Annotated in this window: 210 protein-coding genes, 1 tRNA gene, 1 other RNA gene and 7 pseudogenes (1 of these 219 cut by a window edge); 110 read left to right on the top strand and 109 right to left on the bottom strand. The window is 35.1% G+C overall.

Annotation, left to right across the window (positions count from 1 at the left end; all coding sequences use genetic code 11):
* Window positions 1-571, bottom strand: partial view of a bifunctional acyl-ACP--phospholipid O-acyltransferase/long-chain-fatty-acid--ACP ligase gene (gene aas / locus DKK79_RS11725; RefSeq protein WP_110424245.1) — the start only. Its footprint begins 1,577 nt before the window's first position; only the first 571 of its 2,148 coding nucleotides appear in the window; its start codon is at window positions 569-571; its stop codon lies beyond the left edge, outside the window.
* 200 nt (window positions 572-771) lie between these two features.
* Between aas and DKK79_RS11720 the strand changes: the two genes are divergently transcribed.
* Window positions 772-1,746 (top strand): ornithine cyclodeaminase family protein, encoded by a 975-nt coding sequence (locus tag DKK79_RS11720; protein ID WP_110424244.1) that lies wholly within the window; start codon window positions 772-774, stop codon window positions 1,744-1,746.
* Between the two features lie 480 nt (window positions 1,747-2,226).
* Window positions 2,227-3,660 (top strand): hypothetical protein, encoded by a 1,434-nt coding sequence (locus DKK79_RS11715; protein ID WP_146212028.1) that lies wholly within the window; start codon window positions 2,227-2,229, stop codon window positions 3,658-3,660.
* Window positions 3,661-4,252: 592 nt separating this feature from the next.
* Here DKK79_RS11715 and gpsA read toward each other — a convergent pair.
* Genes gpsA through DKK79_RS11700 form a run of 3 tightly spaced genes read right to left on the bottom strand, consistent with a single transcriptional unit; the run spans window position 4,253 to window position 6,251 of the window.
* On the bottom strand, window positions 4,253-5,266 hold the full coding sequence (gene gpsA, locus DKK79_RS11710; RefSeq protein WP_034883173.1) for an NAD(P)H-dependent glycerol-3-phosphate dehydrogenase: 1,014 nt from the start codon (window positions 5,264-5,266) through the stop codon (window positions 4,253-4,255).
* 36 nt (window positions 5,267-5,302) lie between these two features.
* Window positions 5,303-5,785 carry a protein-export chaperone SecB gene (gene secB, locus DKK79_RS11705; protein ID WP_034883175.1) on the bottom strand — a complete coding sequence of 161 codons (483 nt, stop codon included), beginning with the start codon at window positions 5,783-5,785 and terminating at the stop codon, window positions 5,303-5,305.
* 25 nt (window positions 5,786-5,810) lie between these two features.
* Window positions 5,811-6,251 carry a rhodanese-like domain-containing protein gene (locus DKK79_RS11700; RefSeq protein WP_110424242.1) on the bottom strand — a complete coding sequence of 147 codons (441 nt, stop codon included), beginning with the start codon at window positions 6,249-6,251 and terminating at the stop codon, window positions 5,811-5,813.
* A 131-nt stretch (window positions 6,252-6,382) separates the two neighbouring features.
* Here DKK79_RS11700 and DKK79_RS11695 point away from each other — a divergent pair, with 131 nt between their 5' ends.
* The 12 genes from DKK79_RS11695 to fruA all read left to right on the top strand — a co-directional run bounded on the left by DKK79_RS11695 (window position 6,383) and on the right by fruA (window position 20,273).
* Window positions 6,383-6,877, top strand: a complete 495-nt coding sequence (locus DKK79_RS11695) for a DUF4952 domain-containing protein (protein WP_181415315.1) — start codon at window positions 6,383-6,385, stop codon at window positions 6,875-6,877.
* Window positions 6,878-7,146: 269 nt separating this feature from the next.
* Entirely contained in the window at window positions 7,147-8,556 is a 1,410-nt protein-coding gene (gene glnA, locus DKK79_RS11690) for a glutamate--ammonia ligase (RefSeq protein WP_034883178.1), read from the top strand.
* A gap of 74 nt (window positions 8,557-8,630) precedes the next feature.
* Window positions 8,631-9,680, top strand: a complete 1,050-nt coding sequence (gene glnL / locus DKK79_RS11685; RefSeq protein ID WP_110424240.1) for a nitrogen regulation protein NR(II) — start codon at window positions 8,631-8,633, stop codon at window positions 9,678-9,680.
* Between the two features lie 11 nt (window positions 9,681-9,691).
* Complete coding sequence (gene glnG / locus DKK79_RS11680) at window positions 9,692-11,137, top strand: nitrogen regulation protein NR(I) (RefSeq protein WP_220019255.1); 1,446 nt, start codon at window positions 9,692-9,694, stop codon at window positions 11,135-11,137.
* 221 nt (window positions 11,138-11,358) lie between these two features.
* The gene (locus tag DKK79_RS11675) at window positions 11,359-12,315 is read left to right on the top strand and encodes a siderophore ABC transporter substrate-binding protein (RefSeq protein WP_110424238.1); all 957 of its coding nucleotides are present in this window, start codon (window positions 11,359-11,361) and stop codon (window positions 12,313-12,315) included.
* An 8-nt stretch (window positions 12,316-12,323) separates the two neighbouring features.
* Entirely contained in the window at window positions 12,324-13,283 is a 960-nt protein-coding gene (locus DKK79_RS11670) for an ABC transporter permease (protein ID WP_110424237.1), read from the top strand.
* The gene (locus DKK79_RS11665) at window positions 13,273-14,244 is read left to right on the top strand and encodes an iron chelate uptake ABC transporter family permease subunit (protein WP_110424236.1); all 972 of its coding nucleotides are present in this window, start codon (window positions 13,273-13,275) and stop codon (window positions 14,242-14,244) included. Before DKK79_RS11670 ends, DKK79_RS11665 begins: the two co-directional genes overlap by 11 nt.
* Entirely contained in the window at window positions 14,241-14,996 is a 756-nt protein-coding gene (locus DKK79_RS11660; protein ID WP_110424235.1) for an iron ABC transporter ATP-binding protein, read from the top strand. The genes DKK79_RS11665 and DKK79_RS11660 overlap by 4 nt, the downstream gene beginning before the upstream one ends.
* Window positions 14,997-15,156: 160 nt before the next feature.
* Entirely contained in the window at window positions 15,157-16,182 is a 1,026-nt protein-coding gene (gene cra, locus DKK79_RS11655) for a catabolite repressor/activator (RefSeq protein ID WP_110424234.1), read from the top strand.
* A gap of 199 nt (window positions 16,183-16,381) precedes the next feature.
* Complete coding sequence (gene fruB / locus DKK79_RS11650; protein WP_110424233.1) at window positions 16,382-17,584, top strand: fused PTS fructose transporter subunit IIA/HPr protein; 1,203 nt, start codon at window positions 16,382-16,384, stop codon at window positions 17,582-17,584.
* A gap of 2 nt (window positions 17,585-17,586) precedes the next feature.
* Window positions 17,587-18,522: a 1-phosphofructokinase gene (fruK, locus tag DKK79_RS11645; RefSeq protein WP_034883192.1), complete on the top strand. Its 936-nt coding sequence runs from the start codon at window positions 17,587-17,589 to the stop codon at window positions 18,520-18,522.
* 8 nt (window positions 18,523-18,530) lie between these two features.
* Window positions 18,531-20,273, top strand: coding sequence for a PTS fructose transporter subunit IIBC (gene fruA, locus DKK79_RS11640; RefSeq protein WP_110424232.1), 1,743 nt, complete (start codon window positions 18,531-18,533; stop codon window positions 20,271-20,273).
* Between the two features lie 49 nt (window positions 20,274-20,322).
* On the opposite strand, the gene DKK79_RS11635 is transcribed toward fruA, so the two are convergent.
* On the bottom strand, window positions 20,323-20,895 hold the full coding sequence (locus DKK79_RS11635) for an LOG family protein (RefSeq protein WP_110424231.1): 573 nt from the start codon (window positions 20,893-20,895) through the stop codon (window positions 20,323-20,325).
* 148 nt (window positions 20,896-21,043) lie between these two features.
* On the opposite strand from DKK79_RS11635, the gene DKK79_RS11630 reads away from it, so the two are divergent.
* The 4 genes from DKK79_RS11630 (at window position 21,044) to DKK79_RS11615 (ending at window position 27,347) form a co-directional block, all read left to right on the top strand.
* Window positions 21,044-21,119, top strand: a tRNA-Asn gene (locus DKK79_RS11630).
* Window positions 21,120-21,349: 230 nt separating this feature from the next.
* On the top strand, window positions 21,350-22,087 hold the full coding sequence (locus DKK79_RS11625) for a carbonic anhydrase (protein WP_110424230.1): 738 nt from the start codon (window positions 21,350-21,352) through the stop codon (window positions 22,085-22,087).
* Window positions 22,088-22,339: 252 nt separating this feature from the next.
* Complete coding sequence (locus tag DKK79_RS11620; RefSeq protein WP_110424229.1) at window positions 22,340-23,248, top strand: DUF5655 domain-containing protein; 909 nt, start codon at window positions 22,340-22,342, stop codon at window positions 23,246-23,248.
* A gap of 58 nt (window positions 23,249-23,306) precedes the next feature.
* On the top strand, window positions 23,307-27,347 hold the full coding sequence (locus DKK79_RS11615) for an NACHT domain-containing protein (protein ID WP_110424228.1): 4,041 nt from the start codon (window positions 23,307-23,309) through the stop codon (window positions 27,345-27,347).
* Between the two features lie 349 nt (window positions 27,348-27,696).
* Here the strand turns inward: DKK79_RS11615 and DKK79_RS11610 are convergent, their stop codons facing one another.
* Window positions 27,697-28,167 (bottom strand): pyridoxamine 5'-phosphate oxidase family protein, encoded by a 471-nt coding sequence (locus DKK79_RS11610; protein WP_110424227.1) that lies wholly within the window; start codon window positions 28,165-28,167, stop codon window positions 27,697-27,699.
* Window positions 28,168-29,189: 1,022 nt separating this feature from the next.
* Here DKK79_RS11610 and DKK79_RS11605 point away from each other — a divergent pair.
* Window positions 29,190-30,008 (top strand): haloacid dehalogenase-like hydrolase, encoded by an 819-nt coding sequence (locus tag DKK79_RS11605; RefSeq protein ID WP_375537985.1) that lies wholly within the window; start codon window positions 29,190-29,192, stop codon window positions 30,006-30,008.
* Between the two features lie 56 nt (window positions 30,009-30,064).
* Window positions 30,065-32,767, top strand: coding sequence for an AAA domain-containing protein (locus DKK79_RS11600; protein WP_110424225.1), 2,703 nt, complete (start codon window positions 30,065-30,067; stop codon window positions 32,765-32,767).
* A 181-nt stretch (window positions 32,768-32,948) separates the two neighbouring features.
* Here the strand turns inward: DKK79_RS11600 and DKK79_RS11595 are convergent, their stop codons facing one another.
* Entirely contained in the window at window positions 32,949-33,530 is a 582-nt protein-coding gene (locus DKK79_RS11595) for a hypothetical protein (protein WP_110424224.1), read from the bottom strand.
* Between the two features lie 405 nt (window positions 33,531-33,935).
* Here DKK79_RS11595 and DKK79_RS11590 point away from each other — a divergent pair, with 405 nt between their 5' ends.
* The 3 genes and pseudogenes from DKK79_RS11590 to DKK79_RS14990 form a co-directional block, all read left to right on the top strand.
* Window positions 33,936-34,343: a hypothetical protein gene (locus DKK79_RS11590; protein WP_110424223.1), complete on the top strand. Its 408-nt coding sequence runs from the start codon at window positions 33,936-33,938 to the stop codon at window positions 34,341-34,343.
* A gap of 959 nt (window positions 34,344-35,302) precedes the next feature.
* The gene (locus DKK79_RS11580) at window positions 35,303-35,644 is read left to right on the top strand and encodes a DUF7079 family protein (protein ID WP_034884073.1); all 342 of its coding nucleotides are present in this window, start codon (window positions 35,303-35,305) and stop codon (window positions 35,642-35,644) included.
* A gap of 529 nt (window positions 35,645-36,173) precedes the next feature.
* A pseudogene (locus tag DKK79_RS14990) lies at window positions 36,174-36,476 on the top strand (outer membrane protein); the annotation flags it as partial.
* 62 nt (window positions 36,477-36,538) lie between these two features.
* Here DKK79_RS14990 and DKK79_RS11570 read toward each other — a convergent pair.
* Window positions 36,539-37,399 (bottom strand): DUF6216 family protein, encoded by an 861-nt coding sequence (locus DKK79_RS11570; RefSeq protein WP_110424220.1) that lies wholly within the window; start codon window positions 37,397-37,399, stop codon window positions 36,539-36,541.
* A gap of 60 nt (window positions 37,400-37,459) precedes the next feature.
* Window positions 37,460-38,694, bottom strand: a pseudogene (locus DKK79_RS14985) (integrase domain-containing protein).
* A gap of 618 nt (window positions 38,695-39,312) precedes the next feature.
* On the opposite strand from DKK79_RS14985, the gene DKK79_RS11560 reads away from it, so the two are divergent.
* The 6 genes from DKK79_RS11560 to DKK79_RS11535 all read left to right on the top strand — a co-directional run bounded on the left by DKK79_RS11560 (window position 39,313) and on the right by DKK79_RS11535 (window position 43,538).
* Window positions 39,313-40,194 carry a LysR family transcriptional regulator gene (locus DKK79_RS11560; protein WP_065577686.1) on the top strand — a complete coding sequence of 294 codons (882 nt, stop codon included), beginning with the start codon at window positions 39,313-39,315 and terminating at the stop codon, window positions 40,192-40,194.
* Window positions 40,195-40,424: 230 nt separating this feature from the next.
* Entirely contained in the window at window positions 40,425-41,633 is a 1,209-nt protein-coding gene (locus tag DKK79_RS11555) for an MFS transporter (RefSeq protein ID WP_110424219.1), read from the top strand.
* A 30-nt stretch (window positions 41,634-41,663) separates the two neighbouring features.
* Window positions 41,664-42,050, top strand: a complete 387-nt coding sequence (locus DKK79_RS11550) for a hypothetical protein (RefSeq protein WP_110424218.1) — start codon at window positions 41,664-41,666, stop codon at window positions 42,048-42,050.
* Window positions 42,040-42,498: a cyclophilin-like fold protein gene (locus tag DKK79_RS11545; protein WP_220019254.1), complete on the top strand. Its 459-nt coding sequence runs from the start codon at window positions 42,040-42,042 to the stop codon at window positions 42,496-42,498. The genes DKK79_RS11550 and DKK79_RS11545 overlap by 11 nt, the downstream gene beginning before the upstream one ends.
* Before the next feature lie 40 nt (window positions 42,499-42,538).
* On the top strand, window positions 42,539-43,156 hold the full coding sequence (locus DKK79_RS11540) for an MBL fold metallo-hydrolase (RefSeq protein WP_110424217.1): 618 nt from the start codon (window positions 42,539-42,541) through the stop codon (window positions 43,154-43,156).
* A 142-nt stretch (window positions 43,157-43,298) separates the two neighbouring features.
* Window positions 43,299-43,538: a hypothetical protein gene (locus DKK79_RS11535; protein ID WP_110424216.1), complete on the top strand. Its 240-nt coding sequence runs from the start codon at window positions 43,299-43,301 to the stop codon at window positions 43,536-43,538.
* A gap of 126 nt (window positions 43,539-43,664) precedes the next feature.
* Here DKK79_RS11535 and DKK79_RS11530 read toward each other — a convergent pair whose 3' ends face one another.
* Window positions 43,665-44,753, bottom strand: coding sequence for an alpha/beta hydrolase (locus DKK79_RS11530; RefSeq protein WP_110424215.1), 1,089 nt, complete (start codon window positions 44,751-44,753; stop codon window positions 43,665-43,667).
* 170 nt (window positions 44,754-44,923) lie between these two features.
* On the opposite strand from DKK79_RS11530, the gene DKK79_RS11525 reads away from it, so the two are divergent.
* The gene (locus tag DKK79_RS11525) at window positions 44,924-45,808 is read left to right on the top strand and encodes a LysR family transcriptional regulator (RefSeq protein WP_110424273.1); all 885 of its coding nucleotides are present in this window, start codon (window positions 44,924-44,926) and stop codon (window positions 45,806-45,808) included.
* Window positions 45,809-46,264: 456 nt separating this feature from the next.
* On the opposite strand, the gene DKK79_RS11520 is transcribed toward DKK79_RS11525, so the two are convergent.
* The gene (locus tag DKK79_RS11520) at window positions 46,265-47,161 is read right to left on the bottom strand and encodes a LysR family transcriptional regulator (RefSeq protein ID WP_086272454.1); all 897 of its coding nucleotides are present in this window, start codon (window positions 47,159-47,161) and stop codon (window positions 46,265-46,267) included.
* Window positions 47,162-47,261: 100 nt separating this feature from the next.
* Between DKK79_RS11520 and DKK79_RS11515 the strand changes: the two genes are divergently transcribed.
* Entirely contained in the window at window positions 47,262-47,882 is a 621-nt protein-coding gene (locus DKK79_RS11515; RefSeq protein WP_065603043.1) for an NADPH-dependent F420 reductase, read from the top strand.
* 171 nt (window positions 47,883-48,053) lie between these two features.
* Here the strand turns inward: DKK79_RS11515 and DKK79_RS11510 are convergent, their stop codons facing one another.
* The 4 genes from DKK79_RS11510 to DKK79_RS11495 are packed head-to-tail and all read right to left on the bottom strand — an operon-like array spanning window position 48,054 to window position 50,229.
* Window positions 48,054-49,163, bottom strand: a complete 1,110-nt coding sequence (locus DKK79_RS11510) for a DNA primase family protein (RefSeq protein WP_181415314.1) — start codon at window positions 49,161-49,163, stop codon at window positions 48,054-48,056.
* On the bottom strand, window positions 49,163-49,501 hold the full coding sequence (locus DKK79_RS11505) for a primase-helicase zinc-binding domain-containing protein (protein ID WP_110424213.1): 339 nt from the start codon (window positions 49,499-49,501) through the stop codon (window positions 49,163-49,165). The genes DKK79_RS11510 and DKK79_RS11505 overlap by 1 nt, the downstream gene beginning before the upstream one ends.
* A gap of 10 nt (window positions 49,502-49,511) precedes the next feature.
* Window positions 49,512-49,886, bottom strand: coding sequence for a hypothetical protein (locus tag DKK79_RS11500; protein WP_110424212.1), 375 nt, complete (start codon window positions 49,884-49,886; stop codon window positions 49,512-49,514).
* The gene (locus DKK79_RS11495) at window positions 49,879-50,229 is read right to left on the bottom strand and encodes a hypothetical protein (protein WP_110424211.1); all 351 of its coding nucleotides are present in this window, start codon (window positions 50,227-50,229) and stop codon (window positions 49,879-49,881) included. The genes DKK79_RS11500 and DKK79_RS11495 overlap by 8 nt, the downstream gene beginning before the upstream one ends.
* A gap of 193 nt (window positions 50,230-50,422) precedes the next feature.
* On the opposite strand from DKK79_RS11495, the gene DKK79_RS11490 reads away from it, so the two are divergent.
* Complete coding sequence (locus DKK79_RS11490; protein WP_110424210.1) at window positions 50,423-50,581, top strand: YlcI/YnfO family protein; 159 nt, start codon at window positions 50,423-50,425, stop codon at window positions 50,579-50,581.
* 623 nt (window positions 50,582-51,204) lie between these two features.
* Here DKK79_RS11490 and DKK79_RS11485 read toward each other — a convergent pair.
* The 7 genes from DKK79_RS11485 to DKK79_RS11455 all read right to left on the bottom strand — a co-directional run bounded on the left by DKK79_RS11485 (window position 51,205) and on the right by DKK79_RS11455 (window position 57,551).
* Window positions 51,205-51,405: a helix-turn-helix transcriptional regulator gene (locus DKK79_RS11485; RefSeq protein WP_086361637.1), complete on the bottom strand. Its 201-nt coding sequence runs from the start codon at window positions 51,403-51,405 to the stop codon at window positions 51,205-51,207.
* A 145-nt stretch (window positions 51,406-51,550) separates the two neighbouring features.
* Entirely contained in the window at window positions 51,551-52,231 is a 681-nt protein-coding gene (locus DKK79_RS11480; protein ID WP_086361638.1) for a hypothetical protein, read from the bottom strand.
* Between the two features lie 474 nt (window positions 52,232-52,705).
* Window positions 52,706-53,218: a GNAT family N-acetyltransferase gene (locus DKK79_RS11475; protein ID WP_086361640.1), complete on the bottom strand. Its 513-nt coding sequence runs from the start codon at window positions 53,216-53,218 to the stop codon at window positions 52,706-52,708.
* A 914-nt stretch (window positions 53,219-54,132) separates the two neighbouring features.
* Window positions 54,133-54,489, bottom strand: a complete 357-nt coding sequence (locus DKK79_RS11470; protein WP_110424209.1) for a hypothetical protein — start codon at window positions 54,487-54,489, stop codon at window positions 54,133-54,135.
* Window positions 54,490-54,707: 218 nt separating this feature from the next.
* The gene (locus DKK79_RS11465; RefSeq protein WP_110424208.1) at window positions 54,708-55,958 is read right to left on the bottom strand and encodes an integrase domain-containing protein; all 1,251 of its coding nucleotides are present in this window, start codon (window positions 55,956-55,958) and stop codon (window positions 54,708-54,710) included.
* Window positions 55,959-56,141: 183 nt separating this feature from the next.
* Window positions 56,142-56,506, bottom strand: a transfer-messenger RNA (tmRNA) gene (gene ssrA / locus DKK79_RS11460).
* Between the two features lie 64 nt (window positions 56,507-56,570).
* Complete coding sequence (locus tag DKK79_RS11455) at window positions 56,571-57,551, bottom strand: 2-hydroxyacid dehydrogenase (RefSeq protein WP_110424207.1); 981 nt, start codon at window positions 57,549-57,551, stop codon at window positions 56,571-56,573.
* A gap of 575 nt (window positions 57,552-58,126) precedes the next feature.
* On the opposite strand from DKK79_RS11455, the gene DKK79_RS11450 reads away from it, so the two are divergent.
* Window positions 58,127-59,023, top strand: coding sequence for a DMT family transporter (locus DKK79_RS11450; RefSeq protein WP_110424206.1), 897 nt, complete (start codon window positions 58,127-58,129; stop codon window positions 59,021-59,023).
* Between the two features lie 48 nt (window positions 59,024-59,071).
* Here DKK79_RS11450 and DKK79_RS11445 read toward each other — a convergent pair whose 3' ends face one another.
* Entirely contained in the window at window positions 59,072-60,361 is a 1,290-nt protein-coding gene (locus DKK79_RS11445) for a virulence factor family protein (protein ID WP_110424205.1), read from the bottom strand.
* On the bottom strand, window positions 60,354-62,957 hold the full coding sequence (mprF, locus tag DKK79_RS11440) for a bifunctional lysylphosphatidylglycerol flippase/synthetase MprF (RefSeq protein ID WP_220019245.1): 2,604 nt from the start codon (window positions 62,955-62,957) through the stop codon (window positions 60,354-60,356). Before mprF ends, DKK79_RS11445 begins: the two co-directional genes overlap by 8 nt.
* A gap of 341 nt (window positions 62,958-63,298) precedes the next feature.
* On the opposite strand from mprF, the gene DKK79_RS11435 reads away from it, so the two are divergent.
* Window positions 63,299-63,961 (top strand): HD domain-containing protein, encoded by a 663-nt coding sequence (locus DKK79_RS11435; protein ID WP_110424204.1) that lies wholly within the window; start codon window positions 63,299-63,301, stop codon window positions 63,959-63,961.
* Window positions 63,962-64,045: 84 nt separating this feature from the next.
* Here DKK79_RS11435 and DKK79_RS11430 read toward each other — a convergent pair whose 3' ends face one another.
* From DKK79_RS11430 to DKK79_RS11420, 3 genes are all read right to left on the bottom strand, one after another.
* Complete coding sequence (locus DKK79_RS11430) at window positions 64,046-64,969, bottom strand: AEC family transporter (RefSeq protein ID WP_110424203.1); 924 nt, start codon at window positions 64,967-64,969, stop codon at window positions 64,046-64,048.
* Between the two features lie 21 nt (window positions 64,970-64,990).
* Window positions 64,991-67,648 carry a bifunctional uridylyltransferase/uridylyl-removing protein GlnD gene (glnD, locus tag DKK79_RS11425; RefSeq protein WP_220019243.1) on the bottom strand — a complete coding sequence of 886 codons (2,658 nt, stop codon included), beginning with the start codon at window positions 67,646-67,648 and terminating at the stop codon, window positions 64,991-64,993.
* 333 nt (window positions 67,649-67,981) lie between these two features.
* Complete coding sequence (locus DKK79_RS11420) at window positions 67,982-68,725, bottom strand: DeoR/GlpR family DNA-binding transcription regulator (protein WP_110424201.1); 744 nt, start codon at window positions 68,723-68,725, stop codon at window positions 67,982-67,984.
* A 408-nt stretch (window positions 68,726-69,133) separates the two neighbouring features.
* Between DKK79_RS11420 and DKK79_RS11415 the strand changes: the two genes are divergently transcribed.
* Window positions 69,134-69,997, top strand: a complete 864-nt coding sequence (locus DKK79_RS11415; protein ID WP_110424200.1) for an aspartyl protease family protein — start codon at window positions 69,134-69,136, stop codon at window positions 69,995-69,997.
* 95 nt (window positions 69,998-70,092) lie between these two features.
* Here DKK79_RS11415 and DKK79_RS11410 read toward each other — a convergent pair whose 3' ends face one another.
* Both DKK79_RS11410 and DKK79_RS11405 read right to left on the bottom strand, forming a co-directional pair.
* Window positions 70,093-72,525: a formate C-acetyltransferase/glycerol dehydratase family glycyl radical enzyme gene (locus DKK79_RS11410; RefSeq protein ID WP_110424199.1), complete on the bottom strand. Its 2,433-nt coding sequence runs from the start codon at window positions 72,523-72,525 to the stop codon at window positions 70,093-70,095.
* 14 nt (window positions 72,526-72,539) lie between these two features.
* Window positions 72,540-73,439: a glycyl-radical enzyme activating protein gene (locus DKK79_RS11405; RefSeq protein WP_110424198.1), complete on the bottom strand. Its 900-nt coding sequence runs from the start codon at window positions 73,437-73,439 to the stop codon at window positions 72,540-72,542.
* A 209-nt stretch (window positions 73,440-73,648) separates the two neighbouring features.
* Here DKK79_RS11405 and DKK79_RS11400 point away from each other — a divergent pair, with 209 nt between their 5' ends.
* From DKK79_RS11400 to DKK79_RS11365, 8 genes are all read left to right on the top strand, one after another.
* The gene (locus DKK79_RS11400) at window positions 73,649-74,602 is read left to right on the top strand and encodes an ROK family protein (RefSeq protein ID WP_181415313.1); all 954 of its coding nucleotides are present in this window, start codon (window positions 73,649-73,651) and stop codon (window positions 74,600-74,602) included.
* A 12-nt stretch (window positions 74,603-74,614) separates the two neighbouring features.
* Entirely contained in the window at window positions 74,615-75,766 is a 1,152-nt protein-coding gene (locus DKK79_RS11395; protein WP_220019238.1) for a PTS transporter subunit EIIC, read from the top strand.
* A gap of 68 nt (window positions 75,767-75,834) precedes the next feature.
* Window positions 75,835-76,575, top strand: a complete 741-nt coding sequence (locus tag DKK79_RS11390) for a DeoR/GlpR family DNA-binding transcription regulator (protein WP_110424195.1) — start codon at window positions 75,835-75,837, stop codon at window positions 76,573-76,575.
* Between the two features lie 358 nt (window positions 76,576-76,933).
* Window positions 76,934-77,257, top strand: coding sequence for a PTS lactose/cellobiose transporter subunit IIA (locus DKK79_RS11385; RefSeq protein WP_110424194.1), 324 nt, complete (start codon window positions 76,934-76,936; stop codon window positions 77,255-77,257).
* Window positions 77,258-77,284: 27 nt separating this feature from the next.
* Window positions 77,285-77,602 (top strand): PTS sugar transporter subunit IIB, encoded by a 318-nt coding sequence (locus tag DKK79_RS11380; protein ID WP_110424193.1) that lies wholly within the window; start codon window positions 77,285-77,287, stop codon window positions 77,600-77,602.
* 2 nt (window positions 77,603-77,604) lie between these two features.
* Window positions 77,605-78,930, top strand: a complete 1,326-nt coding sequence (locus DKK79_RS11375; protein WP_110424192.1) for a PTS sugar transporter subunit IIC — start codon at window positions 77,605-77,607, stop codon at window positions 78,928-78,930.
* A 266-nt stretch (window positions 78,931-79,196) separates the two neighbouring features.
* On the top strand, window positions 79,197-79,859 hold the full coding sequence (fsa, locus tag DKK79_RS11370) for a fructose-6-phosphate aldolase (RefSeq protein WP_110424191.1): 663 nt from the start codon (window positions 79,197-79,199) through the stop codon (window positions 79,857-79,859).
* Between the two features lie 110 nt (window positions 79,860-79,969).
* Window positions 79,970-81,079: a glycerol dehydrogenase gene (locus DKK79_RS11365; protein ID WP_110424190.1), complete on the top strand. Its 1,110-nt coding sequence runs from the start codon at window positions 79,970-79,972 to the stop codon at window positions 81,077-81,079.
* A gap of 285 nt (window positions 81,080-81,364) precedes the next feature.
* Here DKK79_RS11365 and nrdB read toward each other — a convergent pair whose 3' ends face one another.
* From nrdB to DKK79_RS11350, 3 genes are all read right to left on the bottom strand, one after another.
* Entirely contained in the window at window positions 81,365-82,495 is a 1,131-nt protein-coding gene (nrdB, locus tag DKK79_RS11360; protein ID WP_110424271.1) for a class Ia ribonucleoside-diphosphate reductase subunit beta, read from the bottom strand.
* Between the two features lie 117 nt (window positions 82,496-82,612).
* Complete coding sequence (nrdA, locus tag DKK79_RS11355; RefSeq protein ID WP_110424189.1) at window positions 82,613-84,898, bottom strand: class 1a ribonucleoside-diphosphate reductase subunit alpha; 2,286 nt, start codon at window positions 84,896-84,898, stop codon at window positions 82,613-82,615.
* Window positions 84,899-85,953: 1,055 nt separating this feature from the next.
* Complete coding sequence (locus DKK79_RS11350) at window positions 85,954-87,285, bottom strand: replication-associated recombination protein A (RefSeq protein ID WP_110424188.1); 1,332 nt, start codon at window positions 87,283-87,285, stop codon at window positions 85,954-85,956.
* A gap of 165 nt (window positions 87,286-87,450) precedes the next feature.
* Here DKK79_RS11350 and lolA point away from each other — a divergent pair, with 165 nt between their 5' ends.
* Entirely contained in the window at window positions 87,451-88,044 is a 594-nt protein-coding gene (gene lolA / locus DKK79_RS11345) for an outer membrane lipoprotein chaperone LolA (RefSeq protein WP_034883972.1), read from the top strand.
* A gap of 53 nt (window positions 88,045-88,097) precedes the next feature.
* Here the strand turns inward: lolA and DKK79_RS11340 are convergent, their stop codons facing one another.
* From DKK79_RS11340 to exuR, 9 genes are all read right to left on the bottom strand, one after another.
* Window positions 88,098-89,072: a hypothetical protein gene (locus tag DKK79_RS11340; RefSeq protein WP_110424187.1), complete on the bottom strand. Its 975-nt coding sequence runs from the start codon at window positions 89,070-89,072 to the stop codon at window positions 88,098-88,100.
* A gap of 107 nt (window positions 89,073-89,179) precedes the next feature.
* Entirely contained in the window at window positions 89,180-89,623 is a 444-nt protein-coding gene (locus tag DKK79_RS11335) for a PTS sugar transporter subunit IIA (RefSeq protein WP_110424186.1), read from the bottom strand.
* Window positions 89,624-89,639: 16 nt separating this feature from the next.
* Window positions 89,640-90,137, bottom strand: a complete 498-nt coding sequence (locus DKK79_RS11330) for a PTS system mannose/fructose/N-acetylgalactosamine-transporter subunit IIB (RefSeq protein WP_110424185.1) — start codon at window positions 90,135-90,137, stop codon at window positions 89,640-89,642.
* Between the two features lie 33 nt (window positions 90,138-90,170).
* On the bottom strand, window positions 90,171-91,031 hold the full coding sequence (locus DKK79_RS11325; RefSeq protein WP_110424184.1) for a PTS system mannose/fructose/sorbose family transporter subunit IID: 861 nt from the start codon (window positions 91,029-91,031) through the stop codon (window positions 90,171-90,173).
* A gap of 41 nt (window positions 91,032-91,072) precedes the next feature.
* Entirely contained in the window at window positions 91,073-91,906 is an 834-nt protein-coding gene (locus DKK79_RS11320; protein WP_110424183.1) for a PTS mannose/fructose/sorbose/N-acetylgalactosamine transporter subunit IIC, read from the bottom strand.
* 108 nt (window positions 91,907-92,014) lie between these two features.
* A complete protein-coding gene (locus DKK79_RS11315; protein WP_110424182.1) occupies window positions 92,015-92,665 on the bottom strand; it encodes a bifunctional 4-hydroxy-2-oxoglutarate aldolase/2-dehydro-3-deoxy-phosphogluconate aldolase in 651 nt (216 codons plus the stop codon).
* Window positions 92,666-92,753: 88 nt separating this feature from the next.
* Entirely contained in the window at window positions 92,754-93,707 is a 954-nt protein-coding gene (locus DKK79_RS11310; RefSeq protein ID WP_110424181.1) for a phosphoglycerate dehydrogenase, read from the bottom strand.
* A gap of 497 nt (window positions 93,708-94,204) precedes the next feature.
* Complete coding sequence (locus DKK79_RS11305; protein WP_110424180.1) at window positions 94,205-95,215, bottom strand: substrate-binding domain-containing protein; 1,011 nt, start codon at window positions 95,213-95,215, stop codon at window positions 94,205-94,207.
* A gap of 430 nt (window positions 95,216-95,645) precedes the next feature.
* On the bottom strand, window positions 95,646-96,422 hold the full coding sequence (exuR, locus tag DKK79_RS11300) for a transcriptional regulator ExuR (RefSeq protein ID WP_110424179.1): 777 nt from the start codon (window positions 96,420-96,422) through the stop codon (window positions 95,646-95,648).
* Between the two features lie 246 nt (window positions 96,423-96,668).
* Here exuR and DKK79_RS11295 point away from each other — a divergent pair, with 246 nt between their 5' ends.
* From DKK79_RS11295 to DKK79_RS11270, 6 genes are all read left to right on the top strand, one after another.
* A complete protein-coding gene (locus DKK79_RS11295; RefSeq protein WP_110424178.1) occupies window positions 96,669-97,934 on the top strand; it encodes an MFS transporter in 1,266 nt (421 codons plus the stop codon).
* A gap of 76 nt (window positions 97,935-98,010) precedes the next feature.
* Window positions 98,011-99,423: a glucuronate isomerase gene (gene uxaC, locus DKK79_RS11290; protein ID WP_110424177.1), complete on the top strand. Its 1,413-nt coding sequence runs from the start codon at window positions 98,011-98,013 to the stop codon at window positions 99,421-99,423.
* A gap of 47 nt (window positions 99,424-99,470) precedes the next feature.
* Complete coding sequence (locus DKK79_RS11285; RefSeq protein WP_110424176.1) at window positions 99,471-100,934, top strand: tagaturonate reductase; 1,464 nt, start codon at window positions 99,471-99,473, stop codon at window positions 100,932-100,934.
* A 13-nt stretch (window positions 100,935-100,947) separates the two neighbouring features.
* Complete coding sequence (locus tag DKK79_RS11280; protein ID WP_110424270.1) at window positions 100,948-102,447, top strand: UxaA family hydrolase; 1,500 nt, start codon at window positions 100,948-100,950, stop codon at window positions 102,445-102,447.
* A gap of 92 nt (window positions 102,448-102,539) precedes the next feature.
* Window positions 102,540-104,054 carry an MFS transporter gene (locus DKK79_RS11275; protein ID WP_110424175.1) on the top strand — a complete coding sequence of 505 codons (1,515 nt, stop codon included), beginning with the start codon at window positions 102,540-102,542 and terminating at the stop codon, window positions 104,052-104,054.
* Window positions 104,055-104,165: 111 nt separating this feature from the next.
* Window positions 104,166-105,488, top strand: coding sequence for a glycoside hydrolase family 28 protein (locus DKK79_RS11270; RefSeq protein WP_110424174.1), 1,323 nt, complete (start codon window positions 104,166-104,168; stop codon window positions 105,486-105,488).
* A gap of 62 nt (window positions 105,489-105,550) precedes the next feature.
* On the opposite strand, the gene DKK79_RS11265 is transcribed toward DKK79_RS11270, so the two are convergent.
* The 5 genes from DKK79_RS11265 to DKK79_RS11245 all read right to left on the bottom strand — a co-directional run bounded on the left by DKK79_RS11265 (window position 105,551) and on the right by DKK79_RS11245 (window position 112,038).
* A complete protein-coding gene (locus DKK79_RS11265; RefSeq protein ID WP_110424173.1) occupies window positions 105,551-107,068 on the bottom strand; it encodes a UxaA family hydrolase in 1,518 nt (505 codons plus the stop codon).
* Between the two features lie 71 nt (window positions 107,069-107,139).
* Complete coding sequence (locus DKK79_RS11260; protein ID WP_110424269.1) at window positions 107,140-108,156, bottom strand: zinc-binding alcohol dehydrogenase family protein; 1,017 nt, start codon at window positions 108,154-108,156, stop codon at window positions 107,140-107,142.
* A gap of 27 nt (window positions 108,157-108,183) precedes the next feature.
* Entirely contained in the window at window positions 108,184-109,623 is a 1,440-nt protein-coding gene (locus tag DKK79_RS11255) for a tagaturonate reductase (protein ID WP_110424172.1), read from the bottom strand.
* Between the two features lie 113 nt (window positions 109,624-109,736).
* On the bottom strand, window positions 109,737-110,654 hold the full coding sequence (locus DKK79_RS11250) for a GntR family transcriptional regulator (protein WP_110424171.1): 918 nt from the start codon (window positions 110,652-110,654) through the stop codon (window positions 109,737-109,739).
* Between the two features lie 106 nt (window positions 110,655-110,760).
* Window positions 110,761-112,038, bottom strand: coding sequence for an MFS transporter (locus DKK79_RS11245; RefSeq protein WP_110424170.1), 1,278 nt, complete (start codon window positions 112,036-112,038; stop codon window positions 110,761-110,763).
* A 350-nt stretch (window positions 112,039-112,388) separates the two neighbouring features.
* Between DKK79_RS11245 and DKK79_RS11240 the strand changes: the two genes are divergently transcribed.
* The 3 genes from DKK79_RS11240 to DKK79_RS11230 are packed head-to-tail and all read left to right on the top strand — an operon-like array spanning window position 112,389 to window position 115,834.
* Window positions 112,389-113,657, top strand: coding sequence for an oligosaccharide MFS transporter (locus DKK79_RS11240; RefSeq protein WP_219999792.1), 1,269 nt, complete (start codon window positions 112,389-112,391; stop codon window positions 113,655-113,657).
* Window positions 113,658-113,698: 41 nt separating this feature from the next.
* A complete protein-coding gene (locus tag DKK79_RS11235; RefSeq protein ID WP_110424168.1) occupies window positions 113,699-114,817 on the top strand; it encodes a glycoside hydrolase family 172 protein in 1,119 nt (372 codons plus the stop codon).
* Window positions 114,818-114,835: 18 nt separating this feature from the next.
* Window positions 114,836-115,834 carry a LacI family DNA-binding transcriptional regulator gene (locus DKK79_RS11230; protein WP_110424167.1) on the top strand — a complete coding sequence of 333 codons (999 nt, stop codon included), beginning with the start codon at window positions 114,836-114,838 and terminating at the stop codon, window positions 115,832-115,834.
* Between the two features lie 13 nt (window positions 115,835-115,847).
* On the opposite strand, the gene smpB is transcribed toward DKK79_RS11230, so the two are convergent.
* The gene (gene smpB, locus DKK79_RS11225; protein WP_034883325.1) at window positions 115,848-116,330 is read right to left on the bottom strand and encodes an SsrA-binding protein SmpB; all 483 of its coding nucleotides are present in this window, start codon (window positions 116,328-116,330) and stop codon (window positions 115,848-115,850) included.
* Between the two features lie 33 nt (window positions 116,331-116,363).
* Here smpB and DKK79_RS11220 point away from each other — a divergent pair, with 33 nt between their 5' ends.
* From DKK79_RS11220 to DKK79_RS11200, 5 genes are read left to right on the top strand one after another with little or no spacing between them, the layout of a single operon-like run.
* Window positions 116,364-116,825 (top strand): type II toxin-antitoxin system RatA family toxin, encoded by a 462-nt coding sequence (locus DKK79_RS11220; RefSeq protein WP_110424166.1) that lies wholly within the window; start codon window positions 116,364-116,366, stop codon window positions 116,823-116,825.
* Window position 116,826: 1 nt separating this feature from the next.
* Window positions 116,827-117,105, top strand: coding sequence for an RnfH family protein (locus tag DKK79_RS11215; protein WP_034883326.1), 279 nt, complete (start codon window positions 116,827-116,829; stop codon window positions 117,103-117,105).
* A 20-nt stretch (window positions 117,106-117,125) separates the two neighbouring features.
* The gene (gene zur / locus DKK79_RS11210) at window positions 117,126-117,560 is read left to right on the top strand and encodes a zinc uptake transcriptional repressor Zur (protein WP_034883328.1); all 435 of its coding nucleotides are present in this window, start codon (window positions 117,126-117,128) and stop codon (window positions 117,558-117,560) included.
* Window positions 117,548-117,904, top strand: coding sequence for an EamA family transporter (locus tag DKK79_RS11205; protein ID WP_034883329.1), 357 nt, complete (start codon window positions 117,548-117,550; stop codon window positions 117,902-117,904). The genes zur and DKK79_RS11205 overlap by 13 nt, the downstream gene beginning before the upstream one ends.
* Window positions 117,904-118,293, top strand: a complete 390-nt coding sequence (locus DKK79_RS11200; protein WP_110424164.1) for a DMT family transporter — start codon at window positions 117,904-117,906, stop codon at window positions 118,291-118,293. The genes DKK79_RS11205 and DKK79_RS11200 overlap by 1 nt, the downstream gene beginning before the upstream one ends.
* An 86-nt stretch (window positions 118,294-118,379) precedes the next feature.
* Here the strand turns inward: DKK79_RS11200 and DKK79_RS11195 are convergent, their stop codons facing one another.
* The 9 genes from DKK79_RS11195 to DKK79_RS11155 all read right to left on the bottom strand — a co-directional run bounded on the left by DKK79_RS11195 (window position 118,380) and on the right by DKK79_RS11155 (window position 125,984).
* A complete protein-coding gene (locus tag DKK79_RS11195) occupies window positions 118,380-118,592 on the bottom strand; it encodes a DUF4177 domain-containing protein (RefSeq protein ID WP_110424163.1) in 213 nt (70 codons plus the stop codon).
* A gap of 281 nt (window positions 118,593-118,873) precedes the next feature.
* Window positions 118,874-119,278, bottom strand: coding sequence for an 8-oxo-dGTP diphosphatase MutT (gene mutT / locus DKK79_RS11190; RefSeq protein ID WP_110424162.1), 405 nt, complete (start codon window positions 119,276-119,278; stop codon window positions 118,874-118,876).
* A gap of 115 nt (window positions 119,279-119,393) precedes the next feature.
* The gene (secA, locus tag DKK79_RS11185) at window positions 119,394-122,123 is read right to left on the bottom strand and encodes a preprotein translocase subunit SecA (RefSeq protein ID WP_110424161.1); all 2,730 of its coding nucleotides are present in this window, start codon (window positions 122,121-122,123) and stop codon (window positions 119,394-119,396) included.
* Window positions 122,124-122,206: 83 nt separating this feature from the next.
* Entirely contained in the window at window positions 122,207-122,551 is a 345-nt protein-coding gene (locus DKK79_RS11180; protein ID WP_110424160.1) for a hypothetical protein, read from the bottom strand.
* Window positions 122,552-122,734: 183 nt separating this feature from the next.
* A complete protein-coding gene (hxlB, locus tag DKK79_RS11175) occupies window positions 122,735-123,274 on the bottom strand; it encodes a 6-phospho-3-hexuloisomerase (RefSeq protein WP_110424159.1) in 540 nt (179 codons plus the stop codon).
* Between the two features lie 54 nt (window positions 123,275-123,328).
* On the bottom strand, window positions 123,329-123,778 hold the full coding sequence (locus DKK79_RS11170; RefSeq protein WP_110424158.1) for a PTS sugar transporter subunit IIA: 450 nt from the start codon (window positions 123,776-123,778) through the stop codon (window positions 123,329-123,331).
* A gap of 14 nt (window positions 123,779-123,792) precedes the next feature.
* On the bottom strand, window positions 123,793-124,077 hold the full coding sequence (locus DKK79_RS11165; RefSeq protein ID WP_110424157.1) for a PTS sugar transporter subunit IIB: 285 nt from the start codon (window positions 124,075-124,077) through the stop codon (window positions 123,793-123,795).
* Window positions 124,074-125,444, bottom strand: coding sequence for a PTS galactitol transporter subunit IIC (locus DKK79_RS11160; RefSeq protein WP_034883344.1), 1,371 nt, complete (start codon window positions 125,442-125,444; stop codon window positions 124,074-124,076). Before DKK79_RS11160 ends, DKK79_RS11165 begins: the two co-directional genes overlap by 4 nt.
* An 18-nt stretch (window positions 125,445-125,462) precedes the next feature.
* On the bottom strand, window positions 125,463-125,984 hold the full coding sequence (locus DKK79_RS11155) for an RpiB/LacA/LacB family sugar-phosphate isomerase (protein WP_034883345.1): 522 nt from the start codon (window positions 125,982-125,984) through the stop codon (window positions 125,463-125,465).
* 271 nt (window positions 125,985-126,255) lie between these two features.
* Here DKK79_RS11155 and DKK79_RS11150 point away from each other — a divergent pair, with 271 nt between their 5' ends.
* Window positions 126,256-127,011 carry a DeoR/GlpR family DNA-binding transcription regulator gene (locus DKK79_RS11150; protein WP_110424156.1) on the top strand — a complete coding sequence of 252 codons (756 nt, stop codon included), beginning with the start codon at window positions 126,256-126,258 and terminating at the stop codon, window positions 127,009-127,011.
* 78 nt (window positions 127,012-127,089) lie between these two features.
* Here the strand turns inward: DKK79_RS11150 and DKK79_RS11145 are convergent, their stop codons facing one another.
* Window positions 127,090-128,643, bottom strand: a complete 1,554-nt coding sequence (locus tag DKK79_RS11145) for a multicopper oxidase family protein (protein ID WP_110424155.1) — start codon at window positions 128,641-128,643, stop codon at window positions 127,090-127,092.
* A 120-nt stretch (window positions 128,644-128,763) separates the two neighbouring features.
* Window positions 128,764-129,132, bottom strand: a complete 369-nt coding sequence (locus DKK79_RS11140) for a hypothetical protein (protein WP_034883348.1) — start codon at window positions 129,130-129,132, stop codon at window positions 128,764-128,766.
* A gap of 254 nt (window positions 129,133-129,386) precedes the next feature.
* Between DKK79_RS11140 and DKK79_RS11135 the strand changes: the two genes are divergently transcribed.
* Together DKK79_RS11135 and folA are read left to right on the top strand one after the other, a co-directional pair.
* A complete protein-coding gene (locus tag DKK79_RS11135; RefSeq protein WP_181415312.1) occupies window positions 129,387-130,451 on the top strand; it encodes an MJ1255/VC2487 family glycosyltransferase in 1,065 nt (354 codons plus the stop codon).
* Between the two features lie 10 nt (window positions 130,452-130,461).
* Window positions 130,462-130,962 (top strand): type 3 dihydrofolate reductase, encoded by a 501-nt coding sequence (gene folA / locus DKK79_RS11130; protein WP_110424268.1) that lies wholly within the window; start codon window positions 130,462-130,464, stop codon window positions 130,960-130,962.
* 56 nt (window positions 130,963-131,018) lie between these two features.
* On the opposite strand, the gene relA is transcribed toward folA, so the two are convergent.
* From relA to coaD, 3 genes are read right to left on the bottom strand one after another with little or no spacing between them, the layout of a single operon-like run.
* Window positions 131,019-133,277 (bottom strand): GTP diphosphokinase, encoded by a 2,259-nt coding sequence (gene relA, locus DKK79_RS11125; protein WP_110424153.1) that lies wholly within the window; start codon window positions 133,275-133,277, stop codon window positions 131,019-131,021.
* A 5-nt stretch (window positions 133,278-133,282) separates the two neighbouring features.
* On the bottom strand, window positions 133,283-134,608 hold the full coding sequence (gene rlmD / locus DKK79_RS11120; RefSeq protein ID WP_110424152.1) for a 23S rRNA (uracil(1939)-C(5))-methyltransferase RlmD: 1,326 nt from the start codon (window positions 134,606-134,608) through the stop codon (window positions 133,283-133,285).
* A gap of 15 nt (window positions 134,609-134,623) precedes the next feature.
* Window positions 134,624-135,112 (bottom strand): pantetheine-phosphate adenylyltransferase, encoded by a 489-nt coding sequence (gene coaD / locus DKK79_RS11115; protein ID WP_110424151.1) that lies wholly within the window; start codon window positions 135,110-135,112, stop codon window positions 134,624-134,626.
* 253 nt (window positions 135,113-135,365) lie between these two features.
* Here coaD and DKK79_RS11110 point away from each other — a divergent pair, with 253 nt between their 5' ends.
* Window positions 135,366-136,361 (top strand): alpha/beta fold hydrolase, encoded by a 996-nt coding sequence (locus tag DKK79_RS11110; RefSeq protein ID WP_110424150.1) that lies wholly within the window; start codon window positions 135,366-135,368, stop codon window positions 136,359-136,361.
* Between the two features lie 205 nt (window positions 136,362-136,566).
* Here DKK79_RS11110 and galM read toward each other — a convergent pair whose 3' ends face one another.
* From galM to trmB, 8 genes are all read right to left on the bottom strand, one after another.
* Window positions 136,567-137,565 (bottom strand): galactose-1-epimerase, encoded by a 999-nt coding sequence (gene galM, locus DKK79_RS11105; RefSeq protein WP_110424149.1) that lies wholly within the window; start codon window positions 137,563-137,565, stop codon window positions 136,567-136,569.
* Window positions 137,556-138,713, bottom strand: coding sequence for a galactokinase (gene galK, locus DKK79_RS11100; protein WP_110424148.1), 1,158 nt, complete (start codon window positions 138,711-138,713; stop codon window positions 137,556-137,558). Before galK ends, galM begins: the two co-directional genes overlap by 10 nt.
* Window positions 138,714-139,763 (bottom strand): galactose-1-phosphate uridylyltransferase, encoded by a 1,050-nt coding sequence (gene galT, locus DKK79_RS11095; protein WP_110424147.1) that lies wholly within the window; start codon window positions 139,761-139,763, stop codon window positions 138,714-138,716. It abuts the gene before it with no gap.
* A 67-nt stretch (window positions 139,764-139,830) separates the two neighbouring features.
* Window positions 139,831-140,847 carry a UDP-glucose 4-epimerase GalE gene (gene galE / locus DKK79_RS11090; RefSeq protein WP_110424146.1) on the bottom strand — a complete coding sequence of 339 codons (1,017 nt, stop codon included), beginning with the start codon at window positions 140,845-140,847 and terminating at the stop codon, window positions 139,831-139,833.
* 29 nt (window positions 140,848-140,876) lie between these two features.
* Window positions 140,877-142,160, bottom strand: coding sequence for an MFS transporter (locus DKK79_RS11085; protein ID WP_258363459.1), 1,284 nt, complete (start codon window positions 142,158-142,160; stop codon window positions 140,877-140,879).
* A gap of 450 nt (window positions 142,161-142,610) precedes the next feature.
* Window positions 142,611-143,774, bottom strand: coding sequence for a histidine-type phosphatase (locus DKK79_RS11080; protein WP_181415311.1), 1,164 nt, complete (start codon window positions 143,772-143,774; stop codon window positions 142,611-142,613).
* Window positions 143,771-144,496 (bottom strand): oxygen-insensitive NADPH nitroreductase, encoded by a 726-nt coding sequence (nfsA, locus tag DKK79_RS11075; protein ID WP_110424144.1) that lies wholly within the window; start codon window positions 144,494-144,496, stop codon window positions 143,771-143,773. The genes DKK79_RS11080 and nfsA overlap by 4 nt, the downstream gene beginning before the upstream one ends.
* 17 nt (window positions 144,497-144,513) lie before the next feature.
* Window positions 144,514-145,215 (bottom strand): tRNA (guanosine(46)-N7)-methyltransferase TrmB, encoded by a 702-nt coding sequence (gene trmB / locus DKK79_RS11070; protein WP_110424143.1) that lies wholly within the window; start codon window positions 145,213-145,215, stop codon window positions 144,514-144,516.
* Between the two features lie 260 nt (window positions 145,216-145,475).
* Here trmB and DKK79_RS11065 point away from each other — a divergent pair, with 260 nt between their 5' ends.
* Both DKK79_RS11065 and pth read left to right on the top strand, forming a co-directional pair.
* Window positions 145,476-146,423 carry a ribose-phosphate pyrophosphokinase gene (locus DKK79_RS11065; protein WP_034883364.1) on the top strand — a complete coding sequence of 316 codons (948 nt, stop codon included), beginning with the start codon at window positions 145,476-145,478 and terminating at the stop codon, window positions 146,421-146,423.
* A gap of 77 nt (window positions 146,424-146,500) precedes the next feature.
* Entirely contained in the window at window positions 146,501-147,085 is a 585-nt protein-coding gene (gene pth / locus DKK79_RS11060) for an aminoacyl-tRNA hydrolase (protein WP_110424142.1), read from the top strand.
* 89 nt (window positions 147,086-147,174) lie between these two features.
* Here pth and DKK79_RS11055 read toward each other — a convergent pair whose 3' ends face one another.
* The 3 genes from DKK79_RS11055 to DKK79_RS11045 form a co-directional block, all read right to left on the bottom strand.
* On the bottom strand, window positions 147,175-147,627 hold the full coding sequence (locus tag DKK79_RS11055) for a DUF3597 domain-containing protein (protein ID WP_110424141.1): 453 nt from the start codon (window positions 147,625-147,627) through the stop codon (window positions 147,175-147,177).
* A gap of 615 nt (window positions 147,628-148,242) precedes the next feature.
* Window positions 148,243-149,424: a mannonate dehydratase gene (gene uxuA / locus DKK79_RS11050; protein ID WP_110424140.1), complete on the bottom strand. Its 1,182-nt coding sequence runs from the start codon at window positions 149,422-149,424 to the stop codon at window positions 148,243-148,245.
* Between the two features lie 75 nt (window positions 149,425-149,499).
* Window positions 149,500-150,261 (bottom strand): GntR family transcriptional regulator, encoded by a 762-nt coding sequence (locus tag DKK79_RS11045; RefSeq protein WP_034883369.1) that lies wholly within the window; start codon window positions 150,259-150,261, stop codon window positions 149,500-149,502.
* A 280-nt stretch (window positions 150,262-150,541) separates the two neighbouring features.
* Between DKK79_RS11045 and DKK79_RS11040 the strand changes: the two genes are divergently transcribed.
* The 8 genes from DKK79_RS11040 (at window position 150,542) to rpmE (ending at window position 158,895) form a co-directional block, all read left to right on the top strand.
* Window positions 150,542-152,011: a mannitol dehydrogenase family protein gene (locus tag DKK79_RS11040; protein ID WP_110424139.1), complete on the top strand. Its 1,470-nt coding sequence runs from the start codon at window positions 150,542-150,544 to the stop codon at window positions 152,009-152,011.
* A 15-nt stretch (window positions 152,012-152,026) separates the two neighbouring features.
* Window positions 152,027-153,439 carry a glucuronate isomerase gene (gene uxaC / locus DKK79_RS11035; RefSeq protein ID WP_110424138.1) on the top strand — a complete coding sequence of 471 codons (1,413 nt, stop codon included), beginning with the start codon at window positions 152,027-152,029 and terminating at the stop codon, window positions 153,437-153,439.
* Window positions 153,440-153,474: 35 nt separating this feature from the next.
* Window positions 153,475-154,746 carry an MFS transporter gene (locus tag DKK79_RS11030; protein ID WP_110424137.1) on the top strand — a complete coding sequence of 424 codons (1,272 nt, stop codon included), beginning with the start codon at window positions 153,475-153,477 and terminating at the stop codon, window positions 154,744-154,746.
* A gap of 254 nt (window positions 154,747-155,000) precedes the next feature.
* Window positions 155,001-155,462, top strand: coding sequence for a DUF721 domain-containing protein (locus DKK79_RS11025; RefSeq protein ID WP_034883376.1), 462 nt, complete (start codon window positions 155,001-155,003; stop codon window positions 155,460-155,462).
* Window positions 155,463-155,510: 48 nt separating this feature from the next.
* The gene (locus tag DKK79_RS11020) at window positions 155,511-155,915 is read left to right on the top strand and encodes a YhcB family protein (protein WP_034883377.1); all 405 of its coding nucleotides are present in this window, start codon (window positions 155,511-155,513) and stop codon (window positions 155,913-155,915) included.
* 84 nt (window positions 155,916-155,999) lie between these two features.
* Window positions 156,000-157,373, top strand: a complete 1,374-nt coding sequence (locus tag DKK79_RS11015; protein WP_110424136.1) for a Do family serine endopeptidase — start codon at window positions 156,000-156,002, stop codon at window positions 157,371-157,373.
* Between the two features lie 112 nt (window positions 157,374-157,485).
* The gene (degS, locus tag DKK79_RS11010) at window positions 157,486-158,538 is read left to right on the top strand and encodes an outer membrane-stress sensor serine endopeptidase DegS (RefSeq protein ID WP_110424135.1); all 1,053 of its coding nucleotides are present in this window, start codon (window positions 157,486-157,488) and stop codon (window positions 158,536-158,538) included.
* A 141-nt stretch (window positions 158,539-158,679) separates the two neighbouring features.
* Window positions 158,680-158,895, top strand: a complete 216-nt coding sequence (rpmE, locus tag DKK79_RS11005; RefSeq protein WP_034883381.1) for a 50S ribosomal protein L31 — start codon at window positions 158,680-158,682, stop codon at window positions 158,893-158,895.
* A 92-nt stretch (window positions 158,896-158,987) separates the two neighbouring features.
* Here rpmE and metJ read toward each other — a convergent pair whose 3' ends face one another.
* Window positions 158,988-159,305, bottom strand: coding sequence for a met regulon transcriptional regulator MetJ (metJ, locus tag DKK79_RS11000; RefSeq protein WP_034883394.1), 318 nt, complete (start codon window positions 159,303-159,305; stop codon window positions 158,988-158,990).
* 178 nt (window positions 159,306-159,483) lie between these two features.
* On the opposite strand from metJ, the gene metB reads away from it, so the two are divergent.
* A complete protein-coding gene (metB, locus tag DKK79_RS10995) occupies window positions 159,484-160,668 on the top strand; it encodes a cystathionine gamma-synthase (protein WP_110424134.1) in 1,185 nt (394 codons plus the stop codon).
* A gap of 82 nt (window positions 160,669-160,750) precedes the next feature.
* On the opposite strand, the gene citX is transcribed toward metB, so the two are convergent.
* The 7 genes from citX to DKK79_RS10960 form a co-directional block, all read right to left on the bottom strand.
* The gene (gene citX / locus DKK79_RS10990; protein ID WP_181415310.1) at window positions 160,751-161,299 is read right to left on the bottom strand and encodes a citrate lyase holo-[acyl-carrier protein] synthase; all 549 of its coding nucleotides are present in this window, start codon (window positions 161,297-161,299) and stop codon (window positions 160,751-160,753) included.
* A gap of 61 nt (window positions 161,300-161,360) precedes the next feature.
* The gene (gene citF / locus DKK79_RS10985) at window positions 161,361-162,890 is read right to left on the bottom strand and encodes a citrate lyase subunit alpha (RefSeq protein ID WP_110424132.1); all 1,530 of its coding nucleotides are present in this window, start codon (window positions 162,888-162,890) and stop codon (window positions 161,361-161,363) included.
* A gap of 12 nt (window positions 162,891-162,902) precedes the next feature.
* Window positions 162,903-163,790 (bottom strand): citrate (pro-3S)-lyase subunit beta, encoded by an 888-nt coding sequence (citE, locus tag DKK79_RS10980; protein ID WP_025316272.1) that lies wholly within the window; start codon window positions 163,788-163,790, stop codon window positions 162,903-162,905.
* A complete protein-coding gene (citD, locus tag DKK79_RS10975; RefSeq protein ID WP_025316271.1) occupies window positions 163,787-164,077 on the bottom strand; it encodes a citrate lyase acyl carrier protein in 291 nt (96 codons plus the stop codon). Before citD ends, citE begins: the two co-directional genes overlap by 4 nt.
* Window positions 164,078-164,098: 21 nt before the next feature.
* On the bottom strand, window positions 164,099-165,133 hold the full coding sequence (gene citC / locus DKK79_RS10970; protein ID WP_110424131.1) for a [citrate (pro-3S)-lyase] ligase: 1,035 nt from the start codon (window positions 165,131-165,133) through the stop codon (window positions 164,099-164,101).
* Between the two features lie 4 nt (window positions 165,134-165,137).
* Window positions 165,138-165,983, bottom strand: coding sequence for a fumarylacetoacetate hydrolase family protein (locus DKK79_RS10965; protein WP_110424130.1), 846 nt, complete (start codon window positions 165,981-165,983; stop codon window positions 165,138-165,140).
* An 83-nt stretch (window positions 165,984-166,066) separates the two neighbouring features.
* A complete protein-coding gene (locus DKK79_RS10960; protein WP_110424129.1) occupies window positions 166,067-167,452 on the bottom strand; it encodes a 2-hydroxycarboxylate transporter family protein in 1,386 nt (461 codons plus the stop codon).
* A 182-nt stretch (window positions 167,453-167,634) separates the two neighbouring features.
* On the opposite strand from DKK79_RS10960, the gene DKK79_RS10955 reads away from it, so the two are divergent.
* From DKK79_RS10955 to DKK79_RS10925, 7 genes are all read left to right on the top strand, one after another.
* On the top strand, window positions 167,635-169,224 hold the full coding sequence (locus DKK79_RS10955; protein ID WP_110424128.1) for an ATP-binding protein: 1,590 nt from the start codon (window positions 167,635-167,637) through the stop codon (window positions 169,222-169,224).
* Between the two features lie 29 nt (window positions 169,225-169,253).
* A complete protein-coding gene (locus DKK79_RS10950) occupies window positions 169,254-169,946 on the top strand; it encodes a response regulator (protein WP_110424266.1) in 693 nt (230 codons plus the stop codon).
* 160 nt (window positions 169,947-170,106) lie between these two features.
* Window positions 170,107-171,063 (top strand): glutathione S-transferase family protein, encoded by a 957-nt coding sequence (locus DKK79_RS10945; protein ID WP_110424127.1) that lies wholly within the window; start codon window positions 170,107-170,109, stop codon window positions 171,061-171,063.
* 26 nt (window positions 171,064-171,089) lie between these two features.
* The gene (locus DKK79_RS10940; RefSeq protein ID WP_110424126.1) at window positions 171,090-171,830 is read left to right on the top strand and encodes an amino acid ABC transporter permease; all 741 of its coding nucleotides are present in this window, start codon (window positions 171,090-171,092) and stop codon (window positions 171,828-171,830) included.
* Window positions 171,827-172,585 carry an amino acid ABC transporter ATP-binding protein gene (locus DKK79_RS10935; RefSeq protein WP_110424125.1) on the top strand — a complete coding sequence of 253 codons (759 nt, stop codon included), beginning with the start codon at window positions 171,827-171,829 and terminating at the stop codon, window positions 172,583-172,585. Before DKK79_RS10940 ends, DKK79_RS10935 begins: the two co-directional genes overlap by 4 nt.
* 17 nt (window positions 172,586-172,602) lie before the next feature.
* Window positions 172,603-173,028, top strand: a complete 426-nt coding sequence (locus DKK79_RS10930; protein ID WP_110424124.1) for a GNAT family N-acetyltransferase — start codon at window positions 172,603-172,605, stop codon at window positions 173,026-173,028.
* A gap of 48 nt (window positions 173,029-173,076) precedes the next feature.
* The gene (locus tag DKK79_RS10925; RefSeq protein ID WP_110424123.1) at window positions 173,077-173,910 is read left to right on the top strand and encodes a transporter substrate-binding domain-containing protein; all 834 of its coding nucleotides are present in this window, start codon (window positions 173,077-173,079) and stop codon (window positions 173,908-173,910) included.
* Window positions 173,911-173,927: 17 nt separating this feature from the next.
* On the opposite strand, the gene DKK79_RS10920 is transcribed toward DKK79_RS10925, so the two are convergent.
* Window positions 173,928-174,395 (bottom strand): AraC family transcriptional regulator, encoded by a 468-nt coding sequence (locus DKK79_RS10920; protein WP_110424122.1) that lies wholly within the window; start codon window positions 174,393-174,395, stop codon window positions 173,928-173,930.
* A 302-nt stretch (window positions 174,396-174,697) separates the two neighbouring features.
* Here DKK79_RS10920 and DKK79_RS10915 point away from each other — a divergent pair, with 302 nt between their 5' ends.
* On the top strand, window positions 174,698-175,561 hold the full coding sequence (locus DKK79_RS10915) for an RNA ligase family protein (protein ID WP_181415309.1): 864 nt from the start codon (window positions 174,698-174,700) through the stop codon (window positions 175,559-175,561).
* Complete coding sequence (locus DKK79_RS10910; RefSeq protein WP_110424121.1) at window positions 175,558-176,697, top strand: AAA family ATPase; 1,140 nt, start codon at window positions 175,558-175,560, stop codon at window positions 176,695-176,697. Before DKK79_RS10915 ends, DKK79_RS10910 begins: the two co-directional genes overlap by 4 nt.
* A gap of 58 nt (window positions 176,698-176,755) precedes the next feature.
* Here DKK79_RS10910 and DKK79_RS10905 read toward each other — a convergent pair.
* Window positions 176,756-177,604, bottom strand: a pseudogene (locus DKK79_RS10905) (glycoside hydrolase family 1 protein); the annotation flags it as partial.
* Between the two features lie 68 nt (window positions 177,605-177,672).
* On the opposite strand from DKK79_RS10905, the gene DKK79_RS10900 reads away from it, so the two are divergent.
* Both DKK79_RS10900 and DKK79_RS14405 read left to right on the top strand, forming a co-directional pair.
* Complete coding sequence (locus DKK79_RS10900) at window positions 177,673-177,981, top strand: hypothetical protein (protein WP_110424120.1); 309 nt, start codon at window positions 177,673-177,675, stop codon at window positions 177,979-177,981.
* 24 nt (window positions 177,982-178,005) lie between these two features.
* On the top strand, window positions 178,006-178,182 hold the full coding sequence (locus DKK79_RS14405) for an MFS transporter (RefSeq protein WP_146212027.1): 177 nt from the start codon (window positions 178,006-178,008) through the stop codon (window positions 178,180-178,182).
* A 77-nt stretch (window positions 178,183-178,259) separates the two neighbouring features.
* On the opposite strand, the gene citG is transcribed toward DKK79_RS14405, so the two are convergent.
* The 17 genes and pseudogenes from citG to DKK79_RS10820 all read right to left on the bottom strand — a co-directional run bounded on the left by citG (window position 178,260) and on the right by DKK79_RS10820 (window position 194,794).
* Window positions 178,260-179,153, bottom strand: coding sequence for a triphosphoribosyl-dephospho-CoA synthase CitG (citG, locus tag DKK79_RS10895; RefSeq protein WP_110424119.1), 894 nt, complete (start codon window positions 179,151-179,153; stop codon window positions 178,260-178,262).
* Between the two features lie 26 nt (window positions 179,154-179,179).
* Window positions 179,180-180,721, bottom strand: a pseudogene (locus DKK79_RS14980) (DNA translocase FtsK); the annotation flags it as partial.
* Window positions 180,722-182,140: 1,419 nt separating this feature from the next.
* Window positions 182,141-182,641 (bottom strand): annotated as a pseudogene (locus DKK79_RS14975) (DNA translocase FtsK 4TM domain-containing protein); the annotation flags it as partial.
* Window positions 182,642-182,780: 139 nt separating this feature from the next.
* Window positions 182,781-183,302: a gamma carbonic anhydrase family protein gene (locus tag DKK79_RS10885; RefSeq protein WP_110424117.1), complete on the bottom strand. Its 522-nt coding sequence runs from the start codon at window positions 183,300-183,302 to the stop codon at window positions 182,781-182,783.
* Between the two features lie 2 nt (window positions 183,303-183,304).
* The gene (locus DKK79_RS10880) at window positions 183,305-184,546 is read right to left on the bottom strand and encodes a Bcr/CflA family multidrug efflux MFS transporter (RefSeq protein ID WP_220019222.1); all 1,242 of its coding nucleotides are present in this window, start codon (window positions 184,544-184,546) and stop codon (window positions 183,305-183,307) included.
* Window positions 184,547-184,641: 95 nt separating this feature from the next.
* The gene (gene rsuA / locus DKK79_RS10875; protein ID WP_110424116.1) at window positions 184,642-185,331 is read right to left on the bottom strand and encodes a 16S rRNA pseudouridine(516) synthase RsuA; all 690 of its coding nucleotides are present in this window, start codon (window positions 185,329-185,331) and stop codon (window positions 184,642-184,644) included.
* 15 nt (window positions 185,332-185,346) lie between these two features.
* Window positions 185,347-186,084: a class I SAM-dependent methyltransferase gene (locus DKK79_RS10870; RefSeq protein WP_110424115.1), complete on the bottom strand. Its 738-nt coding sequence runs from the start codon at window positions 186,082-186,084 to the stop codon at window positions 185,347-185,349.
* Window positions 186,071-188,098 carry an oligopeptidase A gene (prlC, locus tag DKK79_RS10865; RefSeq protein ID WP_110424114.1) on the bottom strand — a complete coding sequence of 676 codons (2,028 nt, stop codon included), beginning with the start codon at window positions 188,096-188,098 and terminating at the stop codon, window positions 186,071-186,073. The genes DKK79_RS10870 and prlC overlap by 14 nt, the downstream gene beginning before the upstream one ends.
* 94 nt (window positions 188,099-188,192) lie before the next feature.
* The gene (gene ibaG, locus DKK79_RS10860; RefSeq protein ID WP_034885211.1) at window positions 188,193-188,450 is read right to left on the bottom strand and encodes a BolA family iron metabolism protein IbaG; all 258 of its coding nucleotides are present in this window, start codon (window positions 188,448-188,450) and stop codon (window positions 188,193-188,195) included.
* 77 nt (window positions 188,451-188,527) lie between these two features.
* A complete protein-coding gene (locus tag DKK79_RS10855; protein ID WP_034884910.1) occupies window positions 188,528-188,800 on the bottom strand; it encodes an STAS domain-containing protein in 273 nt (90 codons plus the stop codon).
* A 6-nt stretch (window positions 188,801-188,806) separates the two neighbouring features.
* The gene (gene mlaC, locus DKK79_RS10850; protein ID WP_110424113.1) at window positions 188,807-189,448 is read right to left on the bottom strand and encodes a phospholipid-binding protein MlaC; all 642 of its coding nucleotides are present in this window, start codon (window positions 189,446-189,448) and stop codon (window positions 188,807-188,809) included.
* Window positions 189,449-189,450: 2 nt separating this feature from the next.
* A complete protein-coding gene (mlaD, locus tag DKK79_RS10845; RefSeq protein ID WP_110424112.1) occupies window positions 189,451-190,029 on the bottom strand; it encodes an outer membrane lipid asymmetry maintenance protein MlaD in 579 nt (192 codons plus the stop codon).
* An 11-nt stretch (window positions 190,030-190,040) separates the two neighbouring features.
* The gene (gene mlaE / locus DKK79_RS10840) at window positions 190,041-190,820 is read right to left on the bottom strand and encodes a lipid asymmetry maintenance ABC transporter permease subunit MlaE (RefSeq protein WP_034883517.1); all 780 of its coding nucleotides are present in this window, start codon (window positions 190,818-190,820) and stop codon (window positions 190,041-190,043) included.
* A complete protein-coding gene (gene mlaF, locus DKK79_RS10835; RefSeq protein ID WP_034883528.1) occupies window positions 190,820-191,626 on the bottom strand; it encodes a phospholipid ABC transporter ATP-binding protein MlaF in 807 nt (268 codons plus the stop codon). Before mlaF ends, mlaE begins: the two co-directional genes overlap by 1 nt.
* 276 nt (window positions 191,627-191,902) lie before the next feature.
* The gene (locus DKK79_RS10830) at window positions 191,903-192,502 is read right to left on the bottom strand and encodes a methionine ABC transporter permease (protein ID WP_375537984.1); all 600 of its coding nucleotides are present in this window, start codon (window positions 192,500-192,502) and stop codon (window positions 191,903-191,905) included.
* 98 nt (window positions 192,503-192,600) lie between these two features.
* On the bottom strand, window positions 192,601-193,644 hold the full coding sequence (locus tag DKK79_RS10825) for a methionine ABC transporter ATP-binding protein (protein WP_110424110.1): 1,044 nt from the start codon (window positions 193,642-193,644) through the stop codon (window positions 192,601-192,603).
* A 10-nt stretch (window positions 193,645-193,654) separates the two neighbouring features.
* On the bottom strand, window positions 193,655-194,794 hold the full coding sequence (locus DKK79_RS10820; RefSeq protein WP_110424109.1) for an amidohydrolase: 1,140 nt from the start codon (window positions 194,792-194,794) through the stop codon (window positions 193,655-193,657).
* A 184-nt stretch (window positions 194,795-194,978) separates the two neighbouring features.
* Between DKK79_RS10820 and DKK79_RS10815 the strand changes: the two genes are divergently transcribed.
* Window positions 194,979-195,827, top strand: a complete 849-nt coding sequence (locus DKK79_RS10815; protein ID WP_110424108.1) for a MetQ/NlpA family ABC transporter substrate-binding protein — start codon at window positions 194,979-194,981, stop codon at window positions 195,825-195,827.
* Window positions 195,828-195,857: 30 nt separating this feature from the next.
* On the opposite strand, the gene DKK79_RS10810 is transcribed toward DKK79_RS10815, so the two are convergent.
* Together DKK79_RS10810 and pepN are read right to left on the bottom strand one after the other, a co-directional pair.
* Window positions 195,858-196,190 carry a rhodanese-like domain-containing protein gene (locus tag DKK79_RS10810; protein WP_034883514.1) on the bottom strand — a complete coding sequence of 111 codons (333 nt, stop codon included), beginning with the start codon at window positions 196,188-196,190 and terminating at the stop codon, window positions 195,858-195,860.
* 113 nt (window positions 196,191-196,303) lie between these two features.
* Window positions 196,304-198,931 carry an aminopeptidase N gene (pepN, locus tag DKK79_RS10805; protein ID WP_110424107.1) on the bottom strand — a complete coding sequence of 876 codons (2,628 nt, stop codon included), beginning with the start codon at window positions 198,929-198,931 and terminating at the stop codon, window positions 196,304-196,306.
* 274 nt (window positions 198,932-199,205) lie between these two features.
* Here pepN and pncB point away from each other — a divergent pair, with 274 nt between their 5' ends.
* The 6 genes from pncB to mdtH all read left to right on the top strand — a co-directional run bounded on the left by pncB (window position 199,206) and on the right by mdtH (window position 206,698).
* On the top strand, window positions 199,206-200,399 hold the full coding sequence (gene pncB, locus DKK79_RS10800) for a nicotinate phosphoribosyltransferase (protein ID WP_110424106.1): 1,194 nt from the start codon (window positions 199,206-199,208) through the stop codon (window positions 200,397-200,399).
* Between the two features lie 158 nt (window positions 200,400-200,557).
* Complete coding sequence (asnS, locus tag DKK79_RS10795; RefSeq protein ID WP_110424105.1) at window positions 200,558-201,961, top strand: asparagine--tRNA ligase; 1,404 nt, start codon at window positions 200,558-200,560, stop codon at window positions 201,959-201,961.
* A 291-nt stretch (window positions 201,962-202,252) separates the two neighbouring features.
* On the top strand, window positions 202,253-203,446 hold the full coding sequence (locus DKK79_RS10790) for a porin (protein ID WP_110424104.1): 1,194 nt from the start codon (window positions 202,253-202,255) through the stop codon (window positions 203,444-203,446).
* A gap of 309 nt (window positions 203,447-203,755) precedes the next feature.
* Window positions 203,756-204,895, top strand: a complete 1,140-nt coding sequence (locus DKK79_RS10785) for a porin (RefSeq protein ID WP_110424103.1) — start codon at window positions 203,756-203,758, stop codon at window positions 204,893-204,895.
* A gap of 132 nt (window positions 204,896-205,027) precedes the next feature.
* Window positions 205,028-205,486 carry a methylglyoxal synthase gene (locus DKK79_RS10780; protein WP_034883504.1) on the top strand — a complete coding sequence of 153 codons (459 nt, stop codon included), beginning with the start codon at window positions 205,028-205,030 and terminating at the stop codon, window positions 205,484-205,486.
* The gene (gene mdtH / locus DKK79_RS10775) at window positions 205,487-206,698 is read left to right on the top strand and encodes a multidrug efflux MFS transporter MdtH (protein ID WP_110424102.1); all 1,212 of its coding nucleotides are present in this window, start codon (window positions 205,487-205,489) and stop codon (window positions 206,696-206,698) included.
* Here the strand turns inward: mdtH and DKK79_RS10770 are convergent.
* Window positions 206,676-207,455: a class II glutamine amidotransferase gene (locus DKK79_RS10770; RefSeq protein ID WP_110424101.1), complete on the bottom strand. Its 780-nt coding sequence runs from the start codon at window positions 207,453-207,455 to the stop codon at window positions 206,676-206,678. The two genes, mdtH and DKK79_RS10770, sit on opposite strands and share 23 nt — an antisense overlap.
* Before the next feature lies 1 nt (window position 207,456).
* Window positions 207,457-208,032, bottom strand: coding sequence for a D-sedoheptulose 7-phosphate isomerase (gene lpcA / locus DKK79_RS10765; protein WP_110424100.1), 576 nt, complete (start codon window positions 208,030-208,032; stop codon window positions 207,457-207,459).
* Window positions 208,033-208,396: 364 nt separating this feature from the next.
* Here lpcA and ribH point away from each other — a divergent pair, with 364 nt between their 5' ends.
* The 12 genes and pseudogenes from ribH (at window position 208,397) to gorA (ending at window position 218,853) form a co-directional block, all read left to right on the top strand.
* Complete coding sequence (gene ribH / locus DKK79_RS10760) at window positions 208,397-208,867, top strand: 6,7-dimethyl-8-ribityllumazine synthase (RefSeq protein WP_110424099.1); 471 nt, start codon at window positions 208,397-208,399, stop codon at window positions 208,865-208,867.
* A 4-nt stretch (window positions 208,868-208,871) separates the two neighbouring features.
* Window positions 208,872-209,291: a transcription antitermination factor NusB gene (gene nusB, locus DKK79_RS10755; RefSeq protein WP_034883492.1), complete on the top strand. Its 420-nt coding sequence runs from the start codon at window positions 208,872-208,874 to the stop codon at window positions 209,289-209,291.
* A gap of 21 nt (window positions 209,292-209,312) precedes the next feature.
* Complete coding sequence (locus DKK79_RS10750; RefSeq protein ID WP_110424097.1) at window positions 209,313-210,356, top strand: TrmH family RNA methyltransferase; 1,044 nt, start codon at window positions 209,313-209,315, stop codon at window positions 210,354-210,356.
* Between the two features lie 144 nt (window positions 210,357-210,500).
* Window positions 210,501-211,436, top strand: coding sequence for a multifunctional transcriptional regulator/nicotinamide-nucleotide adenylyltransferase/ribosylnicotinamide kinase NadR (nadR, locus tag DKK79_RS10745; RefSeq protein ID WP_110424096.1), 936 nt, complete (start codon window positions 210,501-210,503; stop codon window positions 211,434-211,436).
* 62 nt (window positions 211,437-211,498) lie between these two features.
* Window positions 211,499-212,275, top strand: a complete 777-nt coding sequence (gene ubiE / locus DKK79_RS10740) for a bifunctional demethylmenaquinone methyltransferase/2-methoxy-6-polyprenyl-1,4-benzoquinol methylase UbiE (protein WP_110424095.1) — start codon at window positions 211,499-211,501, stop codon at window positions 212,273-212,275.
* A gap of 13 nt (window positions 212,276-212,288) precedes the next feature.
* A pseudogene (gene ubiB, locus DKK79_RS10735) lies at window positions 212,289-213,752 on the top strand (ubiquinone biosynthesis regulatory protein kinase UbiB); the annotation flags it as partial.
* Window positions 213,753-213,904: 152 nt separating this feature from the next.
* On the top strand, window positions 213,905-214,114 hold the full coding sequence (gene tatA, locus DKK79_RS10730; RefSeq protein WP_110424093.1) for a twin-arginine translocase TatA/TatE family subunit: 210 nt from the start codon (window positions 213,905-213,907) through the stop codon (window positions 214,112-214,114).
* 3 nt (window positions 214,115-214,117) lie between these two features.
* Window positions 214,118-214,441: pseudogene (tatB, locus tag DKK79_RS10725) on the top strand (Sec-independent protein translocase protein TatB); the annotation flags it as partial.
* 14 nt (window positions 214,442-214,455) lie between these two features.
* Window positions 214,456-215,223 (top strand): twin-arginine translocase subunit TatC, encoded by a 768-nt coding sequence (gene tatC, locus DKK79_RS10720; protein WP_110424091.1) that lies wholly within the window; start codon window positions 214,456-214,458, stop codon window positions 215,221-215,223.
* Between the two features lie 41 nt (window positions 215,224-215,264).
* Window positions 215,265-216,689 (top strand): bifunctional D-glycero-beta-D-manno-heptose-7-phosphate kinase/D-glycero-beta-D-manno-heptose 1-phosphate adenylyltransferase HldE, encoded by a 1,425-nt coding sequence (hldE, locus tag DKK79_RS10715; protein WP_110424090.1) that lies wholly within the window; start codon window positions 215,265-215,267, stop codon window positions 216,687-216,689.
* 167 nt (window positions 216,690-216,856) lie between these two features.
* Window positions 216,857-217,336: a hypothetical protein gene (locus DKK79_RS10710; RefSeq protein WP_110424089.1), complete on the top strand. Its 480-nt coding sequence runs from the start codon at window positions 216,857-216,859 to the stop codon at window positions 217,334-217,336.
* Between the two features lie 164 nt (window positions 217,337-217,500).
* The gene (gorA, locus tag DKK79_RS10705) at window positions 217,501-218,853 is read left to right on the top strand and encodes a glutathione-disulfide reductase (RefSeq protein ID WP_110424088.1); all 1,353 of its coding nucleotides are present in this window, start codon (window positions 217,501-217,503) and stop codon (window positions 218,851-218,853) included.
* A 110-nt stretch (window positions 218,854-218,963) separates the two neighbouring features.
* Here the strand turns inward: gorA and DKK79_RS10700 are convergent, their stop codons facing one another.
* Window positions 218,964-220,313 (bottom strand): MFS transporter, encoded by a 1,350-nt coding sequence (locus DKK79_RS10700; RefSeq protein WP_110424087.1) that lies wholly within the window; start codon window positions 220,311-220,313, stop codon window positions 218,964-218,966.
* Between the two features lie 246 nt (window positions 220,314-220,559).
* On the opposite strand from DKK79_RS10700, the gene DKK79_RS10695 reads away from it, so the two are divergent.
* The 3 genes from DKK79_RS10695 (at window position 220,560) to mnmE (ending at window position 223,212) form a co-directional block, all read left to right on the top strand.
* Complete coding sequence (locus DKK79_RS10695) at window positions 220,560-221,111, top strand: DNA-3-methyladenine glycosylase I (RefSeq protein WP_110424086.1); 552 nt, start codon at window positions 220,560-220,562, stop codon at window positions 221,109-221,111.
* Between the two features lie 11 nt (window positions 221,112-221,122).
* Window positions 221,123-221,725: a YdcF family protein gene (locus tag DKK79_RS10690; RefSeq protein ID WP_110424085.1), complete on the top strand. Its 603-nt coding sequence runs from the start codon at window positions 221,123-221,125 to the stop codon at window positions 221,723-221,725.
* A 125-nt stretch (window positions 221,726-221,850) separates the two neighbouring features.
* On the top strand, window positions 221,851-223,212 hold the full coding sequence (gene mnmE, locus DKK79_RS10685; protein WP_110424084.1) for a tRNA uridine-5-carboxymethylaminomethyl(34) synthesis GTPase MnmE: 1,362 nt from the start codon (window positions 221,851-221,853) through the stop codon (window positions 223,210-223,212).
* A gap of 225 nt (window positions 223,213-223,437) precedes the next feature.
* On the opposite strand, the gene DKK79_RS10675 is transcribed toward mnmE, so the two are convergent.
* A complete protein-coding gene (locus DKK79_RS10675) occupies window positions 223,438-223,650 on the bottom strand; it encodes a helix-turn-helix domain-containing protein (protein WP_172378238.1) in 213 nt (70 codons plus the stop codon).
* Between the two features lie 145 nt (window positions 223,651-223,795).
* Between DKK79_RS10675 and DKK79_RS10670 the strand changes: the two genes are divergently transcribed.
* The gene (locus DKK79_RS10670) at window positions 223,796-224,014 is read left to right on the top strand and encodes a helix-turn-helix domain-containing protein (RefSeq protein ID WP_065603629.1); all 219 of its coding nucleotides are present in this window, start codon (window positions 223,796-223,798) and stop codon (window positions 224,012-224,014) included.
* A 43-nt stretch (window positions 224,015-224,057) separates the two neighbouring features.
* Entirely contained in the window at window positions 224,058-224,366 is a 309-nt protein-coding gene (locus DKK79_RS10665) for a hypothetical protein (RefSeq protein WP_220019220.1), read from the top strand.
* A 262-nt stretch (window positions 224,367-224,628) separates the two neighbouring features.
* Here the strand turns inward: DKK79_RS10665 and DKK79_RS10660 are convergent, their stop codons facing one another.
* The 3 genes from DKK79_RS10660 to DKK79_RS10650 all read right to left on the bottom strand — a co-directional run bounded on the left by DKK79_RS10660 (window position 224,629) and on the right by DKK79_RS10650 (window position 228,215).
* A complete protein-coding gene (locus DKK79_RS10660; protein ID WP_110424083.1) occupies window positions 224,629-226,053 on the bottom strand; it encodes an MFS transporter in 1,425 nt (474 codons plus the stop codon).
* Between the two features lie 15 nt (window positions 226,054-226,068).
* Window positions 226,069-227,241 (bottom strand): M20 aminoacylase family protein, encoded by a 1,173-nt coding sequence (locus tag DKK79_RS10655; RefSeq protein ID WP_110424082.1) that lies wholly within the window; start codon window positions 227,239-227,241, stop codon window positions 226,069-226,071.
* A gap of 401 nt (window positions 227,242-227,642) precedes the next feature.
* Complete coding sequence (locus DKK79_RS10650) at window positions 227,643-228,215, bottom strand: RNA 2'-phosphotransferase (protein WP_110424081.1); 573 nt, start codon at window positions 228,213-228,215, stop codon at window positions 227,643-227,645.
* An 877-nt stretch (window positions 228,216-229,092) separates the two neighbouring features.
* On the opposite strand from DKK79_RS10650, the gene DKK79_RS10645 reads away from it, so the two are divergent.
* Entirely contained in the window at window positions 229,093-229,587 is a 495-nt protein-coding gene (locus DKK79_RS10645) for a hypothetical protein (RefSeq protein WP_110424080.1), read from the top strand.
* 342 nt (window positions 229,588-229,929) lie between these two features.
* Window positions 229,930-230,175, top strand: a complete 246-nt coding sequence (locus DKK79_RS10640) for a hypothetical protein (protein ID WP_034883470.1) — start codon at window positions 229,930-229,932, stop codon at window positions 230,173-230,175.
* 326 nt (window positions 230,176-230,501) lie between these two features.
* On the opposite strand, the gene DKK79_RS14555 is transcribed toward DKK79_RS10640, so the two are convergent.
* Window positions 230,502-230,686 (bottom strand): hypothetical protein (locus tag DKK79_RS14555; protein ID WP_181415308.1); only part of this gene is annotated, 185 nt, incomplete at its 5' end.

Below are 230,686 nucleotides of genomic sequence, written 5' to 3'. Positions count from 1 at the left end.
GATGTAATTTTTCACCAGCAATATATCTTCGTTCACTTGCTTTTGGTGAATCAGGCATTGGAATTGATTTTGGATCCAGCACATGGATAGTAATTTTCGGAAATAGTCGACGTTTAAATAAGCCTTTTAATCGGCTAGTTAAGGTAAATTCGGCACCTTCTATCCAAACCGGTACAATGGTCGCCTGAGAGCGCGCAGCAACAAATGCTGCGCCATCATAAATTTTCATTAATGATCCGGTTATGGTAATTCGACCTTCCGGAAAAATAACAATAGGTCGTCCTTTTTCAATTTCACGGACTAACTTTTTAATCGCCATTGGACTTAATGGATCCATTGGCACAAAATCAACATAACGTTTGGCGAAACGTACTAACCAGTGATTAATATAACCTGCATAGATAGCAAATACTGGTTTTACCGGTAAAAATACGCCAATTAAAACGCCGTCTAGAAAGGAAACATGATTAGGAGTGATAAGTAATCTGTCTTGTTTTAAATTATTAAGATCTCCATGAATCTTAACATGAAATAAAATCTTTAAAAAAAATTTTAATATTTTAAATAACATCTGATTTCTCAATTTCCGTGCAATATTGCACAATGTAATAATAGTGAAAATAAATTAAATATACAAGAAAGCAAAATTCATTTCATTCATATCATTAATAAACAATAAGTTGTATTTTAAATTTTGCTGTAAAAGATTAAATAATAGACATCAGATAACAAAAAAGTAAAATAAATGTTAAATAACAGTAAGGAATAAAAATGCTAATTTTAACTGCCCATGATATTCAACAATTCTATAGCATGCAAGATGCCATCGCCGCCGATAAGCAAGCACTAAAAATTTATACTCAAGGTAATAGTGAAGTCCCTCTACGTATCAACTTTGATATGCAAAAAGGACAATGTCTATTTATGCCTGCCCATATTAAAGAAAACGATGTTGTTGGATTAAAAATTGTCTCGGTTTTTCCTGATAATCCCAAATTGGGAAAACCATCGGTTCCGGCGCAAGTATTTATGATTGATCCTCAAACGGGCGAAGTTTGTGCGATATTAGATGGCACATTTGTTACCCAATTGCGAACCGGTGCGGTACAAGGTGCTGCAACGGATTTATTAGCCAAAAAAGAGGCTAAACGAGCAGTATTAATTGGTACTGGTGGTCAGGCTGCTTCCCAATTAGAAGCGATGTTAACTGTGCGTCAATTAACCGATGTGGCGATCTATGGGCTTGATACTAGTAAAGGCAAGGCGTTTGTCGAAGAGATGAAAAAACGCTTCGCCCATTTTTCTGTTAACCTCTATTTTTCTCATAATTTGGATGAAGATATTCACCAAGCCGATATTATTACCTCGGTCACCACATCAAAAGTTGTTACCTTTAATGGCAATCTGGTTAAGCCGGGAACCCATATCAATGGTGTAGGAGCTTACACGCCAGAAATGCATGAAATTCCAAGTAATATTGTTAAAAACGCTGATATTCGCGTGCTTGATACTAAAGATGGCGTATTTGCTGAAGCGGGTGATATTATCGATCCAATTAATCAACAGTTAGTCACACAACAAGATTTTTATGAGTTGGGTGATTTAGTTAGCGATCCACAAAAATGTCGGCAAAATGATCAGCAAATCACTTTATTTAAAACGGTAGGAACGGCTGTTTTAGATGTCTATGTTGGTTATGATATTTATCAGAAAGCCAAACAAAAGGGCTTTGGAACGAATATCTAATTTTTCCGTCAAAAACCCCCCTTACCTAAAAAGTAGCGGAAAGGGGGGCATCAAAATTCTTCTAATCTAAATCAATATTTATTAGGTTATTTATACCTTAAAAATTGTTATTTTTTCTCATTATTTCAAAGTGAAAATCTGCAAGAGTATTTACAAAAGTTAACAATTAAAATGATTAAAATAAGTTGCGTAGTTTTTTCAACACATTATAATTCTACTCTTATTGAATTGATTATTAAATAATCGGTTAAGTTAAGATAAATTCAAATAAAACAAAATATTAATTGACAGGAATGTCGGAATGCATTATAATTTTCAACACCCAACACCCAACACCCAATCTGCCCAACTTTAGATCTCAATTCATCTAATTTTAACCCTCGAGGTTTAGTCTTTCAGGTTAATTTTTATTGTCATAAAATCATAAGTTCTTTACTAAGCTATTTTGGTCGCTCCTTTAAAGGGTGGCCGATCTTTTTAGTGATATTATCTATTTTGCTGATGCAGGCTATCAATCCCTGTCAAGCTTTAACGTCGGTAACTAGCAATTTTATTTATGGTCATGCGCCGTATTTAACCTTAGATGGTGGTCATACTCGAGTAATGGATACTGATGGTTTGCTTGGGATAAGCTTATCCAATGGAACTCGATTCACGCCGGCAACAAATAATTCAACGCAATCAAATCCAATCGAATTACCTAATTTAGGTGAAACGTTAGCTAATGTTGAGATGTTTATCCCCATTAATACTAATTCAATCGAGTTAAATTTACTTATTGGCGCACCTTACTTTTATTGGGGGGACGATGATGGTGACGGTCAAGGTAGTGATGGTGTTTCGGCCAATGGTAGCTTAAGTTTAACCATCGTTGATAATAATAACCAAGCGGTCGCCCGTAACGCAAGATTGGATATATGTAACGCGCCCTATAAATTGACATTGAATAGTTCTGGAGGTGCTTTAACTACCCGTTATGGGTTTCCAAAAAGTTCAAATTTTAATGCAAGTACTGCCACTTATTATATTAATCCTAAGGCTTTACCAAAGGTTTGCTTTGTTAAACCTAATCTAAAATATGGTAAAAATAATGAACCAGATTCGTGGGCTCACGGTGTCGATTTTCGAGGCCCTATTAGCATGTGGAATGAAAATAAGGGCTTTATTCCTCAGTCTAGTAATTCACCTTTTTATTATTTAAACTTTCCGTCTACGGGGGCTGACCATTTATATTTTGATTTAGAGATAGCTGGTAGTGGTTCTTTAAAGTGGGAACCGGTTGAGCATAATGGTATTACAGCTACGATTGATGCAAACTCTACTGGTAACCGTGTTAAAGTTACACTAACAGGCCCTGTTGCATCGAAACAACAATGGAATTCAGATAGGCCCAATGAAATAGCAAATGAAATAAAAATACTTAGACCTAATTTACCGCAAACATTTGAGTTGGTTGGTAAAGATGACAATGGTAATGCTATTATCAAGTATGGATTTAAATTAAAGCAGTGGTTTGTCAACCGTGGAAATAAAGAGGGAAAGTACTATAACTATATTGATACAGAAAAATGGTGTGAAAATATAAATTACCGTTTGCCGATGGTAAAGGATTTAACTAACGCATCTTGTCAAGGTATAAATTCAGGCCATTGGTGTGAAGGTGCAAATGTTGGTGCTATTTATCCGTCACCTAATAATTATTACCAACGTAGAATTGATGCAGGATTCTTTTCTGAGTGGGGTGATATGTATTACTATTCTGATGCTAGCTTTGGCTTTTATGGTCGAGATGGCTACTGGACAAGTGATCATCACCCAACAGATGGCGATCCGTACATCGTTCATTCGTCTCATGGTCATATCGGTTGGGGTCGGCCAGACTATGAAGGAAGAGGGCTTTGCGTGGTGCCTTAGCTTTTATTTTTAGTAGAGCAATTAAAATAGAAAATAACAATTCGTTATTGATTCGTTACTTTTTCTTTTACAATCAAGTGGAAAACTTTAGCGAACTTGAACGCGATATTGTGTGAAAATAGGCATGCTGAGTTTTATGTTGTAACTCTCTATTAATTCAGAATAAATATTATAAAATGCTATGAACTCCTTAATTATTTTTACGAAAAGATAACCTACTTTATAAAGTATAAAATGAGGGTAGTTAACAATAATTTTTTATTGCTCGTTATTCTAAATGATTGCTGTATTTAAGAATATTGTTTGGGTTATTTAACTTTTTTATTTTTAGTTAATAATTATTGGTTGATGGTAGAGAGTTCTCAATTATTTTTAAAAAAATAACCAATAATCAATTTTAAAAAATATAAATTTGCTACATTAGAAATGTATAAATAGTTCCGATTTCAATTTAATCATATGATGAGTAAATCAAAGAAAAGGTAAAAATTTATTAGAGCTAAAATTGATGTTAATACTAATTTATTAGCCGTAACAACAAAGTTAACAAGTTAAATAAAATAATCTGAGGGAAGGTAGAGTTAGCTTTAAATTAGCTTTTCAGTTCTTCTTTTTGTGAACGCCCCAATAATGACATGGCTGCCTGTTTTGGATCTTTGTGTTCGTAAAGCACTTTATAGATTTGCTCTGTGATAGGCATATCAACATGATATTTTTGCGCTAATGTCCAAACTTCTTTAGTATTTCGACAACCTTCAACCACTTGAGCGATGATATCTTGCGCTTCTTTAATCGATTTGTTTTGACCCAGTAAAATACCAAAGCGACGATTCCGTGACTGATTATCGGTACATGTCAGTACCAAATCTCCTAATCCAGCCATACCCATAAAGGTGACAGGATCAGCACCCAGAGCTTCGCCTAAACGCATCATTTCGGCTAGTCCGCGTGTAATTAAAGCGGTTCTTGCATTGGAGCCAAAACCTAGTCCATCCGATAAACCAGCACCAATGGCAATAACATTTTTTACGGCACCACCGAGTTGAACGCCGATAAAGTCTTTGCTGCTATAAACACGAAATGATTTACTACAATGAAATAAATTTTGTAGTTCAGTTAAAAATTTTTCATCGGTGGACGCAACGGTAACGGCTGTTGGTAAACCTGATGCGACTTCCTTAGCAAAAGTTGGACCTGAAATTACTGCTAATGGGATCTTGTTCCCCAGCACTTCTCGTGCAACATCTTGTAATAATCGCCCCGTATCTACTTCAAGGCCTTTAGTGGCCCAAACGATTTTGCTGTCTTTTCTTAAAAACGGTTTAATTTGTTTAAGAATGCTGCCAAAAACGTGGCTAGGAACAACGATTAATAAAATAGGTGAAGCAGCGACGGCGGTTTGTAGATCTGCTTCAATCTGTAATTGGTCAGGAAAAGGAATATCCGGTAAAAACTGTCTATTTTGTCTATCATGCTGCAATATAGCCATTTTATCTGGGTTGTGCCCCCATAATAAGGTAGAGTGACCATTTCGTGCCAGTAATATCGCCAGCGAAGTTCCATAAGAACCTGCACCAATAACTGTCACTGCAGCATTTTTATTCATAAACAATCCACTAAACTTTGTTAATTAATCTAACAATTATTGTATAGTTTCAGAAGCTTTATTTTGAGCTTCTTGCTCTTGCTGTTGTAAATAGTTAATGAACAACGCTTCAAAATTTACGGGTTCTAAATTAAGTTGCGGGAAAGTTCCTTTATTCACTAAACTTGAAATAACTTCACGTGCATAAGGGAATAAAATATTAGGGCAATAAGCACCAACACAGTGTCGAATTTGTGCCTCGTCAAATCCAATAAGTGAGAAAATACCTGATTGAGTGACTTCACAAATATACACAACTTCTTCTTGTTGTTTAACTGTTACGGTAACACGTAAAGAAACTTCATGTACTTCATCACTTAATGCTTGTGATGCTGAATTTAGTTCTAAATTCATTTCCGGTTGCCATTGTTTTGTGAAAATTTCTGGCACGTTGTTAGTTTCAAATGAAACATCTTTGATATAAATACGTTGAATCGCAAATTGTGTTTCTGGTTGTTGTGTATTGTTTTGTTCAGTCATGATAAAACCTTATTTTAAAATTATATTATTTTCTAACTAATGGTAAGTTTTCGCCGTTCCATCCAGCAATACCATCTTTTAATGTAAATACATGCAAAAAACCCTGTTTGACTAATACTTCACCGATGCTTGCTGATGTTAAGCCATTGTCATCAACCACAATGATGATATTTTCTTTGAATTTATCAATAGTTTTCGCGCTGGCATTTTTAATATCGATGGGTAATATGTTGTGGGATTCAGTAATGTGCCCTTTTTTGAAGCTATCAGCTGAGCGAATATCAACAATAACTGCGTTTTGATTGTTCATCATATTGATCGCTTGCGCGTTATTAATTATTTTCACTTTTGATAGTTTACTTTTCACGGTTAACACAATGATTGCAACAAATAACACAATCCAACCTAATGAAAGTAAAAGGTGATTTTTGATAAAAGGTATAATTTCGATCGTAACAAAGTCCATACTTTTATGATTACCTAGTTTTATAAAAAATAAGTTAAGATTATAACGATATTGTCTACTGAAATATAGACCTAAAGGGAGAAATCTTATTTTAAGTTGATAAGATCTAAAGAATATTAAAGGAAAAATCTGTGATATTAAAAAGAGTTATTTTGTTATTATGCCTTTTATTGGCTGTCATTCCTTCCGTTTTCGCCGACAATTCAACAAAGAATTCCCCCCTTATTAACCTAGCAGACGGTAATCAAACTGAACCTCTACTATTTGATCCAAATTTAACATGTCGTGATTTTTTTCTGGAGATTGATGCTAATGCACCTGATTATTTTCAATATCATGATTGTCAAATACAAGATGAAGGTCAAACATGGCCGATAACAGTAATTTATAAAGTTGACGGTAAATATGCTAAGCAAGCCCACCAATATTTGATAAAAACTATGGGAATGGGGGATCTGAAATATTTATGCTGTTATTGGGAACAACAAAATCCAGTAATGATTGTTAATCCAAAGGATAACTTATTATATGAGGTGTCGTTTTCTTCAGGCGAAACACTCAAACGTGATTGGGATGAAACGACTTTTTATTTAACCATAACCGGTTTTCGAAAATACGATATTTAAATCGATAGCACCTTTTAACAAATTAATGATGTTCTAGTTCAGTAAAAATGTAGCATAAGTAACTTTATGTTACATTTTGGTGCGTTATTTTGGTGCCTTATGCATTATTTTGGTGCATTAATGTTATTTTTTGCTATTATCTAACCAATAACAACCATGCAAAAATAGTGGTTAACAAATTGGCATCATATTTGCATATCATTTAATAAATAGGCAAATCGGCCTTTAAACTGAACACTTATATTATATGTCCTTAATGGAGAAGCTACATGTCTACACAAAAAGTTTTAACGCTAATAAAAGAAAACGATGTTAAGTTTGTTGATTTACGTTTCACTGATACTAAAGGTAAAGAACAACACGTTACCATTCCAGTTAGTCAAATCGACGCTGATTTTTTTGAAGATGGTAAAATGTTTGATGGCTCTTCCATTGCTGGTTGGAAAGGGATTAACGAATCAGATATGGTGTTAATGCCAGATGCATCAAGCGCAGTGATTGATCCATTTTTTGAAGATGTAACATTAAATATTCGTTGTGACGTTTTAGAACCAGCAACTTTACAAGGTTATGACCGAGACCCTCGCTCAATTGCTAAACGAGCTGAAGAGTTTTTAAAATCATCAGGTATTGCTGATACGGTTATTTTTGGACCAGAACCTGAATTCTTCTTATTTGATGATGTGCGTTTCGGATCGCCAATGTCTGGTAGTTTTGTACATATCGATGATATCGAAGCTGCTTGGAACTCAGGTACTAAATACGAAGAAGGTAATAAAGGTCACCGTCCTGGTGTTAAAGGTGGTTACTTCCCACTTCCACCGGTTGATTCATCACAAGATATTCGTTCAGAAATGTGTTTAATCATGGAACAACTTGGTTTAGTGGTTGAAGCACATCACCATGAAGTTGCAACAGCGGGTCAGAATGAGATTGCTTGCCGTTTCAACACATTAACTAAAAAAGCTGACGAAGTTCAAATCTATAAATATGTTGTCCAAAATGTTGCTCATGCTTATGGTAAAACTGCAACATTTATGCCTAAACCAATGTTTGGTGATAACGGCTCTGGTATGCACTGTCACCAATCGCTTGCTAAAGATGGCGTAAACCTTTTTGCTGGTGATAAATATGCAGGCCTTTCTGAAATGGCGTTATTCTATATTGGTGGTATTATCAAACATGCTAAAGCGATCAATGCCTTTGCTAACCCAGCAACTAACTCTTATAAACGTTTAGTACCAGGTTATGAAGCACCAGTTATGCTTGCCTATTCTGCGCGTAACCGTTCTGCATCAATTCGTATCCCTGTAGTTACTAGCCCTAAAGCGCGTCGTATTGAAGTTCGCTTCCCAGATCCAGCGGGTAACCCATACTTATCATTCGCAGCACAATTAATGGCTGGTTTAGATGGGATTATCAATAAGATTCATCCAGGTGATGCGATGGATAAAAACTTATATGACTTACCACCAGAAGAGTCTAAATTAATCCCACAAGTTGCAGGTTCACTTGAAGAAGCGCTAAATGCTTTAGATGCCGATCGTGAATTCTTAACTCGTGGTAATGTGTTTACTAATGACACTATTGATGCCTATATTGAATTAAAACGCCAAGATGTTGATCGTGTACGTATGACTCCACATCCGGTTGAATTTGAATTGTACTATAGCCTATAAGTCATTAATTTACTATTTGAAGCGTTAACCACCGCTGTTTGGCGGTGGTATCTAAAGAGAACGAGGTGCCTACGATGACTTTTGATAATGAATCTGATGCGAATCTTGTTCTCGACTCAATGATAACTAATATTTTATTGCTTGATAAAAAACTCAATATTGTTTACGCCAATACGGCGGCACAACAGTTACTTGCCCAAAGTTCGAAAAAAATATTAGATAGTTATCTTCCTGATTTATTGGGGTATTTTTCACTAGACCTTGAATTGATGCAAAATGCCTTAGAACAAAACCAAGGTTTTACTGATAGTGAAGTAAATTTAGTAATAAACAATGAATTGCATATTTTATCACTTACGGCGCAATTATTGGCGAATGGTCGCATTTTGATCGAAATGGCACCATTGAATAGTCACAAAAAATTAAGCCAAGAGCAATTACAGCAAGCGCAACAGAATGCAGCGCGTGAACTCGTTCGTGGACTAGCGCATGAAATTAAAAATCCATTAGGCGGGCTTAGAGGTGCAGCACAATTGTTATCGCGTGAACTGCCTAAAAATGAGTTGCAAGATTACACACAAATTATTATTGAACAAGCAGATAGATTAAGAAATCTTGTTGATAGATTATTAGGTCCGCAACAAAGGTTACAGCAAACACAGCAGAATATTCACCAGGCCATAGAGCGAATTTATGCCCTTTTATGTTTAGAAAAACCATCAAATGTTAAAATTATACGCGATTATGATCCTAGTTTGCCGGAACTGGTACATGACTCCGAGCAGATCGAACAAGTAGTTTTGAATATCGTCCGTAATGCGATACAAGCGATTGGTTCAAAAGTCGGTACTATCACGATTAGAACGCGAACAGCATTTCAGGTCACTTTACATGGTCAGCGTTACCGACTTTGTGCGCGTATTGATATTGAAGATAATGGCCCCGGGGTTCCAGTGCATATTCAAGATACGTTGTTTTATCCGATGGTCAGTGGTTATGAAGGTGGCAATGGTATAGGGTTATCGATAGCGCATAATATTATCGATCAGCACCATGGTAAAATTGAGTTTAATAGTTGGCCAGGACACACTGAGTTTTCTATCTATTTGCCAATCAAACAATGAGGTTAATTAAAATGAATGTTTGGATTGTTGATGATGATAGTTCGATTAGATGGGTGCTAGAAAAAGCACTTACCAATGCGCATTTTAATTGCATCAGCTTTTCAAGTGGTCAAGAAGTGATTGATGCTTTAGTTAATCATCCGCAAAAACCCTCCGTTATATTATCCGACATTAAAATGCCGGGGATCGATGGGTTATCTTTACTTAATTATATCAAAGAGCAAATGCCCAATTTGCCAGTGATTATTATGACGGCTCATTCGGATCTTGATGCAGCGGTGAATGCTTATCAAAAAGGGGCTTATGACTATATTCCTAAGCCTTTTGATGTCGATGAAGTCATTCAACTAGTCGAACGGGCTATTTCACACAATCAAAGCAATAAACCGAGTAATCCTTCTAGCAATAAAGCCTCTACGGGTATTATTGGTGAAGCCCCCTCAATGCAGGAAGTATTTCGTATTATTGGTCGACTTTCCAAATCATCTATTAGTGTGTTAATTAATGGTGAATCTGGGACAGGTAAGGAGTTAGTGGCCAAAGCACTGCATACTCATAGTCCACGTTCGCATTCTCCTTTTATTGCACTTAATATGGCGGCTATACCTAAGGATTTAATTGAATCTGAACTGTTTGGTCATGAAAAAGGTGCATTTACTGGTGCCGCCCAAATCAGGCACGGTCGTTTTGAGCAAGCCAACGGTGGAACCCTGTTTCTAGATGAAATTGGTGATATGCCGTTAGATGTACAAACGCGATTATTAAGAGTGCTTGCTGACGGCCAATTTTATCGAATTGGTGGATATTCACCGGTTAAGGTAGATGTACGTATTATTGCCGCAACTCATCAGGATCTTCAAGCAAGAGTAAGAGAGGGTAAATTTAGAGAAGATTTATTCCATCGTTTAAATGTTATTCGTATTTTATTACCACCACTACGAGATAGATCACAAGATATTCCCAAACTGGCTGAACATTTTTTACGTACCACAGCTAAAGAGTTAGGAGTGGAAAGTAAAGTACTAAGTCCTGATGCACTTAATCTGTTATGTATGTTTAATTGGCCGGGCAATGTTAGACAATTGGAAAATGTCTGCCGTTGGGTCACCGTGATGTCGTCAAACAATGAAATTTTTGTTCAAGATTTGCCACCCGAACTATTACAGTCATCTGTAACTGCTACAGGGGTTAATTATGATATAAGTACCAATTCTCAAATATTACCAGAAGCCGATTGGAAAGTGATGCTAGAGCAGTGGGCTAAGCAAGCATTATTAGCCGGTCAAACGGGGATATTGACACAAACTGTTACTGATGTTGAACGGATTTTATTGAAATGTGCGCTTAATTTTACTCGTGGTCATAAACAAGATGCAGCTAATCTTTTAGGTTGGGGGCGAAATACTTTAACTAGAAAGCTTAAAGAGATAACTGACTCACCTAAAAATGGGCATTAATTGATATAAAATTGCTCAACAATCAGCCATAAATTTAACCTTATAAGCTGATATTTTTATCAGCTTATTTAACATTGATTTGTTTTGTTTATCAAACTTTACCAAAGTTTATTAAAGTTCATTGAACACTTATTTATTTTTAGTTACAATTCAGTGCAAATGATAATTATTCTATTTATCATTTGCGCGCTTTTGGACTAAGCTAATAATTAGGAGTTACAATGTTTTCATCTATTAAAGTTAAATTTTTAGTATTACTGACCGCTTTATTTGCCTTGGCTGGTTGTGATGATAAAAAAGAAGCACCTGCCGCTGATAAAACATCAATAACAGTTGAACATTCTCAAGGTAAAACCGACGTTCCTGAGAATCCAAAAAAAGTGGTGGTATTTAATACTGCAACACTCGATATTATTGATGCATTAAATATTCCTGTTACCGCGGTTCCTCAATCTGATGTACATTTCCCAGAGTTTTTATCTAAATATGCCGATAAAACTTATACCAATGTCGGTACTTTATTCGAACCAAATTATGAAGTCTTAAGTTCATTACAACCGGATGTCATTATTGCCGGTGGGCGTGCCAATGATGTTTATAAAAAATTAAGCGATATTGCACCGACAATTTCACTTGATATTGATCCTAATAATTTTGTGGCTAGCTTAACCGAGCGTACTGAACAGTTAGGTACTATTTTTGTTAAACAAGCAGAGGCGAAAAAATTAATTGATGACTTTAATCAAAAAATTGAAGGCTTAAAATCAAAAACTAGCACTGCGGGAACAGCTCTAGTGATTATGGTTAATGGCGGTAAAATGTCAGCTTATGGCCCTAAATCACGTTTTGGCTTTATTTTTGATGTGTTAGGATTTGAACCTGCAGCAATATTCCAAGAAGCGGGGCGTCATGGTAATGCTGTCACTTCTGAATTTGTGTTAAGCGTTAATCCACAATGGTTATTTGTGCTTGATCGAGATAATGCAATTGGCAATAAAGAAGCGCAATCTGCACAACAAGTTTTAGATAATGAATTGATTCAAAAAACCGATGCATGGCAACAAAACCACATTGTATATTTAGATTCTACTTCTATGTATATCTCAGGTGGTATTCAAACTTATAGTCGTTTGATGGATCAAATTAGTGATGTATTACAGAAAACATCAGCTAATTAATCCAAACCATGTCTAAAACGGTTTACTTTATTGCAGGCATTGTTGTTTTATTCGCAATGGCTGCATTAAGCCTTTTTATTGGTGCTGGTCATGTCACGTTAGCCGATTTATGGTCTGATAGTAATATGCGACAGATCTTCTTTGTTAGCCGAGTGCCTAGAACGGTGGCATTACTATTAGCCGGTAGCGCAATGAGCGTGGCAGGCTTAATTATGCAACTACTTACCCAAAATCGATTCGTGGAACCCTCACTAGTTGGCACTACTCAATCAGCCAGCCTTGGCTTATTAGTGATGATGGTACTGGCGCCTGGTGCAAGTGTGATGATGAAAATGGTGGTAGCTAGCTTATTTGCTATGGCTGGTACGATGCTATTTATGTTCATCTCGCGAAAAATCATCTTTAAATCTGCGTTGATGGTGCCCCTTATTGGCATCATGCTTGGCGCAGTAATTAGTGCAATTTGTACTTTTTTTGCCATGTATTTTGATTTATTGCAATCACTTGGTGGTTGGGAATCGGGTGACTTTTCCGGTATTTTGCAAGGTCGCTATGAATTATTATGGTTAGTCGGTGCTATTACCTTACTTGCTTGTTGGAGTGCTGATCGCTTTACAGTTGTCGGTTTAGGGCGAGACTTCTCAGTCAATGTTGGTCTTAATTATAATCAAGTAATGTTAACCGGTTTGGTGGTAATTGCGTTGATAGGCGGGATAGTGGTTGTGGTTGTTGGCGTCTTGCCATTTCTAGGATTAATTGTCCCCAATATTGTTAGTTTATTATTTGGTGATAATGTTCGCAAAACTATTCCTTGGATCTGTTTATTTGGTAGTGGACTTGTTTTGTTATGCGATATCATTGGACGAGTGATCCGTTATCCATTCGAAATTCCTGTCAGTGTTATTCTTGGTGTAGTTGGGGCTGTTATTTTTTTAGTGTTGTTGAGTAAAAAACGCCATGCGAGTTAATCAAAAACGCCATATTTCTAGTCGAAAAACTGTACTACTATTACTGGCTATTGCCACTTTTTGTGTTATTTTTTTTATGACATTTAATTTGAAAGGTAATATTAGCTACATTCTGACACATCGTGTTTGGATCGCGTTAACCATGATTTTAGTCGCCTTTTCCGCGGCAACTTCGACATTGCTTTTTCAAACCGTTACCAATAATCGAATTTTAACGCCTTCAATAATGGGTTTTGAGTCGTTGTTTGTGTTGATTCAAACTGTAGTGATATTTTTTATTGATGCACAAGGCATTCCTTATATTGGCATAGTCGGTAAATTCATCTTTGAGTCATTACTATTGATTTTATTTTCTCTTTTTTTGTATCGTGGATTATTTACCAAACTTAAACAGAATCTGCACTTAGTGTTATTAATTGGTATTATCTTAGGAACACTATTCAGAAGCTTTTCTAATTTGTTACAACGATTAATGACACCAACTGAATTTGCAGTGTTACAAAGTCGAATATTTGCAACTTTTACTCGCGCTGAACCGGTATTAATTGTCTTTTCATTAGTTATCGCCACTGCAATTGGTCTATTTTTATGGCGAATGCGATTTCGGTTCGATGTATTAGCCTTAGGACGAGATAATGCGATTAATCTTGGTATCGATTATCAAAAAAGTGTCACCATTATTTTATTATTGGTCTCGGTATTAGTTTCAATATCGACCGCATTAGTAGGACCATTTACGTTTTTAGGCCTACTTATTGCCAATTTAGCTTATAGTATAAGTGGATCAAGCCAACATCGTTTTTTATTGCCAACAGCATTTTTGTTAGGAGTTATATTCCTTGTCGGTGGACAGATGTTTTTAGAGCATGTTTTAAATATGGTCGGGGCACTATCCATTGTAATTGAATTTATTGGTGGTTCATTGTTCATCTTCTTAATTTTGAAAAAGGTACCGATGTGATAAAAATTGATAATGTTAGTAAAAAATATCAAACCATACCGGTTTTAAAAAATGTGAATGCAACCATATCCCAAGGTGGTGTTACCGCCATCATCGGTCCAAATGGTGCCGGTAAGTCGACATTATTATCAATTATTAGTCGTTTATTATTGGCAGATGAAGGACAAGTGAAAATTCAGAATATGGATGTGGTTAATACCCCGAGTGACAAACTGGCTACCTACTTATCGGTATTAAGACAAGAGAACCGTTTTACAAGCCGATTAACTGTTTTTGAACTCGTCGGCTTTGGCCGTTATCCCTATTCAAAAGGGCGATTAAATCAAGACGATTTAGCGCATATTCATCGAGCACTCGAATTCTTAAATCTTACAGAATATAAAGATCGCTTTTTAGATGAGCTTTCTGGTGGACAACGCCAACGAGCTTATGTTGCCATGGTGTTATGTCAAGATACTGATTATGTATTACTTGATGAGCCATTAAATAACCTCGATATGAAACACGCCGTCGCCATGATGAAACAGTTACGTCGAGCCGCCGATGAGCTTGGCAAAACAATTGTTATTGTTATTCATGATATTAATTTTGCTTCCGTTTATTCAGATTATATTTTAGCGATGAAAGATGGCCAGCTTGTTTATCAAGGCAGCCCCAAAAAAATTATGAATTCTGCCATTTTAGAAGAGATTTTTGATACACCGGTAAAAATAGAAAATATTCATAATCAAAATATCGCTATTTATTATTAATAACTGATTTCCTTTAATTGAAAGGATTTAGATGCACACTAAATCCTTTTTTGCTTACAATTCCTCAAGTTATAGGATTATTAACTCAAAATGATAACTTTGTTTACATTTAATTTAGGTTCAGGTTAAATAACTGATAATTTTTTATTGAGATATATTCATGAAGTTAGAACAAATTGCACTGTTAGCTGGCGTGTCAAGAACAACCGCAAGCTACGTAATAAATGGTAAAGCTAAACATTACCGAGTTAGCGATAAAACAGTTGAAAAAGTGATGGCGGTGGTAAACAAGTATAATTATCAACCTAATGCTGTCGCAGCAGGATTAAGAGCAGGTAAAACACGAACAATTGGTATTATTATCCCCGATCTTGAAAATATAAGTTATACCCGAATTGCTAACTATTTAGAGCAATTGGTAAGAAAAGAGGGTTATCAGTTATTACTTTCGTGTTCTGAAGATAATCCTGAAATTGAAAAAGAGTGTGTTAAACATTTAAAACAACGTCGAGTTGATGCGTTAATTATCTCTTCTTCATTTGTTGCCGACTCAGATTATGCTTTTTATAACGGTTGGCAAAACAGTGATACTCCGTTGTTTGCTCTTGATAGAACATTATCTGCCTCAGAATTTAGAAATGTTGTTGGCTCAGATAAAGAAGATGCTGAAATGTTAGCGAAAGCATTTTATCAATGTGTTAATGGAACAGTGGCTTATATTGGGGCATTACCTAATTTGTCTGTTAGCCAGCTTCGCATGAAAGGTTTTAAAGAAATCGCTTTGAAGCATGGCAATAAAGTTGATTTTTTGTGTGCAAATAATTATAGTCGTCGCGATGCCGAAGCTACTTTTAGTCAATGGTTAGCGAATAATGATCTACCTAGTGGTATTTTTTCTACTTCTTTTTCTCTATTACAAGGTACTATTGATGCAATATTGAAAAAGTTTGGTCATTTACCTGATAATTTAACCATTGCCACTTTTGGTGATAACGAGTTACTTGATTTTTTACCTTGTAAATTGATTGCGCTTTCCCAAGATCATAAATCAGTATCAGAAGTAACCATTAAATTATTATTAGATAGTTTGCATAATAAGAATTATCAACCAGGTACAACCGTTATTCCTCGCCACTTGATTTATCGAGGTAATCTGAATCGAAAAATTGCTAAAAAGTCAAATTAAATAGTTATAAAAGTAGTTAAGTTGAGTTAAAAAGCAGATCTAGATCACATTTTAGGAATTAATAGATATAATTTAATTGATAATTAGGTTTTTTATATTCATTATTGCTGAAACGATTCAATATGATTCAATAACGATTGTGGGATTGCTGAGTTGTTTTTTAGTAGACCCAACATTATAACCCAGAGGTATTTATTATATGTTTCATTTAGTTAAAGAAGATATTCATTTAAATGAACAAGCAACTAACAAGACTGAGGCAATTAAGAAAATTGCTGCAGCATTAACTAGTGCTGGTTTTGTCGCAGAAGGCTATGTTGATGGTATGCTTGAACGTGAAGGTCAGGCGGCAACCTATTTAGGTATTGGTATTGCCATACCTCATGGTACCCCGAAAACCCGTCATTTAGTTAAAAAAACCGGTGTTCAAGTTTTCTGTTTTCCTCAAGGTGTCGAGTGGGGGGATGATGGTGAAAAAGCCTATCTGGCTATCGGTATTGCGGCAAGTTCTGATGAGCATTTAGAGTTGCTTCGCCAATTAACACATGTTCTTGGTGCCGATGGCGTTGAAGAACGAATCAAAAAAATTCAAACAGCAGACGAAGCTTTGGCTATTCTGACTGGTAAAGAAAGTGTTGAAGATAGTCAATTTGCAATTGATGCATCTTCATTATTATTGGATATCCAAGCCGATAGTTTAGCAACACTACAAGCTTTGAATGCTTCACGTTTAAAACAACACAATGCGATTAACGCTAACTTTATTGCGAATGTACTGGATAATAAACCAAATTATTTAGGTAATGGCGTATGGTTAAATGATAGTCGCGAAGGTAACTTAAAAAATGCGATTGCTATCAGCCGTACGATAAATGATTTTAATCAAGATGGCAAACCGGTTAAGCTTCTTATTACTATTTCGGCTGTTGATGATAGTGTGTCAACTATCGCCAATAATATTGCAGCGTTAGTTTATAACAAAAAATTAGCACAATTAATTTCAGCAAATAGTGATGATTTTAATAACCTACTTTTATCAGGAACTCAGTCGGTATCATCTGAAAAATCAGAAGCGGCCACTGTAAATGCAACTGCTAGCGCAACATCTAATAGTAATGACGGAGAGTTAAGTCGCGTATTTGTTATTCCGAATGAAAATGGCTTACACACTCGTCCATCATCAGTTCTTGTTAAATTGGTAAAAGAGTTCAATAGTAAAGTGACTGTAGCTAATCTTGATGGTAAAAATGAACCAGTTAGTGCAACCAGTTTAATGAAAATTGTCGCATTAGGTGCAAAAAAAGGTAGTCGTTTACAATTCACTGCGGTTGGTGATGATGCCGAGCAAGTATTAGATGCAATCGGTAAGGCTATTGAAAGCGGCTTAGGTGAGGGTGCTTAATCATGACTTATCGTGTTGCAACTATTACTCTAAATCCCGCTTATGATCTATTAGGGTTTTGTCCTAAAGTTGAACTTGGTGACGTGAATTTAGTTCAAACTAATGCGTTACTTGCAGCAGGTAAAGGTATCAATGTTGCTAAAGTATTATCCGATCTCGGTATTAAATTAACGGTGGGAGGCTTTTTAGGCAGAGAAAATCGTGATGGTTTTAATTTACTGTTTGAATCATTAAATGTTGTTGATAAATTTCAAACCATTGATGGACGTACTCGGATTAACGTTAAATTAACTGAAGAAAATAGTGATGTAACCGACCTAAATTTTTCAGGTTTTACTATTAGTGATCAAGATTGGCAAACCTTTGTCACCAATTCGCTAGAATGGTTAAAAGAGATAGATATGGTCGCCATTAGTGGCAGTTTACCCGCTGGAGTGTCTCTGGAAAAATTTACAGAATGGATGAAACAAGTTAAAGCAATTTGTCCTAAAGTCGTATTTGATAGTAGTCGTGAGGCTTTAGTCGCAGGGCTTAAAGCTAAACCTTGGTTAATAAAACCTAATGATAAAGAGCTTGAAATGTGGGTGGGTAGAAAACTATCCACATTATCAGAAATAAAAACTGCAGCCATGGAACTTATCGATGGTGGGGTAGAAAACGTAGTCATTTCACTAGGAAGTAAAGGTGCTTTATGGGTAACTAAACATGAAGCATGGTTAGCTAAACCACCTAAATGTAAGGTGGTAAGCACAGTTGGTGCTGGAGATTCAATGGTCGGTGGATTAATGTATGGTTTATTAACGAATCAGTCAATTAAAGACACCTTAGTATTTGCATCAAGTGTTGCCGCTTTATCAGTTGGACAAGCTGGTGTTGGTGTGTCAGACCGTCAAGCGGTTACCGACATGTCAAAAAAAATTGAAATAATCGCGGGATAGGAGCGTTCATGAAGATATATATTGTAGAAGGTAGTAATTCAGGGCCGGTTAACGGGCGTTTAGCTAAAGCAGAATTAGCGTTAGCGGCTAATTCTTTAAATTTTAAACTTGTTGATAATGCTGCATCAGCCGATGCTATCATTTCGGTTGGTAACGGCAATATCAGTGATAAAGCTGTTATTGGCAAAAAAGTTTATGTGGTTGATAACCTCAATGATATTTTTGCTGATCCTAAGAAAATCTTGAATGAAGCAAAAAGTAAAGCAACTGTTTATCAACAATCTGCTAATTCTGCGGCTGTTGCGACTTCAAACAATGGCCAAAAACGCATTGTAGCTGTCACTGCTTGCCCTACAGGTGTTGCGCATACATTTATGGCAGCAGAGGCGATTGAAGAAGAAGCGAAAAAACGTGGCTGGTGGTGTAAAGTTGAAACTCGTGGTTCGGTTGGAGTTGGTAATGAACTAACTCCAGAAGAGATCGCTTCTGCTGATGTGGTTATTGCTGCATGTGATATCGATGTGGATTTAAGCAAATTTGCAGGTAAAAAACTTTATCGTACCAAAACCGGTCCTGCGCTTAAAAAGACAGCTCAAGAGTTAGATAAAGCATTCCAAGAAGCAACCGTTTATCAACCATCTGCTAGTGCAACAACATCCAACAACAAAAAGAAAGGCGTTTACCAACATCTTTTAACTGGTGTGTCTTATATGTTACCAATGGTGGTTGCTGGTGGTTTGATCATCGCCCTATCATTTGCTTTTGGTGAGTTTCAAGAAGTTCTTAAATCAGTAAATGTAGTGGAAAATGGTGTTGTGGTAGTTAAAGAAAAGCTGGTTAATGAGCTTGTTGGTGAACCTCATTTAAAACAAATTGGTGATTTAGCATTCTCACTTATGGTGCCATTACTAGCTGGATATATTTCTTACTCAATTGCCGATAGACCTGGACTTGCTCCTGGCCTTGTTGGTGGTTTACTTGCCTCTACAATTGGCGCAGGTTTCCTAGGAGGTATTATTATTGGTTATTTTGCTGGTTATATGGCTGTAGCTATTACTAAATATCTACCTTTACCAAAAAGTATGGAAGCATTAAAACCAATATTAATTGTTCCTTTACTTGCTACATTAGCCACAGGTTTGCTCATGCAATTTGTAATAGGTAAACCAATCGCATCGTTAATGAATGAGCTTACTATCTGGCTTAATACGATGAATGGCACTAATGCGGTTATTTTAGGTACTTTATTAGGTGCTATGATGTGTACTGATATGGGTGGTCCAATTAACAAAGCTGCATATGCATTTGGTGTAACTATGATCTCTGAACATGTTTATGCTCCTATGGCTGCTATTATGGCCGGTGGTATGGTTCCGCCATTAGCAATGGGGTTAGCAACCTTAATTGCGCGCAAGAAATTTGCTAAAGCAGAACAAGAAAGTGGTAAAGCTTCATTAGTATTAGGTTTATGCTTCATCTCTGAAGGGGCAATTCCTTTCGCTGCTCGTGATCCATTACGTGTTATTCCTTGTTGTATTATAGGTGGGGCAATTACTGGTGGTATGGCACTGGCATTTGGTTCTACCTTAATGACGCCACATGGTGGTTTATTTGTAGTAGCAATACCTGGCGTGGTTAAACCAATTTTTGATTATTTACTATCCATTGTTGTTGGTTCAGTTATTGCGGGTGTCGCTTACGCAGTTATTAAAAAACCAGAATCAGCAGCTACCGAAATAGCTACTGCATAAAATTATGGAAACGCCATCAGAAGATGGCGTTTTTTGTTCTTGTCTTAATCTATTTTTTTACCCAACGCTGTAACTCTTTTGGGATAAAATTATCCATACTCTCTAACATTTCATCAGCAACATCTGCAACGATCAATGTTCGATAAAAACTGTCTCGGATAAAGCCTTCTTGTACTGCGTGTTCTAAAAAATTGAGCATAGGTTGCCAAAATTGACTATTTAATAAGGCAACAGGTTTTTCATGATAACCAATTTGCATACCTGTCCATACCTCAAACAGCTCTTCTAATGTCCCCGTGCCTCCAGGCATAGCAATAAAACCATCAGCTAGCTCAGTTAATCTTGCTTTACGTTGATGCATATTTTCAACAACTTCTAAACGCGTAATACCATGGTGTGCAGTTTCAGCTTTAACTAACCGCTCAGGAATAATGCCAATAACCTCACCACCATGAGCGAGAACGGCATTAGCAATAACACCCATTAGTCCTTTATTGCCACCACCATAGATTAATCGTCTATTTTGTTTGGCAATAACCATACCAAGTTGTTCCGCTGCTATACGATACTCAGGGCGATGGCCTTCACTGGCACCACAAAAAACACAAATATTTTTTTTCATTAGTTTTACTCTACTCGTTATGTCATATTATTAGTATTTTAGCATAGGATTCATTCAATTTGTTCATAAGCTGAGCAATCAAAACAAATTAATGTTTTAGAGATTGACAGAATCCTCAGAGATAGTTAATATTCTGTCCGGTAAGTGTTCCTCCATAGTTCAGTCGGTAGAACGGCGGACTGTTAATCCGTATGTCACAGGTTCAAGTCCTGTTGGAGGAGCCAATTTCAGTTTTCAAGAACCTGCTTATATAGCAGGTTTTCTTACATTTACCTTTCAATATATATACTTCGAGATCACTTTTATCTGCATAAACATTGTTAATTCACCTTTTAGCCATGCTTGAACAGCGGTATATAATTATTTTTTATAAAGCATGTTTTAGCTGGAAAGCCTTATTTTTGCAGCGTATAATTCAGGCTCCCTCCAATTAATACCAAAGTGTGAAATCAACATGAAACATAACGTAGTAATTGCAGTATTAATGGCAACTAGCTTATCTTGCGCCGCTTCAGGACATTCATCTCATTGGGGATATGAAGGTCAAGAGAAACCAGAAAACTGGGGTAAATTATCACCAGAGTATTCTACCTGTGAGAATGGTAAAAATCAGTCACCGATCAATATTGATCATGCATTAAAAACAGAGCATGAAAACTTAAAGTTCTCATTCCAACCAAGTAAACAAGAAATTATCAATAACGGGCATACAATTCAGGTTAATGTTACAGGTGATAATCAGTTAATATTAGATGAGCAAACCTTTACGTTACAACAATTCCATTTTCATAGCCCAAGTGAAAATACTATTAAAGGTAAAAGTTATCCAATGGAAGCCCACTTTGTATACAAAAATAAAGCTGGTGAGCTTACAGTGGTTGCCTTAATGTTTAATCATGGTGAAGTTAACCGCGAACTTGCCAAAATTTGGCAGCAAATGCCAGCACAAGCGGGTAATAAAGCTATTATTGAAAATACGGTAGATATCAGGGCATTATTTCCTAACACCTTAGATTATTACCGCTTTAGTGGATCACTAACAACCCCACCTTGTACAGAAGGTGTAAGATGGATTGTACTCGAACAACCAGCAATAGCCTCAGAGGAACAAATAGAAAAATTCCACTCAACCATGCATCACGACAACAATCGCCCATTACAGCCATTAAATGGTAGAGTTATTGTTGATTAATGATGATTAATTGGCTTTATTGATGTTTATTTTAAAGCCAATTTTTATATCTTAATTTGATCATCATAATAATTATATATTCGAGTAAATAGTTATTATTGATATGTACTTATCTAGGAAATTGAGAAAGAATATTTAAACTTTTTCGAGATTTAGTTATTTGTATAAATACTATTTTTATTGTTAAAATAATCATCAGGTGAATAATTGTACAAACAATTAGGTATTAATAATTTTTTTGATGGATAAAAAATGCAAATTTTCTCAAATAAAAAACAATCTCTTATTCTTTTAAAAGAGAAACCATTTAAATTAGAAAAAGAAATCCAAACATTATTTGAGAATAATTTAGATATAATTGGTAACTTAATTTTTGTAAAATCCGAATTTAGGATAAAAGATTATCGTATTGATACTTTGGCTTATGATGAAGAGTCAAAATCTTTTGTGATAATTGAATATAAACGTGATCGTAATTTAAGTGTTATTGATCAGGGTGTTACCTATTTGAACCTTATGCTCGATTATCAAGCTGATTTTATTGTTGAGTATAATGAATCCTGTCAAACTAATTTGAAGCGCAATGAAATTGATTGGTCACAAAGTAAAATTATTTTTGTGTCTCCGGCTTTCACTGATTATCAAAAACAATCAACAAATTTTAAGGATTTAGCCATTGAGCTTTGGGAAATAAAACGTTTTGAAAATGATATGATCACCATCAATCCAATCAAACGTTCTAAATCAGCGCCAAGTATTAAACAAATTCAACATCCCCAAAATTCACCTTTAGATAAAGTAACAAAAGAGTTAATTGTTTATGATGAAGATGCTCATCTGAAAGATAAAAACGATGAAGTATCAGAACTTTATGATAGTTTTAAAAATGCTATTTTAGCTTTATCTACGGATATCGAGATTTTTCCTAAAAAGTTATATATTGCCTTCAAAAAAGATAAAAATAATATTGTTTCAATACATTTACAAAATAGGTCACTAAAACTTTGGCTTAATGCTAAAAAAGGTAATCTAGATGATCCTAAAAAATTAACAAAAGACGTCTCAAATGTTGGTCATTGGGCGACAGGTGATTATGAGTTAACTGTGTCTGATACTAATAATTTAGAGTACATTATGAGTTTGGTGAAGCAGATTTTGTAAAAAATAAAATACCAAATTAATTTGATGATATATAAATACTAACAAAGAGAAATTATTGATGTCTGATTTTTACATATCAAGAAAATTAAAAGAAAATGGCAATATAATTCAACAAAATGAAGTTTTTTCATCTCAAATTAAATATAAATTTATAATTTTATTAGCTGAACCAGGTGCCGGAAAAACAGCGCTTTTATCAAATCTTGCAAAACAGTATAAAACTAAGTTTTATAGAGCAAATGTTATTAATACCAAATTATCCATTGATAAACAAAAAATACTGATAATTGATGGATTTGATGAAGTGGCTAAATTAAATGAAAAATCCGCCATTGAATCTATTTTGACAAAAATAGAAAGTATTAATCCCGATATCACTGTGTTATCAAGTAGATCTAGTGAATGGGATGATATACGTAATACACAATTGATCTGTGATTATTTAGAACTTAATCCAGAACAAATTAAAACATACTATTTATTGCCATTAGATATTGATGAACAAAGATGTTTTTTTAATTATCATTGTAAGGAAAGCAACTTTTTTGATTTCTATACGCAATTATCCATATTAGATTTGGAAACATTAATTAGTAATCCTCAATTACTATATCTTTTTATTGTAGCTTATAAAAAAGAGTTAAGTTTTGGGGCAAAATCAGATGTTTTTAATAATGCAATAAAATACCTCGCACAAGAACATAACACTAATACCCCTTTATTTGATAGATGTAAAACAGATGATTTAATAATTTTTGCAGAAGAAATTTTTACGAAAATATTACTATCAGGAGAGTCTGGTGTTAGCCTTTCAGAAAAAACGGAAATCGATAATTTTCATAATTTATTTGGTTTAAGTAAAGTTGAACCCAAAAAGATAAAACAAATTTTAGATACGGGGTTGTTTAAACAAGTAGATTCTTCATATCTTTATGAACCTATACATAGAATAGTAGCTGAATATTGTGCTGCTAATTATTTAGTTAAAAGAATAAAAAATCCAAGTGATGCGATAACATTGAATAGCTGTCTTTCCATTATTGCTCCTAATAATATTGTAAGAACCGAATTACGAGGGTTATTGGGTTGGATGGCATCACTAGGTAATGAAACCATTCAACAGGAAATAATTAAGCTCGATCCTTATGCGTGTATTGCAAATGGAGATCCATTATTACTATCACAATCTAGTAAAGATATATTAATCAATGAACTAATTAAATTAGGTAAAGAAAATCCTTTTTTTAGAGCAAGTGATTGGCATCGTAGTTTTAATTTTAAAGGTTTTATTTCACAAAGTATGGCTTCGAAGATTAAAGAAGTTATTTTAAGTAATAATATAGATTTTGATATAAAATCTTTATTGGTATCGTTAATAGAAGGCTCGGAATCAGTAGCTTTATTTCAGGACGAACTTATTACATTATTAATGAATTTAGATGAATCTGCTTATATTAGAAGAACTGCTTTGGAAGCATTAATCAGAGATTCAAATAATAATTGGCCTTTTCTATCTATTTTCCAACGTTTAGTTAAACGTTGCGGAGAATATGATTTACAATATGCTTCTACTATTACAGAAAAATTTGGTTTTCATACTATTGGCGAAGAAAATGTAATCCATCTTTTTAAAAAATTAGCTGACCTTTATCCCAAAAAAGAAAGCAGAAAAATAGTTATAGGTGAACGATATTTTATTTATAAATTAATACAATCATTTAGTTTAGAGCATATAACAAATTTGCTTGATGCTTTAACGCCAACTATTAAATGTATTTGCCATTCGAAAGAAGAGTATAAATGCCAATGTAAAGTAGGGATTAGTAAAATCATTGGGCATTTATTGGATCGTTATTTTGAATTGGTAGATGATAATTATAATGCACATAAATTGGCTTTGTGGTTAAAAGAATTAAGATATACACAAACAGCCAAAGCAAGTAACAGCGTAAGCGTAACAACACTTTTATCTAATCCGATTTTAAAATATAACATTTATATCAATTTGATTAAATTAGAATGTTTTAGTTATTTTTATCATATAGCTAAATATCGAATAGTTCATTCAGGAATAATTCTAGATTTTGAAGACCGCATTAAACTTCTAGATTATGCTTTCAATTCAAATAATATTGAAATATGGGGGCTTTTATTTTTTCCTCATGATCATTCTTGGTATCAAAATAATAAAGAACAACAAATAAGTTATAGAAGAAATTTACGTCAACAAGCATTACAAAATGACGCTTTTATGAAGATATGGGCTAAAGATGTTGCTTATAGAAAGAGTAAGAAGAAAGATAAAACAACAGCTAGTTTAAAAAAATTAGCTAGAAAATCAAAACGAGCTGAAAAAAGAAATTTAGCTCGTTTTGAGCATAATAAAGAATATCTAGATAAGAATGAATCTATTATTCATAACGGAAAAGATTGGGGCTGGTTAACATTTTTTGCTAAGGGTTATTTAATTGATAGACAAAAAATTATTAAATATAAAGATATAAAATTTATTGAAGAAGTACTTATTAATGGCTTACAACTTCTTAAGTCAAAATTGCCATCTTTAGAAAAATTATCATTGTACTATATGTTACCTAATGAGTTTCGTAATTCAATAATAATTCTTTTTGCAACTAGTTATGTTATTTTTAAAAAAAATAGAAATTTAAATCAAATATCGAAAGAATATTTGATTTTATTGATGTTAGAACATAATTTTTATTTTTGTGAAATAGATAAAAATGAGAAAAATTTATTTACTAATGAAATAAAAAAGACATTATTTCAATCTAATGCAGATAAAGAATTATTTATTCAACGATATATGGTTCCTCAATTTATTTATTACCATGAAAGCATACTTTCGTTAAGCTGGTTGTTAAATATGGATGGTTGGGAAGCTATAAACATTAGATATTGTATCGAGTGGATTCAATTGTATCCTAGAATGAATATAGATAATTTAAAGGTGATATTTACTTTTTTATGTAAGAATCATGAAGAAAATAAACTTATTACCATCATTGATGAAAAAATTAAAAACTTCCTAATTACGAATGATGATATTATTGGACCACCAACACAAAATAGCTTAACTGAAAAGAAATTTTGGTTTGAAGCTGCTTTCTTTTTTTTAAATGATGATATTGATGAAGTTTGGTGTTATTTAAAGCAAGAACCAGAAACAATAATTTTATTTTATAATTTGGTATCTCGTTGGACTGATTATAAAGAAAATTGGCCTACATTAACGGCAAAGAAAATTTATAAAATACTAGATTATTTTATAGATGTTTGTGTGCCAACCGAAGAAACTCAAGCTTGGTCTAGTGATAATACCAAAGAAGAAAAAGAATATAGTACATTAGTAGCTTTAATAAAATATATAGATAAGGATTACAAAAATTGCTTTGATATTTTTAATAAACTATTAATAGATCCCCGCTTTGAAAAACTACATAAATATATTCTTCATCATCGCTATGAAGCTAAGAAAAATCTAATTTTGAATAATTATTTACCTCCTAAGATACAAGATATAACCGATTTTTTCGATAATAATAAAATTGTTAGTGTAGAAGGTTTGCGAGCCTATTTAATTGAAAAATTGAAATGTTATCAGAAAGAATTAATAGGCCTTGAAACTAATCCTGTCAATGTTTTCTATCATTTAGATCAAAGAGTTGATGAAAATACTGCGCGTGATAGGATTGTTGACTGGCTTAGACCTTATTTAGCTCCTTTAGATATCATACTCAATATTGAGGCTTATATGAGTCAGAATAATCGGTGTGATTTTACCGCGACATTATCTATAAATGGACAAGAACATTTACTGGTTATTGAAGTAAAAGGTCAATGGCACCCTAATCTCTATACTGCAGCGTCAGAACAATTATATGAACGTTATTCTATACATCCCAATGCGGAGGAACAAGGTATATATCTTGTTCTTTGGTTTGGTGAACAAGAAAAAGTAGCAAACAAAAAAAATCATTCGATAAATAATGCTCAAGAATTAAAAGTAAGCATACAAGAAAAAATGCCAAAAGAACTTGATGGAAAGATAGACATTTTTGTTTTGGATGTTTCTAAATAATAATTTTCAGAACTTCAATATTAATTCACCAAATGACTTAGGCTAACTAATATTGAATTATTGGCATGAAATTTTGCGTTTTTGTTCCAATGAGATAAATGCACGTGCATTTCTGAGGACAGATATAGTCCGTGTGTAGTAGGTTTTTATAAATGTTTTATTTTAAGTTATTATTTAGGAGTGGAGGTTATAAAAGGCTTTTGAATCCTTTTCAGTAAATAATTCATTTTTTATATTTGTTATCATACCCCATTTTTACTCCCAGAATAAAAAGTGACCCTTAAAATTGGGTATTTTTGATACTCTCTTATTTTAGAGTTTTTTACCAGCATTGATTAACTTTTATAATTTAATGTTTTTTAGCCGTATAAGCTTGTACTGCAATTTTTATGACGCTAATTGGTCTAACATTGCCTTCGGTAAAAGAGAAAGTTTTATTAGGAGCAAATTTATTCATCATTATTTGTAACGCCTCTATTTTGGTCGATGGTTCTTCAATAAAGGTTGCATGCCCATTGCCGATAACACTGGCATAATCGAAGGAATATTTGCAGGCTTTTTCATTAGTGATTAATTGATGCCCTGTATCTAGCTCAAAGCTAACTAAAGGATTTTGTCTGAGTAGTTCAACTTTAGTTCCCACTTTAGCCCCATGAATATAAAAAATAAACTGATTATTTGCTGTTAGTTCATAACAAAAATTGACAGGAACAATATACGGAAAATCGCCATTATTCATCGCTAAACGAATAACATCAGTATGCTCTAAAATATCGATCACTTCATCAAGATTAGTTATTTCTCTATCTTTGCGTCTCATAAATATCCTTTTTTATGTCATAGATAATTTAGTTTAAAGTAACAAAAGCGCTAACTTATTAATACTTTTGTTATTATTACGCCTTATATTAAATCTAAATTGAAATTTTCACAAAATTTAAAACCATGCTAAAACTTAAGTTATTCAGTAAATATTATTTTTAATGGTTTAATTTATTTTATATTAGTCGATATATAACTTCATCTTCAAATAAACCATGGTCTTTATCGTTTGGTTAAATATATTTTTAAAGGAATTAAAAGAAAATTACTAAATAGTGGATGACAGGATTTGGAGAGCGTTATCGATTTGGTAATTGTTCAATTATAAGGAAAATATGTTATTTTTTCGTGATCTAATTTTAGCGTCATTGGGGGGAGTTGAACTGATTTTGGAGGGATAAAAGATGATTTAGATGATGCCGTTTTATAGTTTTCTTTGTGATAAATGTAAATTAGTTGTTTATTTGCATGGACAAAAACCCTCAGATTTTATATTGTTTTTCGATTAAATGATATTGAAGAAATATCTTAATTTGTGATTTAGTTCACAGAAACAGTTGATTACTGCTAGATTTTTGTTATGTAGCTTAATTTTTGCGAGCAGTATCGTAAAATTCCTGTATATTATTTATATTGTTTAGCATGAAAGTGTAGTTGATGGTTTCAACTTTAAACACTTTTGCATAACAATAGAATTTAAAATCACTCATGTTAAATGCCAAACATCAGGTGAATCTTTAGTGATTCATAATGGTCTAGCCCGTTGTGCTATTTATTATTGCGGACGTGATAAAAGGTGGTAGAAGCTAAAAAGTAGCTTTAAATAGCTTGAGGTTGATGTGCAAATTGGTAGTGAGATCATGGAGAAATTAGACTAGGATGTTAAAGGAGACAGTTTTTCTTATCTAAAATCAAAGAAAATGATTTGCCAGATAAGAATGATAATTATACAAAGTCACATTATAGGAAAGTTATAGCCTTATTATTGAATGTAAAGCATTATATAGGGATTAGTAAATGATTAAGTGTGCATTAATTTATGATTTCGATGGAACGTTAGCCGAAGGCGATTGCGCTCAGCATGGCCTTATGCCTGCATTAGGTATTACTGATATAGACAACTTTTGGGCTGAAGTAAAACAACGCGCCAAACAAGATGATGGTGATGAAATACTTGCTTATCTTGGACTCTTAGCAGAAAAAGCCAATCAACTTGGTTCAGATGAATTAAGTGAAGATAATTTAAAAAAACATGGTAAATCAATTCCTCTTTTTCCCGGTGTTAATACGTGGTTCGAGCGTATTAATCAATATGCAACGGCTAATCAGATAGAACTACACCATTACATCATTTCAAGTGGTTTAGATGCGATGATCCGTGGTACAGAAATTGGTCATCAATTTAGCCAAATTTATGCCTGTAAATATCATTATTCCCCGAATGGAAAACAGGTTATTTGGCCAGCGCAAGCGATAAACTATACAACCAAAACCCAATTTTTATTTCGAATTAACAAAGGCATCTTAAATTCCTGGAACAATACTGAAGTTAATAAATTTATTGAGTTAGAAGAACGAGATATCCCTTTTGAACGAATGATCTATTTTGGTGATGGTGATACCGATATTCCATCAATGAAAATGGTTAGATACCAAGGCGGGTTTTCCTTGGCGGTGTTTGATGAGGAAAAATGGAAGGAACAGCTTACACAAGAAAAAGTTGAAAAACTTATTGCTGAAGAACGAGCTAATTATGTTGTTCCTGCTAATTATCAGCAAGGTAGTCAGTTAGAAGTTACAGTAAGAGGTTTACTGCAATTGTTTAAACGTAAACAATAAGGTTAAACGATTTTCTTCTTAATGGAATATATTCCCTATTAAAAGGACTGAAAGCAATGATTTCTATCTATATGAATGGCGAAAATAAAACCAAGCAAATCAGCGACTGGTCTCTCTACTATGATAATAAAGATCAAGAACTCAAACTCACTAGCCATTTTCCTTCTGGCAAAAAATATACTCAGCCGTTATCACAATGCCAAGTGAATCCATTTGAGCAAATAAAGGGCAATCTTCTTATTGTTAAGGATAAATCGAAAATAGATTGGATTGAAAAAGCTGAAAGTTATGGGCGAAAGTATACAGTTGTCTATTATCCTAACAATTCCCGACCCTACGTTATGCTTAGTGAGAATATTCAGATTGTATCTGAGACCAATCTTAAAAATGAAGATATTTTTCACTACTTTACGCAAGTAGCGCAAGCTCGTATTGAACATGCCGATGAGCACAATAAAAGTATTGCCGAAAATGTGTTACGACAACTGGATAAAATCACTCCCCATCCTGATACGGTGCTTCATGCTTATTGTAGTGTAACAAACCAAAAACGCCAGCCTCCTCAACATCTTATTTATCCTTTTGGAATTAATGAAAGTCAGTTAAAAGCAGTAAAACAAGCTTTCGCTTCACAAATCAGTATTATTGAAGGCCCGCCAGGAACCGGCAAAACCCAAACTATTTTAAATATTGTGGCGAATATTTTGATAAATAATCGCACGGTTGCTATTTTATCCAATAACAATTCTGCGGTAGAAAATGTCTATGAAAAATTAGCTAAAGATCAACTTGATTATCTGGTTGCTAAATTAGGCAGTAGTGATAAACGAAAAAACTTCTTTGACGGTGAACTAGAACTGAGTCTTGAAAAACAAGAGCAAACAATAACTTTACAAAGAATAAGCGAGCTTTCAAATACATTAGTCGAACATCTCCAAGCACAGAACCAAGTTGCTTTCTTGCAAGCGCAAATTGATGAATTGACTATTGAAAAGGGCTATTTACAACAGAGCCAAAGTGAAAACTTATTGTCTGACGCCCAGCTACTAAGTAAATATCAGTTTTCCAAAGAGAAAATTACCGACTTATTGGCTTATTTAAATTACCTTGATCAACGTCGGATTACATTTAAAGACCGCATACAACTTCTGCTTAATTTTAATATAATACGCACAAAATTCATTAGTAATTGGCAAAAGCGTCAAGCAATTTTTAATCTTTTACAGTTGGCTTATTATGATCAGCAGTTGAATGAAAAAAACAACCTACTTAAACGCTATCAAGAGCGACTTGAACAAAATCAATTTCACTCGTTATTGGCTGATTTAACCCGTTTTTCAATGCAATATTTGAAAGCGCATCTTTCACAAACCATCGACCTTAAAGCGACCTTTACCGACAAAGACTATCAACCACGTTTTAGTGAATTTACTAAACGTTTTCCAATTATAGGTAGTAGTACTCATTCCATTATCAACTCTTTGGGGCAAGGTGCCTTAATAGACTACTTAATTATTGATGAAGCTTCACAGCAAGATATTATTCCCGGTATTCTTGGTTTGGGCTGTGCAAAGAATGTGATTATTGTCGGCGATCGTAAACAGCTACCTCATGTACCTACCAAACTAGATATCAAACCACCTCATGAATATTATGATTGTGAAAAATATAGTTTACTTGACTCCTTTATTGGCTTATTTCAAGACAAAATCCCTATCACTTTACTGAAAGAGCATTATCGTTGTCATCCGAAAATCATTCAGTTTTGTAATAAGCAATTTTACAATGATCAGCTTATTCCAATGACCAAAGATAATGGAGAACAAGCGCTCACATTAATTGTTACCGCACCGGGTAATCACACAAGAAATTTAACGAATTTGCGAGAACTTGACTCTCTCAATAAAGTAGGTTGGCAAGATTTTACAGAAGAAAACACCGGTTTTATTGCGCCCTACAATAACCAAATTGATTTATCGCAAGAACATTTGCCATCCGGTATTATCAAAGCTACAACGCATAAATTTCAGGGTAGAGAGTGTGATAATATTATTTTTTCTACTGTATTGGATAAAAAGCTCAGCAGCCAACAACAGCTCAATTTTGTTGATGATCCCAATTTAATTAACGTAGCTGTTTCGCGGGCTAAAAATAGGTTTATGCTTGTCACGGGTAATGATGTCTTCACCAAAAATAACCAGAGTATTGCCGCCTTAATTCGTTATATTAACTATTATGCGGATAACGATCATATTTACCAAAGTCCGGTTATTTCGGCTTTTGATTTACTTTATCAAGATTACGATAAGTCGTTAGAGGTTCTTAACTCACGGTTAAGAAAACATGACTCAAAATATAAATCCGAACGGATTATAGCCCAATTACTGCGTGATATATTGAAAGAAAATACTTATCAAACCATGATATACCATCAACAAGTTCTTTTAGAACAGCTGGTTTCAAAAAACAACAACAGCTTTACCGAGCTTGAACTTGAATATATGCACCATAAAGCCAGTTGTGATTTTGTTCTCTATTTCAAAACCGGTAAATACCCTATAGCAGTGGTTGAAGTGGATGGCGATGATCACAATAAACCAGAGCAAAGGAAACGAGATCAGCTGAAGAATGCCATTCTTGATAAAGCAGGTGTGCCTTTATTACGACTTAAAACTATTGAAAGTCAAATAGAAGAGAAAATAAAGCAGTTTCTAAATCAAAGTATGGTGGTTGAAAGAGAGAAATTTACGGGGTATTAGAGCTGAATAGCGAATCGATTTTAAATGGATTTTGGAGGTTTTTCATCTTATATAATTACTTATAGAACCTCTTCAATAAAACACTTAATGGAACAGGAGATATTCGATGAATATTTTGTCAAAGGTATTCTCTCATATTCTTCAAAACTATATAGAGATAGTTTTAATTTAAATATAGCTATTAATATTTAGCTAAAAATTGAACCATTTCCTTGTTATTCAATAAAGTATAGAATCTTTTCGCTAGAAATTTAATTTTATCATATTGTTTTTTTTCACACAGTTGTTCTTTAGGATAATAACAATTAGGTTCTTCATATCTTGCAAAGTAGTCATAATAGATAAATAGCCAATATTTCGTTATTTTATGAAAATATTTATTGTCCAAATCAATGTATTTAAATACAAAACTTGAAAGAAGGAAATCAATATCATTCAAATTATTGCTTGATATAATTTTTTGAATCAAAAGCTTTAAGACAATTAGACTGCTATAATTAATATCAGGTATAGCAATATTTTTTTTTGCAAGATATCTTTTTAAATATGTAATAACTTCATCACTATCAATTTGCTTATCAAGTCCTAAAGACGCAATAATCAAAAGTATTTCGGAATCATTATTTTGCATAACTTGCTTTTCAGCCCAATTAATTACTAACTCATTAGAGTAAAAATGTTCTGATGAAGATCCATAATACAGATTAAATTTATATAATGATAAAATTTCATCGAGAGATAAATTACTAAATTTTAGCTCCATTTACTGATAAAAATACTCCCATATCTTTAATACTATTTTTCACTATTTTAAATGCGATAGAATTTATGGTTGCTGTAAGATTGTTATTTTTTAACGTTATTGGATTTAAGAATTTATATTATGTCGCATGGACTTTTCTATTTATTTTGTAGCAACTTCTTCTGAAATTTTATACATCTAATCAAAATGTGTTAATTAGAGTTAAACATACTATATCAGGCAACCATCTTTATGGTTAAAGAATAATTCCAATTATTAAATAAATCCTTATTACAGCAATAAGTATTAATTATTTATTACTAAAGTTAAAAGTGGAGAATCATCAATTAGATATGGTAGAATTTATTCATATCACTATATTACTATCAATTAAACATTAAACTATAACTAAAAAGATTAAATAGAATGGCAATCATATATGGGTATATCTCCTCATCCGCCGCTGATGACAAAGCTTTAAGTGATTTTAATAAGGCAGTCTTACAACGACTTCCTCAATATGGTTCTTATATTTGTCGGGATATGTTTGCAATGTTACCTTTTGACAATAGAGCGCTTTGTAAATATTCGCATATTATTCATTTTGCTGCTGAATATGATGAAATGTATGTTATGCCGGATGATTGGTTAGAAGAGTTTGAAAGTTTATTATCCCAATTATATTGGAATCATGTTAATGTAATTGAAACTTATTCAGGAAACCGTTTTGTATGGCGAGCAGATGAATGTGGTTTAGAAAAAATAAGCGCCATAACGAAATGGAATAGGATTGCCTTTGAATCCTATCATTATTTAAAGGAAATTGAATATTAGTTTATAATTAATTATTAGCTATATATCTAATAAATTATAATATTTTTAGTAGCGCAATTTATTGTGTATAAGAAGATAAGTAATTCACCGTCAAATACAGAATCGTTTTATATTTTGGATTGATCTTTTTTAAAGTAGTTATAAGAATGCTGAAAATTAAATCGGTGAATGTGAAGAATTGCGTGATAATGTACTGGTACAGGCTTATTACGCAACAAGCTCACCATATAAATGAATATTCACCTAATGCCACCTCACGAAAAATAAATCAAATTGATGCAATTTTTTATTCAATTAATAAATAATATCACTCTCATATTTTGATTTAATTGGTATCTTATCCTGAAGTAAAACTGAAAAGATAGATATAGTGAAACTCTGTCTCCAAAAAATATCCCAAGTCTTTCATAAAATTGTCAGGATTATCGACAAGCTCAAATAAAGATATCAAAGGAAACTCGTCCGTTATATTGTTGATGAAATCTGAATCTTCATCAAGATGCATGCAATACAAATAATTAGCAAACTGTTTTGCTGTTATAGGGGAGGTAGGGTAGTAAACTTGATTATACTTTTTCTGACTACAAACTATTATCGCCATACAAACCTGCTTGAGTATAAACAGAAAACAATTTCCTATTCACTCAATGCCAACATTGGAAAATTAACGTAATTTATCCATTGCAATTAACAAGCAAGTTCAACATTCAAACGCTAATAATCGTTTTATAGTTAAGTTGATAGAGCCAATTACATGTGGTATATATCTCGGTTATTATTAGTTAATTTTGACTCTGTTATAAAAAATCATTAAATCAGAGAGTTAAATATCGATTAACTTAAATAGAAAGTTTCTATGCTAATTCATTTTGCGTTCTGACTGATGTTTTAATAGCTAGCGAAAGCAATGGTTGCTACCGTCTTATGTAGTTTTGATGATGAAATAGAGGAGTTACTAGATGGAACTATTAAATGAAAAAGAGCTCTATGCTGCGCTTTCAGATCTATTTGTTGATAACCAAGCAGATTATAACCATATTGCCTCGGTAGTAAAATTATATCCAATATCCTATGTTGAACATGTGTTATTTTATTACGTGGCGCCTGCTTGTCATTACAATACGATCGGACCAGTGCCACCAGTTTGGTCGTTTTTTGATGAAGATGACTTAATGAGTGCAATAGATGACATCAAAAAAAAACAAAATCGCCCCATTCATAAAATCAAAATGCGTATTTTTGCTTTCTATCTTAAGTTTAGATTTAAACATGAATGGCAAAAAGTAAAGGACTTATTATGATTATTATTGCGTTTAAATCTTATGTAAACAGCGTCTATAGTATCTGCTTAAATTTATAATATATTCTGTAGAAGAGATAGATTAACGATAGAATCGTGCGGCTAAAAAATCACCAGTTTGCATTATATTTACTTGGATTAGTTTAGTTGGGACATGAGTAAACAAGGCATTCTTTATTAATTACTGGTTTCAATTGATTGCAACAGAAAATATCAGCAGGTGATCCGTTAATAGTGTGAACCGCATCAAAGGTATACCATTTTTTAGTTATAGTGCATCAATATAACTATTCCTATACCTAAAAATTTTGCTGATAAATGTATCTTACTGGTGCTTAATGAATAACAAAATAGGCTTTACGCCTTGTAATTATTGATTTTGATGAGCTGGTTGGCTTAGCATTGGTTATAATTTTAAGCCACAATTTGATGTGCCGATACGAACAGAGCTCACCTATACAGCTAGAGGCAATCTTGATAAGAATACTAATTCAAAATCGGCCACTTATTAAGATGAAAACAATCCTGGCACTAATTTTACGCCTTATGTATCGTTAGGATTAGGAGCAGCGTTTCTTAAATATGAACGTACAGGGCTTGTTGTAGGCAGTGATAATGAAGATGCAGACAAAGATTCTAAAAGCAAAACTCGTTTTGCTTATGCAGCAGGTTTAGGTGCTAGCTATAAAATTACTGACAATTGGTCGGCAGATGTGATTGCCCGTTATACTTATGGTGGCAAAATTAGCGTTTCAACATTTGATAATAGTTCAAAATCAGAATTAAAACTCAGCACAACTGATTTAATGGTTGGTATGCGTTATAGTTTTTAATACTAAAATAGTAAGGTGATTTAAAAAATCACCTCGATAGCATAGCATTCAGATGAATTTAATTACTTACTCCATTTTTTTGTTCTATGTCTCTTTATCTTTAACCTTAAACCTCTAGCATAAAAAACCTGAGATAAAAAATTGAAAATATATGAAAAATACACAAAAATTAATACACCGTTAAAACCGAAAAACACCCTTTGTTCCTTAACTATATTCGTTATTTTGTCTTTTGATTCTTTATTAGAAAAATGCTTACAAATATCTCTTGCCAAAGTTAGGGGTAAATTCATTTCCTTTGACCATTTTTCTGCATTAAATTCTTTTGTATTACACATAGAAGGAGTTAATACCCAGTCAGTATTAGTAAAAGGAAGTAAAGAAAATTGAGAACTCTTTGCGTAACTGTCTGATATCCAAAACCAAGGGCTATTTTCTCCTACTTTTATCAATGCAGCAGAAGTAACAACAAAATTTAAACAAACAAGAACTATAATAAATAAAATAAAATCACCAAAAATAAAAGATAATAATTCCACAAACCTAATCTTTTTAAATGATAGTTTTTCTATATCAAAACGACTTTTAATTTTCATCATTTGAATAGCTGATATTCTATTTCTTTTCAGCCATTTTAGATATTTATTAATCTGTCGTTCAGTATTGGCAGAAATATGATATAAAGCATTAAAGTGGGCAATATCTATATTACTATTATGAAATTCTTTCCATTCCTTATTAAAAAATTCAGAATTTTTTTTACCCAATAAAATACCCCATAACCGATCCTTTAAGAAAATAATTATTTTCCATTTTAAAGCCAAATAAATAACCAGTGATATAATAATCCCAATCTCTATATATTTAACTATTGGGGTCTCTATGAAAATATTGATAGAATTAAAAAATTGATTATAATCCATTGGCTTTTCCTATTTTAGGTAATAAAGTTAGGACTTTATTTCATTAACAGATGTAACGTATTATAAATTGGCAACCATGCTTGGCGATTTATTGTCCAATTGAGCCTTCACAATAAAATCCCCCCACCACTGCATCATCTTAACTCGTTGTTCTAGATAAATAGCTCTATTATAGGCGCGTCGTACTTCATTACTATCAATATGAGCTAGAGCGGCTTCAATAGCATCAAATCAAATCCTTCTTCATTTAGTGCTGTTGATGCAATAGATCTAAATCCGTGGGCAACCAAACGCCCAGCAAAACCTACCCGCTTAATCACAGCATTAACCGTCTGACTATTCATTGGTTTATTATAAGGAGATTTCATACTTGGAAAAACATGTTCACGATGCCCACTAATTGGTTTCATTGTATCTAGTATCTCAATTGCTTGTTGGCATAATGGGATCATATGGACACGATTCATTTTCATTCGATCAGCAGGAATAGTCCAAAGTTTATTATCTAAATCAATTTCAGACCATTTAGCCTCTGCCGCTTCTGTTGGTCTAGTAATAGTTAATAGTTGCCAGAACAATAAACAACGGGTTTGACGTTCGATATTCGCCGTTTCCAATGCCTTTAAGAGTTCAGGCAATTCTTCAGGTTTTAGTGCTGGCATATTTTTAACTATTGGATTAGCAAAGGCATTACTTATCTTAGCAGCAGGATTTTCCTCAATTAAACCAATATTCATCGCATAATACATCACTTCATTAATACGCTGACAAAGACGTTTAACTGATTCTAACTTACCCTGAGCCTTCACTGGTTCTAGTGCAGAAATAAAATCCCGAGCTTTCACTTCTGTAATCATCTAGTTACCTACGGAGGGAAATATATGTAATTCTAGCGAGCGCCAAATATCTTTAAGTGTCGCTTCTTTTAATTTTGATTTAGATTTAAGCGTAAACCATTCACGAGCTACATTCTCAAAAGTATTCTCTTGTTCTTCTTGTAAGCAACGTTGTTCAGATTGTTTATAGTCTTGAGGATCAATACCTTTAGCTAATAACGCTCTTGCGTTATCGCGTTTTATACGAGCATCAGCTAAACTTATTTCGGGGTAAGAACCAAAACTAATTAATGCTCGTTTTTTAGAAACGGGTCGATAATAGTTAAAGCGCCAGATCTTTGTACCAATAGGTTTAATGAGCAGATATAACCCTCTGCCATCCTGTAAGGTATATTCTTTCTCTTGTGGCTTGGATGTTTTGATTTTGGTATCCGAGAGGGGGGGAGTTATACGTGCGATTGTTATACCCTTTTAGTTATACGCTATTTAGTTATACATTTTCATATAACCAATTATATAACTAAAATACTTTATTGTCACTGAATCACAATGAATATTGCGGATATAAAAAAAGCTTGAAAACATTGTATTTTCAAGCTTTAATGTAATTTATTGAACATCAATAAACGATAATTTGGGCTGGCGGAATCTTAACTGAGCCATGAAAACACTTGTCAATACAGGATGTTTTATTTCAATAAACTGAATTGTATACCTAAACGTATACCTAAAAAGAAAAGTGACCCCTCAAATTGTGTATTTTTAGTACTCACTTATTTTTGATTTAAAGTTGATTTTTCGCGTATGTAAAAATCTGTCTGAAGAGGCAGTACCCAAATTTGAGTGTTAAAGAAATTAACCCACCCCCATTAAAATAAAATTTTATAAAAAACTATGCATACTATACATGATTTCTTGTAAGCCTTATTTTGTAATGGTTTGTGCTATGTATGGTCTACATTTTAACCCTGCATAACTCTACATTCGAACTGTACATAAAAACAACATGCCTCTTTCCTATAACTTAATTATTGTTATACTTTTTAAGCATAAAAAATAGTTGTATATGAGGTTATTTTGGATATTAAAGTATTACGTTATTTTTTAGCTCTTGCTAGAGAGGAAAGTATCACTGCGGCTGCTGAGTATTTACATCTGACTCAGCCAACCTTATCTCGTCAACTGGCTGAATTAGAGCAAGAATTGGGTAAAACCTTATTTAATCGAGGCAGTCGTAAAATTACCTTAACCGATGAAGGTATGCATTTACGCAAACGTGCTGAAGAAATTTTAGAATTAGTGCAAAAAACTGAATTAGAGTTTCAAACCTCAGCTGAGGAAGTCAGTGGCGATATCTATATTGGCTGTGGCGAAACCCATGCCATGGGATTAATTGCTGAGGTTGTTAAGGCATTACAACACGACTATCCGCAAATTCATGTGCATATTTATAGTGGTGATGCTGATGAAGTAACAGAACGTATCGATAAAGGCTTACTCGATTTTGGATTATTAATTGGTGCGGAAAATATCAGCAAATATGAGTCGTTACTATTGCCCGAAAAAGATACTTGGGGAGTGTTAATGCGTAAAGATAGTCCACTTGCGCATCAAGATGTGATTAGACCTAGCGATTTATGGAACTTGCCACTTATTATCTCTAAACAGAAAGAAGTCGATAACCGAATTACGCGCTGGTTAAAACGTGATTTAGATAAACTCAATGTGATTGGCTCATATAACCTACTTTACAATGCCTCACTGATGGTTGAAAAAAACATGGGTTATGCATTAAGTATTGATAAGCTGATTAACACAACTGGTAATAGTCATCTTTGCTTTAAACCTTTAGAGCCACAATTAATGGTAGATATTCACTTAGTTTGGAAACGTTATCAAATTTTTTCAAAAGCAGCTGAAATCTGTTTACAGCGAATGAAACAGGCTTTTTCTCAATAAATCCCTCTGAATATAGAAGTGAGCAAAATGATCCTCCTATTTTGCTGAGCTTATTCTTATGACTTCTTTTTATTGATATTAATGATATTAAATACAGCTTAACCTATGCTTTTAAGGCATAAATAACCATAAGATATAAGTAATTTACATATCTTTAGCTGCTATTTAAACTATGACCCATTCCATAACCATTCAATTCATTGGTCTTTAATAGAATAATGGGATTAACCATGTCAGATAACTTATTAAATTCCCCAAGTACGGCGTATTGGGGAGCAATATTCTCGCTATTTATTGGGGTAACAAGTTTGATTGCCGCGGAATTTATTCCCATTAGCTTATTAACACCTATCGCACAAGATTTAAATATTACTGAAGGTCAAGCAGGCCAAAGCGTCACAATGGTGGGGATTTTTGCGGTAGTCACCAGTTTGGTTCTCGCACCCATGACCCAAAATATTAATCGTCGAGTAGTATTATTCACTTTTTCTATTTTATTAGTATTATCCAATTTGTTCATTGCTGTTGCGCCTAATTATTTCATTATGCTGATTGGTCGAGCGCTATTAGGGATTTGTGTTGGCGGATTTTGGTCAATGGCATCTGCTGTAGTATTACAATTAGCGCCGAGTAAAGATATTCCTCGAGCATTAAGTATTGTCTATGCCGGAGTGTCGGTTGCAACGATTATTTCACTGCCTCTTGCCAGTTATTTAGGTCATTTAGTCGGTTGGCGTAATGTGTTTTTTATTGCTGCGGCGTTAAGTTTTATCGCACTAGTTTGGCAACGGCTTACCCTACCATCTTTACCACCGTGTGAAAGCAGTAATTTTAAAAATATGTTTGCCCTATTTAAGCAAAATTGGTGTTTTTTTGGCATTATCGGTACAATTTTTAGTTATGGAGGTTATCACCTCTTTTTTACTTATCTGCGACCGTTTTTAGAGCACAATTTAGCACTACAAGCCGGTCCATTAACCCTTATTTTATTGGTGTTTGGTATCGCTAATTGCATCGGAACCTTTGTTGCAGGTTTACTACTTGGCCGATTTTTTAGACCTGTGATGATCGCCATTCATTTAGTCTTAGCTGCTATAGCCATGCTCTTATTTATTAAATATAGGTTTTTAAGTTCTGATAATGTGACTATGGATACTACATTAGTGATTGCTTGGGGATTTGTGTTTGGATTTATCCCTGTTGGTTGGTCAACGTGGATCACTCGAACGCTTGCTGATAAAGCTGAACTGGTTGGTGGATTATCGGTTGCCGCGATTCAATTTTCCATTGGTTTAGCGGCTGGTGTTGGTGGAATGACCTTTGACCAATTAGGGGTTAGTGGTATTTTTATCACGGCCACGATTATTTGTATTATGGGTGCCATCATTACCGCCTTGTGTTTTAGTTTATATAAAAAAGCAACAGGCAACCTTGCTTAATCAATCTTATATAGATAAAAAGGATCACAAATGAAATTCAAGTTTACGACTTTAGTGTTTATGCTAACTTTTGTACAAACAACACTTGCGAACACGGCAGAAGTGGCTGTGCAACATTATCCAAATCTATCAACAGTGAGTCAGTCATTACAACCTTTAGTCTCTGGCGCCACCCCTTTTTGGAATGATCATCCTAAAATTAATGCCGAATGGCATCAATGGGTCGATACGATTGCTTCCCAAACATTAAAAACACTTCCTACGTTAAAAGAACGAATGCAAGTCAGTGTTACAGCTACGCAGCTTGGTAATGTTACTGCCTTTATGGTCACACCTAAAACGATTGCACCATATAATCAAAATCGTATCTTATTACATTATAATTCTCACTCTAGGCGATATCATCATGATAAATAGACATCTATTACGACAATTAAACTTGTTTATAACCGCATTTATTACACTTTTGATGAGTTTCTCGGCGTTTAGTCAAAGAACTGAAAGTACAACATTAGCAAAAATAAAACTGACTATTGACGATCAGCAAGTGATAGTCAATTTGCTCGATACTCCTGCCAGTCATCAGCTACTGGCACTACTACCTTTAACACTGACTTTTAGTGATTATGTTGGTGCCGAGAAGATCGCTTATCTGCCACAACGCTTAATTACTCAAGGTATGGCAAATGCCGCTCATATTTCTGGAGATTTTACTTATTATGCGCCTTGGGGCAATTTGGCTCTGTTTTATCAAGGTGTAGGAACAAATTCACAATTGTATACATTGGGTCATATTGAGTCTGGCCGATCGGTATTAGCAAATTTAAAACAGGATTTTGTGGCAACAATAAGTCGTGTGGAGTAAATTAAATAAGGTATTAAAATATGAAAAATGGATTTATAAAATGGTGGTAATATTATTACTTTTATCCGTTGCACTGGCAATCACGGCATGGATTATTTTACGCGCTCGCAAATTTGGTCAATCGCCACAAGACGAACTGTTGGCACAAATCACAAGTTCCCCTAATTATACGAATGGTCAATTTCATAATCTTATTCCAACACAAAAATTAACAAATGATTCCTACATCTTTTCCATTTTGTGGAATGATTTTTTTTATGGTAATAAAGAAACCGTCCCCAGTCAGAATTTGCCTGCAATAAAAACAGATCTTAATGCTTTAGCAAGTAACGAAGATTTGCTTATATGGCTTGGTCACTCCTATTATTATGTACAATTACATGGTAAACGTATCTTAATCGATCTGGTATTAAGTGATTATGCACCTCATTCTCTTTTTTTAAATAAAGCCTTTAGTGGCACAACATCATATCGTGTAATAGATTTGCCAGAGATTGATTATTTACTGATATTACATGATCACTGGGATCATCTCGATTATCCAACCGTGACTGGTTTATATAATAAAGTCAAACAAGCAATTGTTCCATTGGGTGTTGGAGCCCATTTACGTTATTGGAGATATTCGAAAAATCGTATGACAGGTATAGCGAATTAACATTAGACAATGATTTTACGCATTATGTTTTATCTGCCCGCCACTATGGACCGCACTTTAAACAGATAGCGAATCTAATTAATGGCTTTGATTTGGTATTTTAGATAGTGGTCAATACGATGCGCGTTGAGCGGATATTCACATGACTCCTAAACAAGCCATACTTGCAGCTAAAGATTTACAGGCCAATGTGTTAATGCCTGCGCATGTAGGGCGTTTCTCAATCTCAAATCATCCTTGGTATGAGCCATTTAAACGCATTACCGATAACAGTCAAGATCCTGAGTTTGACTTATTTACCCCCGATCATTGTCCAACCCATTTGGCTAGACAGACGAGAAAAGCATTTTACTCACTGGTGGAAACAGGAGTAATTCTTTAATTATGTTGATATTTAGTCATAAATAAAATGTTTAAAAACTTTTAAATAACTTATCGTAAAAACACAAAAGCCTCCAAATTTTGGTGGCTTTTTACAATGTGAATAAGCTAAATTGATTAAGTATGATTATTTCAAATTGTCTTTAAAGAACTGTTCAAATTTATCAAATGGAATTTTGTTAGTTCTATTGTCATATAAGTCAGTATGGCTAGCATCAGGAACAATGACTAATTCTTTATTTTGGCTACCAACCGCTTTAAAAGTATCTTCCGAGAAGTAACGAGAATGGGCTTTTTCACCCGCTACAATTAATGTTGCTGCACTGATTTCATTGGCATAGCTTAATAGTGGCATATTGGCAAATGAAAGCGGCATTGTTAATACCCAAGAACCATCGGGATTAGAATTAGCCGCTCGAATATGGAATCCACGTTCAGTGGTATAAAAACGGGAATAATCAGCCATAAATTTAGGTGTTTCATCGGTTATTTGATCTGCCGGAATGTTATTTCTCGGATTTTTAGTGGCATAACCATTTTTTGCATCATCCCAACGGCTATCATTTAAGGCTTGTTTCATAGCTAATCGTTGTTCTTTAGTCATGCTATCATTATAACCTTTTGATATAACACGACTCATATCATACATAACACTGGTGGCTACGGCTTTAATTCGAGTATCAATTGCTGCTGCATTTAACGCCATTCCACCCCAACCACATACCCCTAAAATACCGATTCTGTTTTGATCAACATTATCGAGAGAGCCAAGATAATCAATTGCAGCACTAAAATCTTCAGTATTGATATCACCAGAGGCTTGATTACGTGGCAAGCCACTACTTTCACCCGTAAATGACGGGTCAAATGCTACAGTAATAAATCCACGTTCAGCTAGCGTTTGTGCGTATAAACCTGATGATTGCTCTTTTACTGCGCCAAATGGACCACTCACTGCAACCGCCGGTAATTTGCCAATAACGTCCTTAGGAATATATAAGTCAGCGGCAAGTGTAATACCATAGCGGTTTTTGAAGGTAACTTTATGGTGTTCAACTTTATCGCTTTTAGGGAAAATTTTATCCCAATTTTGTTCCAATTGAATCGTTTGTGTCGGAATTTCAATAACAGTTTGTGAACGAATATCTGCCATAGCGGTTGCTCCAAATAAAGTTGTACTAAATAATAACGCTGAAGTAATGACTTTTAGTTTCATTTATGTTTCCTTTAGAAAAGAATGTGTTACCCATTTTGTTGCTAGACATAAATTATATCGGTTAATAATATAATGATAATATGCAAAAAAGTTCATATACTATTAACTTGGAGTTATTAGTAAATTTTACTACTGACTAATATCAAATGACGTCATTAATTACGATTTTTATGCTTAAACGTGAAAACTATAATGATCTACTTGCCTTCTTAAAGGTTGCACAAGAAAAAAATTTTAATAAAGCATCACAAAAACTGGGGATCTCTTCCCCTGCACTAAGTAAAAAAATTCATCAATTGGAACAGCGTTTAGGGGTACAGTTATTTAATCGTACGACAAGAAGCGTTTCGCTTACCCAAGTTGGCGAGCAGCTATTTCGCACTGTTGAAACAAGTTTTGCTAAAATAGATAACGAACTTCAACTGATTGAACACTATCGAAATTCACCATCTGGCTTAGTGCGTATTAACTGTGGACTACAAGTGATTGAAACGCTACTACTCCCTAAATTAGCCCATTTTAAGGACAAATATCCTGATATTCAGTTTGAGTTTATTAGTGATAATCGTTTTGTTGATATTGTTGCAAAAGGATTTGATGCGGGTATTCGTTTTGGTAGTGATGTTGCCGAAGATATGGTCGCTGTTTGCATTAGTCAACCTATGAAAATGGCGGTGGTAGCAACGGCTGATTATTTTCAAAAAAAGGGATTTCCTAGCACGATACAAGAGTTAACACAACATCAATGTATTGGTTATCGTTTATCCAACGGACATCTTTTTCAGTGGGAATTTAAGTACTCAGGTCAAATTATTAAAATCACCCCACAAGGACAATGGATTTTAAATGATGATTATCCAACGCTCGTTGCCGCAAAAATGGGATTAGGGATTGCTTATTTACCCGAAGAACTGATTGCAAAGGAACTGGCTAATGGTCAACTCATCCGCATTTTTAATGAGTATAGCTATACTTTTCCACCTTTATACCTCTACTATCCACATCGCAATATATCATCCGCATTACGGGTTGTGGTGAATACGTTGAAGGTTTAAATTTTAATGCGAAGATTTAGAGGATTGTTCAATTTTTAAGAAATAAAATTATAATCGTTATTAAGGCAAAGTTATAAAATCTATTTTTCCAGCCCTGTTATAGGACTCGAATAAATTAAATAATATGTTGAATAAAAAATAAAAAATTTAGTTAATGTCTTTTTCTGTATCCTGTTTGGTATCCGATTTAATGCTAGATTTGGGGTAATTTCATTGGATCAGCATTATTCTTTCTGAACATTTATCAGATAAAGACATATTCGATTTACTTACCGAAAGTTATCTCTTAACTCCAAAGTAATTTTAGCCTTAGCTTTAATATATTTGTTTATTTCCTTAAGTATCTATTTTGTATAATACAAAAAACCGCCAATCAAGGCGGTTAGAATACTCATAAAAAAAATTAAGCAGGCTTATCTGCTTTAGGTAACCAATTTATACAGCCTATTATGATTTCTAACTTTGTTCACATTCACCAAATTTTTTAATACAAAAATCAATAAAACATCTTAGTTTAGGTAAAACATGGCGATTAGATGCATAAAGAATATGCATGGGTCGGGTTGGTACATGATAGTCAGGTAAAAGATGAACTAACAGTCCTTTTTCTATTGCTGGTGTCACCATTTCGGCTGATTGTAACATAATACCTAATCCAGCAATGGCTGCTGGTAATAGTGCATCACCACTGTCGGTCATGAATCGCCCTGATACAGGTACAGAAAAATGACCCTCAGCTCCCTCAAATTGCCAATGAGTTTGTAATGTTGTGTGAGAAAAACCTAAACATTCGTGATATTTAAGATCTTTTGGCGAATTAATCGGTGGCGAGGATTTTAGATATAAAGGAGCTGCACACAAAATCAATTGATAAGGTTTTAATTTTCTTGCAATTAGTCCACTATCAGGTAATTCGCCAACTCTGAAAACTAAATCAAATCCTTCATCAATTAAATCAACAATACGATTAGTAAGTGATAAATCAATGGAAATTTCTGGATAAGTGCTTAAAAACTCGGGTAACTGAGGTGCTAATGCATGAGTGCCAAATGTTGTTGGTGCACTAATCTTAATTCGCCCTCGAGGTGTGGCATTAATTTGTGCTGCAATCGCTTCTGACTCTTCAACTTCGGCAAGAATATTTTTGGCTCGTTCATAAAATGCACGTCCTACTTCGGTTAAGCTCTGGTGACGAGTTGTTCTATTTAATAAACGAACATTTAGGTGTTCTTCAAGCATGCGGACATGTTTACCAACTAATTGCGGTGACATATTAAATACGTTTGCTGTAGCCGAAAATGAGCCTAATTCAACGGCTTTCACAAAAACAGACATAGAAGTTAATCTATCCATTAGAAACAATTTGTTTTTAAATATGAAATATAACTGAAATTTATCACTTTTTATTTCTATTGTATAGTTTTATCAATTCATTCATAAACAGGAGATAAAAATGAAAATTGCTATTATTGGAACAGGAAATATGGGGACAGGACTTGCAAATGTACTTGCCACAACAAATCATGATATTGTAATTGCAAGCAGAAACTCAGCAAAAGCTCAGACTCTCGCAAAAAATATAGGCGCTGAAAGCGGTTGTATTGAAACCGCGGTAAAATCAGCCGAAATGGTGATTTTAGCACTACCTTATCAAGCCGTAAAAGAGGTATTACTCTCTTGTGGTGATTTAACCGATAAAATATTAATTGATATAACTAACCCAGTTACGGAAGACTTTAAAGAGTTACTGATTGGTCATGTCACATCAGGCGCAGAAGAAATTCAAGCATTGGCACCAAAGGCGAAAATCGTAAAAGCATTTAATACTATCTTTGCTCAATTATTACCTACATCAGCACGAACAAAACAAACTTTGCAAGTTTTTATTGCTTCTGATGATGATAACGCGAAAACCGTTGTATCAAACATTGCTAATTCAATTGGATTTGAACCGATTGACGCTGGTCCTTTGTGTAATAGTCGTTTTATTGAACCTATTGGTGCAATGAATATTCATTTTGCCTTTTTCCTTGGGCAAGGACCAACAGTAGCCCCGATTTGGGTCAAAGCATAAATACGAAAATAACAGCCAATTTTGTTATTTAATTTATAATGAACAAAATGATATTAAAATTAAAATTTATATTGCTAAATAATCACCATGTACGGTCTATATTTTAACTCTACATTCGTACTATACAAAAAACCGCCAATCAGGCGGTTAGAATACTCATAAACAAAAAAATTAAGTAGGCTCTTCTGCTTTAGGTAACCAGTCTTTACTAGCGTTTAAATTAAGTTCTAAATTAGTTTTATTTCCTGCTGTATAGCGCTTCTTTATGTATTGCTTGCCGTCCTTGTTCATTGCATAACTTAAAGATGTGCCGAATTGGGTAAGGGATAGGGGATTATTCAGCCCTGTATTACGGATGTATTCAATATAAGCATGGTAAAGATACTTTCTTGGATTAAATGGCGTAATTCCAAGATTTCCTATTAACATACCGTTAGGGTTGTTTAACGCGTCAAAATAGCTACAGAAATCGACTAAATGGTCAGATTCTCTTTTAATAGTCGTTGCTTCTTCCGATTGTTGCTGTTTGTGTAATCGTTCTTTAGCCTCATTAGGGTTAGCGAACTCATTAAGTAGCAGTCTAACAATTGAGGGTAGCTCTTGCTCTATTTTGCTAACCAAGTTTAAGTCTCGTTCTTTTTCTGGGATGACCTTGCCAAAGTGAAATATTACCCTTCGTCTTGATATGCCCCCGTTGTGCTCATTAAATCGCATGGCTTCGTTGTTGATTACTAACACTACTGCTGGAATCTTGCAGGAATAGGGTTGTTTGTGTTTTGGGTCAATTGCGACTTCATCACCGCCAGTAATGGCTTTTAAACCTGCTCCACTACCCATATATCGCGGTTGGTCTGGTAAAATGATAAGAGAGTAACCAACTACTAAGGCTCTATCTCTTGCCTTTTCCAGTGATTCCATTGTGCCTATAACAGTATTATTTTTGCCTGATAACATAGTTGCGATTTCAGCAAATACACTTTTACCGCTACCACCTGCGCCTGTAACTTCTAAGAATAATTGCCAGTCATAACGATTAGCTAATATCATATAAAGCCCAGCTAGTATGTTCTTAGCCTTATCTTGATTGCCTGATGCTCTTTTTAGCCATTTAGCGAAATTTGGCGCGTGAGTTTCGAAGGATTCATTTTCTTTGGCAGGGTAATAATCAATATCATTACTTACCAATAACCAATCTTTTTTATTGTGAGGTCTAAAAGTTTGTGTCTTCAGCTCATAAACACCATTTTTAAAGCAGATTATATCTTTCTGAGGTGTTCTCATTATAGGCAGTGATAACCTGAGCGATTCAACCGCTGAGCTAATTCGCATCGGGTTAAATGGCTCACCTGAACGGTTAAATTTAAGTATTCGGCTACTTTATTGCTCGCCTCTTTCGCGTCACAATGATAATAGTTTTTAATAAGTTCTAAGCCGTCACCGCTACCGCATTGATTGCAGATATAAGTACCGCGCCCATTTTTATTATCAAATCTAAATCTATCTTTACCACCACAGACAGGGCAGGGGCAATGTTTGCCATTACCCACATCAATACCTAATGAACTAAAGATTGATTGCCATTTACCCACCGCTTCGGCTGTAACTTCATTTATTTTCATTACCACCACCTTAGTGAATTGTCGCGTTAGATTCAGCTTTGATATCTTCGGCTAAACCAATAAACAATGTTGAAAGTAATTCTTGCCCGAGTGGAGTTAATGAAATAGGTTTATCTTCGTTTTCTGTGTACATGTCTTTTAACACGCCATAAGTGCGATTTAATCCCTCACTTTCGCCGAAATTCTCAATTAAGTATTGCTTAAGGTTGATTTTTAACCCTAGTACAATTAAATCTTTGTTAATATCAATCTTGACACCCTCATGAACAAATACTTGACTATCATTTTTGTTAATCTGCTCAATTAAAAATAGACTTGCTATTATTGCCATAGTTGAATCAACGATGATATGGTGGATTGCGGTTATTTTTTGGTTATTATTCATTATTGTTAACTTCCTTATGATTAAGTTTATCGTCAAGTAAATTAATTTGATTGGAAACAAAGCAAACAACGTTTTTTAATTGTGCTAACAGGTAACCAATGTCACGTGTATCGTCTTTAAATTGTTGTTCCTCATATTCTTCACATTCAGAAGCCCAAAATAACAAATTACCAATAGCACCGATTCCCCATAGAATTGATTGTCTAAGTTCCTCTAAGTGTGCTTTTGCGTGTAATAAGTTTTGTGGTTGGATATCAGCCTGATATAAATTCAAGACAGATAAAAGGTTAGGTAGGTCATATTGCCCATTTTTAGGGCATAGGGTATCATTACTATTAGCCATAGCATTACTCCGTTTAATGTTTGTGGTTAGATAGCTCATTGAGGTGCGAACTCTTTGGGCTATTGTTTTTATTAAAATGTTAAAATTTAATGTGTCCGTACAATATATTTTATTTTGTCCGTACATGTCAACACTATTTTTATTCTTTACTTTAGTGTATATTGTCCGTACTAATAACTTATGAATATCCAATATGGCAAATGAAACCAGTAAGTCAAAACGTAAAGATATCCGCTTTCCACACGAACTAATAGAAAAAATAGATGAGCAATCCCAAAAAGAGAACACCAACTTTTCAGCTTGGGTTATTTCTGCTTGTCGAGAAAAACTCACCAAACCAAATAAGAAATAATTTACTAGCTTAATACCACTTTTTGGTGGTATTTGTTTTCTTGGTTTCCTTTTTATGGACTGACAAAACTTAGTTATTAGTATTCTGCTTTCCCTTTTTATGGACATGCAAAACCATTTTTTAAAATTCAACCTCATGCAATAAGTTTTCCGACTCATACGCGCGCGCGTAGTGATATCAATAAAATCTTTCCTAACGTGTCGGAAAATTGCGCCGTAGCGATTCATTGGGCGATTATTTAAGGTTTGGGGATACATCTGTATTGCTAGGTTGTTATATAAGCTTGTAGTCATGATTTAGCCCTCTAACGTGTCCTTAAATTATTAATCGTTTTATTAGTGGCGATTAAGTCAAATTTGGATTGCGCCAATTCAATATCATTATTTTTAATACTTAAATCTGTCATTTTTCATCTCTCTTAACGTGTCAGAAAATTCCCCCTTTTAGCTAAATTTAGGCAAGGGGAAACCGTAACGAATTTTTTCGCTTTGCTTTAAAATCAATTAGTTAATTTGGTGTTTTAGCTAGACACTTATCGCGAGATTGGCTATCATTGGAAGCGTCATTATTCCAGTGTTAGCCCTTTATCATTTCGCGATATAAAGGGTTTTGCTTTATCACCATTAAGCCACCTCTCGACGTTCTACTCTACGAGATTCAAGCCAAGAGTAAATTTCATCAGCGCGATACCCAACGCGACGCAAGCCGATTCTGATTTTTTGGGGAAAGGTTTTATCTTTCTTTTCTAGCGTATAAAGACTAGTGTCAGATTTGAAGTGAAGTAAATTTTTAACTTCTCTTCTGGATAGGATTGTATTTGTCATTTGTTACCTCGTTATAAAAGTTATTAAAACAAGGTAACTGTAGCATTATGGTATAATTAAAATAGGTGGGTTAATTTTTTAATAGTAGTAACTTATTTAATTAAAGTATTCCTATCCATTTATATAGAAAATACAGTAAATAGGCTTACCCCTTTCTTCGTCCTACTTTTCTTAATTCGAAAGGACGCAATACTATATCAACCGCTTCTGCTAAGTTTTTAGATACTCCTTTACCAATTAAATAATCAATTACTTCTTTTTTTGTTGGAGCTGTTTGTTTATTTTCGGTATCATAAGTAGACCAAAATTGCTCAATTATCTCTTGTGTTAACTCCAATCCTTCGGAAGAGTGCTGTGTGTTATTTGGTAATTTTTTTATATTATTATCTTCTATACTGATTTCTTGAATAATAGGGGGAGGGTTTTTTTTAGCTCGATATGGAAGAACTAAGATAACATTTTCATTAGTGACCCATTGATTTAAGGAACTTCTTGTTATTATGGTGTGCCGATAAGACATTGTTTCTGTTCTATCATTTGGATCTATCTTTGTGGCGTTCATCTCATCTAGAAATTCATTATATACATATTTAGCACATATAATTGGCGTTAAAATTCCCCTTCTGATAGAGGTTTCTAACGATAGAGCATAACCATGAGCTAATTTCCATCTAGAATGATTTATTTGTTTTACTGAATCTAATCCCTCTTTAAAATCGAAGGGATCTAATCCTGCCAATAATAAAGACGCTTGCTCTATAGTAAATTCTTGTACAGCTTTCCAATGCATAACATTAGGATAATCATCACAGTAAATATGTTCCATATACCACCTTTCACGATCTAAAAAAATTTGCGCCAGTTCGTTAGGTTTGCTAATGTTCTGGCATCAGCTTAGGCGAAAATAATACTTTAATATACAGTAATATACATTATAGCACTGTATTTATATACAGTTAAGTGTTTATGATAAAATTGGCAGACTAAAATAATATTTTGAGGATAGGTAAATGAGAGATTTAATAAAAGATAATAATAAATATTTGAGCCGTCGCGCTACATCAAAATATCAGGCTCGTACGGTAGCAAGATAGTTGTAAACTCTTTGACGGGCTTTTTAAATTCAACCCCATGAAAGGAATTTATAAGTTATCTTTATTATGAAGATAACTGTTTTAATTTAACAGAACTGCAAAATTGAGCGCTCTTTTTATGGACTCAAGAAACTATATACCTCAAAAAAGCGCGGTTAGGAATTTAGTTTGAGTGAAGCTTTACGGTACAAAGGTCTCAATAAAAATCAAAGTGGTTTATACATATGGTAATTTATCAGTACCTGGTTTTTTCTGGATATTTTGTTAACCCGCTTTATTTTAAAACCCCATTTTTTGAAAATGGGCATGGCTACTTTTGAAGCATCTACACTTAATTGTGAAAGCTTTTTCTGGTGAGCCAAGTCAAGTATATGGTCATAGAGTTTTCTAGCTATGCCACGTTTTTGAAAGTCAGGATGCACGTAAAAACAGTCTATGTAACCATCGTCTTTGAGTTCAATAAACCCAGCAAGGCGTGAGCCAAAGATAGCCATATAAGGCTGAGTATTATCTAAACGTTTTAACCACATCTGATAATCTGGTGGTGTTGGGCACCATGCTTCTTGCTCTGCTTTGCTATAAATATCGGTATCAATAGCATGAATAGTCGAATGAAATAAATCGCATATTTCAGTTGCATAGGTTGGTGAGTATGATTTTACTTCGATTTTAGATACAGAATCCCGTTTAGATTCTGTTGTATAACTTCGACTGTCCATTATCATGGTTCTCCTCATTTTTATGATGTTATTTTACCACCTTATTTGGTGTCTGGAATTATTAAACCATTACAAAGAAACCTTTATACCTAGAGAGGAGGGTACAAAGTTCATAACGAAGCATCCCTAAAACCACCCGCTCTCCTTTTTACGCAAAACCGCGAATTGAAATATTTTTTTTGATCACTATTACTAAATGGATAACCATAAATATCTATGGTTGAATAACTCAAACCAATGTAATAAACCTGCTAGCTTTTCAGCAGATTACAAATTTAATACCTGTATGGTGGAAATCACCATTCAGCTACCCAATGATCTAGCAAAATAATAACATATTGATTATTAACAAATTGAATATTAAGGTTATCTATAATATTAATATAAATCATATTGTTATATGTGTGATCTAAAAGACATATATGTATGTATAGTAATGAATACTTATGAACACTTAAAAAATAAGTATACATAATATAATATATTAATATATATAAAGTTTTTTGTGTTTATGTATAGTATGTATAGTTATCTGATAAATTCCAAATTAATGGGGGTAATTAAATAAGCAAAGTATAGGAGCCTATTTCTCCATTGGGTAGGATTTATTAATGCATAATAATAAATTATAGGTAACTCAAATTTGAGTGACGGGTTTTATCAATGACGAGAGCGTAACCCAAATATGGGTTACGACTAATGTATTGATGATACCTCTGTAATAGTAGGTATTCTTGACCTAAGGCAGAATTTTGCCTTAGCACTTATACAAGCTTTGACTTTTTCTAATTGAGCAATAGCACTTTTGTTGGCAGTGAATCTCACCAACACCATCAACTATAATTGATGGCAGGCAAAAGTATTATTTCAGCCGATTGTGCCAAAGAATAATACTGATGTTATTTGTCATTAACTTATGATTTAGTTGGATTTGGGTTGTAAAATTCTTCCATCTCCTCACCTGTAATTCTAGCAATCGTAGATTTATTTTCTTTATTCCTATCAGGTAAAGTCATGAACACATAAAGTCTACCGCTTGGTGAAATATCAATTTTAGTTCCTTCTTTTTTTGCATTATTTAATCCATAGTCAATGAAATGATATAATATATCCATCTCTTTAAATTCGTTATCTTGGCAAAATCTATAGTGACGGATTTCAATATCTTGTGTTTTAGGCTTTTCTAAAGTACAAGATAAATATAGGTTTTCTGCACCCTCTTTATTTTTCAATACTCTAAGAGAATAATCTTTAACATAAAATTTAGTCATTTTTTTACCTTTTAATTTTATTGAAGAGCTACCCACATTAGATAATCTTAATCGTATTTTCAATAAATTTTAGTTTCAAATTACTTTTTTGGTTTAAAATTAATCAATTATATTTTTGTGCAATAGATGGTCGGTTTTCGTAATCTAAAGTTACGGTATTGAGATAACATATTGATTTGTAAGGTAACCCAAATATGGGTTACGGTATCTAGACAGAGTTAATGATTAACAAGTTTTAAATTGCGGTTACCTGACAATGAGACATTCCCTTTACTGGCTTGCTCGACAAAGTCACCCCACCAGTCAAGCATAATACGCTTTTGATGTTCATATTCTGCTTTGTTGTAGGCTCGCCTTACTGCGTTTTTATCTACATGCGATAACGCGCTTTCAATGACATCATAATTAAAGCCTTGTTCGTTTAAAGCGGTACTAGCTAAAGCTCTTAAGCCATGCGCAACAAGCTTATCTTTATATCCCATGCGCTTTATTGCCATGTTAGCGGTTTGGCTACTCATTGGCTTGTTATAAGGCGGTCTTGCTGTTGGGAAAACAAACTCACTTTTATGATTAATAGATTTCATTATCTCAAGTATTTTTATTGCTTGCGGTGATAAGGGTATATTGTGAGGTCTATCCATTTTCATGCGTTCGGCAGGAATACTCCATAATTTTTTATCTAGATTAATTTCTTCCCACTTAGCCCCTACGGCTTCACTTGGTCGCGTTAAAGTTAGCAATTGCCATTCAATAACGCATCGAGTTTGTAGTTCAATATTTGCCATAGCCAGTACTTGCATGAATTCGGGTAATTCAGTAGGGGGTATAGTTGGCTGATTTTTAACTTTTGGGCTATTAAAAACATCGGTAATTCTAGCTAGAGGGTTATTATCAAGAATCCCCATATTGACAGCATAAAACATTATTTCATTAATTCGCCGACAAACTCGCTTAACTGTTTCGTATTTATTGTTGTTATTTAATGGCTGTAGTGCATTAATTGCTTTAATAGCTGTTACTTGGTTAATGGGAATATCTTTTATATATGGGAAAACATGATTCTCTAATGAGCGCCAAGCTTTTCTTAAGGTTTGTTCTTCTAATCCTTGTTCAGTTTTGAATTTAAACGATTTTTGCGCCATAGCATAAAAAGTATTATTGCTAGCTTCTTGTTGTAGTTGCTCTTGTTCTGCCTTATGTTCTTGAGGATCTATACCTTGTTTAATTAATTCGCGCGCTTCGTCCCGTTGTTTTCGCGCTTGTTGTAGCGAAACTTCTGGATAACTGCCAAAACTTATTAATGCTCCTTTTTTGGTATACGGGCGCGTATACTTAAAACGCCAAATCTTAGAGTTATTCGCTTTGATTAAAAGATACATACCGCCACCATCAAATAAAGAATAATCTTTATCTCTTGGTTTGGCTGCTTTTATTTGTGTGTCGGTTAATGGTAGAGTCTTTCTTGGCATAATGATTTTAGGTATACGGGTTTTAAGTATATTGTGTTCGTATACCTAAGCATATACCTAAAAATTCTGGCTGTAAATGTATCTTACTGGTGCTTAATGAATAACAAAATAGGCTTTAAGCCTTGTATTTGTTAGTTTTGATGTGTTTTATAGGATTTAAAAGAATGTTACTGAATAGTGAATTGGTGGAGCTGGCGGGAGTTGAACCCGCGTCCGAAATCTCTACATCCTTGGTACTACATGCGTAGTTTGTCTTTAAATTTCGCTTACCCGCTGCGGACAAACACGCCACTGATAAACTAGCTTGATTAAATTTAATGCTTCCGCCCCAAGCAAGGCTTCCACACGATCTCGTTTAGGTTTGACTCCTCTTGATCCCCGTCCTACGAGCGGAGGCTAGGGAGAGAAGGCTCTATGCAGGTTATTAAGCTGCTAGTGCGTAGTTTTCGTCGTTTGCGACTATTTTTTTGCGGTTTATTTACGAGGCCTACCGCACCTCGGCATGCACCTTGGGTTTCGCAAATCCCGTCGAATCCAGAATCAGCCCCAATTGTGATTGGTGTTTATAGACAATATTGGGGCATTATAGGTGAATTCAAGCAGTAATACAAGTTACCCGACTTCAGGATTTACCCAATTTTCAGTTGGTTGTTCTGGTTTTAAAGCAGCAATAATGTTATCAACAGCACATTTGGCCATGGCATACCGAGTTTCAGTGGTTGCTGAACCTACATGTGGTGATAATAAAACATTATCAAGTTTTAATAATGGCGAATCTTTGGCTAATGGTTCAACTTCAAAAACGTCTAAGCCAGCAGCCTTGATTGTTTTATTTTTTAATGCTTCATAGAGTGCTTGTTCATCAATTATCGCACCTCGAGCACCATTGATAAGGATTGCTGATGATTTCATTAGCGCTAATTTTTGTTTAGTAATAAGCCGTTTGGTTTGATCGGTTAGCGGTAAAATGATAACAACAAAGTCAGCTTGTTTAAGGACATCATCTAGTTCAAGACGTTTAGCTTGATAGGCTTGTTCAACATGGGCATTGGCTGAACGATTATAATATATGATGTTCATATCAAAACCACAATGCGCACGTTTAGCTATGGCTTGACCAATACGCCCCATGCCTAAAATACCAATGGTTTTACCATAAATATCTGTACCAAAATACTCAAGTGTGATGCTTTTATTCCAGCCGCCATTATGAATAAGATTAGATAGTTCAACGGTTCGACGAGCGGTAGCCATAAGTAAGGTAATAATAAGATCAGCGGTACTTTCAGTGAGAACTTTCGGAGTATTCATTAATCGGACGCCGTGTTTTTTCAAAGCAAGCAAATCATAATTATCAAAACCGACTGAAATTGTCGCCGCAGCTTTTAATTTAGGGGTGTGTTGCAAAAAATTATCATCAACTCGAGTTGGAATATTAGATCCAATCATACCGTCAGCATTGGCTAATGTTTGGATAAATCCACTAATATCGGTTTTAGGATCACCTTGAAATAGTGTTAGATTGAAAGCTTGCGCTAGTCTTTCTTGTTGATCAGCTGGAATTTTACTAAATAAAACAACATTCTTTTTCATAAATGCTCCTATATAGCTATATAGACTATTTGTTACCGCAGTATAGCGTCAGCTTATTTAAATTTGCAATGGAATTAAGTTTTAAGAAAATTAGTTTTTATGGGATGAGGAATAAGAAATATTTATATTTTTTTAAATATTTTTTAAAATAATTTTTAAAATAAATCAATTGCATATAATTTTTTTTAGAAAAATATGAAAATTTTTAAAAATTAGTTGGAACTTTTTATGATTTAGTTTGTCTATATAATCAGATTACGTTAATTCATTTTTTTGCCCTCCACTCAATTCGTTGAGTGGATTTTTTTTATCTACAATTCTAGTTAGATCTCACAAACCTTGCAATTTCCGCACTCTTATACTGCACCATACCACGGATGAAATAATTGCTATATCAAACTTATTGAACAATAATTAACAGTACGTTAATATCTAACGATTTTAACTTTCGCATAAAATAGCGTCATATCAATCATTATCAAGGCTTATCTTTTGCTTATTTTGTTGGTCTAATTTGGCTAATAAATATTAGGGTAATCAATGACGTATCAATAATAAGTGAGCAGAGAATTTTCATGTTATTTTCATCGAGAACAAAAGGGCACCTGATAGCACTGATGACAGTATTTATTTGGGGAATAACCTATGTGGCCACCAAAGTATTACTGACAGATTTTAAACCCATTGAAATTCTCTTTTTTCGCTTTACCCTAGGTTATGCCACACTTTGGTTATTAGCGCCTCGCTTTTTTGCTTGGCAGGGGATTAAACAGGAGTTAATGTTCCTCGGTGCCGGATTTTGTGGGGTGACATGTTATTTTCTTTGTGAAAATATTGCGTTAACCTATACCACCGCCTCAAATGTTGGGGTGATTACCACATTGGCGCCGGTGTTTACCGCAATTTTGGCGATCTTCTTTCTGAAAACTGAAAAACCCGCTAAAAGCTTCTATATCGGTTGTCTATTTTCGATGATTGGTATTGTGTTAATTACCTTAAATGGAAAATTTGTATTATCAGTTAATCCACTTGGCGATTTACTGGCGGTATTTGCTTGTCTATTTTGGGCATGTTATTCAATTTTAACCAAACGAAGTAGTAATTATGGTTACAATATTATTTTACTGACGCGAAGATTCTTTCTTTATGGCCTAATGTTTATGTTGCCAGCGTTATATTTATTTGATTTTGAATGGAATTTGTCAAGATTTAATCAACCCGTCAATTTAATCAATATTTTATTCTTAGGTGTTGGTGCATCGGCTATCTGTTTTGCCTCTTGGAATTATGCGGTGAAATTAGTCGGTGCGGTAAAAATTAGCATCTATATTTATTTGGTACCAATTTTGACAATTATTAATGCGGTTGTCATTTTAGATGAACCTTTTACTTGGATTGCGGCAATTGGAACTTTATTTACGCTTAGTGGCGTGTTGTTGTCTGAAGGGAAAATCAAACTTAAAAAGCATTAATATTTTATTAATGCTTTGACTTAAAAAATGTTACCTAAAGTGCCACGATTACTGTATGCGCTTATCGATTGCTTGCATAATAACTTGCCCTAAGTGCTGATAATTTTCATCAAAATGGTGGCCACCCGGTAATCGAAATGCTTCGCCTTTCATCTCCGGTTGTAAGCAACCGGTATCCTCTTTCTCTTCTTCACCATAAATGCAAAATAATTTATTTGCCGGAATTTGATTCACTTCAGGGGCAGTTTTCATTTCATCGCCCGATTGCCCCAACCAACCACTGACTTCGATTTCAAAATTAGCCTCTTTAGAAAAGGCAATCATAATCAAAGCTTGCACACTTTGTTGATCTTCTTTGGATAATCGATTGTAGAGCGCCGGTAAGATATCTCCCCCAAAGGAATAACCAGCTAAAACAAATCTATTAATCCCCCATTTATCTCGATACTCTTGCATTAAATTGGTTAAATCTTTAGCACTACGTTCAACCGAACGATGTTGCCAAAATAGCTTTAGCGCATCGACACCAACCACCGAGTAACCATGGTCAGCCATATATTCAGCCGAAATTTTGTCTAAATCACGCCATCCCCCGTCACCGGAATAATAAAAGGTAACACTGTTAGGATGGGGCTGTTGACCTTTAGCCGGTAATTCAATCACCGGTAATGGTTCATGCTCGCCAAATAAAATAGAGGATAAATGTAAACTTAACAACTCAGTTGGTGATGCCTGATACTCACCAATTTTGGTGGTGACTTTGATCTGTTTTTGTTGGCGAGGAAAAATGGCAACTTGTTCATCAGGTGGATTATTCCAAATCACTTGCCAGATTCCATGACTTGCTTGTGCAGGTAAAGGTGCGTCACAATCTTTATGGTCTAAAGTAAATTCAATCGATAAAGCTTTGGCATCATCATTTTGTTGCTTGCTTAACCAGCGATAAGCAAATGCCGCACCTTCTTGCATGCCGGCAACAACAAACTTAGCTTCATTTAAGATTTTCTGTGCCTGTTCAAAACGTGTTTGCTGTTCGTCACAACTTCCTTGCGGTTGTAATTCAAATTGTACCAATTTAGCGCCTGTTGATTCTGATAAGGTTAATAACTGATCTGCGGTAAAGTGGTTATCTTTGGTTGCAACAATAATGGCTGCAGCTTCGGCCGATTGTTTTGGTGAAGCCGATAAGATAGAAAAATTTTGACTGACCGTAATCGTATCTACAGAAGCGCTGCGTTGATTTTTATAAAAATACCAACCGACGGCTATAGATGCTGTGATTAAAAGTAACATCACGAAGAATAAAACATAACGTAGGATTTTTTTCATTTTATTCATTGTTATTCTGCGTTAAATTTGATTTCCCGCCTGAAATTAACATCGTGGTGTCAATTAAGGCGACCAAAGGATCAAGTCCTGCCGGAACTGCCATATAACGTGGTTGCCAATGGGTGGCAAATTTTTCTTTAAAGCGACGCAAGCCTTGGAAGTTATAAAAACGTCCGCCACGGCGAAAAACTAACGCACCTAAGCGTTGGATCATCGGGGCACCACGTCGCCTTTGCATGCCGGCAAGTGGCACCATACCTAAACTAAAGTACTGATATCCTTTTTCCTGATAATGTAAAATCAATCCTACCATTAAAAATTCCATAGTTGACTTAGGAATATCTTGGAGAACTCGCATTAAATCAATGCTAGCACTATAGTTTTGCTCGGTTTCTAATAGATTCACAAAAGCAATAATGCGACCTTGGTACTCAACCGCGGCAATGGTGAAATTATTTAAATAGGACTGCGAAAAAGCGCCTAATGAGAATTGCTTTTCTTTTGCCTGTTTATTTTTCAGCCATGTGTCCGAGACTATTTTTAGTTGATCCAGCGGTGCAGTTCCAGGCGGATAAAATTTCAAACTCAGGCCATCTCGTTGCCCGCGATTCCAAGTATATCGTAGATCTTTATAACCTTTTGATGTTAAATCAAACTCTTGTAAATTTACCAATGCTTCCTCGCCAAGTTTGACCACTCTAAGTCCTATATCCATATAAAAGGGTAGATTGTTTGCGTTAACTTGGTAAAAAACGGGACGTAAATGGTGTTGATCACAAAGATCTCTAAATGCCCAAATTAAATCTGCTCGGGCGTTATCATCGCCAATTGGATCATAAAGAGCAACCATACTTCGTCCGCGCCTTGCATACATAATAAAAGCGGTTTTTGATTGATTGAAGAGTAAGGATTTATCCCCACTCATCGCTAGCCCACCTTCGGGTTGTTTTGAGTCAAGGATGATCTGATGAGCTTGGTTTAACTCCTCTTTAGTGGCAATAGTTAAGATCGGTAGTGCCGGTTTGAATAACCAAAACAACATCACTCCACTTAATAATATCAAACTTCCTAACGCGGCACGCAAGGCTCGAGGAACATGGCTATCTAATTCAAATTGCCACCATAAATCATGACTATACGGGATATCTTGATAGATAAATAAGATTAGCCAAATAAATAGAATAATTAAACCAAAGCTAACCACAAAGGATTTTAATGAAAAAGGTAAAATGCTTAATCGACTTTTACGATAAAACGCATCTCGAAAATAGCCCAAGAGTATTGCGATGGTTAATAATGTCGCCGCTTCAATCCAGTGTAAACCTCTTAACAACGAGCAGATACTACCCAATATCAATAATATAACCGATAAACCCCAAGCAGAATAAAGCCTGCGACGCAATCCCATTGCCAATAATAGGCATAACACACCAATTAAGCTGGCAGTTAAATGGGCAAAATTAACAATTTTTTTCGGTATAAAGGTAGTGACAAGATGATGATTAAATCCCGGGATAACACTCGAAAACATCATCACCACGCCGGCAAAGAATACTACTGAAGCCATAATCGTTGCCGCTATGCCGGTATCGGTTTCTTTAACTTGCGGAGCCGATAAAAAGTGTTTACCTTCGTTAATTAATAACAAAATTCCTGCAGGAATCAGCGGTAATAAAATATAGATCAATCGATAGATTACGAGGGCAATCGTTAAGGATGCGGCACCAATTTGCGATGAAAAAGCGGCTAATATAATCGCCTCAAATATACCAACACCACCAGGAACATGACTAAGCACCCCAGCCACTAACGCTAGAATATAAATCAAGATAAAAGTGATAAAGTTTGGTTGATTTGGGAGTAAAAAGTAGAGGATCGCCCCAGCTAAAATCGTATCAACTAACGTGATTACAAGTTGACTGCTAGCTAAGCGCCAGTTAGGTAAACGGATTTTCCAATGAAAGATTTGGTATAACCGCGTATCGTTATTGGGTGTTGCCGACAATCGGTGCGCATGTAAAAAAAGCAAAACACCGACATAACTAAGCAACACCACACTAGCCATTATTTCAATACTCATTGCCGAAATATGGAGGGCGATCACGCTATTTTTAATATCAATTAAAGCTGCGATTGCTGCTAATAACGGTAAGGTAAAGCCTAGCGAAAGGGTCACAAAAATCGACATCCGCGCCACATCAATTGTGCTAAGTCCATATTTAAAATAGAGCCGACAACGAATGGCACCACCGGATAACGCGGATAACCCGACAGCATTACCAATGGCTGAAGCACAAATTCCCCCCATTATAATTGTTGACGGTTTTAGCTTAACCCCAGCATAACGTGCCGCCGACCATTCATAGCCAATCAACATGCTATAACTGGCTATTGCCGATAAACCCGAAAGCAAAATTGCATGATAAGGAAGTTGCTGTAGTGCTGATTGTAAATCGTTAAGATTGATGGTTTTTAACAAATGCCAACACACTACCAATGCAATACAAAAAATAGATAGTCCAAATAGTAGAGCGATAAATTGACGATATCGAGTGAAGCATTCTATAAGCTGCCAAGGCAGAACTTTACGTGCTGATATTTTCACTTAATCAACTCCAGTTAGTTGCAGTGATAATGAATTTTCATTAAGGCATTCTACCTTTCGAAATTAGTGAAAACAATTGAAAGAAATTAAAGAAAATATAAAAAAATATTAAATACAAGGAATTTTTTAGTAAATTAGATTAAATAACCATCAGTTGTGAGATTAAATCCGATTAATTATTCGTTTTAAATGGATTTAGTGATTTTTTGGCAAGGATTTCTGTTTTTATCTATCAATCATCATCTAAATGGATAGATAGCGGTTAAATGCTAGCTGCGGTAAAATAGATCATATTCAGACAACAAATAAAATATCACTCCAATTTTAATAAGTATAATAAAATGACGCTAACACCCCAACAACAAACCACCCTAGATAACGTTAAAGCGTTTGTCAAACAGAAGCTTTCACATGATTTCTCTGGCCATGATATGGCGCATATTGAGCGAGTGGTAAAGCTAGCCAACAAAATTCTCAACCATCAACCACAAGCAAATGCCTTTATTGTCTTGATGAGTGCTTATTTGCATGATGTTATTGATGAGAAAGTGATTGCTGATGTTAACAATGCGATTAATGAATTGCAGGACTATTTGCGATCACTCAATTTAACCACTGAGGAAATGCGTGCTATTTTCGATATTATTGAAAATATGTCTTATCGAAAAAACCTTTCACAAAAAACAACACTATCATTGGAAGGGCAAATTGTTCAAGATGCTGATCGTCTTGATGCAATTGGGGCGATTGGTATTGGGCGTACTTTTTATTATGGTGGTAACAAACATAATATCATGCATGATCCCAATATTTTGCCTCGCACCAAGCTCAATGAAGATAATTACAAGCAACCAAACACGGTAATTAATCACTTTTATGAAAAACTATTTTTACTCAAAGATATGATGAATACTCAAACCGCTAAACAAATCGCCGAGCAGCGCCATGAAATTTTAGTCAAATTTGTTAAACAATTTGAACAAGAGTGGCTTGGCAACGATTAAAAGCTATCCAAACTCAGGCTAAACGCTTTTTATCCATTAGGATTTCGTTGGAGTGGTTCAATGCGCTTTAATCATGCTCTTTGTTTAAATCGGAATAGGTGCGCCAACCAATGAGAGTACGATTGGTAAGGTGATCAAACTTAACAAGGTACTCACTAAAGTGGCACTAGATACCAGTTCTGGATGAGTATCAAATTGTACCGACATTAAGGTCGTATTGGCGGCACTAGGCATTGCAGCTAAAACAATAAGAACCTGTTTATACATTGGCGTAAGTGGCATAAAGTAAACCATCGCAAATGCAACCATTGGTGAAATCACCATCCGAGTAGTTAAAGCAAATGATAGTTTTGGGTAATCGAGCTGGGTAATTTTGATTTTCGCTAATTGCATACCAAGGATAATCATAATGATCACAATCGATGAGTCACCGATCATACCAATCGAGGTCATAATCGATTTTGATAATGGAATGTGGCCAAGCTGGAAAATAATGCCGGCAAAAGCCCCATAGGCAACTGGCATTCGAATTACTTTTCTAATCACATCTTTTTGACTGACAATATCACTATGCGCGCTACCTTTAGCCGCATAATAAATGCCAATGGTGCTCATAACAAATTGTTGTAACACCATCATAATCACGCCTAAATCGAATCCAAGTGTGCCAAAAAATACCAGTAATACTGGCGTACCATAATTACCATTGTTCATAAAACATGAACTTAAAATCAACGCACAGCGCTCTTTGATCGAATAGCGCATAATAATTGACCAAATGCTAACAATCAATACCAATGAAAAACAGAGTCCAAAGATATAAACAATATAGATAAAATAATCGCTAGTTAAAGTATGGGTATAAAAGGTTTTAAATGCCAAAAAAGGTGAAAGCACATACAGTGACATTTTAGAAAGATTGGCGACATCAAACTTTAGAACTTTTTGCGAAATAAATCCGACAATAAAAATACAAAAAATAGGAAACAAGATAATAAAAAATTGCATAGTGTTAATTTTTTTGGTTTATTAGTTTATTGAATCTATAGCCATTACTATCGATTCGCTTAGTTTCTGACAGGTGTTATCATCAAGGGCTTTGTTGTGTTTATCGGTTAGAATAAACAGATCTTCAATATGTTCGCCGATGGTGGCTATTTTAGCACTCCTCAGCGATAAGTCTAATTTTGCAAAGACTTCGCCGACACAAGCAAGTAATCCTGGCTTATCAAGGGCGATTAACTCCATATAAGTATGATTGTCATTAAACGATGAGATAAAGTTAACTTGCGTTGGCACCGAAAACGAACGTAATCTCTGTTTAGCGGGTTTAATCGTTACCCCTTTATAAACCGATTGATTGAGCACTTTATTTAAGATTTGAATAATATCTTGGTGACGATTTTCTGGCACCACTTGGCCATTAGGTTCAAGTACAATAAAGGTATCAAGCGCCAAGCCATTTTTATTGGTAATAATTAATGCATCATGAATACTCAAATTTAACATGCTCAACGCATTACACACAGCGGCAAATAAAAATGGTCTATCGGGTGAGTAGATAATGATTTCGCTGCCACCATGATGCGGTTTAGGATTAATGGCAACTAAAGTTTGCTGTAAATCTTTATTTAATAACAGCTCAGCATGCCAAACAATTTGCTCAGCGGTATAGCGCAAAAAGTAGTCAATGCGATAATCTTGCCAAAAATATTTAATACTCTGTTCATCATAATTTTTGGCAAGCAATTCAGTTAGTGCTTGCTGTTTATGTTGCCGCGCTATGCTACGTTGCTCTGGTATTTGATGAATGCCAGAATCAAATGACCGTTCAGCGGTTAAGTAGAGTTCGCGCATTAAGCTCTGTTTCCAGCTATTCCATAAGGTTTCATTAGTAGCACAGACATCGGCTACGGTTAAACAGAGCAAATATTGCAAGCGTCGTTTACTTTTGACCAATTGTACAAATTCACGAATAACTTGTGGATCTTGGAGATCACGATTTTGGGCAGTTACCGACATCAATAAATGGTAACGAACTAACCAAACAATCAAATCAGTATCTTTAGCATCTAATTCATGCAATTGACAGAAAGATTCCACCATTTTCGCGCCAATTTCCGAATGATCGCCATGTCGTCCTTTACCAATATCATGAAATAATCCGGTAATTACCAATAATTCCGGTTTGGATAATTCGGCAAATACCTTTGAACTATTGGGGTGTTTTTGTTTCCCTTCTTCTGTACGTAAAAGATCCAGTTCTAACAATAGGCGTATCGTGTGTTCATCGACAGTATAGGTGTGAAACAGATCAAACTGCATCATTCCAGAAATTTGTTGCCAACCAGGTAGATAAACCGCCAAAATCCCATATTGATGCATAGGTAAAATGGCCTTTTTAATAGCATCAGGATGTTTGATGATTTTTATAAACAATTTTCTGGCTTCCGGCTGCTCACACAATAGATAACTTAATTTTCGTCTTGCAGAACGAAGTTGCCGAATGGTATTAGAGTAAAGTCCGGTAATTTGCGGATTAAGCAAAAGTGTATAGAACAGCTTAAGAATCATCACCGGATCATCTATGAAAACACGATTATTTTTAACATCAATTAGATTATCTTTGCTTTGGAAATACTCATCAATGTCATAGGTGTTATATTGTGAATAACGTTTCAATAGTGACTCATCGAATAATTGCAACAGCATCTGATTGAGTTCGGTAATATTATGTGCTACCCGATAATAATCATGCATCATGTTTTCAACCGGAGCGTTACCTTCACCACTATAACCTAGCATTTTAGCGATACTTAACTGACGATCAAACAGCAGACGGTTGTCATAACGATTAATCACGCTGTGCAAAGCAAAACGCATACGCCATAAAAATTTACGACATGTGTTAAACTCTTCAACTTCGTCTGGGGTTAAATAGTCAAAATGGGCAATTTTTTGTAAAAACTCGCCACCAAAATGGCGGATAGCCAGCCACTGAATAATCTGCATATCCCGCAGGCCACCCGGGCTATTTTTTAAATCGGGCTCTAGATTATAGGTGGTACTATGATATTGTTGGTGCCTTTGTTGTTGCTCTTTAATTTTGGCTTGATAAAACGCCGGTGAAGGCCAAATTTTATCACTAAAAATATAGGTTTGAAGCTCCTTAAGTAATGACTCACTTCCTGCAATTAGCCGTGATTCAATTAAATTAGTCATGATAGTGATATCATTTTTAGCTTCTTGCAGACAGGTTTTTAATGTTCTGACGCTATGGCCAATATCCAGATGAAGATCCCAAAGCAAACGAACTAAATCGCCTATCTGTTTCTCAAGCTCTTTGGTTAGTGAGTTATCACTTAATATCAGAATATCAATATCAGATAAAGGATGTAACTCGCAACGCCCATAACCACCAACAGCAATAAGTGCAATGCGATTCTTTTTAAAGAGTGATGAAACGTGTTCTGGAATTTGATAGTAATGCCATAATCGTTTAAGTAGTTGATCGATAAATTGACTACGCAAGTGGACTAAATCATCAATATCAACATGGTTTCCAAATTGAGTGATCGACCATTGTTGAAACGCATCGAGTTGCTGTTTTAGGTAGGGGACAGTGATTTGCTCATCACTAAAATCAAGCGGAGAGATAGAATAATGCGTACCAGTCATAGTCATCATATCAAATTAAGCTAATTCAATAGCCATATCGTCCCGCGATTTTAAAGGAGTGTCAAGTTTAAGTAGCTACACTTTTACCTTAAATACTCTTGGAGGTTTTTAACACTGATTATTTGATATTTCTGTAAAAATAATTAAGGAGTTTTACCTCCTTTTGGTGTTCATAGAGAAGAAATAGTTAACTTAATTAATCTAAAATAAACACCCAGTAAACAAATTACTCAAAATAAGTATCAAAAAAGTTCAAGAAATGAGGGGGTGATGTAGATATTGGGTTAATTTTAACTTAATCTTCGAACAAAACTAGCGTTAGTTAACATGATTTATGCTTAATTACACAACTTTATCAACAATAATATTTTTCGCGGTTAGATACTGCTCATCTTCAATGTTAATTGCCTGATCAGTAATTACCCGATGAATGGCTTCGAGTGGCGATAATTGATATGGCTGTTTTTGACCAAACTTTGATGAATCAGTGATGATGATGTTTTCGCTAGGCTTGGTTAATATGGTATTAACTAACTCAGTCCGCATTTGGTTTCGACCAGAAAACCCAGTATCTGGTAAAAAGCCATCAATACCAATAAATGCTTTGTCAAAATGGAGATGTTTTATCGCAAGGCAAGCAAGTTCACCGACCACACTTTCACTCTTCTTCTGATATTCGCCACCAATGACCACCACTTTTAATTCGGTATTTTTTAGCAATTGAGCGATGTAGTAGCTTGAGGTAATTAGGGTGATACGACGTGTGTAGGCTAAATGTCTGGCGAGTAGGGCGTTGGTACTCCCCCCTTCAATAAAGATATGTTCATCGTTATTGACGAGTGAGGCGGCGTATTCAGCTATCTTTTGCTTTAACGGGAATTTAATCTTCATGCGAGCGTCAAGATTATCACTATCGATTGCCACGGCATAACCATGCTCGCGTTTTAAATAACCGTTTTGCTCTAAAAAATTGAGATCATGACGAATGGTCACAACAGAAACATTAAATTGTTCAGCTAACTCATTGACACTAACTTGATTGAGTTCATTAACTTTATAAATAATCTCTTGTTGTCGTTCATTCATTAAATACAGCATAATTACCTGTTATAAATATAGTTACCTGTTATAAAACCGCCATATCCATATATCAATATCGATATAAACACGTAGGGAAAGATAGTAATGAATTACATGGCATTTGTCATTATAAAAGTGGCAAAACAAAAAAGATGCCTATCGGTTTTTGGATAGATATATAAATTCGATTTTATTTTGGCAGTAATCTCATTTTCTGTTTCTGTTGATCCTACCTCAAAAAACAATGAATAATCAGGGGTAGCAAACACAAAGTCATGATATAGAAATTGTATTGTTGTCTATCAATTAATAACGATTAAAATAGCTAAAAAATAAAGGATCAATAATAAACATTTTTAGTAATTTCAAATTGAAAAGAGATATTAGGAATAAGAATACAGTGAGGATAGTTCAATGAATAAAAAAATATTATTACTAATCATGCTGTTTATCAGCCACTTTGCACAAAGTGTTCAAGTCACTTGGGATATAACTTTTGATAGCAAATATAATTTACCTTTAATCATGATGGATTTTCAAGGTGAAAAAATTACCATGACGTTGGATACCGGTTCGAAAATAGCTTTACATCTACCAATGGATTTAATTAATAAGATTCCTAATAAAACGGAAAACTCTGAAAAAATCAGATCGATTGATCTTTCTGGGGGTGTCACAGAACTTAAATCATTTATTGTCAACAAGTTAGAATTAAATTCTTTTACCTTTAACAAGGTGCAAGTGGTTGAATATAAGGATTGGGGATTAGTTATTTCAAGCGATCCGACTATTGATGATAGTGAGGATACAGATGAAGATAAACCTGTTATTGGGCTTGGGTTGTTTGATGGTTACGTATTAACTATCAATTATCCGGAAAGTAATATAACGATATCAGATGATACTTCAACCGACTTAAATCCAAATTGGGTTGCTATCCCCTTTGATTTAAATGATGAAGGTTTGGTCGTCACTCTGTCTGACGGTATCAAGAATTATAAAATGGTTTTAGATACCGGGGCGACGGTATCACTTATCAAACAACAATCACTTTCACCAGAATCAATTAAAATAAGCGATCCTGAAGATAATTTTAAATCTATATCACTTGATGTGAATAATGTCGCGAATGATAGTGTTCTGCCAATAATAATTGATTCATTTCCTAATGAATTTCAATCTGACGGATTATTAGGCGCTGACTTTTTAAGTAAAAACAGAGTTAAAATTGATTTTAAAAATAAGCAAATGTGGATCCAACCTGTTGAGCAAAAATAATTTTGCCTTATTACTTAATAGAATTAATAAAATCATTAAAAAAGACCTACAAGAGTAGGTCTTTAAATTGCTGAGGTTTATAAATTAGCTATTAATTAGATAACGTGTTCTGTTCTGGCGATAATATCATCCTGAGTATCGGGTGATAGTGCTGTAAAGAATGCGGAATAACCAGCAACACGGACAACTAAGTCACGATATTGATCCGGATGTGCTTTCGCTGCAAGTAATGTATCACGTGAAACAACATTATATTGAACATGCCATCCTTTATGCACTTCAAAGAATGTTCTTAACATCATCATGAGTTTTAACTTATCACGCGGATTGTCTAAAGTGGATGGGTTGAGTTTTTGGTTTAACAGCACGCCACCAAGAATCTTATCCGTTGGTAATTTACCTAATGAGTTAAATACTGCTGTTGGTCCTAAGGTATCTGTACCGGATGAAGGGCTGGCACCTTCGGCTAACGGTGTCCATGCTTTACGACCATCTGGTGTTGCAGCGGTTTGAGCGCCAAATGGTACATTGGCAGAGATAGATGAAGTACCAGCATAATAAGTACCACCAATTGGACCACGACCATAGCGAGGATTGCGATAATTTTTTAACTCGTCAATGTAGTAGTTATATAGTTCAGCTAAAAGATAATCTACTTCATCATTATCATTACCATATTTTGGTGCACCATTAAGTAGGCGTTGACGTAATTGTTCACCCGCAGAGCCGGCAAAGTTTTCCGCTAATGCTTTAGCTAAATCGGCTTGTTTGATGATGTGTTCATCAAAAATTAATTTTTTAACTGCTTCAAAGCTGTTAGTGGTATTAGCCAGTCCGACTTGTAAACCGGATACCCAATCATATTTCGCGCCACCTTGTTTAAGGGTTTTACCGCGTTCGATACAATCATCGACTAATACTGAGCAGATAATGTCATGCGCATTTTCTTCTAGGATAGTATCAATCACATACTCAATTTCGATTGATTTTCGCGTATAGTAGCGAATTTGTTTATCCCACTGTGCTTTGACTTCGTCAAAACTTTTGAAGTTATTTTTACTTAAGGCTTGTTCTTGTGGTAAATAAACTACACCACTGGTGGCATCTTTACCACCTTCTAATGTCGCTAATGCCACACGTGCAAAGTTAATAAAGCTCATTCCTGTACAGCGATAACCCCATTTACCCGGTACTGCTGTTTCAATACAACCGATTGCTGAATATTCATAAGCATCTTGGCGTTCGACACCGAGTTTAATAAATTCAGGAATAACGATTTCATCATTATTAAACGCCGGCATACCAAAGCCACAACGGATAACTTGTACGCAAGCATCTAAAAAGTCATCACTCATTCCAGCATGATAACGGACACTTAAGTTAGGTTGGGTGGATTTTAAGCGTCCACAAGACTCTAAAATAGCATAAGATAATGAGTTTACGGCATCAGCAGGTACATCATCGACCAGTTTTTGCCCACCAATCGTCACGTTTTGATACATCGGGCTACCGGCTGAGCTTTTAGAGTGTGAGCCTGAACGGATTTTATTGACTTCTAACAGTTTCAACCAACAGCTGTGTAATAACTCAATAGCTGCTTCGCGAGTTAATGTTTTATCTTGCTCAACATCTTTTTCATACCATGAAGAGAGATATTGGTCCATGCGTCCAAACGATACCGAGTGACCATTTGATTCGATTTGTAACAATAACATGACAAAATAGCATAATTGAACAGCTTGCCAGAATGTTTCTGGTGGTTTATGAGCGATAACCTCACAGTTTTTAGCAATTTGTAATAGTTCATCTTTACGCCATGAACGTTCTTCTTTAGTTGCCATTTCACGGGCTAATTGAGCATAACGTTCAATATATTTACTCATGGCTAGCATGGAGATTTCTGATGCTTTTAGGAAGTGATCTTTATGAAAATCATCAAAATCAGTGGTATTAATGCGACTACGACGTTCCTTAATTTTATCAATAATACCATCAATGCCTTTTTCCAGAATAAATGGGAAGTTAACAGCAAGATGAGCATCACCTGAGTTCATATTGCCTTCGGCTTTGATCATCACAGTATCGAGTAATGATTTGTGTTCATCACTAAATAGTGCATAACAGCGATCAAGTACTGTTTGACCATGCCACCATGGGCAAACGCGGTGTAAGACTTCCTTGTCATGTTCGGTGACTTCAAATCCTGCGCCTGGGCGATCACCTAATACATCAATTTCTTTTTCTACCCAACCAACAGTGTATTCAGGAAATATGGGTGCCGCTCTTGGTGCAGAAGCTTGGTTACCCACAATTAATTCATCGTGTTTTATCCAAATTGTTTTTTTATTTAGGTGATTGGCTAAAGCATAAGCACGACGTAATACCACGGGTTGTGCCAAATGTTCTTGGTAAGATTCGGTATAATGCTCTGCGCGTTCTACACAAATCGGTGGTTTAATAATATGAATCAATGCATTTTTATGTGCTTGGATCCTTGGTGTGACAGTAGTCAGGTCTAGAGTAGACATAAGGTTCTCCTTGGTTATCCTCGTAAAACAGCGGTTAACTGTTTTTGTTGGGCGTAATGGGTTGCAAAATCGATGATGTTTTCGTCGTTTAGTGGCTCTTTAGGTGCATGATATGGCAGATCGAGCATTTTATATTTGTTGATACCTAATGTGTGATACGGTAAAAAGTGGATCTCATCTGTCGGTATTTCGTTAGCAACAAAATCAACAATACTTTTTATCGATTTCTCATCAGCATTAAATCCTTGAATTAATGGCACTCGGACTGTGATCTTTTTGTTTGTCTTTGCTAAGTGCTGAAAATTTTTTAAAATCCGTTTAGCTGAACCTTTGGTCCAGGCATAAAAAATCGATTCGTCAGTATGTTTTAAATCCGCCAAGAAAAGATCTAAATATGGCAATGACGCTTCAATATTTTTCCATGGCACATGCAAACACGTTTCAACCGCAGTGTGATAGCCTTGTTGTTTGCAAGCAGCAAGTATTTCTTGGCTTAATTTAGGTTGCATAAAAGGTTCACCACCCGACAAAGTTACGCCACCACCGGTACGTTGATAAAACGGACTATCCCTATCGATAGTTTGCATCACATCCTGTACTGATAGTGATTCACCACATACAGTTAATGCTAAACTAGGACAAACGTTTTGTATTTTTTGATAGTCAGTTTGTTCGGCTGCTTTTCGATTAATCTGAATGTGTCCATTTGATTTTTTGATTAAATTTGGGCAAGATGCAGAACAAAGATCACAATCACTAATGCAAAGCCTTTCATCAAACAGGATTTCTTGCTTAGCCGATTGGCTTTCTGGGTTTTGACACCAAAAACAGCCTAAAGAACAACCTTTCAAGAAGACTACTGTTCGAATTCCGGGTCCATCATGAGTGGAATATCGTTGTAAATTAAAAATCATACATTGCTCCCTTATCTTTGCTACATAATAATAACTTTCGAACGAAAGCGTCTGTGATCTAGATCACATTTTTGAGCATAAAATTTAAAATTAAGATCTAGATCACATTTTTAAAATTAAAATATTCATTTGTAAGTCGTTAATTTTTCGATCGAAAGTTATTTATGTTTTAATCAAAAATAAAGAGACAAGTAATAATGAGGAATAACATGAATAATTTTACTATTGGGATTGATGTTGGTGGTACTAAAACTGCATATGGACTTTTTGATAGCAATAAAAATCTCATCTTTAAAAATAGATTACCGACTAATGCAAATTTAGATGGACAAGCTTTTTTTGATGAAATTGCTGATAATGTGAATGCTATTCTTAATCAACACCAGATTCATTACTCCAATCTACGCGGTGTTGGCATAGGTATGCCTTCTTATATTTTTTATGAAGAAGGCCGTATTATGAAAACGGCAAACTTACCAAAGATAAAAGATTTCCCTGCGCGTAGCTATTTATATAAAAAATTAGGCGGTAATATTCGAATTATGCTTGATAACGATGCGCATACTGCTGCTTTAGCTGAACACCGTAATGGCGCAGGTCGTGGTTTTACACATATGCTCTATTGTCCTGTCAGTACTGGTATTTCAACAGGGATTATTATTGATAATAAGCTATTTCGTGGTCGCTATGGTTGGGCTGGAGAGACTGGTCATATGATTGCTACACCAGGGGAAGGCATTGAATGTGGCTGTGGTAATCGTGGTTGTCTTATGTCGTATTGTTCTGGTGCGATGATTGTAAAACATGTTAAACAAAAGATCCTTGAAGGTCATAAAACCATTATGCTTGATATGGCAGGTTCGCACGATGCTATTGATGTGTTACATATTAGTCAGGCTTATGATTTAGACGATTCATTATCTATTTGGGCGATAGATCAAATGGCTAAATATATGGCAGTTTGGCTTTATAACCTTTATTCAGCATTAAATATTAACTGTTTTGTGCTTGGTGGCGGATTGTTAAATATTGGTGATAAATTATTTGATCCAGTTAAGAGTATGTTTAATGATTTGAATCATTGTGATTTACCTGTCTATTTTAAAGAAGCTGAATTAGGCGATGATTTCGGCATAGTTGGTGCTGCCGAGTTACTATTTTAATTTGAGGTAATCATGATGAACACAATCACCATTGATGAAGTGAATCCCCCTACAAAAGCTAAATTTTTAGTGGTTATTGATGTACTGATAGATGGCATATCGGGTATTTTTCTCCCGTTTGTTAATCAATTATGTGCATGTGGTATTTTGATTGGAATCGTAGCTATTTTGCAAACTACAGATTGTATCGCTATGGAAAGTGACTCCTATAAAATTTTACATGCAATGGCAAATAGTCTTTTTTATTTTTTACCGATGCTACTTGCTTATACTTCAGCTAAAAAATTTGGAGCTAACCCTTATACCGCGGTGGTTATTGCTGGAATTTTACTTTATCCAAGTCTTGTTGAGATGTTAGATAAAGGTGAGACGATTAACTTTATCGGCTTAACTATTTATCCAGTTACCTATAGTGCTAGCGTGATTCCGATCATATTAGCAGTTGGCATTTTGCATTATGTTGAATTATTGTTTAAGAAAATATTACCGGATGTTGTGAGTGGCTTTTTAACACCACTACTTAGTATTATTCTTATTTCTACTTTAACATTATCCACATTGGGACCATTAGGGGTTGGGATTAGTAAATATCTGGCAATTGGATATCAATCGGTCTATCAAACCAGTCCGATTTTAGCTGGCTTTATATTGGGTGGTCTTATTCAGTTAATGGTCATTTTTGGTTTTCATTGGTGTTTAATCCCACTGGCTTTAAATAATATTAACTTAAATGGATTTGATACGATTCTCGCCATGATGGGACCAGCTGTATTTGCTCAGGCAGGATCAGCGTTTGCCGTATTCTTGTTAGCTAAAAATAAACAATTCAAATTTATCTGTTTTTCAGCAGGAATATCAGCGTTATTTGGCATTACTGAACCCGCCATGTATGGGGTTAATTTACCACTTAAAAAACCGATGATAGGTGTCTGCCTTGGCGGTGCGATTGGTGGTGCTATGACGGGCTATTTTGCTAATTCGGCAATGTCATTTGCTTTCCCTGGACTGGTTACATTGCCGGTATTTATGGGGGTGGCATTTTGGGGGTTTATAGCAGCTGTAATGGTAGGATTTTTAGTCGGCTTTTTATTTACCTTAAGTTGCCATAAAAAATTAGAATTAGCTAAATTTAGTCAAGCTGAGCTATCAATTACTAACAATTGATCTTACCTATTTGGTCAAATTTGGGTATCATATTGATTATCTCTAAATTGACAGAATAGATAGGATATATGAATAAGCGTCACCAAATAATCTTAGAGTTGATTAATAGTAAAAAGAAGATTAGTGTGAATGAGTTAGCGGTACTAACTAATGTATCACTGGTTACTATTCGTAATGATCTATCCATTCTTGAACAGCAAAACTATGTTAAACGTTCCCATGGTTTTGCTGAGATCCTTGATCGTGATTCAATGAGCGAAAGGTTAGATGTCAACTTTTCACTAAAACAGAAATTAGCCAAATATTCATTAAGCCTAATCAATGAAGGCGATTCTGTATTTATCGAAGGCGGTAGTACCAATTCATTATTAGCTCGAGAACTGCTCAACTTCAAAGGTGAAATAGTTGTTATAACTGTTTGTACCTATATAGCATCGCTATTACGTGATGCACCATTTGATGTCATTTTATTTGGGGGCTTGTTACAAGCGAAAAGCGAAAGTTTGATAGGTCCTTTAACCCGAACTTGTATTAATCAAACTCACTTCAATAAAAGCTTTTTGGGAATTGATGGTTACACTCCGGATATCGGTTTTACAGGAAGAGACATGATGCGTGCTGAAGTAATTAATGCGGTGTTGAATAAAGGTGCGGAAAATTTTGTAATTTCAGATTCCTCTAAATTTGGTCTTGTTTATCCATATACTATTGATTCCGATAATTTTAAACAAATAATTACCGATAAAAATATCAGCGCCGATATGGAAAAATCACTAAAAGATAGGGGAATTATTGTTCATAAAGTATAGTAATGGCCATAAGTTAACCTTTTATAATATCTTCAATGGCTGATAATTTGCTATCTATTCCTAATTAATCAATTTATCCTTTCAAATATATCTCTTTTTGGCTAACAACATTGTGTAGCCTTCATAAATCTTAATTTACATCTTTTCTTACTTAACCTTAACAAATCGTAACTTCAGATAAGTTATTGCCACTAGGTAATGCATTGATATTACATATATAAATAAATATATTTTCATTAGAAAGTTATTTTATTTACGTTTATGTGATCAAGTTCAACTTTTTGAAAGTGCATTTCGTGCTATTTTCTAATAAACGAAAGTTATAACAAAAATGTAAGTTAAAAAGGAGAACAATGATATGACTGATATAGAACAAGTGATTATGAATTTAATTGTTAATTCAGGTACGGCAAAATCTTTTGCTTACAATGCGTTAACCAAAGTTAACGAAAAAAATTACCTAGGTTGCGATGCAGATCTTCAACAAGCTCATGAATATTTAAAATTAGCCCACAATGAACAAACCGCATTACTCACAATGGAAGCCAATGGCGAAAAAATTGCCATTAGTGCTTTATTCATTCATGCACAAGATCACCTAATGGCAGCCATATCAGAAATTACATTATTAGAACAGATTATTGATTTAAGAAAAACGGTTAACAGTTTAATAGCTAATTAATTATTTAAAGATAAGAAGGTGAGTATTATGATAAAAATTAAATTATTTTGTGCAGCAGGATTTTCTACTAGCATGTTGGTTGAAAAAATGGTGGAAGCAGCGAAAGGACAAAACCTTGAAGTAGATATTCAAGCACACTCTCATGCTAACTTACGAGATTATATTAATGATACTGATGTTGCTTTACTCGGTCCACAAGTTGGATATGCTTTAGCTAAGGCAAAAGAAGTTTGTGATCCGGTCGGATTACCGGTAGAAGTTATACCAATGGTCGATTATGGCACAATGGATGGGCAAAAAGTACTTGAATTTGCGCTAAATCTTTATAAGAAAAAGGGTGAATAACGATGAGTATAATTGTCAACTTTATCAATACTAAAGTATTGCCCAAAATTTTGGTATTTGTGAACAGCAAAGGCATTATTGCTGTCAAAGATGGAATGCTAAGTATTTTACCATTAACCGTTGTTGGAAGTTTTTTTTTAGTTATTGGTCAAATCCCTTCAAAAGATATTAATAATTTTATAGCGAGTATTTTTGGTGAACATTGGACAGAGCCTTTTATGCAAGTTTATGGAGGGACTTTCGCCATAATGGGCTTAATTTCCTGTTTTGCCATTGCTTATGCTTATGTCAAAAATGAGGGATTTGAGCCGTTACCAGCTGGTGTACTCGCTGTTTCAGCTTTTTTTATCACCTCCAACTCTTATGTGGTGGCACCGATTTCGAGTGAAATTATCGATAATACGGTATCTAAAGCTTGGATCGGTGGACAGGGGATGATTTCAGCCATCATTATTGGTTTGGTCGTTGGTTATATTTATTCGCTTTTTTTACGTCGCAATATTGTGATTAAAATGCCGAAAGCAGTACCCAAAACGGTAGCGGTTCAATTTACGGCGTTTTTACCGGCAGCTTGTATTTTTACCTGTGCATTAATTACTTATGCTCTATTTAAAGCATTTGGTCAAACCACTTTATTAGAGGCGATTTATAGTTTAGTACAAGTCCCTTTACAAGGATTAACCGATTCATTAGGTGGTATGATTGCGATTGCCTTTTTTATCTCTTTTTTATGGTGGTTTGGTGTGCATGGACAATCGATTGTCAATGGAATAGTGACATCAATCTTAACCGCCAATGCAATTGATAATACTAAAATTTTAGCTGAAAAAGGTTATTTGGATCTAAGTAACGGAGGACACATTGTTACTCAACAATTTTTAGATTCTTTTATTCTTTTAACGGGTTCTGGTATTACCTTTGGGATTGTGTTTGCTATGATTGTTGCTGCAAAATCTAAGCAATATAAGTTTTTAGGTAAAGCGGTGGTCTTTCCAACACTATTTAATATTAATGAACCTATCACATTTGGCTTTGGTATTGTGCTTAATCCAATTATGTTTATTCCATTTATTGTTGTACCGATTTTAAGTGGTTTATTAGTTTATTTTGCGTTTGTGATTGGTTTTTTAGAACCTTTCTCAGGGGTTATGCTTCCATGGAGTACCCCCGGAATTCTTTCCGGATTTTTAGTCGCGGGATGGAAAGGTGCATTACTGCAAGCTATTATCTTAGTCATTTCTATTGTAGGCTATTATCCTTTCTTTAAGAAGATGGATGCCATTGCGTATGCCAAAGAACAACAAGAGGCGTTAGCCGCTAATTCGTAAATTATTTTCATTAATAATAAAAGTCTGATAGTTTAAAAAGACTTAAAATTATATTTTTTGATAGCATTCTTTTGTTAATAAACCAAACAAAAGAATGTTTTTTTATCTTATCTGCCTAAAATCGTAAGATATTTCCACTGTGGTTATATTTCAGTATTCAATCTTGTCCTCTTAAATTATTTTTACCAATAAATATCAAAAAATAGTAGAAATATTTTCTATAGTAAGTAAAATAACTTTCGAAAGAAAACAAATAAGGAGTTGTTATGGAACTTTACTTAGATACAGCTGATGTTGCAGCCGTTAAAAAACTAGCCCCAATATTTCCTATTAAAGGGGTAACAACCAATCCAAGTATTATTGTTAAATCTGGTAAACCTATTTTTGACGTGCTACTCGCATTACAAGAGGTTATTGGTCCTAAAGGTCAGCTTTTTGCCCAGACAATTGGTAATACCGCAAAAGATATGATTAAAGAATCAGAACAATTACGCAGTAAAATTCCTTCTATCGTAACTAAAATTCCAGTTACAACCGAAGGTCTTATCGCCATCAAAGAGTTAACCAAGCAAGGAATTCCGACATTAGGTACAGCTGTTTATGGTGCTGGTCAAGGCCTATTAGCTGCTTTAGCCGGGGCAAAGTATATTGCGCCATATGTAAATCGTATTGATGCTCAAAGTGGCAGTGGTATTGATGTGGTTAATGAGTTACAAACTTTGCTAGATCTACATGCTCCTTCTTCAATGATTTTAGCTGCTAGCTTTAAAACACCTAGACAAGCTTTAGATTGCTTATTAAGTGGGTGTAAGTCTATTACTTTACCAGTAGATGTAGCTGAATTGTTTTTAGCTGATCCAGCGGTTGATGCTGCAATTCGTAAGTTTGAAGATGATTGGACAAAAGCTTACGGAACGTTATCTTTTTAATCATTTACTTTGATGGAATAAATTAAAAATTATTATTTTAAGCTAAACAAGGATGTTGGATTTAAATTCAATAAAAGATCGTTAATATTATTATTTAAAATAGGAAAAAAATGAGTGTAGTTGCTATTCAATCACCAAGTAAATATATACAAGGTGCCGGGGTTTACAATGATATTGCAAAATATTTGTCACCAGTGGCGAATAAGTTTGTCATTTTGGTCGACTCTTTTGTTTTACCATTAATTAAAGATCGGTTAGAACAGAGTCTTTCATCACAAGACCTTAAATATATTATTGTGGAATTCGGTGGTGAATGTTGTCATTCCGAAGTTAACCGTGTTATGCAGTTGGCGATTGAAAATCATTGTTTAGCTATTTTAGGTATTGGTGGCGGTAAAACGCTTGATACCGCAAAAGCAGTGGGTTTTTATGCTAAATATCCTATCGTATTAAGCCCAACAGTTGCTTCGACAGATGCTCCGTGCGCTGCACTTTCTGTTTTATATACTGATGATGGTATTTTTGATTCTTACCTATTTTTACCAAACAATGCCAATGTTGTGCTTATTGATACTCAAATTGTGGCTAACGCGCCGAGTCGTTTGTTAGCGGCAGGAATGGGCGATGCATTGGCGACATGGTTTGAAGCGCGCGCTTGTCATCGAAGTGGAGCAAAAACCATGGCAGGTGAATTGGTATCTTCATCGGCACTAAGTTTAGCTAAGTTTTGCTTTGATACTTTAATGGCTGAAGGCCGAAAAGCAATGATTGCTGTGCAAAATAAAGTCGTTACACCAGCGGTAGAAAAAATCGTCGAAGCTAATACTTATCTTAGTGGTGTCGGTTTTGAAAGTGGTGGTTTAGCTGCTGCTCATGCAGTACATAATGGATTAACAACGCTTGATGAAACCCATAAGTATTTACATGGCGAAAAAGTTGCTTTTGGTGTGTTAACACAACTCTTTTTAGAAAATGCCAGTGATGAAGAGTTAGAGCAAATTACCAGTTTTTGCTATGATCTTGGCTTACCTATCTCATTAGCTCAAATTGGTGTAACTACTGATATTGAAAAGAAAATGCAGAAAGTTGCAACAGAATCTTGTTCTGACAACGATACGATGAAAAACATGCCGGGTAATGTTCAACCTCAAGATGTTTATGCGGCTCTAATTGCAGCTAATCAATATGGTGAAAATTATTTATCTCAAAAAAATAAATAGTTTTTGCTCTATTTCCTAATAAAAAGAAGAGAAATTATTCGGTTAATTTCTCTTTTTTATTTACTTAATTTCTGATATGCCATTTTAACCAGAAAGTTAATTGGTTGTTTTTTTAAGAAAATATTGAAAAATATGATATGCAAGATTCTCTTTTAGTCTTGCTTCGCTGTATACAATATTGGGTTTTGATTAGCTTTTCCTGAATTTAGCGAATTTCAAACCAAAAGGAACCCTTTCAGGTTCCTTTAGTAAAAAGTTAAGGAGAGGGATTTTTTCGGGAGATAATTATAATGTGAAGTCGCTTAAATCGTCTTCACTGATTTCGGCGTCAATTTGTCCAACTAGATATGAGCTCATTTCTGCTTCTTGTGGCGCAACCTGTACGTTGTCGGAAACTAGCCAATTGTTGATCCAAGGAATTGGGTTGGATTTTACTTCAAATGGTAGTTTAAGGCCAACCGCTTGCATACGGATATTGGTAATGTATTCAACATATTGGCAAAGGATATCTTTGTTTAAGCCAATCATTGAACCACCTTCAAATAGATATTCAGCCCATTCTTTTTCTTGATTGGCTGCTTGTAAGAAGAGGTCATAGCAATCTTGTTCGCACTCTTTGGCGATTTCTGCCATTTCAGGATCGTCTTCACCGCTGCGTAGTGTGTTGATCATAAATTGGGTGCCGGTGAGATGAAGGGCTTCATCACGGGCAATCAGTTTGATTATTTTAGCATTACCTTCCATCAACTCTCGTTCTGCAAAGGCAAATGAGCAAGCAAAACTCACATAGAAGCGAATCGCTTCAAGGGCATTAACACTCATTAGGCATAGGTAAAGTCGTCTTTTTAGTTCACGCAAGTCGATCGTGATGGTTCGATTATTGACAATGTGTTTACCTTCACCAAGTAGGTTGTAATAGCTAGCGTAGCTAATAAGATCATCATAGTAACCGGCAATATCACCAGCGCGTTTTTGGATCTCTTTATTTGTCACAATATCGTCAAATACCACTGAAGGATCATTAACGATGTTACGAATGATATGGGTATAAGAGCGTGAATGGATAGTTTCTGAAAATGACCAAGTCTCTACCCATGTTTCAAGTTCGGGAATCGAAATTAAAGGGAGTAACGCCACATTTGGGCTTCGACCTTGAATGGAATCAAGTAATGTTTGATATTTTAAATTACTGATAAAGATATGCTTTTCATGTTCCGGCAAGGCAGCATAGTCGATACGATCTTGGGACACATCGACCTCTTCAGGACGCCAAAAGAAGGAAAGTTGTTTTTCAATTAACTTTTCGAACATTTCATATTTTTGCTGATCATAACGAGCAACATTAACCGGTTGTCCAAGGAACATCGGTTCTTTCAGTTGGTCATTGTGGACGTGTGAGAAGGTGCTGTAATTCATACTCATAATTGAACTCCTAAATTTGGTGGCTTTTCATGAAATATTCAGAAAAAGTAGCTATAGTAGGGATAACTAATTGGTTATCCACTACATTTAGTTTAGTGCTAAGCCGGGCAATTAAATTTTGCATGCTCCGCCTTCACAACCATCATCACTTGATGCGGGTTGAATATCCCCTTGAATATCTTCAGCACCATCGCGGGTGTTATGGTAATAAAGCGTTTTTACACCATATTTATAGGCTGTTAGTAAGTCAGCTAATAGTTGTTTCATTGGTACTTTGTCATTCGGGAATTTGGTCGGATCATAATTGGTATTCGCCGAAATTGATTGATCAACAAACTTCTGCATAATGCCAACTAAATGCAGATAACCGGTGTTATTTGGTATTTGCCAGAGTAACTCATAGAGATCTTTTAACTTGTTATATTCAGGTACCACCTGTTTCAAGATGCCATCTTTCGATGCTTTGATACTGATATAACCGCGAGGTGGTTCAATACCATTGGTGGCATTAGAGATTTGTGATGAGGTTTCCGATGGCATTAATGCCGATAAAGTTGAATTACGTAAACCATAGGTTTTAATTGATTCACGCAGCGATTGCCAATCGTAATGGAGTGGTTCTTTGGTGATACTATCCAGATCTCGCTTATAGGTATCGATAGGTAAGATACCTTGTGAGTAAGTGGTTTCATTAAATAGTGGGCAGGCACCTTTCTCTTTAGCTAAGTTATTGGAAGCTTTTAATAGATAATATTGCATCGCTTCAAAAGTACGATGAGTAAGGTTGTTAGCACTGCCGTCAGAATATTTAACACCATGTTTAGCTAAATAATAGGCATAGTTAATCACCCCAATGCCAAGGGTACGACGATTAAGCGAGGAGTTTTTAGCCGCTGGTACAGGGTAATCTTGATAATCAAGTAATGCATCAAGAGCACGAACCGTTAAGTCAGCTAGCTCTTCGAAATCATCAAGCGATTCAATTTTGCCTAAATTGAAGGCGGATAGGGTACAAAGCGCGATTTCGCCTTTCTCATCATTAATATTATTCAGTGGTTTGGTTGGTAACGCAATTTCCATACATAAGTTGGATTGATGTACTGGCGCAACTTGTGCATTAAACGGACTATGAGTGTTACAGTGATCGACGTTTTGTATATAAATTCGCCCAGTTGATGCGCGTTCCTGCATTAATAGTGCGAAAAGTTCTACCGCTTTAACCACACGTTTGCGAATATTCACATCCTGTTCATATTGATGATAAAGTGCATCAAATTTGTCTTGGTCAGCAAAAAAGGCATCATAAAGTCCCGGTACATCAGAGGGGCTAAATAGTGTGATGTTTTCGTTTTTGATCAGGCGTTGGTACATTAATTTATTGATTTGTACACCGTAATCCATATGTCGAACGCGATTTTCTTCAACTCCACGGTTGTTACGTAATACTAATAAACTTTCTACTTCTAAATGCCAGATTGGATAAAATACCGTTGCCGCACCACCACGTACACCACCTTGTGAACAAGATTTAACTGCGGTTTGGAAATATTTGTAAAAAGGAATACAACCGGTATGGAATGCTTCGCCACCACGAATTGAGCTACCTAAAGCGCGAATTCGACCGGCATTGATACCAATACCCGCGCGTTGTGACACATATTTGACGATAGCACTGGCGGTGGCATTGATAGAATCTAAACTATCATCACATTCAATGAGTACACAAGAACTAAACTGCCGAGTAGGTGTGCGTACCCCCGCCATTATTGGCGTAGGTAAAGAGATTTTAAATGTCGAAACAGCATCATAGAAGCGTTTAATGTAGGCTAGTCGAGTATCTTTAGGGTAATTAGCAAATAGACATGCCGCGACTAAAATATAGAGAAATTGAGCGCTTTCATAAATCTCACCGGTTACGCGATTTTGAACTAAATATTTACCTTCCAGTTGTTTTACCGCGGCGTAAGAGAAGTCCATATCTCGCCAATGGTCGATAATGTTATCCATCTGTTGAAACTCTTCTTGGCTATAATCTTCAAGAAGATGTTGGTCATAACGTTCACTCGCAACCAGTTTTTTTACGTGTTCGTAAAGCGGTGGTGGAGTAAATTGGTTATAGGCTTTTTTACGTAAATGGAAGATTGCTAAGCGAGCAGCTAAATATTGGTAATCAGGTGTATCTTGAGAAATTAAATCTGCTGCCGCACGAATGATGGTTTCATGAATATCGGAAGTGCGAATACCATCATAGAATTGAATATGTGAGCGTAACTCAACTTGAGAAACCGACACATTATCTAACCCTTCCGCAGCCCAAGTAATCACTTTATGGATTTTATCAAGGTCGATGGGTTCTTTTTCGCCATTACGTTTGGTTACCAATATTGATTTGTTCATTTTTCATCCGTTTATCTATTTTTAATAGCGCTTATGATAATTGATATTTATCAAAATATACAATATATAGTGCCTATTAATCATTTTATTACTATATATAGTGTGTTTAATAAACAGCGATTTTAAATTTATTAACGAAAATCAATGATTACGGCTACAGATTAGTAAATGGCGTGGATTTTATAAAAAAAGGTAACAGTAGGTAGTAGCAGTAGAAAGTAATAATTGTCTATGATAAGTTTTACCTATGAATAAATAGAGTTCGAATATAAAAGGCAAATTTAATGAGTATTGATATATCTACACAAGCTATTTTTATCTTGGTTCGCATTGTTGCCATGGTGTTTGCTATCATATCGCTGTAAATCACACTATCGATTAATTGTAGTATTCAAGCCTAAATTTGAAATATTGGCGTTATTTATTATCTGTTAATTAGTTATTTTTATAACACTCACAAGTATATTCTAAGTGCATATCACCATTTTCTATTTTGATCTTCTACTTGAATATCGCAAATAATTTAATATTAACTGAAGTATGAATATTGGTTTAATTTTTTTAATACTAGGCGCTAACATCGTAAAATTAGGCAAAGGGTTGTCGCTAGATATCTCGGAATTTCACATCAAAACGTTTATATCTTTTTTTTCAGTTTTAAAAAAAATTACCACAAATGAATAATACTAAATAAAACCAAAGTACAAAAAATCCACTTTTCAAAATTCCTTCACTTTATATCCTCAATATTTTATTGCTTTTTCATTTTCATCCTTAATTATTCCAATTGTATTAATTATGAAGTAACAATCCTTTTTACATCATATAGTTAATCAATATAACTAGATTTAATAGTCATAGTGAATAGATTTACTTACAATGATTGTTAATCATTAAGAAGGTAGCGTCATGTTAATTAACAGGATTAAAATCAAATTATGTGTGAAATGGTTTATTAAGTTTATTACATTAATAGTTAAAAACTTAAGTTGGCGACAAATATAGCTATCATTATTCAATTACATTAGTTAAATTAAAAAAACTGATTAAATTATTTAAGATTTATAGCGTTGGATCAGGCTGGCCTTATTTTGTGCTTCTAACCAAGCGAGTTTTTCAGCGTAATTTTTTTCAGCACCACGTTGTGTTGGATGATAATATTTGCTATCAGCCATTTCAGGGGGAAAGTAGTTTTCACCCGCTGCGTAGGCATTAGGCTCATCGTGGGCATAACGATACTGAGCGCCATAACCTAAATCTTTCATTAAACTGGTTGGCGCATTGCGTAGATGTTCAGGGACGTCATAATCGGGTTTTGATGTCGCATCTTTCATCGCTTGGTTAAATGCAAGATAAACCGCATTGCTTTTTGGTGCGCAAGCAAGGTAGACAATTGCTTGGGCGATAGCTCGTTCGCCTTCTGCAGGCCCTACTCGAGTAAAACAGTCCCAAGCAGCTAAGGCGACTTGCATTGCTCTTGGATCGGCATTACCGACATCTTCTGATGCAATAGCTAATAATCGGCGTGCAACGTACAGCGGATCTCCTCCAGCAGAAATGATTCTTGCATACCAATAAAGTGCGGCATCAGGAGCCGATCCTCTAATTGATTTATGCACCGCAGAGATGAGGTCGTAATAGCGATCGCCTTGATTGTCAAATCTTGCACTACGTTCACCAATGACTTCTTTGAGTAATTCTGAGGTGAGTGTTTTGCCATCTGACATATCAACCAACAATTCAAGTGTGTTGAGGGCTCGTCTCGCATCACCACCAACAAATTCGGCAATCTGTTTTTTGGTTTCATCAAGCAAGGTAATGTTTCGCTTGCCATAACCACGCTCAGGATCATCCATCGCTTGTTGTAAAATTTGTTCGATATCTTCGTTAGTTAATGATTTGAGAAAATAGACTCTAGCCCGCGATAAAAGTGCTGAATTTAACTCAAAAGAGGGGTTTTCAGTGGTGGCACCAATAAAGGTTACCGTACCATTTTCCACATAGGGTAAAAAAGCATCTTGTTGACTTTTATTGAAACGATGAACCTCATCAACAAATAAGATGGTTCTTACTCCTGATTGTTGGTTAATTTTTGCGCGCTCAATTGCTTCGCGGATATCTTTTATACCGGACGTAACAGCTGATATACGTTCAACTTTGGCGTTAGCATGGTGCGCAATGATCTCAGCTAAGGTGGTTTTACCAGTACCAGGGGGGCCCCAAAGGATCATTGAATGTAAATGACCAGCTTCAATAGCTTTTGGTAAAGGTTTGTCTTTACCTAGCAGTTGGCTTTGACCAATGTATTCAGATAAATTACGTGGACGCATCCTTGCTGCTAAGGGTTGAAATTCATCTGAGCTAAATTCAAAAGAGAGACTAGGCATGGTGCATCGTTATCCAAATTTACAAAATATGGCTATTATATACTGCTTAACTGATAAGTGAAAAAGAAAAGAAAATATCTTTCCCCGCTAATAGAAAAACGGTAATATTTTGACCTAAATGAGTTATTAAAATACTACACTAAACAAAACGAATAAGGATTGGTAATGAAGAAGTTTTTAATCTTAATCGGATTACTAACAACTGCTTCAGCATGGGCTGGAGATAAAGAAGTGTTACAAGAACGATTAGCAAAAATTGATGGATTTTATGCCCGTTTTTCTCAAGATGTCAAAACGGCAGATAAACAACCGGTTCAACAAGGTAAAGGTGATTTATGGGTGACAAGACCTTATTACTTTAATTGGAGCATGACTGAGCCAGATGAAACATCGATTATTTCTGATGGGAAAAATATGTGGGTATATACTCCAGCGGTTGAGCAAGTGAGTGTAATGAGTTTGAAAAAAATGGTAGATAATCGTTTAATGTTACTCATTACTGATAGTCATAATCCTATCTGGAACACCTATACTGTAACACGAAAACAGGACTCTTTTACGCTTAAACCAACTGACGGTTCTAATCAAGATTATGTTATATCGGTTTTACCTACAGGGATGATTTCCAATTTTACGATTATTGAAGAGGATGGTCAGCGTAGTTTTTATGATTTATCTAAACAAACTTTAGGTAAAGTTCCGCTTGATAAATTTAAATTCACTCCACCAGCTGGGGTAACTATTGACGATCAGCGATGATTAGTTAACAAAGATTGTGGAGATGTCTTAAGTTAGCGACATCTCCAACATAACTACTTATCCAAGATAACTTTATCGGTTAGGTTTTTGCTTTTTTCAGGGGTTATTAATAGCGTTAGTAATGAATGTAGCGATTTCGAATGCTTTTCAATAATGCTATCCGCTAAGATATTGTCACCTCGTGAATGCGCATTATTAATCTGAACTTGATTGTATTCATTTAGGGCTCCGGCTGTAATCATTAAGTATTTTTTTAGTGTTGTTTCAAGTTTACCGTCTAAAAAATTAATATGTTCGGCAGCAAACTCAAAAGATTTTGGTTTAAAAAATAATAACGATTCGCTATTGCCTAAACTATCGAGAAAAATAAACTTCTTCTTTTTTAGCTTATCGGAATAATGTTCAATCATTTTAAGACCATATTGATTTGAACATCCGCCGTCATATAGCACAAAGGCAACTCTCTTTTTTTGGTATTTATTCATTTTATTTATTGTGTTTAACATGACCAAAATACTTGAAGTATTACAGACAAAATTCTTTTTATTGGAAATACCATTTTTAAATTTCAAAATAATATAGAAGGCAGATAGGGTAACGATGGCCGCTAGTGCGCCCGATATACTATAAATTCCTGATGCTTTAATATTGGGAAGAAAGATAAATAGGTTCAGGCTTATTGCGATAGCCAATAGCATGAATACTGGGATTAGTCCCCCAAAGTAGCGTCGCTTATTGAAACGTTGTTCAAAAGCAAAAATTTTAGTCAAATTAAAGTAATTGACGCCAGTATCATAATAGGTACAAACAATTACATCTGCGCTATCTAAATCGCCAATATAAGCATTATAGTAATTTTCATACTTTTTTTTAGCTAATTGTAATTTAGCTATTTTTGCATCAACATAATAACCTAGCTGGATTAACTCTTTAGAGATAACTCTTAAAAAAGCTATTTTTTCTCTATATGAAAACCGTTTGCCAAATAAAACGCAGTAGCGAAATATTAAATCTTTTAAACTGTTCATAGGCACTTATATCACTCAATTAGAAAAATTAGAAAACTATATGAATGACTGATAGCCGTTTTATCACTATCAGTCATTATTAGTAATTCCCTAATTTATTTCATTTATTAATAATCGTCATTATTTATAACTTTTTTTGACGCTTGAAGTTCTGCAATGACATCTCTAATATCTTGTTGACCAGCTTCAATAATCGCTAAGGTGAGATCCGATATTGTTAAGAAATCACGATTACAAACTGCGGTTATCGTCATTGGTAAATTCATACCCGAGATCACCCGTATATTCATACCTTGTTTTTCCCATTCTGGAATGCATGCCATTGAAGCATTGTGTGGCGAGGCACCATACAAATCGACTAAAATAATCACACCATTACCAGAATTTAACTGTTCAGTTTTTTTTCGGATATTAGTTTTCAATTCTTCAATGTCTTGACCGGGAATTAATGCTAATGTTTCAAACTGCTCAGCTTGACCAACAATCATCTCAACACTATCTTTTATTCCCTCAGCCATTTTTCCATGACTTATTAATAAGATTCCAATCATGTTAACTTCCTCTTACTTAGGAAAATAGTTTAACGGCTTCAGCTAAAGTTACTTTTTTTAGTGAAGGCGTTGCTTGGAAAAAAATATTCATGTTAGGGTAACGAGTTTGTAAATCCACTAATAGATCTAATTGCGCTTGGGTTATGGCAACTTGACTAATCACAGGTGTTGTTCCCGGCGACTGTGGAATTCCGCCAAGATTGAGATTTTCCACCGGCACACCACCTTTAATAATTTTATGCATAACTTCAATACTTTTAGTAATTAGCATGACATTAAAATCGTCGTATTGCCTATCCTGCCAATATCTTATTGCACCATCTTCTTTTAATACGCGGATTTTGTAACCGGTACGTGATGCTGCACCCAAAATAATATTTTTAGTAAATTCATCATGTGCAGATACATCATCAGCAACAAAGAGAGCATTTGCACCAACTGACTTTGAAACATTGGTCGCAACTTGTCCATGAATTAACCGACTATCTACACGAGCTAAAACAACTTTACCCATAATTAAGTTTCTTCCTTTATATAATAAGTTAACTTACAAAATCCCTATTGCGGCTAGCACACCTAAAATTACCGTGAGGCCAATTAAAGCATTGGTAACTTTCAGTCCTTTTTTCGCAAAATAGAGATATAACCCACTAACAACAACTAACGGTAAAATTCCCGGGAGAATCTTATCTAGTGTTTCTTGGATAACGAAGTTTTTGCCAGAGAGTTCAAAAGAGAGACTTGAGGTGACTTTAATATAGTTTGCGGCCAAAATCCCCATCATGAATAATCCTAGGATAGATAACCCCTCAATTAGCATTTGCATACTGTTACCCACCACTTCAGTTGCTGCGTTTCTACCAAGTTTGAAACCTAATTGACTGAAGTAATAACCAATCATTATTTGATACAGCGAAAATGCAATGAATGGGAATAAAGCACCTATTGCCATGCCTTCTTGCGCCCATGGTAGGGCGATTGCAATAAATATATATTGCATAGTGCCTGAATCTATGGAGTCACCGATGCCGGCTAATGCTCCCATTAATCCAGCTTTAGTGTTATATAATAAATTATCATCAATACTAAGTGGTTTTCCCTCATAAGTATCGTTAGCGCGGACAGATTCGAGCGAAGCCATGATACCGGTGATAGTACCGCCACCCCAAGCTAACTGGGTGTTAAAAAATAATAAATGTCTTTGATAAGCAGCAATTAAATCATTTTTATCTTTATAAAGTTTTTTAAGAATTGGCATTAATGCCCACAATAGTGAGGCGGCAATATAGCGATCAAACGCATGTGGAATTTCGTTTGCATAATAAAATCTTAACCATGCTATCACGACATCTTTTTGGGTGATCTCTTCAGGTTTTAAATTGATACTTTTTTGTTGAATTTCTGTCATAGTATATACCTTCTAAAAATTTGCTTATTAATCTGATACTATTAATAATCATCTTCGTCTTGATTAAACCCTGTTCCTTCACTACCAGAACCTAAATTATCTTTAATCGCATTAAAGGTTTCAGATTTAGCTAGAACAAAAATGAAAGCAATAATGGCACCAAGAATCGCATAGGTGACCATAGTTATACTTAGTGGTTTGGCAATAACCGCAACAAAATAGGCTAATAGGAAGAAAATAATATAACTACGTTTACCGATAACATAGACAGTTACAGCTATACCTACAGCGGCTAAACCTCCGCCAATAACGTTAAGGATATGGAATATAAAACTACTTGAATTTGTTTTGATTAAATCTGCAATAAATGGGGCGCCATAATATAAAGCAGTAAACATAAATGGTATAAAGATAATGAAAGCAATGATAATCGGAATACCAATAATTGAGAAAGTTAATCCGGTACTACTACCTTTGGCTGCAAATTTGTCAGTGAATCGTTGCATAGCAAATGTATTTACGAAAAATCTTAATTGATATAAGTAAGATCCCAATAGACCGACAGGTACCGCAACACCAACAGCGGTTTCCGGTGACATGTTACCGAGCAGTGTCACAGGTACGGCTATTGCCGTTGCAATTGCAGGTTCGGATGGCATTTGCCCGCCCGGTGAAAAAACTCCCATATAAATTAACTGGATAGCTGCTGTGGCTATCATGGCATTATGAACATCATTAAATACTATACCCACTACTAAACCAGTCATCATAGGTGAAAATCTGAGTGTAGTTGTCGCACCGCCAAGAAAGGCTCTTGACATAACTAGCGCTATCCAAATAGCAACTAGTAATGCTTGAAGAAAAGTTACATGCATATATTTATTCCATTGTTTAAATATTTATTGTGATAAGTTAATAAAAAACACATCACATGACTTGATAACTAAAATTTATTCATGTAGTTATTCATGTGGTTATTTATGCTAGCAGGCTAATTTTTTGGCGCCTTCTACTGCCTCTTTAGCCAATGTAGTTATTCCTAAGAAATTTCCTTCGCGAATAAAATTAGTTGGCACAAACCAAGAACCACCAACACAAATTACATTTTTAAGTGATAGATAATCTCGGTAGTTGTTTAGATTAATTCCGCCTGTTGGGCAAAATTTTGCATCTGGAATTGGACCTGCAAATGCTTTAAGTGCGGCTATACCGCCATTTATTTCAGCCGGGAAAAATTTAAATGCCGTTAATCCCGCTTCTTTAGCTGTCATCAATTCGCCCATTGTTGCTATACCCGGAATTACCGGTACCGGACCTTCAACAGCTGCTTTTAGAATAGCTGGCGTTAATCCTGGCGTGATAATAAACTCAACCCCCGCTTTTGTGACTTCTTTAAGTTGTTCAACCGAGGTGACCGTTCCTGCGCCTACTACAGCCTCAGGAACTTCTGCAATAATTTTTTTAATTGCCTCAAGCCCACATGAGGTACGTAAAGTCACTTCTAACACTTTTACCCCTCCAGCAATAAGTGCTTTTGCTAATGGCACGGCATCATTAACATCTTCAATTACAATTACCGGAACTACTGGCCCTAAAGATAAAACTGCTTCTGCTGATTTTTTCCAATTTTTCATGTTATTAACCTCTTATAATGAATAAAATTTTATTTGTCTTATACCAAAATCATCAATATTGAATATATTGACTTTTCATGGTTAATCTTTACTGATTTACTGAATGTAATGGCTTATTGCCGTTAAGTACTCTGACAACGTCTTGCGCTGCCATAACTAATGTTTTTACAATGGCATCTTGGGTAAATGCCCCTGTATGCGGTGTTAAAATGACATTTTTATGATTAAAAAATCGAGAATCGGTGAAAGGTTCTTCAGTGAAGGTGTCTAGGCCAACACCGCCGACATAACCACTGGTTAAAGCATCATAGAGATCATCATTATTAATTAAATCTCCACGCGCGGTATTAATGATGTAAACACCTTTTTTCATTTTGCTGATGTTTTCTTGGTTGATCATTCCTCGAGTTTGTTCGGTTGCCGGAAGATGCAGGGAGATAAAATCTGCTAATTCGAATAACGGTGTCATAGAGTCATAATATGTCACACCATATTTTTCTTGAAGTTCTACATTCGGATAGAGATCATATGCAATAACCTTCATACCAAATGCCGAACAGCGTATGGCAAGGTTTCGACCAATAGAGCCTGTTCCGAAAATGGCAATAGTTTTACCACTTAATTCAACACCATCTTCTCTTTTCCATGAGCCAGAACAGACACTTGTGTCCATAACATGAATTTTACGCGCCAATCCGGTAATGAAGGAAAAAGCAAGTTCACAAACCGATAAACTGTTTGTGCCTGGCGTAACGGTAACGACGATGTTATTTTTTTTTGCGGCGATTAAATCTACACGATCATAACCGACCCCGTTTCGGGCAATGATTTTTAAATTTGCTGCGGCATTAATCACGTCAGAAGTTATAAAATCTAAACCAGCTATAAGCGCATCAATATCTTTTACTAAAGGTATTAATTCTTCAGCTTTTAATGGTTTATCTGGAGTAACAATGCGGATCTCGTGTCCGGCATCCTCTAAAACTTTTTTGGCCGCATCGCATGTGGCAAATGCTCTAGCGGTGGTTAAAACTACTGCCATTGGTAGTGCTCCTATTCATCTCTAGATCGAGTTAATTTAATTTTGGTTTTAAAAAAATAACTGCTGGAAATTGCTTGAAATTTCCAATGAAACCGGTTTCTTTTGCAAAGAAACCGGTTTCATTAGTTATTTATATTTTTTGAGTATATTAAATTGGAAAGGTAAAATCTGTTGGCGAGATCACATTTTTAAAAAAAGTATAAAAATAGATCAAATTTAAATAACTTTTATATTAAGGCCTAGTTAACGCAATTATTAGCCTAATTTTTTAAGAAGATCTGTTTTCTTGAATCTATTTTTAGTGATTACTTTGATTGTGATCTATTTTCTGCTATGCACAAGTAATCAGTTTTTGGCGTTTTGTAAAACTTAGTGTTATTGGCTCATGCAAACCTATTTTGATGATGGTTATAGGGTCATGTTGGTTAATTTTTGTAATATACCTATTATATCTATCTAGATATTTCTAATTAAAAATAGTTAATAATCATCAGTGATTAACCGTGATAGTTAGCTATACTTTCTCCTTCAATATATTGGACAGGAAGTTCAACTACATTAGAGGATATGAGTTTTCCATTTAACCGTTTGAGTAATATTTCTGCGGCAATTTTTCCCATTTCGAACTTCGGTGTTAAAACCGATGATAGTTTGGGATTTACTGATTGTCCGATATCATATCCATGAAAACCGGCTATGGCGATTTGTTGAGGAATAGCAATATTACGTCGTTGGCAGGCAAAAAGTACCCCTAAAGCAAGACTATCATTGCTGCAAAATATGCCATCAACTTGCGGGTATTCATTCAATACTTGAGTGAGTAATTGTTCGCCAAGTGTATAAGAAGTGACCTCATTTGATAAGATAGTAAAGGTCTCTAAATTATGTTCAGCCATTGCCGCTTGGTAACCATCTTTACGTAAAGTGCCTCTTTCATTTAATTGACTACTTAAATAGACAATATTTTTTTTGTTGGTTTTTATCATACGTTCAACCATATTTTTTGAGGCTTTAAAATTATCATAGCCAACCGCCATATCAATACAAGGGCTAATACAGTCCATTATTTCAACCACGGGGATGTTGGCTAATTGGATCATTTTCAGAGATGCGGGGGAATGATTTCGTTCCGTGAGAATTAAACCATCAATATTATAAGACAGTAGCGAACGTAGTCTCATCTCTTCTTTATCTTTGTGACGTCCTGTATGGGCTATCATGACTTGATAATTATTTTGGTCAGTAATTGTTTCGATACCTTGTAAAACTTCGGTGAAGATTTGATTAGTTACTGACGGCAAAATGACACCTATTGCGTGGCTTTTTGCATGGGATAACATATTGGGGACTTTATTGGGTAAATATCCTAGGGTTTCTATAACTGTTGAAATGCGTTTTTGTAATGAGGGTGATACCAGATCAGGCGTATTCAAATAACGACTTACTGTTGCTTTACTTACTCCAACTTGTTTAGCAATATCTAATAATCCGGTTCTTTTCTTTATCATTCTTATACTCATTATTGTGCTTCATAAGCGCGACTATCTCACGGAAGTGAATGTTTTTTATATTTTAATGCGGGTATTTTATCATCATTTTATTTCTTATCTACTATCATTAATATTTGTTAAATTATCATGAAGTTGTTTTAAATATTTATCTTCGAAATTATTATTTGTGTTGCGATCAATGATGTTAAAAAATCTTTCCAATAAGTTAATATAAAAAATTATGATGATATTTAAATTTTTTAGTTTAAAAAACGCCACATTTCTGTTTACTCACATTAAAAGTAAATAGATGAATATTTAAACGTCATAATCGGCTAATTGGCTATAACCTAAGCTACAGTTTTGTCATGTATTAATGGCAAATTATGTTATCTATTATCCTGACGTTAATTATAACGTGATGATTATCAATAGGTTATAAATTGACTTAACTTAATTTTTCATTAATACTTATCACCGGATTATCAGAAAATAGATAGTGATCCCGTTTGGTCTCAAAATCTTCACTTGCGGCATCAAATAACATTTTTTTGGTATTTTCTAAATGTTGCCACATAGCTAGTTTGGCCGCTTTAGGATCGCGATTAATGAGCGCTTCTAATATTTTATCATGTTCTTGCCACCAACTTTCAATGTCTTGTTGTTGTACATGTTCATGCAGTTTTTTCCACATAGGGTTCAATGTTCGTTGTTGCCAAGCTTCTTGAACGATGGTAATTAAAGCGGTATTGCGGGTGATCATGGCAATTTGCGTATGGAATTTTAGATCCCAATCTGAATCCCGATAATGATCTTCTTTTTTAGCGTTATGCTGAATTTCTAATAATTTGACGATGTCGTCTTTAGTGATTTGTGTTGCTGCAAATTCGGCAATATTACTTTCAATAAGTTGACGGGCCTGTAATAATTCAAATGGTCCTGTAGTTGAGAAATTTAGCCCTTGTGAAGCGGTTAGGACATTGGGTTGTAAACTATTGGCGATAACATGAATCCCAGAACCTTTTCTTGCATCAACATAGCCTTCAACTTCTAGCATGATGATGGCTTCTCTGACAACTGAACGGCTTACTTTTAATTCTTCACAAATCAATCTTTCAGATGGTAGTTTACTTCCTACCGGATAAATGCCGTCAATAATTCGGTTTTTAAGTTCTGTGGCGATAACTTGGTAAAGTCTTTGATATTCGTTCTGTTGTTCAGTCATGATGAATTTTGTATAAGTCCTTTAAGTTTTTTTCAGACTTTTAAAATAACATCTAATTGCTTCAAATTAAATAATATTCCTGCATTTTTTTAATAAAGATTTTTGTCAGCTAACTTTATTTGGCTAAAAAATATCCCTTTAATTATTATGGGTATAGAAGATTTTTGTGATGTATGTCAACTTTTTTAGTTGTCAGGCATGTTATTATACGCCAAAATATCTATATATATTTAGGAGCAATTAAAGATGTACAAAACGATAAAAAACCTGCGATGGTATATGATAGCATTAGTCACCGTAGGGACAATACTTGGTTACCTTACTCGCAATTCAATCGCGGTAGCCGCCCCAGTTTTAAACGAAGTGATGGGGTTAACAACTCAACAATATTCATATGTGGTAGCAGCTTACTCAGCTTGTTATACCATTATGCAACCAATTGCCGGATATGTTCTAGACTTGTTAGGCACAAGAATGGGGTATGCAGTGTTTGCTATTCTATGGTCAGTATTTTGTGTAAGTACTGCATTTTCCGGTAGTTGGATCGGACTGGCTTTTGCTCGAGGTGCGGTAGGGGCAACCGAAGCGGCAATGATTCCGGCTGGACTCAAAGCAACCAGTGAATGGTTTCCTGCTAAAGAAAGATCGATTGCGGTTGGTTGGTTTAATTTAGGTTCGTCAGTGGGGGCAATGATTGCACCGCCATTAGTTGCTTGGGCAATATGGTTCCATAGCTGGCAATGGGCATTTATTCTATGTGGTTTATTAAGTTTTATTTGGGGAATTTTTTGGTTAATTCTTTATCGCCATCCAACAAAACAGAAACGCCTTTCTGAAGAAGAGAGAAAATATATCTTATCTGGTCAAGAAGCGAGTCATCAGACATCAAATACTGAAAAATTACCAACGAGTAAAATTTTAACAAGTCGACGTTTTTGGGGGATCGCTTTACCAAGATTTTTAGCCGAACCTGCCTGGGGGACTTTTAATGCTTGGATTCCATTATTTATGTTCACCGCTTATGGCTTTGATTTAAAACAAATCGCTATTTTTGCTTGGATGCCGATGCTTTTTGCTGATGTTGGCTGCGTCCTAGGTGGTTATATGTCACCATTCTTCCAAAAACATTTTAATGTAAGCTTAATTAATTCAAGAAAAATGGTAGTGACAGTTGGTGGCGTTCTTATGATTGCCCCTGGTCTGATAGGTTTATTCTCAAGCCCTTATGTTGCAATCTTTTTATTCTGTATTGGTGGTTTTGCTCATCAAGCATTATCCGGCGCATTAATTACTTTATCTTCTGATGTATTTGGCCGTAATGAAGTTGCAACCGCAAATGGGTTCACCGGTATGGCGGCATGGTTAGCAAGTACTATTTTTGCCCTTATTGTTGGAGCACTTGCAGATACTGTTGGATTTAGTCCGCTATTTGTGATTTTATCTTGTTTAGATCTATTAGCTGCGTTAGCGGTTTGGACAATCTTAAAAGAACCCGCAGCAGATCAAAAATAATTAATAAATTAATTAGATTATAGGAGTATATACTCCTGTAATCTTTAATAGTTAACTACTATTTATGGAGAATAAAATGAGTTTTTTAACTGAAAACTTTTTACTAGATACTGAATTTTCTCGTCAGCTTTATCATGATTTTGCTGCTGATCAACCGATTTTTGATTATCACTGTCACTTACCACCAGAACAGATTGCTAAAGATTATCAATTTAAAAATCTGTATGACATCTGGTTAAAGGGTGATCATTATAAATGGCGTGCAATGCGTACCAATGGTGTTGCTGAAAAATTCTGTACTGGTACTGATGTGAGTGATTTAGACAAATTCAAGGCTTGGGCGGAAACAGTTCCTCACACCATTGGTAATCCTTTATATCATTGGACTCATTTAGAACTGCGTCGTCCTTTTGGAATTGATAATGTTTTATTATCACCAGCTACAGCAGAGCAAATTTGGAATAGTTGTAATGAGATGTTAGCCACACCGGAATTTTCAGCTCGTAGCATTATGAAAAAAATGAATGTTAAAATGGCCGGTACCACTGATGATCCTATCGATGATTTAGCTCATCATAAAACTATTGCCGAAGATAGTTCATTTGAGGTTAAAGTTTTACCAAGCTGGCGTCCAGATAAAGCATTTAATATCGATTCGGAATTTTTTGGCCAATATATGGAAAAACTTTCTGCGGTAGCCGATGTGGAAATTGCTAACTTCCAAGCGCTTTGTCAGGCATTATCTAAACGAATGGACCATTTTGCTGCTCATGGTTGTAAGATTTCTGACCATGCATTAGATACCGTTGTTTATGAAGAAGCCTCTGAAAAAGAGTTGGATACCATTTTAACTAAACGTTTATCTGGTGAGGTTTTAACCACTAAAGAAGTTGCTCAATTTAAAACGGCAGTACTTATTTTCTTAGGTGTTGAATATCACAAACGTCAATGGGTTCAACAATATCATATCGGCGCATTGCGTAATAATAATTCAAGAATGTTTAATTTAATGGGGCCAGATGTAGGGTTCGATTCTATTAATGATTCACCGATTGCGCAGCCACTTTCTCGATTATTAGATGCCCAAGCAAAACAAGATGCGCTACCTAAAACGATTTTATATTGTTTAAATCCTTCTGATAATGAAATCCTAGGTACTATGATTGGTAACTTCCAAGGTGCAGGTATTCAAGGAAAAATGCAATTTGGTTCTGGTTGGTGGTTTAACGATCAAAAAGACGGCATGATTCGTCAAATGACACAGCTTGCCCAACTTGGCTTATTAAGTCGTTTTGTCGGTATGTTAACAGATAGCCGTAGCTTCTTATCTTATACTCGCCATGAATATTTCAGACGTATTTTATGTCGCATGATTGGACGTTGGGTTGAAGATGGTGAAGCACCACGTGATATCCAATTATTAGGTCAAATGGTTAAAAATATTAGTTTTGATAATGCTAAAAACTATTTTGGCATTGAACTAAGCTAAGAGCATTAAGTCGTTGTAATTAGATTAATTAAAGAAGAGTTAGAGTAATGAAAACATTAAACAGAAATGATTTTCCGGGTGCAAAATATACGACTCGTGTTGTTCAGTTTGGCGAAGGTAATTTTTTACGGGCATTTTTAGATTGGCAGTTAGATATTCTTAATGAGAAAACTGATCTTGATGCGGGTGTTGTGGTGGTTCGACCGTTAAATACGGACTTTCCGCCATCGTTAAGTATTCAAGATGGTTTGTATACCACACTGGTTCGTGGTTTAAATGAACAGAATCAAGCAGTGAAGGAGTTTAGATTGATTCGTTCAGTGAATAATGAAATCAATGTGTATACTCAATATGATGAATATCTTGAGTTAGCTAAAGATCCGAATATTCAGTTTATATTTTCAAATACTACCGAAGCGGGCATTAGTTATGTTGAAAGTGACCAATTAACCGATAAACCTGCAACTAGCTATCCAGCTAAATTAACCGCATTTTTATATGAAAGATTTGTTCATTTTGCGGGTAGTAAAGAAAGTGGTTTGATTATTATCCCTTGTGAATTAATTGATTATAACGGCGATGCACTTAAAAAATTAGTACTAAAATATGCCAACCAATGGAACTTGTCAGACAAATTCATGCACTGGCTTGAAAATGATAATTTATTCTGTTCCACCTTAGTTGATAGAATTGTACCAGGTTATCCGAAAGCGCAAATTGCTGAACTTGAAGCTGAATTGGGCTATAAAGATAATTTTATTGATTCAGCGGAATATTTTTATCTGTTTGTTATTCAAGGACCTCAATGGTTGGCAGACAAGTTATGCCTAGATAAATGCGATATAAATATCAAAATTGTTGACGATATCAAACCATATAAAGAGCGTAAAGTGGCCATTTTAAATGGTGCCCATACCGCTTTAGTGCCTGTTGCTTATTTATCGGGTATTGATACTGTTGGTGAATCAATGAATGATCCACAGATCTTATCTTATATTAAAGAGACTATTTTTGAGGAAATTATTCCTGTTTTAGATTTACCTCATCAAGAATTGGTTGATTTTGCTGACTCAGTGATTAGTCGTTTTAAAAATCCATTTATTGAACATCAATTGATGTCAATTGCCTTAAACAGTATGACTAAGTTTAAAACCCGTATTCTTCCTCAATTAATCAATTATCAGCAAGAGAAAGGGACATTACCTAAACATTTAGTCTTCTCTTTTGCGGCATTAATTGCATTTTATCGAGGTGTACGTAATGGGCAAAACTATCCATTACAAGATGATGCAATTTGGTTAGAACGTTTTAATAATAGCTGGACAGCCATTGCTGAAGGCAAAAGTTCATTAGAAGATTTAATCAAAGTAGTATTAGGTGACACAGCTCATTGGCAGCATGATCTATTAAGTATTCCTCAATTAGCACAAACTTTAACACACTATTTAACTGTCATAACCGAAGAGGGGATGCGTCAAGCAATTGAAAAATGTGTTGTTGGTAGCGAATAACATGAGTGATTTAATGGTTAAATATATAAAAATCAATAATAAAGATAATGTCGGTGTGGCATTATCTGATTTAGAAGCACATGAAAAAAATATCGTCGTTGATGGGCAGGTTATTGACCTACAAGAGCCGATTAAACAAGGGCATAAGTTTGCGCTTATCGATATTGAGCAAAATGAAAATATTATTAAATATGGTTTACCAATAGGCCATGCTACCCGCTTAATTAAAGCGGGTGAGCATATTCATTCGCATAATTTGAAAACCAATTTAAGTGATATTAATGATTACCAATATCAACCTACTTTATCAAAAAATGAGTTGTTGCACGAGATAGCTGATAAAGAAGTGCAAATTTATCGACGTAAGAATGGTGAAGTTGGTATTCGTAATGAACTCTGGATTATACCAACGGTAACTTGTATTAACGGGATTGCAGAACAAATAGTTAAACAGTTTCGTGATGAGTTAAATAACCAATTATCAATTGACGGTATTACGGTACTTGAACATCCTTATGGATGTTCTCAATTAGGACAAGATCATCAAAATACCAAAACTATTTTACAAAATTTAGTTAAACATCCTAATGCTGGTGCGGTTTTGGTGATAGGACTTGGTTGTGAAAATAATCAGGTTTCTGAATTTAAGGCTGATTTAGGAGAGTATGACGAGTCTCGAGTTAGATTTTTAATCGCTCAACAAGAGAGCGATGAAGTTGAATCAGCGCTAGTTCATTTAAGAGAACTTTATGCCATTATGCAACAAGATAAACGCGAAGTAGGGCGTTTAAGCGAATTGAAATTTGGCTTAGAGTGTGGTGGTTCAGATGGTTTTTCTGGTATCACCGCCAATCCAATGCTTGGTCTGTTTTCTGATTATGTTATTGCTCACGGCGGCACGAGTGTGCTTACTGAAGTACCAGAAATGTTTGGTGCTGAAAATATTTTAATGTCACATTGTATTGATGAGTCCACTTTTGACAAAACAGTACATATGATTAATGATTTTAAACAATATTTTATTGCAAATAATCAACCTATCTATGAAAACCCTTCTCCTGGTAATAAGGCTGGTGGCATTACAACGTTAGAGGAAAAATCTCTCGGTTGTACCCAAAAAGCCGGCGGTAGTGAAGTTATTGATGTACTTAAATACGGTGAAATGTTAACTAAACATGGACTGAACTTACTAAGTGCACCAGGTAATGATGCAGTAGCTACTGGCGCGTTATCAGCGGCTGGTTGTCATATGGTACTCTTCACGACAGGCAGAGGAACGCCTTATGGCGGTATTGTGCCAACGGTCAAAATTGCAACCAATACTCAATTGGCAGATAAGAAAACCAATTGGATCGATTTCAATGCCGGTAAACTTATACAGGGTGTATCAATGCAATCTTTGTTGTTAGAGTTTATTGAGTATATCGTTCAGGTTGCTAATGGCAAACCAACACGTAACGAAATCAACAACTTCAGAAACTTAGCCATTTTAAAAAGTGGTGTAACTCTCTAAGTAAAAATAAAAAAATAAATATCTATGTCATTAAGTCCTTCGGGACTTAATGCAAGGGATCTTTTTTTGTATAAAAATTATAGGAATCTTTTATGGGCAAAAGAAAAGAGAATAAAATTACATGGTTAGTAAGATTCTCCTACGGTAGTGGTAATTTAATTGGTAGTGGCGCATTAGCCATTAGTGGGGCTTGGTTACTCTATTTTTATACCACTTTTTGTGGTTTAAGTGTGGTGCAAGCAGCATTAATTTTTTCGATCGCTACTTATTTGGATGTCATACTCAATCCATTGATGGGCTTTATTACCGACAACTTTTATCAAACTAAAATCGGGCAACGTTTTGGTCGGCGGCGATTTTTTATTTTAATTGGTATACCGTTGATGATTATTTACCCTATGCTATGGATTGATGGTATGGGATTTTGGTACTACTTAGTTACCTATATTTTATTTGAGATTATTTATACCAGTATTATGATCCCATTTAATACCTTACCGGTAGAAATGACCGCTAACTTCTCTGAACGTACTTATTTGACTGGTTCAAAAGCGATGTTTGGTAAAGTAGCTAATTTCTTAGGTGCCGCAATACCGGGGGTATTTTTCTATTTCTATAGTAAAGAATCAGCAACACCATTTTTATTAACCGGCATCACTTATGCAACGATCATGATGCTAGCGTTAATTCTACTCTATTGTAATAGTTGGGAAAAACCTAAAGAAGAAGTAAAAGATGAATCTGTTCATAGCTTTTTTGAAGCTATTAAAAAGCTTTTCATCGACATATTATCAACCTTCCGTATCAAAACATTTAGAACCCATTTAGGCATGTATCTATTTGGGTTTGGTGCTGAATGGTTGTTTACCGCGGTATTTACCTATTTCATCGTATTTAGTTTAGGTGAACCTCGCTCATTTGTAGCTTCAATGAATTCATTAAGTAGTATTTGTCAGTTGGTTTCTACAGCATTTTTTATGATGTACTGTGCTAAAAAAGGCTTTAAAAAACCATTTATTATCGCACTTTTAATTGTTATTTCATCAATGATGGGGTATGTCGGTATTTATTACTTTAATCTACCACATATTACCTGGATTGTAGTGGGTATTACTATTTGGTTTGGCTTGGGGACTGGTGGTGTTTACTATATTCCTTGGAGTGTCTATGTGTTCCTTGCAGATGTAGATGAAGTGGTAACCAATCGTCGTCGTGAAGGGGTATATGCAGGTGCAATGACGATGGCTGGTAAATTAGTTCGAGCTTCAATTGTTTTTGTACTTGGTGTGATATTAAGTGCTTATGGATTTGAATCGAAATCACATATTCAACCACAAAGTGCGATTGATGCTATTAATGGTATTATTTTGTATGGGGTAGTTGGTATGGCATTAATTGGCGCCTTTTTCGCTTGGCGAATGAAGCTTGATCACGCTACTCACTCCATCATTATTAATGAAGTTGCCCGTATCCGCCAAGGTGGCAAAATGGAAGATGTTACTCCTGAAACCCGAAAAGTGGTTGAAGAACTATCAGGGATCGCTTATGACAAATGTTTTGGTAATAATAACATTGGCTTTAAGCAAAAAGAGACCACAACGAAATAAAGAAAATATTTATCAGGATCAGGCTACTGATCCTGCGGTTATACAATACAACAGCAAACATTAGAGCTAAATTACCAGGTTTATGTTTGTAAATATAGAAGGGACAAACTTATGACGACTATATCTGTAAAAGATTTTGGCGCTATTGGTGATGGCAAATCAATCAATACTCAAGCTTTTGCCAAAGCAATTGGGCATATTGAACAATTAGGTGGTGGAACGCTAATTGTTCCTGTTGGTACCTATTTTACTGGAGCAATTAAGCTTTGTAGCAACCTAACATTGGTTATTGAACAAGGCGCAACTTTACTCTTTTCTGATGATGCTAAGGATTATCCGGTGGTTAATTCTCGTTGGGAAGGTGTTAAGCAAGATGTGTATATGCCGTGTATATATGGCCAAAATATCAAAAATGTGGTTATCACCGGCAATGGTAAGATTGACGGAAATGGTCAAAAATGGTGGCATATATTTCGTCATGATCGAAGCAATCTTAAATACCCACGACCTTATTTAATTGGTTTTGATTTTTGTGAACGAGTTACTATTGAAAAAGTCTTTCTAACCCAATCACCGAGTTGGACAGTCCATCCGATGGAATCAAATAATGTCGTTGTCGATAATATTTCAATTCTTAATCCGGCTGATTCGCCAAATACCGATGGTATTAACCCTGAATCTTGTCGTAATGTGAGAATTTCAAATTGTTATATTGATGTTGGCGATGATTGTATTGCCATTAAAGCCGGCACTGAAGAAACGGCAGAAAAAAGCCCATGTGAAAACATTTTGATTACTAATTGTAATATGATTCATGGGCATGGTGCCGTGGTTCTTGGTAGTGAGATGAGTGGTTGCATCCGTAATGTCACAATTACTAATTGTGTATTCCAAAAAACTGATCGCGGAGTAAGATTCAAAACTCGCCGAGGTCGAGGGGGCTCGATTTCTGATATCACATTTAGTAATATTGTTATGGACGAAGTTCTATCTGCTTTTGTGATGAACTATTACTACTATTGTGGTCCGAAAGGGAATGATCCTATTGTTTGGAATAAAGAGCCGATGCCAATAAATGAAGCCACTCCCGCTTGCCATAACATCAGTTTTTCAAACATTATTGCTAAAAATGTACGTGCTTATGCTGGCTTTTTATATGGTATTCCTGAATCACCAATTTCGAATATCTCTTTTGATAATATCCGGGTTTCAATGCAACAAAATGCACAACCAGGCGAAGTTGATATGTTTAAAGATGTCAAACCTGAAGCGGGCAAAGGATTCTTTATTGAGAACGCCCAGAGCGTGTTATTTAATAATGTAATTATCGATAATATCGTCAGTGAACCGCTATTTGTTAAAAATAGTGAAGATGTTCATGTTAATCAATCTTTTGTTAAGCAAGATGGTAAATTAATTAGCTTGAAAGCTTAAGTATGATCGCTAAAATAACCGCGGCATAGAGTCAGCGGTTATTTTATTTTTATTTGTGAGTACTATTCAGTGACGCCATTTTTGAAAATGGTTAAATCACGAAATTCATTAATTTCATTACATGTCTGTTTGCCATTGGTTATATCGACAATTAAATTAATAAATTGATCAAGTAATTGCTCCATTTTTATTTCATTGACTAATTGACCAGCATCAAAGTCTATCCAATGTTTTTTTCTTTGTGCAAGAGCCGAATTTGTCGATATTTTAACGGTAGGAACTATTCCGCCATAAGGCGTACCGCGACCGGTTGAAAATAGTACCATATGACAACCTGAAGCGGCTAAAGCACCTGTTGCCACTGCATCATTGCCCGGAGCGGATAACAAATTAAGCCCTGATTTTGCAAGCATGTCGCCATATTCTAAAACATCCATAACTTTACTCATTCCGGCTTTTTGGGTACAACCTAGTGATTTATCTTCAAGCGTTGTAATGCCACCAACTTTATTACCTGGGGACGGGTTTTCATAAATGGGTTGGTTATATGACATAAAATATCGTTTGAAATTATTAATCATGCTTACCGTTTTGTCAAAGACTGATGAGTCAATACAATGAGACATTAATATCGTTTCTGCACCAAACATTTCAGGTACTTCAGTTAGTACGCTAGTGCCACCATGAGAAATAACATAATCTGAGAATTTTCCTAATAAAGGATTAGCTGTGATACCGGATAAACCATCGGAACCACCGCATTCAAGTCCAAATTTGAGTTCACTTAACTTACCAGTCTCGCGTTTATCTGATTTCATAGTTTGATATAGCTCATGTAAGTAACTGACCCCTTGTTGGATTTCATCTTCAACTTCTTGGGCAATCATGAATTTTACTCGGCTACTATCATATTCACCCAGACTCTCTTTAAAAGCATTTAGTTGATTATTTTCGCAACCTAATCCGATTACTAACACCCCGCCGGCATTGGGATGCTTAACCATGTTTTGTAATATTTTTTTAGTTGCTTGATGGTCGGCTCCTAACTGGGAACAACCATAAGGATGAGAAAGTAAGTGAATACCATCAAAGAATGATTGATTGAGTAAAATATCTTGCTGAATTTCAGACAAAAATTGTTTGCGTATTTGATTGGCAATACCATTTACACAGCCAACAGTTGGAATAATCCATAATTCGTTCCTAATTCCGATATCCTGGTTTTTTCTTCGATATATTTTAACCTCTCTATCAGGTAAGGTAGTTGAAATTATTTCATCAACTGGTTGATATTGATATTGATTAAGTTCGGCAAGATTGGTTTTTATATTAAATGTGTGAACATGTTCACCCGCTTGAATAATTTGGGTAGCATGGCCAATTGGAAACCCATATTTGATAATGTTTTCACCAATTGTTATTGGTTTAATGGCTACTTTATGTCCAAAAGGTATATTTTGTAATATGGTTACTTCGTTCTGCTGCTTCGCGTCTTGGTAGATTACTTTATCGCCCGGATACAATTCTTCTAATGCAATAATAACATTATCATTGTTATTAATTTTAATTGTTTTTTTCATTCATTCTTCCTTTAAATACGCATTTCCGTTACTTACTAATGAAGTAGTAACGGAAATGATTAAAAGAGTATTTAATTTATTTTTATCACTGATTTTAATCGATTACTTGGATCATCCCGCATTTCTTTGAAAGCATTTTCAGCATTTTCTAATTCGTAAACATCGGTAATGATTTTTTTGACGTCACATTTTCCTGAGCAGACTAAATCAATTAATTCAACAAAATCTTTTTTCAATGCGTTACGAGAGCCAAATATATCTAATTCTTTGGTTTGAATTTGAGTAAAGGCAAAGTCTAGTTTTTGTTTACTCACGCCTACTAAGCCAACTCTACCTCGATATGCGGCAGCATCGATACAATTTTGGAATGTTTGTGGTAACCCTGCACACTCAATACAGACATCAAAGCCATCGCCATTAGTGATTGATTTAACACATTCTGCAAAATCTTCCTTATCGGTTCTAATAATGCCTTTTGCCCCTAGTGAAAGCGCTTTGTCTAGTCTTGATTGCATTACATCACTAACATATACCTCAGCCCCTTTTAATACTGCAGCCATGACAGCAAACAAACCGATCGGCCCAGCACCGACAACTAATACTTTATCGCCTTGTTTAACCGCGGTGCGTTGAACTGAGTGATAACTAATGCAGAAAGGTTCGATCATTGATAATGTTAAAGCATCTAAGCCTTTACCATCATAAATACGCTCAATTGGCATACTATAATATTGTCGGAAAATACCATCACGTTGAGCGCCGAGTGTCTGATTACTGGTACAACAGTTAACAAATCCACGTCGGCATGAATAGCATTTACCACAATTGAAGTAAGGATTTGCGGTAACAATCATACCTGGTTTTATACCATAATCATTATCGGCAACTTCAACGACTTCGGCTGAAAATTCATGTCCCGGGATACGAGGATAACTAGCATAAAGGAAGGTTCCTTTATAGGTGCCCATATCGGAACCACAAATTCCGCCATAGAGTACTTTTAGAATTGCTTCTCCTGGCTGTAATAGCGGTTTATCCATTTCCTTTACTTCAACCTTACCGGGTTCAGGAATTACAATATATTTCATTTTAGTCATATTTTTTGCTCCTATAATTTAATTTTTTGGAATATAAAGTTTGATATCGTTTGATAAAATCTTTTCGAGATACTCAGTGACTAACTCTGTTAACCCAGCAATTTCATTTAAATTACGGTCCCAATGCTCACTTAATCCCAAAATATTAGTGACGAGTGCTTTGCAGTCATTTTTATAGAGAGGTTGCCACTGTTTAAATTTATCGAGTAAATGAGCATCATCAGTGAGTTCAATAGCTTGACCTTGATATTCGCCTTGATAAAAGGCGATAAGCGCCGCTAATGAAAATGAAATGTAAGTTGGTGGTTTTTTGAATTTTTGACTATAGGTCAATAATTGTGGCAATAAGCGAGTTTTAAATTTTGTTAATGAATTTAATGCAATAGACATTAATTCATGTTTAATAAATGGATTTTTAAATCGTTTTAAAACTTCGTCAGCGAATTTTTCTAGCTCTTGTTTATCTAATGATAGTGTAGGTATGACTTCTTGATTAAGTAAATTCTTGATGAACGTTGCAATTTGCGGATCGTTCATACTTTCGCCAACAGTGCGTAAACCAGAAAGATAGGCAACCGGTACCATGGCGGTATGAGCACCATTTAGAATACCAACTTTTCTTTCTTTATATGGTTTGATATCTTCAACGACTAATATATTGAGATCGACCTGATCTAATTTCAGTTTTTGTTTTAACCAATTTGGACCTTGGATAACAAACAAATGAAAATATTCACCGGTATCTAAAAAACGATCTTGATAACCAAGGTCATTTGCAATTTGTAGCGCTTCGTCTTTTGGATAACCGGTGACGATACGATCGACCAGTGTTGAGCAAAACGTATTGTGTTCATTTATCCAAGTGATGAAATCATCATTGAGTTGCCATAATTTTGCATATTTAAGAATTAATTCTTTTAATTTATCTCCGTTATAATCAATAAGTTCACATGGGATGATGATTAATCCTCTGTTTTTTTCACCTTTAAAAAATTGGAAACGGTGATGTAAAAAAGCTGTTAATTTAGCTGGGAATGATGATGGTGGTGTGTCAGTTAGTTTATCGTTATTATTAAAGGATATACCGGCTTCAGTGGTGTTAGAGAAGATAAACTCTAAATCGGGATTTTCAGCAGATTTTAAAAATTGTTGGTATTGTTTATAAATCAATATTTCTTGGTTTACAGAATAAATAATTCTTGGTGTGGCTATCGTTTCACCTTGTTCGTTAATACCTCGAATAATGGTGGTATAAAGACCGTCTTGTTCATTGATAGATGGTTGATGGGTATCAATTGGTCTTGCAATCGTCACACCACTATTGAAGTCGGTTTTCTCATTGAGAATATCTATAATCCAATCAACAAAAGCTCTTAAAAAATTACCTTCGCCAAATTGAATTATTTTTTCAGGGTATACCGGTCCAGGGAAATTGGTTCGATTTAATTGTTTATTCATATAATGTTCTCTTTATCTAATTGATTAGTAGGTAAAGAGAACTATAAAAGATGACAAATTATGCGATGTTTTTTTTTAGTGGTTTCGTGTTGAAGATATAACTTTTTTGTTTTTTATCTGTTTTTTATTGCTGATGTTCTTCCAATTGATTCTTGCATTGACTTTTTAGCAGTATTGAGATGTCGACATAATGCTGTTGTAGCTGCTTGCTCATTTTTTTGTAGAATTGCTGTTAACACTGCAATATGTTCAGATACGGCAATACTATTTCGTTGTTTTAAATCACTACTATCCCATTGATAATGAAAATGAAATATGACGGATATTAAATCAAAAGATTGCATGAAAAAAGGGTTGTTATTACAAGATAAAATCAGTTCGTGAAAATCGCGATCAAGCGTTGAAAATAGTCTGTATTCATGTTGTATATTGGTTTGAAGTTGTTTATGTCGTTCTAATAACTCTTTAGCTTTAATCCAGTTGATATGATCATAAGGTTGAGCCATGAAGGTTTTAAGGGCAAAAACTTCTAATATACAACGAAATTCATATAATTTTTCAGCATAGTCATTAGCGAAGGTTTCTAATTTCCATTCGCCTTTTTTTACATTATCAATTAGTCCATAATGTAAAAATCGTAATAAAAATTCACGGACTACAAATGGGCTAACATTGGTATCTTTAGCTAATTGGATTTCATTAAAATTATCTCCAGGTAGGATTTTTTTACTATTGATTAAATGGTAAAAATAGTGCTCAAATTTTTTATCTTGAATATTCCTTTTTTCAAATACACATGCAATTTTATCTTCTGAGGTTGGTTGTCTTAGTTGACGATATTCTCCTTCTTCAAAGACTAAAATTCCGGCTTGACATAAATAATCTAATACCGCTCTAATTGTCGTGCGACTGACATTAAAAGCATCAGCAAGAATTGATATAGAAGGAAGAGGAAAAGATAATATTTTGTTATTGATGCAATCAATAAATTGATTAATTGTATTTTGTCTTAATGTTTTACTTCTGCCCATATTACGTTTCTCAATAATTTTTTAATATAAAAATTTGAGTTTATAAAAATTCTACACAAAAGTTTTGGTAGAATTTTCAGACATAATGGTTAATTTCCTAATGTTATTAAATCGATTCGTTTACGGTAATCGGCTTAATATCTTTTAATACTAATAAATAAACCAATGCGCCTATTGCACAAGCGCATCCAGAAACAACTAAAGCATACATAAATGAACCTGTTGCTCCGATAATGTAGCCTGTTACAATTGGTCCTAAAATACCACCACAATTTGATACGGTATTTTGAATGCCGCCTAAAACTGATGTCATATTTCTTGGTGCAATATCTCCAGGTAAACACCAGATTGCTGAACCAGCAAAAGCTAAACCTATATAAGATATACATAATAACATCATCATAACTGATATCGAGTCGACTAATCCAGCAAGTGAGATTGAAGTTGCAACTAGCATGCCACAAACTAAATTCACTTTTCGGGCAACATTGATATTATTGGTTTTTATATAAATAAAATCAGTTAGCCAGCCACCAACCCATTGGCCAATTATCCCACATAGCGGAGGTAGCATCGCTAGGAAGCCCATTTCTGTTAGACTTAAACCTCTTTCTTTCATTAAGTAAGTAGGGAACCAAGTAATGAAAAAATAGACAGCATAATTAAGCATGAAGAATCCAATACACATAGCAACGACATTTCGGTATTTTAATAATTGATACCATTTCATTGGTTGTATTTTGTCGATTCCTTCTTTTTTTACTTGTCCATCGCGAATGTATTTAAGTTCTGTTTCACTAATCTTCGGATGTTGTTCAGGGTCTTGATAGACACATAACCACCAAACCACCCAAATCAGTCCTAATCCTCCGCAAATAAAGAATGCCGCATGCCATCCCCAACAAGCAATGATCCAAACAACCAGAGGCATGGCAAAGGCGGTACCAAATCTTGAACCACTATCAAATAGTGAAGTGACACGTCCTCTTTCTCTATCTGGGAACCATTTTGCCGTTATACCACCATTACAAGGGTATGCAGCTGCTTCTCCAACGCCCATAAATACTCGAGCAAAAATAAAGCCAATAGGTGTGGTTGCTAATGCTGTTGCACCTGTGGCTAATGACCACCAAGTTACCGAACCAGCTAACGTCTTTCGCTGTCCAAATCTATCCGCAAGGAAGCCGGCAGGTATTTGGCAACATGCATAACTTAAGAAAAATGCAGACATTATCCATCCCATCGCTTCAGGTGAAATATTTAAATCTGTAGCAATAATAGGTGCAGCAGCAGACATTACAGTTCTATCTAAATAATTAATTATTATGGCAAATAGCATAAGTATTGCTATATGAAATCGAACACGACTATTCTGTTTAGGCATAAAAAACCTCTTTTTACAAATGGTTAAATAATATATTCGTTTAATCATCATTATTAATAATTGAACTAGTAAAGGAGTAACTTTTAATAAGTTATTTTTTTAATAATGATTATTTTGATATTAAAAAATTATTAGCTTTAGATAAGGAATTATTTCCTTGATTGTGGTTGGGATAATATTTTTCTGTTTTTTATCTGTTTTTTATAATCATTGCGCTGTTAACAAATTAGATTTTTTTAGGATAAATAAAATAATTTTGAAGTTGATCACATTTATCCAATAAAGCCGTTAAAGCTAAATTTTTAGCTATTCATACTCCAATCAGTACTTAACTCTTTATAGGATAAATTATGACAAGTGCATTTTATAAAAAACCAACTTATTGGTTTGCTTCGTTTTATAGCATTATGTATTACGCGGCAGGTAGTTTTGTTTTTTCTTTTTATGCAATATGGCTTAGTAAAGAGATTGGTTTAACAGCAAAACAGACCGGTATTATCTATTCTTTTAACTATTTTATCTCGTTAATTATCATGATTATTTATGGTGTGTATCAAGATAAATTAGTTTTAAAGAAACATCTAATTTGGTTTCAAAGCATTATCATAACTTGTGCAGCGCCTGCGCTGATTTATGTTTATGAACCGCTGTTACGACATAATTTTTATGCTGGGGTTATTTTTGGTAGTTTCTTCTTAGGTTTTGGTTGGGTTGCCGGTATGGGCCTAATCGATTCTTATTGTGAAAAAATCAGCCGGGCGTTTGATTTTGAATTTGGACAATGCCGAACTTGGGGCTGTATCGCCTATGCTGTTGGTACCTTTATCGCCGGTATATTGATTAGTATTAATCCACACCTTAACTTTTGGGCTGCTTCAGTAGTCGGTATCTGTTTTATGGTATTAAATCTGAATTTCAAACCAGATTTAAGTAAATCATCGGCAGCTGTATTCCAAAAGAAAGATAAACTAAGTTTTAACGAGATTGTCTCAGTATTTGGTCTTAAAAAGTTTTGGATATTTGTGGTTTATGTACTTGGTACTTATAGTTTGTACAACATTTATGATCAACAGTTATTTCCAGTCTTTTTTACTCAGCAATTTACTGATGTAAATGATGGTTATCGTCTATATGGTGTTTTAAATTCTTTCCAAGTCTTTTTAGAAGCAGCAGTTATGTTTTGTGTACCATTTGTGGTTAATAAAGTTGGTGCCAAAAATGCATTAATCTTTGCGGCATTTATTTCTGCAACTCGAATATTTTTAACCGGACATGTGGAAAGCATTGTCATTATCTCAGTAATAAAACTGATGCACTGTTTGGAGATCTCAACTATTTTAGTTTCAGTATTTAAATATATTGATAATAATTTTAATTCTCGTCTATCTGCCACCGTGTTTTTAATCGGTTATCAAGTAGCTGGCTCAGTAGGGGTGATATTGTTCTCCACCTATGTTGGTGATTTCTATGATACTGAAGGTGCAGCTACCACATTTAATTATTTAGGTTTAGTTGTTTTAGGCTTCATGTTATTTGCTGTGGCTTTCTTAAGCCGTGATAAAAAATCAGACACCCCAGAAAAGGGTAACGGAAGTAAATTAGGTAAACAAAATTTATAGTTTAATTGATAAAATTTGATAAAACATATTAAGGATACAAAATGAATATTTTTGATTCAGTAACACAATTTCACTTTGAACAAACCAGAACGATTTCGCCTGAAAATTTGACCGGTGAAAAGGGTAAATCGTGCATGAAAGGCAGTGCTTTAGGCCCATGTAGGAAAGGGCAAGGCTTTATATCTATTCCTTCTGGTGAAAAAGTCACTATTGCTGAAATCACTGGTCCAGCAGAAATTCGTCATATGTGGTTTACTTTAACTGATAAAACACATCGGGGCAGTTTTGTATTGCGTGATGTGGTCATTCGAATTTATTGGGATGATGAAACCGTACCTTCAGTGGAAAGTCCTATCGGTGACTTTTTCTGTAATGGTTTTGGTGCCAGATGTGATATTAATTCAATGCCAATAGTCGTTAACCCAACAGGTGGCTTTAATAGTTATTTTAGAATGCCATTTAATAAAAAAGCGCGAATTGAGATTCATAATGAACATGAAGCTGATTTACAGCATTTCTTCTTTACCATTAATTATGCGTTAATGCCAAAACCGTTTGAAAATCCACTTTACTTCCATGCTCAGTGGCGTCGTCAACGAGTAACTAATTATGCTCAAGATTATGTTATTTTAGATAATGTTCAAGGTTATGGTTATTATGTGGGTACTTATTTAGCGCTTACTGCTTTAGAGCGTTATTGGTGGGGTGAAGGGGAATTTAAATTTTACCTTGATGATGATAGTGATTATCCAACACAACATTCAACAGGTTCGGAAGATTACTTTGGTGGTGCATGGGCATTTCATAATCGAGATAGCCAAGGACGTCCAAAAGCAAAATGTTTCCAAACGATGTTTATGGGTTACCCTTATCAAACAAACCGTGATGCGACGCGTGACTTTTTCCAAACAGGTGATTCCAATCCGGTACATGGCTTTGGTGACGATGGTTTACCAATGCATGGTTTATATCGTTGGCATCTTCCAGATCCAATTGCATTCCACAAAAATATCAAACTGGCGTTTCAACAAATCGGTAATGATGATATCAGATTGTATGAACGTTGTGATGATATTGCCAGTGTTGCTTATTGGTATCAAAGTCCATCGGTGAATAACAATCCGGTATTCCCAAATAAACAACAACGCACCCCACGTTAATATTAAGGTGATTCGTATATGGCGAGTAATAAACTGAAAATTAATGATATTGCTCGTTTGGCTGGCGTGTCGGCAACGACCGTCAGTCATATATTTAATAAACGAGATAAAAAATATCGTATTTCTCCGCAAACTCGGCAAAAGATTTTATCGATTGCTGAAAAATACAGTGATCAACCTCATATTCGTCAATATCTGATTAAGGCTAACAGCACTAATACGATTGGTGTCATTGTCCCCGATATGTCAAATTCATTCTTTTCGATGTTTTTGCATCATCTTGAGTCCGCTTTTCGGCAAAAAAATATTCAATTACTTATTACTTGTAGTCACTATAATAAAGAGGTCGAAATTAAAGTGGCGCAAAATTTAGTCGAGCGAAAGGTTGATGCCATGATTGTGGTAACGTCATTAGATAGCGACCAATTTTATGTGGATATCAATCAAAAAACGCCGGTACTGCTGTTTGACCGTTATTTAAAAGATACGATACTGCCTTTTATTACTAGTGAGTCGTTACAATCGGTAGGTGATTTAATTAAGCCTTATGCTAAGGATTTAGATGAATTTTATTTTATTGGTTGTGATATTCAGTTAACTTCAATACGAGCTAGGCTAAACGGGTTTAAGCGAGGTTTAGAAAGTGTAGGCTTAATGGTAAAACCAGAATGGATTGTCAGTGATGATTATTGCCCAAATAAAGGCTATGAATTAATCAAAGGTGTTCACGAAAGATTAGGTCGAGTGCCGAAAGCTATTTTCACCCCTTCCGGTAATTTATTGGAAGAAGTATTAAGTTATTTAGTTAAAACTAAAATTGATCCAAATCAGCTATACTTATGTTCTTATGATTACAATAACTATTTGAATTATTCTTACTATCCAATTGACGCTATTATTCAAGATATCGAAACTATGGCGCTAACTTGCGTCGATGTGATTGATGATTTGTTACATTTTAACGAATTAAAACATCATGCATTTTTTATTGAACCACAAATTATACGCCATCGTTAAGTGGCATTTTTTATTAGCGATTGGCATTTTTCATTATACGAGCCTTATCAACTTGCCATTGACGTTCTTTGATGTCAGTGCGTTTGTCGTACTCTTTCTTACCTTTTGCTACGCCAATTTTTACTTTTGCCCACGCATTTTTCCAGTATAAAGAGAGTGCAACAACAGTGTACCCTTGTCGATTTATCTGTCCAAAAAGCGAATTTAACTCACGCTCTTTTAACAACAATTTTCGTGTACGCATAGGCTCACACACGACATGGGTAGAGGCGACATTCAATGGTGTTATGGTTGCACCAAAGAGCCATGCTTCACCATTTTTTAGTAATACATAACTATCACTAATATTCGCTTTGCCCGCTCGTAGTGATTTAACTTCCCAACCTTGTAGGGATAAACCTGCTTCAATTTCCTCTTCAATAAAGTACTCATGACGCGCACGTTTATTTAATGCAATGGTAGCCGAACCCGGCTTATGTGATTTTTTCTTAGTCATAATGTGCGTTATTATAGAGTTACATGATACTATATGCCACTAATTTTAACTTTTAATTTGATTATTATGGCACATGTTTTTCATGAAGTGATCGAGCCTTATTCGATTCAGCAAATGTTTGCATTGGTGAACGATATAGCTAGATACCCCGAATTTGTTCCCGATTGTATCGCAACTGGGATTATTAGCAAACAAGATAATTATTTAACCGCATTTATTGAGGTTGAAAAGTTAGGCTTTAAAAAATCTTTTACTACGATAAATCAGATCAATGAACCAAATTCAATTGATATGGCGTTGATAGATGGCCCATTTAAACATCTAAAAGGGCGATGGCAATTTACTGAGCTTGCTGAGCAAAAAAGTAAAATTAGTTTTAGTTTAGATTTTGAGTTCAACAATAAAGTAATGAGTGCTGTTTTTACGCCAATATTTAAAGAAGTGATGAGTAACATGGTTAAGGCATTTTCGCAAAGAGCAAGGCAGATCTATTAATATGATAAATATACAAGTGGTATATGCACTACCTAACCAACCGACAATCATTGATTGCGTGGTTGATGAGCAAACTAATATCTTGCAAGCGATAACAAAATCCAATATCTTATCAATATGCCAAATTAAGTTAGATGAGCATCTTGTTGGCATTTATGGTAAACGTTGTGAACTTAGTGAACCAGTCAAAGACGGTGATCGTATTGAAATATATCGAGCATTAATCAATGATCCCAAAGAGATAAGACGAAAAAAAGCTGCATTAAAAAGTCATAAATAAAGTGAAGGAAACTGAACTCAATGCATAATATGCTAATTGAAAAAATTGAAACTTTATGCAATAAACGTGGTATTAAGCTGACTACTCAGCGTAAAACCGTTCTAGATATCATGCTTAAAGCGAATAAAGCCATGAGCGCATATGATCTTTTAGACCTCTTAAAGGTCACCGAGCCTCAAGCAAAACCACCAACCATTTATCGAGCGCTTGAGTTTTTACTTGAGCAAGGTTTTATTCATAAAGTGGAATCAACCAATTGTTATATTATTTGTCCGCATTTTCAGGATCCGCAACATATATCAATTCTATTTATTTGTGATAATTGTCAGCAGATTATTGAAAAACACTCTGAAGATATTGAATCGCAACTTAAACAACTCGCTAGTCAAAGTCAATTTTCAATAACTCATAGTGTGCTTGAAATTCATGGAATTTGTCACACATGTCAACCTTAATCTTTTTTTTGTGGTTAACTAATATCGCTTGCGACACAGTTGGCCAAGTTGCCTTTAAATATGCGGCGATTACTTCTAATGATAAACAGGGTTTAAATTATTGGCAGAAATTATTTGGTAATATGTGGTTATGGTTAGGTTTTGGGGCTTACCTAATTGGTTTCGTATTTTGGTTGGCATTTTTAAGTGAAGTCTCTCTGTCGAAAAGCATACTATTAGGTTCTTTTAATATTATTACGGTAATGATTGCTGGGCGTGTGTTATTTAAAGAATATTTAACGCCATTTCGTTTAATTGGCATTTTTTTTATTACTCTTGGCGTCGTACTAGTAGGATTAACTTAATGAAAAAATTTTATATTATTGGTTTTATTTTACTGCTTTTTTTTGATACGTTTGGGCAAACCTGTTTCAAACTTACGGCGCTTTCAGCACTGCCGTTCGAAATGGATATTGCTTGGTTATTGAGAGTTTTTAGTCATGGTTGGGCTTATTTAGTTATAATTGGTTATGCTGGAGCATTTATTACTTGGATGGTGTTATTGCAAAAAGCGCCAGTTGGCCCTGCGTTTGCCGCTTCTCATCTACAAGTAGTAACAGTTATGCTTGTATCTGTCATTGCTTTTAACGAGCAAATTACCTTATCGCGACTACTAGGTGCTTTGTCTATTATTGTGGGAATTATCTTTTTGGCATTGGCGGAACAACGTTTACACAAAAATCCTGCAAATTAATTATTTTTGCTATTTTCAGGAATCAAAATAATCTAGATATTGATTCCTGATTTGCTTTAGGAAATAATATTTTCTATTTCAATTAACTAACGATCTCGCTCCATCACAATTAGATAAGCTTCACGTTGCCAGAATAAGAATAAGCGACGCATATCTTTTTGCATTGTAATTACCCGCCAGCCTTCTTTGGCAGTATCATTTAAAAAAGCGGAAAATTTGTCAGCATTTGAATTAGCTGCACCAAAAACTAATGAAGACAAAGCGCCTTCTTGATAAATAACTACTTTATATTCTTTCATCTATTTTTAGAACCTTATTAAAATATTATAATAAAACAAAAAAAATTCCTAACATAAAACTACATTAAGAAAAATCTTGTACACAATATACTTTTTTGGTCATTTTATCCAGTATATAAATTAACAATATTTACAATTGAAAATTATTAGCTAGTTTCCAATAGTAATATTCAGATTTACAACGTATGAATAAAGTCATGCCAATACGTGGATGACGCTTGGATTTCAATATGGCAGTTATGTTGAAAAACGTTATGCAAAAATTTGCATAATGAAATAAATTAAATTTGTTTATCTAAGTTTTTAAGCATTTCGATAATTGGTCTATTCGCATCTGGAAATTCATCGGCATTGAGATCTTCCTGATCTATCCAACGACTTGGTTGTCCTTCTTTAGCGAAAGGAACGCCATCCCACTCTTCTACTAAGTAAGCATGAATAGTGATATCACGATCATCATAACTATATTCAAATGTTTTTAAAAATTGAGATTGTTGAATATGAATATCAACTTCCTCTGCTATTTCACGTTCTAAGGTTTGATAAGGTGTTTCACCAACTTCGATTTTTCCTCCTGGAAATTCCCAAAAACCAGCAAGATGAGAGTCTTCACCGCGTTGGGTGATAAAGATTTGGCAGTCTTGTGAACGAATGATACCTACAGCTATTTCAGTATGTTTTCTCATGATCCTATCTATATGTGATTAAAGTTAGGGAAAGCTACTGCTTTCCCATTTATTTGTTATAACCTTAATCGGTTAATTAAACATCAATGATAGTTAATCATACTAAATTTTTCAGTTAATTAACAGCACCATGACAATGTTTATATTTTTTACCTGATCCACAAGGACAAGGATCATTACGTCCAACTTTTGCTTGAGCGCGAACAATCGGTTGTTGTGAATTTGCAGGTTGCCCGTTGTTGTCTCCATCCATGCCACCAATTGATTCGTGATTAGCTTGCTGTTTTGCCATTAATCTTTCGATTTCAGCTTGGCGTTGACGTTCGGCTTCATCAACTTCTTCTTGTGAACGAATTTGTACCCGGCTTAATATACCAATTACGTCATATTTTAGGGTGTCTAACATGTTGGCAAACATATTGAACGATTCGCGTTTGTACTCTTGTTTTGGATCTTTTTGCGCATAGCCGCGTAAGTGAATACCTTGACGCAAATAATCCATTGCCGCTAAATGTTCTTTCCATAATGTATCAAGTGTTTGCAACATAACACTCTTTTCGAATTGCCTAAAGGCTTCGGAACCGGCAGCATTTTCTTTTGCGAGATATTTATCTTGGGCGAGTTGTAAAATACGTTCGCGTAAGGTCTCCTCATGAAGATTTTGTTCTTCATCCAGCCAGTTGGCAATAGGTAACTCTAAATCAAAGTCATTTTTTAAGGCGGTTTCAAGTCCAGGAATATCCCACATTTCTTCTATAGATTGTGGTGGAATATATTGATCAATAACAGCAGTAAATACATCGCCGCGTATTGAATCAATGGTATCTTTGATATCTAAGTTATCTAATAAATCGTTACGTTGGCTATAAATAGCTTTACGTTGATCATTGGCAACATCGTCATATTCCAGTAATTGTTTACGAATATCAAAATTGCGGCTTTCAACTTTTTTCTGAGCATTGGCGATAGCTTTAGTGATCCAAGGATGCTCGATAGCTTCACCCTCTTTCATGCCAAATTTACGCATCATATTGCCAACCCGTTCTGATGCAAAGATACGCATTAATGGATCTTCTAATGACAGGTAAAAACGCGATACCCCCGGATCACCTTGACGACCAGCACGACCACGTAATTGGTTATCAATACGACGAGATTCATGACGTTCAGTACCTAAAATGTAAAGTCCGCCAAGTTGGATAACTTCTTCATGTCTAACTTGCCATGTTTGTTTGGCTTTTTCGATATCGGCATCCGTTGGATTTTCTAATTTTGCAACTTCACTTTGCCAATTACCACCCAGCATAATGTCGGTACCACGACCAGCCATATTGGTTGCAATCGTTACTGCACCTTTACTACCTGCATTAGCAATAATTTCTGCTTCTTGCGCGTGGAATTTGGCATTAAGTACATTATGCTTGATACCTGCTTTTTTAAAGGCATGAGAGACAAGTTCTGATTTTTCGATTGAAGCAGTACCTACTAAAACCGGTTGTCCGCGTTTAACGCATTCTTGTACATCAGTTACAATTGCATTAATTTTCTCTTTTTCTGTCATATAGACCAAATCAGGTAAATCTTTTCTAACCATTGGTCGGTTAGTTGGAATAACAATAGTATCTAGTCCATAGATTTGGTTAAATTCGAAAGCCTCAGTGTCAGCAGTCCCTGTCATACCGGCTAACTTTTCATATAAGCGGAAATAATTTTGGAAAGTGATAGATGCTAACGTTTGATTTTCGTTTTGAATTTTAACATGTTCTTTAGCTTCTACTGCTTGGTGTAAACCATCAGACCAACGACGTCCATCCATGGTACGACCTGTATGTTCATCGACGATGATGATTTCATTATCTCGAACAATATAATCTACATCACGGTGGAATAGATGATGCGCTCGAAGAGCGGCATTGACATGGTGCATCAACACAATATTACTAGGCGCATATAGTGATTCATCACCTTTCATAATACCTTGTTTGATTAATAGCTCTTCAACTTTAATTAAACCTCGTTCAGTAAGGTTAACTTGGCGTGATTTTTCATCAATTGAAAAGTCACCATCACCTTGGAACTGATCTGAATCTTCTTTTTCTTGACTAACTAAATATGGAATAATTTTATCAATACTAACATATCTATCTGAGCTGTCTTCAGCTTGGCCTGAAATAATGAGCGGTGTTCTTGCTTCATCAATTAAAATTGAATCGACCTCATCGACTAAGGCATAGTGAAGAGGGCGTTGAACGCGAGACTCTTTACTAAAGACCATATTGTCACGCAGATAGTCAAAGCCATATTCGTTGTTGGTGCCATAAGTGATATCAGCATTGTAAGCCTCACGCTTTAAATGTGGTGGCATATTGGGTAAGTTAATACCAACCGTTAATCCTAAAAATTCAAATAGTGGGCGATTGTTTTCAGCATCACGCTGCGCTAAATAATCATTGACTGTAACAACATGGACGCCTTTGCCAGTTAAGGCATTTAAATAAGCAGGTAATGTGGCAGTTAAAGTTTTACCTTCACCGGTACGCATTTCAGCTATACAACGCTCATTTAAAACCATACCACCAATTAATTGTACATCAAAATGACGCATACCAAATACCCGTTTACTGGCTTCACGAACTACGGCAAAAGCCTCTTCTAATATGTCATCTAAATTAGTGCCATCAGCAATTTTTTGCTTAAATTCATTGGTTTTTGCCTTAAGTTGATCATCGGTTAATGCTTCCATTGATGGTTCAAGCGCATTAATATTTTCAACTCGTTTGCGCATAGTTTTTAAAACGCGTTCATTACGGCTACCGAATACTTTTGTTAATAATTTTAATAACATAACTGTTCTCTTATTCTTTTTTATAATGGGAGTAATAAGGAATCAACCTTATTCAAAAAATTAATTTATTTAGATAAATTTTGTTAAACGGTAGCTTGGGGACCGGCCCTTATTCCATTATAGGGTGATAATCGAATAACGGTGCTTGGGTTCACTTTGTCATAAGTTAACGAGACAATTTGCTTATCGTAATGCTGTTTTTGTGACAAAGGTAAAGTTTGTGATTCTTTTCTTATCGGTGTTTGGTGATCTTGTACAATTGCCGTAATCGCAATAATCCCCACCTGGGTGGAAGATGATTGAATTGGTAATACACCTTTTTCGTAAAAACCGAACCCAGTAGCAATCACACCTAATAATAAGTGCGATAGTGCAGTTTTAATGATGAGGCGTTTACTAATTTTTTGCCAGTAATTAATCACGGTCATAACGGTAATATCTTAGCATTTTTTGCCAAAATGAAAAACTATTATTACAAATAGGTAATTGTTTATTATTTAGGATTCATCTATTTATAAAAAGAAATTAATTTTAAAATAGAGCTGATAGGTAGTGTCTGATTTTAAAACCACTGATAAAAACAAGTGGTTTTCAGTCGAATTACGGTAATATTATTCTAAACTAGCATGTCGTTTTGCCATATCATTATTACTCTCATTTTGCTCTCTACTCATAACTAAAATAACAGTATCAAATATAATTAGTAGCATTTGCTCAAAAAGGCTACCTAAAGGTTGTTGGCTAACTTGTGACTGATTAAATTTGGTTCCGGATTGTAATAATATGTTTGGAGTTTGGAGTTTTGCTAATGTTGATGTGTCGGATGCGCAAATAATGGCTAAGTCAATTCCTTGATTGCGTGCTGATTTCGCCATAATATTTACGCTTTCTGTTTCACCAGATGCGGAGGCGAGAATAAGTAAATCTCCTTTCTGAACCGATGGAGTGGTTGTTTCACCGACAACAAAAGAGTTTAAACCAAGTTGCATAAGTCTCATTGCAAATGCCTTGAGCATAAGACCTGAGCGTCCTGTGCCATAGACAAATATACGCTTATGCTGTTGTATTTTTTGTATTAGATCAATGATGTCATCATCGCTCAATGTTTTAACGGATTGATTCAATTCATTAATAATTAATTGTGCTTTCACTGCTGTCTCCTGTCGAAAAATAGCTAATGCTATTTTTCGACTATAAAAGGTAAACTAAATGTTTAACTGCTGAATGATTAATTCTTCAGTTTGCTGGCAATTAAACTGTTGGCATTTACTTACAAAAGATTCATCTTGAAATAAAGTAACTAAACGTCTAAGTATTGATAAATGCTGCTCGCTTGTTGCTAATGCTAAATTGAAGATCAATTGGCAAGTTACCTTCAAACTAGCATCTGCCATTTGACCAAAAATTACCCCTTTGCTTGAACGAACTAAACTAATTGAATCTGATTTAACGAACTGGGAATTACCATGTGGTATAGCAATACCTATGCCACTGTTGATAAGTAATCCTGTTGGATAATTTTTTTCCCGGTCAATACAAGCCGTAATATATTCAGGTGTAATATAATTTTTTTCTAATAAATATTCGCCTGAAGTTAATATCGCATCTTGATATGTTTTTACTTTTTCCTGTAAATCATGAACTAAAATGTGCATGGTTAACTTCCTAATTATTGCGTTAAGTTCTGCTTAACCGCATCAAAAATGGCATCTTCGCCAATACCGGTGAGTAAACCAGCACCAACAATGACATTGGTTGTAATATCTGGATTATCAATTTTAGTTGATGAAACCACTAAATCATAACTATTAAAAATATCAGCATTGCAAGCCATAAGTGATGATTTATCTACTTGTGCATCAATATGTTGTTCTTTCAAATAATCTTGCAAAATTGAAACCATAATTGATGAAGAAGCAATGCCATTACCACATACCACTAATATTTTTTTCATTTTGAAACCTCGCTTGTATTAATTTTTGAATTTTTTTCTTTTTTCTTTAATAGGTAGCCCACAGATAGCAAAATTAAGCCAATCAATAAGTAACCAAATATTCCGACATGGCTAGTTGCTGCAAAGAGTCCAGTAAATGGATTGGCTGACGGATTTAATGAGGTATACATTACAGAGGCATCAGGATTAGAACCAAACGCTTGGAATACTTCGTTGGTTGCAGGGGTCATCCATGACGCGATATATAAACCTCCACCAAATAAAAATATTGAGGTAACCCAAGTCCGAATAATATTCCCTTTAAATACAGGAACCATACAGGCAATAAAGAAGACAAATTGTGATAGATCACCCAACGGCATGACTTTATTACCAGGTAAAACCACCGCTAAAATGACAATAATAGGAATCAATAATAAAGCTGGAGCGATAACCGAAGGATTACCCACAATTAATGCGGTATCCATACCTACAGTAATATCGCGATTAGGAAAACGTTTAACTAATTTTTTTCTAGCCACATTAGATAAAGGAACTAGACCTTCCATCATAATTGAGGTCATGCGAGGCAACAATAACATTACCGCCGCTAAATACATGCCTAACTGTAAGCTTGAAATAATAGTATGATAAGGACTTTGCCATGAGTAACCGCAAAAACCAAGTAAAACACCAATAATAAAACCGACTACGGTTGGATCACCAAGTACCCCAAAACGTTTTTGAATAGTCTCTGCGGTTACAGTTATATTTCTAAAACCCGGGATACGGTCATAAATCCAATTAAATGGATAAGCAAAGATAAGATAGGTGTTTGCAACCGGATGCGAAATTGAGACACCTTCTGGAAGATTAAAGAATTTCTCATTATTCTTTGCGCCTAGATCAGCAGCAATTAATGCCCAAACGTGAAATAGTGCGGCTGTTAATACACCATATAAAAAACTACCTGAATAAACGCCGACAATTGCTCCCATTGATGCATTTTGGTGTAAATTAAACACATCCACATTCACACAATCAGTGATTTTCATAATTAGTAATAGAACATTTACGGCAACACATAATGGAATAATAATTGGTCCCATGCTTGAACCAAAGCCCATTACCGCAGTTGCAGCGCCACCAACATCAATTGCACTTAATGACGAACCGGTACTTTCGGCTAGCCCCGTAACGGCAGGTGCCATTTTATCTAGCATAAATTTAATTGTCATACTTAATGCAATAAATCCAATGCCAACTTTCATTGCAGACGCAATACATTCAGAAATAGGCCTGCCGAGCGCAGCCATTAAGATTAAAAATATTATCGGAATAAAAATAAAGTTTCCTAAATCATTGATAAATTGTGTAATTAATTCCATATGTGACTCCTTTTATCGTTACTCATTGGCTCGAAAGCCCATATTCCAAGCAATATGAGCAGGTTTGACCAATAACGCATTGTCATTACGCTCAGCTTCAAGCAAGTTTTTCTTAGAATTTTCACGCGCAGTAGTAAAATCAAATGGTTGGTCGTACCATGCGTCTAAGATCATTTTGGTATATTCAAGGCTATTGACTCGACAACCTAGTCCTATGATTTGAGCATTATTGCTTAGCCTAGCTCGTTTAGCTGAATAGGGATTAGTGACAGCAACAGCACGAATACCCCAGTGTTTGTTAGCTTGGCAGGTAAAACCAATACCTGTTCCACAAATATATATTCCTAAACGACAAACATCTTTCTGAATCAAGATTGACATTTCATCAGCCAATTTGGCATAAGTATTAATACCATCTGTTTTAACCTTTACCGGGTCATAAACAACATCGGCATTTTTTTCATTAATAAGATATTTTTTGATTTCTTCTTTATATTCGAAACCTAAGTCGTCACTAGCTATAGCAATTTTTGTTTTCATTTTTTCCTCTCCTAAATTAATAATTATTTTATAATTGGTTTTTATTGGTAAGTCAATGTGATCTGGATCACAAAAATAATAAGATGCTGATTTATAATATTAAAAAAACCAATATAAACCAATTTTAATTTGTTATTTATAATATGTTATTCAACTTGAGATCAGAAAAGATATGATGAGTCATGAATGAATCATGTGGACTTTTTGCTAAAATATTGGTAATAATCAGACATGGTTAGTCATATCTAAATCAATTTTGAGATTGTTAACAATGCAATTAATGAATGAAAGACGAGAATTAATATTAGAAGAGTTAATCACTGTTGGAACAGTATATGTGAGTGAGTTAGCGCGCAAATACCAAGTGACTTACGAAACCATTCGTAAGGATTTATCCGATTTAGAAAAAAAAGGGTATTTAGTCAAATGTCATGGCGGTGCAACGTTAAAACAAGGTGCTATTGAACATCCATTTCAAATTAGAGAGAAAGAAAATGGCAGCTTGAAGAAAAGTATTGCGCAAAAAGCATTAACGTTACTACCTGATAATTGTTCTATGATTATTGGTACTGGTAGTACCACATTAGAATTAGCCAAATTGTTGATGTATCGTTCAGGTTTTAAAATTTTTACAGATTCATTACCAGTTGCCAATACGCTTATTTCCTCTGAAAACCAAGTTTTCTTGTTTGGTGGGGAGTTACGCAATAAAAGTTCATCAGTCTATGGTGGTTGGGCGTTATCTATGATTAATGAAATTCAGGTTGATCTCTGTTTTTTAGGTACTGATGGATTTAGTAATTTAACTGGACCTTCAAGTCCTTCATCTTCAGACGCTTATATTGATAAAGCCATCATCGCTCATGCCGAGAAAAAGTATATTTTAGGCGACTACACTAAATTTAATAGGAAGAGTCTGTATAAAATTTGTGATTGGCGTGATATAACCGCATTAATTACCAATAATCTTGCTGATCAGGCACAGGTTGCTAAGTTAGAAGTTAAAACCAAAGTTATTTTGTGTTAAGAATATTTCTTATCAACACCAAATAATAAAGATCTCCCTTACCTTAAATAAACAAGGGAAGGGAGATAACTGATTAGTTTATTTAACCATCAATTGTCCCATCATGCCAAGCGTTTCATGCTCGATAATATGACAATGATACATACGTAATCCAGGCATGTTTTGCTGGATTTTTATGGTGATTTTTTCGTGAGGGCGTAAATTGATGGTATCTTTTAATGCGACATATTCTGGAGGATATTTTTTACCATCAAATTCATGGGATACGACAGTGAATTGTGTACCATGAATATGGAAGTTATGATCCATATGTGAGTTATTGGTTATCGTCCACTCTTCAACCTCATGTATTTTGCTTTCTAGATCAATACGTTTCATATCATGGCGTTTACCATTAATTAAAAATAGCATGCCCCCTCTAGGTTCGCTTTTATCCATCACTTCGGTATATTCAAGTGATTTATGGGCTTTTGCTTCTGCCATTTTTGGTAGGGTACGTAATGTAGATGGTAAGACAATTGAATTGGCCTGATGAAGTTCTAATTCAGCAAGTATAATATCTTGTTCTACCGGCACATTTCCCATTTTGCCGCGATCGTAACCAATTGATTGTAAATATACAGTGCCGGTTTGTTTGGGTAAAATTACCAATTCAGCGCGTTCAGCTGGTGATAACAAGAGAGGCTTTTCAAGAGAAATAGGTTCAGGCATTAATCCACCATCACTCCCGACTAAGAAAACATCACAACCGGGAATAGAAAGGTTAAGATAACGGCCCGAACAGGCATTCCAAACACGAACACGAGTTGCGCTATCAACTTTCATTTTTGGACGATAACCACCATTAATTAACACAAATTGCCCTTCTCGACCATTCATCCAATCCGTCATTGAGTTATCGGCAATCTCTCCTTTGTCTGTCAGTTTTAGATCCGAGAAAAACCAATTGAGTTCAGGTAACGAGGCTAATGGATCGTTTTTACTTCGAACAATAAATACACCCGCTAATCCTCTGGCGACTTGTTCTGCAACGGTATTATGACCATGCGGATGGTACCAATAGGTACCAGCACTATCTTCAGGAATGGTAAATTCATAAATACGCTCTCCACCGGCTGGGATTTCATCTTGTGGATTGCCATCTTGATTTGAAGGAACCAGTAAACCATGCCAGTGTACAGTTGTTGCTTGTGGAAGTTTATTTTTCACTGTAAGTTTGACTTTATCGCCCTCATAAACTTCAATAAGTGGTCCTGGAATTGAATCATTATATGCCCAAAACTCTGTAGTAATATCAGGTGTTAAAGCAATTTTTACTGGTTTTGCTTCAATAGTTGCTTCGAATAAACCTGATTGATTACTATTATTCTTTAAATGCTTGAATTTGGGTAAATCCTGACCTTTTGGTAATGCTGAAGTAGATAATAGTTTTTGCGGTTTTTTGGTGCTCATGTTCATATTCATATTCATATTCATATGATCGTGCATGTTGTCCCCCTTGTCACAATTATCAGATTTAACATCACAAACCATGTCAGATATTGGTGAATTATCCAAATTGGCAATGGCTTTAGTTGCAATTAAACCACCAACGGCAGCGGTTATATTCTTTAAAAAATTTCGGCGTTTCATACTATTCCTATCATTATTTATTACGTTAAACAATAACAGACATTCAGCATGCAAAACTACAAGCTGTAGAGACTGTGTTATTGATTTCCAGTACTTATTACTTATACACAGCAGTGTAAATTAGATAAATTTTGGTGGTTTTAACTCAGGAATAAATTCTTTATATTCAGGTATAACGTTAGTTAGTAGATATTGTTCGCGGTGAATCGGATAATCAATATTAATAGTGTAATTAGTTATTACTGTACCACAATTGGTGCAATGATTAACTGATTTACCAATAAAAGGTTTTGTTGATTTAGAAGTCGGCAAATCTGTAATTGAATAATTGAGATTTGCGTTCACCTTTAAGGAGATAAACATTGGTGAATGGTCAGCTGAACAGGGTTTGGGAATAATTGACGAAAAATGCCAAATAGAAGAAAAAAACAAAAAGATTGTCGATATAATTAAAATATTAGCTCGCTTTTTGTTAAAGGCTAATGGCATTGTTTATCACACAATTAATCTAACAAACCTTAATTTTATTTTACTAGATAAAACATAAAATTTATACCATTTTAGCAACTGGCAGTTTTATTCAAGTTCAATTGCGAATAATCAACAATCTTTCAATCTGCAATATTTACATTAATTGACTGCTAATAGTTTTGCAGTAAAAGATAATCATAAAATAAATAAGCCAAACATAAATGGTTCTGGTATTATATTTATATAAAAATATTATTCTGAATAAAAACGATATGAAAATTCTTTACGGAGTTCAAGGAACAGGAAATGGCCATATCAGTCGTTGTAGAACATTAGCAAAAGCTTTAAAAAAGGCTGGTGCTGATGTTGATTATATTTTAAGTGGTCGTGATCCTAAAGATTACTTTGATATGCAGGCCTTTGGTAATTATCGAACTTTTAGTGGTTTGTCTTTTGCGACACTTAATGGAAAAATCAATTTTCGTAAAACCATTCAACGAATTCGTGCCTTTAGATTAATAAAAGATGTTCGTGATCTCGATTTATCAAAATATGATTGCATTATTAGTGATTTTGAGCCAGTGAGCGCTTGGGCTGCACATCATCAAAATCGAGATTGTTTAGGTATCAGTAACCAATCCATTTGCCATTATCTGAAACCTAAAGAGTATGGCATGATAGCAAATGTAATCATGAAGTACTATGCTCCGGTTACTAAACCAATTGGTTTGCATTGGTTTCATTTTGGTCAGAAACTTATTCCACCGATGATTGATTCATTTGAAACTCAGCCAACCGAAGATGGTAAAATTGTTGTCTATTTGCCGTTTGAAGATTTGCAGGAAATTGCTCAACTAGTCAATCAATTTCCACAATACCAATTTTGTTGTTTTCATCCCGATGTGAAACAAATTTCTGAACGTAAGAATTTATTGCTACAACCGTTAAGTAGAGATACTTTTACCCAAGCTTTACTTAGTTGTTCTGGTATTATTTCCAATACCGGATTTGCATTAATTTCCGAAGCGTTATCTTTAGGCAAGAAGATTCTCACTAAGCCAGTCGCTGGTCAATTCGAGCAAGTTTACAATGCTCAATGCTTGCAATCTTTAGATATGGCAACCGTGATGGAAAATCTAAGTAGTTTGAAGCTAAAATATTGGCTTAGCTTACCCTCAACCAAACCGATTATATATCCGAATGTTGCTGACGAATTAGCTAATTGGATTATTTCCGGACAAAAAGAGACCTTACTATCTTTAAGCCAAAGGCTCTGGCAACAGACTGTATTTCCTGACAATGTGAGACAACAAATCAAATCGTTAGGTTATGTATAAAGGGGCTAACATGATATTGAGTATTATTGTTGCGATGGCAGATAATCGGGTTATTGGATTAAATAATCAAATGCCATGGCATATGCCAGCAGATTTAGCTTGGTTTAAAAAAAATACATTAAATAAGCCGGTTATCATGGGGCGTAAAACGTTTGAATCTATTGGTAGACCTTTGCCCAACCGCCATAACATTGTCATAAGTCGTCAAATTGCCAACAAAACTTCAATTAATTCTAATGTGACTTGGGTTCAATCGATTGATGATGCAATATCACTAGTTAATAAACAGTTGGTTGAAGAAGCCTTTATTATCGGTGGCGGCAATATTTATAATCAGGTTTTGCCACTAGTTAATCGCCTTTATTTAACGCATATTGATGCCCAATTATCAGGTGATACTTATTTCCCTGATTATACTCAAATGTCCTGGCGACAAATTCATCTAGAAGAACATCAAGCAGATGAAAAAAATCGTTATGATTATCAATTTGAGATACTGGAAAGGCATTAATCAACAGATAATTTATATAAGTTGCCACCTAAAATTTGTGGCAACTTAAATAATCATCATCCTTGCAAGCGTTTTGCCTCGATCACATCTGCTAGTTGTTTAATTTTGTTTAATACACGTTCGAGAGAATCTTGATCAAAAATTTGCATATCCATATCTATAGTTGCTATTTGTTGTTTCATTTCAATTCGACTTGAAACACCTAATACATTCACTTTTTCATTAGCTAATATGGTGGTGATGTCTCGTAATAAACCGCTTCTATCATTTGCGATGATTCGAATAACCATAGTATAACTAGCATTATGATTGCCACTCCATACTGCACTGGTAATACGCTCCGGAGCATGATTTTTTAACTCTTGCAATTGTTCACAGTCAGCTTTATGAATTGAAATTCCTCGCCCTTGTGTTACAAAGCCGACAATTGGATCACCAGGAATAGGACGACAACAATTAGCAATGGTATAAAGTAAATTATCAACACCCTCAATAATGATTTCACCACCTTTAATTGCAGTCGATCTTCCGGAGTTTTTAGTTTGCGATGTTGATTTTTGAGTGATTTGTTTAAGAACCGCTTCGTCTTCTTCTTCTGCTGTCGGCTTATTAAATTGAGCATTAATGAAGTTAACCAGTTGGTTGATTCGAACATCACCGCTACCTATTCCGGCGAGCACTTCATCAAACGAGTGGGCATTGTATTTGCTAATAAGAATCTTCTCGACGCTTTTTAAGGTAATATTTAATGGCACGAGTTCGTTTTCAAGAATTTGTTGACCGGCTGCAATATTTTTATCTCTATCTTGTTTTTTGAACCAGGCTTGAATTTTTGCTCGCGCTCGGCTGCTATTAACAAAACCTGCATTTGGATTTAACCAGTCACGACTTGGGTTTGGTTGCTTTTGGGTGATAATTTCAACTTGATCGCCTGTTTTCAATATAAAGGTAAATGGCACAATACGACCGCCAACTTTAGCGCCAATACACCGATGTCCAACATCACTATGTATATGATAAGCGAAATCTAACGGGGTTGAACCAGTTGGCAAATCTACAACGTCACCCTTAGGCGTAAATACATAAACGCGGTCATCAAAAATTTGGCTACGAACTGTTTCTTGAATTTCGCCACTTTCTGACATTTCTTGTTGCCAAGTTAATAGCTTACGTAACCAAGAAATTCGTTGATCGTATGCCGTCATCTTATCGGTACTGCCTTCTTTATACTTCCAGTGTGCTGCTATACCTAATTCAGCATCATTGTGCATCTGCTCAGTACGGATTTGAATTTCAATAGTTTTGTTTTGTGGACCATAAACCACAGTATGAATGGATTGATAGCCATTTGGTTTTGGGTTAGCCACATAGTCGTCGAATTCCTTAGCTATATGTTTATAATGGCTATGCACAATCCCCAAAGCGTTATAACAATCTTCAATTCGGTCACAAATAATACGTACTGCTCGAATATCATATAACTCCTCAAATTGTAGATGTTTACGCTCCATTTTTCTCCAAATGCTATAGATATGTTTTGGTCGACCGTAAACTTCTGCACGAATATGATCATGATCCATCATATCCTGTAGATGTTTAACAAATTGATTAATGTATGATTCACGATCTAGGCGTTTTTCATGTAACTTATGAGCAATAAAGCGATATTGATCTGGATGCAAATAACGGAAGCAAAAATCTTCAAGTTCCCATTTTAATTGCCCGATTCCCAATCGATTGGCTAGAGGTGCATAGATATTAAAACACTCTTTAGCAGCCAGAACTTGATCTTCTTTTGGTGCCTGTATAAGATTACGTAAATAAGTAATACGCTCTGCTAATTTTATCACCACACTACGGAAATCATTCACCATAGCCAGTAACATTCGCCGAATACTATCAATTTGCTCTGTAGTGGCATGACCATTACGAATGGCTCGTAGTTGCCTAATTTCCTTCATTTTGACAACACTGGTAAGGATGTGAATAATTTCTCGGTCAAAATCTTCGGGAAGATCGTCTCGGCAGATAATTTTAGTGTCAAAGAAAGGCAGTAAAAGGGCAGTACATAGACTATTAATGTCCATATTTAAGGTTGATAAAATTTCAACCATTTCAATAGCATTTTGAAAACAATAGGCTTGTTCAGGCGCGCCTGCACTATGTTCAAAACAAAAATCCCAGATATCTTTGAACTTTTGATAGGATTCAAGGTTGGTTAATAGTAGTTCTTGTTTAGCCCATTGTTCAACATCAAACTGTGTTAGAGTGTAATGCTCGTCATTTTGTTGATGGGCGCCTCTAATTGATACCATAATTATTATCCTGATCTGGTTAACATCAACATTGATTCTATATGCTTAGTTTGGGGAAACATATCCAAAATAGCAATCTTGGCAATGTTGTATCCTTCCTCAATAAATAGCTTGCAGTCCCTTGCTAATGTAGCAGGATTACACGAAATATAAACTAATTTTGATGGTGAAATCTTAACAATTTCTGCGCTAGCATTATAAGCGCCGGCTCTCGCAGGATCTAATAATATTTTGTCATATATGGTTTGATTCCATAGCGAAAATTGTTGCTTATCTTCTAAATTACAGGTAAAAAATTGTGTTTTAGCCTGAATTTTATCTTGATTTAATTTAGCATTAAGTTTCGCTTTTTCGACTAATGGAGCAACACCTTCAATACCGGTTACCGACTGGCAAATTGTTGCTATAGGTAATGAAAAATTACCCATACCACAAAATAGATCAAGTATTTTGTCATTTGATGATACATCTAACCATTCAAGTGCTTTCTCGATCATCTTCTGATTAATTTGGCTATTAACCTGAATAAAATCGAGTGGACTAAAGGTTAATTTTAACTGGTTAATCAGGTAGTAATGTTCTTTAGTACCAAAAGCATGGCACAAATTATCACCATGAAAATAGAGCGAAATGTGATGAACTGCAGCAAATTGTATAAGTAATCGGCTATCTTGTTCAGTCAGTGGCATCGTGTGTCTTAAAACTAAAATTATTCCACTATCAACCGCAATCAATTCAATATGCCCAAGGGCTTTTTTCTGTTTGATTTGTCTTAAACAAGATTGTAATGGAATTAACAAAGCATCTAATTGTTCAACCAATACCGGGCAGTGTTCTATATTTATAATTTGACTTGATTCAGGTTGTCTAAAACCGATAAATAATTCACCTTTGACTAAATTGATGGCTAACCTAGCTCGTCGACGATAATGATAGGGTTGATCTGCAACTATGTCAGGTGGATTATCCTCTAACAGAGCCCCAGTTTCTTTTGATAATAATTTAATTAGCGCTTCGTATTTGGCTTGTTGTTGTAACTCTGATGAGATGTGCTGTAATTCACAGCCGCCACATTTTGTATAGTATTGACATTTTGGCTTAACACGTTGTTGACTGTAATTGTGGTATTTTATTACTTTTGCTTTGGCGTAATTTTTTTTATCTTCAGTCAATTGAATATCAACAGTTTCGTCTGGCAATGCCGATTTTACAAAAATCGTTTTACCTTTATGATTGGCAACGCCTTGACCAAAAGCATCTAGTTTTGTGACGGTAACAGTCAATTTTTGTGAAGTTAGCTTTTTTTTCGGAGGGGTATAAAAATTAACCATTTTAATAAATCGATATTAGGTTAAACGTTTAAGAAGTTCGGTTTTAACATGTAAAGGTACTAAGTTAGAGATATCACCACCATGGTAAGCGACATCTTTAACAATGGTAGATGAAATAAATCCCATTGCAATGGATGGCATTAAAAAGATAGTATCTAAATCAGATTTTAATGCGCGGTTCATTTCAGCTAATTGTCTTTCGTATTCAAAATCGTAAGTGGTTCTCACACCCCTAACTATAACCGTCGCGGCATGTTTTTGAGCAAAGTCCGCCATAAGATTATCAAAACCAATCACTTCAACATTCAATAAGTGTTCAACTGATGTTGAGGCTAGGTTTACTCGTTCATCTAAAGCAAATAGCGTTTTTTTATTAGGATTTTCTGCTATAGCAACAATTAAACGAGGAAATAGCTGGGAGGCTCGAGTAATCAGATCAATGTGACCATTGGTAATCGGATCAAATGTTCCCGGGAAAATAGCTGTGAGAGTTTTACTTTTCATTTATCTTATTATCCATCAGCGAATAGGAGGATATCATACCTAATTTTAGCTTGGATTGTTAGCTTAAGTATGCAAAATCTTCGTTTTTTTATGTTCAAAACCACCTTTCCTCATTGTTATTTGTAATTATAATTATAAATAAATTTGCTTAAAGGCTATGCTTGCTGATATGTTTTGTTGTTAATCTAAGCAGACTAATTAAAATAGTCATGATAAGTTTGTTTTGACTCTAGCCAATGCAGGTAATGTGAATATGATTGAAAAGAGTGACCATTTTATTAAATCTTGTTATTCAGATGAGAATATCTTTATTAGACAGGTTAAGTTAAAAGATAATCATCAACTAGCAAACCATGAACCTTTGTTATTGATTCATGGTGCTAGAGTAGCCGGTATTGGTTCGTTTGATCTACCTGTCAAAGGGGGATCGTTAGCCGAAGATTTAGCGCTGGCTGGATTTGATATCTATATTATCGATTTACGAGGTTATGGTAAGTCAAGTCGTCCCAAAGAGATGTTGAATGTGCCGAATGAGTCTAAATCATTGGTTAGGACACCAGCGGCAATTGCTGATATAAACTCTGCAGTAAAGCAAATTTTAAAATGGACTCATGCCCAAAAAGTCAATATGTTAGGGTGGGCCACAGGAGGACATTGGGCGGCCGCTTATGCCGAGCAACATAATGATAACGTGAAAAAACTGATTATTTATAACTCATTATATGGTGCTATAGATAATCACCAACTGTTAGGCAAAGGATCGGTATTTGAGGATAAGCAACACCTAGAAGAATTTAATCATGATATTGGCGGTTATCAGTTAAATACTCGAGAAAGCCTATTTACCGAGTGGGATTCGAGTATTCCCTTGGATAATAAAGAGTTATGGCGTGATCCTGTGGTTGCTAATGCTTATGCTGAAGAAGCAATCAATTCTGATCCTGAATCTTTTTCGCATTTACCTCCACAATTTCGCTCACCAACGGGTGCCATGGCTGATAGTTTTGAGTTAGCGATTGGTAAAAAACAGTGGCTGGCCAAACATTTGACGATGCCAATATTAGTTATTTTTTCACAAAATGATTTTTGGAGCCGTAAAGCGGATGCAGTAGCGATAGTTAATGAAGCTCAGCAAGCACAACTTGTAGAAATACCTAATGGCACGCATTTTGCTCATTTGGATCGCGATAAATATGGCAGAAGTTTATTTATCTCTTCTGTGATTGATTTTCTTAAATCAGACAGATAGTTCTTATAGGTTTATTTTGCCGATTTGACTGAAGAAATTTAATCATTTCTATCATAATTTATGCTGTTTTTAAGGTTCAAAAAAACGTTCCTCAACTTTTTTATTATTTTAAATCGGTTAGCGGTAAGCAGAGATTTGTTGAACTGTTTTATTATTGATGAAGTTATTCACTCTTCATCAATAATAAAAAATAGCGAGAATCAATTTATTGATTTATAAAAAACTGATAACAAATTTGCTGATGATAAGTCTGTTCCGGCTCTAAGAAACAGCTTGGTTGTGGCCATGTCGGATGATGTGGACTATCAGGTAAAAACTGTGCTTCTAATGCCACCCCCGCAAAATTAGCGTATTGACCATTATGACGATTTGGCGTGTGGGCTAAAAAGTTACCCGTATATACTTGTAGGGCAGGGTAAGACGTAGTTACGTCCATCGTTACTTTTTTATCTGATGAGACAAGTTGAGCTGCGACCGATTTTGATTTATCTAATAGATAAGCGTGATCATAGCCACCAGTAATTTTTCGAGCTGAACTAGTTAATAAATTATTAGCTATCACTCGCAACTGTCTTAAATCCATATCACCTTCCGTCACATTAACTAAATCGTTACCCGGAATACCAGTAGCATCGACCGGTAGATAATAGTCAGCATTCACTTTTAAACTGTGTGCAAGTATATTTTCGGTTTCACCATCTAAATTAAAATAGGCATGATTTGTTAAGTTAACTGGTGTGCATTTGCTAGTATTCGCATAATATTCAATATTTACCTGATTATCGTCAGTTAACGTATAACTAGCCGTAACTTTAAGTTCGCCTGGATAGCCTTGGTCACCATCAGGAGAAATTAAGCTAAATACAATTTGTTGGTTCGATTGTGATTCAATTTTCCATAATTGCTTATCAAAACCTTGTTTGCCACCATGTAATTGATTAACACCTTGATTGGCCGTAAGTTGATAGTGTTTGCCTGCGATATCTATTTGCGCATTTGCAATGCGGTTAGCATAGCGTCCAATGGTCGCACCTAAATAAGCATCTTGCTGTTGGTATTGTTCGAATGATTGGCAACCAAGTAGTAACTCACGCTTCTCTTCGCCAACTGGAATGATACAGGAAAGCCAAGTAGCTCCCCAATTGGACAGTTTAATTTGCATGCCTTGACGGTTTGTCAGCGTAATAATGTGTTTTACAGACATAGTTTATGTGCCCCTTCACTTGGCTGGCAAATATAAAAATCTTCTTTGATTGCAAATTTTTTATAGTAGTTTTGGCTTACCGCATCTTTGACATCACCAACTTTATCTTTAGGAACTAGGGCAACAACACAGCCACCAAAACCACCACCAGTCATTCGCACACCGCCTTGATTGCCAATAACGCCTTGAACAATGTTAACTAGATAATCAATTGCCGGTACGGTGATTTGAAAATCATCGCGCATAGAGTTGTGGCTTTCAGCCATTAATTTAGAAAGTAGTGGATAATCCTCATTAGCTAGCGCATGGGCGGCTTTAAGTGTGCGTTCATTTTCCGTTATGACATGATGAGCACGTTTATAAACAATAGGATCGAGCGAGGCTTGGATCTGTAATAAATCAACTAACGAAGCATCACGAAGAGCTTTAACACCAAGTGCTTTGGCTGCTGCTTCACATTGCTTGCGACGAGTATTATATTCACTATCAACTAATCCACGTTTGATATTGGAGTTAATAATCACAACCGCGAGATCGTCAGGAATTGAAACAGGTGATACTTCAAGTGATCGGCAGTCAATTAATAAAGCATGTTGTGCTTGACCAAGTGAGGATATTAATTGATCCATAATGCCACAATTACAGCCAACAAACTGATTTTCAGCTTCTTGGCCGATTAAGGCTATTTGTTTGCCATCTAAAGGTAAATCAAAAAGTACTTGAAACATTTTGCCAATTGCTACTTCAAGTGAGGCCGATGAGCTTAAACCTGCACCTTGAGGTACATTACCACTAATAGCAAAATCAACACCGCTACTATTTTTAGTATATTTGATGATATGTTTAATTACCCCTCGGACATAATTAGCCCATTGATAATTTGGATGTTTCTCAATTTCTGAATCAAGCAAAAACTGGTCTTGTTGATTATTGTAATCAACAGCAATTACACGAATTAGGTTGTCAGAACGTTTATGGCAGCTAATAACTGTTTGATAATCGATGGCGCAAGGTAAAACAAAACCATCATTGTAATCAGTATGTTCGCCAATCAAGTTTACTCGTCCGGGTGCTTGGACAACGGTATCTGGTTTATAACCAAATATAGCTGCAAAGGCTTGTGTGGTATTATTGATTAATGCTTTCATCTATTTATCCTTTTCATCTTTATAATGCTCATCACTAACGTTGCGCAACCTTTCGGCAGCTTGTTCTGGTGTTAAATCCCGTTGAACTTCAGCAAACATTTCATAACCAACCATAAACTTTTTAATAGTAGCTGAACGTAATAGTGGCGGATAAAAATGGGCATGTACTTGCCAATAATCAATATTGCCAGCGACAAAAGGTGCCCCATGCCATCCCATCGAATACGGGAAAGAACAGTTAAACAAATTGTCATAGCGACAGGTTAGTTTTTTTAAAGCAATGGCTAAATCTTTCTGCTCTGCTTGATTAAGCATGGTTAATCTAGCAACATGTGTTTTCGGCAATAGCAGCGTTTCAAAAGGCCATATTGCCCAAAAAGGCACGACAGCTAGCCAATGCTCTGTTTCAACCACAATGCGTTCTTGATTGGTTAACTCTTTTTCTACATAATCGACTAATAAATTTCGGCCATATTTTTGAAAATAGCTGCGCATATTGCTATCTTCTCGCGCAATTTCGTTGGGGATAAAACTATTCGCCCAAACTTGTCCATGCGGATGGGGGTTTGAACAGCCCATGGCTGAGCCTTTATTTTCAAATATTTGTACCCAAGGGTAGTGTTTACCTAGTTCCTGTTGTTGAGTGATCCACGTTTTTATCACTGTTTCAATTGCTGGTAGATCGAGTTCGGGTAGGGTTTTACTGTGATCGGGAGAGAAGCAGATCACTCGACTTGTTCCTTTAGCACTTTGAATTTGAAATAAAGGATCGTTACTATTGGCTGAATTAGGTGTGTCTTCCATTAATGCAGCAAAATCATTGGTAAAGACGTAGGTACCCGTATAATTAGGATTTATATCACCGGTGACTCGTTTATTGCCCGGACATAAATAACAATTTGGATCATGATGGGGTTTTGGTTCTTCATTTAAGGTCTCTTGCTGACCTTGCCAAGGCCGCTTTGCTCGATGTGGCGAAACTAACACCCATTGGTCGGTCAATGGGTTATAGCGGCGATGAGGATGGTCAACTGGGTTAAAAATATCCATTTTTGCCTCTTTAATTATGATGTTGCGACTATTGTTGTATAAATACAACTGTTGCGTAAATATAACCTTAATCGGGATAACCTTGTGGATTTTTAGATTGCCAATTCCATGAATCTTTAACCATATCATCAAGGGTTAATTGGGTTTTCCAGCCTAACTGCTGTTCAGCTTTCTTGGCATCAGCCCAAAATGCAGGCAAGTCGCCAGCACGTCTTGGCGCAAAATGCCAATTAAGTGGTTTACCGGATGCCTTTTCGAAGGCTTTAATCACTTGTAGCACACTGAAGCCTACTCCCGAGCCTAAATTGTAGATATGTACACCGGCTCTATTTTGGTCAGCTTTAAGTGCAGCGATGTGACCATCCGCTAAATCAACAACATGAATAAAGTCTCGCACGCAGGTACCATCAACAGTTGGATAATCATTACCAAATACCGATAATGACTCGCGCTTACCTACGGCAACTTGGGTGATAAATGGCATAAGATTATTAGGTACGCCAAGCGGATCTTCTCCCATCAAACCACTAGGGTGCGCGCCGACAGGATTAAAATATCGCAATAATGTTAAGGACCAATCAGGTTCAGCAACCGCTAAATCCATCATGCACTGTTCAACCATAAGTTTACTCTTACCATATGGACTAGAGGGTAACCCTTGCGGTAACGTTTCAACGTAAGGAACCGGCGCTAGCTCACCATATACTGTGGCAGATGAACTAAAAACCAACTGTTTTACACCAGCATCACGCATTGCTTTCATTAAGACAATACTACCGTAAACATTATTTTCATAATATTCAAGTGGTTTATAGACTGATTCACCAACGGCTTTTAATCCAGCAAAGTGAATAACGGCTTTGATATCATGTTCTTTAAAAATTGTTGCTAATATATTTGCATCACATACATCGCCATGATAAAAATCGATTGATTGCCCTGTGATGGTTTTTATTCTTTCCAATACCGAGGCTTTACTATTAAATAAATTGTCAATAATAATTGGAGTATATCCGGCAAGAATTAATTGAACACAAGTATGACTGCCGATATATCCACAACCACCCGTTACTAATATTTTCATCTTGATACCTTAACTTATGCTAATTCTAATTAATCTGTATTATTTTCAGATTTTTCTATCTTATTATGTTTAAACAAATCCCACGGTCCTCGACCTGATAACGTAAAGGACGAGATTAGTGTAAAGCTAAATGCGATTAAACCGAGCACTAAATAAGCTCCTTCAAATCCAATTTTAACATACATTTGACCTGCAAAGGTGGACATAAACATAATAGATAATTGTTTAGCGAAACAGAAAGCAATTAAGTATACCGTTGCTGAAAAACGAATCGGAAAATGTTTGGTAATATATTTAAATGCACCGACAAGCAATAGTGGTGCCTCAAACATATGAAGTGTTTTTAAGATAACCACTTCAACAGCTGAACTGGCGAAGGCTGAACCTGTTATGCGAATTGACATGATCGCCCCAGCAACTAATAGGGTATTTTTGCTGCCAATTTTCATAACAATAACTGGCGCAAAAAACATCACAGTCGCATTTAAAAATTCACCTAATGTGGTGACATAGCCGAAGGCCTCACGCCCTACCTGTTCACTGGAGAAGAATGAAGTGAAGAAGTTGGCAAATTGTTGGTCAAATACTTCATAAGTACAAGCTACACCAACAATGTAGAGCATAAAGAACCAAATCTTAGGCATTCTTAGTAGATCCACCGCCAATTTTAAGTTAAATGGTTCAGGTTTGTTTAAGCCCATTTGTTCAACAACATCCGTAGTTGGTGTTTTAGCCGGATCAGCAATTTTGACTAAAATTAATAATACTAAAGCGAATCCTGAACATAACCAATAAACGGCATTAACATCTTTGGATATCATAATCCCGACAAATGAAGCGCAAATCGCCCAGCCAAAACAACCAAACATCCGACAACGACCAAATTCGAAACCACTTCGTCTACTGATTTTTTCAACTAAAGCTTCAATTGCCGGTGCACCACCACTAAATACCATACCTAAATATAACCCCCCAGCAGTAGCACCAAGCGTTACATTTAATTTGAGTAAAGGACCTAATATAAAAATAAAGAAAGGTCCAAATAAAACCAACAGAAAGGTGATCATCCAAAGAAGGTGTTTTCTTAAACCTAATTTATCGGATATCAATCCAAATACTGGTTGAAAGAATAATGCAAATAGCGAAATAAAAGAGAAAACATATCCTGTATCGGCTTGATCTAAGCCAATCATTTTTAACCATACTGGAAAAAAGGGGAAATAAGCTCCCATGATGAAGAAATAAAGAAAAAAGTAGAGGCTGAATACCCAATAGTTTTTGTTGCTCATTGTCGACTTAATTTTCTGATTCATAATGAACTTCCTTTGCTAAGCTTTAAATGATTACTTAATCATTTAGAAATCGTTTACATTTTAAATAAACAAAAAACGATAAATTGCTAAGGATAATAGCATTAAAATTTGGGTAAAAAAGTGATCTAGTTAACATTTTTGGAATCGCTTACATTTTAATAGACATTAATTTAGATGACTAATAATCTTAATTGTAATTACAAGAATTCAATGTAAAGCTTGATAAAAGCGTTATTTATCTTTTAAGCAACTAATTATCGAGGTCTGTTTATGTCTGATTTTCAGAATTTTAGCAAAATATCATTTGTTTTATGGTAGCGATTACATTTTGTGGCGGTGATGACTAAGTCATATAAAATCAAGGGAAACAATTTTAAGTCTATTAGCTATTTTGTAGATCGTCTAATGACTTAAAGTTGGTAGCCATGTAGACAATCTAATTAATTAAGCTTAGGGTTGAAAATCTTTTATACGTTTTTCAAAATCATGCCACGAATAAAAACCATCACTATTCGGTGTCGCATTTAGCAACTTGAGTTGATAATGTTGTGGAGGATTATTAATATCAATTGCTTCGCCAGTATATAGCTGTTCAAAACTTTGGTAGACGTATTCGGCTTTAAAAAAGTATTTGCCGGATGTGACATGTCGATAACGTTGTAAGATAACCATGCCACCAATTGGTGTATTTTCAAATTGGTTTGGCAGCTGATATGGTGCAAAATCCAAAGCGCCGAGCAGTGCGGCAATGGTACTATCATGACCGACTAGTAGATTAACTTTGTGAGTTTTATTGTGTAATAGATCATCTATTTTATTAATTAGTAATTTACTATTATGCCGAGCAATCGTTCTAGAATGAAAAACTAAGTCAATATATTGGTTGCGAATGTGCATTAATTGTTGCCATTGTTCTTGACTAGTTATCTTACCCCAAGCGATTTGCTCTTTGGGAAATGCTGAATAATACTGTAATAAAAAAGCATCGACGACACAAATACCAATGGCTAATGGACCGCGTAGTTCAGGCTCTTCGTTTTTTACAAAATGAAGTTCATAAGGAATATCAGCAAAATCACATTTGAGTTCAGCATATAATTGTGAGTGTGGATAGTCTAAGATATCCGATACTATTTTATAAGCCGGGGCTAAATTTTTGAAGATCGACTGTTTTTGGTCAGCTTCTTCGATTTCTTTTAATACTTTTTGTTTAATTTCCAATGAGTCGTTTTTTACACTTGGATCAAAAATCGGATCCATTTTTTCAATGGTATATTTGTGATGGATAGGAATATCATAACCAGCAAAAGCGCCAGCAACCAAGAATTGGGCTGTTGCTACCGTTCTTTGAAGACTGTTAGCATAAACATAGATATCTGGGTTTTCCGGTTCAATATTAATATTTTTTTGTTCAAGCCACTGTGATAGATAATGGCCAAAGAAAGTTTCTAATACACCACCTCGCGTGGTTAAATAACCATAAGCATGATCCCAACTAGGCCATTTTAATGGGCTAGACTTTTCTAAAAATGCTATTGTGTTTTCTAACGGAGTGCGGATACCGTGACGACTTAATATAACGACTTTGTCTAATTGGTATTGATTGTTGTTCATTTTGTTATCCATCCTTGTTTATGCAAATAATTTAAAACGAAATCTCGTTGCCCTTTGATAATAGTTTCTGCAATTTTATCACTCCAACCATTGGTTTTTTGATTAGTCAGTCGATGCTCATAGTATTGACGCATCTGAGTATCATATTGAGCTAATAATTGATGATTGATTGGTTGATAGTGATTTTCAAAAAAAACTAATTCTTTCGGTAATCTTGGTTTTAGATCTGGATTTTGGTCAGGATAACCAATACAAAGCCCAAAAAGCGGCAGAACATATTTAGGTAAGGCCAGTAATTGCGTTACTTTCTCAATATTATTGCGCAATCCGCCAATATAAACTGTGCCTAAACCTAATGACTCGGCCGCAATAACGGTATTTTGTGCCATAAGCGCCGTATCAATGCAACCCACTAACAGCTGTTCTGCTTTTTCAAGTGGAATTGTTGGATCAATTTGAAAATGCCGATTAAAATCGGCACAAAATACCCAAAATTCAGCAGCTTGATTTATATAATTTTGATCTCCAGCATAATGTGCTAGTTTTGAGCGATTTTCGCTATCAGTGATTCTAATTATTGTCGCGCATTGTAGAAAATTAGAACTTGGAGCCGATTGTGCCGCTTGAACAAGTGATTCTATCTGCTCTATAGTTAATGCTGTTGATAGGTAAGACCGAATTGAACGACGATGACAAATTAAATCAATTGTTTTATTTTGCATAATGACTCCTTGTTACGCTATTTTTTTCTGAACTGTAAATCCCAAACGCCATGACCTAAATTTTGACCACGTTTTTCAAATTTGGTAATAGGGCGATCTTCTGGTCTTGGTATATAGTCATTAGTTGGCGATAAATTTTTAAATCCATCAGCTTGACTAAGCACCTCAAGCATATGCTCAGCATAGTGTTGCCAGTCAGTTGCTAAATGCAATACACCATTAGTTTTTAATTTTTTAAAAATTAATTTTACAAACTCAGGTTGAATAATTCGGCGTTTGTTGTGTCTTGCTTTATGCCAAGGATCGGGAAAGAAGATTTGTACTTTATCTAATGACTCATTAGGTATCATGTTTTCTAAAACTTCAACGGCATCATGACACATCACTTTTAAATTGGTTAATTGCTTTTCCTCAATAGCCATTAAACAAGCACCGACACCAGGTCGATGGACTTCAATACCTATAAAATTCTTGTCTGGAGAGGCGTTGGCCATTTCAATTAATGAAGCCCCCATACCAAAACCGATTTCTAATATTGTCGGTTTATTATCCTCAACAGTTATTGATGAATTTGCATTATATTCAATGCCATATATAGGCCATAAATGAGTTAATGCCTGTTGTTGCCCTTTGGTTAAGCGGCCTTGTCGCAATACAAAACTACGTATTGTTCGTTTAGATTCTGTTAGTTGATTGTTGGTTTTTAATTGTTCACTCATTGCGTATCTGCTGTTATTGTTAAATAGTTTATCAAGGTGATTGTTTACCTTTGTTGTATAGTAGTTTAACCGATTTTTAATCCACTTCAAAAAACATCTTGTTAACTTATTTTTCTATGTATAATTGTGACAGATATAAAATATTTGTAAGAATTTTTTATAATCTGGTTGAGGATGATCTGTAAATGATTATATAATTATAACTCCGATTTAACCGATTACGTTTTATGTAATCATGATTACATGCTTGAGGATTTCTCGTGCCTGATATGAAGCTGTTTGCTGGTAACGCCACACCCGAACTAGCAAAACGTATAGCTAATCGTCTTTATACTTCCCTTGGTGATATTATTGTTAGCCGTTTTAGTGACGGTGAAGTCAATGTCCAAATTAATGAAAATGTCCGTGGTGAAGATGTTTTTATTATCCAATCAACTTGTGCGCCTACAAATGACAATTTAATGGAATTATTAGTAATGATTGATGCAATGCGTCGAGCATCTGCCGGTCGTATTACTGCTGTTATTCCTTATTTTGGATATGCAAGGCAAGATCGCCGAGTGCGTTCAGCTCGAGTTCCTATTACTGCCAAAGTTGTTGCAGACTTTTTATCAACTGTTGGTGTTGATAGGGTTTTAACTGTTGATCTTCATGCTGAACAGATTCAAGGCTTTTTTGATGTACCAGTTGATAATGTATTTGGTAGTCCAGTGATTTTAGAAGATATGTTACAACGTGATTTTGAACGCCCAATCGTGGTATCTCCGGATATTGGTGGTGTGGTTCGAGCTCGTGCGATAGCCAAACTTTTAAATGATACAGATATGGCGATTATTGATAAACGCCGTCAACGTGCTAATGAAGCAGAAGTGATGAATATTATTGGTGATGTTGCAGACCGAGATTGTATTTTAGTTGATGACATGATCGATACTGCTGGAACGCTTTGTAAAGCAGCTGATGCATTAAAAGCTCGTGGTGCAAAACGTGTTTTCGCTTATGCTACTCACCCGATTTTCTCAGGAAAAGCGGTTAGTAACATTAAAAATTCTGCCATTGATGAAATCGTAGTTTGTGACACAATTCCATTAACTGCTGAAGTTAAAGGATTAAATAATGTGCGTCAACTTACATTATCAGGCATGCTTGCTGAAGCAATTCGACGTATTAGTAATGAAGAATCAATTTCAGCAATGTTCCATCAATAATCTTTTCTTGCCAATTAGATAAATGCCCCTTATAGGGGCTTTTTACTAATAATCGAATAATTAATGATTAAACTATTATGACAACAATCAAACTTATTGTAGGTTTAGCAAATCCTGGTAACGAATATGCTGCAACTCGCCATAATGCTGGTGCTTGGTATGTTGATCTTCTTGCTGAACGTTATAATCAACCGTTAAAAAATGATCCTAAATTTTTTGGATACACTACCCGAATTAATCTTAATGGTCATGATGTCCGTTTGTTGGTACCAACAACCTTTATGAATTTGAGTGGTAAAGCGGTTCAAGCAATGGCGTCTTTTTATCAAATTCAGCCTGATGAGATATTAGTTGCTCATGATGAGTTAGATCTCAATCCAGGTATCGCTAAATTGAAATTTGGCGGTAGTCATGGTGGTCATAATGGCTTGAAAGATATTGCCAGTAAACTTGGCAATAATCTGAATTTTTATCGATTAAGAATTGGAATTGGGCATCCAGGAGATAAAAATAAAGTTGTCGGTTATGTATTAAATAAACCATCTAAACCTGAACAAGAGTTAATTGATAAAGCTATTGATGAATCAGTATATTGCACCAATATTCTATTAACTGATGGCATAGAAAGCGCGATGAATCGTCTGCATTCATTCAAAGCCTAAATTTGTCTGAATAGCCTTTCTTGTAATCAACTCAATATAAAAAATCCACCTGATGAACAGGTGGATAACAAATCACGTATCCATTCAGACTAAGAAAATAAGTGAGAAACGTTACCGCCTTTTTCTGCAATTTTTTTCATCACTTCTTTGATTAACCATGTGTTCATTGCGGCTGTATCGTCTGTGCTACCAGTATAATTAAGTTCAGTTGCTAATTTTTTGCGTGCATCTAAACTGTTATCAATACCTAGTAATTTCAATAAATCAACAATTGAGGTTTTCCAGTTAAGCTTTTCAGGAAATTTTTTTGCCAAATTATCCAAAATTGACATAACGTCGACTTGAGATATAGGCGTTTTGTTTTCTGTGGAACTTTGTTGATTTTGATCGGAATTACTATTATTACCGGTATTGCTAGAAGTTTTGTCTTTGACGGTGTCAGTGATTTTATCAACTTGCTCTTTCACCGCGTCTTTTGCATGACCTACAGCGGCCTGTGCGCTTGGAAATATTTTAGAAAAAATATTATTTAAGATACCCATTTTACACCCCTTATGTTTAAACTGCTTATTAAAAAACTGCTTAACGATATAGATGTAGAAAATATCCCCTAAAGTATAGCGGTTAAATATAAATAGTGTCAAAGCTACAATTAACTAATAGCATTTTTTGTAATATCGAATTAAGGGTGTACAAAGATAACTTCTGCTTTTATTGAATATTCTTTTTTGAAATTATTTAATTATTAATTTAAACGGATTGATTTTTTTACTATAAAAATTTATTATACCAATTTGTACAAGTAATGTGATTTGTGTCACGTTATTTAACAAATTCTGCAATATATTGGTTAAAAATAGTAGTATTATTTGGTTTACCAATTATAATACAGCCTCTATTAATTAGACTTAAATCATTGAACATTAGTTTAAACGAAGAATTTAATCTATGAATTTTATTCTTCAATTTGATTTAAAGGTGTTCTAAATAGTAAATATCGATAATTAATTATGCAAAATAATTAGTTATAATAAAATCTTCCTAACAATATAAGAAAAATAGCGTGTATATCACGCTATTTTTATGTGCCAAATTAAGAAAATAAAAAAGCCCATTATTATGGGCTCTTTAACTAAGATAACTAAGATAATTAAGTTTTACTCAAACAATGCACGCCTAATTGCATATTCAACGCCACGAATTTCTGCTAAACCTCTTAAGCGGCCTATCGCCGAATAACCTGGATTAGTTTTTTTATTAAGATCGTCAAGCATTTGGTGACCGTGATCTGGACGAACCGGTATTGAACGTTTAATTCCCGCTTTTTTACGTCGTTCTTCTTCAGCAATAAGTACTTTTATTACTCCATACATATCAACATCACCAGCTAAATGATCGCCTTCATGGAAAGATAATGGATTATTTTCACGAACTGTTGCGCGTAAATGAATAAAATGAACTCGATCAGCAAATTTTTCCGCCATTGTCACAAGATCATTATCGCTACGAACACCATAAGAACCAGTACAGAAACAGAACCCGTTATGGATACTATCAACAGTCTCTTTCATCCATTGCATATCTTCGATGGTTGAAACAATGCGTGGTAAACCTAAAATTGGTCTAGGAGGATCATCTGGATGAACGGTTAGAACTACACCAACTTCTTCAGCTACTGGAACTATAGCTTTTAAGAAATAGGCAAAATTTTCGCGTAATTTAGCTTTATCAATTCCATCATAAGTTGCAAGATGAGCTCGGAATTGATCGAGTGAATAACCTTCTTCAGCACCAGGTAAACCAGCAATAATATTGCCAACCAGTTTATCTTTATCGGCTTGAGACATTTGTTCAAAATAACTTTTTGCTGCCAGAATATCTTCTGGAATGTAATCTTTCTCCGCATTAGGTCGTTTTAAAATATGAATATCAAATGCAGCAAAAGCAATTTGATCAAAACGTAATGCTTTAGAACCATCCGGTAATTGATAACCAAGATCGGTACGAGTCCAGTCTAACACTGGCATAAAGTTGTAACAAACTGTATCAATACCACAAGCAGCTAAATTACGAATCGACTGTTGATAATTTGCAATATGTTGTTCAACATTACCAGAATGGGTTTTAATTTCTTCATGAACAGGAATACTTTCAACAACAGACCAAGTAAGACCACTGTCTTCAATCATTTTTTTTCGTTTTTGAATCTCATCTATTGTCCAAACTTCACCATTAGGTATATGGTGTAAGGCTGTAACAATTCCTGTTGCCCCAGATTGTCTAATATCGGCCAATGATACAGGATCACTAGGCCCAAACCAGCGCATTGTTTGTTCCATCTAAAATCTCCTCAATGATTCTTCATTTACTAATTTATTCTAAAATGAAGATCCATAAACAATGCATATTTGTTTCTATTGGTTAACAATAGTGACTGGAATAGAGTCAAATAAATAACCATCAAAATTTGGATCTTCACTGTCAGAAACAGTCATTAATGTTTGTTTAACATTTTCCAAGTGTTGCCACATAGCGTGGCGTGCCGCCATTGAATCTTTTAATTGTAATGCTTGTAGAATTCTTTCATGATCATATAACCATTTTTTTCGATAACTATGATCAATTATTCTACTTTGCAATTGGTCCCACATTTTACTTGATGAACGTTTTGACCATAAGTCTTCTAACAGACGTTCAAGTATTGAGTTTTTTGTGGCGCGAGCTATTGCAACATGAAACATTTCATCAGCACTATAGTCATCAAGTACTTCTTGTTCTAAAGTTTGCCGTTCTTGTTCAATTATAGTTCTTAACTCAATAATATCGGACTTTACAATTTGTGACGCAGCAAATGCGGCGATGTTACTTTCAAGAAGTTGTCTTGCTTGTAACAGCTCAAATGGGCCAAAATCTTCTTCTTCTATTTCTCTATCTTTTTCAGATAAGAACTCGTCAGGTAAACCAATAACATAAACACCAGAACCTTTTTTTACCGCAACTAATTTTTCAAGCTCTAACATAATTAACGCTTCTCGAACTACCGTTCTACTAACATTAAAGGTTTCTGCAATATCTCTTTCTGGTGGTAGTCGGTCACCAATTTTAAAGGTGCCGCTAGTTAATAATGATTTTAACTCATTACCAATTTTTTGATAGAGTCGATTGACCCTTGGCATAATCTATAATCCTCAGAATTCTATTAAGTTTATTGAAGATAATTATACGCTAATTATCACAACTCCTCTAAGTTAATAATCAAAGAAATATATTATACCGTTAAATTGGTGTACCAATATTGTTACGTATTATAAAGATTTTACCAGACATCCTCATAAAATAAACCAAAAAATGTGACTCAAGTCACAAAAATTAAAAAATATAGATGAAAAATTTGTCAACAAATGAAAATATGTCTAACCAATAAATGTTGTTAACTAATTAATTATGGTATGTAAAATGCTCAATTTATTAAAAACCCCACAATCAATTAAGAATAAACCTTTATACAATAGGGAAACGATGACTGCTCGTATTGTTCATATTGGTTTCGGCGCCTTTCATAGAGCACATCAGGCATTATTTACTGATCGTCTGTTAAATAAAGGCAATAGTGATTGGGCTATTTGTGAAGTAAATATTGTTGGTGGTGAAGAGTTAATCAATGATATTCGCAAACAAGATCATCTTTATACAGTATTAGAAAAAGGGGCAACATCTAAACAAGCCTACATTATAGGTAGTGTAAAAGAATCATTGTTAGCTCCAACTGACGGTATAGAAACAATTTTAGAAAAAATGGCTGATCCGATAGTGGAAATCGTTTCATTAACGGTGACAGAAAAAGGTTATTGTATGTTGCCTGGTGGGACAGGATTGGATTTGAATAATGAATTAATTAAAACCGATTTAGCATCACCAAGTAAACCTATGTCAGCTCCCGGTGTTATTGTTGAAGCATTATATAGAAGAATGCAACGAGGTTTAAAATCATTTACTGCACTATCCTGCGATAACATGCCAGAAAATGGTTTAGTTTTGCGCAAAGCTATTTTAGATTTAGCCAATGCCCGTGATCCACAGCTAGCCAAATGGATTGAAAGCAATACAACTTTCCCATGTACGATGGTTGACCGTATTGTTCCTGCTGCAACTTCAGAAACCTTAGAGGAAATTCAAGAGGTATTAGGCGGTGTATTTGATCCTTGTGGTATTGCTTGTGAGCCATTTATTCAGTGGGTTATTGAGGATAATTTTGTGACTGCTCGCCCAGATTGGAATGAAGTTGGTGCTGAATTTGTTGATAATGTTGTTCCATATGAGGAAATGAAACTTCGGATGTTAAATGGTAGCCATTCATTTTTAGCTTATTTAGGTTATTTAGCTGGTTATGAGCATATTAATGATTGTATGAATGACGAAAATTATAAAAAAGCGACTTTATCATTAATGATGGAACAACAGGCACCAACCTTAAATGTTCCTTCGCACGTTAATTTACAACAATATGCTGAAAAACTTATTGAAAGATTTAGTAATCCATCACTAAAACATCGAACATGGCAAATTGCTATGGATGGTACCCAAAAATTACCACAACGCATGCTTGATTCAATCCGTTGGCATATCAAGCATAATTCTGATTTTTCATTACTCGCTTTAGGCGTAGCTGGGTGGATGCGTTATGTTGGTGGTATCGATGATCATCAACAAATAATTGATATTCGCGATCCAATGGTTGAGGAATTGAAACGACTTGTTGCTGCTAGTGATGACGGTGTAGAGAGAGTTAACACCTTACTAAGTTTGGCAGCTGTTTTTGGATCTGATCTACCAAATAATGCATTATTTAAAGACAAAGTTACTCAACATTATCTTTCATTAATGGAGAAAGGAGCCAAACGGACTGTTAAGGATATATCTTTATAAATTGGACGGAAGACAATGAAAAAATTCTTAGATGATAACTTTTTATTACAAACTGATGCGGCGCAAAGACTGTATTTTGATTACGCTAAAGATCAACCTATATATGATTATCATTGCCATTTACCACCCAAAGATATTGCTGAAAATAAAAACTTTAGTAATTTAGCTGAAATTTGGTTAGCTGGTGATCACTATAAATGGCGAGTATTACGCACAGCAGGTATCGATGAAAAATTTATTACTGGTGATGCCTCTGATTATGAAAAATATCTAACCTGGGCAAAAGTTGTTCCTTTGACGCTTGGAAATCCAATTTATCATTGGACCCATTTAGAGTTAAAAAGACCATTTGGTATAAAAGATATTCTTCTTAATGAAAAAACAGCGGATAAAATTTGGACAGAGGCAAATGCTAAATTAACGACGGCTGAATTTTCAACTCGTGGTATTTTGACGCAAATGAATGTCAAAGCAGTAGGCACAACAGATGACCCTATTGATTCACTTGAATATCACAAACAAATTGCCTTAGATAGTTCATTACAAACGAAAGTAAGGCCTAGTTGGCGACCAGATAAAGTCTTTAAAATCGAACTCACTGGTTTTGTTGATTATATTGCTCAATTAGGCCAAGTTGCTGATATTGAAATTAATAATTTTGAAAAACTACTTTGCGCATTAACCAAGCGGCTAGATCATTTCGAACAACATGGCTGTGAAGCCGCCGATCATGGTATTGAAATTTTACGTTATGCCGATATTCCTCCAGAAAAACAACTCGATCACATATTAACTAAACGTCTTACTAATCAACCTCTTTCTGAATTAGAAATTGCTCAATTTAGTACTGCAGTGCTGGTTTGGTTAGGTAAGCAATATCATAAACGTAATTGGGTTATGCAATTACATTTAGGTGCACTACGTAATAATAATCAAAGAATGTTTAAGTTACTGGGTCCAGATGCTGGATTTGACTCGATTGGCGATAGACCAATTGCCGAACCTCTCTCTTCATTATTAGGTATTTTAGACTTAACGGATGAACTACCGAAAACTATTTTGTATTGCTTAAACCCTCGAGATAATGAAGTCCTAGCGACGATGGCCGGTAACTTTCAAGGTTCAGGTATTGCCGGAAAAATTCAATTTGGTTCGGGCTGGTGGTTCAATGACCAGAAAGATGGGATGGAACGCCAATTAATGCAACTTTCTCAAATGGGATTATTAAGTCAATTTGTCGGTATGCTAACTGATTCTCGTAGTTTCTTATCATTTACCAGACATGAATATTTTAGACGTATTCTCTGTAATCTAGTCGGCAATTGGATGGTTAATGGCGAAATTCCCGCTGATTTTGACTTAGTTGGCAACATGATTAGCAATATTTGTTTTAACAATGCAAATCATTATTTTTCTAAAAAGCAATAAAACGATTTAACATTAAATAGGACGAAGGATACGAAATGAAAAAAATTCCAAAATTTAGATGGTGCATGATTCTACTAGTCTGTGCTATTACAATTATCAACTATCTTGAACGAACAGCATTGGGTGTTGCCGCGCCGACGATTTTAGAAACTACTGGTATTACTAAAGAGCAATATTCTTGGATAGTGAGTGCTTTCCAATTAGCTTACACCATAGGTCAACCTATTATGGGCTTCTTTATTGATACTATCGGTCTTAGACTTGGATTTGCTATCTGTGCTGTAATTTGGGGGTTAGCAACCATGGGGCATGCTTTGACAGGTACATGGCAAGGTTTAGCTTTCATGCGAGGCGTGATGGGCTTTAGTGAAGCATCAGCTATTCCGGCAGGAATAAAAACCGCAACGACATGGTTCCCAGCAAAAGAGAGAGGAATTGCGTCAGGTGTCTTTAATATGGGGACATCTTTTGGTGCTATGTTAGCGCCACCTTTAATTGCTTGGTGTATTTTATTCCAAGGTTGGCAGTTCGCTTTTGTTGTTTCAGGCTCGTTAGCATTATTTGCTGCGCTTGCATGGTTTATTTTTTATCGTGATCCTAAAGATTCAAAAATATTATCTCCTGAAGAGAGAGAGTATATTGAAGCGGGACAAGAAAAATATTTAGGCGTCGATAACCAAAAAGAGAAGGTATCTCTTGCAACAATTCTTACTCAGCGTAATTTCTGGGGTATTGGTATTGCACGTTTTCTTGCTGACCCAGCGTGGGGAACAATTAATTTTTGGGTGCCAATCTTCTTCGTTGAAACACTGCATTTTAGTTTAAAAGAAATTGCTATGTTTGTTTGGTTACCATTTTTAATGGCTGATCTAGGTTGTTTAGCAAGTGGTTTTGTTGCGAAGTATTTTAATGACCGAGGAGTATCTTTAATCAATTCAAGATTAATAACCTTTACTATCGGCGCAGTATTAATGATGACAATTGGTTTTGTTAGTATTGTCGAAAATCCATACTTAGCAGTATTTTTAATCAGCCTAGGTGGTTTTTCACATCAATTATTATCGACTGTAGCATCGACTTTAGGTGGCGATTTATTCAAGAAAAATCAAGTTGCGACAGCTGTTGGTATGGCGGGTGCTTGTGCTTGGACAGGGCAGTTAATATTTAACCTTTTCATTGGTGCATTCGTAGGCATAATTGGTTTTGGCCCTTTCTTTATAGCTCTAGCTTTCTTCGATGTAATTGGCGCAGTTGTGCTTTGGACATTTATTCGAGAAAACAAAGTTAATAACAGTATCAGTAATTAATCGTTAATAACTAACAAATAATTAATATTAAGTACAATAGTTAGGATCAAGATTTTTGATCCTAACTATTATTGTTGGTTGATTAATTGAATTATTTCACCTTTCTATTCATTTCCAATAGATCAAATAAAGTGTAAATATCATTTTTTTACACGACTTTTTTAACTAAATCAGGTAAATTATTTAGCATTAAATTTTTTAGGTTAAAAATTATTTTTATTAATTTTAGCAGAGAGGAAGGATAAGACAAATTCATGCGTGATAATGAACCAAAAATGTTGACCAGTCTTTTGTCACAAGGTGCTTTATTATGCCAGATAAAAGAAAGAACCCAGGCATTGAGTCAATTAACAAAAGTTATTGATGAGTTACTTCCAACACCTTTAAATCAGCATTATAGAGTTGCTAATTACCGTCAAGGTGTGCTTGTTCTTGAGGTTAGTTCGGCTAACTGGTTAACAAGAATAAAATATGAACAAAGTAATTTAATCTCAGGCATACGTGGAAAAATCTTACCGTCGCTATCCTCTATTCAATATAAGATCAATCCAACTATTGCGAAAAATTATTCGCAATCTGTTAATTTTTCTAACAATAATGCTAAAATTAACAGTGTGATTTCGGTGCAAACAGCTATATATTTAAAGGCATTGGCTGAGCAAGCGCCAGAAAAACTAAAAAAACAATTGATTAAACTTGCTAACCATGCAAAATAAGTTGAACAATATTTAGAAGTAACAAATGAAAAGATACAGGAGTGAAATATGGACAAAAGTATGATTACCTATATTGTCATTGGCCTTATTATTGGTTTTATTGCAGGTATGATTTTCATGAATTTTGTTTCTCAAAAAGGCCGTAAATACGCCAAACTTAAACGTGAATGCGAACAAGCTCAAGAAGAATTAGTATCTCAAAAGCAAATGATGGTGAAACACTTTTCACATAGCGCTGAAATATTAGACAATATGGCTAAAGAATTTCGTCGATTATATCAACATATTGCCGAAACTTCTGGGCAATTTTCGACTTTTGATGACATGCCAATGATAGATTTAGAAGCGAATAAGGATATAAGTGTCAAAAACAAGTTAACACTAGAAGAACAGCCTAAAGACTATTCAGATAATCCTTCTGGATTATTCAAAACAGATGATATTAAATCTTAATTAATATTAAATATTTGTTAGTTAAATCATACTAATGAAATCTGTGTTTTAAATATTAAATTCCTTAAATAAGAGAGTTTTACGATGAGTCATTCCTTAAGAAAACCCAAAAAACTATTAAGCGTAATAGCATTAGGTTTAGGTTTAAGTTTAGCTACAGTATCCAATGTTTATGCTGCATTTCCATTTATCCCAACAGATAATAACCAACAGCAACCATCGTTAGCGCCAATGTTGGAAACTGTTTTACCTTCAGTAGTCAGTATTAAAGTTGAAGGTACAACTCAAATGCAAAATAATATGCCGGAAGAATTTAGACGATTTTTCGGTTATCCTGATAGCCAATCAAGAACTTTTTCAGGATTAGGCTCAGGTGTAATTATCGATGCGAAAAAAGGTTATATTGTTACTAATAATCATGTGATTGATAATGCCGATAAAATCATCGTTGCCTTGAATGATGGTCATGAATATCCAGCAAAATTAATTGGTAAAGATCCACAAAGTGATATTGCTTTATTACAAGTGGATGATGTTAAAAGATTAACTGAAATTAAACTGGCAGACTCAGATTTAACTCGAGTGGGTGATTATGTGGTTGCCATTGGTAATCCATTTGGTATCGGTCAAACAGTCACATCCGGTATCATTTCAGCGTTAGCACGAAGTGGGCTTAATATGAATGGCTTTGAAAATTTCATTCAAACTGATGCCTCTATTAATCAAGGTAACTCTGGTGGTGCTTTAGTTAACTTAAATGGTGAACTAGTTGGAATAAATACGGCTATTATTGCGCCAAGTGGTGGTAATGTAGGGATTGGTTTTGCGATACCTAGCAACATGGTTAAAAGTTTAACTTCGCAACTTATTGAATATGGTGAAGTTAAACGCGGGGTATTAGGCATTAAAGGTAATGAATTGACCTCAGATATTGCCAAAGCTTTTGATCTTGACGTACAAAAAGGTGCCTTTGTTAGTGAGGTTATGAATGATTCTGCAGCGAAAGATGCTGGAATTAAATCTGGTGATATCATCATTTCGATGGATGGCAAACCGGTTAATAGTTTTGCAGAATTACGCGCTAAAATCGCTACAACAGGGGCAGGTCGTACTGTCAAATTAGGTATCATTCGTGATGGTAAAGAAATTTCTGTTGAGGTTAAACTGAAAAATGGTGATGAAACAATTACCGAAGCGAAAGCAATTCATCCAGCACTTAATGGCGCGACACTTATCAATGGTGATGTAAGAGGTCAAAAAGGTGTATTAATTAAAAGTATTGCTAAAAATTCACCTGCTTCTCGTTTAAGTTTACAAGAAGGTGATCTTATCACTGGGGTTAATAAAGCAAGAATCAATAGTGTTTCAGAACTACGTAAAATTATTGATAGTAATCCTTCAGCAATTGCTTTAAATATTATAAGAGGAGATAGTCGTCTGTATCTTATCTTACGCTAAGCGATTTTAGGCTATATTTCGTCGATGCTTTGCATCGACGAAAACTTCGTGTTAACCCGCAGTTAGTTATGATAGAATCCTAGCAACCATTCTCATTTTGCTAATCATAATTATGCTTAAAAAGTTTCTTTGGCCAATATTAATTGGTACTGTTTTAGCGATAGTGTTGCTTATTATTTTCCCTTCCTTAAGAAACGGAACCCAATCTGATTTTTCAAGATCTATTTTTAATGACCAACCTATGAGTTATTCTGATGCGGTTAAGATTGCTGCGCCAGCAGTGGTCAATATATATAGCCGATCGATTAATTCTGTTCCCAAACAATCACAAGATAGTTCAATTACACCACTTGGTTCGGGTGTAATTATGAGTGAGCATGGTTATATCATCACCAATTATCATGTTGTAGTCGGCGCAGAGCAAATTATCGTTGCTTTGCAAGATGGTCGAATTTTTGAGGCATTGCCTGTTGGCTCTGATAAGTTGGTTGATATTGCGGTGCTAAAAATCGAAGCGACTAATATTCCAACCATCAATATCAATCCAAAACGGGATCCGAAAATTGGTGATGTCGTATTAGCTATTGGCAATCCATACAATATTGGTCAAACGATTACCCAAGGTATTATTAGTGCAACAGGGCGTGATGGATTAAGTCCCTATCGTCGACAAAACTTTATTCAAACTGATGCTTCCATTAATCATGGTAATTCAGGCGGTGCATTAGTTAATACTAAAGGCGAATTGGTTGGCATTAACACATTAACATTTGCTAAAAATCTAGGTAGCGATGTTCCTGAAGGAATTGGTTTTGCTATTCCAACTGCATTGGCTGTTAAAATTATGAATAAATTAATTCAAGATGGTAAAGTGATTCGAGGTTATATCGGCATTGACGGATTAGAGTTTGCTCCAACGCAAAATCCTAGCGATCCACCTAAAGTTTTAGGTATTTTAGTCACCAATGCAGAAGGGCCGTCATTACAGGCTGGTGTTGAAGCAAATGATATTTTAATTATGGTTGATAATAAACCAGTAAGATCAATAGTTGAAACAATGGATCAAATTGCAGAGTTGAAACCAGGAACAATCGTCCCCATAATAGTTTTACGTAATGGAGAAAAGATTGAACTTCAAATAACTATAGGCCTGTTACCTGTTTAGCTTGGTCTTTTATTACTTGATTATCTTTCATATAGGACGTATAATTCGCACCCTTATCATGTTATTTAACACTCGTATGGTGTATAGATTTTGCGATTGAGCCATTTATATAGCGATACGAACAAACTTTAGAGGTTTATTATGAAAGAAGGTATCCATCCAGAATATAAAGCAATTAAAGCAACTTGTTCTTGCGGTAATGTTATTAATACTCATTCAACAATTGGTCACGATATTCATCTTGACGTTTGTGGTGAATGTCATCCGTTTTATACTGGTAAACAACGTGATGTTGCAACTGGCGGGCGTGTTGATAAATTCAAACAACGTTTTGCAATGGTTGGCGGTAAAAAATAAGTTTATTACACTAACTAAATTTATTACACTAACATTGTTAAAAAAGGCGCTTAAAGCGCCTTTTTTGTAGCTATTATTTTTTAACAACTCAATTATTCATCAATTAAATCAGGGTCGATACCCAAATCTCGCATCATTTTCTGTGCTTGTAGTGGAATGCCATCATCACGATCTTTTTGTAAATCTTCATCACAAGGTAATGGTTGACCGGTATAAGCATGTAAAAAAGCTTCACATAATAGTTCACTATTCGTTGCGTGGCGCAAGTTATTTACTTGTCGTCTTGTACGTTCATCGGTTAATATTTTCAGTACTTTCAACGGAATTGAGACTGTTATTTTTTTTACTTGTTCGCTTTTTTTGCCGTGTTCGGCATAAGGGCTGATATAATCGCCGTTCCATTCCATCATATTTTTTCACCAAATCGCATCACAAATAATGTGGGTAATTTTAACGTTTTTTTTGCTTAGCTGCAATCTATACGCCAAGATAGTTAGACGTCTAGACATGTTGACGTCTTTTTTTGTTGTGTTATTCTTATACTACTGAGTTCTAAAAATAAATAAATGTTTGGTAAGGAAGGTTGTTATGGCTAGTAATTCTAAAAATTTAGGCCAAGGTGCTAATTTTAGTCAAGGTACTATAGCGGTTCGTGGCGGATTAAATACAGATGATCAATTTGGTAGCGTAGTTCCAGTTATTACGCCATCAACATGTTATCGTTATGAAGAGTTTGCCACCCCAAGAAAGTTTGATTATGGTCGCAAATCCAATCCAAGTAGGCGATTAGTTGAAGAAACCGTCGCTAAATTAGAAGGTGGGGTAGATGCTATTTTAACTAATTGCGGTATGTCAGCAATACATTTAGTCAGTGTAGCCTTACTTGGGCCAAATGATGTCGTGGTTGCACCTCATGATTGTTATGGTGGTAGTTATCGATTATTTAATAGTTTGAGCCAAAAAGGGTATTTTAAAACAAAATTTGTAGACCAATCAGATCCTGCCGCTTTAAAAGAAGCATTAAGTCTAAAACCTAAATTAGTGTTAGTTGAATCACCAAGTAACCCATTATTACGAGTTGTTGATATAGCAGAGATCGCTCGCCAAGCTCATGCGGTTGGTGCATTGGTTTTGGTTGATAACACCTTCATGACGCCGATTCTACAAAAACCGTTAGAACTTGGCGCGGATATTGTCAGCCATTCTGGTACTAAATTTTTAAATGGTCATTCCGATTTACTTGCTGGAATATTGGTATTTAAAGATCAACAATTAGCAACTGACGTATTATGGTGGGCAAATAATATAGGTACGTCAACTTCATCATTCGACAGTTATTTACTATTACGTGGTCTCAGAACGCTTGCTGCCAGAGTTCGATTACAACAAGAAAATGCGCAAAAAGTAGTGGAATATTTAACCAATCACCCTAAAATTGCAAAAGTTTTCCATCCTTCCATACCAACCAATCTTGGACATGATATTGCTAAAAAACAGCAAAAAGGCTTTGGCTCTCTGCTAAGTTTTGAATTAGTCGGTGATGCCGATGTTATGCCGAAATTTTTGCATGCACTAAATATTTTCACACTAGCTCAATCGCTTGGCGGTGTAGAAAGTTTAATTTGTCATCCAGCTACCATGACACACTCAGGTATTAGTGCAGAAGCGCGTAAAACCGCAGGTATCTCTGATCAATTATTACGTATTTCGGTTGGTCTTGAAGACATCAATGATCTCCTTGGGGATTTAGAGCAGGCATTAGCGCAAATCTAAACTTTATCAATTAACCAATAGAGTTGGAAAATGGCTTATTTTTCGACTCTATTGATATCATTTTGTACATATCTATCTCAATCTAACTATTTCGATAATCATTAACTTTATTGGTAATGGCAGTAAGAATTTCACTAATCGCATGTCGTTTGCTGCGTCCACAAACTTTAGCATCATCTTGGCAAACTAGACATTGCCGCGAATAATGTGCGAATTTAGTGCGCGAAATACTTTTTTGTGTAATAGGGTCAATGACGTCAATGTCCCACAATCGTCCTAAAAAATGCCTCTCCTCAATTTTTATACACAGTTGTTTAAGCATATCAACGTTATAATCAATTGATAATAATGCTTCATCACCAGTTATGCTTTCACAAAGTTTTTCATGGATAATAGAAATATTATGTTGGTTTAACATCTGATAGATAGCTTGTACAGCTTCATTAAATAAGAATACAGTGCCACTACTTTTTTTGATTGGCCCCGGTATTACTAAACTTAATGATATTAGTGGATAAGGGTAGTGCGCAAAAAGTTGTTGCTGATGGTGTACACGCTTTTCTTTAGCCAGTAACATTTGTTCAAGCGTTATGTTAATGCCATCGTCGAATCTTAATGTTGAATTATTCATAATGATGTTGAGTAATAGCATAACTTAGAATTTTGTTATGCTATTGCTTTTACAAAGTTAATTAGTCTTTGACTTGACGAACAACATCAATAATAGAGCCGTCACGGAAATGAACAATCCCAACAATTTTATCTTTAAATTCAATTGGTTTTGGTTCACCTGTTAATGCAATAGCACGTTGATAAAGTTCTTCAATAGTCATTACTGGTAAATTAGCCTCTTTTAATCGTTCTGCGATTTCAGGACGAGCAGGATTTACCGCTATACCATGATCAGTAACTAACACATCTACACTTTCACCCGGTGTGACAATAGTGGTAACTTTTCTTATTACCGTTGGAATTCGGCTACGAATTAATGGGGCAACAATAATTGTTAAGTTTGCTCCCGCAGCTGTATCACAGTGACCACCAGATGCTCCGCGCATTACGCCATCAGAACCCGTTAATACGTTGACATTGAAATCAAGGTCAATTTCTAAGGCACTTAAAATCACAATGTCTAATTCATCAACACTTGCTCCTTTAGACGCAGGATTCGCATAAACATTGGTTGAGACTTCAATATGATCTTTATTTCGGCCTAAGGATTGTCCTGCTGCACCGTCAAAGCTTTGGGTATCTAATAAACGTTTAACCAAACCTTTTTCGTGTAAATCAACAATACTAGCTGTAATGCCACCTAAGGCAAATGAGGCGGTGATATTTTTAGCACGCATACGATTTTCAAGGAAACGCGTTGCAGCTGTTGAAGAAGCGCCAGATCCCGTTTGAATTGAGAAGCCATCTTCAAAATAGCCAGAATGCTCAATGACATCAGCCGCGTAACGAGCAATCATAAGTTCACGAGGATTGCTTGTGATACGTGCTGCACCCACACTGATTTTAGTTGGGTCACCGACTTCATCAACTTTAACAATATAGTCAACTTGATCTTGACGAATACTTGCAGGGTTATTTGGGTAACCGACGATATCTTCTGTTAGTAAAACTACTTTTTTGGCAAACTGTGCATCAACCATTGCATAACCAAGTGCACCACATTGTGATTTACCTGACACACCATTAGCATTACCTTGTTCATCAGCTGTTGATACGGCTAAAAATGCGATATCAATATTAATTTCACCACTTTGGATAAGTTTTACTCGTCCACCATGAGAATGGATATGCACAGGATTATCCATTAAACCGTGTGAAATCGCATCAGCTAATTTTCCACGTAATCCAGAGGTGTAAATTTTAGTGATCACCCCAGCTTCAATATGTGGGATTAATGTGGCATTACAACTTAACAATGAACTTGATGCTAAAGTTAGATTTTTAATGCCTAATTTACTAATTGTCTCTACAACTTTATTGATAACCTTATCACCTTCACGGAATGCATGATGGAAAGATATGGTCATACCGTCACGTAATTCACACTTCTTAATGGCTTGTTCAATCGAGTCACATAATTTACGAGTATATTTAGACTCATCTTTTAAATATGGTGTGGTTGCATTAGCATCAATAAATGGTGTGATATTTTTAAGATCAGGATGCTGTTTTAATAAATCATCAATTTTTTGGTTTATAGAAGTTGTCATATTTCAATCCTATCAAATTTCTTTACGTACACCGGAGTATTTTGCTAGTTCAATGATTTTTTGAGCACGAGTAATAATTGGTGCATCAATCATTTTGCCATTCAAAGAAACAACTCCAAGCCCTTTTCTTTCACCTTCTTCAGCTGCTTCAACTACTTTTTTAGCATTTTCCACTTCACTAGCAGTAGGAGCATAAGCATTGTGTAATAGCTCAATTTGTCTTGGATTAATCAATGATTTACCGTTATATCCTAATTTTTTGATTAGGTTGACTTCTTTTAAGAAACCTTCGTCGTCATTAACATTTGAATAAACAACATCAAAAGCATCAATACCTGCTACACGAGCAGCATGTAGAACAGCGCAACGAGCATAAAATAGTTCGGTACCATCGCCTCTTTCTGTTTGCATATCAACAAGATAGTCAAATGCAGCAAGAGCAATACCTATTAAACGAGGAGATGATTTAGCAATTGATACGGCATTAACTACCGCTTGAGCCGATTCAATTGCTGCCATTAATTTAGTACTACCGACTTCACGCCCGCATTCTTTTTCAATACGTTCAACGTGAGCTTCAAGTTCATGAATATCTTCAGCACTGTTTGTCATTGGTAAACGCACAACGTCAACGCCTGCTCGAACTACGGCTTCTAAATCTTTAAGTCCAAATGGTGTATTTAGTGCGTTAATTCTAACAACTGTTTCAATATTATGTTCTTTATAAACAGGCATTTTTAATGTTTGAGCTACTAACAAGCGTGCTGAATCTTTTTCTTTGATTGAAACAGCATCTTCAAGGTCAAACATGATTGAATCAGGTTTGTATACAAACGATGTTGATAACATTGCGGCATTAGCGCCAGGAAGAAATAACATGCTGCGACGTAATTTTTTCATAGTAATTTACTCCAATCTAAGTTCTCTTCTTCTGCACCGCGTAATACTGCACATTGAATTCTTGCTCTGATAGCACAATCTAAAGCGCCTTTATCATCAATAATAATTAACCCATCAGTTACATTCAGATCATTTAAAGTCTGATTGACAACTGCACGTATTTGATCGCCAAATTGCTTATTAACATCACTATTAATAACAATTTCAATCCCCGTATTTGGCATGACTTTAACTAACAAATCGCTCGATTCGAGAGTGCCAGCCATAGCTTCTTTTTGTATTTTCATTTTTTTACCTTTTAAAACGTATTAAATTTTAAATTTATCCAAATTAGCCGAAAGATAATCCCATGTTGTTGGAGGAACCAACGTTTTAACCTGTTCATATTGCCCAGTAGCTAGTAGCTTTCTTACTAATGAAGCCGAAACAACACAATTGCTTTCGGTTATACGTTCAACTTCAACAACCGTAATGGCTGGTAGACTACTTACCGTATTATCTTCAAGCCAATATCGCATTGCTTCGTTATAGGCTTTGGTTACTTCATCAATAGGTTCAGTTCCTACAAATCGGTGAGTGATATTGAGTGCTGGAGCAATATAATTTCGGAAAATTAACAGATCGATACCCATATAGGCTTGATCAATTTTTGTCTTATCTTTTAGGAAATAAGTAGGAAATGTTGCTCTAGAAATAATATAGGGTGAGCTTGCATGCACAGTGACATTCTTTATCTGATTTGTGCCATCTTTAACTAGTTTTAAGCGTGTATCAAATGAAAATTGCGAGGCATTTTCATTGACAACAAATACATGTAACCAGTCACATTGACTTTCTGCATATTGTACTAAATATTGATGACCCTTAGTAAAAGGATTGGCATTCATAACAATGCTGCCAATTTTTTTTCCTTCTTTTTTCTGTGCATTGAGTTGTTTACAATATTGCTTTATTCCGACTGGATTGTTTTCCATTAAAACAACTAAATCGGTTATTTCAACAATAGGGTAAAAACCGCATCCTTTAAAGAAATCTATATTTTCAGGTTTAGTGTATAAAAAAAGGTGAAAATAGCCGTTTTCATTGGCATATTTTATGGTTTGATCCATTAAAGTCAGATTTAGCTGATTACCGCGATATTGAGGATCAATAGCAACACATTTAATAATATTGCGATCCATTCCCGCACAAGCAATAATTTTATCGTGAATTTTTGCTACCATAAAAAGAGTAACTTGCGAGTCTAAATCAAGATCAGATCGAGACAATAATAGCTTAATTTCTTGATAGTCTTGTTCTGATTTAGAAATATTAATGATGGTATAATCAACTAAATCATACATAAAATTACCCTCTTTCTGCTACTACATAATTGGTTAAACGACCAATTCCTGTAATTTCGACTTCAATCTTATCGCCATCTTTCATAAATACTGGAGGGTTACGTTTTTTACCAACGCCACCAGGTGAACCAGTAAGAACGACATCTCCAGGTGATAAACGAGTAAATGTACTAATGTAAGAAATAAGTTCTGGTACAGTGTGCACAAGATTTTTAATACAATCGTGTTGCATCTCTTGACCATTTAGATAAGTGGTTAAAGATAAAACTGTTGGATCAGGGATTTCATCACTGGTTGTAATGCATGGACCGAATGCACCAGTACTTGGCCAGTTTTTACCTGCCGTGAACCAAGTATATTGCCAGTCACGGATAGACCCATCCATATAGCAACTGTAGCCAGCTACATGTGATAATGCCTCTTCTGGTTTAATACGAAATCCTTCTTTACCAATAATGATCGCTAATTCACCTTCGTAATCTAACTCGTCAGTGATAGCTGGTTTGATAATATTAGTTTTGTGACCTGTTTGTGAATCAGGAAAACGAACGAATAATGTTGGCGCTGAGCTAGTTTCGTTAAATTCTGCGCGTTTTTCTGCATAATTCATACCAACACATAAAATTTTGTTTGGGTTGGCAATGACGGGTAAATAAGTTATTGCTTGTTCATCGATATCACTCGGTGAACCTAAAAAGTTTTTTGCGTTAGCTAATCCGTCTTTATCTGAAAGAAGGGATTTTAGATCTTGATATTGATCGCCTAGTTTTTGGCTTAAATCTACGATGCCATGCGCAGTATATAAACCATAACTTGGTCGACCAGATACAAGATAACTGACAAGCTTCATGAATACTCCTTAAAAGCTGGTTATTGAAACGCTAAATGAAAATTGCGCAAACTTAGTAATAACTAAGACTGCTTTTTAATAAACTAAACTAAGAAATTACCTAGAATTAGTAAGGATACCGATACATTGATCGCCCCACCTATGCGAGTTGCAATTTGAGCAAATGGCATCAATTCCATACGCTCTGCTGCGGTCAGTATTGCGACGTCACCCGTTCCGCCTTGACCACTCTGGCAACAAGAAATAACCGCGGCGTCGATGGGATACATACCTAATTTTTTAGCCACAAAAAAGCCAGTTGTGACTAAGCTCACCACTGTACAGACAATGACAATTAGGTTGATTACGGTGAATGCCGAGACGATTTTATCCCAAGGTGTGATGGCTACGCCTACCGCAAATAAAATTGGATAAGTGACCGATGTTTGGAAGAACTTGTAAACTACTTGCGAACCACTCAAAACTTTTGGTGAAACACCTGATACTAATTTTACCAATACCGCAGCAAATAACATCCCTACAGGGGCTGGAATGCCAGTTACTTTGTGACCAATCATACCAACCATATAAAGAATAGCGGCTAATAACACCCCTGAAGCAAAAGTTGTCACATCAATAACCGATTCTGTTTTAGCTGTTTTATTGATAATTTGATCATCTTCTGATGCTGGTAACAAGCGGCCATTACCAGTTAAATGTGGATAAGCCTTACCAAGACGGTTAAGAATTCCTCCACAAATAATACCGGTTAAACCTCCTAACATAACAATTGGTAACACTCGACCGAGTGCTTCGCCTTGTTCCATACCTAAAATAGAGGCATAGCCGATAGATAAAGGTATGGCTCCTTCACCAACACCACCAGCCATGATGGGTAATACTAAGAAGAAGAATGTTTCAAATGGTGACAAGCCTAATAAATAACCCACACCCACGCCAACTAGCATTCCAACGATTTCACCACATACCATTGGCCCGAAGATTTTTAAGAAACCTTGAATAAGCGTTTTCTTATCCATGTTCATAATACTACCAACGATAATACAGCAGATATAAAGATATAAAATGTGAGTATCTTTATAGAATTTGGTCGTTGCTTCTACCACGGGAGTAGGCAAAATGCCGTAATAGACTAATGCAGATGGAATAAAGGTTGCACAAATTGCCGCGGCCCCCATTTTGCCAACTATAGGTAAACGTTTGCCAATTTCACCACATAAAAAACCAAAAAACGCACACGTTACTACCATGACGACGATTTCACTTGGTAATTTACCTGTTACTAATACTTCAGCAAAGATAAGCATACCAGCGATTAGAAATAATGGTAAAGGAATTACACCAATTTTAAAATCATCCATAAGTTTCCACCAGCCAAATGGCCAAAACTTTAGTCTCGGATTTTTGTGCTTTATCTCATCTTGTCCATTAACGTTATGTGTTTTTTCAACTGAATTTAAACTCACCATATTTTTATCTCCAAAATAATTTTGCTCTGTTTTAATGGTGGCTATAGTGACAAAATATTTATATCGATTTTGTGATGTAAATCATGGATTAATTGTGGTTTTTAAGGTTTTAAAGGCTCTAAGTTTTTTTATGCTGTGTTACACTTCCTAGCAGATACAGCAATTATTAACAAAGTATAAAAATGCGAAAACGAATCCATTTTTCATTCACGACAAAGTTATTTTTATCTCTTTTGCTTTTTTCATTGGCCGTTCTGCTATTGCTACAAAGCTATATTTGGAATGTGACAGAAAACGCCTTATATCGTAGTTTAGGAGAGAAGGCGCAAATTCAAGCAAAAGAGTTAGCGGTTATTCCTAGTTTGGTAAAATATGTTGAGGAAAAAGATACTGAACAGATAGCTAATCTTGTTTCGGATATTTTTAAACAAAGTGATGCAAGTTATATTGTTATTGGAGATGAAAAAGCTTATCGACTGTATCATACCGCTAATAATTCTATATATTTACCCATGGTTGGCGATGACAATCATAAAGTTTTAAGCGGCATTAGTAGCACTACAATCAGTGAAGGCTCTCTAGGTCTTGCTCTACGAGGTAAAGCACCGATTATAAACCAAGGAAAAGTAATCGGTATTGTTTCTGTTGGTTATATGGTTGAAGATATCTCTTCATCACATACACAGCAATTTATTCCTTTCATTATTTTTTGTTCATTTTTATTTTTTGCCTTATTTATATTTTCTTTATGCTTTGCTAAAGCTATTAAAAAACAGATGTTTAATTTAGAACCTCAAGAAATTGTACTATTAGTGAAAAGTCAGAAATCAATAATGGAATCAATTTTTGAAGGAATTATTGCGATTGATCTTGACTATAAAGTTATAAACATTAATCAATCAGCAAGACGTATGTTAAATATTGATATTGATGATAATAGGCTACTGAATCATGATTTATCTGATTTTATTAAATCAACAGATTTTATTTATGGTTGTAATAATCAGACTAAAGATGTACATGACCATATTTGTTATTTTAATAATATTATTGTCATCGCGAATTGTATTCGCGTGATTGTTGATGATGAGATATTAGGGTGGGTGATTACCTTTCGAAATTATGATGATATAAATTTATTAAGTATGCAATTATCGCAAGTGACACAGTATGTGGATAATTTGCGAGCGCTAAGACACGAACATCTTAATTGGATGGCAACTTTATCGGGTTTAATTTATATGAAACGATATGAAGAAGCCGAATCATTTATTGCCTTACATTCCGCTGATAATCAACAAAACCTCGATTTCATTACTAGCCATTTTCAGGTTCCAGCTATTTGCGGTTTATTAATTGGTAAATATTCCAAGACGCATGAAATTGGTTTGAAATTGGTGTTTGATCCCGCTTGTCATTTAGAAGCATTACCAACCAAAATAACCGAAGCCGAGTTTATGTCAATATTAGGTAATCTGCTGGATAATGCGTTTAATGCTTGTTTGAAAAACAATCAAGGCGATAAATCTATCCATCTATTTTTAAATGATAGAACCAATGAAATTGTTTTAGAAGTCAGTGATCAGGGTTGTGGTATAGACGATAAAATCCGCAATTCAATTTTCCAACCGGGGGTAACCTCACAACATTCGAACGAACATGGTATAGGTTTACATTTAGTTTCAACTTATGTGAAAAAAGCTAATGGTTATATCACATTTGAAGATAACAAACCTTATGGAACGATTTTTTCTGTTTTTATACCTAAGTAGTTAACAGAGGTAAATGAAATATGTATGAAATAAAAGAAGATACAATTAAAGTTCTGATAGTTGAAGATGAGCCTATTTTAGCTGAATTAAATGCCGAATTTATTCAACGGGATACCAAAGTAGAGGTTATTGGTATTGCCTCTTCATTGGAAGAAGCCAAAGTAATGGTAGAAAAGTTAAAACCAACGTTAATTTTACTAGATAATTACCTACCAGATGGTAAAGGTATCGAATTATTCGAACATATCATTAATAATCGCTTGGATTGTTATGTTATTTTCATCACTGCGGCAAGTGATATGGATACCTGTAGCAAGGCGATACGTTTTGGTGCTTTTGATTATTTAATCAAACCGGTATCTTATCAGCGCTTAAAACATTCACTTGAACGTTTCGAACTGTTTTTATATCGTCAAAGTTTACAAAAACATGTCAATCAAAGACGAATTGATGAACTTTTTAATCTACAAACTAAAGATTTTGCGGATATAAACCGTCACTCTAAAGGTATCGAAGAAATTACCTTACAAAAAGTCAAAGATCTGTTTATGCAAACAAATGAACCGCAAACGGTAGACCAAATTGTCGAAAAAGCTAATATTAGTAAAACTACCGCCAGACGGTACTTAGAATATTGTGTGCAAACTAAATTATTAATGGTTGAGCTCAACCATGGCAAAATAGGCCGTCCTGAAAGACTTTATAAACGCTTAGGAAAGTAACTTTTTTCACAGATTTGAGTCTTAATACCTAGGTTATATAATTTATGATTATATAAATATGCTTATTCGTTATTTTATCGCGCAAATATTTGATGTTAGATTGAAATAATCCAATTGGTGGATAGTTTAAATTGCAGCATCAAATAATAGGAGTAAGCGTATGTCTATAGGAAAAGTGGTTACTACTGAAAATAATGAAATCAGTAAAGATGGTGCTTTTGTCCGTCAAAAAAATCGATTTGACACTCCATTTGGTAATCAACCAGGCCAGTTACCAGTAGAATCAGGTCGTTATCGTTTAATTTGGGCGGCAATTTGCCCATGGGCTCATCGTCAGATGATCGCCATTAAATTATTGGGTTTAGAGGATGTCATTAGTGTTGGTAAAGTTTCCCCTATCCGCACACCCCATGGCTGGGAATTTTCGCTCGATCCTAATGGTGTTGATCCTGTATTAGGTATTCGTTATTTACCAGAGATTTACGCTAAAACCGATCCAGAATATAGTGGACGAGCAACAGTCCCTACCGTAGTTGATGTAAAAACGGGCAAAGTGGTTAACAACGATTATTTTAGATTGACCAACTATTGGGAAACCGTATTTAAACCTTTTCACAAAGCTGGTGCACCTGATCTTTATCCTGAACATTTACGTACTGAAATTGATCAATTGAATGATGTGATATTTCATGAGGTCAACAACGGCGTTTATAAAGCAGGCTTTGCTCGATCGCAACAATCCTATGAAGACGCTTACCATCTTGTTTTTAACCAATTAGATAAATTAGAACAACGATTAAGTCAATCTCGTTATCTTTTTGGCGATAAAATTACTGATTCTGATATTCGCTTATATGTTACGTTAGCGCGTTTTGATGTTGCCTATTATTCTGCTTTTAATACCAATCGAAATAGAATTGTCGACTATCCTAATTTATGGGGATATGCACGTGATCTCTATCAAATACCTGCTTTTGGTGAGACCACTGATTTTGATGCAATCAAAAAAGGTTATTTTTTAGGTAATAATGCCCATAATCCTTATGATATTTTGCCGTTAGGACCTGATGTTAGTAATTGGCAAACGCCACATAATCGAGATAAACAATTTAGTTAACTTATTTTGATATTGGGATAATACAGATGCCAAATATTATTGATTTTGGATTAATTTTCACCCAAATACCCACATTGCTCGCTTATTTGCCAGTAACGCTTTTTATTACGATTTTTTCGATGTTACTTGGCGTAATATTGGGCTTAATGATTGCCATAATTAAAATGAACAAAATACCGGTATTAACGCAAATTGCCGCGCTATTTGTTTCATTTATCCGAGGAACTCCCTTATTGGTACAGCTTTATTTAAGCTTTTACGGTCTGCCAATTTTATTACGCTATATTAATTATTTTTTTGCTACTGATTTTAATATTAATGGCCTCCCGGCAATGTTATTTGTCTTAATTGCCTTTTCGTTCAATGAAGCCGCTTATAACTCTGAAACCATTCGTGCCGCCTTACAATCGGTAAATAAGGGGCAAATCGAAGCAGCTCAATCTTTAGGTATGACTTATAGTCAAGTATTACGCCGTATTGTTATTCCTGAAGCATTTATTGTCGTACTGCCAAATTTAGGTAATACGCTAATAGGATTGCTAAAAGGAACATCCCTAGCGTTTGTTTGTTCGGTTACCGAAATGACCGGAAGAGGTAAAACACTAGCAGGTCATAGCTATCGCTATTTTGAGGTTTATATCTCACTTGCATTAATTTATTGGGCATTAACAATATTAATCGAATTGTTGGTGAAGTATTTAGAAAAACGATTAACCATCAGTGACGATAAAAATACCCCAAGTTACCGAAGAGGGAAATGGCTATGATTCATATTAATGATCTCACTTTATCTTTTCATGGTAATTGCATCTTAGATAAGATTAATATTGATGTTAAACCTCATGAGATTGTTGCTATTATAGGCGCTTCGGGGGCAGGAAAATCGACACTGTTGCGTTGTTTAAATTTATTGGAAAAACCTCAAGTCGGTAATATCACTATTGATAACATGTCGTTTGATGTGAGTAAAGCTAAACGCGATCACATTGTCAAATTTCGCCAACAAACTGCGATGGTTTTTCAACAATTTAATCTTTTTACACAAAAAAATGCCTTAGAAAATGTGATGGAAGGATTATTAATTGTTAAAAAATATTCTAGAGAAAAAGCTGAAAGAATTGCTTATCAAAAATTAGTTGAAGTTGGTCTTGTCGATAGAGTAAACCACTATCCAAAACAACTATCAGGAGGCCAACAACAACGGGTGGCTATTGCTAGAGCGTTAGCCATGAATCCTAAAGTTTTATTACTTGATGAACCAACCTCGGCATTAGATCCTGAGCTAGTAGGTGAAGTATTGGCAACGATAAAAATGGCAGCTAAATCAGGTATCACTATGATTCTAGTTTCTCATGAAATGAGTTTTGTGCATGATATTGCAACTCGAGTTTTATTTTTAGATAAGGGACAGATTATTGAAGATGGTCCACCTAGTAAAGTCTTTCTAAATCCAGTTCAACAAAGAACGAGAGATTTTTTATCCAGATATTATTCTGCTATGCAAATGGATTATGAAATTTAATCAGTTAAGAGGTCGTAATGGATATTACTATTCAACAACACTGTGATGATATTAATTGGCAGGAAGTTGCTGATTTACTGGCTTTTTATGGACTAAGTTCATTAGATGCGAAAACTCAAGAACAGGTATTTAGAAGAAGCTATGCCGTGGTATTTTTATTGGAGAATAATCATGTGGTGGGTGTGGGGCGAGCATTGTCTGACGGTATTTGTCAGGCTGCAATATATAATATTGCTTTGGCTAAATACTTACATGGACAGCAATATGGCAGGCTAATTGTCGATAAACTTGTCGAGCAAGTTATGGATTGTAATATTATCCTTTATACCCATCCTCAAACAGTTGAGTTCTATAAAAATTTAGGATTTGACCTGATGAAAACTGGTATGGCGATATATCAACAAGATCATCGTCAGCAAATGAAAGAAATGGGATTTATCTAGATATATCTCAACTAACTATAGGTTATTAAACTAAAAAGGATCAGTGTTATGAAGTTAAAAAAATGGTATAGCTTTTTGGTCTTAGGTGTTGTGTTGTTAACGGGGTGTGATGATCAAAATAAAAATGTAAATGTAAATACACAAAACACTAAAGTTGAACAAATTGTTATTGCAACATCAGGCGCACCAAGCCCTTTTACCACAGTAGATGAAAAAGGTGATCTGACGGGTTATGATATTGATGTAGTTAGGGCGATATTTGCAAAATTACCACAATATAAAATTAGCTTTGAGGTAACCGAGTTTGCATCAGTGCTTGCTGGACTTGATTCACAACGTTATCAAGTTGGTGCCAATAATTATGCAATGAATGAGAAACGTAAGGAAAAGTATTTTTATTCAGATCCCATTTTTAAAAATCAATACGTTATTGCTGTAGCTAAAAACAATAATAACATCAATAGTTTTCATGATCTAAATGGAATGTCGACAGAGGTAACACCAGGACTAAATTATGCCACTGCCTTAGAAACTTATAATCAACAAAACGCTAATAATCCTGTAAAAATCGTTTACAGTGAAGCCGACTTATTACCTGTTTTACAGCATGTTGAAAGTGGCCAATATGATTTTCAATTAATTGATAAAGTGATGCTTTCTCAATTTATTAGTGAACATCATCTTAATCTTAAAATAATTGAACTCAGTAAAGAAGATGAAGATCGCATTGCTTCACCATTTAGTTATCTTTTAATTAGTAAAAGTGCGAAAGGTGAACAATTGACTCAGGATATTAATGACGGTATTCAAAAAATTATTAGCAGTGGTGAACTTTCACAAATTAGTCAACGTTATTTTGGTGCAGATTATTCACCTAACTAATTAATATTATATAAGTATTATTTATCTAACAAAGGTAAATAAACATCCGTTATCATCTGTTCAGATTTTACAGTTGGTCCAACATTAACATAATGAAAAATTGGGGGAAAATCTCCCAAGTTTTCTCCACTGTTTGGTAACCATTTTTCAAGTAAATAAATAATTGCTTGATTATGATATCTCGAACCTATATTTCTGGCTTTGGCACAGCGAAATTGTGGAATCGTTTTATTTATCACTCCATAAATGTTTTTAGTAATAAGTTCATCAACAGAGATACCGAAATCAACATGATGTTTTTCAGGTGGCGTAGTGTTAGGGTTAGTATAATGAATGCCGTAGTTTCTATATTTATCATCTAAAAGCTGATTTTCTTGTCGCCATTTTAAGAGTTTGTTTACTGATTCATGTTCTAACTCGGGCGCGTCATAATGTTCAATAAGGGCTAAATACGTCATTGGGAATAGAACGATTTCGACCTTCATATAACCCTCCACAATTTATCAATGGTAATCATCTTTTTGAATCTTAACACTTATTGTGTGTATAAAAAATCCAATTTTACTTGACAATATATCCGCTTAAAATGATAATGGCGCCGTTTTTTTAGTCTAATCTTTAATTTTTTTATGAGGTGGCAAAATGCCTGTATTCAATACTTTATCTTAATGCCGACATGGTATCTTCTATTATATTGTCTTTTAGCTTTTTCTAAAGCTCCTACGTTGCAGTTCAATCTATAGATCTTCGCCTTGTCGGTTTTCCCTAATTTTTCGGAGAAAACAAAATGACAATGGAAACTTATATTCAAAACTTAGAATTAATTAAATACCCACGTACTCCACATTTGGAAAGTTCGCGCTTGCAATTGGGTGATAGTGAGCATGGCCAGCTACCCTATAATCAATTAATAGGGCAATATATTGTGGTTGAAGAAAAACTTGATGGCGCTAACTGTGCAATCAGTTTTTCAGAGAGTGGTGAGCTATTATTACAATCACGCGGTCATTACTTAATAGGGGGCAGTCGAGAACGTCAGTTTAATCTATTTAAACATTGGGCAACCGTCCATGAAAGCTGGTTAATTGAACGTTTAGAAGATCGCTATATTATGTATGGTGAATGGTTACATAAAAAACACTCTATTTTTTATGATGCATTACCACACTATTTTTGTGAATTTGATATTTGGGACAGACATAATAACTGTTTTTTATCAACCCAAAAGCGTCATCAATTATTGGCTAATGGTCCTATTTTATCTGTTCCCGTATTGTATTCGGGAATCGCACCGAAAAGATTGGGTGACTTATTAGCATTAGTTAAATATTCTTTAGCTAAAACAAACGATTGGAAAAGTTGTTTTGAGAAAATTGTTGCTCAAGAAAAAATTGATTTGAATAGGGCTTGGCAACAGTGTGATAACTCGGATTTGATGGAAGGCTTATATTTGAAAATTGAATCAGAGTCTACCACAACGGGACGTTTAAAATGGGTAAGACAAGATTTTGTTCAATCTATTTTAGATGCGGGTCAACACCATTTACAGCAACCGTTTATTCCTAATCAATTAGCTAAAAAAGCCGAGCTTTATACGCCACAAATAACGATAAATTGGAATGATGGCATAATATTTGGAGGTGATTTATGAGTTATTCGCAGTTACAACAAGAGATCGCCTACAGTATCAACCAAGATAACTTTGACCAGTGGTTAGACTGTATTCCTGAGTTGAATAAATTGACTATTACACCACAAGATCCGATTTATCATGGTGAAGGAAATGTTTGGATTCATACTCAAATGGTATTAAGGGCTTTAATTGCTCAAGATGATTTTGCAGCATCTTCTGATGAAGATAAGTTTGTGCTATTTATGACTGCTTTGTTACATGATATTGCCAAACCAGAAACGACCATCATTGATGAGTTAAGTGGTCGAATTTCACAACCAAGACATTCCCAAAAAGGAGCGATTAGTAGTCGAATACTATTATGGCGATTGGGTATTGATTTTGAGTTAAGAGAAAAGATTTGTCGGATTATTGATGTGCATCAGGTTCCATTTTATGCATTAAGTGATAATAGTAATAATAAATCACCGCAATGGTTAATTCATCGGCTTTCATGGGAACTTCCTGTATGGATGTTATGCATGCAAGCTAAAGCCGATATACTCGGTCGTATTAGTGCTGATAAAGCTCGAATGGTTGATGAAGTTGAACTCTTTAAACAATTAGCTTTGGAAGAAGGGTGTTTATATCAATCTCGGCAATTTATAGATGATTACACCAGAGTACACTATTTTCGAGGAGACAATGTTTTGCCTGATTATGCTTTATATCCTCAAAAAGGGTCTAAGGTCATATTATTGTCGGGTTTACCTGCATCAGGTAAAAATAGTTGGATAAGTAAACATTATCCGCAATTACCGGTTGCCTCATATGATGATGCAAGGAGTGAATTGAAATTAAAGCATGGTCAAAATGAAGGATTAGTGATTCAATTTGTATTAGCTAAAGTGAAACAATATTTAAGAGACAATCAACCATTCATTTGGAATGCTACTCATTTATCGCGAGATATGCGCCAAAAAGCATTGGATTTGCTTTATGCTTATCATGCAGAGGTTGAAATTGTTTATTTTGAGCAGCCAGAAAAAACATTATATCAACGCAATTCAAGCCGAGATACTAGCTTACCAAATAAGAAAATTACACAAATGCTTTCTAAATGGCAAGTGCCATTACCGACCGAGGCGCATAAAGTGACATATTTAGTAAGTTAATAATATTAAATATGAGTTATGATGGGCTTTTTTAAAGCCCATCTTTATGTTCTATTAACTATTTTTTAATGCCATTGTCTTTGATGACTTGCTGATACCAATAAAAACTATCTTTTTTTATTCGATTAAGGGTTTTTAAGTCATGGTCATCACGATCAACATAAACGAAACCATAACGCTTTTTAAAACCTTGATGTGAGCTTAATAAATCAATGACTGACCATGGACAGTATCCAAATAGTTCAACACCATCTTCAATTGCATCATGACAAGCTGAAATATGGGATTTGATATAATCGATTCGATAATCATCATGTACTTTATTGTCAGCAGTTAATGTATCGGGAGTACCTAAGCCATTTTCAGTAATAATTAATGGTAAACGATATTGGCGATAATATTCATTTAGTACAAGGCGTAATCCCATAGGGTCAATTTGTGCACCATAAGTTGAGGCAACTAAATTTGGATTTTTCTCGATTTTGAAGTAACCGTAAAGGTCAAAATCGATATCTTTTTCTTTGGTACCAAATGGATGTGCATCATCCTCTGGTAAATAACTAGCAACCAAAGTTCGATAATAATTTACAGCAATAAAATCAGGTTTTGCTTGTTTTAATATTTCAGCATCTTCAGGATGGGTATTAGGATAGATTCCGCACCGAGTTAGATAGCTTTTATAATAGTTAGGATAATCACCAAAACAATACATTTCAAGTGAGTAATTCGTTTTGAAATTATCGTTCATTTTCGCAGCCCATACATCCATTGGTTTGTTACTTGCAGGATAGGTCATTGTGGATGAAACCGCAGGTCCAACTTTACTGTCGGATATTAAAGCATGACAATCGTTGGTTGCCATTGCATGGGCAACAAACATATGATAATCCATTTGTGCACGAACTTTTCGGCGTTTTATGTAATCGAAAATTATTATTTTTTTCGTTTCTTGCTTTAATTCAGCAAGGAATTCAAATGTCTACCACAATGTCGTTTACCAATCAGATACTGAGTGATTTAGGGGGTAGTGCCTCTTTAATTGGGATCTCCTCAATGGTCTATATGTTATCTTCAGTTTTATTTGCTAAATTGGCAGCGAGCAAATGGATCAATTTATTGAGTATAACAGGTTGGGTAATTTTTTCTTTTTTATTATTAGCACTGTATTGTATTTTGGTACCTCAAGTATCTTATATTTATATCATTTTACTCTTACAAATTATTCCTAGTATAGGGACTGGTATTCTACTTTCATTTTTAAATGTTGAAGCGATGATAGATTAACCATCGTATGCGCGTTCAGCGGCAATGGGATTATTTCAAGCTATTTATGCATTAGGTATGACACTATCTCCCACTATTGTTGGTGTGATCAGTTTGCAATCGTCGATGATTATTGCTTATTTTAGCTTAGCCGGCATAGCCATAATCGCTGCAACTTTATCAATAATCTATTGGTTAAAATTTAAAAGCGACATTTGCTAAAATTTTTATAAAAAATATACTAATTAGTTAGATAAATTTTTTAGTATTTGAAGGATAGATATTATTTTGAATAGATATTATTTTGAAAAGTTAGCTAGGAACCAAGTAACGGCAATTAGATCCGCTGAACCGCCGGGGCTTAAATTACGTTTTATTAGTTCGTCATCTAATCTTAGCATTTTTTCCCTACCATTTTGTTGCATGATGCCACCTTGATTGATTAAATCCCTAGCCTCTTTATGCACAAATTTTAACCCTTCAACTCCTCCTCGGGAAACTAAGTTGGTATCTTGATTATAGGCTAATAAATATAACATTGCTTGTAATAAAGCAGATTCCTCACTGTAACCACTATTTAACATTTTTTGATAAACTGGTAATGATATTTGGTTAACCGTCTTATAACCTGATTCTGCTTCACCTCTTGCTCCAGTAAGATTATGTTGCTTAAAAAGTCGTTCTCCTACTGAATTACGGTGATTATTTTGTGATAATTCGTTGTTGACTATACCTTGGCAAATATTGGCGACCTCATTACAGATTATAGGTACTGTCACTGGTGATTTAAGTTGTGCTAATTTACCAATGGTACTGAGCAATAGACCAAAAGCAAATATTCCACCTTTATGGGTATTCACTTGGTTAGTTGCAGTAAACATCGCTTTTTCACATTCAAGACCTATTGGTCTGATATTGGTTAAAAAATCAGAAGTAGATATGTTGGCATTGCTTTTACCGTATTGATAAAAATCTTCAAACCAACTTGAAATGGCACTAATACTTTTTATGAATGTTTGAAAATTCATATCTTGATGTGCGCCATTATTATTCATATCAACCAATCCTGGTTTAGGCGATAAACAGATCTCTCGGATCAATGCTTTTAAAGCAAGTATCGGTGGTAAACTTAAAGCATGCGGGTTAAGTAATTCTGATTCTATGCGAACAATTTGCGAAGAATAATTACTCATTAACTGGTTTACCTGCAAACTTTAGCCTAATAATCATTAGGTGTTGCTTGCGCAAGTACTTCTCGATTACCATTATGGCTAGGCGCACTTATAATACCCTCTACTTCCATTTGTTCTACAATGCGTGCAGCACGATTATAACCAATTCTGAATTTACGTTGGACGCTTGATATCGAAGCGCGACGAGTTTCAACCACAAATGCGACTACTTGATCGAAAAGTGGATCAAGATCCTCGTCGACCATATCAAAGCCGCCACCTTCATTATCATTGCTTGAAACTGTTACATTTTCGATATATTTAGGTTTACCACGTGCTTGCCAATCTTGTACTACCGCATGAACTTCTTCATCTCGGACAAAGGCTCCATGAACGCGAATAGGTATTGAGCTATTTGGTGCCAAATAGAGCATGTCACCCATACCAAGAAGTGATTCTGCTCCCATTTGATCTAAAATAGTCCGTGAATCAATCTTGCTAGAAACTGTGAACGCAATACGTGTTGGTATGTTGGCTTTAATTAAACCGGTTATAACATCAACAGAAGGTCGTTGGGTAGCCAGAACTAAATGGATCCCTGCCGCTCTTGCTTTCTGCGCAAGTCGTGCGATCAGTTCCTCCACTTTTTTACCGACAGCCATAATCAAATCGGCAAATTCATCGACCATAACTACAATATAAGGTAGTTTTTCTAATGTTGGCATTTCAAGATCCATACTATCAGTTGGTTTCCAAAGTGGATCCGGAATTGGTCTTTGCATTTCTTCGGCAAGTTTGATTTTTTCATTGAAGCCAGCAATGTTACGAACGCCCAAAGCTGACATTAATCGATAGCGGCGCTCCATTTCATTAACACACCAATTAAGCGCATTAGCCGCATCTTTCATATCAGTTACCACTTGGGTTAATAGATGAGGTATTCCTTCATAAATCGACAGTTCTAACATTTTCGGGTCGATCATTATAAATCTAACATCTTCAGGCTGTGATTTATATAAAATGCTTAATATCATGGCATTAACACCAACTGATTTACCTGAACCAGTTGTTCCTGCAACTAATAAATGTGGCATTTTGGCTAAATCGGCAACCACAGATTGCCCCGAAATATCTTTACCAAGAACAACGGTAAGTGGTGATTGTGCATTTTTAAATTGCGGACTGTCTAGTACCTCTCTAAAATAAACGGTTTGCCGATTTTGATTTGGTAATTCAATACCGACATAAGGTTTACCCGGTATAACTTCGACAACACGCACTGAAGGCATGGATAATGAGCGAGCTAAATCTCGATCAAGTGTCGAAATTCTTGCAGCTTTAATTCCCGGTGCAAGTTCTATTTCAAAACGGGTAATCACTGGCCCCGGTAAATAATCGACCACCCGAGCTTTTACTCGGTAATCAGAAAGGCTTTTTTCGATTTGCTCTGCCATGGCGTTTAATGCCGCATGATCGATTTCAATACGCGTGGTCGGTGGCGGTGTTAATAAATCCAACGAAGGTAAAGGTGTCGTTGGTTTTGGTAAAGGTTTGTCATTGCGTTTTAATAAAGGATGAATAAGACTTTCTTCCTCTTCGTCGTCTTCTTCTTCATGTTCATCTTGGTTTAAAACTGCTTTTATTTCCGTATTGATGGCTGTTGGTTGTTCATTTTTTTTAGTAATAACTTGTTTTCGATAAATATCCTCTATTAAAGGATTTTCTTCTTTAAGAAGAGCGATATCCACTTCTTCAGGTATCTCTACCTCGTTAGAAGTATCATTATTATGATAGCTATTATAATTATTATATTCAGGCATCACGCTTGGCGATACTTCGTCCTCTAAAGGTTGCATTACAATTGGATCATCCAAGTGTTGTGAACTATTTTGATTTGGATTTATTTCGGATTGATCATCGTCAGGAGTAAATAATGGTTTACTTGGTGCATCGGCAATGGTGTACTTATCTTCTTCAACAGGTTGCGTAATTTCTCGATTGTTAGCTTGCCATTCTGATTTTGATAAACTAATGTCGCTTTTCGCACCTTCATTCATAGTTTTTAAATAACTATTGTACTCAGGTATGATGCTTGGCGATACTTTATCCTCTAAAGGTTGCATTACAATTGGATCATCCAACTGTTGTGAACTATTTTGATTTGGATTTATATGGGGTTGATCATCGTCAAGAGTAAATAATGGTTTACTTGGCGCATCGGCAATGGTGTATTTATCTTCTTCAATAGGTTGCGTAATTTCTCGATTGTTAGTTTTCCATTCTGATTTTGATAGACTAATGTCGCTCTTCGCACCCTCATTCATAGTTTTTAAATAACTATTGTACTCAGGTATGATGCTTGGCGATACTTCATCCTCTAAAGGTTGCATTACAATTGGAGCATCCAAGTGTTTTGAACTATTTTGATTTGGATTTATTTGGGGTTGATTATCGTCCAGAGTAAATAATGGTTTACTTGGCGCATCAGCAATGGTGTACTTATCTTCTTCAATAGATTGCGCTATTTCATGATTGCTAGCTTGGCCTTCTGATTTTATTGAACCAATACCGCTCTTCGCACCTTCATTCATATTTTTTAAGATGGTTTCCATTCGAGCTAAAATGGCATCAGGATCAATTTCTTTTTTAGAAATATTGTCTGTTGATTGGCTGGTTTGGTTAATTGTTGTATTTGCTTCAATGGATTGCAATAATTGGGCAGCGGTTTTTATGAATTTTTCATCATCAGTTAATGAAACAGAGCTTGTTTCGGTTGTATCTATATCCGATTCAACCGCAGTTGTTGCATGATTTGCGGTTAAAATTGGCAAATCAATATCTTTATTATCACTACTATCAACATTGTCAGTTAGAGTTAACTGTGACTGTTTTTCAATTGGTGATATTTGCTTATCTTGATTCGAATGTTCAGGTTTTAACGCTTTATTTTGCCTAAATAACCATTTAAGTGGTGATAGCATTAACATTACAAATGCACCAATTTTTTCAAATAGGTATAGCCAAGAGAAGCCAGTCAATAATGTTATGCAGGCTAAGGCTATTGCAAGTAAAGTTAATGATGTAACCAAACTACTCATAATAGGTAAAAGACTGTCAATAACTATAAAACCAAGATAACCACCAGCTTGAAATTGTTCAGGATCACGAATGTTGAGAGTGAAAAAGCCACAACAGCTAAGAACAAAAGCTAAAATTCCGATAATTCGAAAAGAAAGACTGAAGTAGTTAATAGGATCGTTACTATGGCGGTAAAAATACCCCATTAATTGTAAACCGAAGAGGATAAAAATGAACGGTAGACTATAGGCGATTAAGCCAAAAAATTGCAATAAAATATCAGAAATATATGCGCCAAGATAACCACCAAAATTACTAATAGGATAGTGCCAAGCAGTACGTGACCAGCCGGGATCGGATGGGTTATAAGTAAACAGTGATAAAAATAAGCAAATAGATAATACTATTAATGATAATAGAATTAATTGCACGACAATCTGTCTTCCGGTAATGTTAAATTTTTTCAAACACGTTCCTAGATGCTATCTTAATTTAATTTTTGCGTATTTTATCATAATTTGAACCTACTCACAGGGTGAATGGTTGATAAAATTAATTTATTAGCCGCTATTAAGTTAATGGGATTAAGGTTTGATTAAATCTTTTAGCATTTGATACATAATGTTGAGCATTTTTAATATTAGCTTGAATTTCTTCATCAGTAAGTTTGCGAATAATTTTAGCTGGAGAACCCATAATCAAACAACCTTCTTGGTAAGGTAAGCTATGTGTAACTAATGAATTAGCACCGACTAAACAGTTTTTGGCAATTCTCGCATTATTTAAAATAGTACTCCCCATGCCAATTAAGGCATTATCTTCAATCGTACAACTATGTAAAATAACATTGTGACCAATTGTGACATTTTCACCGACAATACATGGTATATCGGTTTCTATATGAATGGTGCTATTATCTTGCACATTGCTATTTTTACCAATATGAATAGTTGCGATATCACCGCGTAAAACCGCATTAAACCAGATGGATACACCTTCTTCTAAAATAACATCACCGATAATCTCGGCTGATTTGGCAATAAAACAAGTAGGATTAATTTGCGGTTTTAAGTCACCTAATTGATAAATCATAATTATTTCCTTTTTATATTTTTGACACTCAAAAATAGTCCTGCAGCAAGAAAGTTGCAAATTACCATAGATCCCACCATTAACCATTCGGTTAAATAGCTCGTTACCGTTGTTGTGGTATGCGTTGAGACGAGAGCGGAAAGCAATACACCTATAGCTCCAGCAACAGCAAAGCGTAGAGTACCAGCAAGTGAAGAGGCGGTACCTGCTATGTGCGAATAATAATCGAGAATGACTGCCATACAATTACCGCCTATTGTTGAGATGCATCCGATATAACCAGCGATGCATGCTACTAAAAAAATAAAACCTAAGTCAAATATACTCACTATTGCCATGCATATGGCTGTAATGAACTGGAGGAGTAAACCTAATTGTATCATTTTAATCGAACCAACTCGTTTCACAATCCGGCTATTAAGCGTGTTCATCGAGACCATAACTATAACATTAATTGCAAAATAATAGCCGAAATTGGTTGATGCTACACCGTGTAAGTTCATATAGACAAATGGTCCTAAACTTAAGAAGGAAAATAAACCTGCGCCAGAAAATGCACCAATCATCATATAAGTAAATACTTGCCTATGTCTGAATAATGCGATGAAATTACTCAAAATTCGAGTTAGGCTGAATTTATCACGTTTGGTTTTAGCTAATGTTTCAGGAATATTGATTATCACCATGGCAAAACAGATGATAGCCATCAAGCAGAGAGCATAGAAGTTAGCTTGCCAGTCGAACCAAAATAGAATAAAACCACCTATAATTGGTGCGAGTAGCGGGGCTACATTAGATATCAACATCACAAATGACATCATTTTAGAAAACTCATCACGATCCCGATATATATCTTTCATTAAAGCATTGATGACAATTGTGGTTGCCGATGCTGCTATTCCATGAAAAAACCGTGCAGTGATTAATTGATTGATACTGGCAGCCAGACCACAACACAGTACGGCGATTATAAAGATAATTAAACCGCTAGTTAGAACTTTTCGTCGTCCATAACTATCAGTCAGTGGGCCAAATAATAGTTGGCCTAACGAGAATCCTAATAAATAACAGCTGATTGTCAGTTGTACAGTAGAGTCAGCTACATCAAATTGCTTGGCAATTGTTGGCATACTTGGTAAATACATATCAATAGATAATGGCATTAACATTGAAATTAAACCAAGAATAAAAATGAGTGCTTGTTTAGAAACTTTGATTTTTATTTGTGGATCTTGTGTTTGCACGTTGTCATCCCTTTGGAGCTAAATAAATATTTTGCTAAATTTTATGAGCTAAAATTTAGCAAAAAATCATTAGTTATTAGAGCTAATGAAAAATACTAATTAAACGAGCTTATCTCATCTTGAGTAAGTGGCCGATATTCACCTTCTGGTATATCAAGAACAATAACGCCAATCTGTTTGCGATGTAATTGGGTGACATGGTTATTTACCGCTGCGAACATTCGTTTCACTTGATGATATCGCCCTTCACTTATTGTGAGTTCGGCGTGGTAATCATCAATGATAATCAATTTAGCTGGCTCGGTCAGTGTTTTTTCACTTTTTAACTGAATGCCTTGTTTAAATATCTCAATAAGATTAGTGGTAAGTGGTTGCTCAACCGTTACTTGGTAAATTTTTTCACAATGATGCTTAGGTGAGGTGATACGATGGGACCATTTACCATCATCCGTTAATAAAACTAGCCCAGTAGTATCAAGATCTAATCTACCTGCCGAATGCAGTTTTTCCGACATAGGTTCATCAATAAAATAGAGGATAGTTGGATGATCAGGATCATCAGTTGAACAAACATAACCTTGCGGTTTATTGAGCATGAAGTAGCGATTTTCGGTAATAGGGACAATTTCGACGCCATCATATTCCACAATTTGGTCAGATGAGATATGATAAGTCCCTGATTTTACAACATCTCCATTAACGGTAACTTTTTGGGCTTTGAGTTCTTTATTAACTATCGTTCGGCTTACCCCTAGATGGTGAGCCAAAAATTTATCCAGTCGCATATTTAAATACTATTCCTATAGACAATCTGATGGCGTGTAAATATCAAAACGGTGATTTTTAGTTTTAATCTCAGCCGTTGGTTTTTGATTGGCTAAAAATGGCGCATAATCAGGTCGTTTAACTACCACTCGCTTTTTAGCTAATCGCCTTGCGGGCTCAAGCAACTCTTCTGCATCGAGATCACTACCGACTAATTGTTGAAAAATACGCATCTCTTTTTTGACTAATGCGCTTTTTTGTCGATGCGGAAACATCGGATCAAGATAAACAACGTCAGGTTTTTCCTGACCAGAATTGAGTCCAAGTAAACTTGAATTATAAATCAAATTTAACTGTTTTTGTAATAATTGGCCAATAGTCGCATCTTGATAAGCGCGATCTAGGCCATCTGCTAATAAGGCTGCGACTACGGGATGTCGCTCAAACATAGTAACCCGACAGCCAATCGAAGCTAATACAAATGCATCCCGGCCTAATCCAGCGGTGGCATCAACCACGGTAGGTAAGTAATTACCTTTAACCCCAACTGCTTTGGCGATAGCTTCACCGCGACCGCCACCAAATTGACGTCGATGAGCCATGGCACCAGACACAAAATTAACCGCAATTGCACCTAATTTCGGTTCATCTGTTTTTTGTAACTCAAGTTGATGGTTTCGAATAACAAGAGTAAATGGTTGTTCAGCATGTTCGGATAACCACTGCTCAGCTAACTCTTTTAGCTGAGCAGTGTTAACATTAGTGGATACCATAGTGACGAAGTAATGCCTCAAGTTGTGGTTCACGGCCACGGAAATTCTTAAATAATGTCATTGGTTCATCGCTGCCACCTTGAGACAAGATATTATCCAAGAAAGCATTACCAGTATTTTGATTGAAAATACCATCTTCTTCAAAGCGAGAAAATGCATCAGCAGATAAAACTTCCGCCCACAAATAGCTGTAGTAACCAGCGGCATAACCACCAGCAAAAATATGACTAAATGCGTGAGGGAATCGGCCCCAATCAACAGTTGGTACCACTGCAACTTGTTGTCTGACTTGTTTTAAGGTTTCTAAAATATCTGACGTTTTATCACTATGTAATTTGAAATCAAATAATCCAAATTCTAGCTGACGCAAGATAAATAATGCAGCTTGGAAGTTTTTGGCATCAAGCATTTTTTCTAACATTTGTTGTGGTAAAGGTTCACCAGTTTGATAATGGCCAGAAATAAATTCTAACGCCTCAGGTTGCCAACACCAATTTTCTAAAAATTGACTCGGTAATTCAACTGCATCCCATGGCACGCCATTGATACCAGCCACTGATGATACGTCAATTTCAGTTAACATATGATGCAACCCATGGCCGAATTCATGGAATAATGTGGTAACTTCATTATGGGTGAATAATGCCGGTTTATCGCCAATTGGACGATTGAAGTTACAGGTTAAATAGGCCACTGGTTTTTGGATATGACCATCAGCAAAACGCATTCGACCGATGCAATCATCCATCCACGCACCGCCTCGTTTATGTTCACGAGCATATAAATCAAGATAAAAACTACCCTTTAATTCACCTGTCGCGTCATAAAGGTCATAAAATTTGACTTCTGGCGCCCAGACTTCAACATCATGCCGCTGTTTGGCAGTAATACCAAAAATACGCTGAACCACTGCAAATAATCCGTTAACCACACGTTGCTCTGGAAAGTAAGGACGAAGCTCTTCATCATTAATGGTGTAAAGATGTTGCTTTTGCTTTTCACTGTAATAAGCGATATCCCATGGTTTAATATCACTTGCACCAAAGTATTCATAAGCATATCTTTTAAGATCGGCTAGCTCCTTTTCGCCTTGTGGTTTAGCTTTTCTGGCTAAATCATTCAGAAATTCAGTAACTTGAGTCGTTGTTTCAGCCATTTTGGTTGCTAATGACTTGTCGGCATAAGTGGTAAAACCGAGTAATTGTGCAAGTTCAGCACGAAGCGATAATATTTGCTTGATGATTTCTGTGTTATCCCATTTACCCGCATCAGGACCTTGGTCTGATGCGCGGGTATTATATGCTTGATAAAGTTCAAAGCGTAAATCTCGATTATCACAGTAGGTCATTACCGGTAAATAACTCGGAATATCAAGTGTTAATAACCAACCTTCTTGATCTTTTGCTTTCGCTTGTTCTTTGGCGGCAGTTAATGCACTTTCTGGCATTCCGGCTAAATCTTCAACATTACTGATAAGTTTTGACCACCCCATAGTAGCATCTAATACATTATTACTATATTGCGAAGATAACTCTGAAAGTTTGGCAACGATTTCCCCATAACGTTTTTGCTTATCTTCCGACAACCCAATACCCGATAATTCAAAATCACGCAGAGCATTGTCGATCACTTTTTTCTGTGCTTTGCTTAAATTTTCGTAGTGTTTGCTATCTTTAAGTTGTTTATAGGCTTGGTATAAAGGTTTATGTTGTCCTACCCAAGTGCTGTATTCAGAGAGTAATGGTAAACAAGCTTCATAGGCCTCACGTAATTCAGGACTATTTTTTACTGAATTAAGATGACTAACTGGTGACCAAGCTCGGCTAAATTTTTCATCCATCTCATCTAAGGGTTGAATTAAATTATCCCAAGTGAATTCACTATGTTGCTCAAGCACTGATTCAATTGTTTTGCGGCAGTTGTTTAATGTCTCTTTAATAGCAGGTAAAACATGTTCAGGTTTGATTTGTGAAAATCGGGGTAATGGTGAATTGCTTAATAGTGGGTTAGTCATACTGCGATACCTTATGCAATGATTATGTTTTTAATAAAACATTATGTTGTGGCTTAGAAAACTTAATTCAAGCCTCTAGGTTCATTGGGTTTAATTATAAACCCATCAATTTGCGCTCACGTTGCCATTCAGCTGGTGTATAAGTTTTGATTGATAATGCATGTATTCGATTATCATTAATAAATTCGGCTAAAGGTGCATAAATAGCTTGTTGTTTTTTTACTCGACTTAATTCAGCAAACATTTCGCCAACGGCAATAACTCGAAAATGGCTACCATCATCGGTCATAACATGAACCTCGTCAAGGTTTAGTGAATTTTTTAATTTAGCTATAATTTCTTGCTTATCCATTATTAAACTCAGTATTTACTTACTATTTATAAAAAAGTTGCGGAACGGGGTTTTGAACTAGCTATTTGCATAAATGGTTACTGATTGATAACTGTTTGCAAATCATAAAGTTCAATTAGTGTTTGTAATTGGGGACTAATCCCTGTCAATTTTAGATTATATTGATTACAAAAATAGACAAGTGTCGCGAGCCCAGAAGAGTCAACCCGAGTTACTTTAGCCACATCAATATGGGTTACATCACTAAAGAGCGTATCTTGGGAAACCCATAAATCATTTAATGAGTGAGTATCAAGCTCACCCATTAAATTAAGTGAATTTTGTTGTTTTTCTGTTTGGATTCGCGACATAATGAACTAACCTTTTTGTTTTTCGTTTGGATCAATTTTGCGGTTGGATAGATCATTTAATTGTTTGGTTAATGCATCAATACCACTTTGGCGTAAAATAGTTGCCCATTCGTTTTGTTTAGTGGTAACCATGCTCACCCCTTCAGCTGTTAAATCATAAGCTTTCCACTCACCGGTTACTGTATTTTTACGCCACTGAAAATCGATACGTATAGGTTGTTGATTTTTGTCTGGTTGATTTAAAAGGACGCGAATTGAAACAAGTGATTTATTGGTTAAATCTTTTGATTTTTCAACTTGGTAAGTTTGACCGTTGTACATTGAAAGTGCTTGAGCAAAAGCTTGAACTAAATAGTTTTCAAAAGCGGTAAAATAAGCAGTTTGTTGTTCTTTGGTTGCTGATTTATAGGCGTCACCTAAGATTAAGGCGCCAGCATATTTAACTTGTACATAAGGTAATAGATCTGCTCTTACAATATCTTTAAGTTTGTTTGGATTTGACTTAATTGATGCAGATTGTTCTTTCATCGTGTTAAAAATTTTATCAGCAGCAACTTGCATATCATTATATGGATCGTTAGCAAATGTTGACGTACTTATCACTAATGCGATTACTAAAAAAAGGGTTTGTTTAAATTTGGTTAACATAGTTACTCCTTACTTTCATTGGTATCTTGTTTGTTATCTTTAGCTGACGACCCACCAACGCTGTATAAAAACTGCCCAATTAAATCTTCAATCACCATGGCAGGTTTGGTGTTACTAATGACATAACCGTCTTCAAGATAAGCTGGTTTATTATTACTATTATTAGTAGTTGTTGTGGTGTCGGAATCTAAAGAATCAAGTTCATGTTCGATGCTTTGATCTAACCCAAAGTTGATATCAATAAATTGTTCACCTAATAGGCCAGAGGTTTTGATTGAAAGCGAACTGGAACTCGGAATTCTATCGTATTGAGCATCTAAATCCATTGTGACATAGGGTTTATAAGTATTACCATTTTCTGATTTAAGGCTAATATTACTTACCCGCCCAATCACAACGCCGCCGATTTTAATCGGTGATCTTACTTTTAATCCACCAATATTATCAAATACAGCATAAACACGGTAGGAATTATGGCTAGCGAAGGAAGTTGGATCGGTAACTCGAAAACATAAAAATAGTACTGAACAGATAACCAGTACCATAAAAAATCCTACTGTAATTTCAACTTTACGACTCATGTTTAATGACCTCAATTACTAAACATTAATGCGGTTAAAATAAAATCTAACCCCAAAATAACTAATGATGAATAGACAACGGTATTCGTTGTTGCCCGACTGATTCCTTCTGATGTTGGCATGCAATCATAACCATTAAATAGCGCAATCCAAGTACTGGCGATTGCAAATGCAAAGCTTTTAATAAAACAGTTACCTAAATCATGCCACCAATCGACATTGCTTTGAATTGAAGACCAGAAAAATCCAGCATCAATACCTTTCCAATCAACGCCGACTAATACCCCACCTAAAATGCCAACAGCAACAAAGATCGCTGTTAAAAAGGGCATACAAAAAAATCCAGCCCAAAATCGTGGCGCGATAATTCGTCTTAATGGGTCAACTGCCATCATTTCCATACTTGATAGTTGCTCGGTTGCTTTCATCAAACCAATTTCAGCCGTTAATGCTGAACCGGCACGACCAGCAAAAAGCAATCCAGCAACGACAGGGCCTAGTTCGCGTAACAGCGCAAGTGCAACTAACATACCTAAACTGGCTTCAGCACCAAAGGTGGTTAAAATGAAGTAACCTTGTAGTGCTAGTACCATACCTATAAAAAGACCTGATACGATAATAATGGATAGCGATTGTACACCGACAAAGTAAAATTGTTTAACAAGTAATGGGAATTGTTTGCTAAATTGAGGCTTACCAATAAGTGCACCAAATAGCATAAGTCCAGAGCGACCTAACATAGCGATGATATTAATGATTGATCGCCCAAGTTTTGCAATTAAATCTAACATTAGTTTGCACCTCTACTTAGGTCTAATTTGTAATCAATTGCCGGATAATGAAATGGTACTGGACCATCAGCTAACCCTTCAAGGAATTGTTTTACACGTAAATCATCATTATTGCGTAATTCTTCTGAGGTACCACCAGCGATAATATGTTGTTCTGCAACGATATAAGCATAATCGGCGATACTCAATACCTCATTAACATCATGGCTAACAACAATACAGGTAAGTCCAAGTGATTGGTTGATTTCAGATATCAGTTTAACAATGACGCCCATGGATATAGGATCTTGTCCAGCAAAAGGTTCGTCAAACATAATCAAGTCAGGATCGAGTGCTATTGCCCGTGCTAAAGCTGCTCGCCGTGCCATGCCGCCAGATAATTCTGATGGCATCATATCTGCTGCACCACGAAGTCCTACAGATTGTAATTTCATCAATACCAAATTATGTAAAACTGGTTTCGGTAAATTAAAATGCTCTCGTAATGGATAAGCAACATTATCAAACACCGATAAGTCAGTGAATAGTGCACCTGATTGGAATAACATACTCATTCGTTTTCGGACTTCATATAGTCGCGAACGAGTCATGCTTGGCACATCTTCACCATCAAACAAAATTTGGCCAGATTGTGGTTTAAGTTGTCCACCAATCAATCTTAATAGCGTAGTTTTCCCTATCCCTGATGGCCCCATAATTGCGGTAACTTTTCCTTTAGGAACCGTCAAGTTCATATTTTTATAAATAGGACGAGTCCCACGATAAAAAGACATATCGTGTATCTCGACCAGGTTCTTTTGTAATATGTTGGTCACAATGAGTTCCTACACTACCATAATTAAATGTCGATTATTTTACTTGATTATTCCAAATATACAAATCTATTAAACAATTTGCTAATTTAGTATTGTTAATAATAGAACATATAGAATTTTATTGTTCGTCATTTTATGCTAAAACTTTATTTTAAATTACAATTATTTGATGATTGTTGATTACTGCTTGTTAATTAATGTGATAAATAGTGGCGTTCATTAGTAAACACCACTATAAAGTACCGCAATATGATTTAAAACTGGCTATTATTCGTGTCTTGCTTTGCGAGCTAAATAATTCCCCGTACTTTGTACAATCTGTATTGAGATAACTAAAATCACCACACAGATATAGATAACTGTATCATCAAAGCGTTGGTAACCTTGTGAATAGGCAACATCACCAATACCGCCGGCGCCAATAGCACCAGCCATTGCTGTTGCACCAATCAAACCAATTGTGGCGGTAGTGAAAGTTAAAATCAAAGAGCTAAATGCTTCCGGAAGCATAAAATGCCAAATAATTTGTACCGGAGTGGCCCCCATAGATTCAGCGGCTTCAATAATACCACTCTTCACCTCTAATAATGAGTTTTCAACTAACCTGGCAATATAGGGAGCAACATAAAATGTTAAAGGTACAATTGCTGCTGTAGTACCGATAGAAGTACGGACTATAAAATAGGTAAATGAATGAAGCGAAAAGAGTAGAATAATAAAAGGTAATGATCGAACAAAATTGATAATTGGATTGATGATCTGATAAACCCGTTTATTCTCAAGTAAACCAGAAGGTCGCGTGGTAACTAAGCAAATTCCTAATGGAATACCGATTAAGGCGCCTAATATTAACGAAAAAACAACCATATATAATGTGTCTATCGAAGCTTGTGCATATTGTTCAACTGTTACTCGGCTTAAAAAATTAGTATTCACATAATTGATAAAATCACTTACTACTTCCATTAGTTATTCTCCCAATGTTGGATTTCTGTAACGTTAACCCCATTTTCGCGAAGAAATTGCACCGATTGTTCGATATTACTATCACTTCCCTTTAATTGAACAAACATACTGCCTAATACGGTTTTTTCGATTTCGGACATATGGGCAAATAAGATATTAACTACCACTTTTTGTTGTATTATCAGAGCATTTATAACCGGCTCAGATGCTGAACGGCCTAAAAATTCGAGTTTGAACAATTTAATATTGTGTTTATCTCCCTCAATCTCTAAAAGATTTTCAACAACACCTTTAGGTATTTGATCATTAATGACTGAACTAACAAATTTTTGGGTCGTTTTATGTTTTGGGTGACCAAAAACATCAACTACATTGCCATGTTCAATTATTTTACCTTTTTCCATCACAGCCACTTTATGACAGATTTGCTGTATTACGTGCATTTCGTGGGTAATTAGGACGACAGTTATTCTATATTTATCATTAATTTTTTTAATCAATTCTAAAATAGATTGCGTGGTTTGCGGATCGAGTGCTGATGTAGCTTCATCACAAAGTAAAATATCGGGATCATTGGCTAAAGCGCGGGCAATACCGATACGTTGTTTCTGTCCACCAGATAACTCTTTGGGGTAGCTAGAGGCTTTGTCACTTAATCCAACAAATTCAAGCAGTTCAAAAACTTTCTTTTTAATAGCTTTTTTATCTTTTTTGATGAGAACTAAAGGTATGGCTACATTTTCATATACGGTTTTAGATTCAAGTAAATTGAAATGTTGAAATATCATACCGATTTTACGGCGTACTTGGCGTAATTGCGAATTTGATAATTGATTTAATGATTGATTTTGAATAATAACATTACCTTGAGTAGGTTTTTCAAGAAAATTAATTAGACGTACTAGGGTACTTTTTCCTGCACCACTATAACCAATGATGCCGTAAATATCGCCTTTTTGGATAGTTAAATTAATGTCTTGTAATGCTTGGGTGGTAACGCCATTGCGCTCATATAGTTTAGATACATTTTCAAATTTTATCATTATGTAATACCTATCGATGTTGGGCTAATTCAATTAATCCTTGCTCAGCGAGTTTGGCTAAATAATTGGCAGCTGGCATTATCATGTCTCGATTAACTAAAAATTTTGGATGATGCAAGGCATAAGGACTTTGCGATCCAAGATTGATAAATGCGCCGGGTAGATGATGTAAATAGTGGGCAAAGTCTTCACCGCCAAGTTGTGGTTGAAAATCAATGACCTCATAACCTTCTTGTTCAGCAATTTTTTGACAAAAGTCGACCCATTTAGCCATATTGATGATAGATGGTGGACCATCAAACCATCTTAGCTCTGCATTAGCGCCCATACTAAGGGCGATATTTTCAACAATACTTTTTAATTGTTGCTTAACTTTTAGTCTTATTTCTGGCGTAAGTGTTCTAACCGTGCCCTCCATCTCAACCGTTTGAGGAATAACATTCCATGTGTTTCCGCCTAAAAATTTGGTAATGCTGACAACAACTGCATCAAGCCCACTTACTGTGCGACTTGATATTGTCTGTATAGCGTTAACGATTTGTGAACCAATAACAATTGGATCAATCCCAGCTTCAGGCCTTGCTGCATGTGCACCAACTCCTTTTATGGTAATTTCAATACGATCAACGTTAGCTGAAAACGGCCCTGCTCGTGAGGCCATTTGGTTAATGGTTAAATTCGGATTATTATGCATACCCAAAATAGCATCGACACCATTAAGTGCACCAATTTCAATAAAATGTAACGCGCCACTAAAATTCTCTTCGGCAGGTTGAAAAAGTAAACGGACAGTCCCTTTTAAATGTGTTTCATTGGCTTTTAATAGATGAGCGGTTCCCATTAAAACGCAAGTGTGCAGATCATGACCACAAGCATGCATAACCCCTTGTTTTGTTGAACGGTATTGGCAATCAGATTGCTCATCAATGGGTAGGGCGTCAATATCAGCTCTTAGGGCTAAAACTGGTCCGCCTGAGCCAATTTCAGCAATAACCCCAGTTTTTGCGCCTAACTCTAAAATATGAATATTGGCTCTTTCTAAGTAAGATCTTAGCTTTTTAGTGGTTTCAAACTCTTGATTTGAAAGCTCTGGATTTTTATGTAAATCGAGAAAAAGCTGTTCGATAAGCGGAGCAACTGCGTTTGTCATGGCAAATCCAATAGATAACAAATTATTGATATTATTACATTATCACAGCTGTTTTCTTTGCTCTAATAACCGTTTTTTATAACTTATTCCCAAAAGTTATAAGATAGAATTACTTGGAATAAATGAATTGTTATTTCTATGTTAGAGTGTTTGTTAAATTTACATTTCACTGAGGATAGTTCAAATGAAAATAAGTTTTATCAAACAAAAATTTGTTAACAATGTTGCACTATTAGCATTATTTAGTTCTATTTTTTTAATTACTGCATGTGATAACTCATCATCGAAAGTTGATAATCAAACTAAAAAAGAGATCAGTATGGGAGTATCGCCAGGACCTTACAATGATCTGTTTAATGATGCGGTTAAACCAATACTTGAATCAGAAGGTTATAAAGTTAAATTAGTGAATTTTCCACATTTATTAGAATCTGATGTGGCATTAAGTGAAGGCAGTATTGATTTAACCGTAGCTCAACATACCGCATATATGGATGTGTTTAATAGTCAACGTAAAGCCAATTTAAAACCAGTAGTACATGTACCTTCAGTGCCTGCGGCGATATTTTCAAATAAATTTACTTCAATAAAAAATGTCTTTCCTGGAGCTAAAATTGGTATACCTCAGGACGCATCAAATGCAGCTCGTTCATATAACTTGTTAGAAAAAGCTGGATGGATTAAGTTAAAACCAAATACTAATCCAATTATTGTTGGCAAAAATGATATTGCTGAAAATATTGCTGGTGTGAATATTGTTGAAATGGATTCAGCTAATATTCCCAGAGTGTTAAATGAGTTAGACTTTGCGGTTATTCCTGGTAGTATTGTTTATTCTGCGAATATTGACTCGAAAAAAGCTCTATTATCTGAAACAATTATCCCTGATTTAGAAATTATGGTTGTGGTTAATGAAGGTAATGAAAATAGTCAATGGGCAAAAGATATAAAACGTATTTACCAATCACAACAATTTAAAGATTACATGCAAACACACAATCAAAATGGCTATTGGGTTATGCCACAAGAATAGTGAGAGCTTAGCCCGTTTATATGCGGGCTTTTAATATTTTGCCATACTGGTATCGATGGTTTGTGCCCAAGCGTCAATGCCACCAGTTAAATTGTAAAGAAATTCATTATCAAAGCCATTTTCAAGCAAATAATTTGCCACATTAAGGCTTCTTACACCACGATGACAATAAATTACGATATCAATTTCGTCAGGAATTTTATCTAAATAAAGTGGTATTAAATTCATTGGAATATGATTGGCGCCTTCCAACATACAAATGGCGATTTCGTTTGATTCTCTAACATCCAACAAATAAAACTGAACGTTACTATCCATTTTTTGTTTTAATTGTAATGGGGTTATCTCTTTTATTACAGTCATGATTAAAACTCATTTCATTTAAAAAGGTTGAAGAATGGGCTTTTTTTGAAGCCCAATTTCATGCATTTTAACTAAACCCCCATCTTGCTAGTAAATAACAAGATAGGATTTTATTAGGCGGCTAACGCTTTAGTAATTTTTTCATAGAGATCTTTAGATAAATTATCCAGTTTTAATAAACTCTCTAAAGCGGTTGTCATTTTTTTCTGACGATTTGCATCATAACGTTTTAATCGTATGAGAGGATCAATTAATCTTGATGCCACTTGTGGATTTTTTTGGTTTAATTCCGTCAATATTTCAACTAAGAAATGATAACCACTACCATCTTCTGCATGAAAAGCAACAGGGTTATTGTTAACAAAAGCACCTATTAGACTTCTTATTCGGTTTGGATTATTGAGAGAAAAAGAGCGATGATTAAGCAGTTTTTTCACTGTTGATAATACATTTTTCTCTGGACTGGTAGCATTTAAAGCTAACCATTTATCCATAACTAAACCATCTTGATACCATTTATTGTCGAAATCGGAGAGTAATGTATGTCGACATGTTAATTGCGCTTTTACTGCTGTGGTAAGCGCCGCTAATGAGTCTGTCATATTATTGGCTTGTTTATATTGTTGTTCTACTAAAGTATTCGCTAGCGATTTATCGTCAGCATAAGCTAACAATGATAAACAGCAGTTTTTCAGCATGCGTTTGCCAATGTCAGCATGTTCAATCTGATATTGTGCTGTTTGATTATGATGATAAACCGCTGTTAGTTCATCATAGAGTTCATTAGCAAAGATACCTAATAAGAATTGACGAACTTGATAAATAGCGATCGGATCAACGATATCAAATAGATTTGCCAATTCATTTTCCGAAGGTAAAGTCAGTATTTGTGCTATAAGTGCTGGTTCAGCGGTATCTGATAGTAATATTCCTCTAAAAGCATCTAATACTGGTTCAGGAATTGTCATTGATAAATTCTGATGATAATTATTTACATTCATACGCACATATTTTGCCAATAACATTTGCGCTGCATCGTAACGACTAAAAGCATTGGTGGCATGTTGCATTAAGAATATAAGATCGTGATCTTGATAATTGTAATTGAGTTTTACCGGAGCTGAAAAATCTCTTAATAGTGAAACAATTGGTTTTTCTGAAACATGATCAAAAACAAATTCTTGTCTCGATTGAGTTACATTTAGTACGTGATGAATAGGTTTATTTTGATATTGCAATGCAATCACATCACCATTTTGTTGATAAAGTTCAATATCTAATGGAATATGTAGTGTCTGTTTTTCACTTTGATCTTGCGTTGCCGGCGTATGTTGCTCAACAGTTAAGGTATATTGTTGATTTTGTGGATTGTAACTGTCAGTTACTGTTAACACTGGCGTGCCTGATTGACTATACCATAATTTAAACTGAGTTAAATCAATTCCTGATGCATCTTGCATAGCTGCAACAAAATCATCACAGGTTGCTGCACTACCATCATGGCGTTTAAAATAGAGTTTCATACCCGCTTGGAAGTTTTCTTCACCTAATAATGTATGCATCATACGAATTACTTCAGCACCTTTTTCGTAGACAGTAACTGTGTAGAAATTATTCATTTCAATCACTTGTTCTGGACGAATAGGGTGAGACATTGGGCTCGCATCTTCAGCAAATTGTACGGTGCGCAGTAGTTTGACATCGGCAATGCGTTTAACTGCTCTAAGCCCTTGGTCAGAAGTAAATTCTTGATCCCTAAATACCGTTAATCCTTCTTTTAAACTAAGTTGGAACCAATCGCGACAAGTAACACGATTACCGGTCCAATTATGAAAATATTCGTGACCAATTACCGATTCAATACCGATATAATCATCATCGGTCGCGGTCTCGGGTTTGGCTAGGACATATTTAGAATTGAAAATATTTAGCCCTTTGTTTTCCATTGCCCCCATATTGAAGAAATCAACAGCTACAATCATGAAAATATCGAGGTCATATTCTAAATCAAAACGGCTTTCGTCCCAGCGCATAGCATTTTTTAAGCTGGTCATTGCCCATTGTGAACGATCTAAATTGCCTTTATCGACATATATTTCTAAATCAATTTTTCTATTGCTACGGGTGATAAACTGATCTTTTAATTTGTCAAAGTCACCTGCCACTAATGCAAATAAATAGGCTGGCTTAGGGAATGGATCTTGCCACTGTACCCAGTGTCTACCATCGGCTAGTTCACCTTTTGCAATGCGATTGCCATTAGATAAAAGAAAAGGATAGTGTTTTTTATTAGCTGTAATTCGAGTTGAAAAGCGGGCTAAAACATCAGGTCTGTCAAGATAGTAGGTGATGTGCCGAAAGCCTTCCGCTTCACATTGAGTACAAAGAGCATCACCCGAAACATATAATCCTTCAAGCGCGGTATTATCAATTGGTTTGATTTGGTTAACAATAGTTAAAGTAAATTCAGAAGGAACATTTTTAATAGTTAATCCCGTTTTTGTGATTTGATAATCAGACCAAGGTTGTTCATCAATATTTACTGAAACCAATTTAAGTTCTTCACCGTCTAATACTAAATCGTTGGCTTGAGAATTTTTTTGGATAACATGACTACGAGCGATAACTGTGGTTGTTTCTGCTGCTAAATCGAAATCAAGATCGATGTCAGTAATTGTAAAGTCGGGTGTTTTATAGTCGTGACGATATTTTGCAGTTGGTTGGATATCAGATGTACTCATTTTTCTATGCCTTATTAAATGGTGCGATAATCATATATTTGAACCAATCAAAATTGGTTTTAATTACTCGTGTTATCATTGATTATTAAGATAAAATTGAATAAATTATCTTTACTAACCATATTCAAGTGGATTTGGATTAATTTACCAAAATGCTTTTTATCAAATATTATAGCCTATTAAAAATAATCTTATTAGATAATTAAGCTATATCTTAATAATTATTCTGCTATAATCTTCAGAATTTTCTTTAAAGAACTGATAATAGATAGATATGTTACCCGCAATAATTACATCAATATTAGATACTGATGCTTATAAGTTGCATATGCAGCAGGCCGTATTTCATCATTACCCTGACGCCACTGTAGTTGCACAGTTTCGCTGTCGTAGTGATGATCTACTTGGTCAATATGCCGATCAAATCGCTCATCAAGTTAAATTAATGGAATCTTTATCCCTTTCCGATGACGAGTTTGCCTATTTATCAGGTATTCCCTTTTTTAAATCAGACTATTTAAACTGGTTAAAAAATTGGCGTTTTAATGGCCAATTATTAACAATAAAAAATGAAGATGGTTTGCTAGTTATTCAAATCGAAGGCAAATGGGTTGATGTTATTTTATGGGAAGTACCATTGCTTGCTGTAATTAGTGAGATTGTTCATAAAGATCGCTCGCCAAATATCGGCGTAGAACAAGCATTGGTAAGACTTAAAGATAAATTAGCCAAGTTTGATGAACAGACTCATAATATCGATATGTCAGGTTTTAATTTAATGGATTTTGGTACTCGAAGACGCTACTCTTTTGCTGTACAAGAAGCAGTTGTTGGTTATTTACAAAAGCATTTTACCAACTTTCATAGTACCAGTAACTATCTACTTGCATATCGTTTAGGATTGACACCTGTTGGTACACAAGCCCATGAATGGTTTCAAGCTCATCAACGCCTAAGTCCCAATTTGCATGAGTGTCAAAAAACGGCATTGCAAGTTTGGTTAGCTGAATATCCGCATGATTTAGGTGTCGCTTTAACTGATTGTATTACAATGGATGCTTTTTTGCGGGATTTTGATTACTATTTCGCCTCTCATTATCAAGGATTACGTCATGACTCTGGTGACCCGTTACAGTGGGGCGAGAAAGCGATTAGTCATTATCAACAATTAGGCATTGATCCTAGAACAAAATTATTGGTTTTTTCTGACAGTTTAAACTTTGATAAAGCGCTAAAAATTTATAATCACTTCAATCATCGGGTACAATTATCATTTGGTATAGGTGGTTTCTTAGCTTGTGATATTCCCTCTACCGAGGTAAATACTAAATCGCTAAACATTGTCTTAAAACTGACCGAATGCAATAATCAATCGGTAGCTAAGTTATCGGATAGTCCTGGTAAAACGATTTCGAAAGATTTGGCTTTTATTAATGAATTAAAAAGAACGTTTAAAGTCAATCATTAATCATATTAACGGTTAGTGTTAACAATTGAAAAAATAATAGAGTCTTATAAATAATCTCTATCATCAATTTTAAATGACCTTTAAACGGATATTAAAATTCAGCTAATATATTACTTTTAATATTACTTACTATATAATAAATAGAGATGGATAATAAAATGAATTCAGTTGCTCCTATTGTTGACGTGCTACAAGGTAAAATTGCTGTTGGTAGTACCATTTCTGTACAAGGCTGGGTTAGAACCCGCCGCGATTCAAAAGCCGGTATCTCATTTTTAGCGGTGTATGATGGTTCTTGTTTTGATCCAATCCAAGCGGTAATTGAAAAAGATTTACCCAATTATGAGCAAGATATTTTACGTTTAACTGCTGGCTGTTCAGTAAAAGTGACAGGTAAAGTGGTTGAATCTCCAGGTCAAGGTCAAAAATATGAATTGCAAGCAACACAAGTTGACGTTTATGGATTTGTTGATGATCCTGAAACCTACCCAATGGCAGCTAAACGTCACTCAATTGAATATCTGCGTGAAGTTGCCCATTTACGTGCAAGAACCAATATTGTCGGTGCAATTACCCGTGTCCGCCATACCTTAGCACAAGCTATTCACCAGTTTTTTGATGAACGAGGTTTTTTCTGGCTTTCAACACCAATTATTACTGCCTCTGATACTGAAGGTGCCGGTGAAATGTTTAGGGTTTCAACACTAGATATGTTAAATCTGCCTAAAACAGATAATGGTAAGGTTGATTTTGATAAAGACTTTTTTGGTAAAGAAGCTTTTTTAACTGTTTCTGGGCAACTTAATGCTGAAACTTATGCTTGTGCACTTTCAAAAGTTTATACTTTTGGTCCTACTTTTAGAGCTGAAAACTCAAATACTACTCGTCATTTAGCTGAGTTTTGGATGATGGAACCAGAAGTGGCGTTTGCTGATCTTAACGATAATGCCAAACTTGCTGAAGATATGTTGAAATATGTCTTTAAGACAGTACTTGAAAAACGTGCCGATGATATGCAGTTTTTCGCGCAGCACATTGATAAAGATGCCATTAATCGTCTTGAAAGTTTCATTAATGCTGATTTTGCGCAAGTTGATTATACCGATGCCATTACTATTTTACAAAATTGTAAGGTTAAATTTGAAAACCCAGTAAGTTGGGGGATAGATTTAGCTTCTGAACATGAGCGATATTTAGCTGAGCAACATTTTAAAGCACCAGTGGTAGTTAAAAATTATCCAAAAGATATCAAAGCATTTTATATGCGTATGAATGATGACGGTAAAACTGTTGCCGCTATGGATGTATTAGCGCCAGGTATCGGTGAAATTATTGGTGGTTCACAACGTGAAGAACGTTTAGATATGTTAGATAAACGGATGGATGAGTTAGGTCTTAAAAAAGAAGACTATTGGTGGTATCGTGATTTGCGCCGTTATGGAACTGTGCCTCATTCAGGTTTTGGACTTGGTTTCGAGCGGCTAATTGTCTATGTCACAGGGGTGCAAAATGTGCGTGATGTGATTCCATTTCCAAGAACCCCTCGTAGTGCAAATTTCTAAAATCTGCTCAAATGATCAACTGACTAACAGTCAGTTGATATCAAATTTGTTATCAAAAAAAAGCCAATATTCGCGCAAAAAATAACCAAACAAACCAAATTTTAGCCTTAGACACCATTTTTTTCGAAAAGTTCACTTGATTTTAAATAATTTTAATACATAATTTACATTGCTTTGAAAGGTAAGATAAAAATAATAATTGAATATTATTTTTGGATGAACAATCATTGTAATGAAATTGACACAAACCAAAAGATGTGTCTTTTAGGAAAATAACCATGAGGGTAAGAAATGAAACGTAATCTATTAGCAATCGCTATCCCTGCTCTTTTAGTAGCAGCTGGTGCAAATGCTTCTATCGAAGTGTGGAACAAAGACGGTAATAAAGTTGACTTTTATGGTCGAGTAAAAGCCGCTAATAATATCACTGACCGTGGACAAGATGGTGAAGGTGATGATACTTCAGCTCGTTTAGGTATGTCTGGTCAAACTCAAATCACTGACGGTATTACTGGTTATGGTCGTTGGGAATACGAAGCAAAAGCTGGTAAAGATTCAAGCAACGAAGTTCGTTATGCATTTGCTGGTTTAAATTTTGGTGACTTCGGTTCATTCGACTATGGTCGTAATGATGGTGTGTTAAAATCTATCACTGCTTATACTGACGTATTACCACAATTTGGTGGTGATGCTGCAAACAATTCTTGGAACGTACTTTCAGCTCGTACTAAAGCTGTTGCAACTTATCGTAATAACAACCTATTTGGTATAACTGATGATGTTAGTTTTGCATTACAATATGCTGACAATGGTGACAATTCACATACCGTTGATGGTAAACGTTCAGCTCCAGTATTTGATGCGAATGGTCACATTGATGAATTCACAGGTGATAGTAGTGAAGCATTCGGTGCTAATGTTGAATGGCGTCTTTTTGATACTGGTTTAACTGCTGGTGCAGGTTATGCGCAAACTGCTGGTAAATCTAAATACAACGAAGGTGGTGATGTTAAAAAAGCTAAAACTTGGACTGCAGGTATCAAATACGACAACTATAACGTATATTTAGCAGCTAACTATTTCCAAACTAAATTCGATACTTGGAATGAGAAAGGTGTTGATGGTGACCGTTATAAAGATTTTAAAGTCAAAGGTTTTGAGTTAGTTGCTCAATATGGTATTGATTTAGAAGTAGGTCGTTTAACTCCATCTGTTGCTTATGTTCAACATAAATTATCTAATACTGAAGATGATTACTATGATGATGATCATAAAGTAGGTCGTAATTTAGCTAAATATGTTTCTGTTGGTGCGACATACGACTTTAATAAAAACTTCAGTGCTATCGTTGAGTATAAATTCAATTTACTTAAAAAATACGATGAAGGCGCTGAAAATAACACAGTTCGTGAAAGCAGTGGTCGTCATCCGTACAAACCAGGTACTAAAGATGTGTTAGGTGTTGGTTTAATTTACCAATTCTAATCTCTTGAGATCTAAACTATCTCTGAAAAAGGCACTTAGGTGCCTTTTTTTTCATCTATTGAATGCTATCACGTCTAAAAAAACATTTTATGCTTAAAAAAAATTAATATTAGCCCATAAAATAATATCAATTCGCAGAATAACACCTTAACGACATTATTAATCCATAATGTTTGCAATAAAAATCTAGTATTTATAATAATAGATATCCCAGTAATAATTTAGTTGCTATTTGTTAGCAGCTATTTATTAAACCGAGAACAAAATATTTTGTATCTTTAATAATAAAATACCTAAGAGGGTAACTAAATGAAACGTAATCTATTAGCAATCGCTATTCCTGCGCTATTAATTGCAGGTACTGCAAGTGCTTCTATCGAAGTATGGAACAAAGATGGTAATAAAGTTGACTTTTATGGTCGAGTTTATGCCTTAAACTATCTTACTGACCGTGATAATCAAACCGGTGAAGGTGATAAAACTACTGCCCGTTTAGGTATGTCAGGGCAAACTCAAATCTCTGATAGCTTAAGTGGTTATGGTCGTTGGGAATATGAAGCAAAAACTGGAACAGATGCTGATAACGAAACTCGTTATGCATATGCTGGTCTGAATTTCGGTGATTTCGGCTCATTTGATTATGGTCGTAATGATGGTGTATTAAAAACGTTAACTTCATATACTGATGTTTTACCCGAATTTGGTGGTGATGCTTCAAATAATGATATTTATGCATTAACCGCTAGAACAAAAGCTGTTGCGACTTATCGTAATTCAGATTTCTTTGGTTTGGTTGACGGTCTACGTTTTGCTGTTCAATATGCAGACAATGGGGATAATAGTTCAACTCAATATCTAAATCATCACGAACGTACTGGTCATGACAGTGCTGAAGCTTGGGGTTCGGTAATTGATTGGGATGTATTAGATACAGGTTTATCAATTGGTGCTGGTTATGCACAAACTGGTGGTCATAAAGATGCTAAAGCATGGTCAGCAGGTGTTAAATATGATAACGACAATCTTTATTTAGCAGCACTTTATATTCAAGGCAAACAAAAAGCCGGTTGGGACAATGCTTCAACTACCCGTAAAGCTGATGATTTAAAAACCAAAGGTTTTGAATTAGTTGCACAATACGGTATCGATTTTGATATTGGTCGATTAACACCATCTGTTGCTTATATTCAACACAAAGTTAAAGATGCTTCTAGTTTAACTAATGATAGCGGTCTTAAAGGTAATGATTTAGCTAAATATGTTGATGTTGGTTTAACTTATGACTTCAATAAAAACTTATCAGCAATTGTTGATTACAAAATCAACTTGCTAGATAAAAATGATATTGGTGCACGTCGTGGTTTATATGAAGATGGTACATTTACTAAATCTCAAATTAAAGCAACAGCAAAAGATACTGTAGCATTAGGATTAATTTATCAATTCTAATCATTTTATGTTGCGATTTAATGAAAGGCACTTCGGTGCCTTTTTTATTAAATTTTTTCATCAAATACTGCTTGCTCTTTGTTAAATAGTCTGATAAAAAAGAAAAAATAATAACGTTTTAGGACTAATTCAATGCTTTATATTACTCGAAAATTACCAGCAAAGAAAAATATTGCTTTAGTCGCGCATGATCACTTAAAAGAAGCATTATTAAATTGGTGCAAAAAAAATCGCGAAGAGCTCTCTCATCATAATTTATGTGGAACAGGTACGACAGGTACATTAATCAAAAAAGAGACCGGATTAGATATTACACCAATGCTCAGTGGGCCTATGGGGGGCGATCAGCAAATCGGTGCGTTGATCGCAGAAGGTAAAATTGATATTCTTATATTTTTCTGGGATCCACTAAATGCCGTTCCGCATGATCCAGATGTAAAAGCTTTATTACGTTTATCAACGGTTTGGAACATTCCGGTTGCGACTAATCAAGCTACTGCTAATGCTCTCATACAATCCTCAATCTTCACAAAAGAAGTGGAAATTGAAATTCCCGATTATCAAGGTTATCTAATTAAAAGAATACAATAAATGCCAATTCCTTCACAAGTTCGTAAAACAGGTAGATATATATTATTACTTGATAATTTGTTTATTGTGTTGGGATTTTATGTCGTATTTCCATTGGTGTCTACACATTTTGTTAGTCAAGTTGGCTGGAGTGCCTTATTCGTTGGTTTTGCTTTAGGATTTCGTCAATTCGTTCAACAAGGATTTGGCTTAATTGGCGGGGCAATAGCCGATCGTTTTGGTGCAAAACCAATGATTATAACCGGTATGTTTTTGCGATCGATTGGTTTTATCTCAATGGCATTAGCCACTGAACACTGGTTACTACTTGTTTCATGTTTACTTTCTGCATTAGGAGGATTGTTATTTGATCCTCCCCGAATGGGATTAACTATTAAATTTACCAGACCTCACGAGCGAGGTAAGTTTATTTCGTTGCTAATGATACAAGATAATGCCGGAGCCGTTATCGGTGCTCTGATTGGTGGTATCTTAATAGATTATGATTTCCAATTAGTTTGCTGGTGTGGTGCTTTTATCTTTTTTTTATGTGGTATTTTTAATCTGCTGTTCTTACCCGCTTATCATATTGCAATTGGTAAAGCTCCAATTATTAATGGCATGAAAATGGTTTTGCAAGATAAAAAATTTACTCATTATGTATTAACCTTGACTGGTTATTATGTGCTTTGGGTACAAATCATGTTGATGCTACCTTTAACCATTACTACAGTTTCCGGTAGCCCAAGCTATGTAAAATGGATGTACGCTATCCAAGCGACTATCTCATTGATTCTGCTTTATCCACTGGCGCGATTTAGTGAAAAATACTTTAGGCTAGATCAACGTCTTAAATTTGGTTTATTGTTGATGTCATTTGCTTTTATAATTATTGGTTTTACATCACAATTATCTATTCTATTATCTCTTATCGCACTTTTTTACCTTGGCGCTATAATTGCCGAGCCAGCTAGAGAGACTTTAGCCACTGTTTTAACCAACTCGAAAGCCAAAGGCAGTTATATGGGATTTAGTCGATTAGGACTTGCTTTAGGCGGATTTATTGGCTATACGGGTGCAGGTTGGCTTTACGATATGGCTATTAAAATTGGTTTACCACATTTACCATGGATTGTTTTAACTTTAGTAGGTTTATTAACTTTAGGTTATTTAGAATATTTATTTAAAAATGAACCCCCTATAACCAAAGTTAAAATGAGAAAGATTGGTTGATTTCACCATTTTTAAATAAAATAGCTTCCCCAACAGCTAATTTAGTCCATATTTCGTTTGATGTTAACGGCATGGTTGAAATAATGGTAACAATATCATTTGGGCTGGTATGTTTTTGAAAATCTATTTCTACATCTTCATCAATTAATTTAGCTTTACCAAATGGCGCTTTTCGAGTGATCCAATGTAGATTAGTTGAACAATAGGCAAATACATATTCACCATCAGAAAGCAACATATTAAAAATACCAAGATCGGTTAATTTAATTGCACTCTCTCGAATATAATCAAATAGTTCGATATCATTGGTTGGTTTTTGCGGATATTTTTTATGTAATTGATTGATTAAATAACAAAAAGCATATTCACTATCGGTTAATCCGACAGGTTGAAAAATACCAGTATCTAATTTTTGATAGTCCGTTAGTTGCCCATTGTGAGCAAATGTCCAATTTTTGCCCCATAATTCGCGCGTAAAAGGATGGGTATTTTCTAAGGCAACTCCTCCACGATTAGCCTGACGGATATGAGCAATTACTGCCGTAGATTTTATTGGGTATTGTTGAACCAATTTAGCAATAGGGGAAAAACTACAAGGTTGAGGATCTTTAAACGTTCGACATCCTTTACCTTCATAAAATGTTATCCCCCAGCCATCTTTATGTGGACCTTTATCACCACCACGTTTAATTAAACTGGTAAAACTAAAACAGATATCAGTCGGTACATTGGCGCTCATACCCAATAATTCGCACATGTTAAGCCATCTCTTTTTCAATGAGTAAAATTAAAATATGAATTACTTTAATATGGATTTCTTGAACACGATCAGCATAACCAAAATGAGGTATACGAATATCAACATCGGCCAACCCATTCATTTTTCCACCATCTTTACCTGTAAGCGTGATGATTTTCATCCCTTTTTGCTTGGCTACCTCAATTGCTTTAATGACATTGGTTGAGTTTCCAGAAGTTGAAATGCCTAATAACACATCACCTTTTTGACCAACACCTTCAACGTAACGAGAAAAAATAGCATCAAAGCCATAATCATTACCAACGCAAGAGATATGGCTCACATCAGATATTGCAATGGCTGGGTAGGATGGTCGGTTATCACGAAAACGCCCAGTTAACTCTTCTGCGAAATGCATGGCATCACAATGAGAACCACCATTACCGCATGAAAGTACTTTGCCACCTTGTTTAAATGAATCAGCGATTAAAATGGCCGCTTGTTGGATTTGTTTAAGGTTTTCATCATTTGAAACGAAATTGGTCAATACGTCAATTGCCTGATTTAATTCGTTGCGAATAGTGTTAATGTACATCAATATTACCTCTTTTGTAGAACCCTTTCTTAATACCATTGTAATTAGTTAATAATAGCTTGCAAGCAATAAAATAAAATTTCTCATAACGGTTAAAAGCGTTAAAGCAATGACTAAAAATCCATTATTTTTTTTATCAAGAGGAATAGCAATTTATTAATTGATAAATTACATTTTATAAACATGAAATTTTCAAACTTTAACTTTCTAATAATAATGCTTACTTTGGTTGGTTATCAACATGTTAATTCGCCATTTTTGCTAATAGGATAACCTTTTAATTTGTGGTATCATTGACAGATAATTTATTCACAAAAAAGTGAAAATAAAATTGCATTCAGAACCAATTGATTAAGGAATAAATATGCAAACAGTTAAAGGTAAAGTTGCTGCACCAAAAGCCAAAGTAGCCATTATCGTCGCACGTTTTAACCAATTTATTAATGAAAGTTTAGTTAATGGGGCTGTAGACGCACTAACGCGTATTGGTCAAGTTGAAGATAAAAACATTACGGTTATTTGGGTACCAGGAGCTTATGAAATACCCTTAACCGCAAAAGTCGCTGCACAATCAAAAAAATATGATGCCATTGTCGCATTAGGTACGGTTATTCGTGGAAGCACAGCACATTTTGATTTTGTTGCTGGTGAGTCAAGTTCAGGTTTATTGAATGCTAGTTTAGAGTATTCGATACCAGTTGGCTTTGGTATTTTAACGACAGAGAGTATTGAACAGGCAATTGAACGTGCTGGAACCAAAGCGGGTAATAAAGGTGCAGAAGCTGCATTAACCGCACTTGAAATGTTAAATGTTATCAAAACAATTAAGGAGTAAATTAGTGGCGTTAGTTAATCCTCGTCGTCGAGCAAGAGAGTGTGCCGTTCAAGCCATTTATTCTTGGCAAGTCTCTAGAAATGATCTTGCTGATGTTGAGAGCGGCTTTATGGCTGAACAAGATATGAAGGGTGTTGATAGCAAATATTTTAGAGAATTACTTCATGGTGTTGCTAAAAACACCGCAGAGTTAGATGAAAAAATGACACCTTACCTAACCGAAAGAACTGTTGATGAGTTAGGACAAGTTGAATTAGCGGTACTACGAATTGCAATTTATGAGTTAATGAAGAGACATGACGTCCCTTACAAAGTCGTTATCAATGAAGCTATTGATCTGGCGAAAACTTTTGGAGCAGAAGATAGTCATAAATTTATAAATGGTGTATTAGATAAAATTGCACCAACCATTCGTAAACGATAACGGCCTTTAATTGGGAATAATATGAACGATATTAGCGAAAAAAGTAAACCCACAATCTTTTATGCCAAAAATAGTCAATCCAATGTGAAGACACGATCTGCAAAAGATAAAGGCAGTGATCATCAATATAAGCGTAAAAATGATGGTTTTCAGTCAAATTCCAAAGCAAAACATGATCGAATTGAAACTTTCCGACCAAAAACAGCAAATAGAACTAAAAAATCATCTAAACCGCAATTTGATTTGTCTGATGAACATGAGTCTCCGTGGCAAAAGAAAGTTCGCGATAACGATCAAACACCAACTTTTGGTTATGATGAGTATCGACAAAAAAAAGAAGAAACCTTAGTTTATAGTGAAAACAGCTGTAAAGCAGTATTTAAGCATCGACGTTCGGCTATTGTGAAGTTGTTTATAACCCAAGATATGACATACCAATTTAAGGATTTAATCAGTTGGTTGGTCAAACAACGGCTGGGTTATGATATTGTGTCAACAGAGCAAATCACTAAATTAACCCAAACTCCACATCATGGTGGCGTCTGCTTAATTGTCAAAAAACGGATACCGCTCAATTTACTTGATTATTTAAGTAAATACGATGATAAAGTTAATGATTGCATCATTGCCATTGACGATGTTAATAATCCTCATAATTTAGGTGGATTAATTCGCAGCGCTGCTTTTTTTGGCGTTAATGGTGTTATTTTACGTCAAACCAATTTACTTGATAGTGGTTCGGCTATGCGTGTTGCTGAAGGCGGTATTGAAGCAATTGAATCCATTAAGAGTGATGATTTTATTGCATCCATAGATATATTAAAACAGCATGGTTATCAAGTTGTTGCTTTATTACCATGTCAGTTAAAATCTATTACATCAACTGAATTATGCCAACTCAATTTTAAAAAGAAGGTAGCATTAGTTATTTTCCAACAAATTAATACAAAATTAATTAATTGTGCTGATAACGTTGTACATTTGAAAGGTAATGATAATATGTCAGCATTAAATATTTCAGTTGCGACAGGGATTGTTTTATCAACTATTAAATATCAATCTTAATTGATATGATTTGCGTTATTGACGAATTTTTTGAGGAAGTTAACACTTTTATCTTCCAATAATATTAAATAGCATCAATTGGTTAGAAAATGGTTTTTTTTTCTGTACATTGGTATCCAGTTTTTAAAAGTATTGGTAATTATTATGTCATCTAAACATCGAGTTGGTTTAATTTTTGGTAAGTTCTATCCGTTACACAGTGGTCATATTTATCTTATTGAAAAAGCGTTAACGCAAGTTGATGAATTACATGTAATGCTTGGTTGTGAAGCAAACCGTGATAAACAGCTATTTGAGAAAAGTCATTTACCTATACAGCCACAAGTCAGTGATCGTTTTTCATGGTTAAAAGAGACCTTTAAAGATAGACATAATATTCACATCCATATTTCTGATGAAGCCGGAATTAACTATTATCCTAATGGTTGGCAAGAGTGGAGCGATAGTATTAAACGGATTTTATCCGAACATAAAATTGAACCATCGGTGGTATTTACTAGTGAACCTCAAGATGTAAAAGAACATGAACGCTATTTTGGTTGCCCAGTGGTGATTGTTGATGCCGATCGTGAATTCTTCAATATTAGTGCGACCAAAATTCGTGAAAATCCTTATCAAAACTGGTCTTTTATTGCCCAAGCGGCTAAACCTTTTTTTGTCAAAAAAGTGGCGATTATCGGCCATGATAAATTTAATGAATTGCCAGTACAATTAGCCAATATTTATAACACTCAATATGTCTCTAATGGTTATTTAAATTATATTCAACGAGAAATTTCGACACCAGAAAATAAACGTTACTTAAGTGAAAATGATTATCTAAGAATCGCAATGTTACAAGTAGAGAGAATGACTAAAGCAGTTGAAAATGCCAATAAACTCCTCTTTACCTCTATAGATTTCGAAACGTTAGCCCAATACTATGAACAGATTTTTGGTAAAACTAACGAAGTCTTAAATGGACTAAAAAATAGTTATCAATTTGATTTAATTATTCATGAAAACCAATTACCTGCAAATTCTACCCCATTACAATATTTCGAAATTGTTTCTAAAATGGTTGATTCACTATTGATTTAGTCCATCACATTTAGGTTAGCTTATGTTAAAATAAGCTAACTCTTTGTGAAAGGTGAATTTTTATGTCTCAATCTTCTCAGCCGCAACATGATGAAAATCAAGATAAAATTGATTTTGGTTATACACAAGTTTTAAAACAAGATAAAGCAAAACGCGTTGCCGAAGTTTTTCATTCTGTTGCAGATAAATACGATATTATGAATGATCTAATGTCATTTGGTATTCACCGGTTCTGGAAAAAAATCACTATTGAATATAGTAGTGTTAGAAAAGGACAAAAAGTTCTTGATCTTGCTGGTGGAACAGGAGATTTAACGGCTAAATTTTCACAGATTGTTGGTGATGATGGCTTAGTAGTATTAGCCGATATCAATGAATCGATGCTTAAAGTAGGTAGAGACAAACTACGAGACAAAGGTTTATTTAAAAATATTGAATATGTACAAGCAAACGCGGAAGAATTACCATTTGCTGATAACTATTTTGATTGTATTACTATCTCATTTGGTTTACGAAATGTGACTGATAAGCAAAAAGCTTTACAATCCATGTGGGGAGTATTAAAACCAGGTGGGCGCTTATTGATTCTAGAATTTTCTAAACCTCAATATCAAATTCTAAATAAAGCCTACGATCTTTACTCATTTACTATGCTGCCGTTAATGGGCAAGATTGTGGCGAATGATTCCGAAAGCTATCGATATTTAGCCGAATCTATTCGGATGCACCCGGATCAAAAAACATTGAAAAAAATGATGGAAGATGCCGGATTTGTCGATGTTAAATATCACAATATGACAGGTGGTATTGTAGCTTTACATACTGGTTTTAAATTTTAATGTGAAAAAAATAATGACATTTTTTCGACTTTATAAAATATTAACTGTATTTCGGGCTTATCGATTAGATGAACTATTACCAAAACATCGTTCTTCAAAATGGTTACGTGTATTATTGTTTAGTTTGTTTTGGATTAGACCTAAAGCAAAGCAACAAGAAATCGGTGAAAGGTTACGTCAAGCCTTACAAGAACTTGGACCAGTTTGGATAAAGTTTGGACAAATGGTCTCAACAAGACGAGATGTATTGCCAAAACATCTGGCTGATGCACTAGCTAAATTACAAGATCAAGTTACCCCTTTTGATGGCAAAATTGCTAAACAACTAATAGAGACAGCTTTAGCGTGCCCTATTGATTATTATTTTTCAGATTTTGATGAACAACCCTTAGCTTCCGCTTCTATTGCACAAGTGCATACTGCAACGTTAAAACGTAGCCAAGCTCAAGTCGTAATCAAAGTTTTGCGGCCAAATATACTACCTATCATCAAATCAGACATTCGTTTGATGTATTGGGTAGCTAATCAATTTACCAAACGGATAAAATTTGGTGAAAAATTACGCGCTGTAGAAATTGTTAGTGATTATGAAAGTACGCTTTTAAAAGAATTGGATCTCCTCAAAGAAGCCTACAACACCGCGCGTTTGCGGGATAATTTTATTAATAGCGAGATTCTTTATATTCCTTATGTTTATCAAGATCTCTGCCGTAAAAATATCCTAGTTGAGGAACGAATTTATGGTACACCGATCGCTAATATTGACGAACTAAAAAGAAGTAACGTCAACATGAAATTACTAGCCGAACGAGGTGTTCAAGCTTTCTTTACACAAGTATTTCGGGATAATTTCTTCCATGCAGATATGCACCCAGGTAATATCTTTGTGGATATAAGCGAACCACAGAATCCGCGTTATATTGGCATCGATTGTGCTATTGTTGGTATTTTAACTGAAGATGATCAACGCTATCTAGCTGAAAACTTTCTTGCCTTTTTCAACCAAGATTATCGAAAAATTGCGCAAATTTATATCACATCAGGTTGGGTTCCAGAAACCACTGACGCCGTCGCGTTAGAAATGGCTATGCGTAATGTGTGCGAACCAGCATTCGCCAAACCATTAGTCGAGATCTCTTTTTCGCAAATTTTATTAGCGCTATTTCAAGTGGCTCGTCAATTTGAAATGGATATTCAACCTCAGTTAACCTTACTTGAAAAAACGTTATTTTATATAGAAGGATTAGGCCGTCAACTCTATCCTGAGCTCGATTTATGGCAAACCGCTAAACCATTTTTAGAAAAATGGTATGAAGAAAAATACAGTGCTAAAAAGTTATTACAACAAGTTTGGGAATCTCTACCTGAATGGAAAAACCTTATCGTTGAACTACCGATAAAATTGAATGATCAGACTCGGATGACTAAACAGATGCATATTCAACTAAAAAAAATTAATCAAGAACTTCAAAGTAGTAAAAGAAGCCAGCGAAGATTAATGTTTATGGTCAGTATGCTAAGTATTGTAGCTATTATTGCACTTGCTTTGCATTAAGTGAGTTATTTTTGGGAATCTCACTGTTTAAGTGTATAATCTGACTATTTTAAGCTTTTGGAGGTAGTTATCATATGCCAAGTTTGCCCAAACTACTCATATTTGTAGCGGTTATCGCCCTATTATTTGGAACAAAAAAATTACGATCATTGGGCTCTGATCTTGGAGCTTCAATTAAAGGTTTTAAAAAAGCCATGAATGACGATGATGATCAAAAAGAAGATGATTCACAAAAAGTCATAAATTTTGAATCATCTGAAGATAACCATACCAATAAAGAGTAACCTGTGTTTGATATTAGCTTTGGTCAGCTACTATTAGTTTTAATTATCGGGCTGGTGGTATTGGGGCCAGAACGTCTGCCTATTGCAATTAAAACTGTCGCTGGCTGGATAAAAGTACTTCGTCGTATGTCAGCAACAGTTCAGTTAGAATTGAATAAAGAACTTAAACTACAAGAGTTACAAGATAGCTTAAAAAAAGCAGAGCAAAGTGGTTTAAACACGCTTACACCCGAAATCCAAGAATCCATTGATGAATTAAAACGGGTTACTGAATCACTACAAAAAGAGATTGATTCAGTCAGCCAAACAGATATAACAATTCATTCAGATAAAGATAAATTATGACAGACGACGCTACGCAACCACTTATAGGTCATCTTGTAGAACTAAGAACACGACTTTTACGATGTATTATCTGTATATTATTCGTATTAGCGGGTCTACTCTTTTTTTCAAATGATATCTACCATATTGTTGCCAATCCGCTGATTAGCCAATTACCTAAAGGTAGCAGTATGATTGCAACTGACATTGCGGCACCTTTTTTTACTCCGATCAAACTGACCGCAGTTATTTCAATATTTATTTCGATTCCTTATATTTTGTATCAAATATGGGGGTTTATTGCTCCGGCATTATATCAACATGAAAAACGGCTGATTATGCCGTTAATCATTTCCAGCACGGTACTTTTTTATATTGGTATTGCATTTGCCTATTTTGCAGTATTTCCACTCGCTTTTTACTTTTTTATTCATACGGCACCAGTTGATGTTGCGATAAACACCGATATAACTAAATATCTTGATTTTGTTATGACGTTATTTATTGTCTTTGGTTTTGCATTTGAAGTCCCTGTCGCGATTATTTTACTGTGCTGGACTGGCGTTACTACTCCTAAAAACTTACGTAAAAAAAGACCTTATATTATTGTCGGTGTGTTTGCTGTAGCGATGTTTGTAACCCCACCGGACGTATTTTCACAAATTTTATTAGCTGTACCTATCTGTTTATTATTTGAAATTGGGACGTTTTTTGCCCGTTTCTATCAACCAAGAAAAAAAGTCATCGCAGATGATGACGATGAGAGTGTTGATGATCAACAATAAATTGATATGTGATTTACTCAATACAAGTAAAGGATAACTAAATGAAAACTTCTCTTCCTGAGTTTAATCTAGCAAATGTTCTAGTTGTTGGTGATATTATGTTAGATCGTTATTGGTATGGTGGCACCAACCGCATATCCCCAGAAGCACCGGTACCAATTGTTAAAATTGACTCTCTTGAAGAACGCCCTGGCGGTGCAGCCAATGTAGCAATGAACATAACTTCTCTTGGTGGTAAAGCGCGGTTAATTGGTCTTACTGGAATCGATGAACCGGCTAAAGTGCTTGATGAGCAACTAACCAAACGTCATGTTCATTGTGATTTTGTATCGGTTTCAACACATCCAACTATTACTAAGTTAAGAGTCTTATCTAGAAATCAACAATTGATTAGAATTGATTTCGAAGAAGGTTTTGCTAATGTCGATCATACGCCTCTTCTAGAACGTATTGATATCGCGCTTTCGACTTCTAAAGTATTGGTATTATCAGATTATGCTAAAGGTGCATTAACAGCAGTACAAACAATGATAAAACAAGCTAAAAAAGCACATGTACCAATATTAGTGGATCCAAAAGGGACTGACTTTGAGCGTTATCGTGGTGTAACATTATTAACCCCAAATATGTCTGAATTTGAAGCTGTTGTTGGTGTTTGTAAAACAGAGCAAGAGATCATTGAAAAAGGTTACCAGCTTATCAGACAATATGATCTCAAAGCCTTGCTTGTCACCCGTAGTGAAAAAGGGATGACATTAATTCAATTAGATAAACCCGTTTATCATTTACCAACGCAAGCTAAAGAGGTATTTGATGTTACAGGTGCGGGAGATACTGTAATAGCAACCTTAGCGGCTTCATTAGCCGCAGGACAATCACTTGAAGAGAGCTGTTTTTTAGCTAATGCTGCAGCGGGTGTGGTTGTAGGTAAATTAGGAACATCAACGGTATCCCAAGTAGAATTAAGTAATGCCATCCGTGCTCGTGCCGAGGATGGCTTTGGGGTGATGACTGAAGACGAATTAAAAGAGGAAATTCGAAAAGCACGCTTGCGGGGTGAAAAAATTGTCATGACTAATGGCTGTTTTGACATCTTACATGCTGGACATGTTTCCTATCTTGCTAATGCCCGTAAACTTGGTGATCGTTTAATTGTGGCGGTAAATAGTGATGCCTCTGTAAAACAATTGAAAGGACAATCCCGACCAATTAACCCATTAATGCAAAGAATGATAGTATTGGGCGCGTTAGATTCAGTGGACTGGGTGGTTCCTTTTGAGGAAGAGACACCACAACGATTAATTGCCAGTATATTACCTGATGTATTAGTCAAAGGTGGCGATTATAAACCTGAAGATATCGCCGGTGGAAAAGAAGTTATCGAGGCCGGTGGAATAGTTAAAGTCCTCAATTTTGAAGATGGTTGTTCCACCACTAATATCATTGATAAAATTAAACAACAATAAATAAAATCTAGTAATAATTCGCTACTTATTTAAGTAGCCAATTATTTAAATAGATGATTACTCTTATTTAATTTTTTCCATTATTTTTATCTTTGTTTTATCTCAATTAAGATTTATTTTAGTATCAATAAAGATCACATATTTAATGACTAATAAGGAATAGAATAATGAAACTAAAAATTACAGTGTTGTTAATGATATTAATGAGTGTCGCTTGTCATCGAGTACCTATTCAAAAATATCTATATGAAGCAAATATCCATGATCCAGAACTGATATTCACCACTGAAACTGATTATCCTACCTATTTTTCTTTAAACATTTATGATGGTAAAACTAGTAACTGCTCTAATTTTCAAAGTCTTGGCTATGTATTCCGACATAAAATTGTACCATTTAATATTTATCCTAAATACGTTCCCTCAATTGAAACTAAATCTCCAGCTAATAAACTTGTAACAGTTATTGGCAAATCACGAGATGATAAAATTTCTTGTACCACAAAATATCAACAATTTACCGCTGAATTGGGTAAAACATATAATATTTTATATAAACTTGAAGATAGGAAATGTTATCTTGAGATTACCGAAAAAATGAATTCTAAACCTGTCAATTCTCAGGCATTGAATAAATGTACGGAATAATCATATCAATAGCAATTTTTTTATGCGAATGAATAAAATTATTCTCCGAAACTAATCAATAGTTAATAACTATCGTTAAATTTCATAATTAATACTTTTTTTATTGTCGGCTTTATGCAAAGCTATTAACCATCAATTGCTAATTTGTTTTAAGGATTTTTTATATGACTAAACACTATGACTATATTGCTATCGGTGGTGGTAGTGGTGGTATTGCCTCAATTAACCGAGCTGCATCGTATGGTAAAAAGTGTGCCATTATTGAGGCTAAATTATTGGGGGGAACTTGTGTAAATGTTGGATGTGTTCCTAAAAAGATCATGTGGTATGGTGCACAAATTGCCGAAGCGATTAATCACTATGGCCCTGATTATGGATTTGATACGACAATTAATCATTTTGATTGGGATAAACTCATTGCGAGCCGAACGGCTTATATTGATCGTGTTCATCAATCTTATGATCGAGTACTAAACAATAATAATGTTGATGTGATCCATGGATATGCTAAATTTATTGATAGCAAAACGCTTGACGTCAATGGCGAACGGTTTAGTGCTGATCATATTCTTATTGCGGTTGGTGGTAAGCCAACTATTCCCAATATCCCCGGTGCGCAATATGGAATAACTTCCGATGGATTCTTTGAATTAAAAGTCTTACCTAAACGAGTGGCGGTTGTCGGTGCCGGATATATAGCTTGTGAAATAGCCAGTGTTTTACATTCACTCGGTGCTGAGACTCATCAATTTGTTCGACAAGGAACCCCATTGCGAGCTTTCGATCCGCTAATTGTAGAAACACTAATGGAAGTGATAACCAAAGATGGCCAGCATTTACATACCTTTGCCATTCCATCTTCTGTTAACAAAAATAGTGATCAATCATTAACGTTAACATTAGAAAATGGCGAAAGTTATACGGTTGATTGTTTAGTTTGGGCCATTGGTCGAGAGCCGGCAACCAAAGAGATGAACTTATCTGCGGCAGGTATTAAGGTTGATAGCAATGGATTTATAGTTGTTGATGAATATCAAAACACCAACGTACCGGGAGTTTATTCGGTTGGCGATGATACCGGTGCGGCGGCATTAACGCCTGTTGCCGTGGCTGCTGGCCGGCGTTTATCCGAACGGCTTTTCAATAATAAACCTAATGAACATTTAGATTATAGCAATATTCCAACTGTAGTATTTACTCACCCACCGATCGGTACCGTTGGTTTAAGTGAACCACAGGCTATGCTGCAATATGGACCTGAAAACGTAAAAGTTTATAAATCTACATTCACGGCTATGTATACCGCCGTAACTTCTCATCGTCAGCCGTGCAAAATGAAATTAGTTTGTATTGGTGAACAAGAAAAAATAGTTGGTATTCATGGTATTGGTTATGGGATGGATGAGATTTTACAAGGTTTTGCTGTAGCATTAAAAATGGGCGCAACTAAAAAGGACTTTGACAACACTATTGCTATACACCCAACAGCAGCGGAAGAGTTTGTTACAATGCGTTAATACATTTATATTAATACATCTATATTAATACATTCTAGGTTCATCATATTCTCAATAAAAAACAGGGCAATCGCCCTGTTTTTAGTTGCTCTTCTTTATGAATCAACTGATTAGTTATTTGCTTTATTCTGCCAACCTTTTTGGGCTAATGTTGAAAAACCAACTAAAACCGCAAGTACCGCTACAGATGAAATATAAATACCTGCACCAAGATAACTATATTCACCTAATATATGATCAGGGCTCAATAAATAGATAGTTAATGTAGGAGTAATTGCACTAAATAACGCATAAGCTAAATTATAAGATAACGATAAACCAGAATAACGAATAGCTGGTGGAAATGTTCTGGTACCTATAACTGGAGTCATGGCGATCGATCCAATAAATAAGCCAAATAGTGCCCAAATCGAATAAAGTTTTGTTAATGACATATCTGGTGCTAATGAACTATAAAAATAGATACTAACCACAGCTAATCCGCCCCAAGTCAGGATTACTGTTTTGGCTGTACCTAATTTATCATCTAACCAACCAGAAATAACACAACCAATAGATAATGTTAAAGCGGCAATACAGCCACCAATACGCCAATCAAGATTAGCAAAATGATACATACCGCCGACAATACGGCCTGGAGTAATTAAAATACCAACCATAATAGCGGTTGATAATGACCAAGTTAATAAAGCGACAATCAAACAAGCTGTTTTATGTTTTTTTATAACAGTCACGACAGGAATACTTTTTTCTAAAGCTTTACGGGCGGCTAACTCCTTGAAGATCGGGGTTTCTGATAAAAATTTTCGTAAGTAGACGGAAATTACTCCAAAAATACCACCAATAATAAATGGAATACGCCATGCATAATCTAAAATATTTTGGCTAGTAAAATAGAGATCAACCATAATCGTAACGAAAAAGCCAAGTAAAATACCACCGGTGATGCCTGAAGTTAACGTACCGACGCCCAAACCATAACGTTGTTTTGGTGTATGCTCTGCGATAAATACCCATGCCCCCGGCATTTCACCGCCAATAGCAGCACCTTGTAACATACGCATCAGCAACAGTAACAGTGGCGCAATAATACCAATTGTTTCATAAGTAGGTAAAATACCGATAATAAAAGTAGGTAAGGCCATCATCGCCACACTTAAGGTAAACATCTGTTTACGTCCAACTTTATCTCCAAAGTGTGCCATGATAATTCCACCTACAGGGCGAACCAAGTAACCCGCAGCGAATATACCCCAAGCAAATAAATCTAAAGTTATAGGCGACAAGGTCGGTGGTAAAAACAGTGGTTTGACAATGGTATCAATATATAGTGCGTAGATCACAAAGTCATAAAATTCAAGCGTTCCACCTAAAGATGACAATATTAATGTTTTAAAATCCTTACTATTCAATGGCCGTGCGACTGGCTGCCATTCAGCGTTAATTTCAGATTGACTCATGAAAAAACCTTATTCTTATTGTTAAATAAATATAGTCAGTAAAGAAAATGCCTATTTTTTGACTAAATCCTAAAAATGAAAGATCATTCTGCCATAAAATATGCTCTTTTTTTTAATCATAAAAAAAATTAATCAACAATAACGATCTGTCTGTTTGATTTATATTGTGTATAAAAATTGATATTAAATAATAATTCTATCAAGTTATCGTTTATAATGATTTGAAAATTTTAGGATGAAATAATTATGACAAAACGGTGCAGTTGGGTCTCAAATGACCCGTTATATATTGATTATCATGATAACGAATGGGGTTATCCTCAATATGATAGCCTTAAATTATTTGAAAAAATTTGTCTTGAAGGTCAACAAGCCGGATTATCTTGGATCACTGTATTAAAAAAGCGAGACGAATATCGGCGATGTTTCTTCAATTTTCAACCGGAAAAAATTATCCAATTAACCGCAACTGATATAGAATTATTACTCGAAAATAAAGGCTTAATTCGCAATCGTTTAAAGCTCAATAGCATCGTGAAAAATGCGCATGCCTACTTAGCTATGCAAAATAATAATGAGAGTTTCTCGCAATTTATTTGGTCATTCGTTGATGGTAAGCCAATCATCAATCATTTCAAAGATAAAAGTGAAGTCCCTGTTAGCACAGAAATATCCGATAAAATGTCAAAAGCACTAAAAAAGAGAGGATTTACATTTGTTGGCACAACAATTTGTTATGCATTTATGCAATCGATGGGGTTAGTTAACGACCATTTCGAAGATTGTTTTAAAAAATAAGGGGAAAATTAATGACAATTATGAATTTAATAAAATATTGCCTAATCGCTCTATTAGTTTATTTTATCATTTGTAACGTTGTTATTTTTATCTTTGCTAAACAAAAACCAACCACCAATGCTGATACCTTAGTCGTTTTAGGATCACAGGTGGTTGGCACACCAGCTCAAGCGCCACTTACTTTACAAATTAGATTAAATACCGCCATTAATTATTTGCAAAATAATCCCAATACCAAAGTGATAGTTTGTGGAGGTCAAGGTCCAGATGAATCAGCAACAGAAGCAAGTGTGATGGCTAAATATCTTATCGACAATGGGATTAATGCAGACCGAGTTTATCAAGAGGACCAATCCAAACGTACTGCAGAACAATTTATTTTTGCCAATCGAGTTGTACACTTAGGAAAAACGGTAATAGTAACTAATGATTTCCATATTTTACGTTCAATAATGCTGGCTAAACGTTCTGGTATTCATGATGTATCGGGCTTATCTGCTCCATTAAGCTTTAATAATGGTGATAGGTATGTTGCATTAATTCGCGAGCCACTTGCATTAGCAAATTCTTGGCTCTTTGACCACCCTAGTAATAATACAAAACCAGCGAATTAACCACGAAATAATGGATAAAATACGCTAAAATTAGCGAATAACGGCAAAAGCGGTAGTCATTACTGTTTTTGCCGCGCGTCCATGATATTATTAACTATTAAACTTTAAATTAGCTATAAACCAATATGAAATCAGATACAATTGTTGCGCAAGCAACGCCGCCAGGTCGAGGCGGTGTAGGCATATTGCGCATATCAGGTCCTAAAGCGCAAGAGGTAGCACAGGCAGTATTAGGTAAATTACCTAAACCAAGGTATGCCGAATATCTCCCATTTTTAGCTAACGATGGCTCAACACTTGATGAAGGTATTGCGCTATTTTTTCCTAATCCGCATTCATTCACAGGTGAAGATGTCCTTGAATTGCAAGGTCACGGTGGCCCAGTCATTTTAGATCTACTTTTAAAACGCGTACTTGAAATAGCTAACGTTCGCATTGCTAAACCGGGTGAGTTTTCGGAAAGGGCATTTTTAAATGATAAACTTGATTTAGCTCAAGCCGAAGCGATTGCTGACTTAATTGATGCCAGTTCAGAACAAGCGGCCAAATCTGCTATCTCGTCTTTGCAAGGTGTATTTTCTAAAAAAGTCAATGCACTGGTTGAATCCTTGATTCATTTGCGCATTTTTACCGAAGCAGCTATCGACTTTCCAGAAGAGGAGATTGATTTTCTTTCTGACGGTAAAATAGAAGCAGAGCTTAATCAAGTTATTGAACAATTAAACGAAGTTCGCCAAGAAGCTAAACAAGGCTCTTTATTACGCGAAGGTATGAAAGTTGTTATTGCTGGTCGACCAAATGCCGGAAAATCAAGTTTACTCAATGCATTAGCTGGCCGTGATGCAGCTATTGTTACTAATATTGCAGGTACTACTCGTGATGTACTGCGTGAACATATTCACATTGATGGTATGCCTTTGCACATCATTGATACCGCTGGACTGCGTGAAGCCAGTGATGAAGTAGAGCGGATAGGTATTGAGCGTGCATGGCAAGAAATCGAACAAGCCGATCGGGTTTTATTTATGGTCGATAGCACAACAACAAATGAAACCAACCCTGAAAAACTTTGGCCAGAATTTATTGAACGATTGCCGAAAAATATACCTGTTACTGTGATTCGCAACAAAGCTGACTTAACGGGTGAGGCACTTGGTTATAGCGAAGAAGAGGGATATTCGCTTATTCAATTATCCGCTCGAACAGGTGAGGGTGTGACATTATTGCGTGAGCATCTAAAACAAGCTATGGGGTTTTCAAGTAGTACAGAAGGTGGCTTTTTGGCTCGACGTCGTCATCTGCAAGCACTTGAAAAAGCCTCTGAGCATTTAAATAATGGTCAATACCAACTTACCATATTTCATGCTGGTGAACTTTTAGCCGAAGAGCTAAGATTAGCTCAAGAAGCCTTAAGTGAAATTACAGGGCAATTTACATCTGATGATTTATTAGGAAGAATATTCAGTTCATTCTGTATTGGCAAATAAGTTAGGGTTTACTCACTTCCACTCTTATCCATGAATAAGGCATAACATTTTGTTATGCCTTAATTTTATCTACAGATTATTCTATGTAGAGGAATGTTGCAAACATGGGCTGACTTTGTGGATACACAAATTGATGACGATAAAAAGGTGATCATTGGTCGTTTTGGTAAAGTATATAAAGCGGAATAAACCTAAACAAATATATACCTACTATTAACAGTCTTACTACTTTTTATTATAGCGTGTAGGCCAGATCTCAGAGGGATGAAGTTCTAATTCTTGTGCTATAAGAGCTTCTCCTTTTGGCCAAGGGCGATATAAAGTATTTGCTAGTGTTGTTGAAGACAATCCCGCTCGTCTGGATACTGCCGCTAACGTCGTTCCTTTTTTCTTTAAAGCTGCAATAATATCTGCTTTGTGCCAATCACTTTTTTCCATAATGATCCCCTCCTAGTAACTAAATAGATTAATGTGAATCAGTAATAATTAAATGTTGATTATAAGTCACATTCATGTAATAAATCCACTAAAATGTGACTTATAGTCCGTGGTCTGATAAGCAACATAACGTAATAATAATTAGATGAAAAAATCTGATAAAATAAAAGTCCTTTTTGGACAACACGTTAAAAAGCTTAGACAACAGGCTGGTATGTCTCAGGAAACATTTGCTGATAAATGTGGGCTTGATCGTACCTATGTTAGTGGTATTGAGCGTGGGATAAGAAATCCAACTTTAGAAGTAATCGAGGTGATTGCCAGAGGGTTGGAGATTGAATTAACTCATTTGTTTGATTTTTGAGATTATCAATATTGTATGAGAGTATATAGTCATGGAATGGATAGTGTTTATTGTTTTAGGCATTGCAATTATTATTGCTTGGAATGTTTATTCAACAAAAAAGAGAAGGGAACATTTACTGATTAAGTATGGTGATGTGGAAATTGTTGAAAACATCATGAAACGTTGTTTTTGGGTTGGTCAAACAGCTGAACAATTAGTCGATTCTTTAGGTTCTCCAGCAGACAAGTCCGTCAAAATAATGAAAACAAAACATAGAGAAATATGGAAATATAACCAGACAGGTAAGAACCGATATGGTTTGCGGATTACTCTAGACGATCATATTGTACAGACTTGGGAGCAGAAGTAATATTTAGTGCTCATACTTGCGCCCATTATGAAACATAAATTTGATAAAAGGTAATAAGATAAATAAGTACATTTTGGAACTTTTGTATTGTAAATCGAATGTACCTACAAATTCACACCATTAACCAATATTTCCCTTAACAAACCCCATATTGCTTTTTCAGCTTTATGGGTTTAATCCATCTATATTTAAAAAAATAGGGATAGAAGTTAAAAGTTCCATCCCAAAGATAAGTTTCAAAATGATAAAAAGTTAATCAGATTTATTTATTCTTACCGGCATTGCTTGCAACTAAAATTAAAATTGAAGTAAAGCATAACAGGCAAAATCCAACATTAATCCAGAGTCCTAGTGCTGCAGCTATTGCTATGTTTTGACCACTGGCAATAATCGCAGCATAGGTGGATGCTGAAATGGCCACACCAAATGCACCACCTAATGAGCTTGCCATTTTATATATCCCTGATGCAATGCCGACTTTATCTTCAGGAGCGCTTGATATTGCAGTATCGATTGATGGAGTTGCATAAAAACCTAAGCCAAGGCCAAATAAAATATAGCCCCCCAACATTGAAGTAATATAAAGCGTATCCGGTAAGAAAGTCAGCGTCATCAAGGCAATACCCGAACCTGTAATTAAAGGCCCGAGTAGCATTGGTTTTTTCGCGCCGACTTTTTGTAAGATCTTTTCACCTACTCGAATCATACATAAAACCGAAACTAAATAACCAATGGTCAATAATCCATTTTGAAAAGAGGTAAAACCGCGCCCTTGTTGGGTATAAGTACTGGCAACAATTAACGTACCGGCAACAGAATTGAGCAGAAAGTTAGATAAGGTAGCACCACGATAAGGAACATTTTTAAATAATGAAAAATCGATGAAAGCGCCACTCGCTTTACGTGTTTCAATAGCAAAAAATAAAATAAGAAAAACAAAACATACCGTAGCCAAGGATAATGTCACGACACTTGTCCAACCAAATGTTGATCCTTTAGTTATCACAAGATTTAATGAAACCAGAGTAATAACAAAAACAAATAGTCCTACATAGTCAAATTTTGGCAAACTTGAAGGATCTTCAATTTTGGTTTCTGGTGTACCTTTCAATAACAGCATACCGAGCACAGCACAGATGATTGAAATAATAAAAATCCACTGCCAACCCAAATAAGTCGCTATGGCACCGCCAGCAAGCACACAAGTACCTGAACCGCCCCAAGAGCCAATCGACCAAAAACTTAATGCGCGCTGGCGCTCTTTACCTTGAAAATAAGTTTTCACTAACGCCAAAGTCGAGGGCATAATACAGGCAGCAGACAAACCTTGAATAATGCGTCCAATGATGAATAACACTTCACCTTGAGCGAAGATCAAACAAAGGCAACCAATAATACTTAAAATAAAACCTAAATAAGTAAAACGAACCCGCCCAAAACGATCAGCGAGTCCGCCAGCAACCACAATAAAACAACCAGAAAAGAGGGCGGTCAAACTCACCGCCAAATTAAAAGACGCAGGTGTAATACCGACAGAATGCTGAACTGCTGGCCCAACATTGACAATTGATTGAGCAAAAAGCCAAAAAGTAATGACCCCTAATACAATACCTAATATTAACCGGTTATCATTTCTAAATGGCACGGCTTCAGAATTTGTTGAATTTGACATATTTAACTTTGCCATAGATGTACGCTATCCTTATTTACTTAAATATGTTTCAGTTAATGCAACCCAATATGACGCAGCAGGAACAATACATTTATCATTAAAATCATAACCAGGATTATGTACACTACAAAAACCAGGTTCATCACCATTGCCAATAATCATGTAACAACCGTTTGGATTACTCTCTAACATAAATGCAAAATCTTCACTGCCCATAAAAGGATGGCAATTATCATGAACGCGATCTTCTCCGAATAATTTTTGGGCAACGTCAAATGCAAATTTTGTTGCATCCGCACCATTATGTAAAACAGGACTACCATTGACATGCTCGATTTTAACGCAGGCACCAAAACTTTCCGCCTGAGAAGTGGCAATTTCAGTAATACGTTTAAGTAACAACGTTCGGGTATCATTATCTAATGCTCTAACGGTTAGTTTCATAAGTGCATCGCTATTAACAACATTCGGCGCTTCACCAGATTGAATACAACCAATGGTGATAACAGCTTGCTCAAACGGAGAAACATTTCGAGAAACAATACTTTGCAGTGCAGTGCCGATATAACATGCGACAAGGGTCGCATCAATTCCTCGTTCAGGCATGGCGCCATGAGCACCTTTGCCTTTAATATTGATATGAATGGTATCGGATGAAGCCATAAGCGCACCGGCTCTAAAATAAAAATGACCTTCTTTGAATCCGGGCATATTGTGGATACCGAAAATAATATCACAAGGAAATTTTTTAAATAAACCATCATCAACCATTACCTTGCCACCATACAATAACTCTTCTGCAGGTTGAAAAATAACATGTAACGTGCCATCAAAATTACGGGTTTCGGCAAGATATTTAGCCGCGCACAGCAAAATAGTGGTATGTCCATCATGACCACAACCGTGAAATTTGCCGTGGATTAAACTACTCCAAGGTTTACCTGATGCTTCAACTATGGGTAAAGCATCCATATCTGCTCTGATACCCATTTTTTTATTGCTGGTACCATTTTTTAAAACACCAACGATTCCTGTTTTGGCTAACCCTCGATGAACCTCGTATCCCCACTCAGCCAATTTATTTGCAACCAAATCGCTGGTTTTATTCTCTTCAAAACCTACTTCAGGATGTTGATGAATTTGATGTCGAATCTCAATAAATTCTTGTTCTGTTTTCCTAATTGTTTCCATAATATGTTGCATTTTTAGGCTCCTAATTAACCTGACTATCGTTTATGAAAAAATAAAAAAAGAAGACAACTACACATCTGAGCCAAGATCAAAATGAAAAACAGCAGACAAATTAATCACAACACCTGCTTAGATGAATAAATATACAATACTGCCAATTCTAATTGATGTCGATGATTTTTATCATGTAATATTTTAAAATTATTATGTCAAATTTGTCTTAAGATATGGGTATCTAAAAATTGAGGAAAGAATGCGCTAAATAAACCGCATTATTATTGATTTTAAAAAATAGATTTGATCAATAGAGACGCTTTCATTTATTTAATTAATCTTAAAGTATGCACTACTACACTAATTAAATTTTTTCACACAAAAGCATAGAGATTTTTTTTCAGTTTTACTGATTTAATTTAAATAACTTCTAAAAATTGGCTTGGAACATTATTCGTTAACCAAACTCCATTATCAGCCAAATAAAATTTAAAACCTTGTTGATACATTGCTAGTGCATTAATTCTTAATACAATTGGTTTGCCATGACGTTTACCAACGGTTACAGCTGTTTTTTCATCACATGAAATATGAACATAATGACGTTTGCCAGGAATCAAACCTTGTTGAAAAATTGAATCAAGAAAATGAGTTGCTGTACCATGATATAAATGTTCAGGTGGGATTTTTTCAATATACGCTATATTAACTTGATTAGTTGAATGCCCTTGTGCTGCACGAATTTTTAAATTATCTTCGGACAGAGTAAAGCGTTTTTTATCATTGGTTCTAACGATTTCGGTAATTAATTCTTGAGAAATTTGCATACCATGTTTCTTCGCTTGCCGAATTAAAACATCTATTCCAACCCAACCATCACTATCTAATGTGATACCAATAGACTCTGGCTTATGCCTTAAAACATAGCTTAAAAATTTACTGATCTTCACTAAATCTTTACTTGTGCACTTAATATTTATTTTTTTACTCATATGCTAAATATTTGAACTATTAAATAATAAGTTCGATTCTAGCTTTTATTAACAGTAATACAAGATATATTTGTCTATATCATAAAAAATATTCTAAATTATCAATATGATATAAGCGTAAAATGCCGAACTTTAATCAAATGGTATACATTCTATAATTTAAAAAAATATCGGCTGATCCATTTTAAAAGTTGCCTGTTGCAACTATTAATAACCTTTTTATCGATTTATGCTAAATAGTTTTTTTGCTAACTAGTTTTTTCCGTTAATCTCTCAAAAGGATTAACAATCTTTATTTGATAAATAACTAGCGTCTATTATTCATTGCAAATATTCAATTGATATTCAAAAGCTAGAAAATATTGCATTCTTAAAATAACTATTAGTTGATTTTTCTGCGGATTGATTGGCGTAATATAATTGCGATATTCACTAGATAATAGTGATAATGTAGATATGCTATAGTCGAAATTAACGAAATAAATAATCAAATAAATTTTTTTTAATAATATTGCTCGTCATCTCGGTAAAAATCATATTATTATCTTTTAAACCTAAATTTTATCTACAATCTTAACAAGAGAATAATAAATATATGACTTTTATAAGTTATTCTTCTGAAAAATGTGGTGGTATTTATATGAAAAAAGTTGGTTAGGTTTAAATGCTATAATCCTTGATGATGGCAAAGAGTTATTAAATTTAAAGGTGTTAAATAAATTACTGCGCTTAAAGTCAATCGAAGGGTACTCTCTAAAATTGTGAACTACTTTAATCGTAAAATAAAAGTACCTTCTAATCAAAGCGTTAAATCTTTAAGGCAACTATTTTATGGAGATAACTAAATCTAAATTATTTCAGGAGTTAAAGGTAAAAAATGTATAACAGAGATAATGTTAACTGCTTTAAAATCAAATGTGTGGATTCACAACGTGAAATAATCAATGCCGTAATTAATGTCTGGACTGAAAAAAAACACAACCCAACCATCATAGATCTTTCTAGCAACCAACCTTATACCTATCAGGGGGTATATAATATTGTTTCAATTGAATATATCGATGCTAACGATAAAATTTTCAAAACAGAAGATATTAGAACTTTTGACGCTTTTTATAAACTATATAGCTTAACTACAATCAATAATATCAAAATGTTAATTAAAGGATGTTGTGCCCAATATTATATGGTTAAGTTTTTAACTAACACTTTATTAATCATGAAACTTAGTTTAGGTCAGAGAGTTGATTATAGTACACCTACAGTCAGTCTCTTTGCGCCAGAAGAGGATATAAAACAAATAGTCACTATTAACGAGCAAAAAGATTATTATTGTACTTGGTTAGAAAGTATTAAAAAAATACCCTATTAGAACTAAAAAACAATTTGGTTAATAGGTATGCAAATTTAAAATGATAGTTTATTCAGAAATATGTTGGAAAAATTAGCCTAACAAACTCTAATAAATAATCTACAAAAAAATTAAATTCGCAATATAGTGGATTATATAAACACAGATTTGCTTATAAAGTATTTGAGATTAATGGTTGTTTATTTCATCAATAAAATGTATTAATAAAACAATATTAGTGATAGCAAAAAGAGATTAACCAAACAGTAAAAAACCGCATAAATATAGATGATAATGATATGAAAGTTAATAAATTAACCTTAATTGGTTTATTATTTTAAATCAATATAAAAGTAGCATACAATGCAAGTAGATAAAATAGCCGTTTGTAAGCCAATCGAAACCTTAATTAATACGTTGTTAAAAAAAGGTTTTGCAATTGCTGAAACTAAAATAAGTGATTATCATTTCCATGAATTGTCTTTCATATTGAAAGGTAAATATACTAGCGAAATAGATCACATTAGTCATCTTAAAATCAAGAAACTAGATGATGCTACTTTTACATGTCTTTGCCATTGGTCTACAGTCAATTTAATATATGAATAATGGAAGCTTGCAACACCTTAGACTTTTCCTCTTTCCTTATCTATAGCACTATGGCTAAAACTAAACTATTCATAATTTAACCGAATTCAATTAATAAAACTTAAGATAAATTAACACCAATTCTTCTGCTGATTAATGTCAACTATGGCAAGCAAATCAAGGTTTACCAGTAACAATCGCATTAAATAAGATATTAAAAGAAATCATAAAATGATGAATATCAATTTTGGCATCGACATTGAATTAATTTGATGTTAACATGGTTTGGTATAAATTTGTGTGTGATGATGTTTCATTGTTAATATTATGGATTTATTAATGAAAAGCTATTTATTTGCATGGAGTTTCATTGTTCTACCCGCGACGGTTGCCTTAGCCGAACCGCCGCCCACGCAGCAATTTAGTGAACAACCGTTTATCCATCTACCAGCGCATGAAAAAGCACTTCCAGATACATTAATCCCTTCATCGCTAGACATCCATTTATTAACATCCATTACCGCGACCAGTG

Origin of the sequence: Gilliamella apicola, assembly GCF_003202915.1 — a bacterium.
Lineage (GTDB): Bacteria > Pseudomonadota > Gammaproteobacteria > Enterobacterales > Orbaceae > Gilliamella > Gilliamella apicola_Q.
Note: the sequence above shows the minus strand (reverse complement) of the source record. Positions and strands in the feature narration are given on the sequence as shown.

Coding starts and splice junctions, on each gene's coding strand:
- DKK79_RS11720 (WP_110424244.1), top strand. CDS start 772: ATGCTAATTTTAACTGCCCATGATATTCAACAATTCTATAGCATGCAA.
- gpsA (WP_034883173.1), bottom strand. CDS start 5,266: ATGAATAAAAATGCTGCAGTGACAGTTATTGGTGCAGGTTCTTATGGA.
- secB (WP_034883175.1), bottom strand. CDS start 5,785: ATGACTGAACAAAACAATACACAACAACCAGAAACACAATTTGCGATT.
- DKK79_RS11700 (WP_110424242.1), bottom strand. CDS start 6,251: ATGGACTTTGTTACGATCGAAATTATACCTTTTATCAAAAATCACCTT.
- glnA (WP_034883178.1), top strand. CDS start 7,147: ATGTCTACACAAAAAGTTTTAACGCTAATAAAAGAAAACGATGTTAAG.
- glnL (WP_110424240.1), top strand. CDS start 8,631: ATGACTTTTGATAATGAATCTGATGCGAATCTTGTTCTCGACTCAATG.
- glnG (WP_220019255.1), top strand. CDS start 9,692: ATGAATGTTTGGATTGTTGATGATGATAGTTCGATTAGATGGGTGCTA.
- DKK79_RS11675 (WP_110424238.1), top strand. CDS start 11,359: ATGTTTTCATCTATTAAAGTTAAATTTTTAGTATTACTGACCGCTTTA.
- DKK79_RS11670 (WP_110424237.1), top strand. CDS start 12,324: ATGTCTAAAACGGTTTACTTTATTGCAGGCATTGTTGTTTTATTCGCA.
- DKK79_RS11665 (WP_110424236.1), top strand. CDS start 13,273: ATGCGAGTTAATCAAAAACGCCATATTTCTAGTCGAAAAACTGTACTA.
- cra (WP_110424234.1), top strand. CDS start 15,157: ATGAAGTTAGAACAAATTGCACTGTTAGCTGGCGTGTCAAGAACAACC.
- fruB (WP_110424233.1), top strand. CDS start 16,382: ATGTTTCATTTAGTTAAAGAAGATATTCATTTAAATGAACAAGCAACT.
- fruK (WP_034883192.1), top strand. CDS start 17,587: ATGACTTATCGTGTTGCAACTATTACTCTAAATCCCGCTTATGATCTA.
- fruA (WP_110424232.1), top strand. CDS start 18,531: ATGAAGATATATATTGTAGAAGGTAGTAATTCAGGGCCGGTTAACGGG.
- DKK79_RS11635 (WP_110424231.1), bottom strand. CDS start 20,895: ATGAAAAAAAATATTTGTGTTTTTTGTGGTGCCAGTGAAGGCCATCGC.
- DKK79_RS11625 (WP_110424230.1), top strand. CDS start 21,350: ATGAAACATAACGTAGTAATTGCAGTATTAATGGCAACTAGCTTATCT.
- DKK79_RS11620 (WP_110424229.1), top strand. CDS start 22,340: ATGCAAATTTTCTCAAATAAAAAACAATCTCTTATTCTTTTAAAAGAG.
- DKK79_RS11615 (WP_110424228.1), top strand. CDS start 23,307: ATGTCTGATTTTTACATATCAAGAAAATTAAAAGAAAATGGCAATATA.
- DKK79_RS11610 (WP_110424227.1), bottom strand. CDS start 28,167: ATGAGACGCAAAGATAGAGAAATAACTAATCTTGATGAAGTGATCGAT.
- DKK79_RS11600 (WP_110424225.1), top strand. CDS start 30,065: ATGATTTCTATCTATATGAATGGCGAAAATAAAACCAAGCAAATCAGC.
- DKK79_RS11595 (WP_110424224.1), bottom strand. CDS start 33,530: ATGGAGCTAAAATTTAGTAATTTATCTCTCGATGAAATTTTATCATTA.
- DKK79_RS11590 (WP_110424223.1), top strand. CDS start 33,936: ATGGCAATCATATATGGGTATATCTCCTCATCCGCCGCTGATGACAAA.
- DKK79_RS11580 (WP_034884073.1), top strand. CDS start 35,303: ATGGAACTATTAAATGAAAAAGAGCTCTATGCTGCGCTTTCAGATCTA.
- DKK79_RS11570 (WP_110424220.1), bottom strand. CDS start 37,399: ATGGATTATAATCAATTTTTTAATTCTATCAATATTTTCATAGAGACC.
- DKK79_RS11555 (WP_110424219.1), top strand. CDS start 40,425: ATGTCAGATAACTTATTAAATTCCCCAAGTACGGCGTATTGGGGAGCA.
- DKK79_RS11550 (WP_110424218.1), top strand. CDS start 41,664: ATGAAATTCAAGTTTACGACTTTAGTGTTTATGCTAACTTTTGTACAA.
- DKK79_RS11545 (WP_220019254.1), top strand. CDS start 42,040: ATGATAAATAGACATCTATTACGACAATTAAACTTGTTTATAACCGCA.
- DKK79_RS11540 (WP_110424217.1), top strand. CDS start 42,539: ATGGTGGTAATATTATTACTTTTATCCGTTGCACTGGCAATCACGGCA.
- DKK79_RS11535 (WP_110424216.1), top strand. CDS start 43,299: ATGACTCCTAAACAAGCCATACTTGCAGCTAAAGATTTACAGGCCAAT.
- DKK79_RS11530 (WP_110424215.1), bottom strand. CDS start 44,753: ATGAAACTAAAAGTCATTACTTCAGCGTTATTATTTAGTACAACTTTA.
- DKK79_RS11525 (WP_110424273.1), top strand. CDS start 44,924: ATGCTTAAACGTGAAAACTATAATGATCTACTTGCCTTCTTAAAGGTT.
- DKK79_RS11520 (WP_086272454.1), bottom strand. CDS start 47,161: ATGGATAGATTAACTTCTATGTCTGTTTTTGTGAAAGCCGTTGAATTA.
- DKK79_RS11515 (WP_065603043.1), top strand. CDS start 47,262: ATGAAAATTGCTATTATTGGAACAGGAAATATGGGGACAGGACTTGCA.
- DKK79_RS11510 (WP_181415314.1), bottom strand. CDS start 49,163: ATGAGAACACCTCAGAAAGATATAATCTGCTTTAAAAATGGTGTTTAT.
- DKK79_RS11505 (WP_110424213.1), bottom strand. CDS start 49,501: ATGAAAATAAATGAAGTTACAGCCGAAGCGGTGGGTAAATGGCAATCA.
- DKK79_RS11500 (WP_110424212.1), bottom strand. CDS start 49,886: ATGAATAATAACCAAAAAATAACCGCAATCCACCATATCATCGTTGAT.
- DKK79_RS11495 (WP_110424211.1), bottom strand. CDS start 50,229: ATGGCTAATAGTAATGATACCCTATGCCCTAAAAATGGGCAATATGAC.
- DKK79_RS11490 (WP_110424210.1), top strand. CDS start 50,423: ATGGCAAATGAAACCAGTAAGTCAAAACGTAAAGATATCCGCTTTCCA.
- DKK79_RS11485 (WP_086361637.1), bottom strand. CDS start 51,405: ATGACAAATACAATCCTATCCAGAAGAGAAGTTAAAAATTTACTTCAC.
- DKK79_RS11480 (WP_086361638.1), bottom strand. CDS start 52,231: ATGGAACATATTTACTGTGATGATTATCCTAATGTTATGCATTGGAAA.
- DKK79_RS11475 (WP_086361640.1), bottom strand. CDS start 53,218: ATGGACAGTCGAAGTTATACAACAGAATCTAAACGGGATTCTGTATCT.
- DKK79_RS11470 (WP_110424209.1), bottom strand. CDS start 54,489: ATGACTAAATTTTATGTTAAAGATTATTCTCTTAGAGTATTGAAAAAT.
- DKK79_RS11465 (WP_110424208.1), bottom strand. CDS start 55,958: ATGCCAAGAAAGACTCTACCATTAACCGACACACAAATAAAAGCAGCC.
- DKK79_RS11455 (WP_110424207.1), bottom strand. CDS start 57,551: ATGAAAAAGAATGTTGTTTTATTTAGTAAAATTCCAGCTGATCAACAA.
- DKK79_RS11450 (WP_110424206.1), top strand. CDS start 58,127: ATGTTATTTTCATCGAGAACAAAAGGGCACCTGATAGCACTGATGACA.
- DKK79_RS11445 (WP_110424205.1), bottom strand. CDS start 60,361: ATGAATAAAATGAAAAAAATCCTACGTTATGTTTTATTCTTCGTGATG.
- DKK79_RS11435 (WP_110424204.1), top strand. CDS start 63,299: ATGACGCTAACACCCCAACAACAAACCACCCTAGATAACGTTAAAGCG.
- DKK79_RS11430 (WP_110424203.1), bottom strand. CDS start 64,969: ATGCAATTTTTTATTATCTTGTTTCCTATTTTTTGTATTTTTATTGTC.
- glnD (WP_220019243.1), bottom strand. CDS start 67,648: ATGATGACTATGACTGGTACGCATTATTCTATCTCTCCGCTTGATTTT.
- DKK79_RS11420 (WP_110424201.1), bottom strand. CDS start 68,725: ATGAATGAACGACAACAAGAGATTATTTATAAAGTTAATGAACTCAAT.
- DKK79_RS11415 (WP_110424200.1), top strand. CDS start 69,134: ATGAATAAAAAAATATTATTACTAATCATGCTGTTTATCAGCCACTTT.
- DKK79_RS11410 (WP_110424199.1), bottom strand. CDS start 72,525: ATGTCTACTCTAGACCTGACTACTGTCACACCAAGGATCCAAGCACAT.
- DKK79_RS11405 (WP_110424198.1), bottom strand. CDS start 73,439: ATGATTTTTAATTTACAACGATATTCCACTCATGATGGACCCGGAATT.
- DKK79_RS11400 (WP_181415313.1), top strand. CDS start 73,649: ATGAATAATTTTACTATTGGGATTGATGTTGGTGGTACTAAAACTGCA.
- DKK79_RS11395 (WP_220019238.1), top strand. CDS start 74,615: ATGATGAACACAATCACCATTGATGAAGTGAATCCCCCTACAAAAGCT.
- DKK79_RS11390 (WP_110424195.1), top strand. CDS start 75,835: ATGAATAAGCGTCACCAAATAATCTTAGAGTTGATTAATAGTAAAAAG.
- DKK79_RS11385 (WP_110424194.1), top strand. CDS start 76,934: ATGACTGATATAGAACAAGTGATTATGAATTTAATTGTTAATTCAGGT.
- DKK79_RS11380 (WP_110424193.1), top strand. CDS start 77,285: ATGATAAAAATTAAATTATTTTGTGCAGCAGGATTTTCTACTAGCATG.
- DKK79_RS11375 (WP_110424192.1), top strand. CDS start 77,605: ATGAGTATAATTGTCAACTTTATCAATACTAAAGTATTGCCCAAAATT.
- fsa (WP_110424191.1), top strand. CDS start 79,197: ATGGAACTTTACTTAGATACAGCTGATGTTGCAGCCGTTAAAAAACTA.
- DKK79_RS11365 (WP_110424190.1), top strand. CDS start 79,970: ATGAGTGTAGTTGCTATTCAATCACCAAGTAAATATATACAAGGTGCC.
- nrdB (WP_110424271.1), bottom strand. CDS start 82,495: ATGAATTACAGCACCTTCTCACACGTCCACAATGACCAACTGAAAGAA.
- nrdA (WP_110424189.1), bottom strand. CDS start 84,898: ATGAACAAATCAATATTGGTAACCAAACGTAATGGCGAAAAAGAACCC.
- DKK79_RS11350 (WP_110424188.1), bottom strand. CDS start 87,285: ATGCCTAGTCTCTCTTTTGAATTTAGCTCAGATGAATTTCAACCCTTA.
- lolA (WP_034883972.1), top strand. CDS start 87,451: ATGAAGAAGTTTTTAATCTTAATCGGATTACTAACAACTGCTTCAGCA.
- DKK79_RS11340 (WP_110424187.1), bottom strand. CDS start 89,072: ATGAACAGTTTAAAAGATTTAATATTTCGCTACTGCGTTTTATTTGGC.
- DKK79_RS11335 (WP_110424186.1), bottom strand. CDS start 89,623: ATGATTGGAATCTTATTAATAAGTCATGGAAAAATGGCTGAGGGAATA.
- DKK79_RS11330 (WP_110424185.1), bottom strand. CDS start 90,137: ATGGGTAAAGTTGTTTTAGCTCGTGTAGATAGTCGGTTAATTCATGGA.
- DKK79_RS11325 (WP_110424184.1), bottom strand. CDS start 91,031: ATGACAGAAATTCAACAAAAAAGTATCAATTTAAAACCTGAAGAGATC.
- DKK79_RS11320 (WP_110424183.1), bottom strand. CDS start 91,906: ATGCATGTAACTTTTCTTCAAGCATTACTAGTTGCTATTTGGATAGCG.
- DKK79_RS11315 (WP_110424182.1), bottom strand. CDS start 92,665: ATGAAAAATTGGAAAAAATCAGCAGAAGCAGTTTTATCTTTAGGGCCA.
- DKK79_RS11310 (WP_110424181.1), bottom strand. CDS start 93,707: ATGGCAGTAGTTTTAACCACCGCTAGAGCATTTGCCACATGCGATGCG.
- DKK79_RS11305 (WP_110424180.1), bottom strand. CDS start 95,215: ATGATAAAGAAAAGAACCGGATTATTAGATATTGCTAAACAAGTTGGA.
- exuR (WP_110424179.1), bottom strand. CDS start 96,422: ATGACTGAACAACAGAACGAATATCAAAGACTTTACCAAGTTATCGCC.
- DKK79_RS11295 (WP_110424178.1), top strand. CDS start 96,669: ATGTACAAAACGATAAAAAACCTGCGATGGTATATGATAGCATTAGTC.
- uxaC (WP_110424177.1), top strand. CDS start 98,011: ATGAGTTTTTTAACTGAAAACTTTTTACTAGATACTGAATTTTCTCGT.
- DKK79_RS11285 (WP_110424176.1), top strand. CDS start 99,471: ATGAAAACATTAAACAGAAATGATTTTCCGGGTGCAAAATATACGACT.
- DKK79_RS11280 (WP_110424270.1), top strand. CDS start 100,948: ATGGTTAAATATATAAAAATCAATAATAAAGATAATGTCGGTGTGGCA.
- DKK79_RS11275 (WP_110424175.1), top strand. CDS start 102,540: ATGGGCAAAAGAAAAGAGAATAAAATTACATGGTTAGTAAGATTCTCC.
- DKK79_RS11270 (WP_110424174.1), top strand. CDS start 104,166: ATGACGACTATATCTGTAAAAGATTTTGGCGCTATTGGTGATGGCAAA.
- DKK79_RS11265 (WP_110424173.1), bottom strand. CDS start 107,068: ATGAAAAAAACAATTAAAATTAATAACAATGATAATGTTATTATTGCA.
- DKK79_RS11260 (WP_110424269.1), bottom strand. CDS start 108,156: ATGAAATATATTGTAATTCCTGAACCCGGTAAGGTTGAAGTAAAGGAA.
- DKK79_RS11255 (WP_110424172.1), bottom strand. CDS start 109,623: ATGAATAAACAATTAAATCGAACCAATTTCCCTGGACCGGTATACCCT.
- DKK79_RS11250 (WP_110424171.1), bottom strand. CDS start 110,654: ATGGGCAGAAGTAAAACATTAAGACAAAATACAATTAATCAATTTATT.
- DKK79_RS11245 (WP_110424170.1), bottom strand. CDS start 112,038: ATGCCTAAACAGAATAGTCGTGTTCGATTTCATATAGCAATACTTATG.
- DKK79_RS11240 (WP_219999792.1), top strand. CDS start 112,389: ATGACAAGTGCATTTTATAAAAAACCAACTTATTGGTTTGCTTCGTTT.
- DKK79_RS11235 (WP_110424168.1), top strand. CDS start 113,699: ATGAATATTTTTGATTCAGTAACACAATTTCACTTTGAACAAACCAGA.
- DKK79_RS11230 (WP_110424167.1), top strand. CDS start 114,836: ATGGCGAGTAATAAACTGAAAATTAATGATATTGCTCGTTTGGCTGGC.
- smpB (WP_034883325.1), bottom strand. CDS start 116,330: ATGACTAAGAAAAAATCACATAAGCCGGGTTCGGCTACCATTGCATTA.
- DKK79_RS11220 (WP_110424166.1), top strand. CDS start 116,364: ATGCCACTAATTTTAACTTTTAATTTGATTATTATGGCACATGTTTTT.
- DKK79_RS11215 (WP_034883326.1), top strand. CDS start 116,827: ATGATAAATATACAAGTGGTATATGCACTACCTAACCAACCGACAATC.
- zur (WP_034883328.1), top strand. CDS start 117,126: ATGCATAATATGCTAATTGAAAAAATTGAAACTTTATGCAATAAACGT.
- DKK79_RS11205 (WP_034883329.1), top strand. CDS start 117,548: ATGTCAACCTTAATCTTTTTTTTGTGGTTAACTAATATCGCTTGCGAC.
- DKK79_RS11200 (WP_110424164.1), top strand. CDS start 117,904: ATGAAAAAATTTTATATTATTGGTTTTATTTTACTGCTTTTTTTTGAT.
- DKK79_RS11195 (WP_110424163.1), bottom strand. CDS start 118,592: ATGAAAGAATATAAAGTAGTTATTTATCAAGAAGGCGCTTTGTCTTCA.
- mutT (WP_110424162.1), bottom strand. CDS start 119,278: ATGAGAAAACATACTGAAATAGCTGTAGGTATCATTCGTTCACAAGAC.
- secA (WP_110424161.1), bottom strand. CDS start 122,123: ATGTTATTAAAATTATTAACAAAAGTATTCGGTAGCCGTAATGAACGC.
- DKK79_RS11180 (WP_110424160.1), bottom strand. CDS start 122,551: ATGACCGTGATTAATTACTGGCAAAAAATTAGTAAACGCCTCATCATT.
- DKK79_RS11170 (WP_110424158.1), bottom strand. CDS start 123,778: ATGCACATTTTAGTTCATGATTTACAGGAAAAAGTAAAAACATATCAA.
- DKK79_RS11165 (WP_110424157.1), bottom strand. CDS start 124,077: ATGAAAAAAATATTAGTGGTATGTGGTAATGGCATTGCTTCTTCATCA.
- DKK79_RS11160 (WP_034883344.1), bottom strand. CDS start 125,444: ATGGAATTAATTACACAATTTATCAATGATTTAGGAAACTTTATTTTT.
- DKK79_RS11155 (WP_034883345.1), bottom strand. CDS start 125,984: ATGAAAACAAAAATTGCTATAGCTAGTGACGACTTAGGTTTCGAATAT.
- DKK79_RS11150 (WP_110424156.1), top strand. CDS start 126,256: ATGCAATTAATGAATGAAAGACGAGAATTAATATTAGAAGAGTTAATC.
- DKK79_RS11145 (WP_110424155.1), bottom strand. CDS start 128,643: ATGAAACGCCGAAATTTTTTAAAGAATATAACCGCTGCCGTTGGTGGT.
- DKK79_RS11140 (WP_034883348.1), bottom strand. CDS start 129,132: ATGCCATTAGCCTTTAACAAAAAGCGAGCTAATATTTTAATTATATCG.
- DKK79_RS11135 (WP_181415312.1), top strand. CDS start 129,387: ATGAAAATTCTTTACGGAGTTCAAGGAACAGGAAATGGCCATATCAGT.
- folA (WP_110424268.1), top strand. CDS start 130,462: ATGATATTGAGTATTATTGTTGCGATGGCAGATAATCGGGTTATTGGA.
- relA (WP_110424153.1), bottom strand. CDS start 133,277: ATGGTATCAATTAGAGGCGCCCATCAACAAAATGACGAGCATTACACT.
- rlmD (WP_110424152.1), bottom strand. CDS start 134,608: ATGGTTAATTTTTATACCCCTCCGAAAAAAAAGCTAACTTCACAAAAA.
- coaD (WP_110424151.1), bottom strand. CDS start 135,112: ATGAAAAGTAAAACTCTCACAGCTATTTTCCCGGGAACATTTGATCCG.
- DKK79_RS11110 (WP_110424150.1), top strand. CDS start 135,366: ATGATTGAAAAGAGTGACCATTTTATTAAATCTTGTTATTCAGATGAG.
- galM (WP_110424149.1), bottom strand. CDS start 137,565: ATGTCTGTAAAACACATTATTACGCTGACAAACCGTCAAGGCATGCAA.
- galK (WP_110424148.1), bottom strand. CDS start 138,713: ATGAAAGCATTAATCAATAATACCACACAAGCCTTTGCAGCTATATTT.
- galT (WP_110424147.1), bottom strand. CDS start 139,763: ATGGATATTTTTAACCCAGTTGACCATCCTCATCGCCGCTATAACCCA.
- galE (WP_110424146.1), bottom strand. CDS start 140,847: ATGAAAATATTAGTAACGGGTGGTTGTGGATATATCGGCAGTCATACT.
- DKK79_RS11085 (WP_258363459.1), bottom strand. CDS start 142,160: ATGAATCAGAAAATTAAGTCGACAATGAGCAACAAAAACTATTGGGTA.
- DKK79_RS11080 (WP_181415311.1), bottom strand. CDS start 143,774: ATGAACAACAATCAATACCAATTAGACAAAGTCGTTATATTAAGTCGT.
- nfsA (WP_110424144.1), bottom strand. CDS start 144,496: ATGCAAAATAAAACAATTGATTTAATTTGTCATCGTCGTTCAATTCGG.
- trmB (WP_110424143.1), bottom strand. CDS start 145,215: ATGAGTGAACAATTAAAAACCAACAATCAACTAACAGAATCTAAACGA.
- pth (WP_110424142.1), top strand. CDS start 146,501: ATGACAACAATCAAACTTATTGTAGGTTTAGCAAATCCTGGTAACGAA.
- DKK79_RS11055 (WP_110424141.1), bottom strand. CDS start 147,627: ATGGGTATCTTAAATAATATTTTTTCTAAAATATTTCCAAGCGCACAG.
- uxuA (WP_110424140.1), bottom strand. CDS start 149,424: ATGGAACAAACAATGCGCTGGTTTGGGCCTAGTGATCCTGTATCATTG.
- DKK79_RS11045 (WP_034883369.1), bottom strand. CDS start 150,261: ATGCCAAGGGTCAATCGACTCTATCAAAAAATTGGTAATGAGTTAAAA.
- DKK79_RS11040 (WP_110424139.1), top strand. CDS start 150,542: ATGCTCAATTTATTAAAAACCCCACAATCAATTAAGAATAAACCTTTA.
- uxaC (WP_110424138.1), top strand. CDS start 152,027: ATGAAAAAATTCTTAGATGATAACTTTTTATTACAAACTGATGCGGCG.
- DKK79_RS11030 (WP_110424137.1), top strand. CDS start 153,475: ATGAAAAAAATTCCAAAATTTAGATGGTGCATGATTCTACTAGTCTGT.
- DKK79_RS11025 (WP_034883376.1), top strand. CDS start 155,001: ATGCGTGATAATGAACCAAAAATGTTGACCAGTCTTTTGTCACAAGGT.
- DKK79_RS11020 (WP_034883377.1), top strand. CDS start 155,511: ATGGACAAAAGTATGATTACCTATATTGTCATTGGCCTTATTATTGGT.
- DKK79_RS11015 (WP_110424136.1), top strand. CDS start 156,000: ATGAGTCATTCCTTAAGAAAACCCAAAAAACTATTAAGCGTAATAGCA.
- degS (WP_110424135.1), top strand. CDS start 157,486: ATGCTTAAAAAGTTTCTTTGGCCAATATTAATTGGTACTGTTTTAGCG.
- rpmE (WP_034883381.1), top strand. CDS start 158,680: ATGAAAGAAGGTATCCATCCAGAATATAAAGCAATTAAAGCAACTTGT.
- metJ (WP_034883394.1), bottom strand. CDS start 159,305: ATGATGGAATGGAACGGCGATTATATCAGCCCTTATGCCGAACACGGC.
- metB (WP_110424134.1), top strand. CDS start 159,484: ATGGCTAGTAATTCTAAAAATTTAGGCCAAGGTGCTAATTTTAGTCAA.
- citX (WP_181415310.1), bottom strand. CDS start 161,299: ATGAATAATTCAACATTAAGATTCGACGATGGCATTAACATAACGCTT.
- citF (WP_110424132.1), bottom strand. CDS start 162,890: ATGACAACTTCTATAAACCAAAAAATTGATGATTTATTAAAACAGCAT.
- citE (WP_025316272.1), bottom strand. CDS start 163,790: ATGAAAAAATTACGTCGCAGCATGTTATTTCTTCCTGGCGCTAATGCC.
- citD (WP_025316271.1), bottom strand. CDS start 164,077: ATGAAAATACAAAAAGAAGCTATGGCTGGCACTCTCGAATCGAGCGAT.
- citC (WP_110424131.1), bottom strand. CDS start 165,133: ATGTATGATTTAGTTGATTATACCATCATTAATATTTCTAAATCAGAA.
- DKK79_RS10965 (WP_110424130.1), bottom strand. CDS start 165,983: ATGAAGCTTGTCAGTTATCTTGTATCTGGTCGACCAAGTTATGGTTTA.
- DKK79_RS10960 (WP_110424129.1), bottom strand. CDS start 167,452: ATGGTGAGTTTAAATTCAGTTGAAAAAACACATAACGTTAATGGACAA.
- DKK79_RS10955 (WP_110424128.1), top strand. CDS start 167,635: ATGCGAAAACGAATCCATTTTTCATTCACGACAAAGTTATTTTTATCT.
- DKK79_RS10945 (WP_110424127.1), top strand. CDS start 170,107: ATGTCTATAGGAAAAGTGGTTACTACTGAAAATAATGAAATCAGTAAA.
- DKK79_RS10940 (WP_110424126.1), top strand. CDS start 171,090: ATGCCAAATATTATTGATTTTGGATTAATTTTCACCCAAATACCCACA.
- DKK79_RS10935 (WP_110424125.1), top strand. CDS start 171,827: ATGATTCATATTAATGATCTCACTTTATCTTTTCATGGTAATTGCATC.
- DKK79_RS10930 (WP_110424124.1), top strand. CDS start 172,603: ATGGATATTACTATTCAACAACACTGTGATGATATTAATTGGCAGGAA.
- DKK79_RS10925 (WP_110424123.1), top strand. CDS start 173,077: ATGAAGTTAAAAAAATGGTATAGCTTTTTGGTCTTAGGTGTTGTGTTG.
- DKK79_RS10920 (WP_110424122.1), bottom strand. CDS start 174,395: ATGAAGGTCGAAATCGTTCTATTCCCAATGACGTATTTAGCCCTTATT.
- DKK79_RS10915 (WP_181415309.1), top strand. CDS start 174,698: ATGACAATGGAAACTTATATTCAAAACTTAGAATTAATTAAATACCCA.
- DKK79_RS10910 (WP_110424121.1), top strand. CDS start 175,558: ATGAGTTATTCGCAGTTACAACAAGAGATCGCCTACAGTATCAACCAA.
- DKK79_RS10900 (WP_110424120.1), top strand. CDS start 177,673: ATGTCTACCACAATGTCGTTTACCAATCAGATACTGAGTGATTTAGGG.
- DKK79_RS14405 (WP_146212027.1), top strand. CDS start 178,006: ATGGGATTATTTCAAGCTATTTATGCATTAGGTATGACACTATCTCCC.
- citG (WP_110424119.1), bottom strand. CDS start 179,153: ATGAGTAATTATTCTTCGCAAATTGTTCGCATAGAATCAGAATTACTT.
- DKK79_RS10885 (WP_110424117.1), bottom strand. CDS start 183,302: ATGATTTATCAATTAGGTGACTTAAAACCGCAAATTAATCCTACTTGT.
- rsuA (WP_110424116.1), bottom strand. CDS start 185,331: ATGCGACTGGATAAATTTTTGGCTCACCATCTAGGGGTAAGCCGAACG.
- DKK79_RS10870 (WP_110424115.1), bottom strand. CDS start 186,084: ATGGTATCCACTAATGTTAACACTGCTCAGCTAAAAGAGTTAGCTGAG.
- prlC (WP_110424114.1), bottom strand. CDS start 188,098: ATGACTAACCCACTATTAAGCAATTCACCATTACCCCGATTTTCACAA.
- ibaG (WP_034885211.1), bottom strand. CDS start 188,450: ATGGATAAGCAAGAAATTATAGCTAAATTAAAAAATTCACTAAACCTT.
- DKK79_RS10855 (WP_034884910.1), bottom strand. CDS start 188,800: ATGTCGCGAATCCAAACAGAAAAACAACAAAATTCACTTAATTTAATG.
- mlaC (WP_110424113.1), bottom strand. CDS start 189,448: ATGTTAACCAAATTTAAACAAACCCTTTTTTTAGTAATCGCATTAGTG.
- mlaD (WP_110424112.1), bottom strand. CDS start 190,029: ATGAGTCGTAAAGTTGAAATTACAGTAGGATTTTTTATGGTACTGGTT.
- mlaE (WP_034883517.1), bottom strand. CDS start 190,820: ATGTTAGATTTAATTGCAAAACTTGGGCGATCAATCATTAATATCATC.
- DKK79_RS10830 (WP_375537984.1), bottom strand. CDS start 192,502: ATGGTTGTTTTTTCGTTAATATTAGGCGCCTTAATCGGTATTCCATTA.
- DKK79_RS10825 (WP_110424110.1), bottom strand. CDS start 193,644: ATGATAAAATTTGAAAATGTATCTAAACTATATGAGCGCAATGGCGTT.
- DKK79_RS10820 (WP_110424109.1), bottom strand. CDS start 194,794: ATGACAAACGCAGTTGCTCCGCTTATCGAACAGCTTTTTCTCGATTTA.
- DKK79_RS10815 (WP_110424108.1), top strand. CDS start 194,979: ATGAAAATAAGTTTTATCAAACAAAAATTTGTTAACAATGTTGCACTA.
- DKK79_RS10810 (WP_034883514.1), bottom strand. CDS start 196,190: ATGACTGTAATAAAAGAGATAACCCCATTACAATTAAAACAAAAAATG.
- pepN (WP_110424107.1), bottom strand. CDS start 198,931: ATGAGTACATCTGATATCCAACCAACTGCAAAATATCGTCACGACTAT.
- pncB (WP_110424106.1), top strand. CDS start 199,206: ATGTTACCCGCAATAATTACATCAATATTAGATACTGATGCTTATAAG.
- asnS (WP_110424105.1), top strand. CDS start 200,558: ATGAATTCAGTTGCTCCTATTGTTGACGTGCTACAAGGTAAAATTGCT.
- DKK79_RS10790 (WP_110424104.1), top strand. CDS start 202,253: ATGAAACGTAATCTATTAGCAATCGCTATCCCTGCTCTTTTAGTAGCA.
- DKK79_RS10785 (WP_110424103.1), top strand. CDS start 203,756: ATGAAACGTAATCTATTAGCAATCGCTATTCCTGCGCTATTAATTGCA.
- DKK79_RS10780 (WP_034883504.1), top strand. CDS start 205,028: ATGCTTTATATTACTCGAAAATTACCAGCAAAGAAAAATATTGCTTTA.
- mdtH (WP_110424102.1), top strand. CDS start 205,487: ATGCCAATTCCTTCACAAGTTCGTAAAACAGGTAGATATATATTATTA.
- DKK79_RS10770 (WP_110424101.1), bottom strand. CDS start 207,455: ATGTGCGAATTATTGGGTATGAGCGCCAATGTACCGACTGATATCTGT.
- lpcA (WP_110424100.1), bottom strand. CDS start 208,032: ATGTACATTAACACTATTCGCAACGAATTAAATCAGGCAATTGACGTA.
- ribH (WP_110424099.1), top strand. CDS start 208,397: ATGCAAACAGTTAAAGGTAAAGTTGCTGCACCAAAAGCCAAAGTAGCC.
- DKK79_RS10750 (WP_110424097.1), top strand. CDS start 209,313: ATGAACGATATTAGCGAAAAAAGTAAACCCACAATCTTTTATGCCAAA.
- nadR (WP_110424096.1), top strand. CDS start 210,501: ATGTCATCTAAACATCGAGTTGGTTTAATTTTTGGTAAGTTCTATCCG.
- ubiE (WP_110424095.1), top strand. CDS start 211,499: ATGTCTCAATCTTCTCAGCCGCAACATGATGAAAATCAAGATAAAATT.
- tatA (WP_110424093.1), top strand. CDS start 213,905: ATGCCAAGTTTGCCCAAACTACTCATATTTGTAGCGGTTATCGCCCTA.
- tatC (WP_110424091.1), top strand. CDS start 214,456: ATGACAGACGACGCTACGCAACCACTTATAGGTCATCTTGTAGAACTA.
- hldE (WP_110424090.1), top strand. CDS start 215,265: ATGAAAACTTCTCTTCCTGAGTTTAATCTAGCAAATGTTCTAGTTGTT.
- DKK79_RS10710 (WP_110424089.1), top strand. CDS start 216,857: ATGAAACTAAAAATTACAGTGTTGTTAATGATATTAATGAGTGTCGCT.
- gorA (WP_110424088.1), top strand. CDS start 217,501: ATGACTAAACACTATGACTATATTGCTATCGGTGGTGGTAGTGGTGGT.
- DKK79_RS10700 (WP_110424087.1), bottom strand. CDS start 220,313: ATGAGTCAATCTGAAATTAACGCTGAATGGCAGCCAGTCGCACGGCCA.
- DKK79_RS10695 (WP_110424086.1), top strand. CDS start 220,560: ATGACAAAACGGTGCAGTTGGGTCTCAAATGACCCGTTATATATTGAT.
- DKK79_RS10690 (WP_110424085.1), top strand. CDS start 221,123: ATGACAATTATGAATTTAATAAAATATTGCCTAATCGCTCTATTAGTT.
- mnmE (WP_110424084.1), top strand. CDS start 221,851: ATGAAATCAGATACAATTGTTGCGCAAGCAACGCCGCCAGGTCGAGGC.
- DKK79_RS10675 (WP_172378238.1), bottom strand. CDS start 223,650: ATGGAAAAAAGTGATTGGCACAAAGCAGATATTATTGCAGCTTTAAAG.
- DKK79_RS10670 (WP_065603629.1), top strand. CDS start 223,796: ATGAAAAAATCTGATAAAATAAAAGTCCTTTTTGGACAACACGTTAAA.
- DKK79_RS10660 (WP_110424083.1), bottom strand. CDS start 226,053: ATGGCAAAGTTAAATATGTCAAATTCAACAAATTCTGAAGCCGTGCCA.
- DKK79_RS10655 (WP_110424082.1), bottom strand. CDS start 227,241: ATGCAACATATTATGGAAACAATTAGGAAAACAGAACAAGAATTTATT.
- DKK79_RS10650 (WP_110424081.1), bottom strand. CDS start 228,215: ATGAGTAAAAAAATAAATATTAAGTGCACAAGTAAAGATTTAGTGAAG.
- DKK79_RS10645 (WP_110424080.1), top strand. CDS start 229,093: ATGTATAACAGAGATAATGTTAACTGCTTTAAAATCAAATGTGTGGAT.
- DKK79_RS10640 (WP_034883470.1), top strand. CDS start 229,930: ATGCAAGTAGATAAAATAGCCGTTTGTAAGCCAATCGAAACCTTAATT.